Origin of the sequence: Bacillus sp. FSL K6-2819 (assembly GCF_038008305.1) — a bacterium.
GTDB classification, from domain to species: Bacteria; Bacillota; Bacilli; order Bacillales; family Bacillaceae; genus Bacillus; species Bacillus amyloliquefaciens.
On the sequence record NZ_JBBOYV010000001.1, the window covers coordinates 674,145 to 904,830 of the forward strand.

199 protein-coding genes, 16 tRNA genes, 3 rRNA genes, 9 pseudogenes and 1 riboswitch (2 of these 228 only partly in view) are annotated in these 230,686 nt (G+C 46.7%); of the genes and pseudogenes, 165 read left to right on the top strand and 62 right to left on the bottom strand.

Annotation, left to right across the window (positions count from 1 at the left end; genetic code table 11):
* Window positions 1-1,059: the 5' portion of an FMN-binding glutamate synthase family protein gene (locus MHH91_RS03605; protein WP_013351291.1), read on the bottom strand. Its footprint begins 522 nt before the window's first position; 1,059 of the gene's 1,581 nt are visible here — the first part of the coding sequence; its start codon is at window positions 1,057-1,059; its stop codon lies off the left edge, out of view.
* A 195-nt stretch (window positions 1,060-1,254) separates the two neighbouring features.
* On the opposite strand from MHH91_RS03605, the gene MHH91_RS03610 reads away from it, so the two are divergent.
* From MHH91_RS03610 to MHH91_RS03630, 5 genes are all read left to right on the top strand, one after another.
* Window positions 1,255-1,944, top strand: coding sequence for a heptaprenylglyceryl phosphate synthase (locus tag MHH91_RS03610; RefSeq protein WP_013351292.1), 690 nt, complete (start codon window positions 1,255-1,257; stop codon window positions 1,942-1,944).
* 57 nt (window positions 1,945-2,001) lie between these two features.
* A complete protein-coding gene (gene pcrA / locus MHH91_RS03615) occupies window positions 2,002-4,221 on the top strand; it encodes a DNA helicase PcrA (protein ID WP_013351293.1) in 2,220 nt (739 codons plus the stop codon).
* A 24-nt stretch (window positions 4,222-4,245) separates the two neighbouring features.
* The gene (gene ligA / locus MHH91_RS03620; RefSeq protein WP_014469864.1) at window positions 4,246-6,252 is read left to right on the top strand and encodes an NAD-dependent DNA ligase LigA; all 2,007 of its coding nucleotides are present in this window, start codon (window positions 4,246-4,248) and stop codon (window positions 6,250-6,252) included.
* A 15-nt stretch (window positions 6,253-6,267) separates the two neighbouring features.
* Complete coding sequence (locus MHH91_RS03625; protein WP_013351295.1) at window positions 6,268-7,464, top strand: CamS family sex pheromone protein; 1,197 nt, start codon at window positions 6,268-6,270, stop codon at window positions 7,462-7,464.
* A 236-nt stretch (window positions 7,465-7,700) separates the two neighbouring features.
* Window positions 7,701-8,696, top strand: coding sequence for a phosphotransferase enzyme family protein (locus MHH91_RS03630; RefSeq protein WP_013351296.1), 996 nt, complete (start codon window positions 7,701-7,703; stop codon window positions 8,694-8,696).
* Between the two features lie 36 nt (window positions 8,697-8,732).
* Here the strand turns inward: MHH91_RS03630 and MHH91_RS03635 are convergent, their stop codons facing one another.
* Together MHH91_RS03635 and putP are read right to left on the bottom strand one after the other, a co-directional pair.
* Window positions 8,733-9,425 (bottom strand): MgtC/SapB family protein, encoded by a 693-nt coding sequence (locus MHH91_RS03635; protein WP_013351297.1) that lies wholly within the window; start codon window positions 9,423-9,425, stop codon window positions 8,733-8,735.
* 120 nt (window positions 9,426-9,545) lie between these two features.
* Entirely contained in the window at window positions 9,546-11,024 is a 1,479-nt protein-coding gene (gene putP, locus MHH91_RS03640; RefSeq protein WP_013351298.1) for a sodium/proline symporter PutP, read from the bottom strand.
* A 421-nt stretch (window positions 11,025-11,445) separates the two neighbouring features.
* Here putP and gatC point away from each other — a divergent pair, with 421 nt between their 5' ends.
* From gatC to gatB, 3 genes are read left to right on the top strand one after another with little or no spacing between them, the layout of a single operon-like run.
* Window positions 11,446-11,736, top strand: a complete 291-nt coding sequence (gene gatC, locus MHH91_RS03645) for an Asp-tRNA(Asn)/Glu-tRNA(Gln) amidotransferase subunit GatC (protein WP_003155732.1) — start codon at window positions 11,446-11,448, stop codon at window positions 11,734-11,736.
* 14 nt (window positions 11,737-11,750) lie between these two features.
* The gene (gatA, locus tag MHH91_RS03650) at window positions 11,751-13,208 is read left to right on the top strand and encodes an Asp-tRNA(Asn)/Glu-tRNA(Gln) amidotransferase subunit GatA (protein ID WP_013351299.1); all 1,458 of its coding nucleotides are present in this window, start codon (window positions 11,751-11,753) and stop codon (window positions 13,206-13,208) included.
* Between the two features lie 13 nt (window positions 13,209-13,221).
* Complete coding sequence (gatB, locus tag MHH91_RS03655; protein WP_014469865.1) at window positions 13,222-14,652, top strand: Asp-tRNA(Asn)/Glu-tRNA(Gln) amidotransferase subunit GatB; 1,431 nt, start codon at window positions 13,222-13,224, stop codon at window positions 14,650-14,652.
* Between the two features lie 34 nt (window positions 14,653-14,686).
* On the opposite strand, the gene MHH91_RS03660 is transcribed toward gatB, so the two are convergent.
* Window positions 14,687-15,541, bottom strand: coding sequence for a TetR/AcrR family transcriptional regulator (locus tag MHH91_RS03660; RefSeq protein ID WP_013351301.1), 855 nt, complete (start codon window positions 15,539-15,541; stop codon window positions 14,687-14,689).
* A gap of 129 nt (window positions 15,542-15,670) precedes the next feature.
* On the opposite strand from MHH91_RS03660, the gene MHH91_RS03665 reads away from it, so the two are divergent.
* The 7 genes from MHH91_RS03665 to MHH91_RS03695 all read left to right on the top strand — a co-directional run bounded on the left by MHH91_RS03665 (window position 15,671) and on the right by MHH91_RS03695 (window position 25,799).
* The gene (locus MHH91_RS03665) at window positions 15,671-18,814 is read left to right on the top strand and encodes an efflux RND transporter permease subunit (RefSeq protein WP_013351302.1); all 3,144 of its coding nucleotides are present in this window, start codon (window positions 15,671-15,673) and stop codon (window positions 18,812-18,814) included.
* Between the two features lie 152 nt (window positions 18,815-18,966).
* Complete coding sequence (locus MHH91_RS03670; protein ID WP_013351303.1) at window positions 18,967-19,878, top strand: diacylglycerol kinase; 912 nt, start codon at window positions 18,967-18,969, stop codon at window positions 19,876-19,878.
* Window positions 19,879-20,023: 145 nt separating this feature from the next.
* Complete coding sequence (gene rlmD / locus MHH91_RS03675; RefSeq protein ID WP_013351304.1) at window positions 20,024-21,400, top strand: 23S rRNA (uracil(1939)-C(5))-methyltransferase RlmD; 1,377 nt, start codon at window positions 20,024-20,026, stop codon at window positions 21,398-21,400.
* A gap of 194 nt (window positions 21,401-21,594) precedes the next feature.
* Window positions 21,595-23,547: a DUF2075 domain-containing protein gene (locus MHH91_RS03680; protein ID WP_014471545.1), complete on the top strand. Its 1,953-nt coding sequence runs from the start codon at window positions 21,595-21,597 to the stop codon at window positions 23,545-23,547.
* A 30-nt stretch (window positions 23,548-23,577) separates the two neighbouring features.
* Complete coding sequence (locus MHH91_RS03685; RefSeq protein WP_127721167.1) at window positions 23,578-23,760, top strand: hypothetical protein; 183 nt, start codon at window positions 23,578-23,580, stop codon at window positions 23,758-23,760.
* Window positions 23,761-23,969: 209 nt separating this feature from the next.
* Window positions 23,970-24,923: an ABC transporter ATP-binding protein gene (locus tag MHH91_RS03690; protein WP_013351306.1), complete on the top strand. Its 954-nt coding sequence runs from the start codon at window positions 23,970-23,972 to the stop codon at window positions 24,921-24,923.
* The gene (locus MHH91_RS03695; RefSeq protein ID WP_013351307.1) at window positions 24,924-25,799 is read left to right on the top strand and encodes an ABC transporter permease; all 876 of its coding nucleotides are present in this window, start codon (window positions 24,924-24,926) and stop codon (window positions 25,797-25,799) included. It abuts the gene before it with no gap.
* A gap of 72 nt (window positions 25,800-25,871) precedes the next feature.
* Here MHH91_RS03695 and MHH91_RS03700 read toward each other — a convergent pair.
* From MHH91_RS03700 to MHH91_RS03720, 5 genes and pseudogenes are all read right to left on the bottom strand, one after another.
* Window positions 25,872-26,093 (bottom strand): annotated as a pseudogene (locus tag MHH91_RS03700) (immunity protein YezG family protein); the annotation flags it as partial.
* A gap of 51 nt (window positions 26,094-26,144) precedes the next feature.
* Window positions 26,145-26,610, bottom strand: a pseudogene (locus MHH91_RS03705) (TIGR01741 family protein).
* 59 nt (window positions 26,611-26,669) lie between these two features.
* Window positions 26,670-27,140, bottom strand: a complete 471-nt coding sequence (locus MHH91_RS03710; RefSeq protein ID WP_014471547.1) for an immunity protein YezG family protein — start codon at window positions 27,138-27,140, stop codon at window positions 26,670-26,672.
* The gene (locus MHH91_RS03715; protein WP_014472477.1) at window positions 27,130-27,603 is read right to left on the bottom strand and encodes an antitoxin YezG family protein; all 474 of its coding nucleotides are present in this window, start codon (window positions 27,601-27,603) and stop codon (window positions 27,130-27,132) included. Before MHH91_RS03715 ends, MHH91_RS03710 begins: the two co-directional genes overlap by 11 nt.
* Window positions 27,604-27,608: 5 nt before the next feature.
* Window positions 27,609-29,616: pseudogene (locus tag MHH91_RS03720) on the bottom strand (T7SS effector LXG polymorphic toxin).
* A 298-nt stretch (window positions 29,617-29,914) separates the two neighbouring features.
* Here MHH91_RS03720 and MHH91_RS03725 point away from each other — a divergent pair.
* From MHH91_RS03725 to MHH91_RS03765, 9 genes are all read left to right on the top strand, one after another.
* Window positions 29,915-30,634: a YebC/PmpR family DNA-binding transcriptional regulator gene (locus tag MHH91_RS03725; protein ID WP_014469866.1), complete on the top strand. Its 720-nt coding sequence runs from the start codon at window positions 29,915-29,917 to the stop codon at window positions 30,632-30,634.
* Between the two features lie 179 nt (window positions 30,635-30,813).
* Window positions 30,814-31,110 carry a hypothetical protein gene (locus MHH91_RS03730; protein WP_013351310.1) on the top strand — a complete coding sequence of 99 codons (297 nt, stop codon included), beginning with the start codon at window positions 30,814-30,816 and terminating at the stop codon, window positions 31,108-31,110.
* 195 nt (window positions 31,111-31,305) lie between these two features.
* Complete coding sequence (gene ant(6), locus MHH91_RS03735) at window positions 31,306-32,175, top strand: aminoglycoside 6-adenylyltransferase (RefSeq protein ID WP_013351311.1); 870 nt, start codon at window positions 31,306-31,308, stop codon at window positions 32,173-32,175.
* Window positions 32,176-32,307: 132 nt separating this feature from the next.
* A complete protein-coding gene (gene cotJA / locus MHH91_RS03740) occupies window positions 32,308-32,556 on the top strand; it encodes a spore coat-associated protein CotJA (protein WP_013351312.1) in 249 nt (82 codons plus the stop codon).
* Window positions 32,540-32,803 (top strand): spore coat protein CotJB, encoded by a 264-nt coding sequence (cotJB, locus tag MHH91_RS03745; protein ID WP_013351313.1) that lies wholly within the window; start codon window positions 32,540-32,542, stop codon window positions 32,801-32,803. Before cotJA ends, cotJB begins: the two co-directional genes overlap by 17 nt.
* Window positions 32,804-32,817: 14 nt before the next feature.
* Window positions 32,818-33,387 (top strand): spore coat protein CotJC, encoded by a 570-nt coding sequence (cotJC, locus tag MHH91_RS03750; protein ID WP_013351314.1) that lies wholly within the window; start codon window positions 32,818-32,820, stop codon window positions 33,385-33,387.
* Between the two features lie 88 nt (window positions 33,388-33,475).
* On the top strand, window positions 33,476-34,009 hold the full coding sequence (locus MHH91_RS03755) for a GNAT family N-acetyltransferase (RefSeq protein WP_013351315.1): 534 nt from the start codon (window positions 33,476-33,478) through the stop codon (window positions 34,007-34,009).
* Between the two features lie 30 nt (window positions 34,010-34,039).
* The gene (locus MHH91_RS03760; protein ID WP_013351316.1) at window positions 34,040-34,318 is read left to right on the top strand and encodes a YesK-like family protein; all 279 of its coding nucleotides are present in this window, start codon (window positions 34,040-34,042) and stop codon (window positions 34,316-34,318) included.
* 112 nt (window positions 34,319-34,430) lie between these two features.
* On the top strand, window positions 34,431-35,120 hold the full coding sequence (locus tag MHH91_RS03765; RefSeq protein ID WP_013351317.1) for a DUF421 domain-containing protein: 690 nt from the start codon (window positions 34,431-34,433) through the stop codon (window positions 35,118-35,120).
* 32 nt (window positions 35,121-35,152) lie between these two features.
* Here the strand turns inward: MHH91_RS03765 and hmoA are convergent, their stop codons facing one another.
* Together hmoA and MHH91_RS03775 are read right to left on the bottom strand one after the other, a co-directional pair.
* Window positions 35,153-35,479: a heme-degrading oxygenase HmoA gene (gene hmoA / locus MHH91_RS03770; RefSeq protein ID WP_013351318.1), complete on the bottom strand. Its 327-nt coding sequence runs from the start codon at window positions 35,477-35,479 to the stop codon at window positions 35,153-35,155.
* 73 nt (window positions 35,480-35,552) lie between these two features.
* On the bottom strand, window positions 35,553-35,915 hold the full coding sequence (locus MHH91_RS03775) for a VOC family protein (protein WP_013351319.1): 363 nt from the start codon (window positions 35,913-35,915) through the stop codon (window positions 35,553-35,555).
* A gap of 158 nt (window positions 35,916-36,073) precedes the next feature.
* Between MHH91_RS03775 and MHH91_RS03780 the strand changes: the two are divergent.
* From MHH91_RS03780 to MHH91_RS03795, 4 genes and pseudogenes are all read left to right on the top strand, one after another.
* Window positions 36,074-36,939, top strand: a pseudogene (locus MHH91_RS03780) (STAS domain-containing protein).
* A 313-nt stretch (window positions 36,940-37,252) separates the two neighbouring features.
* Entirely contained in the window at window positions 37,253-37,429 is a 177-nt protein-coding gene (locus MHH91_RS03785; protein ID WP_013351321.1) for a YezD family protein, read from the top strand.
* A gap of 29 nt (window positions 37,430-37,458) precedes the next feature.
* A complete protein-coding gene (locus MHH91_RS03790) occupies window positions 37,459-37,761 on the top strand; it encodes a hypothetical protein (protein ID WP_013351322.1) in 303 nt (100 codons plus the stop codon).
* 91 nt (window positions 37,762-37,852) lie between these two features.
* Window positions 37,853-38,497, top strand: a complete 645-nt coding sequence (locus MHH91_RS03795; RefSeq protein ID WP_013351323.1) for a Bax inhibitor-1/YccA family protein — start codon at window positions 37,853-37,855, stop codon at window positions 38,495-38,497.
* Window positions 38,498-38,534: 37 nt separating this feature from the next.
* Here the strand turns inward: MHH91_RS03795 and MHH91_RS03800 are convergent, their stop codons facing one another.
* Window positions 38,535-39,047, bottom strand: a complete 513-nt coding sequence (locus MHH91_RS03800) for a MarR family winged helix-turn-helix transcriptional regulator (RefSeq protein ID WP_013351324.1) — start codon at window positions 39,045-39,047, stop codon at window positions 38,535-38,537.
* Window positions 39,048-39,192: 145 nt separating this feature from the next.
* On the opposite strand from MHH91_RS03800, the gene MHH91_RS03805 reads away from it, so the two are divergent.
* The gene (locus MHH91_RS03805) at window positions 39,193-40,314 is read left to right on the top strand and encodes an FAD-dependent oxidoreductase (protein ID WP_013351325.1); all 1,122 of its coding nucleotides are present in this window, start codon (window positions 39,193-39,195) and stop codon (window positions 40,312-40,314) included.
* A 36-nt stretch (window positions 40,315-40,350) separates the two neighbouring features.
* On the opposite strand, the gene MHH91_RS03810 is transcribed toward MHH91_RS03805, so the two are convergent.
* Entirely contained in the window at window positions 40,351-41,421 is a 1,071-nt protein-coding gene (locus MHH91_RS03810) for a DUF3900 domain-containing protein (RefSeq protein WP_013351326.1), read from the bottom strand.
* A gap of 164 nt (window positions 41,422-41,585) precedes the next feature.
* On the opposite strand from MHH91_RS03810, the gene MHH91_RS03815 reads away from it, so the two are divergent.
* The 7 genes from MHH91_RS03815 to MHH91_RS03845 all read left to right on the top strand — a co-directional run bounded on the left by MHH91_RS03815 (window position 41,586) and on the right by MHH91_RS03845 (window position 52,168).
* On the top strand, window positions 41,586-44,771 hold the full coding sequence (locus tag MHH91_RS03815; RefSeq protein ID WP_013351327.1) for a bifunctional cytochrome P450/NADPH--P450 reductase: 3,186 nt from the start codon (window positions 41,586-41,588) through the stop codon (window positions 44,769-44,771).
* A gap of 429 nt (window positions 44,772-45,200) precedes the next feature.
* A complete protein-coding gene (locus MHH91_RS03820) occupies window positions 45,201-47,129 on the top strand; it encodes an LTA synthase family protein (protein WP_013351328.1) in 1,929 nt (642 codons plus the stop codon).
* 220 nt (window positions 47,130-47,349) lie between these two features.
* Window positions 47,350-48,114, top strand: a complete 765-nt coding sequence (rfbF, locus tag MHH91_RS03825) for a glucose-1-phosphate cytidylyltransferase (RefSeq protein ID WP_013351329.1) — start codon at window positions 47,350-47,352, stop codon at window positions 48,112-48,114.
* A gap of 6 nt (window positions 48,115-48,120) precedes the next feature.
* The gene (locus MHH91_RS03830) at window positions 48,121-49,089 is read left to right on the top strand and encodes a GDP-mannose 4,6-dehydratase (protein ID WP_013351330.1); all 969 of its coding nucleotides are present in this window, start codon (window positions 48,121-48,123) and stop codon (window positions 49,087-49,089) included.
* A 24-nt stretch (window positions 49,090-49,113) separates the two neighbouring features.
* On the top strand, window positions 49,114-50,025 hold the full coding sequence (locus MHH91_RS03835; protein ID WP_013351331.1) for a putative nucleotide-diphospho-sugar transferase: 912 nt from the start codon (window positions 49,114-49,116) through the stop codon (window positions 50,023-50,025).
* Window positions 50,026-50,053: 28 nt separating this feature from the next.
* The gene (locus MHH91_RS03840) at window positions 50,054-51,214 is read left to right on the top strand and encodes a glycosyltransferase family 2 protein (RefSeq protein WP_013351332.1); all 1,161 of its coding nucleotides are present in this window, start codon (window positions 50,054-50,056) and stop codon (window positions 51,212-51,214) included.
* Window positions 51,215-51,229: 15 nt separating this feature from the next.
* Window positions 51,230-52,168 carry a putative nucleotide-diphospho-sugar transferase gene (locus MHH91_RS03845; RefSeq protein WP_013351333.1) on the top strand — a complete coding sequence of 313 codons (939 nt, stop codon included), beginning with the start codon at window positions 51,230-51,232 and terminating at the stop codon, window positions 52,166-52,168.
* A 29-nt stretch (window positions 52,169-52,197) separates the two neighbouring features.
* Here the strand turns inward: MHH91_RS03845 and MHH91_RS03850 are convergent, their stop codons facing one another.
* Both MHH91_RS03850 and MHH91_RS03855 read right to left on the bottom strand, forming a co-directional pair.
* On the bottom strand, window positions 52,198-53,427 hold the full coding sequence (locus MHH91_RS03850; protein WP_014469873.1) for an MFS transporter: 1,230 nt from the start codon (window positions 53,425-53,427) through the stop codon (window positions 52,198-52,200).
* A gap of 117 nt (window positions 53,428-53,544) precedes the next feature.
* Window positions 53,545-54,930 (bottom strand): amino acid permease, encoded by a 1,386-nt coding sequence (locus MHH91_RS03855; protein ID WP_013351335.1) that lies wholly within the window; start codon window positions 54,928-54,930, stop codon window positions 53,545-53,547.
* A gap of 244 nt (window positions 54,931-55,174) precedes the next feature.
* On the opposite strand from MHH91_RS03855, the gene MHH91_RS03860 reads away from it, so the two are divergent.
* The 3 genes from MHH91_RS03860 (at window position 55,175) to MHH91_RS03870 (ending at window position 58,534) form a co-directional block, all read left to right on the top strand.
* Entirely contained in the window at window positions 55,175-56,632 is a 1,458-nt protein-coding gene (locus tag MHH91_RS03860; RefSeq protein WP_013351336.1) for an aldehyde dehydrogenase family protein, read from the top strand.
* Window positions 56,633-57,097: 465 nt separating this feature from the next.
* A complete protein-coding gene (locus MHH91_RS20760; protein ID WP_373418726.1) occupies window positions 57,098-57,502 on the top strand; it encodes a methyl-accepting chemotaxis protein in 405 nt (134 codons plus the stop codon).
* 132 nt (window positions 57,503-57,634) lie between these two features.
* On the top strand, window positions 57,635-58,534 hold the full coding sequence (locus MHH91_RS03870; RefSeq protein WP_013351338.1) for an SDR family oxidoreductase: 900 nt from the start codon (window positions 57,635-57,637) through the stop codon (window positions 58,532-58,534).
* Window positions 58,535-58,579: 45 nt separating this feature from the next.
* On the opposite strand, the gene MHH91_RS03875 is transcribed toward MHH91_RS03870, so the two are convergent.
* Entirely contained in the window at window positions 58,580-59,647 is a 1,068-nt protein-coding gene (locus MHH91_RS03875) for a tetratricopeptide repeat-containing glycosyltransferase family 2 protein (protein WP_013351339.1), read from the bottom strand.
* A 158-nt stretch (window positions 59,648-59,805) separates the two neighbouring features.
* Here MHH91_RS03875 and MHH91_RS03880 point away from each other — a divergent pair, with 158 nt between their 5' ends.
* The 3 genes from MHH91_RS03880 to MHH91_RS03890 all read left to right on the top strand — a co-directional run bounded on the left by MHH91_RS03880 (window position 59,806) and on the right by MHH91_RS03890 (window position 63,636).
* Window positions 59,806-61,695, top strand: a complete 1,890-nt coding sequence (locus tag MHH91_RS03880) for an ABC-F family ATP-binding cassette domain-containing protein (protein ID WP_014471555.1) — start codon at window positions 59,806-59,808, stop codon at window positions 61,693-61,695.
* A 270-nt stretch (window positions 61,696-61,965) separates the two neighbouring features.
* A complete protein-coding gene (locus MHH91_RS03885) occupies window positions 61,966-62,388 on the top strand; it encodes a MerR family transcriptional regulator (protein ID WP_013351341.1) in 423 nt (140 codons plus the stop codon).
* A gap of 63 nt (window positions 62,389-62,451) precedes the next feature.
* Window positions 62,452-63,636: an MFS transporter gene (locus tag MHH91_RS03890; protein ID WP_013351342.1), complete on the top strand. Its 1,185-nt coding sequence runs from the start codon at window positions 62,452-62,454 to the stop codon at window positions 63,634-63,636.
* A 43-nt stretch (window positions 63,637-63,679) separates the two neighbouring features.
* Here the strand turns inward: MHH91_RS03890 and MHH91_RS03895 are convergent, their stop codons facing one another.
* Window positions 63,680-65,236: an ABC-F family ATP-binding cassette domain-containing protein gene (locus MHH91_RS03895; RefSeq protein WP_013351343.1), complete on the bottom strand. Its 1,557-nt coding sequence runs from the start codon at window positions 65,234-65,236 to the stop codon at window positions 63,680-63,682.
* A gap of 170 nt (window positions 65,237-65,406) precedes the next feature.
* Between MHH91_RS03895 and MHH91_RS03900 the strand changes: the two genes are divergently transcribed.
* Window positions 65,407-66,537 (top strand): DEAD/DEAH box helicase, encoded by a 1,131-nt coding sequence (locus MHH91_RS03900; RefSeq protein ID WP_014469877.1) that lies wholly within the window; start codon window positions 65,407-65,409, stop codon window positions 66,535-66,537.
* A 36-nt stretch (window positions 66,538-66,573) separates the two neighbouring features.
* Here the strand turns inward: MHH91_RS03900 and MHH91_RS03905 are convergent, their stop codons facing one another.
* Window positions 66,574-67,581 carry an NADP-dependent oxidoreductase gene (locus MHH91_RS03905; RefSeq protein ID WP_014469878.1) on the bottom strand — a complete coding sequence of 336 codons (1,008 nt, stop codon included), beginning with the start codon at window positions 67,579-67,581 and terminating at the stop codon, window positions 66,574-66,576.
* A 129-nt stretch (window positions 67,582-67,710) separates the two neighbouring features.
* Complete coding sequence (locus MHH91_RS03910; protein ID WP_014469879.1) at window positions 67,711-68,061, bottom strand: DUF3212 family protein; 351 nt, start codon at window positions 68,059-68,061, stop codon at window positions 67,711-67,713.
* A gap of 190 nt (window positions 68,062-68,251) precedes the next feature.
* Between MHH91_RS03910 and MHH91_RS03915 the strand changes: the two genes are divergently transcribed.
* The 7 genes from MHH91_RS03915 to MHH91_RS03950 all read left to right on the top strand — a co-directional run bounded on the left by MHH91_RS03915 (window position 68,252) and on the right by MHH91_RS03950 (window position 80,785).
* Window positions 68,252-68,599 (top strand): general stress protein, encoded by a 348-nt coding sequence (locus tag MHH91_RS03915; protein ID WP_340977031.1) that lies wholly within the window; start codon window positions 68,252-68,254, stop codon window positions 68,597-68,599.
* A 163-nt stretch (window positions 68,600-68,762) separates the two neighbouring features.
* The gene (locus tag MHH91_RS03920; protein WP_014469880.1) at window positions 68,763-70,028 is read left to right on the top strand and encodes a pectate lyase family protein; all 1,266 of its coding nucleotides are present in this window, start codon (window positions 68,763-68,765) and stop codon (window positions 70,026-70,028) included.
* A 124-nt stretch (window positions 70,029-70,152) separates the two neighbouring features.
* Window positions 70,153-71,589 (top strand): anion permease, encoded by a 1,437-nt coding sequence (locus MHH91_RS03925; RefSeq protein ID WP_013351349.1) that lies wholly within the window; start codon window positions 70,153-70,155, stop codon window positions 71,587-71,589.
* A 107-nt stretch (window positions 71,590-71,696) separates the two neighbouring features.
* Entirely contained in the window at window positions 71,697-72,395 is a 699-nt protein-coding gene (locus MHH91_RS03930) for a hypothetical protein (protein WP_014471557.1), read from the top strand.
* 111 nt (window positions 72,396-72,506) lie between these two features.
* Window positions 72,507-78,740 carry an NTTRR-F1 domain gene (locus MHH91_RS20765; protein ID WP_445661945.1) on the top strand — a complete coding sequence of 2,078 codons (6,234 nt, stop codon included), beginning with the start codon at window positions 72,507-72,509 and terminating at the stop codon, window positions 78,738-78,740.
* 201 nt (window positions 78,741-78,941) lie between these two features.
* Entirely contained in the window at window positions 78,942-79,151 is a 210-nt protein-coding gene (locus MHH91_RS03945) for a hypothetical protein (RefSeq protein ID WP_014469881.1), read from the top strand.
* Entirely contained in the window at window positions 79,148-80,785 is a 1,638-nt protein-coding gene (locus tag MHH91_RS03950) for an exosporium glycoprotein BclB-related protein (protein WP_251191857.1), read from the top strand. Before MHH91_RS03945 ends, MHH91_RS03950 begins: the two co-directional genes overlap by 4 nt.
* 160 nt (window positions 80,786-80,945) lie before the next feature.
* Here the strand turns inward: MHH91_RS03950 and MHH91_RS03955 are convergent, their stop codons facing one another.
* The gene (locus MHH91_RS03955; RefSeq protein ID WP_227014232.1) at window positions 80,946-82,022 is read right to left on the bottom strand and encodes a response regulator; all 1,077 of its coding nucleotides are present in this window, start codon (window positions 82,020-82,022) and stop codon (window positions 80,946-80,948) included.
* A gap of 72 nt (window positions 82,023-82,094) precedes the next feature.
* Window positions 82,095-83,963 (bottom strand): annotated as a pseudogene (locus MHH91_RS03960) (ATP-binding protein); the annotation flags it as partial.
* 247 nt (window positions 83,964-84,210) lie between these two features.
* On the opposite strand from MHH91_RS03960, the gene MHH91_RS03965 reads away from it, so the two are divergent.
* From MHH91_RS03965 to nosA, 9 genes are all read left to right on the top strand, one after another.
* A complete protein-coding gene (locus tag MHH91_RS03965) occupies window positions 84,211-85,287 on the top strand; it encodes a response regulator (protein WP_013351354.1) in 1,077 nt (358 codons plus the stop codon).
* 156 nt (window positions 85,288-85,443) lie between these two features.
* Entirely contained in the window at window positions 85,444-91,341 is a 5,898-nt protein-coding gene (locus MHH91_RS03970) for a SpaA isopeptide-forming pilin-related protein (RefSeq protein ID WP_014471562.1), read from the top strand.
* Window positions 91,342-91,450: 109 nt separating this feature from the next.
* Complete coding sequence (locus MHH91_RS03975; RefSeq protein ID WP_013351356.1) at window positions 91,451-92,104, top strand: class A sortase; 654 nt, start codon at window positions 91,451-91,453, stop codon at window positions 92,102-92,104.
* A gap of 241 nt (window positions 92,105-92,345) precedes the next feature.
* Window positions 92,346-93,950, top strand: a complete 1,605-nt coding sequence (locus MHH91_RS03980; protein ID WP_014472485.1) for a sensor histidine kinase — start codon at window positions 92,346-92,348, stop codon at window positions 93,948-93,950.
* A complete protein-coding gene (locus MHH91_RS03985) occupies window positions 93,947-94,627 on the top strand; it encodes a response regulator (protein ID WP_014469885.1) in 681 nt (226 codons plus the stop codon). Before MHH91_RS03980 ends, MHH91_RS03985 begins: the two co-directional genes overlap by 4 nt.
* A gap of 12 nt (window positions 94,628-94,639) precedes the next feature.
* The gene (locus MHH91_RS03990; protein WP_013351359.1) at window positions 94,640-95,602 is read left to right on the top strand and encodes a tripartite tricarboxylate transporter substrate binding protein; all 963 of its coding nucleotides are present in this window, start codon (window positions 94,640-94,642) and stop codon (window positions 95,600-95,602) included.
* 194 nt (window positions 95,603-95,796) lie between these two features.
* Window positions 95,797-97,095 (top strand): citrate:proton symporter, encoded by a 1,299-nt coding sequence (locus tag MHH91_RS03995; protein ID WP_013351360.1) that lies wholly within the window; start codon window positions 95,797-95,799, stop codon window positions 97,093-97,095.
* Between the two features lie 51 nt (window positions 97,096-97,146).
* Window positions 97,147-97,941, top strand: coding sequence for an MBL fold metallo-hydrolase (locus MHH91_RS04000; protein ID WP_014469887.1), 795 nt, complete (start codon window positions 97,147-97,149; stop codon window positions 97,939-97,941).
* Window positions 97,942-98,064: 123 nt separating this feature from the next.
* Window positions 98,065-99,156, top strand: coding sequence for a nitric oxide synthase (gene nosA / locus MHH91_RS04005; RefSeq protein WP_013351362.1), 1,092 nt, complete (start codon window positions 98,065-98,067; stop codon window positions 99,154-99,156).
* On the opposite strand, the gene MHH91_RS04010 is transcribed toward nosA, so the two are convergent.
* Complete coding sequence (locus MHH91_RS04010; protein ID WP_013351363.1) at window positions 99,150-99,422, bottom strand: acylphosphatase; 273 nt, start codon at window positions 99,420-99,422, stop codon at window positions 99,150-99,152. The two genes, nosA and MHH91_RS04010, sit on opposite strands and share 7 nt — an antisense overlap.
* Window positions 99,423-99,489: 67 nt before the next feature.
* Here MHH91_RS04010 and MHH91_RS04015 point away from each other — a divergent pair, with 67 nt between their 5' ends.
* Window positions 99,490-100,149, top strand: a complete 660-nt coding sequence (locus MHH91_RS04015) for an MOSC domain-containing protein (protein ID WP_014469888.1) — start codon at window positions 99,490-99,492, stop codon at window positions 100,147-100,149.
* 39 nt (window positions 100,150-100,188) lie between these two features.
* On the opposite strand, the gene MHH91_RS04020 is transcribed toward MHH91_RS04015, so the two are convergent.
* The 4 genes from MHH91_RS04020 to map form a co-directional block, all read right to left on the bottom strand.
* Window positions 100,189-100,323 (bottom strand): YflJ family protein, encoded by a 135-nt coding sequence (locus MHH91_RS04020; RefSeq protein WP_003155609.1) that lies wholly within the window; start codon window positions 100,321-100,323, stop codon window positions 100,189-100,191.
* A 179-nt stretch (window positions 100,324-100,502) separates the two neighbouring features.
* Window positions 100,503-100,658 (bottom strand): hypothetical protein, encoded by a 156-nt coding sequence (locus MHH91_RS04025; RefSeq protein ID WP_013351365.1) that lies wholly within the window; start codon window positions 100,656-100,658, stop codon window positions 100,503-100,505.
* 81 nt (window positions 100,659-100,739) lie between these two features.
* Window positions 100,740-101,051 (bottom strand): DUF3243 domain-containing protein, encoded by a 312-nt coding sequence (locus MHH91_RS04030; RefSeq protein WP_013351366.1) that lies wholly within the window; start codon window positions 101,049-101,051, stop codon window positions 100,740-100,742.
* Between the two features lie 56 nt (window positions 101,052-101,107).
* Window positions 101,108-101,857 (bottom strand): type I methionyl aminopeptidase, encoded by a 750-nt coding sequence (gene map, locus MHH91_RS04035; protein ID WP_013351367.1) that lies wholly within the window; start codon window positions 101,855-101,857, stop codon window positions 101,108-101,110.
* A 164-nt stretch (window positions 101,858-102,021) separates the two neighbouring features.
* Between map and nagE the strand changes: the two genes are divergently transcribed.
* The gene (nagE, locus tag MHH91_RS04040) at window positions 102,022-103,395 is read left to right on the top strand and encodes an N-acetylglucosamine-specific PTS transporter subunit IIBC (RefSeq protein WP_014469889.1); all 1,374 of its coding nucleotides are present in this window, start codon (window positions 102,022-102,024) and stop codon (window positions 103,393-103,395) included.
* A 130-nt stretch (window positions 103,396-103,525) separates the two neighbouring features.
* Window positions 103,526-103,969: a YfmQ family protein gene (locus MHH91_RS04045; RefSeq protein WP_013351369.1), complete on the top strand. Its 444-nt coding sequence runs from the start codon at window positions 103,526-103,528 to the stop codon at window positions 103,967-103,969.
* A 39-nt stretch (window positions 103,970-104,008) separates the two neighbouring features.
* On the opposite strand, the gene MHH91_RS04050 is transcribed toward MHH91_RS04045, so the two are convergent.
* Window positions 104,009-105,946, bottom strand: coding sequence for an LTA synthase family protein (locus tag MHH91_RS04050; protein ID WP_013351370.1), 1,938 nt, complete (start codon window positions 105,944-105,946; stop codon window positions 104,009-104,011).
* A 245-nt stretch (window positions 105,947-106,191) separates the two neighbouring features.
* On the opposite strand from MHH91_RS04050, the gene MHH91_RS04055 reads away from it, so the two are divergent.
* On the top strand, window positions 106,192-106,569 hold the full coding sequence (locus tag MHH91_RS04055; RefSeq protein WP_013351371.1) for a DnaJ family domain-containing protein: 378 nt from the start codon (window positions 106,192-106,194) through the stop codon (window positions 106,567-106,569).
* A gap of 9 nt (window positions 106,570-106,578) precedes the next feature.
* On the opposite strand, the gene MHH91_RS04060 is transcribed toward MHH91_RS04055, so the two are convergent.
* From MHH91_RS04060 to MHH91_RS04070, 3 genes are read right to left on the bottom strand one after another with little or no spacing between them, the layout of a single operon-like run.
* On the bottom strand, window positions 106,579-107,010 hold the full coding sequence (locus MHH91_RS04060) for an Hsp20/alpha crystallin family protein (RefSeq protein WP_013351372.1): 432 nt from the start codon (window positions 107,008-107,010) through the stop codon (window positions 106,579-106,581).
* A gap of 15 nt (window positions 107,011-107,025) precedes the next feature.
* The gene (locus MHH91_RS04065; RefSeq protein WP_013351373.1) at window positions 107,026-107,268 is read right to left on the bottom strand and encodes a spore germination protein; all 243 of its coding nucleotides are present in this window, start codon (window positions 107,266-107,268) and stop codon (window positions 107,026-107,028) included.
* A 14-nt stretch (window positions 107,269-107,282) separates the two neighbouring features.
* Window positions 107,283-107,543: a spore germination protein gene (locus MHH91_RS04070; protein ID WP_007408496.1), complete on the bottom strand. Its 261-nt coding sequence runs from the start codon at window positions 107,541-107,543 to the stop codon at window positions 107,283-107,285.
* A 269-nt stretch (window positions 107,544-107,812) separates the two neighbouring features.
* On the opposite strand from MHH91_RS04070, the gene treP reads away from it, so the two are divergent.
* From treP to MHH91_RS04090, 4 genes are all read left to right on the top strand, one after another.
* Window positions 107,813-109,228 carry a PTS system trehalose-specific EIIBC component gene (gene treP / locus MHH91_RS04075; RefSeq protein WP_014469890.1) on the top strand — a complete coding sequence of 472 codons (1,416 nt, stop codon included), beginning with the start codon at window positions 107,813-107,815 and terminating at the stop codon, window positions 109,226-109,228.
* Window positions 109,229-109,303: 75 nt separating this feature from the next.
* A complete protein-coding gene (gene treC, locus MHH91_RS04080) occupies window positions 109,304-110,989 on the top strand; it encodes an alpha,alpha-phosphotrehalase (RefSeq protein ID WP_013351376.1) in 1,686 nt (561 codons plus the stop codon).
* A 23-nt stretch (window positions 110,990-111,012) separates the two neighbouring features.
* Window positions 111,013-111,729 carry a trehalose operon repressor gene (gene treR, locus MHH91_RS04085; RefSeq protein ID WP_013351377.1) on the top strand — a complete coding sequence of 239 codons (717 nt, stop codon included), beginning with the start codon at window positions 111,013-111,015 and terminating at the stop codon, window positions 111,727-111,729.
* Window positions 111,730-111,861: 132 nt separating this feature from the next.
* The gene (locus MHH91_RS04090; RefSeq protein ID WP_013351378.1) at window positions 111,862-112,527 is read left to right on the top strand and encodes an NAD(P)H-dependent oxidoreductase; all 666 of its coding nucleotides are present in this window, start codon (window positions 111,862-111,864) and stop codon (window positions 112,525-112,527) included.
* 34 nt (window positions 112,528-112,561) lie between these two features.
* On the opposite strand, the gene MHH91_RS04095 is transcribed toward MHH91_RS04090, so the two are convergent.
* The 3 genes from MHH91_RS04095 to MHH91_RS04105 all read right to left on the bottom strand — a co-directional run bounded on the left by MHH91_RS04095 (window position 112,562) and on the right by MHH91_RS04105 (window position 118,946).
* Window positions 112,562-113,323 (bottom strand): YibE/F family protein, encoded by a 762-nt coding sequence (locus MHH91_RS04095; protein ID WP_013351379.1) that lies wholly within the window; start codon window positions 113,321-113,323, stop codon window positions 112,562-112,564.
* Window positions 113,320-114,459: a YibE/F family protein gene (locus tag MHH91_RS04100; protein ID WP_013351380.1), complete on the bottom strand. Its 1,140-nt coding sequence runs from the start codon at window positions 114,457-114,459 to the stop codon at window positions 113,320-113,322. Before MHH91_RS04100 ends, MHH91_RS04095 begins: the two co-directional genes overlap by 4 nt.
* A 194-nt stretch (window positions 114,460-114,653) precedes the next feature.
* Complete coding sequence (locus tag MHH91_RS04105; protein ID WP_088030487.1) at window positions 114,654-118,946, bottom strand: multifunctional 2',3'-cyclic-nucleotide 2'-phosphodiesterase/3'-nucleotidase/5'-nucleotidase; 4,293 nt, start codon at window positions 118,944-118,946, stop codon at window positions 114,654-114,656.
* A gap of 220 nt (window positions 118,947-119,166) precedes the next feature.
* Between MHH91_RS04105 and MHH91_RS04110 the strand changes: the two genes are divergently transcribed.
* Window positions 119,167-119,682, top strand: a complete 516-nt coding sequence (locus MHH91_RS04110) for a type 1 glutamine amidotransferase domain-containing protein (protein WP_003155578.1) — start codon at window positions 119,167-119,169, stop codon at window positions 119,680-119,682.
* A gap of 20 nt (window positions 119,683-119,702) precedes the next feature.
* Here MHH91_RS04110 and MHH91_RS04115 read toward each other — a convergent pair whose 3' ends face one another.
* The 5 genes from MHH91_RS04115 to MHH91_RS04135 form a co-directional block, all read right to left on the bottom strand.
* Window positions 119,703-120,734: a LacI family DNA-binding transcriptional regulator gene (locus MHH91_RS04115; protein WP_014469893.1), complete on the bottom strand. Its 1,032-nt coding sequence runs from the start codon at window positions 120,732-120,734 to the stop codon at window positions 119,703-119,705.
* Window positions 120,735-120,868: 134 nt separating this feature from the next.
* Entirely contained in the window at window positions 120,869-121,753 is an 885-nt protein-coding gene (locus tag MHH91_RS04120; protein ID WP_014469894.1) for a shikimate dehydrogenase, read from the bottom strand.
* A 64-nt stretch (window positions 121,754-121,817) separates the two neighbouring features.
* Window positions 121,818-122,579 carry a type I 3-dehydroquinate dehydratase gene (gene aroD, locus MHH91_RS04125; protein WP_013351384.1) on the bottom strand — a complete coding sequence of 254 codons (762 nt, stop codon included), beginning with the start codon at window positions 122,577-122,579 and terminating at the stop codon, window positions 121,818-121,820.
* Window positions 122,580-122,605: 26 nt separating this feature from the next.
* Window positions 122,606-123,799, bottom strand: coding sequence for an MFS transporter (locus tag MHH91_RS04130; RefSeq protein WP_013351385.1), 1,194 nt, complete (start codon window positions 123,797-123,799; stop codon window positions 122,606-122,608).
* 340 nt (window positions 123,800-124,139) lie between these two features.
* On the bottom strand, window positions 124,140-124,355 hold the full coding sequence (locus tag MHH91_RS04135) for a DUF1128 domain-containing protein (protein ID WP_013351386.1): 216 nt from the start codon (window positions 124,353-124,355) through the stop codon (window positions 124,140-124,142).
* Between the two features lie 154 nt (window positions 124,356-124,509).
* Here MHH91_RS04135 and MHH91_RS04140 point away from each other — a divergent pair, with 154 nt between their 5' ends.
* From MHH91_RS04140 to MHH91_RS04155, 4 genes are read left to right on the top strand one after another with little or no spacing between them, the layout of a single operon-like run.
* Window positions 124,510-124,983 (top strand): low molecular weight protein-tyrosine-phosphatase, encoded by a 474-nt coding sequence (locus MHH91_RS04140; RefSeq protein ID WP_014469895.1) that lies wholly within the window; start codon window positions 124,510-124,512, stop codon window positions 124,981-124,983.
* A 13-nt stretch (window positions 124,984-124,996) separates the two neighbouring features.
* Window positions 124,997-125,323 (top strand): hypothetical protein, encoded by a 327-nt coding sequence (locus MHH91_RS04145; RefSeq protein WP_014469896.1) that lies wholly within the window; start codon window positions 124,997-124,999, stop codon window positions 125,321-125,323.
* 11 nt (window positions 125,324-125,334) lie between these two features.
* The gene (locus MHH91_RS04150; RefSeq protein ID WP_014469897.1) at window positions 125,335-126,174 is read left to right on the top strand and encodes a YihY family inner membrane protein; all 840 of its coding nucleotides are present in this window, start codon (window positions 125,335-125,337) and stop codon (window positions 126,172-126,174) included.
* Complete coding sequence (locus MHH91_RS04155; RefSeq protein WP_014472487.1) at window positions 126,143-126,325, top strand: hypothetical protein; 183 nt, start codon at window positions 126,143-126,145, stop codon at window positions 126,323-126,325. Before MHH91_RS04150 ends, MHH91_RS04155 begins: the two co-directional genes overlap by 32 nt.
* A 35-nt stretch (window positions 126,326-126,360) precedes the next feature.
* Here MHH91_RS04155 and MHH91_RS04160 read toward each other — a convergent pair whose 3' ends face one another.
* Window positions 126,361-127,539, bottom strand: coding sequence for an MFS transporter (locus MHH91_RS04160; protein WP_014469898.1), 1,179 nt, complete (start codon window positions 127,537-127,539; stop codon window positions 126,361-126,363).
* Between the two features lie 158 nt (window positions 127,540-127,697).
* Between MHH91_RS04160 and cax the strand changes: the two genes are divergently transcribed.
* Window positions 127,698-128,753 (top strand): calcium/proton exchanger, encoded by a 1,056-nt coding sequence (cax, locus tag MHH91_RS04165; RefSeq protein ID WP_014469899.1) that lies wholly within the window; start codon window positions 127,698-127,700, stop codon window positions 128,751-128,753.
* 71 nt (window positions 128,754-128,824) lie between these two features.
* Window positions 128,825-129,619, top strand: a complete 795-nt coding sequence (locus MHH91_RS04170; RefSeq protein WP_014471570.1) for a YfkD famly protein — start codon at window positions 128,825-128,827, stop codon at window positions 129,617-129,619.
* Between the two features lie 27 nt (window positions 129,620-129,646).
* Here MHH91_RS04170 and MHH91_RS04175 read toward each other — a convergent pair whose 3' ends face one another.
* Together MHH91_RS04175 and yfkAB are read right to left on the bottom strand one after the other, a co-directional pair.
* Window positions 129,647-130,480, bottom strand: a complete 834-nt coding sequence (locus MHH91_RS04175; RefSeq protein ID WP_014469901.1) for a mechanosensitive ion channel family protein — start codon at window positions 130,478-130,480, stop codon at window positions 129,647-129,649.
* Between the two features lie 6 nt (window positions 130,481-130,486).
* Entirely contained in the window at window positions 130,487-131,608 is a 1,122-nt protein-coding gene (gene yfkAB, locus MHH91_RS04180; protein ID WP_014469902.1) for a radical SAM/CxCxxxxC motif protein YfkAB, read from the bottom strand.
* A 145-nt stretch (window positions 131,609-131,753) separates the two neighbouring features.
* On the opposite strand from yfkAB, the gene MHH91_RS04185 reads away from it, so the two are divergent.
* Window positions 131,754-131,939, top strand: coding sequence for an SE1561 family protein (locus tag MHH91_RS04185; RefSeq protein WP_003155558.1), 186 nt, complete (start codon window positions 131,754-131,756; stop codon window positions 131,937-131,939).
* A gap of 100 nt (window positions 131,940-132,039) precedes the next feature.
* A complete protein-coding gene (pdaA, locus tag MHH91_RS04190) occupies window positions 132,040-132,831 on the top strand; it encodes a delta-lactam-biosynthetic de-N-acetylase (protein ID WP_013351396.1) in 792 nt (263 codons plus the stop codon).
* Between the two features lie 34 nt (window positions 132,832-132,865).
* Here pdaA and MHH91_RS04195 read toward each other — a convergent pair whose 3' ends face one another.
* The 3 genes from MHH91_RS04195 to corA form a co-directional block, all read right to left on the bottom strand.
* A complete protein-coding gene (locus tag MHH91_RS04195) occupies window positions 132,866-133,726 on the bottom strand; it encodes an NAD(P)-dependent oxidoreductase (protein ID WP_014469903.1) in 861 nt (286 codons plus the stop codon).
* Between the two features lie 49 nt (window positions 133,727-133,775).
* Complete coding sequence (locus tag MHH91_RS04200) at window positions 133,776-134,423, bottom strand: hypothetical protein (RefSeq protein WP_014471572.1); 648 nt, start codon at window positions 134,421-134,423, stop codon at window positions 133,776-133,778.
* 63 nt (window positions 134,424-134,486) lie between these two features.
* Entirely contained in the window at window positions 134,487-135,446 is a 960-nt protein-coding gene (gene corA, locus MHH91_RS04205) for a magnesium/cobalt transporter CorA (protein ID WP_013351400.1), read from the bottom strand.
* Between the two features lie 106 nt (window positions 135,447-135,552).
* Between corA and MHH91_RS04210 the strand changes: the two genes are divergently transcribed.
* The gene (locus MHH91_RS04210; protein WP_013351401.1) at window positions 135,553-136,416 is read left to right on the top strand and encodes a DNA-3-methyladenine glycosylase family protein; all 864 of its coding nucleotides are present in this window, start codon (window positions 135,553-135,555) and stop codon (window positions 136,414-136,416) included.
* Between the two features lie 172 nt (window positions 136,417-136,588).
* Window positions 136,589-137,989 carry a 23S rRNA (uracil(1939)-C(5))-methyltransferase RlmD gene (gene rlmD / locus MHH91_RS04215; RefSeq protein WP_013351402.1) on the top strand — a complete coding sequence of 467 codons (1,401 nt, stop codon included), beginning with the start codon at window positions 136,589-136,591 and terminating at the stop codon, window positions 137,987-137,989.
* 1,428 nt (window positions 137,990-139,417) lie between these two features.
* Here rlmD (MHH91_RS04215) and MHH91_RS04220 read toward each other — a convergent pair.
* On the bottom strand, window positions 139,418-140,800 hold the full coding sequence (locus tag MHH91_RS04220) for a S8 family peptidase (protein WP_014469907.1): 1,383 nt from the start codon (window positions 140,798-140,800) through the stop codon (window positions 139,418-139,420).
* A 455-nt stretch (window positions 140,801-141,255) separates the two neighbouring features.
* On the opposite strand from MHH91_RS04220, the gene MHH91_RS04225 reads away from it, so the two are divergent.
* The 27 genes and pseudogenes from MHH91_RS04225 to cyoE all read left to right on the top strand — a co-directional run bounded on the left by MHH91_RS04225 (window position 141,256) and on the right by cyoE (window position 170,288).
* Complete coding sequence (locus MHH91_RS04225) at window positions 141,256-143,025, top strand: ABC transporter ATP-binding protein (RefSeq protein WP_014469908.1); 1,770 nt, start codon at window positions 141,256-141,258, stop codon at window positions 143,023-143,025.
* Between the two features lie 27 nt (window positions 143,026-143,052).
* Window positions 143,053-145,650: a class III lanthionine synthetase LanKC gene (gene lanKC / locus MHH91_RS04230; protein WP_013351405.1), complete on the top strand. Its 2,598-nt coding sequence runs from the start codon at window positions 143,053-143,055 to the stop codon at window positions 145,648-145,650.
* 91 nt (window positions 145,651-145,741) lie between these two features.
* Entirely contained in the window at window positions 145,742-145,861 is a 120-nt protein-coding gene (locus MHH91_RS20770) for a class III lanthipeptide (RefSeq protein WP_187265338.1), read from the top strand.
* A 51-nt stretch (window positions 145,862-145,912) separates the two neighbouring features.
* Window positions 145,913-146,041 carry a class III lanthipeptide gene (locus tag MHH91_RS04235; RefSeq protein WP_014469909.1) on the top strand — a complete coding sequence of 43 codons (129 nt, stop codon included), beginning with the start codon at window positions 145,913-145,915 and terminating at the stop codon, window positions 146,039-146,041.
* A gap of 26 nt (window positions 146,042-146,067) precedes the next feature.
* On the top strand, window positions 146,068-146,187 hold the full coding sequence (locus MHH91_RS04240; RefSeq protein WP_187265387.1) for a class III lanthipeptide: 120 nt from the start codon (window positions 146,068-146,070) through the stop codon (window positions 146,185-146,187).
* Window positions 146,188-146,207: 20 nt separating this feature from the next.
* Complete coding sequence (locus tag MHH91_RS04245) at window positions 146,208-146,339, top strand: class III lanthipeptide (RefSeq protein WP_014469910.1); 132 nt, start codon at window positions 146,208-146,210, stop codon at window positions 146,337-146,339.
* Between the two features lie 137 nt (window positions 146,340-146,476).
* Window positions 146,477-146,605, top strand: coding sequence for a class III lanthipeptide (locus MHH91_RS04250; protein ID WP_014469911.1), 129 nt, complete (start codon window positions 146,477-146,479; stop codon window positions 146,603-146,605).
* A gap of 148 nt (window positions 146,606-146,753) precedes the next feature.
* Window positions 146,754-146,885: a class III lanthipeptide gene (locus tag MHH91_RS04255; protein ID WP_014469912.1), complete on the top strand. Its 132-nt coding sequence runs from the start codon at window positions 146,754-146,756 to the stop codon at window positions 146,883-146,885.
* Between the two features lie 254 nt (window positions 146,886-147,139).
* The gene (locus MHH91_RS20775) at window positions 147,140-147,283 is read left to right on the top strand and encodes a class III lanthipeptide (protein ID WP_181185673.1); all 144 of its coding nucleotides are present in this window, start codon (window positions 147,140-147,142) and stop codon (window positions 147,281-147,283) included.
* 63 nt (window positions 147,284-147,346) lie between these two features.
* Entirely contained in the window at window positions 147,347-147,631 is a 285-nt protein-coding gene (locus MHH91_RS04260; protein WP_014469913.1) for a YfzA family protein, read from the top strand.
* Between the two features lie 948 nt (window positions 147,632-148,579).
* Entirely contained in the window at window positions 148,580-149,563 is a 984-nt protein-coding gene (locus MHH91_RS04265) for a tRNA dihydrouridine synthase (protein WP_013351406.1), read from the top strand.
* 152 nt (window positions 149,564-149,715) lie between these two features.
* Window positions 149,716-150,168, top strand: coding sequence for a DUF6884 domain-containing protein (locus MHH91_RS04270; protein ID WP_013351407.1), 453 nt, complete (start codon window positions 149,716-149,718; stop codon window positions 150,166-150,168).
* A gap of 371 nt (window positions 150,169-150,539) precedes the next feature.
* Window positions 150,540-151,541 (top strand): acetoin:2,6-dichlorophenolindophenol oxidoreductase subunit alpha, encoded by a 1,002-nt coding sequence (gene acoA, locus MHH91_RS04275; protein ID WP_013351408.1) that lies wholly within the window; start codon window positions 150,540-150,542, stop codon window positions 151,539-151,541.
* 1 nt (window position 151,542) lies between these two features.
* Window positions 151,543-152,570, top strand: a pseudogene (gene acoB / locus MHH91_RS04280) (acetoin:2,6-dichlorophenolindophenol oxidoreductase subunit beta).
* Between the two features lie 14 nt (window positions 152,571-152,584).
* Complete coding sequence (locus MHH91_RS04285) at window positions 152,585-153,778, top strand: dihydrolipoamide acetyltransferase family protein (protein ID WP_013351410.1); 1,194 nt, start codon at window positions 152,585-152,587, stop codon at window positions 153,776-153,778.
* Window positions 153,779-153,793: 15 nt separating this feature from the next.
* Window positions 153,794-155,173 (top strand): dihydrolipoyl dehydrogenase, encoded by a 1,380-nt coding sequence (lpdA, locus tag MHH91_RS04290; protein WP_013351411.1) that lies wholly within the window; start codon window positions 153,794-153,796, stop codon window positions 155,171-155,173.
* Window positions 155,174-155,281: 108 nt separating this feature from the next.
* Entirely contained in the window at window positions 155,282-157,090 is a 1,809-nt protein-coding gene (locus MHH91_RS04295) for a sigma-54-dependent Fis family transcriptional regulator (protein WP_013351412.1), read from the top strand.
* A 65-nt stretch (window positions 157,091-157,155) separates the two neighbouring features.
* Window positions 157,156-157,338 (top strand): H-type small acid-soluble spore protein, encoded by a 183-nt coding sequence (locus tag MHH91_RS04300; RefSeq protein WP_013351413.1) that lies wholly within the window; start codon window positions 157,156-157,158, stop codon window positions 157,336-157,338.
* A 170-nt stretch (window positions 157,339-157,508) separates the two neighbouring features.
* A complete protein-coding gene (glvA, locus tag MHH91_RS04305; protein WP_013351414.1) occupies window positions 157,509-158,858 on the top strand; it encodes a maltose-6'-phosphate glucosidase in 1,350 nt (449 codons plus the stop codon).
* Window positions 158,859-158,925: 67 nt separating this feature from the next.
* Window positions 158,926-159,687: a MurR/RpiR family transcriptional regulator gene (locus tag MHH91_RS04310; protein WP_013351415.1), complete on the top strand. Its 762-nt coding sequence runs from the start codon at window positions 158,926-158,928 to the stop codon at window positions 159,685-159,687.
* Window positions 159,688-159,703: 16 nt separating this feature from the next.
* The gene (locus tag MHH91_RS04315; protein WP_014471579.1) at window positions 159,704-161,290 is read left to right on the top strand and encodes an alpha-glucoside-specific PTS transporter subunit IIBC; all 1,587 of its coding nucleotides are present in this window, start codon (window positions 159,704-159,706) and stop codon (window positions 161,288-161,290) included.
* 180 nt (window positions 161,291-161,470) lie between these two features.
* Window positions 161,471-163,795: a peptidase G2 autoproteolytic cleavage domain-containing protein gene (locus tag MHH91_RS04320; protein WP_014471580.1), complete on the top strand. Its 2,325-nt coding sequence runs from the start codon at window positions 161,471-161,473 to the stop codon at window positions 163,793-163,795.
* Window positions 163,796-164,075: 280 nt separating this feature from the next.
* On the top strand, window positions 164,076-165,809 hold the full coding sequence (locus tag MHH91_RS04325; RefSeq protein WP_013351418.1) for an ABC transporter ATP-binding protein: 1,734 nt from the start codon (window positions 164,076-164,078) through the stop codon (window positions 165,807-165,809).
* Window positions 165,790-167,607: an ABC transporter ATP-binding protein gene (locus MHH91_RS04330; RefSeq protein ID WP_013351419.1), complete on the top strand. Its 1,818-nt coding sequence runs from the start codon at window positions 165,790-165,792 to the stop codon at window positions 167,605-167,607. Before MHH91_RS04325 ends, MHH91_RS04330 begins: the two co-directional genes overlap by 20 nt.
* Before the next feature lie 166 nt (window positions 167,608-167,773).
* The gene (locus MHH91_RS04335; protein WP_013351420.1) at window positions 167,774-168,178 is read left to right on the top strand and encodes a DoxX family protein; all 405 of its coding nucleotides are present in this window, start codon (window positions 167,774-167,776) and stop codon (window positions 168,176-168,178) included.
* Between the two features lie 16 nt (window positions 168,179-168,194).
* On the top strand, window positions 168,195-169,052 hold the full coding sequence (locus tag MHH91_RS04340) for a VOC family protein (protein WP_014469921.1): 858 nt from the start codon (window positions 168,195-168,197) through the stop codon (window positions 169,050-169,052).
* A 289-nt stretch (window positions 169,053-169,341) separates the two neighbouring features.
* Window positions 169,342-170,288, top strand: a pseudogene (gene cyoE, locus MHH91_RS04345) (heme o synthase).
* 35 nt (window positions 170,289-170,323) lie between these two features.
* Here cyoE and MHH91_RS04350 read toward each other — a convergent pair.
* Window positions 170,324-170,875, bottom strand: a complete 552-nt coding sequence (locus tag MHH91_RS04350) for a PadR family transcriptional regulator (protein WP_013351422.1) — start codon at window positions 170,873-170,875, stop codon at window positions 170,324-170,326.
* A gap of 238 nt (window positions 170,876-171,113) precedes the next feature.
* Between MHH91_RS04350 and MHH91_RS04355 the strand changes: the two genes are divergently transcribed.
* From MHH91_RS04355 to bstA, 4 genes are all read left to right on the top strand, one after another.
* Window positions 171,114-171,716 (top strand): NAD(P)H-dependent oxidoreductase, encoded by a 603-nt coding sequence (locus MHH91_RS04355; protein WP_013351423.1) that lies wholly within the window; start codon window positions 171,114-171,116, stop codon window positions 171,714-171,716.
* Window positions 171,707-172,795, top strand: a complete 1,089-nt coding sequence (locus tag MHH91_RS04360; protein WP_013351424.1) for an acyltransferase family protein — start codon at window positions 171,707-171,709, stop codon at window positions 172,793-172,795. The genes MHH91_RS04355 and MHH91_RS04360 overlap by 10 nt, the downstream gene beginning before the upstream one ends.
* Window positions 172,796-172,988: 193 nt before the next feature.
* A complete protein-coding gene (locus MHH91_RS04365) occupies window positions 172,989-173,261 on the top strand; it encodes a ribonuclease inhibitor Barstar (RefSeq protein ID WP_013351425.1) in 273 nt (90 codons plus the stop codon).
* Between the two features lie 24 nt (window positions 173,262-173,285).
* A complete protein-coding gene (gene bstA / locus MHH91_RS04370; protein WP_013351426.1) occupies window positions 173,286-173,828 on the top strand; it encodes a bacillithiol transferase BstA in 543 nt (180 codons plus the stop codon).
* On the opposite strand, the gene MHH91_RS04375 is transcribed toward bstA, so the two are convergent.
* Both MHH91_RS04375 and MHH91_RS04380 read right to left on the bottom strand, forming a co-directional pair.
* Window positions 173,788-175,380 carry an MFS transporter gene (locus MHH91_RS04375; RefSeq protein WP_014469924.1) on the bottom strand — a complete coding sequence of 531 codons (1,593 nt, stop codon included), beginning with the start codon at window positions 175,378-175,380 and terminating at the stop codon, window positions 173,788-173,790. The genes bstA and MHH91_RS04375 overlap by 41 nt on opposite strands.
* Window positions 175,381-175,488: 108 nt before the next feature.
* Window positions 175,489-175,971 (bottom strand): MarR family transcriptional regulator, encoded by a 483-nt coding sequence (locus MHH91_RS04380; protein WP_014469925.1) that lies wholly within the window; start codon window positions 175,969-175,971, stop codon window positions 175,489-175,491.
* 168 nt (window positions 175,972-176,139) lie between these two features.
* Between MHH91_RS04380 and mprF the strand changes: the two genes are divergently transcribed.
* The 3 genes from mprF to MHH91_RS04395 all read left to right on the top strand — a co-directional run bounded on the left by mprF (window position 176,140) and on the right by MHH91_RS04395 (window position 180,350).
* Window positions 176,140-178,710 carry a bifunctional lysylphosphatidylglycerol flippase/synthetase MprF gene (gene mprF, locus MHH91_RS04385; protein ID WP_014469926.1) on the top strand — a complete coding sequence of 857 codons (2,571 nt, stop codon included), beginning with the start codon at window positions 176,140-176,142 and terminating at the stop codon, window positions 178,708-178,710.
* Window positions 178,711-178,804: 94 nt separating this feature from the next.
* A complete protein-coding gene (locus MHH91_RS04390; RefSeq protein ID WP_013351430.1) occupies window positions 178,805-179,689 on the top strand; it encodes a PhzF family phenazine biosynthesis isomerase in 885 nt (294 codons plus the stop codon).
* 76 nt (window positions 179,690-179,765) lie between these two features.
* Entirely contained in the window at window positions 179,766-180,350 is a 585-nt protein-coding gene (locus MHH91_RS04395; protein ID WP_013351431.1) for a nitroreductase family protein, read from the top strand.
* Window positions 180,351-180,386: 36 nt separating this feature from the next.
* On the opposite strand, the gene MHH91_RS04400 is transcribed toward MHH91_RS04395, so the two are convergent.
* The 3 genes from MHH91_RS04400 to MHH91_RS04410 form a co-directional block, all read right to left on the bottom strand.
* A complete protein-coding gene (locus MHH91_RS04400) occupies window positions 180,387-180,578 on the bottom strand; it encodes a YfhD family protein (protein WP_013351432.1) in 192 nt (63 codons plus the stop codon).
* A 70-nt stretch (window positions 180,579-180,648) separates the two neighbouring features.
* Window positions 180,649-180,759 carry a YfhE family protein gene (locus tag MHH91_RS04405; RefSeq protein ID WP_003223230.1) on the bottom strand — a complete coding sequence of 37 codons (111 nt, stop codon included), beginning with the start codon at window positions 180,757-180,759 and terminating at the stop codon, window positions 180,649-180,651.
* A gap of 57 nt (window positions 180,760-180,816) precedes the next feature.
* Entirely contained in the window at window positions 180,817-181,716 is a 900-nt protein-coding gene (locus MHH91_RS04410) for a TIGR01777 family oxidoreductase (RefSeq protein ID WP_013351433.1), read from the bottom strand.
* A 91-nt stretch (window positions 181,717-181,807) separates the two neighbouring features.
* On the opposite strand from MHH91_RS04410, the gene recX reads away from it, so the two are divergent.
* The 3 genes and pseudogenes from recX (at window position 181,808) to MHH91_RS04425 (ending at window position 184,254) form a co-directional block, all read left to right on the top strand.
* Window positions 181,808-182,599 (top strand): recombination regulator RecX, encoded by a 792-nt coding sequence (recX, locus tag MHH91_RS04415; RefSeq protein ID WP_013351434.1) that lies wholly within the window; start codon window positions 181,808-181,810, stop codon window positions 182,597-182,599.
* A 6-nt stretch (window positions 182,600-182,605) separates the two neighbouring features.
* Window positions 182,606-182,920 (top strand): YfhH family protein, encoded by a 315-nt coding sequence (locus MHH91_RS04420; RefSeq protein ID WP_013351435.1) that lies wholly within the window; start codon window positions 182,606-182,608, stop codon window positions 182,918-182,920.
* Between the two features lie 247 nt (window positions 182,921-183,167).
* Window positions 183,168-184,254 (top strand): annotated as a pseudogene (locus MHH91_RS04425) (MFS transporter).
* A gap of 38 nt (window positions 184,255-184,292) precedes the next feature.
* Here the strand turns inward: MHH91_RS04425 and MHH91_RS04430 are convergent.
* The 3 genes from MHH91_RS04430 to MHH91_RS04440 all read right to left on the bottom strand — a co-directional run bounded on the left by MHH91_RS04430 (window position 184,293) and on the right by MHH91_RS04440 (window position 185,849).
* Window positions 184,293-184,685, bottom strand: coding sequence for a DUF2606 family protein (locus MHH91_RS04430; protein ID WP_014469928.1), 393 nt, complete (start codon window positions 184,683-184,685; stop codon window positions 184,293-184,295).
* On the bottom strand, window positions 184,648-185,559 hold the full coding sequence (locus MHH91_RS04435) for a trypsin-like serine peptidase (protein WP_014469929.1): 912 nt from the start codon (window positions 185,557-185,559) through the stop codon (window positions 184,648-184,650). Before MHH91_RS04435 ends, MHH91_RS04430 begins: the two co-directional genes overlap by 38 nt.
* A 137-nt stretch (window positions 185,560-185,696) precedes the next feature.
* A complete protein-coding gene (locus MHH91_RS04440) occupies window positions 185,697-185,849 on the bottom strand; it encodes a small, acid-soluble spore protein K (RefSeq protein WP_003155495.1) in 153 nt (50 codons plus the stop codon).
* A gap of 123 nt (window positions 185,850-185,972) precedes the next feature.
* Here MHH91_RS04440 and MHH91_RS04445 point away from each other — a divergent pair, with 123 nt between their 5' ends.
* From MHH91_RS04445 to MHH91_RS04470, 6 genes are all read left to right on the top strand, one after another.
* Window positions 185,973-186,242: a YfhJ family protein gene (locus MHH91_RS04445; protein ID WP_013351439.1), complete on the top strand. Its 270-nt coding sequence runs from the start codon at window positions 185,973-185,975 to the stop codon at window positions 186,240-186,242.
* Window positions 186,243-186,374: 132 nt separating this feature from the next.
* Window positions 186,375-186,902 (top strand): SH3 domain-containing protein, encoded by a 528-nt coding sequence (locus MHH91_RS04450; RefSeq protein ID WP_014469930.1) that lies wholly within the window; start codon window positions 186,375-186,377, stop codon window positions 186,900-186,902.
* Between the two features lie 85 nt (window positions 186,903-186,987).
* Window positions 186,988-187,320, top strand: a complete 333-nt coding sequence (locus tag MHH91_RS04455; protein ID WP_014469931.1) for an SdpI family protein — start codon at window positions 186,988-186,990, stop codon at window positions 187,318-187,320.
* Entirely contained in the window at window positions 187,317-188,177 is an 861-nt protein-coding gene (locus MHH91_RS04460) for an alpha/beta fold hydrolase (protein WP_014469932.1), read from the top strand. Before MHH91_RS04455 ends, MHH91_RS04460 begins: the two co-directional genes overlap by 4 nt.
* A 196-nt stretch (window positions 188,178-188,373) precedes the next feature.
* A complete protein-coding gene (locus MHH91_RS04465) occupies window positions 188,374-189,354 on the top strand; it encodes a glycosyltransferase family 2 protein (protein WP_014471590.1) in 981 nt (326 codons plus the stop codon).
* A 36-nt stretch (window positions 189,355-189,390) separates the two neighbouring features.
* Entirely contained in the window at window positions 189,391-191,976 is a 2,586-nt protein-coding gene (locus MHH91_RS04470; protein ID WP_014471591.1) for a YfhO family protein, read from the top strand.
* Here MHH91_RS04470 and MHH91_RS04475 read toward each other — a convergent pair.
* Window positions 191,973-192,956: a metal-dependent hydrolase gene (locus tag MHH91_RS04475; RefSeq protein WP_013351447.1), complete on the bottom strand. Its 984-nt coding sequence runs from the start codon at window positions 192,954-192,956 to the stop codon at window positions 191,973-191,975. The genes MHH91_RS04470 and MHH91_RS04475 overlap by 4 nt on opposite strands.
* Before the next feature lie 225 nt (window positions 192,957-193,181).
* Here MHH91_RS04475 and mutY point away from each other — a divergent pair, with 225 nt between their 5' ends.
* Entirely contained in the window at window positions 193,182-194,279 is a 1,098-nt protein-coding gene (gene mutY / locus MHH91_RS04480) for an A/G-specific adenine glycosylase (RefSeq protein ID WP_013351494.1), read from the top strand.
* 6 nt (window positions 194,280-194,285) lie between these two features.
* Here mutY and MHH91_RS04485 read toward each other — a convergent pair whose 3' ends face one another.
* Entirely contained in the window at window positions 194,286-194,510 is a 225-nt protein-coding gene (locus tag MHH91_RS04485; protein WP_013351495.1) for a hypothetical protein, read from the bottom strand.
* A gap of 82 nt (window positions 194,511-194,592) precedes the next feature.
* Here MHH91_RS04485 and fabL point away from each other — a divergent pair, with 82 nt between their 5' ends.
* From fabL to MHH91_RS04510, 5 genes and pseudogenes are all read left to right on the top strand, one after another.
* Window positions 194,593-195,345, top strand: a complete 753-nt coding sequence (gene fabL / locus MHH91_RS04490) for an enoyl-[acyl-carrier-protein] reductase FabL (RefSeq protein ID WP_013351496.1) — start codon at window positions 194,593-194,595, stop codon at window positions 195,343-195,345.
* An 85-nt stretch (window positions 195,346-195,430) separates the two neighbouring features.
* Window positions 195,431-195,583, top strand: a pseudogene (locus MHH91_RS04495) (gamma-type small acid-soluble spore protein); the annotation flags it as partial.
* Window positions 195,584-195,743: 160 nt separating this feature from the next.
* On the top strand, window positions 195,744-196,010 hold the full coding sequence (locus tag MHH91_RS04500; RefSeq protein WP_014471626.1) for a YgaB family protein: 267 nt from the start codon (window positions 195,744-195,746) through the stop codon (window positions 196,008-196,010).
* A 135-nt stretch (window positions 196,011-196,145) separates the two neighbouring features.
* Complete coding sequence (ntdP, locus tag MHH91_RS04505) at window positions 196,146-196,676, top strand: nucleoside tri-diphosphate phosphatase (protein ID WP_003155475.1); 531 nt, start codon at window positions 196,146-196,148, stop codon at window positions 196,674-196,676.
* Between the two features lie 81 nt (window positions 196,677-196,757).
* Window positions 196,758-198,500, top strand: coding sequence for an ABC transporter ATP-binding protein (locus MHH91_RS04510; protein ID WP_013351498.1), 1,743 nt, complete (start codon window positions 196,758-196,760; stop codon window positions 198,498-198,500).
* 76 nt (window positions 198,501-198,576) lie between these two features.
* On the opposite strand, the gene MHH91_RS04515 is transcribed toward MHH91_RS04510, so the two are convergent.
* Window positions 198,577-199,641, bottom strand: coding sequence for an aromatic acid exporter family protein (locus tag MHH91_RS04515; RefSeq protein ID WP_013351499.1), 1,065 nt, complete (start codon window positions 199,639-199,641; stop codon window positions 198,577-198,579).
* Window positions 199,642-199,850: 209 nt separating this feature from the next.
* Window positions 199,851-201,140 (bottom strand): glutamate-1-semialdehyde 2,1-aminomutase, encoded by a 1,290-nt coding sequence (locus MHH91_RS04520; RefSeq protein WP_013351500.1) that lies wholly within the window; start codon window positions 201,138-201,140, stop codon window positions 199,851-199,853.
* Between the two features lie 156 nt (window positions 201,141-201,296).
* Here MHH91_RS04520 and bcp point away from each other — a divergent pair, with 156 nt between their 5' ends.
* Together bcp and perR are read left to right on the top strand one after the other, a co-directional pair.
* Window positions 201,297-201,770: a thioredoxin-dependent thiol peroxidase gene (gene bcp / locus MHH91_RS04525; RefSeq protein WP_013351501.1), complete on the top strand. Its 474-nt coding sequence runs from the start codon at window positions 201,297-201,299 to the stop codon at window positions 201,768-201,770.
* Window positions 201,771-201,894: 124 nt separating this feature from the next.
* A complete protein-coding gene (gene perR, locus MHH91_RS04530) occupies window positions 201,895-202,332 on the top strand; it encodes a peroxide-responsive transcriptional repressor PerR (RefSeq protein ID WP_013351502.1) in 438 nt (145 codons plus the stop codon).
* 34 nt (window positions 202,333-202,366) lie between these two features.
* Here perR and MHH91_RS04535 read toward each other — a convergent pair whose 3' ends face one another.
* On the bottom strand, window positions 202,367-202,720 hold the full coding sequence (locus MHH91_RS04535; protein ID WP_013351503.1) for a YgzB family protein: 354 nt from the start codon (window positions 202,718-202,720) through the stop codon (window positions 202,367-202,369).
* A 202-nt stretch (window positions 202,721-202,922) separates the two neighbouring features.
* Between MHH91_RS04535 and MHH91_RS04540 the strand changes: the two genes are divergently transcribed.
* From MHH91_RS04540 to thiC, 23 genes are all read left to right on the top strand, one after another.
* Complete coding sequence (locus MHH91_RS04540) at window positions 202,923-203,807, top strand: nucleotidyltransferase-like protein (RefSeq protein WP_013351504.1); 885 nt, start codon at window positions 202,923-202,925, stop codon at window positions 203,805-203,807.
* 293 nt (window positions 203,808-204,100) lie between these two features.
* Window positions 204,101-205,650, top strand: a 16S ribosomal RNA gene (locus tag MHH91_RS04545).
* A 232-nt stretch (window positions 205,651-205,882) separates the two neighbouring features.
* Window positions 205,883-208,812: ribosomal RNA gene (locus MHH91_RS04550) — 23S ribosomal RNA — on the top strand.
* Between the two features lie 101 nt (window positions 208,813-208,913).
* Window positions 208,914-209,029: ribosomal RNA gene (gene rrf / locus MHH91_RS04555) — 5S ribosomal RNA — on the top strand.
* The 16S, 23S and 5S rRNA genes sit together here with 16 tRNA genes alongside, the layout of an rRNA operon.
* 9 nt (window positions 209,030-209,038) lie before the next feature.
* Window positions 209,039-209,113, top strand: a tRNA-Asn gene (locus MHH91_RS04560).
* 5 nt (window positions 209,114-209,118) lie between these two features.
* A tRNA-Ser gene (locus MHH91_RS04565) sits at window positions 209,119-209,209 on the top strand.
* Between the two features lie 35 nt (window positions 209,210-209,244).
* A tRNA-Glu gene (locus MHH91_RS04570) sits at window positions 209,245-209,316 on the top strand.
* 10 nt (window positions 209,317-209,326) lie between these two features.
* Window positions 209,327-209,402, top strand: a tRNA-Val gene (locus MHH91_RS04575).
* A gap of 7 nt (window positions 209,403-209,409) precedes the next feature.
* Window positions 209,410-209,486: transfer RNA gene (locus MHH91_RS04580), tRNA-Met, on the top strand.
* Between the two features lie 11 nt (window positions 209,487-209,497).
* A tRNA-Asp gene (locus MHH91_RS04585) sits at window positions 209,498-209,574 on the top strand.
* A gap of 12 nt (window positions 209,575-209,586) precedes the next feature.
* Window positions 209,587-209,662, top strand: a tRNA-Phe gene (locus MHH91_RS04590).
* A 3-nt stretch (window positions 209,663-209,665) separates the two neighbouring features.
* Window positions 209,666-209,738: transfer RNA gene (locus tag MHH91_RS04595), tRNA-Thr, on the top strand.
* An 11-nt stretch (window positions 209,739-209,749) separates the two neighbouring features.
* Window positions 209,750-209,834, top strand: a tRNA-Tyr gene (locus MHH91_RS04600).
* A gap of 10 nt (window positions 209,835-209,844) precedes the next feature.
* Window positions 209,845-209,918, top strand: a tRNA-Trp gene (locus tag MHH91_RS04605).
* Window positions 209,919-209,947: 29 nt separating this feature from the next.
* Window positions 209,948-210,023, top strand: a tRNA-His gene (locus MHH91_RS04610).
* A gap of 9 nt (window positions 210,024-210,032) precedes the next feature.
* A tRNA-Gln gene (locus MHH91_RS04615) sits at window positions 210,033-210,104 on the top strand.
* A 50-nt stretch (window positions 210,105-210,154) separates the two neighbouring features.
* Window positions 210,155-210,229 (top strand) — tRNA-Gly (locus MHH91_RS04620).
* A gap of 6 nt (window positions 210,230-210,235) precedes the next feature.
* Window positions 210,236-210,306: transfer RNA gene (locus MHH91_RS04625), tRNA-Cys, on the top strand.
* A 7-nt stretch (window positions 210,307-210,313) separates the two neighbouring features.
* Window positions 210,314-210,402, top strand: a tRNA-Leu gene (locus MHH91_RS04630).
* A 242-nt stretch (window positions 210,403-210,644) separates the two neighbouring features.
* Window positions 210,645-210,726: transfer RNA gene (locus MHH91_RS04635), tRNA-Leu, on the top strand.
* Between the two features lie 125 nt (window positions 210,727-210,851).
* Window positions 210,852-212,429, top strand: a complete 1,578-nt coding sequence (locus MHH91_RS04640) for a Na+/H+ antiporter NhaC family protein (RefSeq protein ID WP_014469936.1) — start codon at window positions 210,852-210,854, stop codon at window positions 212,427-212,429.
* Between the two features lie 80 nt (window positions 212,430-212,509).
* A complete protein-coding gene (locus MHH91_RS04645; protein ID WP_014471629.1) occupies window positions 212,510-213,208 on the top strand; it encodes a Type 1 glutamine amidotransferase-like domain-containing protein in 699 nt (232 codons plus the stop codon).
* Between the two features lie 49 nt (window positions 213,209-213,257).
* Window positions 213,258-213,368: riboswitch (TPP riboswitch) on the top strand.
* 119 nt (window positions 213,369-213,487) lie between these two features.
* Window positions 213,488-215,260, top strand: a complete 1,773-nt coding sequence (gene thiC / locus MHH91_RS04650) for a phosphomethylpyrimidine synthase ThiC (protein WP_013351590.1) — start codon at window positions 213,488-213,490, stop codon at window positions 215,258-215,260.
* Window positions 215,261-215,300: 40 nt separating this feature from the next.
* Here thiC and MHH91_RS04655 read toward each other — a convergent pair whose 3' ends face one another.
* Window positions 215,301-216,656, bottom strand: coding sequence for an FAD-binding oxidoreductase (locus MHH91_RS04655; RefSeq protein WP_013351591.1), 1,356 nt, complete (start codon window positions 216,654-216,656; stop codon window positions 215,301-215,303).
* 254 nt (window positions 216,657-216,910) lie between these two features.
* On the opposite strand from MHH91_RS04655, the gene MHH91_RS04660 reads away from it, so the two are divergent.
* The 6 genes from MHH91_RS04660 to MHH91_RS04685 all read left to right on the top strand — a co-directional run bounded on the left by MHH91_RS04660 (window position 216,911) and on the right by MHH91_RS04685 (window position 222,706).
* Complete coding sequence (locus tag MHH91_RS04660; protein ID WP_013351592.1) at window positions 216,911-217,096, top strand: FbpB family small basic protein; 186 nt, start codon at window positions 216,911-216,913, stop codon at window positions 217,094-217,096.
* On the top strand, window positions 217,093-218,820 hold the full coding sequence (locus MHH91_RS04665; RefSeq protein ID WP_013351593.1) for an ABC transporter substrate-binding protein: 1,728 nt from the start codon (window positions 217,093-217,095) through the stop codon (window positions 218,818-218,820). Before MHH91_RS04660 ends, MHH91_RS04665 begins: the two co-directional genes overlap by 4 nt.
* 69 nt (window positions 218,821-218,889) lie before the next feature.
* A complete protein-coding gene (locus tag MHH91_RS04670) occupies window positions 218,890-219,846 on the top strand; it encodes an ABC transporter permease (protein WP_013351594.1) in 957 nt (318 codons plus the stop codon).
* A gap of 13 nt (window positions 219,847-219,859) precedes the next feature.
* Entirely contained in the window at window positions 219,860-220,765 is a 906-nt protein-coding gene (gene opp4C, locus MHH91_RS04675; RefSeq protein WP_013351595.1) for an oligopeptide ABC transporter permease, read from the top strand.
* Window positions 220,762-221,748, top strand: a complete 987-nt coding sequence (locus MHH91_RS04680) for an ABC transporter ATP-binding protein (RefSeq protein WP_013351596.1) — start codon at window positions 220,762-220,764, stop codon at window positions 221,746-221,748. The genes opp4C and MHH91_RS04680 overlap by 4 nt, the downstream gene beginning before the upstream one ends.
* Window positions 221,741-222,706 (top strand): ABC transporter ATP-binding protein, encoded by a 966-nt coding sequence (locus MHH91_RS04685; protein WP_013351597.1) that lies wholly within the window; start codon window positions 221,741-221,743, stop codon window positions 222,704-222,706. Before MHH91_RS04680 ends, MHH91_RS04685 begins: the two co-directional genes overlap by 8 nt.
* Before the next feature lie 71 nt (window positions 222,707-222,777).
* Here the strand turns inward: MHH91_RS04685 and katA are convergent, their stop codons facing one another.
* Window positions 222,778-224,223: a catalase KatA gene (gene katA, locus MHH91_RS04690; protein ID WP_014471634.1), complete on the bottom strand. Its 1,446-nt coding sequence runs from the start codon at window positions 224,221-224,223 to the stop codon at window positions 222,778-222,780.
* Window positions 224,224-224,481: 258 nt separating this feature from the next.
* Here katA and MHH91_RS04695 point away from each other — a divergent pair, with 258 nt between their 5' ends.
* The 7 genes from MHH91_RS04695 (at window position 224,482) to rpsN (ending at window position 230,418) form a co-directional block, all read left to right on the top strand.
* Window positions 224,482-225,417, top strand: a complete 936-nt coding sequence (locus MHH91_RS04695; protein ID WP_013351599.1) for an amidohydrolase family protein — start codon at window positions 224,482-224,484, stop codon at window positions 225,415-225,417.
* Window positions 225,418-225,638: 221 nt separating this feature from the next.
* The gene (locus MHH91_RS04700; protein ID WP_013351600.1) at window positions 225,639-226,406 is read left to right on the top strand and encodes an ABC transporter ATP-binding protein; all 768 of its coding nucleotides are present in this window, start codon (window positions 225,639-225,641) and stop codon (window positions 226,404-226,406) included.
* Window positions 226,407-226,421: 15 nt separating this feature from the next.
* The gene (locus MHH91_RS04705) at window positions 226,422-227,411 is read left to right on the top strand and encodes an aliphatic sulfonate ABC transporter substrate-binding protein (RefSeq protein WP_014469938.1); all 990 of its coding nucleotides are present in this window, start codon (window positions 226,422-226,424) and stop codon (window positions 227,409-227,411) included.
* On the top strand, window positions 227,408-228,244 hold the full coding sequence (locus MHH91_RS04710) for an ABC transporter permease (RefSeq protein WP_088030491.1): 837 nt from the start codon (window positions 227,408-227,410) through the stop codon (window positions 228,242-228,244). The genes MHH91_RS04705 and MHH91_RS04710 overlap by 4 nt, the downstream gene beginning before the upstream one ends.
* 23 nt (window positions 228,245-228,267) lie before the next feature.
* Window positions 228,268-229,404: an FMNH2-dependent alkanesulfonate monooxygenase gene (gene ssuD, locus MHH91_RS04715; RefSeq protein ID WP_014471636.1), complete on the top strand. Its 1,137-nt coding sequence runs from the start codon at window positions 228,268-228,270 to the stop codon at window positions 229,402-229,404.
* Between the two features lie 59 nt (window positions 229,405-229,463).
* Window positions 229,464-230,045 carry a hypothetical protein gene (locus tag MHH91_RS04720; protein ID WP_013351604.1) on the top strand — a complete coding sequence of 194 codons (582 nt, stop codon included), beginning with the start codon at window positions 229,464-229,466 and terminating at the stop codon, window positions 230,043-230,045.
* Window positions 230,046-230,148: 103 nt separating this feature from the next.
* Window positions 230,149-230,418, top strand: coding sequence for a 30S ribosomal protein S14 (rpsN, locus tag MHH91_RS04725; protein WP_013351605.1), 270 nt, complete (start codon window positions 230,149-230,151; stop codon window positions 230,416-230,418).
* A gap of 20 nt (window positions 230,419-230,438) precedes the next feature.
* Here the strand turns inward: rpsN and MHH91_RS04730 are convergent, their stop codons facing one another.
* Window positions 230,439-230,686: the 3' portion of a hypothetical protein gene (locus MHH91_RS04730; RefSeq protein ID WP_013351606.1), read on the bottom strand. It continues 220 nt past the right edge of the window; 248 of the gene's 468 nt are visible here — the last part of the coding sequence; the start codon falls outside the window, past its right edge; the stop codon is at window positions 230,439-230,441.

Consider the following 230,686-nt stretch of genomic DNA (forward strand, 5'->3'; position numbering starts at 1 on the left):
AAGCTTGCCTGATGAACTCATACGGGAAATAAGATCTTCAAGGTCTTTTCGGCTGCCCGGGACAATTTTGATGCCGACCGGTTTTTCACCGACAGTCCTTAATTCCTCAATAAAATCAAGCATGTCCGGAACATTTGAGAATTCATTGAACCTGTTTGGGCTGTCTATGGATTGTCCGGGCTGCACATTTCTGATGGCGGCAATTTCTTCGGTAACCTTTGAACCGTCAATATGCCCGCCTCTTGCTTTCGCTCCTTGCGCAAGCTTTAATTCAAAGGCTTTAATTTGTTCGAGACGGCTTTTTTTCTTAAATTCTTCCCACGAAAATTCTCCTTCTTCGGTACGGACGCCGAACAGTCCGGGGCCGATTTGGCAGATAATATCCGCACCGCCTTTCAGGTGATACTCAGACAGGCCGCCTTCGCCTGTATTCATCCACGTGCCTCCGGCCTGGTGCAGCCCTTTTGACAGGGCGGTAATTGCCCGGTCGCCAAGTGAGCCGTAGCTCATCGCTGATTGTCCGATTAATCCTTTCACATAAAACGGTTTCTTGCATGTGTCACGGCCGATCACTTGTACATCGTCCGGATGCAGGTAATAAGGATCCGCTTTTGTTTTTTCGCGGTGTTCGCTGCGTTTCAGCAGGTTGTCCTTGTCAATCTTGTATACCATCGTGTCGATCTTCGGCGTTTGATCTGTGCGCAGCTCCTCCCTTTGTTTCGGAAAGAGGGCATTCCGGATATAATAGCCCGGCTGATCGAAATCCCGTTCTGACCCGAAGCCCATCATTCTGCTTTTATACTTTCCCGACATGACCGTCTGTTCATATTCTCTCCGGGAAAACGGCTGTTCTTCGTTATCATTGCTGAATAAATACTGCCGCAGTTCTGGTCCGATTTTTTCAAATATATAGCGCAGCTTTCCCGCTACGGGATAATTGCGCAGCACTGAATGTTCTTCCTGTTTTTCGTCTCTTATGTATATCCAAAGCAGCAATACGGCGGGAACTAAAATAATAAAAATCAATATACATATCAGTACGATAATGGCTTGTTCCATTGAAATCAGACTCCTTGCCTTTTTTCTCTTTGACATTCCACATTTTGTCTGTTTTCAAACATGGCCGTTTCCCGTCCGCCGGAGCGCCATCTTTTTTTATGAATCAGATGAATGACGTCTTTTTCCGTTTTTCCGGGCCAAATGAATTTGTTATAATGTTTAAATGGCAAGAAACGAATGGAGGAACGAAAACGCATGTACGATGTTAACGAGTGGAAGCACGTTTTTAAACTCGATCCGAATAAAGATTTACCGGATGAACAGCTGGAACGGCTTTGTGAATCAGGGACTGACGCCATTGTGATCGGAGGAAGCGACAATATCACCGAGGACAATGTGCTGAGACTGATGTCAAAGGTGCGGCGTTTTTTAGTGCCGTGCGTACTTGAGGTATCGACGATTGATTCCATTGTGCCCGGATTTGATCTTTATTTCATTCCGAGTGTGCTCAACAGCAAAAATGCGGACTGGATTGTCGGCATGCACCATCAGGCGATGAAAGAATACGGCGAGCTGATGTCCATGGAGGAAATCGTGACGGAGGGCTATTGCATCGTCAACCCTGATTGTAAAGCGGCCGCTTTGACGGAGGCGGATACACATATAGAAACAGAAGATATTCTCGCTTATGCGCGGGTCGCGGAGCATTTGCTTCATCTTCCGATTTTTTATTTGGAATACAGCGGAATGCTGGCGGACATAGAAACGGTGGAGAAAACGAAAGCTGTGCTGGACAAGTCCGTCCTGTTTTACGGAGGCGGCATTAAAGATGCGGAAACGGCGGAACGGTTCGGCCGCCATGCCGATGTCATTGTTGTAGGAAATGCCGTATATGAAGATTTTGATCAGGCGCTCAAAACGGTGGCGGCTGTAAAGACGAAGTAGCCAAGCAGACGAATTTGATTTATGATAGAACATATGTTTGATAGGCGGTGAACGGATATGAATTATATTAGCAATCAATTATTAAGCGGATTAAATCCCGTTCAGCAGGAAGCGGTTAAGACGACGGACGGTCCGCTGCTTCTGATGGCGGGAGCGGGAAGCGGAAAGACACGTGTGCTGACGCACAGAATCGCATACTTAATGGCGGAAAAACACGTCGCGCCATGGAATATTCTGGCGATTACATTTACAAATAAAGCCGCCAGAGAAATGAAGGAGCGGGTCGAGAGCATTCTCGGGCCCGGCGCGGATGAAATCTGGATATCCACCTTCCACAGCATGTGCGTGCGGATACTGCGCAGGGATATTGACAGGATCGGCATCAACCGTAACTTCTCCATTCTTGATACGGCTGATCAGCTCTCCGTTATTAAAGGGATTTTGAAAGAGCGGAATATCGATCCGAAAAAGTTTGATCCGAGAAGTATTTTAGGCTCCATCAGCAGCGCAAAAAACGAGCTGATCGAACCGGAGGAATTCGCAAAAACGGCCGGCGGCTACTATGACCAGGTCACGAGTGACGTGTATGCCGATTACCAGAAAAAACTGCTGAAAAACCAATCGCTCGATTTTGATGATTTAATCATGACGACGATTAAGCTTTTCGAGCGTGTGCCGGAAGTGCTTGAGTTTTACCAGCGCAAATTCCAGTACATTCACGTAGACGAGTACCAGGATACGAACAGAGCGCAATACCTGCTTGTTAAGCAGCTTGCTGCCCGTCTTGAAAATATCTGCGTCGTCGGTGACTCCGACCAGTCCATTTACAGATGGCGCGGCGCGGATATCGCGAATATCCTTTCTTTTGAAAAAGATTACCCGAGCGCAAACGTCATTCTGCTCGAACAAAACTACCGCTCCACAAAGCGGATTCTGCAAGCGGCCAACGAAGTGATTAAAAACAACTCAAACCGCAAGCCGAAAAACTTGTGGACGGGGAATGACGAAGGAGTCAAGCTTTCTTATTACAGCGGCGACAATGAATTCGGCGAAGGCCAATTCGTCGCGGGCAAAATTTATGAGCTGAACAGCTCGGGCCGGCGGAAGCTTTCCGATATCGCGATTTTATACCGGACAAACGCCCAGTCCCGTGTTATTGAGGAAACCCTTTTAAAAGCCGGACTGAACTACAATATCGTCGGCGGAACAAAGTTCTACGACAGGAAAGAAATTAAAGACATTCTCGCGTATCTGCGCCTTGTGTCAAACCCGGACGACGATATCAGTTTTACAAGGATCGTCAATGTGCCGAAGCGGGGTGTCGGCGCCACTTCGCTTGAAAAAATCGCTTCATACGCGGCGATGAACGGGATGTCACTGTTCCAGGCGATCAAACAGGTTGATTTCATCGGCGTCAGTGCCAAAGCGGCAAACGCGCTTGACGGCTTTGGCGCAATGATTGAAAATCTGACGAATATGCAGGATTACCTGTCCATTACGGAACTCATGGAAGAAATTCTCGATAAAACGGAATACAGAGAAATGCTGAAGGCTGAAAAATCAATTGAAGCCCAAAGCCGTCTTGAGAATATCGACGAGTTTCTTTCTGTGACGAAAAACTTCGAACAAAAAAGCGAAGACAAGTCTCTCGTCGCGTTTCTGACCGACTTGGCGCTGATTGCGGATATTGACCAGCTCGACCAGAAGGAAGAGGAATCGGGCGGAAAGGATGCCGTCACGTTAATGACTCTGCACGCCGCTAAAGGGCTTGAATTTCCTGTCGTGTTCTTAATGGGCATGGAAGAAGGCGTGTTCCCGCACAGCCGCTCCCTGATGGAAGAAGCTGAGATGGAAGAAGAGCGCAGACTCGCATATGTAGGCATTACAAGGGCGGAAGAAGAACTGTATTTAACGAATGCCAAAATGCGCACCCTATTCGGACGCACCAATATGAATCCGGAATCCCGCTTTATCAGGGAAATACCTGGCGATTTATTGGAGAACCTAAATGAGAAGAAAAACCCGCGCATGCAGCCGGGGAGAAAAATGCAGCCGAAACGCGGGCCCGTATCCCGTCCTGTTTCCTACGCGAATAAAACAGGCGGCGACTCGCTCAGCTGGGCTGTCGGCGATAAAGCGGGCCATAAAAAATGGGGCACCGGAACGGTTGTCAGCGTAAAAGGAGAAGGCGAAAGCACGGAGCTTGATATCGCATTCCCGAGCCCAGTCGGCGTGAAGCGGCTGCTGGCCGCCTTTGCGCCGATTGAAAAGCAGTAACCTGAAGAGGAAAGGAAGAACATGATGGACAAAGAAACAGCGAAACACCGGGCAGATGAATTGCGCCGCACCATCGATCAGTACAGTTACGAATATTACACCTTAGATGAACCGAGCGTACCGGATTCCGAGTACGACAGACTGATGCAGGAGCTGATTGCGATAGAAGAAGAGCACCCGGAGCTCAGAACGCCTGACTCGCCCACACAGCGGGTCGGGGGAGCGGTGCTTGAATCATTTCAAAAGGTGCAGCACGGCACGCCGATGCTCAGTCTCGGCAACGCATTTAACGATGATGATCTTCGCGATTTTGACCGCCGCGTCCGTCAGGCTGTCGGGGACGGCGTCGCTTACAATGTGGAGCTGAAAATAGACGGTCTTGCTGTTTCTCTCCGTTATGAAGACGGCTATTTCGTCAGAGGCGCGACAAGAGGAGACGGAACAACGGGCGAAGATATTACGGAAAACTTAAAAACGATCCGCAACATTCCGCTGAAAATGAAACGAAACCTTTCCATAGAAGTGCGCGGAGAGGCGTTCATGCCGAAACAGTCATTTGAAGCGCTCAATGAAGAACGGCTGAAACATGAAGAGGAGCCGTTCGCCAATCCCCGGAATGCTGCTGCGGGCTCACTCAGACAGCTCGATCCGAAAATTGCAGCGAAACGAAATCTTGACATCTTCGTCTACAGTATAGCGGAGCTTGACGAAATGGGTGTGGAAACACAGAGTCAGGGCCTGGATTTTCTGGATGAGCTCGGTTTTAAAACAAACCAGGAACGGAAACAATGCGCCACGATAGATGAAGTAATTGAAATGATCGAGGAGCTGCAGGCGAAGCGGGCCGACCTCCCGTATGAAATTGACGGAATCGTCATCAAAGTCGATTCGCTCGACCAGCAGGAAGAGCTCGGGTATACGGCAAAAAGCCCGCGCTGGGCGATTGCATATAAATTCCCGGCAGAAGAGGTCGTGACAAAACTTCTCGATATCGAACTGAATGTCGGAAGAACAGGCGTCATTACGCCGACCGCCGTTCTGGAACCGGTAAAAGTCGCGGGAACGACGGTCTCAAGAGCATCGCTTCATAACGAAGATTTAATTAAAGAGAAGGATATCCGCATTCTCGATAAAGTGGTCGTTAAAAAAGCGGGCGACATTATCCCTGAGGTCGTCAATGTCTTAATTGAACAGCGGACCGGAGAAGAAAAAGAATTCAATATGCCGACCGTCTGCCCTGAGTGCGAAAGCGAGCTTGTGCGCATTGAAGGAGAAGTCGCGCTGCGCTGCATCAACCCGGAATGTCCGGCGCAAATCAGAGAAGGCCTGATCCACTTTGTTTCACGCAACGCGATGAATATTGACGGACTCGGAGAACGTGTCATCACACAGCTTTTCCGTGAACATCTCGTCCGTAATGTCGCTGATTTATATAAGCTGACAAAAGAACAGGTCATCCGGCTTGAGCGGATGGGAGAAAAATCAACTGACAATCTGATCAGCTCCATCCAAAAATCGAAAGAGAATTCATTGGAACGCCTGCTGTTCGGTCTCGGCATCCGTTTTATCGGCTCAAAAGCGGCCAAAACACTCGCCATGCATTTTGAAAGCCTGGAAAATCTGAAACAAGCCACGGAAGAAGAGCTGCTGGCAGTAGATGAAATCGGTGAAAAGATGGCCGATGCCGTCATCACCTATTTCCGAAAAGAAGAAATGCTTGAGCTTTTGAATGAACTGGAAGAGCTCGGTGTGAACACACTCTATAAAGGCCCGAAAAAAGTAAAAGCGGAGGACAGCGACTCTTATTTTGCCGGCAAAACCATCGTGTTAACCGGAAAGCTTGAAGAGCTGTCCAGAAATGAAGCCAAAACGCAGATTGAAGCGCTCGGCGGAAAGCTGACGGGATCTGTCAGCAAAAAAACAGACTTGCTGATTGCCGGAGAAGCGGCCGGAAGCAAGCTGACAAAAGCGCAGGAATTAAACATTGAAGTATGGGATGAAGCACAGCTATTGGGAGAGCTAAAGAAATAAGAGGAGTGTTTTCTATTGAAAAAGATGTTGGCATTGGCGGCGACGGCAACGGCGGCAGTATTGATGCTGTCAGCCTGTTCGCCGAGTTTCGGGGGAAACAAAGAGGAAGAGATCACGCAGAAAACGGCAAAGTCTTCTGAAAAAGCGATCATACCGAAATATAATATCTCTGATTCCTACTATAAGATGGTGCTTCCGTTTAAGGCCGGAAAAGCGCGCGGGCTGACCGCGGACCGGCTGAATACGAGGCTGGACATCGATGAATTCGAGACGGGACTGATGCGGCTCGCCCAAGACACGTTCCCGACGGATGACTATTTGTATCAGGAAGGCCAGTATTTAGATGAGGATACGGTACTCAGCTGGCTTGACCGCAAAAAAGAAGGCAGTGATCTGAAAAAGGCGAAAAAAGCAGACGCCAACTTCCAGAATCTCGGCTTAAATCCGGTGCTGCCAAACTCGGGATCGGCAAAAGAGAAAAACGAAAACAGCCCGATTTACTTAGCGTCTATGCTTGAGCAGGATTACTTAGTAAGAAAAGATAAAAACAGCATCCAGCTTGGCGGTATCATGATCGGTCTCGCTCTCAACTCTGTATACTATTATCGCGAAAATACAGGGGATCCGCAGCAGGAAGTGGAGCTCAGCGACAAAACGATCCGCAGTCATGGTGAAGAAATCGCCCAGGAAGTCGTTAACCGTCTCCGGAAAATGGATAACCTGAAAAATGTGCCGATTACCGTCGCCCTTTATAAACAAGCGCCGAAGACATCAATCGTACCGGGGAATTACATTGCGAAAACAGAAGTCAAAGCCGGCTCATCCACCATTTCAAACTGGGATGATGTCAAAGAAAAGTACGTGTTCTATCCGGCTGATACTGACACAGCAAAGAAATACCCTGACGATTCCGAAGTGTTTAAACGCTTCAAAAACGCGATCGACAGCTACTTCCCGAACTACACCGGAGTAGTCGGAACGGCGATGTATGAAAATGATGAAATGAGAAAAATGAAAATTGAAATCCCGATGCAATTTTACGGAAAAAGCGAAGTCATCGCTTTTACCCAATACTTAACGGGTGAGCTGATGGATTATTATTCAAAAGGCTCAGTCGATGTCGAAATCAACATCACCTCATCAGACGGCCAGGAAGCGCTTATCGTCCGCAATGCGGGTGACAAAGAACCGACCGTCCATATTTACGATTAACCAAGATGCCCTTGTTCATGTCTATATGAGCAAGGGTTTTTTATTGTGTATATCGTTGGTGAGAGAGATGAGGTATGTTATGATATTTGTATAATTAGGGATTAACAGGAAAATAGATTCGTTTATAGGCGGATTTTACTAATCTGCTATGAACAAAAGAAGGGCAGGAATGTTGATGAATGACATTTGCTGAGTACTCACGTCACCGACAAAAGTTAAGAAGAGGGTGAATCAGCATGCATAAAGATATTCAAGCGATTTTTGAGGAAGATAAGGTGCTGGCCAAAGCCGGTGAAATATACGGATTTACTAAGTTTCAATTTATTGCGGACGCAGAGAACTACGTATACGAAATTGTAAAAGATAATCAAGCTTATATCTTAAAAATTACGCATACGATCCGCAGAACACCGGAATATATTTTCGGGGAAATGGAATGGCTTCATCATCTGACAAAGGGCGGGCTTTCGGCAGCAAAACCGATTCCTTCATTAAATGGCAGAGATGTCGAAGAAGTGCCGGACGAAAAAGGCGGAGCGTTTTTGTTCAGAGTCTATGAAAAAGCGCCCGGACGCAAAGTGGAGGAATCAGATTGGAACGGGTCTCTGTTTTATGAGCTTGGCAAGTATACGGGGAACATGCATCGGCTGACGAAAAGCTACAGTCTGAGCGACCCGAAATATAAAAGGCAAGAATGGGATGAAGAGGAGCAGCTGAAGCTAAGAAAATATGTGCCCGAAGATCAGCATCTTGTATTCGAACGGGCGGATGCTTTAATGGAAGAACTGCGGCAATTGCCGAAGAACCCGGAAAACTACGGCCTTGTGCACGCCGATTTGCACCATGGCAATTTCAACTGGGACAACGGAAAAATCACTGCATTTGATTTTGATGACAGCGGCTACAATTGGTTTGTGAATGATATCAGTATTTTGCTGTACAATATTTTGTGGTATCCGGTCATCCCGTATGAAGACAAGGTTGCATTTACAGAGGAGTTTATGACTCATTTTATGAAAGGGTACAAGGAAGAAAATGATCTTGATCCTGCATGGCTTGAAAAAATTCCGGATTTCCTCCGCCTGCGCCATATGCTGATCTACGGATTATTGCATCAGGCGTTTGATCTTGACTCACTCGGGGATGAAGAGCTTGAGATGCTGAAAGGTTTCAGGCGTGATATCGAAAACAAAACACCGATTACTGAATATAACTTTACCTCCCTCGTATAAAAAGAAAAACGCCGGCTGAATCCAGTCCGGCGTTTTTTATAACGTATCACACTTCACTCCGACGACACCCTGGATTTCTTTAATATCATAATACACGTCAGTGGTGTAGCGGTTTTTATGGACACTGATTTTCACTTCCATAATCGGATTTTCTGTTTCACGCAGATCGTCAATCCGGACCGAGTGAATGCGGAGCTGTTTGCTTTTCATTTCCTTTAGAATCTCGGTCATTTTATCTTTGTCGGAAAGAGACATCCTCACGCGGATATCTTTCTCCTTCAAGCGATTGGGACCGACTTTTCTGATCAGCCACGGAAGAAATTCGACGCTGATCAGGATAAACAAGAGGCTTGCGAATGCCTCCTTATAAAAGCCGGCGCCTGTGGCCAGACCCAGCCCGGCTGCGCCCCAGATGATAGCCGATGTCGTCAGACCGGAAATGACGTCATTGCTTTTGCGCAGGATCACGCCCGCACCGATAAAACCGACGCCGGAAATGATTTGGGCGGGAAGGCGGAGCGGGTCCATCATGATACGGTAATATTTCGGAAAGTGATATGCCGCATTAATGCTGACGATCGTCAGCATACAGGAGCTGACGGCGATGACGATACAGGTTTTCAGTCCTAACGGTTTATTTTTCAACTCACGCTCAAGACCGATGATCATACCGATCAGCGTGGCAATGCCCAGCTTTAATAAAATGTCCGGTTCGATAGGCCAGCTCAATTTACACAGCACCTCCGCAGTTTTTCTTATAGTAAATTGATATGATTTTCTCACAGTATTTATAGCAGGACAAGTGCGCAAGAAAAAAGCCGTCAGGGATAAGATCTGACGGCTTTTTGTCTATTTCTTGTTTTTCAAAAGAGCTTCCATCCGGCTGAACAGCTGATAAGAAGCATCGGCCGGTTTTTTGGTCAGCAGGCTGACGGCAATACCGGCAATCAGACTGAGGAAGAACCCCGGAATGATTTCGTATACGCCGGTTGAAGCGGCAAGCCCTGTCGTAATCCAGATCAAAACGGCCGCGGCTCCGGTAATCATCGCCGCAAGCGCTCCCCATTCATTCATTCGTTTCCAGTACAGACTGAGCAAGAGTGCCGGGCCGATAGCCGAACCGAAGCCTGCCCACGCATAGCCGACCAGGTCAAGAATGGTGCTGTTCGGATTCATGGAAAGCAAAATGGCGATAACGGCCACGATCAATACCGACAAGCGTCCGGTCATGACCAATTCTTTATCGCTCGCTTCCCGTCTGAAAAAGGCGCGGTATAAATCTTCCGTAATGGCGCTTGCCGTTACGAGAAGCTGTGACGAGATGGAACTCATAATCGCCGCTAAAATCGCGGACAGCAAGAAGCCCGTAATCAGCGGATGGAATAAGATTTTAGAAAAAATAATGAAAATCGTTTCCGGATCTTTTACGGAGACTCCGAAGTGATGAGAATAAGCAACCCCGATAATCCCGGTAAGCAATGAACCGACAACTGAAATAGCCATCCAGCTCATCCCGATTCTGCGGGCGGGTTTTAAATCCTTCACTTCTTTAATCGCCATAAATCGTACGATGATATGAGGCTGGCCGTAATAACCGAGTCCCCATGCCAAATAAGAAATAATGCTAATGACGCTCGCGCCTTTAAAGACATCCAATAGTTTCGGGTTTACGGCGTTGATCGAATCAATCGTCGTCGAAACGCTCCCGAGCTGGGTAAAAGCAACGATCGGCACAAGCACTAATGCCGCAAACATGATCGCTCCCTGTACGAAGTCAGTCAGGCTGACAGCAAGGAAACCGCCAAACAGCGTGTAAAGCACAACAACACCGGCCGTTAAAAATAAACCGAATTTGTAGTCGGCGCCGAATGCCGATTCAAATAACCTGCCTCCGGATACCATTCCGGACGATGTGTACAGTGTGAAAAAGATCATAATAATCACGGCGGAAACAATTTTCAGCAATGATGATGAATGGCGGAACCGTTTATCGAAGAAATCGGGAATCGTAATCGCATCATCCGCAACTTCCGTATACGCGCGAAGCCTCGGAGCAAGCAGCAGATAATTTGAATACGCGCCGATCGTCAAACCGAGCGCCAGCCATAAGGTTGATAAGCCCGTTGCGAACATTGCGCCGGGAACCCCCATCAGCATCCATGCGCTCATATCCGCAGCACCCGCGGACAGCGCCGTTACGAACGGGCCGAGTCCTCTTCCGCCCAGCATGTAATCATTGATATTCGTTGTCTTCCTGAATGCGTACCAGCCGATTAACAGCATGGCAGCAAAATAAATCCCAAGAGATATAATTAATTCAATACTCACGTTTTTGGACCCTCTCTTCTTTCAAGTAAATGTTGCATCACCTCTGTAGATTAGTAGTGCCGGAATTTTGCGCCGGCGGTGAGCCTTTAGTCATCATTACATGCGGCTCGCATGATTTTGTGCAGGCTATGGTTACTAAACCTAACAAAGTATCCCCGATCAATCAACTCTCGAAACCCGCCCCATTCAAGGAAAAAATCCCCGCCAACATAGAACAGCTTAAAGATGAAAACGCTACCAATAAATTATAAAAGTAAAAATTTTCTGACATATAATTCGTTTCTCTTTCTCCCCGATTTAGGATAAAATAGAGAAGGTTTCATCATGCCTCAGAAGGCGGCGTTTTGTTGCTTTAGAGGGCTCGTTTTTGATATGATCAGTATTATATGACGAAACGGAGAATTATGCGGAGGTGGATCTTATGTCACGAATTTCTATAGAAGAAGTAAAGCATGTCGCTCATTTGGCGAGACTCGCCATTACGGATGAAGAAGCTGAAATGTTCACAGAACAGCTTGACAGCATCATCTCGTTTGCCGAGGAGCTTAATGAAGTGGACACGGATAACGTGGAACCGACAACACACGTGCTGAAAATGAAGAACGTAATGAGAGAAGATGAAGCGGGTAAAGGCCTTCCGGTCGAGGATGTCATGAAAAATGCTCCCGATCATAAAGACGGCTATGTCCGTGTGCCATCTATTCTGGATTAAAGGAGGGAGACAGTATGTCATTATTTGATCACAAAATCACAGAACTGAAACAAATGATACATAAAAAAGACATCAAGATTTCCGATCTTGTTGATGAATCTTACAAACGGATCGCATCCGTGGATGATAAGGTGCAGGCGTTTTTGCAGCTTGATGAAGAAAGAGCCCGCGCTTACGCGAAAGAGCTTGACGAAGCGGTTGACGGACGGTCTGAACACGGTCTTCTCTTCGGAATGCCGATCGGCGTCAAAGACAACATCGTGACCAAAGGGCTTCGCACAACATGCTCAAGCAAAATCCTCGAAAACTTCGATCCGATTTACGATGCGACGGTAGTGGAGCGCCTTCAAGCAGCTGAAGCTGTCACAATCGGTAAGCTGAATATGGACGAGTTCGCGATGGGTTCTTCTACTGAAAACTCCGCGTATAAAGCGACGAAAAACCCTTGGAATCTTGATACGGTTCCCGGCGGATCAAGCGGCGGTTCCGCAGCTGCGGTTGCCGCGGGCGAAGTGCCGTTTTCACTCGGATCTGATACGGGCGGCTCCATCCGCCAGCCTGCTTCTTTCTGCGGCGTCGTCGGATTAAAGCCTACATACGGCCGCGTGTCCCGTTACGGTTTGGTCGCTTTTGCGTCTTCATTAGACCAGATCGGACCAATCACAAGAACCGTGGAAGATAACGCATTCCTGCTTCAGGCGATTTCAGGCCCGGACAAAATGGACTCTACGAGCGCCAATGTCGAAGTGCCGGACTTTCTTTCTTCATTAACGGGCGACATTAAAGGCTTAAAAATCGCCGTACCGAAAGAATATCTCGGAGAAGGTGTCGGCAAAGAAGCGAAAGAATCCGTTTTAGCCGCTTTAAAAGTGCTTGAAGGACTCGGAGCGACATGGGAAGAAGTATCTCTGCCGCACAGCAAATACGCGCTTGCGACATATTATCTGCTGTCTTCTTCCGAAGCGTCCGCGAACCTTGCGCGCTTTGACGGCATCCGCTATGGATACCGCACAGACAATGCGGACAACCTGATCGATCTTTATAAACAGACACGCTCTGAAGGCTTCGGCAACGAAGTGAAGCGCCGCATCATGCTCGGCACCTTCGCGCTCAGCTCAGGCTACTATGACGCGTATTACAAAAAAGCGCAAAAAGTGCGCACGCTCATTAAGAAAGATTTTGAAGACGTATTTGAGAAATACGATGTCATCGTCGGACCGACAACACCGACACCGGCATTCAAAATCGGCGAAAAAACGAGCGACCCGCTCACAATGTACGCCAACGATATTTTAACGATCCCTGTCAACCTCGCGGGTGTGCCGGGAATCAGCGTGCCGTGCGGATTTGCGGACGGCCTGCCGCTCGGACTGCAAATCATCGGAAAACACTTCGATGAAAGCACTGTATATCGTGTCGCTCATGCTTTTGAGCAGGCAACAGATCATCATAAAGCGAAACCTGAACTGTAAGGGGTGAAATGAAGTGAACTTTGAAACGGTAATCGGACTTGAAGTCCATGTGGAATTAAAAACAAAATCTAAAATTTTCTCAAGCTCACCGACGCCATTCGGCGCGGAAGCGAATACCCAAACGAGCGTCATCGACCTCGGCTATCCCGGCGTGCTGCCCGTTTTAAACAAAGAAGCGGTCGAATTCGCGATGAAAGCCGCAATGGCTTTGAACTGTGAAATCGCAACGGATACGAAGTTTGACCGGAAAAACTATTTCTACCCGGACAACCCGAAGGCATATCAAATTTCTCAATTTGACAAGCCGATCGGCGAAAACGGCTGGATCGAAATCGAAGTCGGCGGAAAAACGAAAAAAATCGGCATTACCCGTCTTCACCTTGAAGAAGATGCGGGAAAACTGACGCATACGGGCGACGGCTATTCCCTCGTTGACTTCAACCGCCAAGGCACGCCGCTTGTCGAGATTGTATCTGAGCCGGATATCCGCACACCGGAGGAAGCTTACGCATACCTCGAAAAGCTGAAATCAATTATCCAATACACAGGCGTTTCCGACTGTAAAATGGAAGAAGGTTCACTGCGCTGTGACGCCAACATTTCCCTCCGTCCGATCGGCCGGGAGAAATTCGGCACAAAAACAGAGCTGAAAAACCTGAACTCCTTCGCGTTCGTGCAAAAAGGCCTTGAGCATGAAGAGAAACGCCAAGAGCAGGTGCTTCTGTCAGGCGGAGTCATTCAGCAGGAGACGCGCCGCTACGATGAAGCGACGAAAAAAACCATTTTAATGCGTGTCAAAGAGGGTTCAGATGACTATCGCTATTTCCCAGAGCCTGACCTTGTCGAGCTCTACATTGATGACGAATGGAAAGAACGCGTAAGAGCAACCATTCCTGAGCTTCCGGACGAGCGCCGCAAGCGGTATATCGAAGAGCTCGGCCTGCCGGCTTATGACGCAATGGTGCTGACGCTGACGAAAGAAATGGCTGATTTCTTCGAAGAAACGGTCAATAAAGGCGCAGAAGCCAAACAGGCGTCAAACTGGCTGATGGGTGAAGTTTCAGCTTACCTGAACGCCGAACAAAAAGAGCTTGAGGATGTCGCGCTGACTCCGGAAGGTCTTGCCGGCATGATTAAGCTGATTGAAAAAGGGACCATTTCATCTAAAATCGCGAAAAAAGTCTTCAAAGAATTAATTGAAAAAGGCGGCGACGCTGAAAAAATCGTCAAAGAAAAAGGCCTTGTGCAAATTTCTGACGAAAGCGTGCTTCTGAAGCTGGTCACAGATGCGCTTGACAGCAATCCGCAGTCAATTGAAGACTTCAAAAACGGAAAAGACCGCGCGATCGGCTTCCTTGTCGGGCAGATTATGAAAGCCTCAAAAGGACAGGCCAACCCGCCGATGGTCAACAAGATCTTACTTGAAGAAATCAAAAAACGATAAAAAAAAGCAGCCGCCTGTAAGGGCGCTGCTTTTTTTATATGGTAAGGCTGAAATGAGTTTCAATGGAAGCCCGCAGTGTTTCAATCTGTTCATTTCCGCTGCCGGCCAAATTGGACAGCATTCCTTTAATAATCGGTTTTCGCGGCTCTTCCTTCTGGCATTCCTCTTCAATGACTTCAAGCGATACGAGAACGTCCTCAGGCAGCCCCTGCTGCGCTTTTGCCATTTGAATATCCGCGAGCAGTTTTTCTCTGTCCGCCGCGGGCTGAGTAAAGATATCCTCAGATAAAAGCGGGTCGGGATTGTCTTTTATCAGTCCCGTAATCAGATCATCAATCCTGGCAATCAGAAAGGCCGCCACATTTTCCGTCTGAAATGCCGTATGTTCATTAAAAATCAAGAAATGGATATAAGAGCTTACAATTCCTTGCGCCATAACGGATGCATCCGCCAGAAACGGTGTGACGGCATCTCCGTAAACGGAGAGCAGAGCATCCCGGTACAGCATGTTAAATTGAATATTGACCTCATGAAAATACTGTTTTACCTTTTGATTTTCGGGAATGACCTTTTCGCTCAGCAAGAGAATGATAAAATCCTTGTGCTCCATAAATTCCCGGAATTGATAAGCAATTTGTTTTTGGAATACGTCCTTAGGCGGTTTATGCTGATGTTCTGTTTTGATTTTCTTTATTTCTTCCATAGACATGCCGATGTAATACTCACATGCTGACAGCAAAAGGTCTTCTTTTGATTTGAAATGAAGGTAGAAAGCACCTTTTGAGATCCCGCACTCACCGGCGATTTCCTGAATTGTAGTTGAAGAAAACCCCTTTTTGGCAAATAAATGGATGCCTGTTTTAATGATTTTCTCTTTTTTTTCGTTCATGACGTGCTTCCCCTTAATCCTTGAAAAATTTAGAAAAATTTACTGCCTTATTGGTTGACGATGTTGAGTTATACCGTTTAGTATTATATAGAATGACCAGTCAGTCAATAAAAAATAACGGAGGACATGATGAACCACATTATTAACTTTGTACTGAAGAACAAATTCGCAGTTTGGCTGATGACGATTATCGTTACTGTAGCAGGGCTGTATGCCGGTCTGAATATGAAGCAGGAATCCATACCGGACGTCAACATGCCTTACCTCTCAGTAAATACGACTTATCCCGGAGCTGCTCCGAGTCAAGTTGCGGATGACGTGACGAAACCGATCGAGCAGGCGGTGCAGAATTTAGAAGGAGTGAACGTCGTATCGTCCACATCCTCTGAAAACGTCTCATCGGTTATGATTGAATATGATTACAACAAGGATATGGACAAGGCGAAAACCGAAGTCGCTGAAGCGCTGGATAATGTCAGCCTTCCCGACGACGCGAAAAAGCCCGACATTTCCCGTTACAGCATCAACTCTTTCCCGATTTTGACGCTCAGTGTGACAAGTGATAAAAGCTCGCTTGAAGATCTGACCAAAAACGTGGAAAACACTCTCGTTCCTAAGCTTGAAGGCATCCAGGGCGTTGCGTCCGTGCAAGTTTCCGGACAGCAGGAAGAGCAGGTGGAATTCTCTTTCAAAGATAAAAAAATGAAAGAGTACGGACTTGATGAAGATACCGTCAAGAAAGTAATCCAAGGCTCTGACGTCAATACGCCGCTTGGATTATACACATTCGGCAACAAGGAAAAATCAGTTGTCGTTAACGGAAATATTACGTCAATTAAAGATCTGAAAGATATGAGAATTCCGGTCACATCTTCTTCCGCAGCTCAAGGTCAAGCAGGCGGCGCGGGTGCGGCATCTGCGGCGGACGCTCAGGCTGCGCAGCAGGCACAGCAAAGCGCATCAGCAGGGGTTCCGACGGTTAAGCTTTCTGACATTGCCGACATTAAAGATGTGAAAAAAGCAGAATCCATTTCCCGCACGAACGGAAAGGACAGCATCGGAATTAATATCGTAAAAGCCAATGACGCCAACACGGTAGAAGTGGCCGATGCGATTAAAGATGAACTGAATCAATACAAAAAAGACCATAAAGGGTTCAAGTACAGCTCGACTCTTGATATGGCCAAGCCGATTACAGAGTCAGTGGATACGATGTTAAGCAAAGCGATTTTCGGCGCGATCTTTGCGGTCGTGATCATTCTCTTATTCTTAAGAGATATTAAATCAACGATGATTTCTATCGTTTCCATCCCGCTGTCACTGCTGATTGCGCTTCTCGTGCTGAATCAGCTTGATGTCACTTTAAACATTATGACGCTCGGTGCGATGACGGTCGCCATCGGACGGGTAGTCGATGACTCCATTGTCGTTATCGAAAACATTTACCGCCGCATGAGGCTGAAAGATGAGCCTTTACGCGGAAAACAGTTGGTGCGTGAAGCGACGAAAGAAATGTTTAAACCGATCATGTCATCAACGATCGTAACCATTGCCGTATTCCTGCCGCTTGCCATGGTCGGCGGACAGATCGGCGAACTGTTTATGCCGTTTGCATTAACAATTGTTTTCGCGCTTGCCGCATCATTGTTGATTTCCATCACACTGGTGCCAATGCTTGCGCACAGTTTATTCAAAAAATCGCTCACAGGCGCGCCTGTTAAAGCGAAAGAGCATAAGCCGGGCAGATTGGCCGATTTCTATAAAAAAGTGCTGAATTGGTCATTAAGCCATAAATGGATTACATCCATCATCGCGGTTCTGATGCTTGTCGGCAGTTTGTTCCTCGTACCGCTGATCGGCGCGAGCTATCTGCCGGCACAAGCGGACAAAACGATGCAGCTCACATATACACCTGAACCGGGTGAAACGAAAAGCGAAGCTGAAAAAGCTGCGCAAAAAGCGGAAGACATGCTGCTTAAACGCAAACATGTCGATACCGTCCAGTATTCATTAGGCTCGCAAAGCCCGCTCGGCGGAAGCTCGAACGGCGCATTGTTCTACGTGAAATACGAAGAAGACACACCTGATTTTGACAAAGAAAAAGACAATGTCTTAAAAGAAATCAAAAAAACATCCAGCCGCGGCGAATGGAAAACGCAAAATTTCAGTTCGTCAGGCAACAACAATGAATTAACGTACTATGTGTACGGAGATTCAGAGTCTGATATTAAAGGCACGGTCAAAGAAATCGAAAGCATCATGAAAAAGCAAAAGGATCTGAAGGACGTAAACTCAGGCCTTTCCAGCACATATGATGAGTACACGTTCGTCGCTGACCAGGAGAAGCTCAGCAAGCTCGGCTTAACGGCTTCGCAAATCTCCCAGGCCCTGATGTCTCAAACGTCACAGTCTCCTTTGACAACGGTGAAAAAAGACGGCAAAGAGCTTGACGTGAATATCAAGACTGAAAAAGACCAGTATAAGAGTGTGAAAGAATTAGAGGATAAAACCATCACATCGCCTGCAGGCCAAGAAGTAAAAATCGGCGATGTGGCGAAAGTGAAAAACGGCACGACATCTGACACCATTTCCAGACGCGACGGCAAAGTGTACGCTGACGTAACGGCAACCGTCACTTCTGACAACATCACGAAGGTGTCATCAGCCGTTCAAAAGAAAGTTGACAAACTGGATAAGCCGGACAATGTATCGATCGATACCGGCGGTGTATCAGCGGATATTGCTGATTCCTTTACGAAACTCGGCTTAGCGATGCTTGCCGCAGTCGCCATCGTATACCTCGTTCTTGTGATCACGTTCGGCGGAGCATTAGCGCCGTTTGCGATTCTGTTCTCGCTTCCGTTTACGGTCATCGGCGCATTAGTCGGACTGTATGTATCCGGAGAGACAGTCAGCCTGAATGCCATGATCGGTATGCTGATGCTGATCGGAATCGTCGTCACAAACGCGATTGTCTTAATTGACCGCGTCATCCATAAAGAAGCGGAAGGCTTATCGACGAGAGAAGCGCTCCTTGAAGCCGGCTCTACGAGATTGCGTCCGATTCTGATGACGGCGATCGCGACAATCGGCGCCCTGCTTCCATTGGCATTGGGCTTCGAAGGCGGAAGTCAGGTCATATCTAAAGGACTCGGTGTCACCGTTATCGGCGGTTTAATCAGTTCAACTCTGCTTACCCTTCTGATTGTACCGATCGTATATGAAGTATTGGTGAAATTCCGTAAGAAAAAACCTGGAACGGAAGAAGAGTAAGACAGCGGGCCTTGGCTCCTTAAATGGAGCCAGGGCCTTTTTTCTTCTGCCAATTCCTGTACATATTGTTGCGATTTTCTCAAGTCATAGTATAATTAAAGGTTGTTAGTGTTAATAATGGATCGGATACTCTTAAGTAGGATGATGAGATAATGAAACGTGCACGCATAATATACAATCCGACTTCAGGACGTGAGCTTTTTAAGAAAAATCTTGCCCAGGTCCTGCAAAAATTTGAACAAGCCGGTTATGAAACCTCCACCCATGCCACCACATGTGCGGGAGATGCCACTCATGCCGCAAAAGAAGCCGCTTTGCGGGAGTTTGACCTAATTGTCGCAGCCGGCGGAGACGGAACGATTAATGAAGTCGTCAACGGCCTTGCGCCGTTAGACAAACGACCGACGCTGGGCGTCATTCCGGTCGGCACGACAAATGACTTCGCCAGAGCGCTGGGCATTCCGAGAGAAAATATACTGAATGCCGCTGATACCGTCATTAACGGCGTGGCCCGCCCGATCGACATCGGCCAGGTGAACGGACAGTACTTTATCAATATCGCCGGCGGAGGCCGTCTGACGGAGCTGACGTATGATGTGCCAAGCAAACTGAAAACGATGCTCGGCCAGCTTGCTTATTATTTAAAAGGAATGGAAATGCTGCCTTCACTTCGTCCGACAGAAGTCGAGATTGAATATGACGGCAAGCTGTTTCAAGGCGAAATCATGCTGTTTTTAGTGACGCTGACCAACTCGGTCGGCGGATTCGAGAAGCTGGCCCCTGATTCCAGCCTGAATGACGGCATGTTTGATTTAATTATTTTGAAAAAAGCCAATCTCGCGGAGTTTATCAGAGTCGCGAGCATGGCGCTCAGAGGCGATCATATTAACGATCAGCACATTATTTACACAAAAGCGAACCGTGTGAAAGTCAATGTATCAGAAAAGATGCAGCTGAACCTGGACGGCGAATACGGCGGCATGCTGCCAGGCGAATTCGTGAATCTGTACAGACATATTCACGTCGTCATGCCGAAGGAGAAAGCTGAACAGCTGGATGATTAATACGCGGACAAAATCCTAAAACAGTATTCGTTTTAGGATTTTGTCATCTTTTCAGCGTGATCGGAAACCTTTGAAGGCCTGACAGATTTGAAGGTTTGCCAGCACGCTGAAACAAGGCTATTGGTAAAACTAGAGGTGATTATAGATGAAAATGAAACCCCCGGTAGAAAAAAATGAATACTATGACGTGACATTTGAGGATTTGACGCACGAAGGAGCGGGGGTCGCAAAGATTCAGGGCTTCCCGATCTTCGTGCCGAACGCCCTGCCCGAGGAAAAAGCGCAAATCAAAGTGACACGCGTCAAAAAAGGCTTCGCTTTCGGCCGCTTGATTGAGCTGAAGGAAGAAAGCCCGCACAGAACGGATGCCCCGTGCCCGATCTACAAGCAATGCGGAGGCTGCCAGCTTCAGCACATGACCTACGAGGGCCAGCTCTTGTTTAAACAGAAACAAGTCAAAGACGTTTTAGAACGGATCGGCAAGCTGGATCTGTCCAGTGTTATCGTGCACCCGACACTCGGCATGGAAGACCCGTGGAACTACAGAAACAAAGCGCAGGTGCCGGTAGGAGAAAGAGAAGGCGGACTCGTCGCCGGATTTTATCAGCAAAGAAGCCATGACATCATCGACATGAGCGCCTGCCTGATTCAGCAATCTAAAAACGACGAAGCCGTCCAAGCGGTCAAAGACATTTGCGCAAATTATGGCGTCAAAGCCTACAATGAAGAACGCCACAAAGGCTGGCTCCGCCATATCATGGTGAGATACGGCGTCGTCACAGGCGAAATGATGATCGTCTTCATCACAAGAACAAGCGATTTTCCGCACAAAGCGAAGATCATCGAAGACATCACGGCGCAATTTCCGCACGTCAAATCAATCGTGCAAAACATCAACCCAAACAAAACAAACGTGATCTTCGGAAACGAAACAAGCGTCATCTGGGGCGAAGAATACATCTACGACCTCATCGGAGACGTCAAATTCGCCATCTCCGCCAGATCGTTCTATCAGGTCAACCCGGAACAGACAAAAGTGCTCTACGACAAAGCGCTTGAGTACGCAGAGCTTCAAGGCAAAGAAACCGTCATCGACGCCTACTGCGGCATCGGAACCATTTCTCTTTTCTTGGCGAAGCAGGCGAAAAAAGTATACGGCGTCGAAATCGTGCCGGAAGCCATCGAGGATGCGAAACGCAACGCTGAGCTGAACGGTATCACAAACGCGGAATTCGCAGTCGGAGAAGCAGAAACCGTGATTCCAAAGTGGTACGAAGAAGGCATCACGGCCGACACCCTTGTCGTCGACCCGCCAAGAAAAGGCTGCGACGAAGCCCTCCTGCGGACGATCATCGAGATGAAACCGAAGCGGGTGGTGTACGTGTCATGTAATCCTGGCACGCTTGCAAGAGACCTGCGGGTGCTTGAGGATGGCGGATATCAGACCCTCGAAGTGCAGCCGGTGGATATGTTCCCGCATACGAATCATGTGGAGTGTGTGGCAAAGCTCGAATTGAAATAAAGCAGTGTTCTCTTTTTGAGAACGCTGCTTTTTTTATATTAGTATGTGAAGGATCCTTTTTAATTATTAATTACAAAGAGCATATTAAAACAGATTAATTTGAAGAAAAATGGTATTCTCAATATAACTCAATTTAGTTATTTTGAGTGGCGAATTATAGAGATAACGTAAAAAGTTAATGAAAAGGTGAAACAATGATAGTCTATGAAGCTACAAAAGAAGAGTTTTTAAGTGATGTGTTTGACGATAAGTTGGTAACAAATATTTGTAAAAACTACAATGATAAAATTGGCAAAATCAATGAGAGAGAGGTTAGATCTTGGGATAACTCTATGCAGTATATGTATAGGGTATTAAGTGATAGAGAAATTCCTAAGGACGCAGGAATTGCTATTGAGTTCAAAATACCCAATACTTCAAAGCGTATTGATTTTCTTATATCTGGATCAGATAAGAATGATCGTTCATCTGTTGTGATTGTGGAACTTAAACAATGGGAGAAGGTAGAGAAAATTGATAGTAAAGAGGCCATCGTTAAAACGTTTATAAATAAAGGAATTCGCGAAACAACCCATCCATCTTATCAAGCCTGGTCATACGCATCGTTAATAAAGGATTACAATGAAAATGCGCAAAAAGAAGATATCAACCTATATCCTTGTACATACTTACATAACTATTTGAATCAGGGTACAGACGATCCATTAACTGATTCAATATATGAATATTATATAAAAGAAGCTCCGGTTTTTATCAAAGGTGATTCAGGTAAGCTTCGTGATTTCATTAAAAAGTATATTAAGTATGGAGACAGCAAAGAAATCCTATATACAATAGATAAAGGAAGAATACGGCCTTCAAAGTCTCTTCAAGATTCGTTAAACAGTATGCTTCAAGGTAATCGAGAGTTTATGATGATTGATAATCAAAAAGTTGTGTATGAGACGGCCTTACATTTTGCGAATGAGGCATTACGTACAAACACTAAACAAGTTTTAGTTGTAGAAGGCGGGCCAGGTACAGGAAAATCTGTTCTTGCTGTAAATTTATTAGTAGAAGCAACAAACCGAAGTCTCGTTGCACAATATGTAACAAAAAATGCAGCTCCCAGAAATGTATATGCTACTAAGTTAAAACAAAACTTTCGGAAAGGGCACATTGATAATTTATTTAAAGGATCGGGCAGTTATGTCAATGCTCCATCAGGTGAATTTGACGTTTTAATTGTTGATGAGGCGCATCGATTAAATGAGAAATCCGGTTTATTTAATAACCTTGGGGAAAATCAAATTAAGGAAATAATAAATGCTTCCAAACTTTCTGTTTTTTTCATAGATGAACATCAAAGAGTAACGTTAAAAGATATTGGCAGTACTGATACAATCCTTAAATTCTCAAAAGAATTAGATGCTCAGGTTACAAATATGAAACTGGATTCACAGTTTCGTTGCAATGGTTCAGATGGTTATATAAGCTGGTTAGATGATGTTCTTCAAATTCGGGAAACTGCGAATTCTAATTATATTGGAATGAACTACGATTTTCGTATATATAGAAATCCAAATGAATTGCGTAAACAGATAGAAGATCTGAATAAAGTTAATAATAAAGCTCGAATAGTTGCTGGTTACTGTTGGGATTGGGTGAAGGAAGGAAAAGCTAAAACAGAATTTCATGATATAGAGATTCCTGAATATCAATTCGGAATGAGTTGGAATTTAAATAACTCAGACACGTGGGCAATTGACGAAGATTCTATTAATGAAATAGGTTGTATACACACATGCCAAGGTTTGGAATTTGATTATGTAGGTGTAATTATAGGAAATGATCTAGTGTGCAGGGATGGAGTAGTATTGACTGATCATTCAAAGCGGGCGAAAACAGATACCTCCTTACGTGGTTTGAAGAAAATGCTAAAGCAAAATTCAGAAGAAGCTGAGAAGCTTGCAGACGAAATTATTCGCAACACATACAGAACTTTGATGACCCGGGGACAAAAAGGCTGTTTTATTTATTGTATAGACAAACAATTAGAAAATTACTTTTTTAAAAGGCTGAAACATATGCAAATGAATTACAAAGAGAATGAGTTCTTTAAGTCTTCATTAGTTGCTGAAGAAAAAGCCACATATAAGCACCAATGAAACCTTTTTTAATTATTTATTAAAACGGAATTGGGAAAAACATCACGCTATGATCTTATACCTTTAAAAAGAGCAGGGAGGCAAGATTTTGCGATAACTGTTAAAGGCTTTTTAACGAATGCGACTAAAATTTCTACCGTTTTTGCAGAAAAAGAAAAATCTATTTGTGCAGGAGATCCTTACAAAGCTTCTCAACAAAGTGGCGATGGTTAATGACTTGGGGAATTAAAGCATAATATTAACGTAAAACGATAAAAAGGCTTCTTTTAAGAAGCCTTTTTATGTGCGTATACCTTCATAATCAAGATAATTATTTATAAAAAGATAATAAAGTTGGATAAAAATGAGAAAAATCCTAGCGGCAAAGTCGATATAAAGTTAGTGGTCAACGGCATAAAATCTTACTTTTCGAGGTGAACAGAATGGGAGAAGAACAAGACATTATTACAGTAACGGATCTGCGCAAAAAATACGGATCATTTGAAGCAGTTAAAGGGATATCCTTTTCTGTCAAACGCGGTGAGCTGTTTGCATTTCTGGGAACGAACGGTGCGGGGAAATCAACCACTATTGACATTCTCTGTACACTGATCAAAAAGACATCCGGAAAAGTGGTAATTGACGGTTTTACGCTTGGTGAGGGGAAAGAGAACAATCATATCCGCAAAAAGATTGGGGTTGTCTTTCAAGAGAGTATTTTGGATGAACGATTGACCGTATTTGAAAATATCATGAATCGCGGACAATATTATCATTTAAGCAAAGCACAAGTTCAGGAAAACTATCAGTTTGTATCAGACTATTTAAAATTGGATGATATTAAGGAGAAAAAATACAGCGATTTGTCAGGCGGACAAAGAAGAAGAGCGGATATTGCCCGCGCCATCATCCATAAACCGACCATATTATTTTTAGATGAGCCTACGACAGGTCTTGACCCGCAAACGAGGGTATTTGTCTGGAATGCGATTAAAAGGCTGCAGGAAGAAACAAACATGACGATCTTTTTAACGACCCATTACATGGAAGAGGCCGCTGTGGCTGATAACGTTGTGGTCATCAAAGAAGGACGGCTGATTGCAGAGGGCACACCGAGTCAGCTGAAAGATCAATATGCGTTTGACAGTCTGCATATTTTGTTTAAGCAAGACGTTGATCCGACGGCATGGTTTGAAAGTAAACAACTGGCCTTTACGGTTAAAAACTCTATTTATTCTCTTCGTGTAGAGTCCACTCTCCATGCGTTTGACATTTTGAAAAGTCTTGAAGGAAAAGTCGAATCTTTCGAGGTGATCAAAGGGAATATGGATGATGTGTTTATCCATATTATCGAAGAACAAGGAAGCACTTTGCCAGTAAAGGGGAGCATTGCGTAAATGAAGTCTTTATCCAGTTTAATCAGCAGAAACATAAAAATCTACTTCCGTGATCGAACGCTTTTGCTTCTTTCTCTGCTGTCAGTATTTATCGTCATTCTGTTATATGCCGTGTTCTTGCAGCAGACACAGCTGGACGCCATTAAGGCGCTGGTTGGTTCGACAGATGATTCCAAAGCCATGGTGAACGAATGGATGGTGGCGGGATTGCTGTCCATTACAGCTGTAACAACGACTTTAGGCGCTTTCGGAATTATGGTGAAAGATAAAGAAAGCAAGAGAACGTATGACTTTTTAACAGCTCCTTTATCCAGAGCGACCATTCAATTGAGCTACGTCATTCATTCATTTGTTATCGGCTTGATCTTTTCCTTCATCGCCTTTTTAGGCTGTGAAATTTTTCTCGTTTCAACAGGCAGCAAGCTTTTAAGCGGAGCTGATATACTTGAAGTATTGGGTATCATCATTCTTTCAGTTGCTTTGTCAAGCTCCATTAATTTATTTTTAACGCTGTTTATTCACACACAAAATGCATTTTCAACGTTAAGTACGATCGTCGGAACAGCCATCGGTTTTTTATGCGGAGTATATGTACCGATCGGCGGCGTACCGGTGTTTGTACAGAAGATTATTATGTATTTCCCTATCAGCCACACCGCTGTTCTGTTCAGAAAAGCGTTTATGACGGACTCGGTTGATAAAGTATTTAAACATGCTTCTGCGGACCAAATACAGGAATATGAAAAGCATTACGGGATCGTCTACAAGTTAAACGGCCATTTTATCAGTACGGCTGCAAGCTTATGGATCATTGTTATTACAGCTATCATATTTACCGTCATATCTATTTTCATATTTAAAAAACAAAATAAATGACCTCTTCAGACTATACATAAGGATTTAACAGGCAGCATCCGTTTATGGGGTGCTGCCTGTTTTGAAAGAAAACTTGAATACGTTATGTAAGTCAAATAACAGCCCCTCATTGACATGAAAATGTTCTGGAATGTTTTGAAAATAGATATAATCCTCACTTTGGGGGGTATTAAAATAAAAGAAAACCTCAGATGAATCGTCGAGAATTTCCGCATAAAGAAAGACCTTTTACCATCCAGAAGGAATGATTTTTTCGTTAATGCCTTCAGCTATCTGTTGATATAATTCACCCATTTTTGCAGTTTCATGATGCCTCCAGTCTTTATTATTGATTTAGATAAGTAATTAAAAATCCTCTTCTTCCTCGTCTACAGGCAAAATTCCAAGGGTTTTTATTCCCTTAATGCAATTCTTTGATCCCCATCTAACTCAAATGCCAAAATATCGTCATCATTATAATCAAGTTAGAATTGACCATTGCTCTCCAATGTTAATGTAAGTTAGTCCAGACCTGATCAATATTATTTTTGTGCTCAACTCTTAATTCCTCAAAAATTTCACGGATTTCCCTTAATAAAGTTTTGAAGACATTTTTACTTACGCTGTAATGGCTAAGTATATCTTGTGAATAAATAATTTGATTATTTTCTGGTGTTCTGAAGTAAAAAAGAACCATGGTAGAGTCATTTAATACTTCTGCATAAAGGTAAATTTTTGTCCATTCACAAGGTATGATGTCATTTAATTTCTGACTAATAAGCTGGTACAAATCTTGCGTTTTTTTAGTCTCCAATCTTTCACCTCCAGCCATCGAGAAATCCTAGTTATCAAAAATAGCCCAGCAGAGAAGGGCTGAGCCATTTTTTTGATTTATAGACCGAAGTAGTTTATTACAAATTCTTTATCGTTCTCATCTTTAGGCAATATCCCTAAATTTTGATATTTCCAAACATCTCGTCTTTGAAGGTCATCAAGTTCAGAGGATAAAACATCATCATAATTATAATCAATTGAAAACTTTCCGGTGTTTTCTAATTTTAAAGTGAGATTAGTCCAAATATCTTGGTTGCCTAGTTTAAATTCTTCTTTTAGTTCTTCAAATAGCTCTTGAAGTTCAATTAGCAGTTGATCGTAAATCTCTTCACTCACATCAAAGTGTTCAGGTATATAATGAGAAAATAAATAATCACTGTTATTTGGTGTTGTAAAATAAAAGTATATATCCGCTGAGTCCTCAAGTATTTCAGCATATAAAATGATCTTTTCCCATTGAGATGGAATCATTTCATTTAGATGTTCAGCAATCTTTTGATATAGTTCACCAATTTTTTCATTGTTCATTTAGATATTGTTCAAGGAACTTTCTGCTGCTCTCGCTTATTGGCGTAATTCCCAAGTGCTTATATTCCCAAATTACTTGTCGCTCAGTATCAGTATATTTTGAAGCGAGTACATCTTCATAATCATAATCGATTGAGAATTCACCGTTTCTATCTAAATTTAGTGTGAGGTTAGTCCAAATATCTGAAGATTGCTTTTTAAATTCATCCCTTAATTCATCAAATAAATCTTGAAGGTCTAGTAGCATATTTTTGTAAATTCGATTACTTACTTGAAAATGTTCTGGAATATCGTGTGAATAAATATATTCTTCGTCTTCTTGTGTGTTAAAGAAAAAATAAACTTCTCTGGAGTCGTCCAAAATTTCGGCATATAAAGTAACCCTCATCCATTCGGAGGGAATCATATCATTTATTTTTTCAGCAATCTTTTGATATAGTTGTTCCATTTTTGAAGTTTCCATTTTCATCAGCCTCCAATTTGGTTTCTAATTGTGATGCTCTTTGTTCTTTCTTCTCCAATTTTATATGTTATATCAAATAAAGTGGGTCTTAACGAATCACCCTCATACACATTTTCAATTGTGATCGTAACCTTTTTTGGAGGCTCTTCTTTAAGCGCTTGCGACCATGCCTGTTCTAACTTATACCATTTCCCGCCGCTCCTATTAATCTGAGAATTCATCGGCACGATGTTGTCAAATTGGCCTGAGCCTTTGAATTGAGTGGCGATTAGGTGGCCTCCGTCGTCATCTGTCAGACGGTCTGGTTTACCTGCTTTTGACTGTGCATATTGGTTGCGTTTTGCTTCTCCCAGCTGCAAGTCTGCTTTGACACTTGTAATTCTACCATAGTTGTCAGTGGTGTACGTGTAGCCTTCTTTTGTTTTGTAGATGACATTCGGTTTCAATACTTTCTTTCTGGTCCATTTCGCAAAATGCTCGCCGTATTTGACCGTTACCGGCGGTACATGCGGTGCCGGTGTCCGTCTGCCGCTTGCGGAGGTTCCGTACGGTTTCGGGAGGATGACCTTGGCGAATTTTTGCAGTCCCTCTTTAAGTGTGACCCCGTTGACTGCGTTGTAAGGGACGCCTGCCGGTACTAAGTCGTGACGCGGATGATACGGGAGAATATCAGCTAGAGTGAGATCTCCGATTTGATTCAACTTGGTTTTGACGCGCTTTTTTGATACTTCAATGCCTGTGTTGACCTTTTGCTTGATGTGATCAACGGTTTGTTTTGAGACCGTTATGGCTTTTTGAGCTGTTGCTGATTTGCTTGCTGCTGCTTTGACTTTGGTCGTCACTTTGGCTGCTGTGCCTGTTTTTGAGACGGCGCCGACGCCTTTTGTGCCGACAACTGATGTCACAACTGTGCCCACCGCATATGACACCCACCTTGCTCTTGAGTAGGTGTCACCGTTGACCATGTCTTTTTGGTACGATTCTTCAATTGCGGCTGAAATGGCTTCATACGTTTTGATCGGGTGAGCCACCGCTCCTGTAATGGCTTTAACGGTTCCGCCCGGATCTGTGACCATATCCCACAGGCCTGTGACCGCGTCTTTTCCGGAATCATAAAGGCCGACGGCAACGCCTTTGAAACCGTCTGTGAGTTCACGCGTGTTTTCAATTTGAGTGAAGTAGCGCTGCTGTCCTTTTGTCAGGTTTTTATAGCCGATCGTTTTGGCCATTTCATAGAATTCATCGGCATTCGCATAATCATAGTTTTTCAGTCTTTCTTTCAGTTTTTCAATCTCCCCGCTCTTTCGCTTCTTCCTTCTTAATCGTCAAATAAGCATCCGAATGTCTTGCAATCTCGCCTTTTTTCTTATGGATGTCGCTTTCTCGGTATGCTTTGGCGTTGTAATGAAGCGGCGTGGCGCTTTTTCCTTTGCCCGTGGCATTTTGAAGCTGCTGAAAGTCGGCTTTGATGAACTGTTCGTTCGCTTCGGTTTCTGCGTATTCTTTCGTTAGATCGTGATCGAGCTTGCCGAGCTTATGTATGGTTTCGCTTCTTTTTTTGTCAGCTGAGGAAAGCTTCTGATCTGTGCTCTCGGTTGAAAACAATTCGAGCGAAATGATGTCTTCGATCTCTCCGAGGATGGAGCGCATGTCTTTTTTCTGCTCTTCCATAATCGCCTTTGATTTTCTGAGGGCGTGGGTAAGCTCGTGCTCCAGAAATGATTCCTCCACATGCGAATTGGAAAGTTCGGCATTTTCGACTTTGCCGGGAAGGCTTGTGAGAAATGCGATTTTCATATCGATCAGATCAAGCCAGCTGTCTGTGACGCCGGCGTGGTCCTTGAAAAAAGCTTTAATGTTATTTGCGCCCCGGCCAGAGAAATCGCCGTCACCGAGATCAGCCATGCCTTGGAAGGCTTTTTTTAGATTGACCATTTGGCCGCGGAGTTCTTTGTATTCACTCGCACGCTGCTTGGCGGCGGCCAGTAGGCTGTTTGCTTCGAAAACTTTCATGACCATATCCTTTCTTTTGTTCGATATCAAAATTTTACCACGTGAGTCGGGATATACAGTGTAGGAAATAGGTAATAAGAATAAAATGAATCTTTTGGCTTGCGACTTCCTTCCTGTATGAAGGGAGGCTTTTTATGTTTTGTACAGTAACCCTCAGATTCGGCTTAGTGCGCCGCGGCTATTTTAAGCGTCCCTGCTTTTTCTAAAGTCTTACACTCGAAACAACCCAACCGCTGAGGTATAATAGAAACAGAGTATTTATCATACAGATTCAATTCGTGAAAGAGAGTGGAACAAAATGGGCCGTAAGTGGAACAATATTAAAGAAAAGAAAGCATCAAAGGACGCAAATACGAGCCGGATTTACGCGAAGTTCGGCCGTGAGATTTATGTGGCGGCAAAACAGGGCGAGCCTGATCCGGAATCGAACCAGGCTTTAAAAGTGGTGCTTGAGCGCGCGAAGACGTACAGTGTGCCGAAAAATATTATTGAGCGTGCGATTGAAAAGGCGAAAGGCGGCGCGGAGGAGAACTTTGACGAGCTGCGTTACGAAGGTTTCGGGCCGAACGGTTCAATGATCATTGTTGATGCGTTAACGAACAATGTAAACCGCACGGCGCCTGAAGTGCGCGCCGCATTCGGAAAAAACGGCGGAAATATGGGTGTGAGCGGGTCTGTCGCTTACATGTTTGATGCGACCGCCGTTATCGGTGTTGAAGGCAAGACGGCGGATGAAGCGCTGGAATTGCTGATGGAAGCTGATGTGGACGTTCGCGATATTTTAGAAGAGGATGACAGTGTTATCGTGTATGCCGAGCCTGATCAATTCCATGCCGTGCAGGAGGCATTCAAAAATGCCGGCGTTGAAGAGTTCACAGTTGCGGAGCTGACGATGCTTGCGCAAAATGAAATCGAGCTTCCGGAAGATGCGAAAGCTCAATTTGAAAAGCTGATTGATGTGCTGGAAGACCTGGAAGACGTACAGCAGGTTTATCACAATGTAGATTTAGGCGAATAAAGACGAAAAGGCCGGGACCGTGCATGTTCCGGCTTTTTATTTTGCCTGTGCGGCCGCCCTGTATCGGATTCCTCCGTAAAGCGTTTTTTGATTATTTCGTTAAAAATGGGCGGATGCCCATACGTTTCGTTCCTGATGTCATAAGCTGGACTGTAACCTATGTGAAGGAGCGATAAATCATGAATGAAAGAAGACCGATTTACGGCGGAGGCTACGGCGGAGGCTATGGAGGCTTCGGAGGCGGCTACCCGGGGTACGGTTTTGGCGGCTACGGAGGCTTCGGAGGTTATCCGGGGTACGGTTTCGGCGGAGGCTACGGCTACCCGGGGTACGGTTTTGGCGGTTACGGGGGTTACGGCGGTTTTGGCGGCTACGGAGGCTTCGGGGGATATCCGGGGTACGGTTTTGGCGGCTATGGCGGAGGCTACGGCGGCTACCCGTTCCATCATCATCATCGGGACAGCCAATATATCTGACCATAAGAGAAGGGCACTCTTGAGCAGCAGGAGTGCCCTACTCATGTTCTTGCAGCTGTGTTACGATTGAGCAAAATCACGAGTACATAGGGCTTTTCTGTAAATTATAAGCAAGCTCACAAACTTTTTCTTTATGAATTTTAACTGCCGTTTACAGCATCCCTAAAGGCTCTCTTTATGCGGGAGATTTTACATGTGAGAAGTGAAAACGAAATGATGAAATTGATTCTTGATATTGCGATGAAGGACGAGCGAATCCGGCTTGTGACCTTGGAAGGATCAAGAACCAATAAAAATGTACCGAGAGACAGATTTCAAGACTATGATATTTCTTATTTTGTGACCGATATGGACTCCTTCACATCTGACGAAAGCTGGCTGGATCAGTTTGGCGAAAGAATGATGATGCAAAAACCTGAAGATATGGAACTTTTCCCTCCAGAACTCGGAGACTGGTTCTCCTACTTAATGCTTTTTAAAGATCATCATAAAATCGATTTAACTTTGATCCCTGTAAATCAAACAGAGCATTATTTTACACAGAGTGATGGTTTGGCGGAAATATTATTAGACAAGGATGACCGGATCAAGCGCAAGATTATTGCAAGTGATGAACAATATCATATAAAGAAACCGACTCCCAGAGAGTTTGATGATTGCTGCAATGAATTTTGGATGGTTTCAACCTATGTGATTAAAGGATTAATGCGTAAAGAAATACTGTTTGCGCTGGATCATATGAATGACATTCTAAGGCCTAATGTTTTGCGTATGATTGCGTGGAAGATCGGGATAGAGAATCAGTTTTCATTAAGTGTAGGGAAGAATTATAAGTATATTCAAAAATACATGAATGCGGAAGATTGGGAAATCCTGCTGAATACTTTTGTCGGCAATACTTATGAAAGCGTGTGGAAGGCATTGTTTGACTGTCAGGGTCTCTTTAGAGCATATTCAAAGTCAGTCGCTGTTTTATTGAGATATGAATATCCTGAATATGATCAGCAAATTACGGAATATACGTTGACACATTATCAGCGTTTTCAATCAGAGTTTTCATTGTGATTTTTTCACTTCAAATTCCGGAGCGTTACCTTGAGTCCGTTTTTAACGGGCTTTTTTTATTTCTTGCGGAGCATAAAAGCTGATACGGATTCATACCTATTAAGGTCATGTGTTTAGGAAAGGAGGATCGTAATGAAAGAAAATCAGCCGTTTACACCGGTCAAATCTTATAAGCCCTTCCACAGCCGGTTTGATCCCTGCCCGCCGATCGGGAGAAAATACTTCAGAACGCCGCCGCATCTTTATATGCGGTTTCAGCCGTATCACTTGGAGCAGTTTTCTCCGATGGAGGCATTGAAAAAAGGGACCCTTTGGAAGGATCTTTACGATTTCTATGATAATCCTTATCGGGGGGGAATCGAATATGGCGAAAAAGATTGATGATGAATACTATCGGCTGCTGGAGCAAATCCAGGCGGCGGACTTTGTGCTGGTGGAGCTGACGCTTTATCTGGATACGCATCCACACGACCGCCTCGCGCTTCAGCAGTTTCATGAATATTCCCGGTACTCAAGGCAGCTGAGAAAGCGGTTTGAGCCTGAGTACGGACCGCTTCTGCAATTCGGCGTGAGTCAGGTCGGCGCGCAGTGGGATTGGAGCCGCGGTCCTTGGCCATGGCAAGTATAAGGAGGGATCTGTAAATGTGGGTATATGAAAAAAAGCTGCAATATCCGGTTAAAGTGAGCACATGCAACCCGATGCTGGCTAAGTTTTTGATTGAACAATACGGCGGGGCTGACGGCGAATTAGCCGCAGCGCTCCGGTATTTAAACCAGCGCTACACGATTCCTGATAAAGTGATCGGCCTATTGACGGATATCGGCACGGAGGAGTTTGCGCATTTAGAAATGATTGCGACGATGATTTATAAGCTGACAAAAGATGCGACCCCGCAGCAGCTGCGTGATGCAGGGCTCAGCGATCATTACGTCAACCATGACAGCGCGCTGTTTTATCACAATGCGGCCGGAGTTCCGTTCACAGCGTCTTACATACAGGCGAAGGGTGATCCGATCGCTGATTTATATGAAGATATTGCGGCTGAAGAAAAGGCGAGAGCGACGTATCAATGGATTATTGATATTTCCGATGACCCTGATCTGAATGATTCACTCCGTTTTCTGCGTGAGCGTGAAATCGTTCACTCCATGCGCTTCAGGGAAGCGGTTGAGATTTTAAAAGAAGAACGTGATAAGAAGAAGATTTTTTAAACGGCCCTCAAACATGACGGCTGTTTTTTTCCGTCCTGCGCTTGGTCTATAATAAAGGTGTCGAATATTCTGATTACAGGAGGCTTTTATGACACCATTTACGATCACGGAGGAGACGGCGGGGGCATTCCGGGTCATCCCCGCCCGGAAGGATGATGCAAAAGAGGTCATGGATCTGCTCGTGTCAGCGGCAGAATGGCTTCGGGATAAAGGGTCAAGCCAGTGGAGCGGCCTTTTACAGGGGGAAGATACCCACAATATGCGGAAGGCGATCGCCCAAGGACATGTTTTTTTATTCAGGCAGAAAGCAGAGCTGGCCGGCGTCGTCATGCTGCTTCCCGAAGCAAGCGAGTGGGACAGACGTCTTTGGGGCGATGAGGGCCACGGAGAGTCCGTGTATCTGCACCGGCTGGCGATTGACAGGCGGTTTGCAGGCGCCGGGCTCGGACGGACGATTATGACATGGGCGGAGACGGGTGTGTCTTGTCCGGGAAAAACGAAAATCCGGCTCGATTGCGTGTCCGAAAATAAGGCGCTTCAGTCTTTTTACAGCGGGATGGGATATGAATCAAAGGGATTGGCGTCAGGTTATCATTTATTTGAAAAAGAGATGAGCAAATAAAAAGCTCCTCACGACGGAGGTGCAAAAGACATGTGGTATTTTTATCTGATCTGTCTGGCCGCGTTCTGTCTTAATTTTGGGATATCTGCTTTACTCCGTAAGAAATGGCCGAAAAAGATGTGGCCCGAATGTCTTTTGGCGGTGCTCGGCCTTGCTGCATTTGGTACGGTTGTTTACAGTATGGTCGGTGTCGGCGGCTGGGAAGGGATGGGCCTGGGGCTTGCCGCGATGTTTGCCGGTTTCGGAGCGGCCGCCGGTTATGCCGCTGAGGCGTGCGTTAGGGTCGTGAGATCGAATCAAAAACATTAAACAGAAATAGAGAAACGCGGCCTCGGCTGCGTTTTTTTGTGTTTGTCAGCCGCTGTATAGAAAACAGGCGAATGTCCATAATGGTAATGACTTTTAAGAAGAAGGTGCAGATATGGGACATTTATTTACAGTGGCTTGGGAATTAGTATGCGGTTTGGGTATTTTATTTGTGATTCTAAAATTGCTGGGAAAAACTCAATTCTCGCAGATTACGCCGTTTGATTTTATTTCCGCGCTCATCCTCGGAGAATTGGTCGGAAATGCGGTGTATGATAAAGGCGTCAGGATCGTCGAAATCATTTTTGCTTCTCTGTTATGGGGTATTTTAATTTATTTCATCGAACTGATTACGCAGAAAGTCAAAAGCTCCAGAAAGCTGTTGGAAGGCGAGCCGAATATTGTTATCCATAAAGGAAAACTGAAATATGATGTGCTGAAAAAGAATAAACTGGATATTAATCAGCTGCAAAGCCTTCTCAGACAGGCGAATTGCTTTTCCATACAGGAAGCTGAATACGCGATTTTAGAAACAAACGGGATGGTCAGTGTCCTGCCGAAATTTCCGTATGACACGACGAAAAACGGCGACATGCAAATCAAGCCGAAGCAGGTCTCTTTACCGGTCACACTGATCATTGACGGTGAAGTGCTGTATGAAAATCTGAAAGAAGCCGGGGTGAAAGAAGAACAGCTGATTCAGGACCTGAAAAAGCAGAACATCAAAAGAACGGAGGATGTATTTTATGCGGAATGGAAGCATGATAAACCGCTGTTCGTCCTTCCATATGAGGAGAAAAAATAAAAAGAGCTTTGCCCTGGGGCAAATGCTCTTTATTATTTTCCGTACACGCCTGTTTTAACGGCTTTGACATGATACATACCGACATCCGTCCCAAGCATATAATCGGGTTTCGGCTTGCCTTGGTTTGCTTTGTGGGCCGCGATGTGGTCTTCGCTTTTTTCCCATTGCTTCCAATGGTCTTCTGACTCCCAGCGGATTAACACGACGACTTCTTCATCGCCGCGGCGGACTTTTTTCTCCAGAACCGTTACGTCTATCAAACCTTCCTGCTTTTCAATCACGCCTTCTGAGCTGAATCGTTCGATCACTTTGTCGGCATGTCCTTCTTTTACGGTCATTTTTCTGATTTGCACGAACATCTGGCATCTCTCCAATCATTTTCACGTTTTATTTTAAATGAAAATGATTCTCAAAGTCAATTGAGACACCTGATTACGATTTGAGGAGAAAAACATGCCCATCCTCATCTTTAAATTGCACGAAGGTGCCCCATTCCATTTGTTTCGGTTCATCTAAAAAGGTGATGCCGTTCTTTTTCATCTGTTCGTATGCGGCAAACACATCTTCGCACTCAAATACGATAGAAGCCTTCATATGCTCGGCTCCTTTCATCATCGCTTTCGGATAGATAACCAAATGAGTGCCGGCTCCTTTAGGCGCTACCTCAAGCCAAAAGGCGTTCGGGCCCATCGGATGCTCAGCGACGGTTTCAAACCCCGCTTTTTCCGTCCAAAATGTTTTCGCTTTTTGCTGATCATTAGTGTATACGGCGACTGTCGCGATTTTTTTAATCATTTTACGACCTCCTGTTTCATTTCTTTTTATATTGTATCCCGCAACCGAAAAAAGCAACCAAAAGCTTCAATGTGCCGGCTTTTTTTAATTCCTCTAGTACGAACGGCGTTTCCGATTTATAATTTATAAAAGTACATATCTTGAAAGAGGAGACGGCAGTGAACAAAGACCAATTACTTCATGATTATATCATTACACATTCGGCCGAGCTGACGGAAAAATGGCTCAAGCTGAGACGGAAGCTGAGAGGGCGGTTTTATTCCGAGGATCAATTAAGTGAAGAAAAGAAACAACTGCTGATCGAGCAGCATACGTTTACGAACACAACCATCGCCAGCGCTTTGCTGGAAGATCCGGCCGTTTTTCAGCAGAACAAAGAAAAATGGGCCGCACAGGTAGCGAAAAGCAGAGTGGAGCAGGACGCTCAGGTTCATGAGGTCGTTGAGGCGATCGGCAATTCAAGAACCGTCTTTTGGGAAGCGGTCACCCGTTTTATGGATGAGCATCAGGACATCGTAACAAGCGAGGATGCCCGCCGCTGGAATCACCTTGTCAACGGCTCAATTGATCAGCTGATGACGGATTTTACCGAACAGTATCAGATATTAATGATTTCGAGGCTGTCATCTCAGCAGGAGCTTATTTCCGAATTAGCTGTCCGGTTATTTTGATTGCGGATACGATCGGCACCTTGCCGCTCATCGGTGCGATTGATACGGAACGGGCGCGTGTGATTTTGGAGACAGTTCCGGAAAACTGTGTCGCAAAACGGATCACAAACCTTGTGATTGATCTGTCCGGTGTGCCCATTGTCGATACGATGGTGGCGCAGCAATTGTACATGCTGTCGAAAACGTTATTTCTCCTCGGCATCAGAACAGTATTTTCCGGCATTCGGCCTGATGTGGCACAGACTTCAATCCAATTGGGACTTGATTTTTCAGAGTATCAAACATACGGCAGCCTGGAGCAAGCGCTCGCCAGCATGGGTGTCACATGTATTATTGAGGAAACAAAAGTGTGAGAAAAAGGTGCTCCGGCCAGAGGCGGGGCGCTTTTTTTTTATGGCGGGAAATTTAAATGTTCAAAAACTTAATTAGGCAGCACATCGAACCGGCACAAATAGCTGATCGTACACAAACGAAAGCTGGCCGCCAGTCAACTGATTTTCTTTTTTAAGCAGGAAAAGAGTGGAGAAATCAAATCCAAAAATTGTGTAAATGTTATTGATTTCTGAAAGAAAACATAATAGTATAAGTGTATATTTCTTATCAGAATAGTATGAATTAAAAAGCCATTGTCAAAAGACGAACGGGCAGACATAAAGGGGGAGCATGATGACGTCCAAAGGAAGCGTAGATCCGCATGTGATTGAAAAGATTATCAGTGCGCTGGAAACGATCGATTTCGGGACTGTTCAGATTACGGTTCATAATTCCCAAGTAACACAAATTGATAAGGTGGAGAAATACCGCTTTTCCCTGAAGAGCAAAGAAGCTAAACAGCAATCTTAAAAAACAGCCGATGACAGGAGGCGGTACATATGAAGCATTCAACTGTCCCTTTCCGGGAGAGCCGGTATCTGCACTTGCCTGAAGTGCGCTTTCTGCATTGGTGCACGAAGCAATACGGCATTAACAAAGGAGTGCTGAACACAATTGACGGCTGGTTTTATGATGCGGGCATCATTCCCATTCCCGTCAGGCGTCTTTATGTGCTGGCGTTTCTCGATTTTGCGAAAACGCCGGGACAGAAGGGGAATATCCGATTCGGGCACGGGGGATTGACGAAAAAACTGCATGATTTCATGGATATGCAGGAGTGCGCAGCAAAACGCCAGGCTTGAATATCCTTAAAATCTTCTTAAAATCATGCAAATTTCTCCCATTTTATTTATAATAGACCTATCACGATCATTTTTTGGGAGGACTTTTGACATGCAAACTGCTGCTTATGAGAGCAAACAATCTATTATGCAGCGCATTATAACGGTATTTGTGTTTACGCTGTTAGTTGCGACAATCGGCCTGTATACCGGCCAGTTCATTCCGCCGGCATTGATGCTTCCGCTGTCGGTCTTAGAGGTTATCATGATCTTCGCCGCGTTTTGGCTGCGCCGTAAAAAAGCCGTCGGATATGCGTTTGTCTTTACATTCGCTTTCATTTCAGGAATGACGCTGTTTCCGATTATCAGCCATTATGCGTCCGCAGCGGGCGCCTATGTCGTATTGGAGGCATTCGGCTCTTCATTTGTGATTTTTGCGGTGCTCGGCACGATCGGCGCTAAGACGAAAAAGGACTTGTCGTTTTTATGGTCCTTCTTGCTTGTCGCTGTTATCGCGCTTCTCGCGGTGGGGATCTTTAATATTTTCAGCCCGCTGAATTCCGCCGCCATGATGGCGTATTCCGTCATCGGCACGATTGTGTTTTCAATGTACATCTTATACGATCTGAACCAGATCAAACACCGGGACATCACGGCGGATTTGATTCCTTTGATGGCATTGACGCTTTATATCGACTTTATCAACCTGTTTATCAACCTGCTCCGGTTTTTCGGAATTTTAAACAGTGATGATTAATCGCACGGAAAAGGCGCCCTCTAAAAGGGGCGCCTTTTTATGTTCTGCCGCCGGAAAACAGCAGAAGCTTATCAAATAGAACTTCAAGCATTTTTGTCAATTCCGCTTTTTCTTCTGCGGTGAAGCTTTCCATGGCACCTGAAATTTTGGAGAAATGACCGGGAAGAAACCGCATCAGCTTTTCTTTTCCTTCCTCGGTCAGGTCGATGCTGATTTTTCGTCTGTCGCCGGTATGCCGCCTGCGGTTCACAAAGCCGTCCCGGGCAAGTCCGTCGATCAATCCAGTAATGGTCGCTTTGGTGACATTGGATTCTTTCGCCAGCTCCGTCGGACTCAGGCTGTGGCCGGGCGCGTCAAACAGAAACATCAAAATTTTGAATTTGCCTTCGGACAGTCCATGACTTGAGAAATAATGCTCCATGACCTGATTCATTTTTTTCGACATATCTAATAACGTCAAAAATGTTTTCAATGATTCAGCATCCATATCGGCGTAAATCTCAGCGTGTCCGGCAATCTGCGAGTAATCCGGCAAATGTCTCAACTCCATTTTTGTAAGCCTCCGTACCATTTTAGTGATTCAAAGTATAAGCCTGCCGGATTCAAAAGGCAACCTATAAAGATTGACAGTTTTTCAGCCAATATAGTAAGGTGGCTAATAGTTAATAGATAATAAATAAGAAGGCGGTATCGTAATGAACCATGAAGTGAAAAAGATCATCATAGCGGGCGGTGGGATCGGCGGCCTGTGTGCAGCGATTTCTCTCGGGAGAGCGGGGTTTGAAGTGACCCTTTGCGAGGCGGCTTCTGAAATGCGTAAAAGCGGAGCGGGCATTCTCCAGCCTCAAAATGCGCTCGGGGTGCTGCGTGAAATCGGTGTGTATGAAGAATGCTGCCAAAACGGTTTTCAAACGGAATGGCTGAAGCAGCATGATGAAAACGGGTCGTTATTGTTTAAAGTGAGAGAGGCGTTTTTAGATGATTCATTGCCGGGGAGGAATAATATATTGCGGCAAACGTTAAATGATATCCTCAGAAAGCATGCTGAAGCGGCGGGGGCCACGATTTTGCTGGGGAAAAAAGTCGTGTCTTACGAAGAAACGGCGGATGAAATAACGGTGCATTTCGCAGACGGAACCGTGATGACGGCGGACATTCTCGCCGGCTTTGACGGCATCCGCTCTGTTGTCCGTGATCAAATGCTGCAAAGAGAAGTGAAAACGGAGTATCTCGGCATGGGAGCGCACAGATTTTTCATCTCTTTTCCCGAGCGGGTTTTTCATGATTCGACACTGATGTATAAAAAGGGGCAGACGCAGGTCGGTGTCGTGCCGCTGTCCGAAAAAACAGGATACGTATTTATCATCCGGCCGTATGACGCTGACTGTACGGATGACGAGGATACACGTTTTGAACGGGTGAAAGACCTGCTGCACGGATTTCCGGGAGTGAAGTTTGTGACAGAGAATATGTCAAAGGAATATCCTGTTTTGTTTCATAAAATTGAGCAGATGGCGGTCAAAGAACCGTGGCACAGAGGCCGCGTCGTTCTGGGCGGGGATGCCGTTCATGCAGGAGCGCCGACATTGGCGCAGGGAGCGGCGATGGCGATTGAAGACGCGATCGTTCTTAGTGAAGAACTGCAAAATGATGAAAACCATGAAACTGCATTTCAAGCATACTTCGAAAGACGGGCGGAGCGGGCTTTACAGATACAGAATCTGTCATCTGAAATCGTCCGCCGCGAGATAAAGGGAACACCCGGTGTCCAAGACATCATCGGTGAATGCCATCGGCTGCTCAAAGAGCCTTATTAAATAAAGAAAGTCCAGAACATGGCGTCTGGACTTTTGTCAGTCTTGTTCAGATTTATTCCGGATCCGCTCAATCACCTCATGCAGCCCCTCAGGCTTGTGAAACTCCACCGGTGAACTGCCTTTTTCAAACGAAATCGTTTCTGCTTCAATGAGCGCGACATAGCGTCCGTTCACTTTCGCGAGATGGATGGATTCGCCGAAATCGGCCAGCAGTCCTTTAATCTCTGTTTCTCCGACTTTCATTTTCAGCTCGGCCTCAGGCGTATGCTCAATGATCTGCGCGGATGCCTCGATGACTTGATGGGTGTCGAGGCGCTCCTGAATTTCCCGCTTTTCACTCGCTTCCCAAATTTCGATGTCGTGCTCAAACTGCTGAAGCTCTTCACTGTTTTCTTCAAAGGTTTCATACACGTGTTCCTGCACCATGTTTATGACTTGGTTTTTCATGATTTCCGGCATCGATTCGCCGTATTCGACAAATTTGAGAAAATCCTCGAAATAACGGGCGTGCGAGGCCTGATGGATTTTCAGCTCGTGCTCTTCGGTCATGCCTTCTTCCGGCATATAAGGATATTGAATGCTTTTCATATTCTTTGTCGTGATGGCCATTTCGACTTTTTTAATGAGAGACGCGGCGTCTGAGATGCGGGCGACCTTCGGCTCGAAATCGCATTTCATCATAAAGACGAATTTGTCCTCAAAATATTTGCGGGGCACGGCCGATGCCACAATGAAAACACCGCCGCGAACGGCGCTTGTATCGAGGTACGTGCGGACGAACTGCTCACTTGCTTCTATAAATGCTTCCTTCGTATCCGCAAGCCGGGCGCGGTTGAAAAGGTTGTAATTCGGATTTGAATCAAGCTCATGACCCGGCTCCGTGATAAAATGGCCGATTTTTGTGGGGACCTGCTCTGATTGCGGGTGCCGTTCGGCTTTCCGTTTGACGATTTTCTTCAATTCCCCGTCAAGAAAATCCTTCAGCTCGCTTTCTTCAAATTCTTCCGTATCAAGCGTCTGGAAATGTTTGAACTGTTTGTTTGCCTGATCGTCTTTTCCTTCCACTTGAATGACATAAAACGATAAAAACTTGATTTCAAAATCCATATGTGAACTCACCTTATTTCTGTATTTGACAAGCCTCTCCAGTATAGAAAAAACCGTAATCGATCGTCAATCAGAGGATTGATCCGTCCTGGCGGATAATCGGCCGGTGAAAAGGGCACTGTAGTTGGAAGGAACGCATCAACGTTTAAGAAAGGGTGTTGTAAATGAAGGAAACAAGTCCGATTCCGAAGCCGAAGACGTTCGGGCCGCTCGGCAATCTCCCTTTGCTTGATAAAGACAAGCCCACAATGTCGCTTATCAAACTGGCCAAAGAGCAGGGGCCCATTTTTCAGCTGCATACACCGGCGGGCACCATTATCGTCGTGTCCGGCCATGAACTGGTGAAAGAGGTTTGTGACGAAGAGCGGTTTGATAAAAGTATTGAAGGGGCTTTGGAAAAAGTCCGCGCGTTTTCCGGTGACGGGCTGTTTACAAGCTGGACGCACGAGCCTAACTGGCGAAAGGCGCACAATATTCTGATGCCGACCTTCAGCAAGCGCGCGATGAAAGATTATCATTCGATGATGACTGATATCGCGGTGCAGCTGATTCAAAAATGGGCAAGGCTGAATCCTGATGAGGCCGTTGATGTGCCTGCTGATATGACCCGGCTGACGCTCGATACGATCGGACTGTGCGGTTTTAACTATCGGTTTAACAGCTATTACAGAGAAACGCCTCATCCGTTTATTAACAGCATGGTGCGCGCACTTGATGAAGCGATGCACCAAATGCAGCGTCTTGATGTTCAGGATAAGCTCATGATCAGGACGAAGCGCCAATTTCATCATGATATTCAGGCGATGTTTTCGTTGGTAGACAGTATTATCGCAGAGCGCAGGTCAGACGGCGGCCGGGATGAAAAAGATCTGCTGGCCAGGATGCTGAATGTTGAAGACCCGGAAACAGGTGAAAAACTTGATGATGAAAATATCCGCTTTCAAATCATCACGTTTTTAATTGCCGGCCATGAAACGACAAGCGGCCTGCTTTCCTTTGCCATCTACTTTCTGCTGAAGCATCCCCGCGTTTTGGAAAAAGCTTATGAGGAAGCTGATCGGGTATTGACCGATCCCGTTCCTTCGTATAAACAAGTGCTGGAGCTTACCTATATCCGGATGATTTTGCAGGAGTCATTGCGCTTATGGCCGACCGCGCCTGCGTTCAGTCTTTATGCGAAAGAGGATACGGTGATCGGCGGGAAATATCCGATCACGACAAAAGACAGAATTTCCGTCTTAATTCCTCAGCTTCATCGTGATAAAGACGCGTGGGGAGACAATGCGGAGGAATTTTATCCGGAGCGGTTTGAACATCCTGATCAAGTGCCCCACCATGCGTACAAGCCGTTCGGAAACGGTCAGCGGGCGTGTATCGGCATGCAGTTCGCGCTGCATGAAGCGACTCTTGTACTGGGGATGATTCTTCAGCATTTTACCTTTACAGACCATACCGATTATGAGCTGGATATTAAACAGACGTTAACGCTCAAGCCCAACGACTTTCATATCCGGGTGCGGCCGCGGAGCAAAGAAGCCGTTCCGGCGGCTTTCACGGCGGCTGAAAAAGCGGCGGAAGACGTAACAAAAGAAAAACAGGAGACAAAAGGCGCTTCCATTATCGGGCTTGACAACCGACCGCTTCTGATTCTGTACGGCTCAGATACGGGAACCGCAGAAGGCGTTGCGTGGGAGCTTGCCGATACTGCCGGGATGCACGGCGTCCGGACTGAAACGGCACCTTTGAATGACCGGATCGGAAAATTGCCGAAAGAAGGAGCTCTCTTGATCATTACGTCCTCTTATAACGGAAAGCCTCCGAGTAACGCCGGACAATTCGTTCAATGGCTTGAAGAAGTCAAACAAGGGGAATTGGAAGGCGTCCGATATGCCGTCTTCGGCTGCGGTGATCATAACTGGGCGGCGACATATCAGGCCGTTCCGAGACTTATTGATGAAAAGCTTGCTGAAAAAGGGGCGGAACGCTTTTCCTCACGAGGTGAAGGTGATGTCAGCGGCGATTTTGAAGGAAAGCTTGATGAATGGAAAAAAAGTATGTGGAAGGACGCCATGAAAGCGTTCGGTCTCAAGCTGAATGAAAATGCCGAAAAAGAGCGGAGTACGCTGGGCCTTCAATTTGTGAGCGGGCTTGGCGGCTCTCCCTTGGCTCAGACGTATGAAGCGGTTTACGCATCCGTTGCGGAAAACAGGGAGCTCCAAGCGCCGGAAAGCGATAGAAGCACAAGGCATATTGAAATCATTCTGCCGAAGGAGGCTGCTTACAATGAAGGGGATCATCTCGGCGTTCTGCCTGTAAACAGCAAAGAGCAGGTCAGCCGTGTTCTCCGCCGGTACAATCTGAACGGCAACGACCAAGTGCTGCTGACGGCCAGCGGACAGAGCGCGGCTCATCTCCCGCTCGATCGGCCGGTCAGGCTGCACGATCTTCTGAGCAGCTGCGTCGAATTGCAGGAAGCGGCATCAAGAGCTCAAATCCGTGAAATGGCCGCTTATACTGTCTGCCCGCCGCACAAACATGAATTGGAAGGTCTTCTTGAGGAGGGTGTCTATCAGGAGCAAATCCTGACATTGCGCGTCTCAATGCTCGATCTCCTTGAAAAATATGAAGCGTGTGAGCTTCCGTTTGAACGATTTTTGGAGCTTTTGCGTCCGCTGAAACCGCGTTATTATTCGATTTCAAGCTCGCCGCTGAAACATCCCGGGCAGGCTTCAATTACCGTCGGCGTCGTTCGCGGCCCCGCCCGCAGCGGTTTGGGGGAGTATCGCGGAGTCGCTTCGAACTATTTGGCGGATCGCAGTCCTGACGATGGTATCGTGATGTTTGTCCGCACGCCGGAAACAAAATTCCGGCTTCCGGAAGATCCGGAAAAACCGATTATTATGGTCGGTCCGGGCACAGGAGTCGCCCCGTTCCGCGGATTTTTGCAGGCGCGGGCGGCATTAAAAGGAGAAGGAAAAGAGCTGGGGGAGGCCCATCTCTACTTCGGATGCAGAAACGATTATGATTTTATTTACCGTGACGAGCTTGAAGCTTATGAAAAAGACGGAATCGTGACGCTTCATACGGCTTTCTCCCGCAAAGAAGGCGTACCGAAAACGTATGTGCAGCACTTAATGGCGGAAGATGCCGAAACTTTAATTTCGATCCTTGACAGGGGAGGGCATCTATACGTATGCGGCGACGGAAGCAAGATGGCGCCTGATGTAGAGGAAACGCTGCAAAAAGCATATCAGTCGGCTCACGGAACAGATGAACGGCAAGCACAAGAGTGGCTTTTGGATCTCCAGACAAAAGGCATTTATGCAAAAGATGTCTGGGCGGGAATTTAAAAATTACGCATATGGGGACTGGATCACTCCAGTCCTTTTTTTGCATCAGCCGAAAAAAACCTTCAAGTTTTTCAAACCCTTTGCATACAATAACTTCAGCCCGCCTGGTGGGCGGCTGTCTTTGATATTCATTTTTCGTTTTTACAAGTTTGTGTTATTCTTATATTTGGTATCTCATATTTTGGAGACCCGGTTTGATACGGTATCCTTTTAATGTAAGAAAAAAATGTGAAACGAAGAACGGATATCCTGCGTCTAATGGCTGGCGGGATAAGATGTTCAATGGGCATGACACGAATGATAAATATATCGTTTTTAAAAATGGTGTGTTTATGGGGCTGTGTGATGCTTTCGTTTTGCTCGGAAAGCAGGAATTGAAGCAAAAAGTAAGAATACAGATTTAAAGTGTTTAGGAAAGTAGAGGTTGCCATGAAGAAATTATTTTCTTACAGACTTAGTTTTTTTGTACTGGCTATTATTTTGTTTTGGGCCAAAACGTATTTAGCCTATCATGCTGAATTCAACCTTGGGGTGAAGGGGCCGACACAGCAGTTTCTGCTTGTGATCAATCCGTTCTCAAGCGCCATTTTCTTTTTAGGACTGGCATTGTTTGCGAAAGGCCGCAAATCAGCGATTATTATGGTGATTATTGATTTCATCATGACGTTTATTTTGTATGCAAATATCCTATTCTATCGATTCTTCGATGATTTCTTGACATTCCCTAACTTAAAGCAATCCGGTAATGTCGGAAATATGGGAGACGGCATCTTCAGCATTATGTCCGGCCATGATATTTTATACTTTGTTGACATTATTATTTTAATCGCACTGCTGGTGTGGAGACGTGAGCTGAAGGAATTCAAGCTGAAAAAACGTTATACGTCATTAATTATCGTTACGGGTATCGTTTTGTTCTTCATTAACTTGGCGATTGCCGAAGAGGACCGCCCGGAGCTGTTGACAAGAACATTCGACCGCAACTACATTGTGAAATACTTAGGCCTTTATAATTACACGATTTATGACGGCGTGCAGACGGCACAGACGGAAACGCAGCGGGCATATGCAAGCAGCGATGACCTGACGAGCGTTGAAAACTACACATCGTCGCATTACGCGAAGCCGGACGCCGAGTATTTCGGCAAGGCTAAAGGCAAAAACATCATTAAGATTCACTTGGAGAGTTTCCAATCGTTTTTGATCAATTACAAACTTGACGGTAAAGAAGTCACGCCGTTCCTGAATAAACTCGCCCGCGGCGGAGAAGACATGACGTACTTTGATAACTTTTTCCACCAAACAGGCCAAGGTAAAACATCTGACGCAGAGCTGATGATGGATAACAGCCTGTTCGGACTGCCTGAAGGGTCAGCCTTCGTGACAAAAGGAGAAAACACGTATCAATCGCTACCTGCCATCCTTGACCAAAGTGAAGGCTATACAAGCGCCGTTTTACATGGTGACTACAAATCATTCTGGAACCGTGACCAGATTTACAAACATATCGGCTATGACAAATTCTTTGACGCCAGCACATACGATATGTCTGACGACAACCTTGTCAATATGGGACTGAAGGATAAACCATTCTTTAAAGAATCCATTCCGAAGCTTCAATCGCTGAAACAGCCGTTCTATGCGCATTTAATCACGCTGACGAACCATTATCCGTTTACGCTTGATGAAAAAGACGCAACGATCGAAAAAGCGAAAACGGGAGACGCGACTGTGGATGACTATTTCCAGACCGCACGTTATCTCGACGAAGCGCTTGAACAGTTCTTTAAAGACCTGAAATCGTCCGGTTTATATGACAACTCGGTGATTATGATTTACGGAGACCACTACGGAATCTCTGAAAACCATAACCGCGCGATGAAAGAAATTCTCGGCAAAGAAATTACGCCTTATCAAAACGCGCAGAACCAGCGTGTGCCGCTTATGATTCACGTCCCTGGCAAAAAAGGCGGAGTGAACCATACGTACGGCGGTGAAATGGATGTAATGCCGACGATCCTTCACTTAGAAGGCATCGATTCTAAGAAATATATTAATTTCGGTACCGATCTCTTCTCGAAAGACCATGATGACACGGTGACGTTCCGTAACGGAGATTACGTCACGCCGAAATATACTTCTATTTCCAATGTCGTATACGATACGAAGACAGGAAAAGAACTGAAAGGCAATCAGGAAACGAAAAACCTGAAAGCCAGAGTCACAGAGCAGCTGAAGCTGTCTGACAGCGTTATGTACAAAGACCTGCTCAGATTCCACAAAATGAACGACTTTACGCCGGTTGATCCGTCAAAATATCATTACGGCAAAGAAAAGCTCAATCAGGATAATAAATAATAGAAAGAACCTTGCGGAATATCTTCCGTAAGGTTCTTTTTTTTGTGTGTATCTTCACTAATCTGAAAAAAGGGAGAGCTTTTGGTCACAAAGGGCGCCAATCTCTCATATCTTACAGTAGATTTTGAAACCGGTAATAGAGAATCGGACAAATTATCGGGTTGGGTTTCTCTTGTACGGGCGGTTTCGAATCCAATATTCACAGAGAAGAGGGGTAGAGATGAAAGCAGTCATTCTCTGCGGCGGGAAAGGAACGAGAATGAGCGAAATCACCAATGAACGTCCTAAACCGCTCGCCATGATTGGCGGAAAACCGATTCTATGGCATATTATGAAACTCTATCAATACTATGGCGTGAACGAATTTATCCTGCTTCTTGGTTTCAAAGGAGAGATGATTAAGGAATATTTCTTAGATTATGATTGGAAGAATCACAGCATGACGCTGGACAGCTCTACCGGAGAAGTGCGGATATTGGGAAAATCCGAGCCGTGGAAAATTACTTTTTTAGACACGGGGGAACACACGCAGACGGCGGGGCGGCTTTTACAGGCAAAGGACATCATCGGGGATGAAACCTTTCTAATGACGTACGGGGACGGACTGGCCAACATCAACATGTTTCATCTGATCAGCTATCATCAATCAAAAGGGGCTGCGGCAACCGTCACCGGTATTGAGAAGACCTCGCAATTCGGGACGCTGAGAGTCGAAGACGGCATGGCGAAAAGCTTTTCTGAAAAAACCTCAAGCGACGGCATCATCAACGGCGGATTCTTCGTGCTCAGCCCGAAGGTATTCGATTATCTGCCGAAAGACAGGGATGTCATGTTTGAAGAAGAACCGCTGAAGGAGCTGGCGAAGGCCGGCGAATTAGCTGTATACCGGCATTACGGATTCTGGACGGCGATCGATACGTATAAAAACCTGCTGGAAATCAACAAGATGTGGGATCAAGGACAACATGTATGGAAGGTATGGTGATCAGGTTTGAGTTTCTGGAAAAATAAAAATGTGTTTGTGACGGGATGTACAGGTCTTTTAGGAAGCTGCTTGGTGAAGGAACTGATCGATCAGGGGGCCAATGTGACAGGACTTGTCCGTGACACTGTGCCCAAATCAAATCTGTATCAGGGAGAACAAGTGAAGCAAATGAATATCGTGCAGGGCGCGCTTGAAGATCTGGATGTGATTGAGCGGGCGCTTGGCGAATATGAAATTGACACGGTCTTTCATTTAGCCGCTCAGGCGATCGTCGGTGTCGCAAACCGCAATCCGATTTCCACTTTTGAAGCCAATATTCTCGGCACATGGAACATCCTTGAAGCGTGCCGCAGACATCCGCTTATCAAGCGTGTGATCGTCGCTTCCAGTGATAAAGCATACGGCGACCAGCCGACACTGCCGTACGATGAAAACATGCCTCTTCAAGGCAAACATCCGTATGACGTGTCAAAAAGCTGTGCCGATCTGTTAAGCCACACATATTTTAATACGTACGGCCTTCCAGTCTGTATTACGCGCTGCGGCAATTTGTACGGCGGCGGGGATTTGAATTTCAACCGGATCATTCCGCAGACGATTCAGCTCGTGCTGAACGGTGAAGCGCCGGAAATCCGCAGCGACGGCACATTTATCCGTGATTATTTTTATATCGAGGATGCGGTCGAAGCATACCTTTTGCTGGCGGAAAAGATGGAGGAGCTCAATCTTGCGGGAGAAGCGTTCAACTTCAGCAATGAGATTCAGCTGACGGTGCTGGAACTGGTAGAAAAAATTCTTAAGGCCATGGACAGTGATCTGAAGCCGAAGGTGCTCAACCAGGGAAGCCACGAAATCAAGCATCAATATTTATCGGCTGAAAAGGCGAGGAAGCTTCTGAACTGGACACCCGCGCATGCCATTGATGAAGGATTGGAAAAAACGATTGAATGGTATAAAGCCTTTTTTCAAAAGTAACAAAAACAGAGGTGAGATAAAGACGTGACAAGCGCATATTGCACAGTTTTATCAAAAGGAAGGCTATATCAGGCCATCGCTTTATTCGGCTCATTGAAAGAGGTTCAGGCGGACGCCCCCATTTTTACTTTGTGCATGGATCAAGACACCTATGACGTGCTTCAAGCAATGCGGCCGGATAATGTCACCTTGATTCAGGTGTCGGCACTGGAAAATGAGGAGCTCCTTGAACTGAAGCGGACGAGGGATCAGAGCGAATACTGCTGGACGGTGAAGCCGGTATTTCTCGAATTCGTACTGGACGGACATCCGGACTTAGAGCGTGTCACGTACATTGATGCCGATTTGTTTTTCTTCGCTGATCCGCGCCCGATTTTTGAAAATCAGCCGGATTGTTCGGTGCTTCTGTCACGGGGCGATATCGTCATCCCCTCATTTGAAAAACAGGAAATTGACATGCTGCAGCGTCTTTTAGGCCGGTATAATTCCGGTTTTCTCAGCTTCAAAGCCGACCGGGCCGGCACAGATTGTCTCAAGTGGTGGAAAGAACGTTGCCTGGAAGAATGCAAAAATGCGCCGGGGGAAGGAAAATTCGGAGATCAGGGCTATTTGGATTACATGTCTGATCTGTTCCCGAATGTGTGTGACATTGCCACGCCCGGCGTGAATATCGGCCATTGGAATTACGGACGGCATACGTTTTCATGGAAGGACGGGCGCCTTGTGCTCGAAGACGGAAGTCCGCTGATTTTCTATCATTTCAGCGGATATCGGATCGTCACAGCCAACGACATTCGGCAGATTCACGAGACGACCCGGACCGACCTGCCGTTTGTCCATCAGCTTTACCAGGACATTCTGAAGCAGGTGATCGGGACGGTCAGCGCCGTCTGCCCGGAGTTCAGCGGCTTTGCATCTGAGGATGATAACAAATAAATGATCATATACAGGAAGTGAACAAAAAGTGAAGGCAAGCGTCATTGTTCCCGCATATAATTCCAAGGAGAGGCTGTATAACAGCCTGCTCTCCCTGAATGAACAGGAATGCACAGAGCCGTTCGAAGTAATTGTGGCTGACAACGGTTCAGAAGACGGAACCTTATCCATGCTTGAATCATTCAGCGCGAATTTTCCGCTGATTTTTGTGAGAATTAAAGAAAACAGAGGGATCGCTTACGGACGGAATCAGGCGGTTCGCAATGCCAGAGGCGATATTTTGATTTTCCATGACAGTGACATGCTTGCCGAAAAGGATTTGGTGGCTAAGCATATCAAGGCTCATGAGAACCGGGACGATCTTGTCGTTTGCGGTATGTTCTGGAAGCGGCTGTACAGCTTTTATTATGACCGCTTTGAAAAAGAGCATAAGGAAAAGCTAGCCGAACTGTATGAAGATCTGCCGGGAGATAAAGAGCCGCTTCTTGATGAAAGTGCGATCAGAGACGGAAGCTTTCTTGACCAATGCTTTGACTTAGATACCGATTTTATCCGCGCGCTGAAAAGTATTTTGGGAAAATACGGGGACGATTTGAAAGGCTACCGTCTGCCGTGGCGTTTTTTCATTACGAACAATTCATCAGTGAAAAGACAGCACGTGGAAGATCTCGGCCTGTTTGATGAAGGCATTGTCAGATACGGCTTTGAGGATTATGATCTCGGCATCAGGCTTCATCAGTCGGGATTGGCGTTTCAGCTGCGGCGCGATATCATGAGCGTCCATCAGGAGCATCCGAGCAACTGCGCTTCCGTTGATGACATCAGGACGAATATCGCGTACATGTGCGACAAGTACAATGATATTCATTCGCTTGACGTGCACCTCGCATTTAACGGCCCATTTGATGCGGAGTTGACCAACAGCATTATGGCAGACATCGAAAAACTGCTTGATTATGAGAAATATGAAAGCCTGCTGCACATCTTTCTCGAGCTGCTGCACGTGGTTAAAGACCGCAACCTCGACCCGGACTGGAAGACGAAAAGCCCGCGTATCACGGCGAACAGCTTTCATCTGCCGGAGGTCCAAAAGCTTTTGTCAAAAGCGGAAAAAAAGCTGGGCGTCACGCACTTTGCCAGGGCGTTCAAAGCGCTGATTGCTGATTTACTGCATGTGGATCTTAAATAAACTGGATGTGATATGGTGAGTAAATATCATTTTTCAACCATTGTTTCAAGAACGCATATCTTTAAACTGATGCCGATGATTCATTCTCTCCATGAGCATTGCCGTGATTTTCATCTGTATGTGCTGTGTGTCGACCTGAAGGCGTATGAACTGCTTCAGCAGGTGCCGTGGGAGCATGTCACGGCGGTTCAGCTCCATGAAATGGAGGATCCGGAGCTGCTTGAAGCAAAGGGCGGCCGGACGTTTCATGAATATTGCTGGACGCTGAAGCCGGCATTTCTGTTCCATGTGATGACGGAGTATAAGGAAGCCGAATATTTTGCCCATTTGGATACCGATCTCTTTTTCTTCTCAGATGTGGATAGGCTGTTTGCGGAAAAGCCGGATGCTTCTCTTTTTCTGACGGATCACCGCAATTCAAAACGGTTTGCGTCCTATTACAAGCTGACCGGGCAGTACAACACCGGGTTTGTCGGCGCGCGGAATACTGAGGAAGCGTACCGGGCGGTCTGGCAATGGAGACAGGATTGTATCTCTTATTGTACCGTGGAGATGAATGAAGAAAAAAAGACATACGGTGATCAAAGGTATGTTGAAAAGTGGCCCGCGCAATTTGAACACGTCCATGTCTCGGAGTCGATCGGCGCGAATGCGGCGCTGTGGAATATTGAGAAATATAAAGTCAGCCTGCGCGACGGAGCTGTATATGTCAATGACACCCCGCTGATTTTTTATCATTTTTCCGGTTTTACACTCGTCACGGAGAACGAATTCAATCTGTGCTGGTACTATCACATCGATGACAAGGCGACAGTCAGCTATATTTACGTGCCGTATATCAAAAATATTAAAAAATGGATTGATGAAATTCAACAAGCGTTCCCAGATTTCAGAGACGGGTTTATTCCGAGATATGCGGTTCCTGACACTCATTTTTATACGGTTGAAACATAAAAATCCCTGCCTTTTTGGCAGGGATTTTTTTATGAGTGCCATTCTTTTAAGGTTTTGTCGCTCGGCAGGACAAAGGCGAGCAGGCCTAAAACGGGCAGAAAGGCGACGGCTGTCATGGTCGGCGTTAATCCCGCCGAATCAATGAGGGCGCCGAGCGCAACGGCTCCGATCGCTCCCATTCCGAAGGCGAGTCCGACCGTCAGCCCTGACATCGTGCCGATTTTCCCCGGAACAAGCTCCTGCGCGTAGACAACCGTTACGGAGAAGCTGGACATCAGGACAACGCCGATCAGGGCCAGTACGCCATAAGCGATGACAGGGCCCGCAAACGGAAGGAAAATCGTCAAGGGAGCCGATGCCATCATCGAAACGATGATGACGTTCCGCTTTCCGAAACGGTCTGCAAGCGGTCCGCCGAGAAACGTTCCCACAGCGCCGAAAAATAAAAAGACGAAGATGTAGCTCTGTGCCTGCTGAATGCTGACATGATAAGCATTCATCGCATAGAACGTATAAAAGTTGCCGATTGCACTCACATACCAGGAGCGTGCGAAAATTAAGAAGATAATCATGATAAGGGCAAGAATAATCGGTTTTGTAATCACGGTCTGTACAGCGGCGGCCGGCGATTTTTTACTTGCGGCGCGCAAATGAATCAGGCGGTCTTTGTACCATTTGGCGATATAAATGAGAAACAGCACAGCGATTGCGGCGACAAGCGTAAACCAGACAGAACCGAATTGACCGAGCGGAACGAGAATCAGCGCGGTAATCAATGGCGCCATCGCCTGGCCGGTATTTCCGCCGACCTGGTAAATCGATTGCGCCAAGCCGCGTTTATTGCCTGCCGCCATGTAAGCGACACGCGACCCTTCAGGATGAAAGACGGCGGAGCCAAGGCCGATAAAGAATACACAGCATAAAATCGTCAGAAAAGACGGGGCGAACGCGAGGCCTAAAATGCCGAGCATGCTTGAGGTGAGTCCGAGCGGCAAAGCATACGGCATCGGGCGTTTATCCGTATACCAGCCGATGACGGGCTGCATCACGGATGACACCATATTCAGCGTAAAGGCGATGATTCCGAGCTGCGTAAAGGTAAGGCTCATGGAACGTTCCAAAATAGGAAACATCGCAGGAATCACCGCTTGCAGCGAATCGTTCAGCAAATGACAGATCCCGATAATCAATAAAATGGAATACATGGTTGTCTCGGGACGTTGGACAGGTTTTTCTTTCAGCGGGGCGGCAATTGCCACAGTTATTCTCCTCCTTTTTCTGTAAGCGAAGCATACACCATATTATTCATAAGGTGAATGAATTATCAAGAGCAAAAAAGGCTCTTCTTTCTCAAACCGAAAAAAGAGCCTCCCTTTTTATTTGTTTAACAAACTGTGTTTTCTCGAATACACCATGTAAACGACGATCCCGGCGGCGATCCAGATGACAAAGGAGAGCCACGTCACGCCCGGCAGGCTGCATGCGAGATAAAGGCATAAGCATGCGCTGATGATCGGCACAAAAGGCACGAAAGGAACACGGAAGGAAGATGTGATCTCCGGATGTTTCTTTCTTAAAACGATGACGGCGATCGCGATGACCGTAAAGGCCGCCAAAGTGCCCATATTGACAAGGTGCGCCAAGGTTCCCAAATCAATAAAACCCGCGATCCCGGCAGCGACAATTCCCGTCACCCAAGTGTTTTGAAACGGTGTTTTAAAGCGCGGGTGAACCTTGGAAAACATGCGGGGCAAAAGGCCGTCTCTGCTCATCGCAAATGTAAGGCGCACCTGAGCGTAAAGCAGAGCGAGCATTACCGTTGTAATCCCGATAATCGCGCCGACGGAGATAATGCCCGCTATTTTGTTCTGGCCGACAAATTGGAGCGCAAAGGATACCGGATCTCCGACATTTAATTTGGTGTACGGAAGCATTCCTGTCAGAACGAGCGACACCGTAATGTAAAGGATGGTGCAGATGGCGAGCGCGCCGATGATTCCGATCGGCATTGATTTCTGCGGATTTTTCACTTCTTCTGACGCGTTTGACACGGCATCAAATCCGAGATACGCGAAGAAAACGGTCGCGGCGCTCGCGATGACGCCTTTCATTCCGAACGGCATAAACGGCGACCAGTTTTCCGGTTTCACGTAGCCGAAACCGACGATGATAAACAGCAGAATGATCGCAATTTTCATCAATACAATGACATTGTTAAAGCGGGTGCTTTCTTTCACGCCCCTTGAAACAATTGCGGTAATGACCAAAATAATGATAACGGCCGGCAGATTAAACACGGCGCCCGCTTTGCTTCCGGGTGCGGCGGTCAGCGCCTCCGGAAGATGCAGCCCGAAGCCTGCGAGAAGCGACTGGAAATACGATGACCAGCCGGTTGCGACGGCGGCGAGCGCGATGACATACTCAAGCATTAAGTCCCATCCGATTAAAAACGCGAGACATTCCCCGAGGGTGACATATGAGTACGTATATACGCTGCCTGAAATCGGAATGGATGAAGAAAATTCCGCATAACAAAACGCGGCGAGCGCGCAGGCAAGCCCCGCGAGCACAAACGAAAGAATCAAAGCCGGCCCTGCGCCTGTCGCGGCCACGGTCCCGGTAATCACAAAAATCCCCGTGCCGACAACACAGCCGATTCCGAGTAAAACCAAGTCAAAAGCGCTTAACGAGCGGGCCAGACTGGTCTGTCTGCTCTGTGCCTTTAAGTCGGCCAGCGGCTTTTTCCGAAATAGTAAAGACATATGGGTCCTCCTGAAAATTCATAATATTCTCATCATTATATACACTGACGTTTGTATTATATTGTTGAAATTTCGCGCAGTCAATTAAAGAATTTTCCACTTTAAAAGGACAAAGCTCAAAAGCGTCGATGTGAGGAAGAGAAAGTAATTTTATCGTGAAATAGTTCAATTTTCTCACGTTAAGACCGATACAAAAAATGACCCATTAACTATTTTCAAGTTTCGGTGAAAGGGAGATGTTTACATGTTTCAATATGAAGAACTAAATAAGCAGTTTATCGGCGGCCGATGGAGGGATGGAAGCAGCCGGAACGTATTGGAAGACAGAAATCCTTATACTCAGAAAGTCATCACCTCATTCCGAAAAGCGACGCCTGATGATGTGGATGCGGCGTACCGTGCCGCGGCTCTTGCGAAACAAGAATGGGACAAAGTAAACCCTTTTAAAAAGCGGGCCATTTTGGAAAAAGCGGTATCTTTCATCGAAGAGCATGAAGAAGCGATTGTTTACTTAATCATGGAGGAACTTGGCGGAACAAGACTGAAGGCTGAGTTTGAAATCGGACTTGTTAAAAATATGATAAAAGAAGCCGCAACATTTCCGGTGCGGATGGAAGGGAAAATTCTCCCGTCGACGATTGACGGAAAAGAAAACAGGCTGTACAGAATACCCGCCGGAGTCGTCGGGGTGATCAGCCCGTTTAATTTCCCGTTTTTCCTTTCAATGAAATCTGTTGCGCCGGCACTCGGCGCGGGGAACGGCGTTGTATTGAAGCCTCATGAAGAAACACCGATCTGCGGCGGCACGCTTATCGCGAAAATTTTTGAAGCGGCCGGCGTACCGGACGGGCTGCTGAACGTCATCGTTACGGATATCGGGGAGATCGGCGACAGCTTTGTCGAACATCCCGTGCCGCGAATTATCTCATTTACAGGTTCAACAGGGGTAGGCAGCTATATCGGACAGCTTGCGGTTAAACACTTTAAAAAACCGCTGTTGGAGCTTGGCGGAAACAGCGCTCTGATCGTGCTTGAGGATGCTGATCTCGAATACGCCGTCAATGCGGCCGTATTCAGCCGGTTTACGCATCAGGGCCAGATCTGCATGTCGGCGAACCGCGTGCTCGTTCACACGTCTGTATATGACAAATTTACAGAGCTTTACGAAGCGAAAGTGTCATCGCTGAAAGTCGGCGATCCGATGGACCCTGATACGGTTATCGGGCCTTTAATCAATGAGAGACAGGCGGAAGGTTTAAAACGGTCTGTTGAAAAGGCGATAGAAGAGGGAGCGGTTCCGGTCTTGTCCGGCCGATTCAGCGGAACGATCGCTGAACCTGTCATCTTAAAAGATGTGAAGCCTGATATGAGCATCGCGAAGGAGGAACTGTTCGGCCCGGCCGTCTGCATCATGCCGTTTGAAACGGAGGATGAAGCTGTCAGCATCGCAAACGCGACACCGTTCGGTTTAAGCGGAGCCGTGCATACGGCAAACGTTGAGCGGGGCGTTGAGTTTGCAAAGCGGATCGAGACCGGCATGATTCACGTCAATGATACGACCATTAATGATGAACCGAATGTCGCGTTCGGCGGCGAGAAGCAATCAGGTCTCGGCAGGCTGAACGGCGAATGGAGCCTTGAAGAATTCACCACGCTGAAATGGATTTCGGTTCAGCATGAAAAACGGCAATTCCCATATTAAGAAGGAGTGAAAGAAATGAGTATACAGACGGAGCAGCAAACGCACAGCCTGCTTGACGCTTTTGTCAAAGTTGCGCCTTTTTTAAACAGTCTGATCCAAGATGACATCACCATCGGGATTTATGATACGGAAAAATTAATCGTGAACATTCCGGCTAAAACTTTTTCTCTTAACGTAAAGCCGGGCGACCCGCTGCAAAAAGGGGATATCATTACAGACGCGATCCGCATGAATCAGAAGAAGACAAGCATGGTGCCGAAAGAGCTGTTCGGATTTCCGCTGATTGCCAGAGCGATTCCGCTTCACGATGAAAACGGAAAAGTTATCGGCGGCGTCGGTCTCGGCACCAGCCTTGAAAAATCAGCCAAGCTTCATGATGTCGCTGAAAGCCTGTCCGCCGTCGTGGAACAGACGGCTTCAGCGGTCGCGGATATTTCAGAATCCATCAACGGCTTTTCGTCACAGATGTCCGGGATTTCCGCTCAGGCGAAACAAGTCAGTGAAAGCGCGGGAGAAATCGCAGACATCTCCGTCACAGTCAAGGGCATCTCAGATCAAAGCAATCTGCTCGGTTTAAATGCGGCTATTGAAGCCGCGAGAGCCGGAGAATCCGGCAAGGGCTTTTCCGTTGTGGCGGACGAAATCCGCAAGCTTGCCACTCATTCAAAAGACAATGTCGGCCAAATTGACCAGATTACGAAAAAAATCCACAGCCTGCTGAAAGGGCTGGAGGATTCTATTGAATCCATCAACCAGAACACAGACGGCCAAGCGGCGGCGGTTGAACAAATTTCTGCAACGATGCAGGAAATTTCGGGAAGCGCCCAGCATTTAGCGAAAATGGCTGAAAACGTGCTCGGAGATTCATAAAAAAGGGGGGGAGCTTACGGGCTCCTTTTTTTGTTTTATCTTAGCATTCGGAAACTGCTCCTCACACGTTTGACCCGTCATGCTCAAGGGTACACATACGAATACATCACCAATGATAAAGGAGAGTTTTGTATGTCTGATGCAAATCTGCACAACCCGCAGACGAAATATGACCATGATGAATTTCCAAAACAATATCAGGAACCGCCCGGTTTGCAGAAAGAGATGAAGCCTGTGCCGGACTGCGGTGAAACAAGCTACAAAGGAGCAGGAAAGCTGAAGGGAAGAAAAGCCCTTGTTACCGGAGGCGATTCGGGAATCGGCCGGGCTGCCGCAATCGCCTATGCCCGGGAAGGGGCGGATGTAGCCATTAACTATCTGCCTGAGGAACAGCCGGATGCCGAAGAAGTAAAAGCATTAATTGAAAAAGAAGGAAGAAAAGCCGTTCTGCTGCCGGGTGATTTAAGCGATGAAGCGTTTTGCGGAGAATTGGCGGAAAAAGCGTATCAAGAGCTTGGCGGTCTTGACACGCTCGCTCTTGTCGCCGGCAAACAGCAGGCAGTGGATGATATCAGCGATCTTGCCACAGAACAAATCTATCAAACCTTCGAAGTCAATGTATTTTCACTGTATTGGCTCGTCAAGGCGGCGCTTCCGTATTTGCCAAAAGGCGCGTCTATTATCACGACAACGTCCGTAGAAGGGTATAATCCAAGCCCGATGCTATTGGATTATGCCGCGACGAAACATGCTATTATCGGTTTTACCGTCGGCTTAGGAAAGCAGCTGGCGAATAAAGGAATCAGAGTCAACTCGGTAGCGCCGGGGCCGATCTGGACGCCGCTGCAGATTTCGGGAGGACAGCCCGGTGAAAACATTCCGAAATTCGGCAAGGAAACACCGGCCGTTCCATTAAATCGTGCCGGCCAGCCGGCGGAGCTTGCGGGGATTTATGTCTTTTTGGCCTCAGAGGAATCCAGCTATGTGACATCCCAAATTTATAGTGTAAGCGGAGGAATTCCGACAGCGTAATCAATAAGGAGCTGCCCTTCATACGGGGCAGCTCTTTTTTTGATGTTATGTGCCGAGCACGTTTTGATTATACAGTACGCTCGGATGTGACGGGTGGTAGGAGGCGGCTTTGTCGTTATGAATCTTCGCTTTTTCTCTGTCGCCGAGCTGCCAGTAGCAGACGCAGAGCTGCAGATGGGGATACCAGGTGGAGAACTCGAGCTGGGTAAAGCCTGCATCGCTGCTTTTGGCGGATAGGGCGAGCTCATACCAAAACACGCCCTGCCGGTATTGCCGTTTCTCAGCAAAAAAGTCACCCAGCCTGCAGCAGAACTCCGGCCGCGGGCAATCGATCAAAAATGATTTTAAAAGAGACGTCATGGCTGCCTCTTCATGGCCGACCGCCCTGTAGCAATCGGATAAGTATTGGCATGTTCTGATCTCATCTTCGATCCAGCACTGTTTTGTGGAAAGAAAATGGTGATAATACGTAATGGCGCGCTGATACTGGCCGTGATCTTTTAATTCATTCGCAAAGTAAAATAAATCGCGGGGTGTCATCGTTTCATTGTTTTCCGCCATTTTCTCGTAAATCCTCAAGTTGCGGTCTGAGGGAGGCGAATGCTGCTTCTCGGATTTGCGGTGTGTGACGGCGATCTCGGTTTCTATGATGTTTCCGTATACTTCCAGATATTCATGCACGGCTCCGATCCAGTGAAACCCTTTTTCCCGCTTGACGAGACGGTTGCGCCGGTATCTGAAGCTGACCTCTCCCCGATCATCAAAGCCGACGTGATAATACATGGATACCGCGTCAACTTCTTTTGAAAGTGACGCCTTCAGTTCAAGCAGTTTTTCGCGGTCCTTTTCCAAAAAAATATCGTCGGCGTCCAGCCACAGAATATAATCCATTTCCGCTTTGGAAAACGCAAAATTCCGGGCGGCTGCAAAGTGATCGACCCATTCAAAATCATAAATCTTATCCGTATAACGGGCCGCGATTTCTTTCGTCCGGTCGGTTGAGCCCGTATCAACAATCACCATTTCATCCGCAATGTCTTTGACGGAATCAAGACAGCCCGCAAGCACTTCCTCTTCATTTTTTACAATAACGCACAAACTGACGCTGATCATGTCATCACCTCTTCACCTCCAGTGTATAAAAGGAGAGGCGGAAACATTCTTCGGACAAAATGATCTCTTCCAAGAAATTTGTCTGCCCTTTTACTAGTTTTATTCCAGCGCCTGATTTAAAATGAACACATGAACTTACGTGAGGATTGATAGGAACCATGAGCATCATAAAAGCGGAAAACCTTTATAAAACATACGGAGATAAGACATTATTCGACCATATCTCCTTTCATATTGAAGAGAATGAAAGAATCGGTTTAATCGGCCCGAACGGAACGGGCAAGTCAACGCTTCTGAAAACCATTGCCGGCCTTGAATCAACGGAAGAAGGCGAGATTACGGCGTCAGGAAGCGTGCATATTGAATTTTTGCATCAGGACCCCGAGCTTCCTGCCGGACAAACCGTGCTTGAACATATTTATTCCGGCGACTCGGCAGTCATGAGAACGATGAGAGAGTATGAAAAAGCGCTTCAGGCGCTGAATGAAGAGCCTGAAAATGAACAGCGCCAGAAGCACCTGCTTGATGCGCAGGCCAGAATGGACGCGAATGATGCATGGGAAGCGAATACGTTAGCCAAAACGGTTTTGACAAAACTTGGCGTTACCGATTTAATGAAGGATGTCAGCGAGCTGTCCGGCGGCCAGAAAAAGTGCGTCGCGATTGCGAAAAACGTCATCCAGCCGGCTGACCTGCTCATTTTGGATGAACCGACAAACCATTTGGACAATGAAACGATTGAATGGCTGGAAGGCTACTTATCGCAATATCCGGGCGCCGTCATGCTTGTCACGCACGACAGATATTTTCTGAACAGGGTGACGAACAGAATTTACGAGCTTGAGAGAGGCAGCCTTTATACGTATAAGGGAAACTATGAAGTATTTCTGGAAAAGCGGGCCGAACGGGAAGCACTGGCAGAGCAGAAAGAAACAAAACGTCAAAATCTTCTGCGCCGCGAATTGGCATGGCTCAGAAGAGGGGCGAAAGCGCGCTCGACAAAACAAAAAGCGAGAGTGGACAGAGCAGAGGCGCTCAAGGAGCAAAAAGGGCCGGCAGTCTCCGGATCGCTCGATTTCGCGATCGGCTCCCACCGTCTCGGAAAACAGGTGATCGAAGCGGAAAACGTCACCATTACTTATAACGGCCAAGCGCTGATCAGCCAATTTAACGAGCTTGTCATCCCGGGGGAAAGAATCGGCATCATCGGGCCGAACGGAATCGGGAAAACAACACTATTAAACAGCCTCGCCGGCCGAGTTCAGCCTGACAGCGGCAATATCACCATCGGGCAGACGGTCCGGATCGGCTACTACACCCAGGATCACAGTGAAATGAACGGTGATATGAAAGTCATTGAATATATAAAAGAGACGGCTGAAATCGTCAAAACGGCGGAGGGCGATGTCATCACCGCGGAACAAATGCTTGAGCGCTTTCTGTTCCCGCGCCCGATGCAGCAGACGTATATCAGAAAGCTGTCGGGCGGGGAAAAGCGCCGTCTGTACTTGCTGAATGTACTGATGCAGGAGCCGAATGTGCTGTTTTTAGACGAGCCGACCAATGATCTGGACACAGAAACATTAAGCGTGCTCGAAGATTATATCGAACAGTTTCCGGGCGTCGTCATCACGGTATCCCATGACCGCTATTTCCTTGACCGAGTCGTTGACCGCCTGATCGTATTTGAAGGGCAAGGCGTCATTTCCCGTTTCCAAGGTTCGTACAGCGAATACATGGAATATGCAAAAGCAAAGAAAACGTCGGTAAAACAGCCGGCTGAAGAGAAAAAGGCGGAGGAAGAGCCGAAGAAAAAGCGCAAAAAGCTTTCGTATAAGGATCAGATCGAATGGGACGGCATCGAAGACAAAATCGCCGGTCTTGAAGAGAAGCATCAGCGTCTGGAAGCGGAAATCGCCGAAGCGGGAAGTGATTTCGGAAAGATTCAAGAACTGATGGCCGAACAGGCAAAAACGGCTGAAGAGCTTGAAGCGGCGATGGAACGCTGGACTGAACTGTCACTGATGATTGAAGAACTTGAGAATTAAGAAAAGCCGGTATGATCCCCAGGTCATACCGGCTTTTTTGTCATAAACAGATGTCTGCCGGAACATACCGCTTGAGCGATATGTTCTTGTTCATGTCCGTCTAAAGCAATCCCAGCAAAGCGTCCGAAACCGTCCAAGTTTAAACACAAATCGCATCGAAATATCTAATGATAGCATATTATAACAAAATTTTTTCTTTAAAAGTTTACGTTTACGTTAAGGTTCAAAAGGTGTATAATAGTATCAGATACGACAAGAGGGGGATTCACCTTGGAATGGATGAAGATTGATCAAGTTGCCAAACGAAGCGGATTGACAAAACGAACCATTCGGTTTTACGAGGAGATTGGTTTAATTCCTGCTCCTAAAAGGACAGAAGGCGGCGTCCGGCTTTACTCTGAGGATGATATGGAGGAACTTGAAAAAGTAACAAGCACAAAAGAAGTGCTCGGTTTTTCCCTTCAGGAGCTTCAGCAGTTTATGGAGATGAGCCGTCAGCTGGAATTAAACAAAGAGGGGTACTTATTGTCACTGGATCCGAAGGAACGGAAAGAAAAGCTGGAAGAAATTCAGCACGCTTTGAATCACCAGCTTGAGATGATTGATGAAAAGATCAGCACATTCCTGCATTTTAAAGAGCGCCTTAACGGAATGAAAGAAAAAGCTGACCGCGCCATTCAATCAATCGAATGATTTTGCTGTAAACGCTATGGATATAGCGTTTCTTTTAATGGATCAAATAGGAGGCCTGATCAAATGGATACATCATCACAACAGAAAACAGGCTTATTCAGCCAGCCGAAAGCCGTTTGGGCGGTTGCGTTTGCCTGTGTTATTTCCTTTATGGGAATCGGACTTGTCGATCCGATTCTTCCGGCAATTGCCGCACAATTACATGCTTCACCTAGTGAAGTATCGCTGCTGTTTACAAGTTATTTGCTCGTGACCGGTTTTATGATGTTTTTCTCCGGGGCGATTTCCAGCCGGATCGGCGCAAAATGGACACTGCTTCTCGGACTTATTTTTATCATCGTGTTCGCCGCCCTTGGCGGAAGCTCAGGTTCAATCGCTCAGCTTGTCGGCTATCGCGGCGGCTGGGGACTCGGGAATGCTCTCTTTATTTCAACCGCGCTTGCCGTCATCGTCGGAGTGTCCGTCGGGGGCAGCGCCAAAGCCATTATTTTGTATGAGGCCGCGCTCGGTCTGGGGATTTCCGTCGGACCGCTTGCAGGCGGAGAGCTTGGGAGCATCTCATGGCGCGCTCCGTTTTTCGGAGTGTCTGTCCTCATGTTAATCGCACTTTGTGCGATTTCGCTCATGCTGCCGAAGCTGCCGAAACCGGCGAAACGCGTCGGTGTGTTTGACGCAATGAAGGCGCTCAAGTATAAAGGATTGCTGACCATGGCGTCGGCGGCGTTTTTATACAACTTCGGTTTCTTTATTTTGCTTGCCTATTCACCGTTTGTGCTTGATCTGGATGAGCACGGTCTCGGCTATGTCTTTTTCGGCTGGGGTTTATTGCTTGCGGTTACGTCTGTATTTACAGCGCCGGCCTTGCATAAAGCGCTCGGCACAGTCCGTTCGCTCGTCGTTCTGTTCATCTCTTTTGCCGTGATTTTGTTTATTATGGGCATTTGGACAGAACACATGGCGCTTGTCATTACTTGCATCGTCATCGCAGGCGCTGTGCTCGGGATGGTCAACACCATCATGACGACAGCCGTCATGGGGTCCGCTCCTGTCGACCGTTCCATCGCATCTTCTGCATACAGCTCTGTCCGGTTCATCGGGGGAGCCATTGCGCCGTGGATTGCGGGAATGCTGTCAGAGCGTTTTACAGCCCACACGCCGTACCTTGTAGGAGGAGCGGTCGTGCTGGCGGGTATGCTGATCTTGCTTCTGGGACGCAAACATCTCGCCGGAATAAAAGCCGGACATTAAGAAAAAAAGGAACTTCCGCACAGGCGGGAGTTCCTTTTTGTATTTACAGCACTTTCGTCGTCCAAGACTCACAGTTCCATGTTTCCGTCGCGATATCCATGTAGAATTCCGGTTCGTGGGAAATCAGCAGAATAGAGCCTTTGTATTCTTTCAGCGCGCGTTTCAGCTCTTCTTTCGCATCGACATCCAGGTGGTTTGTCGGCTCGTCAAGCACAAGCAGGTTTGTTTCTGAATTGATCAGTTTGCACAGTCTGACCTTCGCTTTTTCTCCTCCGCTGAGAACGGAGACGCGGCTTTCAATATGTTTGGTCGTCAGGCCGCATTTGGCGAGGGCGGCGCGGATTTCATATTGGGTAAAGGAAGGAAATTCGCTCCACACTTCTTCGATACACGTATTGTTATTGGTTTCTTTCACTTCCTGCTCGAAATAGCCCGTGTATTGATGTTCGCCCCGTTCCACCGTGCCTGAGAGCGGCTGAATTTCACCGAGCAGGCTTTTTAACAGTGTCGTTTTCCCGATGCCGTTTGCGCCGTACAGGGCGATTTTCTGGCCGCGTTCCATTTTGAGATTGAGCGGGCGTGACAGCGGAGTATCGTAGCCGATGACTAAGTCCTTCGTTTCAAAAATCAGCTTGCCTGACGTTCTCGCAGGCTTAAAATGGAATTCCGGTTTCGGTTTTTCAGCCGCCAGTTCAATCATATCCATCTTATCAAGCTTTTTCTGGCGGGACATCGCCATGTTTCTCGTGCTGACCCGCGCTTTGTTTCGGGCGACGAAATCCTTCAGCTCAGCCACTTCCTGCTGCTGTTTTTTATAGGCGGCTTCGAGCTGCTGTTTTTTCACTTCGTATACTTCCATGAATTGATGATAGTCACCGACATAACGCGTCAGCTCTTGGTTTTCCACATGATAAATCAAATTGATCACGCTGTTTAAAAACGGAATGTCGTGAGAAATTAAGATGAACGCATTTTCATATTCCTGCAAATAGCGTTTCAGCCATTCAATATGCTGCTCATCGAGGTAGTTGGTCGGTTCGTCCAACAGAAGGATTTCCGGCTTTTCCAAAAGCAGTTTGGCGAGCAGCACTTTCGTCCGCTGTCCTCCGCTTAAGTCAGTGACGTCACGGTCAAGTCCGACATCCTGCAAGCCGAGGCCCCGGGCGATTTCTTCGACTTTGCTGTCAATCACGTAGAAATCATTATTCGTCAGGGCATCCTGAATGACACCGACACCTTCCAGCAGCTGCTCAAGCTCGTCAGGGTCCGCTTCGCCCATTTTGTTATAAATCTCATTCATTTCTTCTTCCATCGCAAATAAGTAATGGAACGCATCCTTCAGCACATCGCGGATCGTTTTCCCTTTTTCAAGCACGGTATGCTGATCGAGATAGCCGACGCGCACGTTTTTCGCCCACTCAACTTTTCCCTCATCAGGCTCAAGCTTTCCGGTAATAATATTCATAAACGTTGATTTACCTTCGCCGTTTGCTCCGATTAAGCCGACGTGCTCCCCTTTTAAAAGACGGAACGATACATTGTTAAAAAGCGCACGGTCACCGAAGCCGTGGCTTAAATCTTTTACGGATAAAATACTCATCATTACACCTCTATCGTTATCAGACACGCTGTTTCGTCATGTGTCTTTCTCATTTATGATTATAAAGGAGGAGACCGTTTGTTAAAAGGCTTGGAAGGAAAAAGAAAATTGCGTTTGGCGCGTGCATTTGAGATACTATGGAGTAGATTTTAAGAATTGAGGAGAACGACATGACCCAAACATGGCCATTTTTACAGCATACACAACCATTTATCGCCGAAAACTGGGAGGCGTCAGGCTTTCAGGAGCCGACCGTCATTCAGGAAAAAGCCGCTCAGGTGATCATGGAAGGAAAAGACGTCATCGCCGAATCCCCGACGGGAACGGGAAAAACATTGGCGTACACGCTTCCGGTTTTGGAGCGGATCAACCCGGAGCAAAAACATCCGCAAGTGATTATTTTAGCGCCGTCCCGCGAGCTTGTGATGCAGATTTTCCAAGTGATTCAAGATTGGAAAAAAGGCTCTGATCTTCGCGCTTTGTCTTTGATCGGCGGAGCAAACGTGAAAAAGCAGGTGGAAAAGCTCAAAAATAAACCGCATATCATTGCAGGCACACCGGGAAGGGTGCTTGAATTGATTCAGGCGAAAAAGCTGAAAATGCATGAAGTCAAGACGATCGTTCTTGACGAAGCTGATCAGCTTGTGACAAAGGAACACCGCGAAACGATGAAAAAAATCATTAAAACGACGCTGAGAGACCGCCAGCTTTTAAGCTTTTCAGCTACGCTGCAGCCGGAGACAGAAGAGGTGCTGAATGCGATCGCACACGAACCGTCCGTTTTGAGAGTGAAGCGGAATACGGAGGAAAAGGCGCGGGTCACGCATCAATACCTCGTCTGCGATCAGCGGGATAAAGTGAAGCTGCTGCAAAAGCTGTCACGGCTGAACGGCATGCATGCGCTCGTTTTCGTCAGAGATATCGGGAATTTAAGCGTCTATGCGGAAAAACTTGCGTATCACCATGTGGGTCTCGGCATTCTGCACGGGGAAGCGAAAAAAATGGAGCGGGCAAACATATTATCAGCGTTTGAACGGGGAGAATTTCCGCTGCTTCTGGCCACTGACATTGCGGCGCGCGGACTCGATATCGATGATCTTCCGTATGTCATTCACGCGGACATACCGAATGAAGACGGGTATATCCACAGATCGGGCCGGACGGGGCGTGCCGGTAAAGAAGGAACCGTACTCAGCCTTGTCACGCCGATGGAAGAATCCAAACTGAAAAAAATGGCCAAGTCACTCGGAATTGAACTGAAAGAGGCTGTCTATTCAGGCGGAAGACTATCTGAGAAATAAGAAACGGAGGGCAAAAAAGCCCTCCGTTTTTTTGATTTATACTTTAATGATCTGTTTGCCTTTATTTTCTCCTTTAAACAGGCCGAGGAACGCGTCAGGAATATTGCTGAATCCTTCCGTAATCGTTTCTTCATAATGAAGCTTTCCGTCCTTGAGCCATTCAGCCAACTGTTTCGCGCCTTCAGAAAAGCGGTCAGAATAATCACCGACGATGAATCCCTGCATCAGCGCCTTTGATTTGATCAGCTTCGCCTGCACGCGGGGGCCCATGTCTTCCTCTTCACTTTCGGTATTGTATGAAGAGATTGCTCCGCATACCGGAATGCGGGCGAATTCATTCAGCAGGTTCATCACCGCATCTGAAATCGGTCCGCCGACATTGTCAAAATAGACATCGACGCCGTCAGGACATGCATGTTCAAGCGCTTTTTGAATATCATCTGCCGTTTTGTAGTTAATGGCTTCATCAAACTGAAGCTCCTCTTTCAGATACGCGATTTTTTCGTCAGATCCGGCAATGCCGACAACGCGCGCGCCTTTGATTTTAGCAATCTGCCCGACTGTTGAGCCGACGGCGCCCGCAGCTCCTGAAACGACGACGGTTTCGCCTTTTTTCGGACGGCCGATATCAAGCAGCCCGAAGTAAGCGGTCAGTCCGGTCATCCCTAAAATGCCGAGATAGGCCTGGGCGGGTGCGATATCCGTATCCAATTTGCGGAGGGCGGACTCATTGACGGCTGAATATTCCTGCCACGCGAGATTCCCGATCACAACATCGCCTTTTTTTAGCTTATTTCCGTCTGTCAGAACCTCGGCAATAACTCCGCCTGTTATGGCTTCATCTAAAGCGAACGGCTCGACATATGATTTGGTATCCTGCATCCGTCCGCGCATGTACGGATCAACGGAAACATAACTCGTTTTTACAAGCACTTCGCCGTCTTTCGGTTCGGGAACGGCAATCGTTTCAAATCGGAAGTCGTCATGGACGGGAACGCCTTGGGGGCGTCTTGCCAATTGAATCTGCTGCTGATTTTTCGTCATACTACATCCTCCTTCAACATGAGTGTTTGTTCCAAATGTAACACGAACCATTTCCCGAATACAAAATCAAACCGTCAGCCGGCATAAAAAAAAGAAGGGCTGGGGCCCTTCTTTCTTCATAAGCGTCATTTAAAAGAATAACTGATATATGTCGGTGTTTTTCTCATGTTCCAAATATTCATAGGCATTCGTTTTAGAAGAATGAAGCATGTCGGCGGTGATCACAGGCCGAAGCGCGGTCAGATAAGAACCGAGCGTATTCTCAATTTCTTTCGGCAGAACGGATTCTATATCACCGATATTTATAATAATAGAGAAAACGAAATCGATATTAATATGAAAGGTATCTTCAGCAAAGGCCGTAAGCTCTTTTATTCCGTCCGGGCAGCGGGTATGCCGGCGGAATACCTGCTTCACTAAATCACTGACAACCCAAGCGTTAAATCGCTGTTCCGGTGAAAAATAATGAATAGGAAGCACCTCCCTGCTTGATCGGCTCGTAAAGGTTTTTATTTTTCTGACAAAGTGTCTTCTCCTACTGTAACATGTCCCGGAAGAAAATATCCACTGACAATCTTCCTGAATTTTTATGGAACTCTCTTTCTTTTGTTTGATACTCGATGAAGCGGGTAAACAACCAATATACAAAAACAAAAGGGAGGACTTATCAATGAAACCGGTAGTAAGAGAATATACAAATGATCAAAAACTGATGCAGGACGTAAAAGAGCTTCAGCAATTGGGTGTCGCAAAAGAAGACGTATATGTGCTTTCTCATGATGACGACAGAACGGATCGCCTGGCCGACAATACGGATGTCAATACCATCGGAGCGAAAGAAATGGGCATTAAACACGCGGTCGGCAATATGTTTAATAAAAAAGGCGACGAGCTCCGCAACAAAATTCACGAAATCGGCTTTTCGGAGGAGGAAGCATCACAATTTGAAAAGCGCTTAGATGAAGGAAAAGTTCTTCTGTTTGTCACGGATAACGAAAAAGTAAAATCATGGGCGTAAGCTGAATTAGATCCCAAGGGGTTTTCGGTCCCTTGGGATTTTTTTGCGGGTTCCGCAATAAAACCGAAAGGCACCTTCACTACATTTGCGGTGCTGTTTTTCAACTGATTTGATACAATTTGATTGCAATAAATTGGAATGTAAATCAGGAGGAGCACAATTTATGAAAAAAATGCTATTTATGCTGGCGGTTTGTTTATGTATGATCCCAGCGGACGTCCATGCCGCTGACCTAGGCCGGCAGACGTTAGGAACAAATGACGGCTGGGGAGCTGCTTTTGGCGGAACAACCGGGGGAGCGAAAGCCTCATCATCCAACGTATACACCGTATCAAACAGAAAGCAGCTTGTTTCTGCATTAGGGGGAAGCGCCAACAGCACGCCGAAGATTATTTACATACAAGGCACAATCAATATGAATACAAACGATAACAATAAAACGCTCGGCTTTAATGATTATAAAGATCCGGCATATGATCTAAACGCATATCTGAAGGCGTACGACCCGGCTAAATGGGGGAAAAAAGCGCCGTCAGGCACCCAGGAAGATGCCAGACAGCGATCCCAAAAAAAACAGAAAGCGCAGGTCGTGATTGACATCCCTTCAAATACGACCATCATCGGCTCAGGCTCAAATGCCAAAGTGACAGGCGGAAATTTTAATATTAAGAATGGCGTCGACAATGTCATCATCCGCAATATTGAATTTCAAGACGCTTATGATTATTTTCCGCAATGGGACCCGACTGACGGGGACAGCGGCAACTGGAACTCGGAATATGACAATATCACCATTAACGGGGCGACGCACATATGGATCGATCATTGCACCTTTAATGACGGATCGAATCCTGACAGCGGTTTTCCCTACTATTACGGGAGAAAATATCAGCACCATGACGGCCAGACGGATATGGCCAACGGGGCGAATTATGTGACATTATCCTATAATAAATATCATGACCATGACAAAGGCTCCGTCATCGGAAACAGCGACAGCAAGACGTCAGATGAAGGAAAATTGAAGGTGACCATTCACCATAACTATTACCAGAACATCGTCCAGCGCGCACCGCGGGTCCGGTACGGGCAGGTTCACATTTATAATAATTTTTACGCAGGCTCGAAAAGCGCCGCATACCCGTTCAGCTATGCATGGGGCGCGGGACATGCGTCAAAAATATATGCCCAGAATAATGTCTTTGAAGTGCCGGGACTGGCTGCTGATAAGGTCATCAGCGTTTTCAGCGGCGGAAAAGCGCTTCATGAAGACGGCACGCTTTTAAACGGCGCCGCCATTAACGCGTCAGCCGCCAACGGATTAAGTCAGTCCGTCGGCTGGACACCGTCATTGCACGGCTCCATCGGCTCATCATCAAATGTAAAATCCGATGTTATATCTAATGCCGGTGCGGGAATATTAAAATAAGAAACAAGAAACACAAAGGAAAATATTCCTTTGTGTTTTTTAATTAACAAAAACATTTATTAACTTAGTTAAGTAGTAAAATGGGATAGGGGATGGAAGATAACAAAATAGGAGGAGACCTGTAATGGCTTCAGAAAAAGACGCAAAAAAACAGCAGGCAGTAAAAATCATTCCATTGCTTATTACTGTTGCTGTGGGATTAATCATTTGGTTTATTCCCGCGCCGTCCGGACTTGAACCTAAAGCATGGCATTTGTTCGCTATTTTTGTCGCAACAATTATCGGCTTTATCTCCAAGCCCTTGCCAATGGGCGCAATTGCAATTTTTGCATTGGCAGTCACCGCGTTAACGGGAACGCTGTCTATTGAAGATACGTTAAGCGGATTTGGAAACAAGACAATCTGGCTGATTGTCATCGCCTTTTTTATTTCCCGGGGGTTTATCAAAACCGGGCTCGGCGCCAGAATTTCTTACGTATTCGTACAACGGTTCGGGAAGAAAACACTCGGCCTTTCTTATTCACTGCTTTTCAGTGATTTAATCTTATCTCCCGCCATTCCGAGCAACACGGCACGGGCGGGCGGCATTATTTTTCCTATTATCAGATCATTATCCGAAACATTCGGATCAACGCCGGCAGACGGAACAGAGCGGAAAATCGGCGCTTTCTTATTAAAGACCGGTTTTCAAGGAAACTTGATTACGTCTGCGATGTTTTTGACGGCAATGGCGGCGAATCCGCTGATCGCCAAGCTGGCCCATGATGTCGCAGGGGTGGACATCACATGGACAAGCTGGGCAATCGCGGCCATTGTACCGGGATTGGCGAGCTTAATCATTACGCCGCTCGTCATTTATAAGCTGTATCCGCCGGAAATTAAAGAAACACCGGACGCGGCTAAAATCGCAACGGAAAAATTGAAAGAAATGGGTCCGTTTAAAAAATCCGAACTCTCCATGGTCATCGTCTTTTTATTGGTGCTTGCGCTGTGGATTTTCGGAGGAAGTTTAAATATCGACGCAACGACAACGGCTTTGATCGGATTATCCGTTTTGCTTTTGTCACAGGTATTAACATGGGAGGACATCAAAAAGGAACAAGGTGCATGGGATACGCTGACTTGGTTCGCGGCGCTTGTTATGCTGGCGAATTTCCTGAATGAACTCGGCATGGTGTCTTGGTTCAGCAATATGATGAAATCTTCTGTTTCCGGTTTTTCATGGATTGTGGCATTTATGATTTTAATTGTCGTATATTATTACACTCATTATTTCTTTGCGAGCGCAACCGCGCATATCAGCGCCATGTACGCGGCATTTCTCGCCGTAATCGTGGCAGCGGGCGCGCCGCCGCTATTGGCAGCGCTCAGCCTGGCGTTTTTCAGCAACCTCTTCGGTTCGACGACGCATTACGGCTCAGGAGCGGCTCCGGTCTTTTTCGGAGCAGGCTATATATCACAAAGCAAATGGTGGTCCATCGGCTTTATCCTGTCGATCGTCCATATTGTGACATGGCTTGTCATCGGTGGATTATGGTGGAAAGTTTTAGGTTTATGGTAGAAGAAAAAAGGCAGACTCAGGTCTGCCTTTTTTTTGTTTCTATAAGGGATGGGAAGGCCCAGCACATGATGGCTTCAGTTGGAATACAATATTGCCGGGGTGATAATATGAGCAGCAGCCGTAATCAATACATGATATTGAAACAGAAGCCTTACAAATATATGAGCAGACATATGAAACGCTGGTATGAACAGTTACTATGTGATAATGAACAGCCGGAAATAGTGACGAAAAAACAGTTTCCGTCTTTAGATGAAAATCGATCCGCCTTGTGCGCACCCCAGCTGCGAGGCCCTGAAGGCAAAAGAGGCCCCGCCGGCTCCCGAGGTCCGCAAGGGGAGGCAGGTCCGCCCGGTCCTCCGGGTCCTGAGGGACCGCCGGGAGCGGTTCCGGTTGTCGCTTTTCAAAATAATACAGAACAAATGACGATTCCGTTAGAAGGAACACCGATAAACGTGTTAAGCACTGTGATAGATGCGCCGACGGATCAATTTGTAAAAACGGATGCCGTCATACAAGTAAATGTGGAACTGGATCCGCTCGCGTCTAATTTCTCACTGGTCTTAGCTGTCGATCTGCAAAGAAATGGGGTATCTATTCAAACACAGAGACAAGAGCGGAACCTCTTTTCTTCAGGCGGGCAAATCATAGGAATTCCTTTTACGTACATCGACGAAATGGCAGCGGGAGAAACAGCCGCGTACCAGCTCTTTTTATCCGTGCTTTCTTCGAATTATGTAACACAAGTGACAGCGGAAAACGGCTCCCTTATCGCGACGGGATTCCCCGTTCAAGGATCGGACTAAGGTGATGAAAAGAAATCACCTTTTTTATTTAGGTTGTCAAAAGAGAGCCCGTATTAATATGCTGTCTTAAAAAGTAAGGCTGTCTACTGGAAGGAGAGGGAAAAAGATTGAATGAATAATCCGATTATGAACGGAGGCTTTGAAACCGGCACATTAGCAGGATGGAGTTCGGCAAATACCCAGATTAACAGTTTGTTTGCACATTCAGGGAGATACTCAGCGCAATTTATTGGAACTCAGCCATATGCTTACCTCAGTCAAATTGTCCCAATTTCAGCCAAGTCACTGACTCTATTCGTATCACTGGCAACGCTAGGAAATGAGCCAAGTCCCCAGGTAACCCTCCAGATCATATTTGTCAGTGCAGCAGGTGAAGAAATCAGTTCCATTCAAGAAAATATCACACCCGGAAATTTGCCGAACGTGCTCTTTCATACATGGTCTGAAATTTATAAAACAAGTACGGTTCCTTCTGGCACAGCCTCTGCTGTCATTATATTAAGTAAAGTTTCTTCTGGCACAGTATTAATAGACGACGTTTCATTGGCGCAAACCGGGGGTGACCCTGGCTCAACAGGAATTACAGGCCCCACGGGAGCGACGGGGCCCACGGGAGCGACAGGAGTAACCGGAGCAAGAGGGGCGACTGGAGCAACGGGAGTAACCGGAGCAACTGGTGTAACAGGCCCAACAGGACCAACCGGCGCAACAGGAGCAACAGGCGTAACGGGATCAAAAGGTGTAACTGGAGTAACTGGTGTAACCGGTCCAACAGGTGCAACCGGCTCAACCGGCCCAACGGGTCCAACAGGAGAAACCGGTTCAACAGGTGCAACGGGAGTAACAGGATCAACGGGGTCAACCGGAGCAACCGGTCCAACGGGGACAACAGGACCAACAGGACCAACAGGAGTAACGGGCTCAACCGGCGCAACAGGTGCAACAGGCTCAACCGGCGCAACAGGTGCAACAGGCTCAACCGGTCCAACTGGAACAACAGGAGCAACGGGATCAATCGGCTCAACAGGAGTAACGGGAGAAACCGGACCAACAGGATTAACAGGAGAAATCGGCCCAACGGGTCCAACTGGAATAACCGGGCTAACTGGAGTAACCGGAGCAACAGGCTCAACAGGAGCAACTGGCCCAACTGGTGCAACTGGAACAACCGGAGCAACCGGCCCAACGGGTCCAACAGGTGAAACGGGAGTAACAGGATTAACTGGTCTAACAGGTTCAACAGGAGCAACTGGTCCAACAGGAATAACAGGATCAACAGGCTCAACCGGAGTAACAGGATCAACTGGGACAACTGGAGCAACAGGGGTAACTGGCGTCACAGGAGTAATGGGGTCAACCGGAGCAACCGGAGTAACGGGAGAAACCGGCCCAACGGGTCCAACAGGTGAAACGGGAGTAACAGGATCAACTGGAGTAACGGGAGAAACCGGGCCGACAGGTTCAACTGGAATAACAGGCTCAACCGGGGCAACTGGTGTAACAGGCCCAACCGGAGCAACTGGTGTAACCGGAGCAACCGGGGCAACTGGAGTAACAGGATCAACAGGATCAACTGGAGCAGCAGGAGTAACTGGAGCAACTGGAGTAACAGGATCAACAGGATCAACCGGATCAACAGGTATAACGGGAGTAACAGGTTCAACAGGAATAACAGGATCAACGGGTGCAACCGGAGTAACCGGCGCAACTGGTCTAACCGGAATAACAGGTCCAACCGGAGCCACCGGATCAACAGGGGTAACTGGCGTCACAGGAGTAACGGGCTCAACCGGAGTAACCGGCTCAACCGGAGAAACCGGCCCAACCGGAGTAACCGGTGCAACGGGAGTAACTGGAGAAACCGGCCCAACGGGTCCAACCGGCTCAACCGGAGTAACCGGTGCAACGGGAGTAACGGGAGAAACCGGAGTAACGGGAGAAACCGGAGCAACCGGAGTAACTGGCCCAACAGGAGCAACAGGAATAACAGGATCAACTGGTACAACCGGAGCAACCGGCTCAACCGGAGAAACCGGCGTAACGGGTCCAACCGGTATAACCGGATCAACAGGTGTAACGGGAGTAACAGGTTCAACTGGTCCAACAGGAATAACAGGATCAACGGGTGCAACCGGAGCAACAGGACCGACTGGAACAACAGGAGAAACGGGAGCAACCGGCTCAACGGGTCCAACCGGCCCAACCGGAGTAACGGGATCAACCGGCGCAACAGGAATAACAGGATCAACTGGAGTAACTGGCCCAACGGGTGCAACAGGAGAAATCGGATCAACTGGTCCAACAGGAATAACAGGCTCAACCGGGCCAACCGGCTCAACCGGAGTAACAGGTCCAACCGGGGAAACTGGCCCAACTGGTGTAACTGGAACAACAGGAGCAACCGGCCCAACAGGAGCAACCGGCCCAACAGGAGCAACCGGCCCAACCGGAGTAACAGGATCAACTGGAGTAACAGGATCAACCGGCGCAACTGGAGAAACCGGAGTAACAGGAGCAACGGGCTCAACTGGTGCAACAGGATCAACAGGATCAACTGGTGCAACAGGATCAACAGGATCAACTGGTGCAACTGGATCAACTGGAACAACCGGAGAAATCGGCCCAACAGGCGCAACTGGAGCAACAGGGATAACCGGAGCCACTGGAGAAACCGGTTCAACGGGAACAACCGGAGTAACGGGAACAACCGGAGAAACTGGCCCAACTGGAGTAACGGGAGAAACCGGAACAACAGGATCAACAGGAGTAACGGGCTCAACCGGCCCAACGGGAACAACCGGAGTAACAGGCGTAACGGGTCCAACCGGAATAACAGGATCAACAGGTGTAACGGGAGTAACAGGTTCAACTGGTCTAACAGGTTCAACTGGTCCAACCGGAATAACAGGTTCAACTGGTCCAACCGGAATAACAGGATCAACTGGTTCAACCGGAGTAACCGGTCCAACCGGCGCCACCGGAGCAACAGGGGTAACTGGCGTCACAGGAGTAACAGGCTCAACCGGAGCAATCGGCCCAACCGGAGTAACCGGTCCAACCGGAGTAACAGGCTCAACCGGAGCAACCGGCCCAACCGGAGTAACCGGTCCAACCGGAGTAACAGGTGCAACGGGGACAACAGGACCAACTGGAACAACCGGAGTAACAGGTGTAACCGGCCCAACGGGATCGACTGGGCCGACAGGATCAACCGGAGTAACCGGCCCAACAGGCTCAACAGGAGTAACGGGCTCAACCGGAGAAACCGGTCCAACCGGAGTAACGGGCTCAACCGGAGAAACCGGTCCAACCGGAGTAACGGGCTCAACCGGAGAAACCGGTCCAACCGGAGTAACGGGCTCAACCGGAGAAACCGGTCCAACCGGAGTAACGGGCTCAACCGGAGAAACCGGTCCAACCGGAGAAACCGGCCCAACCGGAGTAACCGGTTCAACTGGAGCAACCGGCCCAACCGGAGTAACGGGATCAACTGGAGTAACAGGAGTAACCGGATCAACAGGATCAACAGGAACAACAGGATCAACAGGAGCAACAGGATCAACTGGAGCAACCGGATCAACAGGAGAAATCGGCCCAACGGGTCCAACGGGAATAACCGGTCCAACAGGAACAACAGGAGCAACAGGAGAAACTGGTGCAACGGGCTCAACCGGAGCAACAGGATCAACCGGATCAACAGGAGTAACAGGATCAACTGGGACAACTGGAGCAACAGGGGTAACTGGCGTCACAGGAGTAGCGGGGTCAACCGGAGCAACCGGAGTAACGGGAGAAACCGGAACAACGGGCCCAACAGGCTCAACCGGAGTAACTGGTGCAACTGGATCAACTGGAACAACCGGAGAAATCGGCCCAACCGGAGTAACAGGATCAACTGGAGCAACAGGTTCAACTGGAGTAACCGGAATAACGGGAGAAACCGGCTCAACGGGTCCAACCGGCCCAACGGGTGCAACAGGATCAACAGGCTCAACCGGAGCAACTGGCCCGACTGGTGCAACAGGGCCAACCGGAGTAACGGGAGAAACCGGATCAACTGGAGTAACGGGATCAACAGGCTCAACCGGAGTAACGGGATCAACCGGCGCAACAGGTGCAACCGGCCCAACAGGAATAACAGGCCCAATCGGAGAAACAGGAGTAACTGGAGTAACCGGTGCAACAGGAGAAATCGGATCAACTGGATCAACTGGAGTAACGGGAGAAACCGGGCCGACAGGTTCAACTGGAATAACAGGCTCAACCGGGCCAACCGGCTCAACAGGAGTAACCGGTCCAACGGGATCAACAGGAGAAACCGGTCCAACAGGAGTAACAGGATCACCGGGGACAACTGGAGCAACCGGGCCAACCGGCTCAACCGGAGCAACTGGCCCTACTGGTGTAACAGGCGCAACAGGAGCAACTGGTCCGACTGGTGTAACCGGACCAACCGGAGCAACGGGATCAACCGGCGAAACTGGAGCAACAGGAATAACAGGAACAATGGGTCCAACCGGCCCAACCGGAGTAACGGGATCAACCGGCGCAACAGGTGCAACCGGCCCAACAGGAATAACCGGCTCAACCGGAGCAACTGGCCCAACGGGATCGACCGGCCCAACGGGATCGACCGGCCCAACCGGAGAAACAGGAGTAACTGGAGTAACCGGTGCAACAGGAGAAATCGGATCAACTGGAGTAACGGGAGAAACCGGGCCGACAGGTTCAACTGGAATAACAGGCTCAACCGGGCCAACCGGCTCAACCGGAGCAACTGGCCCGACAGGTGTAACCGGCCCAACGGGGTCGACCGGGCCAACCGGCTTAACCGGATCAACTGGAGCAACCGGCTCAACAGGAGTAACCGGTCCAACGGGATTAACAGGAGAAACCGGGCCAACAGGAGTAACAGGATCACCGGGGACAACTGGAGCAACGGGTCCAACCGGAGCAACAGGCCCAACAGGATCAACTGGATCAACAGGAGCAACAGGATCAACAGGATCAACAGGATCAACAGGATCAACAGGATCAACAGGATCAACAGGATCAACAGGATCAACTGGATCAACAGGAGCAACAGGAATAACAGGATCAACCGGAGTAACCGGCCCAACTGGATCAACAGGAATAACCGGATCAACAGGAATAACCGGATCAACAGGTGCAACCGGCCCAACAGGAGTAACAGGCTCAACCGGAGTAACCGGCCCAACGGGGTCAACAGGTGCAACCGGTCCAACAGGTGCAACCGGAGTAACTGGAGAAACAGGATCAACAGGACCAACAGGAGAAATCGGTGCTTCTGGAGCAACAGGATCAACAGGATCAACAGGATCAACAGGATCAACAGGATCAACAGGATCAACAGGATCAACTGGATCAACAGGATCAACAGGATCAACTGGATCAACAGGAGCAACAGGAATAACAGGAGCAACCGGAGTAACCGGCCCAACTGGAGTAACTGGAACAACCGGCGCAACCGGCCCAACTGGATCAACAGGAGTAACCGGCGCAACCGGCCCAACGGGATCAACTGGAGCAACAGGCGCAACCGGAGTAACAGGCTCAACCGGTTCAACAGGCTCAACCGGAGTAACAGGCTCAACCGGTCCAACGGGGTCAACTGGATCAACCGGTCCAACGGGGTCAACTGGATCAACCGGCCCAACGGGGTCAACTGGATCAACCGGCCCAACGGGGTCAACTGGATCAACCGGCCCAACGGGGTCAACTGGTGCAACCGGCCCAACTGGATCAACTGGATCAACAGGAGCAACAGGAATAACAGGATCAACCGGAGTAACCGGCCCAACTGGATCAACAGGAATAACCGGATCAACAGGAATAACCGGATCAACAGGTGCAACCGGCCCAACAGGAGTAACAGGCTCAACCGGAGTAACCGGCCCAACAGGCTCAACAGGCAGTACACCGACCTTGCTCTTCACAAGAACCAACGGGCCGCTCACTGTTTACCCGCCATTAAATACAGAAATTCCTGTTGCTACGCTGGCAATCCCAGTTAATGCTTTGCAGAATATAAAGCTGGATTATTCAGTCAGCGTCGAGGTAACATCTACAGCCAATTCAAACTTTGTCTTTGAAATAAGATTATATAGGGGAGCAGTACAGATTCATACAAGACTTTTGTCGCGATCTATTATTAGCGCAACTACTGAAAGGTTTCCGATTGCTGATACTACAGTAGATACAGCTCCGACCGCAGGAACAAACACGTACCAGCTGAGAGTTGTTTTCACAACTGCTAGTAATATAACAACAGCAACAGCTCTCAATATTGATTTTAACAGCATTAGTTTTCCGACAACCTCATGAAAATAGCAAACTGATATTTTAAAGGTGAAAGGCCTGACTGATATACGGTCGGGTCTTTTTTCTGTAAATGCTGTGCAGCATGCAAACTTAAAGACCAGTTGATATTTTTAAAGGGAATTTTGAAACACCATTTGTCTTTGTGAAAATATTATGCAAGAAGAGGTGGTGTAATGAGAAAAGGAGATACTTGGTATAGCAGATGTGATTCTTGGGATTGCGACTGCCGGCATTGTAATGATTGTTGCTGTCATTCTCAACATAAAAGAAGAAATCAAAGGCGCAGCTATCATAATCGGGCACATTGCTGTGAAGGATGCTGTTGCGAAAACTCTTGCTGTCATGAAAGATGGTGTCCGTGCTGTCATCCGAATCATTATCATGGAAGAGGAGAGACTGGGGCAACGGGGCTGACTGGAGCCACCGGAGTAACAGGAGCCACCGGAGTAACGGGAGCGACTGGAGACCCGGGTGCCACTGGTCCCACTGGAGCCACAGGAGTAACTGGTCCAACAGGAGATCCAGGAGTAACCGGAACGACTGGAGTAACGGGTGCCACAGGGATAACAGGAGTCACCGGAGCAACAGGAATAACTGGTGCGACGGGAGCCATGGGAATCACCGGAGCCACCGGGGTAACCGGCGTCACAGGAGCAACAGGCGTCACAGGAGTAACGGGTGCAACAGGAGTAACGGGAGCGACTGGAGACCCGGGTGCCACCGGTCCCACTGGAGCCACAGGAATCACCGGAGCCACCGGATCAACAGGAGTAACAGGAGCCACCGGGGTAACGGGAGCCACCGGAGCCACCGGAGCCACCGGAGTAACAGGAGATACCGGAACAACAGGAATCACCGGCGCCACAGGAGCAACCGGAGTAACCGGAACGACCGGCGCAACCGGATCAACAGGGGTAACCGGAGCCACGGGAGTAACGGGCTCGACCGGAGATACTGGAACGACCGGAGTAACGGGTGCAACAGGAGCCACGGGAATCACCGGCGCAACCGGATCAACAGGGGTAACTGGCGTCACAGGAGTAACGGGAGTAACGGGAGCCACGGGAGTAACGGGCTCGACCGGAGATACTGGATCAACAGGGGTAACCGGAGCCACGGGAATCACCGGCGTCACAGGAGTAACAGGAGATACCGGAGCCACGGGAGTAACGGGTGCCACTGGAACGACCGGCGCAACCGGATCAACAGGGGTAACGGGCGTCACAGGAGTAACGGGAGCAACCGGAGCCACGGGAGTAACGGGCTCGACCGGAGATACTGGATCAACAGGGGTAACCGGAGCCACGGGAATCACCGGCGCCACCGGAGCAACAGGGGTAACCGGCGTCACAGGAGTAACAGGCGCCACGGGAATCACCGGAGCCACGGGAATCACCGGAGCCACGGGAGTAACGGGTTCGACCGGAGATACTGGAGCCACTGGATCAACAGGGGTAACTGGCGCCACAGGAGTAACGGGTGCAACCGGAGTAACCGGAACGACCGGAGCCACTGGAGCCACCGGAGCAGGCGCGATCATTCCTTATGCTTCAGGCCTTCCAACTGCCGTGACCACCATTGCCGGCGGATTAATCGGAACGGTGAGCCTTGTCGGGTTCGGCAGTTCTGTGACGGGCGTCAATGTCGGAGGAGGAGGTGCAATTGATCTTACCGGGGCCGGAGGGACTCTGCTGAACTTTGCTTTTTCTGCTCCGAGAAGCGGAACCATTACATCAATTGCCGCCTATTTCAGTACAACCGCAGCATTGTCACTTGTCGGCTCGACTGTCACGATAACTGCACAATTATACAGTTCAACTGTGCCGAACAATACGTTCACACCGATTCCCGGAGCATCTGTCACCTTGGCTCCTGCCCTTACCGGCGTATTATCCATCGGCAGCATCAGCAATGGAATCACTACAGGGCTGAACATTGCGGTAACTCCTCAAACCCGGCTGTTAATGGTATTCTCCGCCACTGCGACAGGTCTTTCTCTTATTAATACAGTGGCGGGATATGCAAGCGCGGGAGTTACGATTTCTTAAGTGAAAACGGCCAGACTGGTGTGAATCATCTAAGCTTGGAGAAGGTATCACTTTTTCTTCAAGCTTTTTTGTTTTTTCGTCTTTCTGAGTAAATAAAGGCTGACGGGAATTTCCCGACAGCCGGCAGAAGTATTTCATCCTTCTGAAGTTAATCAGTATCTTAAACAGATGAAGACGTTTTTAATGAGTTTGAATCATCCGTTGTGCCGGTGATGTGAATCATCATCGAAACCGCGGTGCCTGCATCCGGTGTGCTCTCAATAGTCAATTCACTTCCGCAAAAATGCTTCAGCCGCCGATTGATATTTTTCAGGCCGACACTGCGGTCAACATGGGAAGACAATATATCTTTTTGTATATCCGGCATGATGCCGGTTCCATTATCCTCCACTTTAATTAAATATGTGTTTTCGCTTTGTTTTTTTGCCGTCAGCTTTACCCATCCGCCGCCTCTTTTCTTGCTGATCCCGTGATGAACGGCGTTTTCCACCAATGGCTGTATCATTAAAGGCGGAAGGCTGAAGTCCATGTCCTCATCGATGTCAAAAAGGATTTCCAGCCGCTTGCCGAAGCGTGTTTTTTCGATAGCCAGATACGACGTAATGATAGAAAGTTCGTTTTTGAATGAGCTGATGTCCGAAGTATTTTGAAAATCAAAACTCATTCTTAAATAGTTTGTAAATGCAGCAGTGGTTTCCCGTGCTTTTTCAATATCCAAATGACTAAGCGCGATAATCGTATTTAATACATTGTAAAGAAAGTGAGGCTTGATCTGCGACTGAAGAAATGCCATTTCCAAATTTGTGGCTTGGTGAGCCGTATGCTTCATCAAAATTAAATTTTTAATACGCGCGGTGAATTCAGAGTAATGATAAGGCTTCTGTAAAATATCATTTGCACCGACATGAAAAGCCTTGTATTTGTCATGGCTGATTATGGCTGCCGTAACGATAAGAACCGGCAGCTCGACCATACTGAATCTTTCGCGGATATTTGTGCAGACTTCAAATCCCGTCATGTCGGGCATCATCAAGTCTAATATCACCAAATCAAGCTTCGAGGAAGAGACAGCTTGAAGCGCTTCTTTTCCGCTTTTTACTGCGATTACGTTATAAGGAACACCTTCAAGCATATCAGTTAAAATTTTTAAACTCTCGATGTTATCGTCGACTATCAGAATTGTCGGAGCATCGATTTTTTTTGAGTGATAAGGCGTTCTCAAAGAAATATCCGGCATTTTCTGTCCGGGCTGCGATTTAGGAAGTCCGATCTTTGCTTCCGGTAAAGAATCAATTTGAGCGGCGGGTAATGTAAAATGAAATGCTGAACCTTTCGCCTCTTCCGACTCTGCCCAGATGTCCCCGTTTTGGAGCTTGACGAGCTGTTTCACAATACTTAAACCTAAACCCGTTCCATCCTCGTTATTTCCTCCCGCTTGCTGAAAAGAATCAAAAATGGTTTCAAGATCAGCTTCAGGAATGCCGCTGCCGGTATCGGCCACGGTTATTTGAATCATGCTGTTATTCAGGCTTTCGGCAGAAAGAATAATTTTCCCCTCGGATGTATACTTGATTGCATTTTCAACAAGATTCGTTAAGATTTGCCGAAATCGGTTTTCATCTGCAAGCACAAAGGGGAGATCGTCCGGTACATGATTAAGAATGTCGAGATTTTTATGCTTGGACAAAAGCCGGTAGAAGTTCATCTCACTGCATATTGCGGCATGCACATCAACAGGAACAGGACGAATCTGCAGCAGACCCTGCTTCATTTTTTCCAAATCAAGAATATCATTTACGAGATTGGAAAGTCTGTAGCCCATCCTGATGATCAGCTGCATGTTTTCTTTCTCTTCCTCTATCGTCTTCTTTTTTCTGCCGGCTACAAGCGTCTGGCATATATTAATAATGCTGTTCAGCGGCGTTTTGAATTCGTGTGAAGTTTTGGCGATAAATTCATCTTTCAGCTGGTTCATTTTGACTAATTTACGTGAGAGGACTTCATTGTCCCGGAAAGCCCCGGCGAATTGCTGCGCCATCAGAAGAACCAGTGCCAATAAAGCAATGACTGTCGGCAATGAATAAATCGAATTAAAAGAAACAGCCGTTCTGCCGCTGTAAGCTGAAATTGTCGTAAGAATCACAAAGGCGCTCATTGAAACAGATGCCAGCGTAAGGTACATGCTTCCTTTTATCTTCCGTATGGCAGCAATCGTAAAAATATATGTAATATAAAACAAAGTCGTAACGGCAAGGACCGAATGTAAAATGTAAGAGAGGTGGTCAATAAAACTTACAGACATAAAATCAGTGACCAAGATGATCCCCGAAAAAGCAGTTAAAATGGTTATTGTCGTTTTTGACACAATTTCTCTGTATGCATAAAAGAGATAGAGAAAAACCGCAATGCTGACAAGCACGGAAGAGGTGCTGCGCAACAAATTCAGCAATGAAAATGATATAGACGGAAAGATGAGAAAGATCATTCTTTCTTTTCCGATCATAAGAATAATCGCAGAAAAAAGCAGACACATCACAGAAAAGAACAATAAATGTTTAGCCTTTGTTCTTTGCAGAAAAAAACCGAGAAAATATAAACCGGTAATGAAAAAAGCCGTGATCATAATGGAATCATTAAGAAAGGAAATTTGATTTTCGCGTATAATTTGTTCTTGAGTCCCAAACGTTATCGGTTTTGCGATCCCCCAGCCAGGCACTTTTCCGAAATTCGAAAATTGCAGGACAAGTTCATTATCACCCTTGTGAAGCATGAAAAAGCAAGTATACGGTTTGTTCTGAGCCTCAAAATCAGCTTTCTCTGAAGGGCTGCCGCTCTGTCCGATCAATTGTCCATTAAGATAAAGGCGGTTTGAACTGTAGATAAAAGATGTGCTGATTCCGAAAACCTGATTCTCTTTATTTGAGCGGATTGTCAGTTTGTACGTTCCGTAATCCGTATCGGCTGTTTTTCTGAACAGCTTCACATTGACAGGGACATCAACGAGTACAGGTTTTTTTCCTTTTTCTGAATGAAGATCCCGCGGTGACAGCATTTGATTTGGATACAGAAACCACTTCCCATTCAGCTGGACATTCCCGTCCTTATGAAAATCCCAATTCTTCAGATTGATCACTCCCTGTTCTGCTTTAGGGAGAGTTGTTCCGGAGAAATGATCCATGGCTATAAAAATGATAAAGAAGGCAGCGTAGCCGCAAATAATCGAAATAGAAATGAATTTTTCTTTCACATCATTACTCCTTTATCCCATTCAGGGTCATTCTATTATCCTATTCAATGTATAAATATTGTAATCCTAAACTTCATAAAACAACAAGAGAAAGAAAAAGAATCCAACTATATAGGGCGTTGGGCATGGTATAATTGAAATTATTTTCAGATATCTATATTGACGGGTGGGATGCGTTTTGAAAGCGATAATTGTGGATGACGAGGAATTGGCATTGCTTCATTTTAATCATATGCTTGAGCGGACAAACGCCTTTCAATCTATTTTAATGTTTCAAGATCCGGCGGACGTTCTGGAGTATTCGGGGCTTTCAGCAGCTGATGCGGTGTTTCTTGACATTGAAATGCCCGGGATAAACGGTATTGAGCTTGCTGAATCAATTCAGGCAATTAATGAAAATATTCAAATTATTTTTATCACCGCTTATAATGAATTCGCTATAAAAGCGTTTGAGTTAAATGCTGTTGATTATCTTTTAAAACCGGTTGACAATGCCAGGCTGCTGACAACCGTTGAGCGAATCCGAATGAATAAAAAGCTCAGGACGGCAGACGAAAACACCGGGACGGATTATTTTATACAATGTTTTGGAAACCTGGACTTTTATCAATCGTTAAATGGTGTCAAAACATACATAACAGTCAAGTGGAGAACATCCAAAGCGCGTGAACTGTATGCATTTTTACTTCTTAATCAAGGGCGCACGGTCAGTAAAGACATGCTGATTGAGATGTTTTGGCCTGCTTATGAAGTTTCAAAAGCGAGCACTCAGCTCTACTCGACAATATATCAGATACGGAAATTAATCAGTCAGCTTCCCTTCAGCCAATCCATAGAAAATACCGATATAGGATATATTCTTCGGCTTTCAGGGGTAAAGGTTGATACAGTTGACTGGGAAAATACATTAAAAGAAGCTCCCCCGCTCAGTCAAGCCGCATTAACCCGGCACATGGACATTGTCATGTCATATGAGAACCATTATCTGATGGAGAATGGCTACCTGTGGGCGGAGCCGGAAAAAACACGTCTGGCGCATCTGTGGCTCAGCAAGGCGTACGAACTGATTGATTTTCTCATTCAAGAAAAGAACGAGCATCAAGCAATGGACGTTTGCCTGCAGGTCGAGAAAATAGAGCCCCGTGACGATAAAATTATACAATACAAACTGCAGTTATTTAATCAATTGGGAAAAGTAGAAGAGGCGATAAAAGAATATGAACGCTATAAACAAGTGAAGGACTGGACCGGCTGATGCCGGTCTTTTTTTGTGCGTTATTTCTGAAATGATCCTATGTACAGAATTTGTATAGGTCGATTTCATACAATGTAGTTTGGTTCGGATAAGGAGAATCCCATGCTTACGGGCTTGTTCGAACGTAAGTCTATATAAAAGGGGAGGAATAAGACATTGGGAGTGAGGAACTTTTCGTTCAGCCCGCAAAAAAGCAAAAGGCTGAGAACAGCATTGATCACATGCTTCACGCTGTTTTTCATCTTCAGCCAAGTTGTCAGCTTTACTCCGATCGCAGCCGCTTCCGGATCGCAGCTAAGCGAGAGCGGATTCTTTGATTCAGTCACGGTCAAAGACGGCAAACATCAGACCGTTGACGGATCAAAAGGCAGTGAGCCGGCTTTAGCACCGAAAGATGAAGTGACACTGACATACGAATGGTCTCTGAAAAACAAGGAAGATGCAAGTGACCGAAATATCACCTTAAAGATCCCTGAAAGTTTTACATTAGATAACGATATCGAAGGTGAGCTGAAATCAGCTGATCGGGTGATCGGTATATATAAAGCTGAAGCAAAAAGCAGCACTCTTGAGGTGAAAGTGAACAAGGAAAAGGCGGAGGCCGATGATGTCAAAGGCTCCATTACACTGCCGGCGAAGTTTACACCTGACGTAACAGATAAAACGAAAACGGCAAAAGCTCTTTTTCAACTGGACGCCGGCAAGACCCAGCAGGTGATCATACCTGTGAAGAAAGATGAGACAACGAATTCCGAAACAGAAAAAAACACCTCTTCAAAACCTGCTGAACCTCAGGAAGAAGCAGAGAAAAAGTCAACATCTGCAGACAGCAGGGATAAGAAAGAACAGACAACGAAATCAAGCCCTTCTGCTGAACGCAATCAATCAAAAATGGTGATTTCAAGCAAATCTGCTGTTAAAAGTCTTCAATCAGGCGGAAGCCAGATTACGCAAAATATTTTAACTGATGTGAAATTGACGGATGAAAAAGGAAAACCATTTGACAAAAACAACCGTGCGAATACGAATTCTCCGGCAAATATCACCATTCAATGGGCGATCCCGAATGAGCTGGGGAAAACAATAAACGACGGTGATCGATATGAATTTGACCTGCCTAAAGAATTTATCATGCACAATGACATTACGAACCAGCCATTGACCAACGGCGACATGACGTACGGAACTTTTTCCATTAATACGAGCGGCCATGTCATCATGACGTTTAACGGCGAGGTAAAAGAAGATTTTAATGTCAAAGGGTCATTGTATGTAAACACCCAATTCAATCAGAAAGAAATAAAAGGGTCAACCACACAAAAGATTAAGTTTCCGGTTAACTCTGATACCCCGGAAGTAACGGTTTATTTTAAACCGAATGTCACTAAAACCATTGATAAATCAGGGTCATTGGATAAAGGCATTAACCCCGGAAAGGTAACGTGGACGGTTGATCTTAATAAAAAGGAAGAAGAAGTCAAAAATGCGAAATTGACGGAAAGTCTTCCGGACGGTTTGACCTTCCGCTCTGTGAAAGTGTATGAACTCGATGTGAATATTGACGGCTCGGTGAGTCAAGGAAGTGAGATAACGTCAGGCTATACCGTCGACGACAAAGGAAATGTCACATTCGCCGGGACGATTGATTCAGCCTATCGGCTCATCTATGACACAGTTATTGATGACGATGCAAAGCCTGCTAAAGGCGGAAATATCACGCTGACAAACAAGGCGGCATTCAGCGGGGATAATGCGGAGCCGATTTCTGCGGAAGCCTCCGTAACGGCGGGCTACGGAAAAATGATTGAAAAATCTTCGACCGGTTATAAAGGGGAAACCCAAACGTTCAGCTGGGCTGTTATGTACAATTACGGTGAGAAAAAGATTGATCAATCCAAAGCCGGCATCAAGGATACGTTCGGATCAGACGATCTGCACCTTGTTCCCGGATCTTTGAAAGTCCTTCCGATTACATTCAGCCAAAACGGCAGCGAACAAGAAGGCGCCCCATTAAAAGAAGGCGGGGATTATACGCTGACTGATAACGGGAACGGCTTTGAGATCAAATCAGGAGCATATAAGATCATTTATCAATCTCAAGTCAACGATGGGGTCATTATTGACAGTCCTGTCAAATACACCAACACAGCAGTTACAGATACGGGGGAATCAAAGGAAACTCCGGGGACAGCCATTCAGCAGAATCTGATCAAAAATTATTCAAACGCAGACTATGAGAAGAAGACGGTTGATTGGACAATCACAATCAATAAAAACCGTTACACAATGAAAGACTGGACTCTGGATGATCAATTCACCAGCGGAGGTCTGGCGCTCATTGATGATTCATTTCACATGCAAGATACGACTGAGAACAAAACGCTGAAAGAAGGAACAGATTATACAATAACAAAAAAACCCGGAAATCAAGGCTTTACAATAGCATTGATCGGGGATTACGCAGAAACAAACAGTCAGTTTAAGATCACGTATACGACAAAATTCAACACTGACTTTTCTAATGAAAACATCAAGAATACGGCGGAGTCGACATGGACCGATCAAAATGGCGGCAAACGCACAAATAAGGAATCGAGCGGCTTCACACCGAACAATCAGACTTCCCATAACGGATTCAAAAACGGCTCATACAACGCCGTTTCAAAAGAAATCACATGGAAAGTCGGCATCAATTACAATGGCGAACCTTCAAAGAATCCTTATATAAAAGATACGCTAACAGATGGTCAGCAATTTTTGCACGGGTCGGTTGCCGTCAAAAAGTACACCATCAGTAAAAACGGTTCCATCACTGAAGGAGAGGCGCTGGATCCTTCGAAATACGAAGTGGAAGAACCGTCAGACGGCAACAAAAATACATTAACCGTACATCTTAAAACAGAGGACTCTGTACCATATCTGATTGAATTCAAAACGTCACTGAAAGGTCAGGTCATTAAACAGAATCAATACACAAACAAAGCAGAGTACTATAATGATGACCATGCAGACCGAACGTTGACGGGTTCAGTATCAATCGCAAACGGCGGAAACCTGGTTTCTAAAGGCGGTAAACAGAGCGGGAACTATATCGATTGGAACATCAATGTCAATGCCAGCCAATCGACACTGGATGACGTAAAAGTCAAAGACACCCCAGATGAGAACCAAATAATAGATGAAGATTCTTTTAAAGTATATCAAGCAAAATATGATGAGAACGGCGTTATGAAAGACAGCAGTGGAAACCTTGCTGCGGGTGATGTGCAGCTTGAGAAAGATAAGGACTATAAATTAGATGTTAAAACCGACAATGCCACCGGTGAACAATCATTTGTCCTCACCTTTACAGGCAGCTATAAACAAATAGACCGTGCGTATGTCATACAATATCGTTCTCTCATTAATATTTCCGGCAGCAGCGGTCAGGTCAACAACAAAGTATCAATATCAGGGACAAGTGTTAAGGAGCAGACCCAGGAGAATAACAGCTCAGTGCTTGTCGCCATTTCAAGCGGCGGCGGTTCAGGATCAGGAGAGAAGGGAAGCATGACGATATCCAAAACAGGATCAGACGGTGCATCTCTTCCGGGAGCAGATTTTCAATTATGGTCTAAAGACGGCAAGCAGCTGCTGCGTTCAGGCACAACAGATGAAGCCGGTAAACTTACGTTTGGGAATATCCGTTACGGAACCTACGTACTGAAAGAAATAAAAGCGCCGGACGGCTACACCATCAGCGACGCCTATGTAAACGGGGTCCTTGTAACGGTCGACAGTAAATCCTCCGGGGCGGGTGCTCCCTACAAAGTCATAAATCAAAAAAATAAGGTGACGCTTATCAAAAAAGACGAAAACAACAATCCTTTGGCTGGTGCCGTATTTAAGCTGGAGAAAAAATCAAGCGACGGTACCTATACATTAATAAGAAGTAATATTGAAAGCGATAAAAACGGGAAGGTTGAAATAAACGGTTTGCCAGCGGGGTACTACCGACTGATGGAGACGAAAGCTCCTTCAGGGTTTATCGTGAACACAAAAGCGATTCACTTCTCAGTCGCAAAGAACGAAAAGAATCAAGTGCCTGATGTTGAATTGGGATCAATGGTTAATTATCAAGGAAAAGCCGCTTTAACGAAGGAAGATGCGGAAGGCCGGAAGCTTGAAGGTGCAGTCTTCAAAATCATCGACAAGGAAGGAAAAACGGTTCAGAAAGATCTGGTTTCAGATCAGGACGGCAAAGTAGAGACTTCCGGACTTGCACCCGGACATTACGCCTTCATTGAAACAAAAGCGCCAGCCGGTTATGTGTTAAACACGGAGAAAAAAGAATTTACCATCTCAGAATCGGCAGAAGGAAAGCCGAAGCCGTCTGACGCAGGAACGGCCGTCAACTATAAAGGCTCTGTTCAGCTGACGAAGGAAGATGCGGAAGGCCGGAAACTTGAAGGTGCAGTCTTCCAGATTATCGATCAGGATGGAAAAACAGTTCAAAAAGATCTGGTTTCAGATCAGGACGGAAAAGTAGAAACATCCGGACTTGCACCGGGGCGTTACGCCTTCATCGAAACAAAAGCGCCAGCCGGTTATGTGTTAAATACGGAGAAAGTGGAGTTTACGATCTCAGAATCAGCAGAAGGAAAGCCGAAGCCGTCTGACGCAGGAACGGCCGTCAACTATAAAGGCTCTGTTCAGCTGACGAAGGAAGATGCGGAAGGCCGGAAACTTGAAGGTGCAGTCTTCCAGATTATCGATCAGGATGGAAAAACAGTTCAAAAAGATCTGGTTTCAGATCAGGACGGAAAAGTAGAAACATCCGGACTTGCACCGGGGCACTACGCTTTTATCGAAACAAAAGCGCCAGCCGGTTATGTGTTAAATACGGAGAAAGTGGAGTTTACGATCTCAGAATCGGCGGAAGGAAAGCCGAAGCCGTCTGACGCAGGAACGGCCGTCAACTACAAAGGCTCTGTCCAGCTGGTCAAGAAGGATCAAGACGGAAATGTTTTAGACGGTGCAGTATTCAAAATCACTGACAGTGATGGAAAAACTGTAAGAGACGATCTGATGACAAAAGAAGGCGGCAAGATTGACGCCGACGGTTTGGCACCGGGAAGCTATCAATTTGTTGAAAAACAAGCACCGGATGGTTATCTGCTGTCAACAACACCTGTGCCGTTTACGATTAAGGCTGAGAACAGCGGAAAACCGGATCAGGCTGTCCTGACTGCAGTTAACATCAAGAACAGTGTTGTTCTCACAAAATTCGATCAAGACGACAAACGGAAAGTCCTGAAAGATGCAGAGTTCAAACTGACAGATGCAAACGGCAAAGTGCTGACAGAGGGTCTGACTACAGATCAGCACGGGCGGATTATTGTGCGGGGACTGAAAGCGGGCGAATATCAATTTATCGAAACAAAAGCGCCTGAACTTTACAGTTTGGATCAAACGCCAATATCATTCAAGGTTACAAATACCGACATAAAACCAATCGAAATCAGTGCGAAGAACAAATTAACACCTGGCGATGTAACACTGACAAAAGTGGATCATGACGATAAAAATAAGGTGTTAGAGGGTGCTGAATTCAAGATAACAGATTCCGGCGGACATCCGGTAAACACCGGCGGAACCAGCGAAAAACGGCCGGCGTTATGGAAAACGGATAAAAAGGGACAGTTTACGGTGAAAGGTTTAGCCCCGGGACAGTACCGATTTATCGAAACAAAAGCGCCTGACGGCTATCAGCTGAACGAAAAACCAATTGAATTCACAATTGAAAAAGGACAGTCAAAAGCTGTTGAAGTTGTCGTTTCGAATAAGAAATTAAAAAATCCCGCACTTGGGAAAGACACACCGAATCATCAAACGAAGCAAGGCGGGCATCACCCTGATACCAATGGTAATGCCAATCATCCGGATACAGGCAAAAGCCTGCCGAAAACCGGTGATACGGACGGTATGATGCAGGTGACGGCCGGTATTCTGCTGCTCTTAGCCGGCGGAGCCGCGGCTCTTGTATCAAGAAAGAAGAAGGCAAGAAATAGATAGACGTTACCGCACCTGATCATGTAAGAATCGATCAGGTGCTTTTTTAAAACGAAAGTCATTTCACAACAAGTACCCATCCCGTATTATGTACAAGAAAGGAATTTTCTTCATGTTTAAAAAAACGATCATTGCTGTTCTGATTCTATCCGGGCTGCTTCTTGTCACCTCTCCTCTCATGAAAGGGTGCCTTATCGCTTACCTCAGTAAAAGCCATAGTGAAGCTGAATTGACCGCAGAACAGGCGCGGAAAAACAACATGAAAAAAGCGGATTATGCATTTGATTCAATTCATCCTCCCGGTTTTAGGGAAACCGTTCAGTCGAGTTTTAACCGCAAACCGAAACCGATAATCGGACGGATCACCATCAGCAGCGTCAATTTGGAGCTCCCGATTTTAAAAGGCACAACCAATGAAAACCTGCTGATCGGCGCGGCAACTATGCGGCCGGATCAGAAAATGGGAGAGGGAAACTACCCGTTGGCTGGTCACCATCTGAGGCAGGAGAACCTATTGTTCGGCCCTCTTTTACACATAAAAAAAGGCGCGCAAATCGTAATTACCGATTTTAGAAAAGACTATATTTATTCTGTAACATCAAAAAGCACGATTTCAGAAATAGAAGCAAACATAATTCAGGAGACAAAAGAAAAAGAGATTACTTTAATCACATGTGACAAAGCGGTAAATACCGAAGGACGTCTGGCCGTCAAAGGAAAGTTGATTGATATTGCCGGTCATTCAAATGTATCTCAGCCATCTTAGAGAATCATTCTGTCAACTGGATATACGTCAGTAATTAAACTTCCCGAGACTGGCTTCTGTCAGTCTCTTTTTTGCACAGCGGTTATAAAAAGGTCGTCCTGCTTATCTCTCTTGAGGAAAATGATACCTATCGCACTTTTTTACAGGAATTACAAGAGAAAAAGATCACGAAAATTCATAAAAATGAGAAATAAAGATTTGAAAAGTGGTATCATTTTAGGAGGAAAGGACGGCTGGTGCTGTGTTGGAAGAGAAGCGGTTTTATGTCTCTCTGCAAATGAAAATAGCCGGATTAATCACGGCTTTATTAATACTTGTCATCGGAACGCTCACCGTTATATTTGCTTTTCAGCAATTAAATGAAGGGCAGAAGCAGGCTGAACAGCTGGCGGTGCAAACAGCAAAAACCATTTCTTACATGCCGCCTGTAAAAGAGGCATTCCGGCTTGCGGACGAAGGTGCTTTTACAAAGTTAGACGTCATTGAACAAATGAAAGAACAGGCAGGTGCGCACGCCGTCTACATTACTGATCAAAAAGGGCATGTTGCATTTCATTCGGCCCGCAGCAGCATCCCAAAAGAAAATCAAAATCTGCAAAATAAAACCGTTATGTTCGGCGGATCTCCGGTTTCCGATGGAATGAAAGCCGTCCGGGGAAGCGCGCCGGTTATTCTGGATGAAAAAAATCATAACGAAGTCGTCGGAACGGTGACAGTCGAGTTTTTACAAGATGAGATAGAAAAAGATATGAAAGCGCATCTGCGGCATTTGGGCTATTTTGCATGTTTGGTATTTCTTATCGGTATCGGGGGAGCGGCGGCACTCGCAAAAAGCATCCGTAAAGATACACTCGGCCTTGAACCGCATGAAATTGCAGCGCTGTATCGGGAGCGCAATGCGATGCTCCTTGCGATTAAAGAAGGAATTATCGCCGTAAACAAAGAGGGCGCGATAACGATGATGAATTTATCCGCGGCTGATATGCTGCATCTTCCGGAGCCGATGATCGGAAGGCATATAAAAGAAATCATGCCCGGCGCAAAGCTCATGCCGGTTTTGTCAGGGGGAGAAGTGCCGCCGAATGTTGAGGTGCGTGCCGGAGATAAAGTATTCATCTTAAACGTGAAAGAAATGAGGCAGGCCGGGCAAGTATACGGAGCGGTCATAAGCTTCCGCGAAAAAACGGAGCTCAAAAAGCTGATTAACAAGCTGACCGAAATGAAAAAATACTCGGAGGATCTGCGGGCGCAAACGCATGAATTCTCGAATAAGCTTTACGCGATACTCGGTCTGTTAGAGCTGGGAGAATACGAGGAAGCCATTGAACTGATTAAAGAAGAGTATGCCATCCAAAATGAACAGCATGAAATCCTATTTCAAAACATTCATTCCCAGCGTGTTCAGGCCATACTATTAGGAAAAATGGGAAAAGCCTCTGAGAAAAAAGTGAAGCTCTCGATAGATGAAAACAGCTTTTTAGAGTCGCTGCCGGAGCATGTGGGTTCATCCCAGCTCATTACGATCATCGGAAATCTTATTGATAACGCTTTTGACGCCGTCGCCGAAAAAGAGAAAAAAGAGGTTGCCTTTTTTATGACCGATATCGGCAGGGATATCGTCATAGAAGTGGCGGACTCAGGGGACGGCGTGCCTCAGGAAAAAACAGGAACGATATTTGAAAAGGGATACTCTTCAAAGGGGACAAGGAGAGGATACGGCTTAGCCAATCTGAAGGAAGCCGTCAGTGAATTGCAGGGATGGATAGAGATTTCACAGCAAAAGAGCGGCGGTGCCGTATTTACGGTGTTTATACCGAAAGAAAGGCCAAAGGGGGAATCCGTGTGATTAACATCGCGATTGCAGAGGACGACTTTCGAATAGCGCAAATCCATGAAAAATTTATCGAACATCTGGATGGGTTCAATGTCATCGGCAAAGCAATCAACGCCAAAGACACCTTATCTCTGCTTGAGAAACAGCAGCCTGATCTGCTGCTATTGGATATTTATATGCCGGATGAGCTGGGAACAGATCTGCTCCCGCTCATCCGCCGCCGTTTTCCTTCCGTTGATATCATTATTATTACGGCTTCTGCTGAAACAAGGCTGCTGCAGGAAGCGCTCAGATCAGGCGTTTCCCACTATGTCATAAAACCGGTTTCGGCACGTAAATTTACAGATGTGCTTTTGCAGTACCGTGAAAAAAGAGAATGGCTGCACTCACAGCCGGAGCTGAGCCAATCCGTAATCGACATGTTTTTCGGAAGCAGTCAGAAAGAACAAAAACAGCTCAGTGATCTGCCGACAGGCATTAACTCTATTACCCTTCAAAAAATCAAAAACGCGCTCCGGACTGCCCAAAAAGGGATGACGGCTGAAGAGCTGGGCGAAAAAATGGGCGCCTCCAGAACAACGGCGCGGCGCTACGCCGAGTTTCTCGTTTCTCGGGAAGAAGCGCTCGCTGAATTAGAATACGGCATTATCGGCAGGCCGGAACGAAAATATTATTTAGCACATGAATAAGGGATGGGAGAAATGAAGCGGTTTGGAGTGCTTCTTATTATGCTTGCGGCGCTGGTTTCTTTGGACGGACGGCAGATGGCGGGCATCCGCTCAGCCGGGGGACCGATTGAAATTGTCGTACCCGCAGCGCCTCAAGGGGGCTGGGATGTAACGGCAAAGGCTTTGCAATCAGTAATAGAGCGGAAACATATTTTGGGACGGCCTGTAAAGATCGTCTATAAGCCCGGCGGAGGCGGAGACAGCGGGTGGAAATACGTGAATGAACGAAAAACGGATGTCATCAGTATGAATTCAAGCCTGCTGTTAAGCAATGAAATCTTGGGCCAAAGCCGGCTGAAGGCAGCTGATTTTACGCCCTTGGCCATTATCGCAAAAGAGTGGCAGACTGTCGCTCTTCCGAAAAATTCAAAGATAAAAAGTGGGAAGCAGCTGCTCGGTGCTATTAAAACACATCCGGGCGGCATAAAAATCGGATTTGCGCCAGGTCTTGGAAATGATGACCAGCTCTCCTTTGCGAGAGCCGCGGAAATGGCCGGAATTTCTCCGTTTGATATCCGCTTTTTTCAATACGGGAGCAGCAATGAGGTTATTGAAGCGCTTATCAGTCACGATATAGATGCCGCCTCAATGACCATTTCAGAAGCGAGAGCCGCCTATCAGAAGGGAAAAATCACATTAGCGGCCGTTACTTCTGACAAAAGGCTCTCCGGCTTTAGCGATGTCCCGACCTGGAAAGAGCAAGGGGTGCCGTTTGTCTTTGCGCACTGGAGGGGCATCATGGGGCCGAAAGACATGACCGAAGGCGAGATCGCTTATTGGGATCAGGCTTTGAAACAGATTACCTCATCCGCGGAGTGGAAGCAAATGATGAAAAAACGGGATTGGGAGAGCTTTTATAAAAACAGCAGCGGCGCAAAACGCTTTTTAGAAGAGCAGACTGAGTTTTATAAAGAGATGATGAGCAGCGAAAAATAAGGATTCCGCAGACTTGCGGAATGCTTTTTTATTTATAAATGAACAAAATGATCAAAAAGGTTATAAAAAATTAAAAATCTTTAAAATCCAAAATATTTACTTCATTATGCAATTCTCATAAGATAGCAAAAAGGCAGATAAAGGGGAATCGGGCCTTTAAAATGTAAGCGTATTCATGATAAGGGGGACATATTGTGTTAGCAATCTTAGGCTTTCTTATGATGTTTGTTTTTATGGTGCTGATCATGACAAAACGGCTTTCGGTGTTAACGGCGCTCGTGTTGACGCCGATCGTGTTCGCGCTGATTGCCGGCTTTTCTTTTAACCGGGTCGGCGAGATGATGATCTCCGGTATTGAACAGGTGGCGCCGATTGCAGTCATGATTATGTTTGCGATTCTATATTTCGGCATTATGATTGATACCGGTTTATTTGATCCGATGGTTGCGCGTATTTTAAAGCTGGTCAAAGGCGATCCGCTCAAAATTGTTGTCGGAACAGCAGCGCTGACCATGCTCGTCGCGCTGGACGGTGACGGCTCGACGACGTATATGATTACGACAAGCGCGATGCTGCCTTTGTATATTATGCTCGGAATCCGTCCGATTATTTTAGCGGGAATTGCCGGTGTCGGCATGGGGATCATGAACACGATTCCATGGGGCGGCGCGACGCCGCGTGCGGCAAGCGCGCTCGGTGTGGACCCGGCAGAGCTGACGGGTCCGATGCTTCCTGTCATTGCCAGCGGCATGGTATGTATGATGGTGTCCGCTTATGTGCTCGGAAGAATAGAACGGAAACGGCTCGGGGTGATCGAATTAAAGCAGCCGTCCCATACAAATGAAACTGCTGCGGCAGTGGAAGATGAATGGAAGCGGCCGAAACTGTGGTGGTTCAATTTGCTGTTAACACTTTCTTTAGTGGGGTTTTTAGTATCGGGAAAAGTGAATTTAACCGTGCTGTTCATCATTGCGTTTTGTATCGCGCTGATTGTCAATTATCCGAGGCTTAACGATCAAAGGGAGCGAATTTCAGCCCATTCGAGCAATGTGCTTGCGATCGGTTCGATGATATTTGCAGCAGGCGTGTTTACCGGAATTTTAACGGGGACGAAGATGGTCGATGAAATGGCCATTTCCCTCGTATCGCTTATTCCGGAGCAGATGGGGGGATTTATTCCGGCGATTGTTGCCTTAACGAGCGGTATCTTTACGTTTCTGATGCCCAACGACGCCTATTTTTACGGCGTGCTGCCCATTTTGTCTGAAACTGCCGTGGCATACGGCGTGGATAAGGTGGAAATCGCACGTGCTTCGATTATCGGCCAGCCGATTCATATGTTAAGCCCGCTCGTGCCGTCGACGCATTTATTAGTCGGGCTTGCCGGGGTAACCATTGATGAACACCAGAAATTTGCGATGAAATGGGCGGTTCTTGCCGTTATCGTCATGACGGCCTTTGCGCTCATCATCGGCGCGATCACGATTTTTTAACATAAAACATCCGCTTCGTCGCACACTAAAGGCATCAGAGGAGGTGCCATGATGAGTGATCCGTTTATGCCGCTCTTTTCATTGAAAAGCGGTGTCGGTTTTAAAGCGGCGGACGGTGTTTACGGGCTGACCGTCCAGATTGCGAATGTTTACTTTATCGAAAATCCCTCAGCTCCGGGGGAAATCATTCTGGTTGACGCGGGAATGCCGCAATCAGCGGAGATGATTACAGAAGAAATGAAACGCCGGTTCGGAGATGGGTATCAGCTGAAGGCGGTCATGCTGACGCACGGCCATTTTGACCATGTCGGAGCGATTGAAGAGCTGCTTGAAATGTGGGATGTGCCGGTTTATATTCATGAACAGGAGCTTCCGTACGTGACGGGAAAAGCGGATTATCCGCCTGCCAGGCCCGATGCGAAAAAAGGGCTTGTCGCAAAGCTGTCGCCGCTGTTTCCGCGCCATGCGATCCGCATTCCGTCCGTTCAGACCCTGCCTTCAGACGGCACCGTTCCGTTTCTTGAAGAATGGAAATGGGTGCATACGCCCGGCCATACGCCCGGCCATATTTCTTTTTTCCGGCAAAAAGACCGCGTTCTGCTTGCCGGTGATGCCGTCATCACTGTTGAACAGGAATCGCTTGCGGACGTTGTCATTCAAAAGCAAGAGCTTCACGGCCCGCCGGCGTATTTCACAGCGGATACGCAGACTGCGGCAGCATCCGTCCGGAAACTGGCCGAACTGGAGCCGGAAGCGCTTTTGACGGGTCACGGAATTCCGATGACGGGCAAAAACTACCGTGAGGATTTGCTTACATTGGCTGAAAAACTGCATTCCGTTTTGTAAAACACCTGCGAAAATCACAGGTGTTTTTTCTTTGTACTTTCCAGTATGATACAAAAAAACCATTGTGTTCACTTCTAAAAACGATACAATGGGAAGCAGATGTAAATTGAAGGAGAGAGTTTTTTGAAACATACGGAATTACTCTGGGATGAGGCGAAAGCTTTTATTGATGTCTGCTATCAGGAACTCGGAATGGAATCGGAAACCAATGCGCGTCTTCACGCGATAAAAGATGAGATAGATCGGACGGGAAGTTACGTCCATACGGCGGAAGAGCTTGAACACGGGGCGAAAATGGCGTGGCGCAACAGCAACCGCTGTATCGGACGTCTCTTTTGGCAATCGCTGAACGTCATTGACCGGCGCGGCGTGAGCACGAAAGAAGAGGTGCGCGACGCATTATTTGAACATATCGAAATCGCGACGAACGGCGGAAAAATTAAACCGACGATTACGATTTTTCCCCCTGAGAAGAATGGGGAGAAACAAGTGGAAATCTGGAATCACCAGCTCATCCGCTATGCGGGGTATGAGACAGAACAAGGAAGAATCGGCGATCCGGCATCATATGAGCTGACGGCTGTCTGTGAAAAACTCGGCTGGCGCGGAAAGCGGACCGATTTTGATATTTTGCCGCTGCTTTTCCGAATGAAAGGGGACGAGCAGCCGGTCTGGTATGACCTGCCTCAGACGCTCGTGAAAGAAGTGCCGATCTCCCATCCGGATATCAAAGAGTTTGCCGATATGAATCTCAAATGGTACGGGGTTCCGATTATCGCCGATATGAAGCTTGAAATCGGCGGACTGTCGTACAACGCGGCGCCTTTTAACGGATGGTATATGGGAACGGAAATCGGCGCAAGGAACCTTGCTGATGAAAAACGGTATGACTTGCTCAGAAAAATCGCGTCGGTCATGGGGATTTCCGCCAGCCTGAATACCGATCTGTGGAAAGATCAGGTGCTTGTGGAACTGAATAAGGCAGTGCTCTATTCATATAAAAAACACGGCGTCAGTATCGTGGATCACCATACGGCGGCGAACCAATTTAAGCGCTTTGAAGAGCAGGAACAAGACGCGGGCAGAAAGCTGACGGGAGACTGGACCTGGCTGATCCCGCCGATCTCGCCTGCTTCCACCCACATTTTCCATAAATCATATGACAATACGATTGTGAAGCCGAATTATTTTTACCAGGACAAGCCTTATCAGTAACTGATGGAAAAGGTGCGGTACCCTTTCAGATGGCGTGATTCTTCGACGGTTACGCCTGTGACATTTGAGAAGGGGCTCCCTTTTCTGACCGCTTCGGCAAATTTTTTCAGCGACTCTTCAGGGCCTTCGGCAAGAATTTCAACCCGGCCGTCATCACGGTTTTTTACCCATCCGGCGATCTTATGTCTGTCTGCTTCCATCTGAACGAAGTAGCGAAAACCGACGCCCTGAACCCGGCCGTCTGCAACCATACGATATTGAAGCATGGAAAAACCACCTTTTTCTTACTATGATAAAGGATAAATATGATATTTCGCAAAGGATGTGAACGAGGTGACGCAAGACTATTCTGTCTTATCTATCAATCTCGGAAAGCCCGCCATTCATGAATTTGCCGGCAGACAAATCAATTCCGGCATCGTAAAGCGGCCCGCGGATTCCCCCGTCATGCTGTATAAAACCCATTTTGCAGGGGACGGACAAGCTGATCTGAAGCATCACGGCGGCCCGGATAAAGCGGTGTGCGTGTATCCCGCCGAGCATTATTCATATTGGGAAACAACGCTTGAGAGAAAACTTCCCGCCGCCGCGTTCGGAGAAAATGTAACGGTCAAAGGGCTGGCCGAGCAAGACGTGTGGATCGGAGACGTGTTTCAGCTGGGGGAAGCCGTCGTCCAAGTGAGCCAGCCGCGCCAGCCCTGCGTCAAACTCGCGCTCAAATATGACATCAAGGATATGGTGCTCCGTGTACAGCAGACCGGCTTTACCGGCTTTTATTTCAGGGTGCTTGAAGAGGGATATGTCGATCCGCGTCCGGTCCTCAAGCGTCTGTCGAGAGGCAAAGAAAGCATTTCCGTCTGGTATGCGAATGAAGTGAAATACCGCGATTCCGGCAATCTGGCGGCGATCGAAGAAGTACTGCGGGAAGAAGCGCTGTCAGAAAGCTGGAGGGACTCCTTCCTTAAAAAAAGAGACAGACTGATGAATGTATAGAAAAAAAGCCGTGCTGACTGACAGCACGGCTGATTTACGTTATGCTTGTTTCTTTGTTTCGAGCAGATTGGCAAGGAAATACTTTTTGAAGCTTTGAAGCTTTCTTCCTTCATAGTGGGTAATTCCTTTTTTCTTTAACTCTTCTACATACCAGCCTTTACTGCCATAATGCATGTCAGAAAACTCCTTTCTCCGTTCTCCCGCTTAGGAGAGTTTCTTCAGTTTTTGCCAAACTTTTGGCATTGTAACATCTATAAAAAGACGCTGAAAAGGGGGTAAGCAAAAACTGAGCCTTTCGATTCAGAGATGTAAAGCTTTCTTACATATATATGTAAAGGGCGGTCTTTTCATGCTTAATGGCCGGTCAATTTTAACAGCACCGTGCCGAGCGTCATGATTCCGAATACGACGCCGAAATAAATCAGCAGCCCCTTCTTTTTCTTCACCCCGTAAACGGTGAGAATGATGCTTTCAATAAAGAAAATAAACCCGAAGATAATAAACCACATGTTGAAAAATGGCTCCTTTCACAGACATATCTCCAGTGTAGCACATCTCTTATAACGGAACATAAAAAGCCGGGCACTGTATCAGTGTCCGGCAAGTTTGACAAGCAGCTGGGCCAAATGCTGTTTTTCATTGTCATCCGCAATGTCCCACAGCTCTTGTAAGAGTTTTTCTTCCGCATTGCGGGGCTCCTCGTGCTTGGCGAGATAGTCCCCGAGGATGGCGGCGCTTTTGATGATTTTGCTGTCATCCAGGCCTAGTTTTTTTCCGGCGGAAATTTTCTGGTGAAGGTACGCCTTAAATTCCTCGAAATCCTCTAAAATCTGCTGCTTCGTTACGCCGTGCATGGCGTGTATTTCGTTTTCGATTTTGATTTGTTCTTTATCTTTTTTCATGCGTCTCCCTCCTTCGGGTTAGTTGTTGTATACCTGTTTGGGAGGGAAATGAAACATTACAATGCCGTTAAAATAATCGGTTTGTCTTTTGTGATGACGATGGTATGCTCCACTTGGGCGACAAGGCTTTTATCCGGCGTTTTAAACGTCCAGCCGTCTCCCGCTTCAACAATCGTTTCGGCCTTCGTGGAAATAAACGGCTCAAGCGCGATCACGGTTCCGTTTTTAAAAAGCGCGTTATCAAACGGATCGTAGTAATTCATGATGTGGTTCGGCGCTTCGTGGAGGTTTCTGCCGATTCCGTGGCCCGTCAGCGTTTTAATGACGGTAAAGCCGTTAGAGCGGGCTTCATGGTAGACGGCTCTGCCGATCTGGTTCTGGCGCTTGCCGGCTTTCGCCTGTTCAAGCCCTTTTTCAAATGCAGAAGCTGCGCAATTACAGAGCTTTTGCAGGAGTTCGTCACCTTCGCCAAGCACAAATGAAATACCCGTATCAGAGTAAAAACCGCCGAACTCCGCCGAAATATCGATATTTACAAGATCCCCCGCTTTTAGGATTTTAGAGGCGCTCGGAATGCCGTGAGCGACTTCGTCATTTACGCTGATGCACGTCACGCCCGGGAAATCATATTCCTTCTCCGGAGCGGAAGCGGCTCCGTATTCGTCAAGCACCGCCTTTCCGATCAGGTCAAGATCTTTCGTGCTCATGCCGGGCTCGGCTTTTTTCTTCATTTCTTCCCGTGCCAGCGCGACAATTCTGCCGATTTTTTTTAGGCCTTCTAATTCTTGATCGTTTGTTACAATCATTGTCATTCCCGCTTTCTATTTTTATTCATCTTATTCAAGCTTACCACAACTGGTTTATAAATAGAAAACCAACAAGCCGTGTCTGAATAAATGAAGGAAAATTGGTATAGATCACTAGATAACTTATGTGTTATATTTAAGAAAAAAGAAGGGGGATGGGTAAAATGCTTCAATTTTTGCAAAAACTCGGAAAATCTTTTATGCTTCCGATTGCCGTTCTGCCCGCCGTGGGTATTATTTTGGCCATCGGCAGGGAGGACTTATTAAATATTCCGTTCATTTACGCGGCGGGGACAGCGGTATTTGATCATCTGCCGCTGATTTTCGCGATCGGGATCGCGATCGGGATTTCGAAAGACAGCAACGGGGCCGCCGCTCTGTCGGGAGCAATTTCCTATATAATGCTTGAGGCGGCTGTAAAATCAATCAATTCGACAAATAATATGGCCGTTTTCGGGGGGATTATCGCGGGGTTAATTGCGGGTTACACGTATAACCGCTTTAAGGATACGAAGCTGCCGGAATATCTCGGATTTTTCAGCGGACGCAGGCTTGTGCCGATTGTAACGGCGCTGATCACCATTATTTTGGCCGGGATTTTCGGCTTTGTGTGGCCGCCGATTCAGTCAGTGATTACATCATTCGGAGAATGGATGATCGGGCTTGGCGGTATCGGCGCCGGGATTTACGGGATTTTTAACCGTCTTTTGATTCCGTTCGGTCTGCATCATGTGCTGAATAATATTTTTTGGTTCCAGTTTGGTGAATTTCACGGAAAAACGGGAGATCTGGCCCGCTTCTTTGCAAAAGATCCGACGGCCGGGACTTATATGACGGGATTCTTCCCGATTATGATGTTCGGGCTTCCGGCCGCATGTCTGGCAATGATTGCTGCGGCTAAGCCAAGTAAGCGCAAAGCGACGGCCGGGATGATGATCGGACTCGCGCTGACGGCATTTATTACCGGAATTACAGAGCCGATTGAATTTGCATTTATGTTTTTATCACCGCTTCTGTACGGGGTCCATGCTTTATTAACCGGATTCTCTTTATTTATCGTCAATATTCTCGGAATCAGGTCAGGTTTTTCGTTCTCAGCGGGGGCGATAGATTATCTCCTCAGCTACGGCATTGCCGAAAAACCGCTTTTGCTGCTCGTTGTCGGGATTTGTTATGCGGTGCTCTATTTTGTCGTCTTCTACGTACTGATCAAAACGTTAAACTTGAAAACGCCGGGACGGGAAGATGATGAGGAAGAGGAAGTGCTTAGTGAAGATACGGCCGGTTCCGTTGAAGAACATGCCATGCTCAAGGGGCTCGGCGGCAGACAAAACCTCGAAACGATTGACCACTGTGCGACCCGCCTCAGACTGACCGTACATGATACGTCTCTCATTAATGAGGCGGCACTTAAAAAAGCGGGAGCAAAAGGGGTTATCAAAACGGGGAATAAAACGGCGCAGGTCATTATCGGCCCGAACGTCGAATTTGTCGCGGAGGAGCTGAGAGAGGCCGTCCGCCGTGACGATCAGAAGTAGACTTGAAAAATCCGGATCATATATGCGATCCGGATTTTTTGCATATCTATCAAGTTTCACATAATGTACAAAAAACAACGTTTCCTCCTGTGTTAAGATTCATGTAGAACAAGTATGGAGATGATGTAAGGTGACGTGGATTGCAGTTGTTTCAATTGTTGTCATAAGCCTGATTAAGATTGTACTGACATGCCTTCCTACCGGAGCGGTGGAATGGATTCTCCGCAAATTTGAAACCCATTCAAAGCTCAGTGACGAGTCCGCTGCCGTATCCCTCGGCGGAAAACGTCTGGAAGGCGAAGACAAACGCCGGGTGATTGATGACTTTAACGAAGCTGTGTTTATAGAACGGCATTATATATACCCGGGTGATGAAGAGCGTTATCTTCATCCGCAAAACGGAGCCGATCCGCTTGTCATTAAGACGAGAAAAGGAAAAAAAGATGTGACGGTGTTTGTATACAGCTACGAAGATCATGTAGATGTCGTCAAACAGCAGAAAAAGAAAGTCGTCGCTTATTCGGTTCTTTCCGACAGCCTGCAAAAGCGCTCAATGGCCGCAGCCGGAAGTTGAACATAAAAAAGCCAGATCATAATATGATCTGGCTTTTGTTTATTCTTTTTGATCATCTGATGAAGAATCTTCACGCTTCGTATAATCGAATTGTGACGGGTCCACTTTCTTGAAGCCTTTCGGCTGATAGAAACGAAGCAGATCGCCGTTGATGATCTTATCAGACATTTCAAGCTCGGTTTTGACGAGAGAGTCTTCTTTTTTATCGACTTCTGAATCATCTAAAAGTCTTCCGGTTTTCGTATCGTAATACTTGCCGGCGACTTTCGTATAGTTCGGTGAGATGAAGTCGCCGTTACGGAACGGAATCACTTCTCTGTGCTCTTTCGATAAGATATCAGAACCTGACATGAGATAATCTTTCGTATCGACGCCGAGCAGATGAAGAACGGTCGGCGCGACATCGACATCGCCGGCAAATTTATGATTACGGCCGCCTTTCACGCCTGGAGCGTGGATAAAGAGCGGAACCCGCTGAAGCTGAGCATTGTCGTAATCAGTGATCTCATCTTTGCCGAGCACTTTCGCCATCGCTTTATTATGGTTTTCAGAGATGCCGTAGTGGTCTCCGTACATCACGATAATCGACTTATCGTACAGACCGTCTTTTTTCAGATCATTAAAGAACTGTTCAATTGATTCATCCAGATAGTTCGCGGACTGGAAGTAGTTATTGACGACTGAATCGCCAAAGTCTCCTGCCGGGAAGTCTGTGTCCTCTTTATCCATTCCGAACGGGAAGTGGTTGGACAGCGTAATGAACTTCGTATAGAACGGCTGCGGCAGGCTCTTTAAGAGCGGCATGGATTCTTTGAAATACGGTTTGTCTTTCATGCCGTAGTTTTTCGTATTCTCTTCGCTCATGTCATAATAAGCGGAATCGAAGAACTTATCGATGCCTTCCGCTTTGTACATTTCGTTACGGTTCCAGAAAGTCTGCGTATTACCGTGGAAAGCGGCAGACGTATAGTTTTTGCCTTTTAAGATCGCAGGAACGGACTGAAGCGTGTTTTGCGCTTTATTGACGAAAACCGAACCTTGCGACAGCGGGTACAGAGAGTTTTCCATCATAAATTCCGCATCTGATGTTTTACCTTGTCCCGTTTGGTGGAAAAAGTTATCAAAGTAGAATGTTTGATTGTCATGCGCCAGTTTGTTTAAGAACGGCGTCACTTCCTTGCCGTTAATTTTGTAATCAATGATAAAGGACTGCAGAGACTCTAATGAGACGTAGATGACGTTTTTCCCTTCGGCTTTTCCGAAATAGACGTTGTTCGGCACGTCATAGTTGGCCTTCATGTAGTTTTCCACATCCGTTACATCGCTTGAATCGGCAAGCGCGCGCTGGCTGTTTGACTTCACATTCTGCACGGCATCGTAAATCGTGAAGTTGTACGTGCCCAAATATTTCACCAGATAGTTTCGGTCAAATGAGCGTGTCAAAAGCTCAGGTCGGTCGGATTCCGCGACGGCCAGGTTGATCAGGAACACAAGCACGGCGGAAGCCAAAACGATTCTGAATGATTTCTTCGCCGGTTTTTCAGCCGGTTTTTTCATCTTAAGGGCCAAAATAATCAAAATGACGGTATCCAGGAAGTAGAAGGCGTCTGTCCATCTCATTAATGAAAACGCGCTGTCTCCGAGCTGGCCGCCGTTTGTTTTTGCCTGCATCATGACCGGGATGGTAATGAAATCATTAAAGAATCTATAATAGACGATGTTTGCATAAAGCAAAAAAGACAATAAAAAATGAATCACAATAATGGCTGTCTGCTGTAATTTTTTCTTGAAAAGAAGTCCAAATCCAAGAAAGAACAAGCTGGAGCTCAGCGGATTCACAAAAAGCAATATTTTCTGGATCGTGTTGTCTATGCCGAGGTTAAAGTTTAAAATATAAGCAGCATATGTTTTCACCCACAATAACACGACCGCTATCAAGAAGAAGGCAAGTCCTCTTTCTTTTATAAATGTTTTCATTGTTACACTCCTTTTTTCCGATCACGGTTTACACGGAACGATAGAAAAAACGAACGTAATCAATATACCATGAAACCAGCAAATAGAAAAGGTGGAAAAGGCTCATCGGAAAAAGGGCGAAAAACGCTGTCGCAAAGGCAGTTTATCTGTTGAATGACAGCTTTAAAAATAAAGATGGGATAAACTGGGACCATCATTTCCGTGTGATATGACCCGGTTCAATCGAAAAAAAGAGGTGACAAATGATGGATATTGCCCATATCGTGGCTGAAGATAAAATCAAGCGCGCCATTAAGGATGGAGAATTCGCCGGCATCAAAGGAATGGGAAAGCCCCTGCCGAAAGACGATGCTGCACATCTTCCGGAGTCGCTCAGAATGGGCTACCGAATCTTGAAAAATGCCGGGATCGCCGAGGATGAGGGCGCGCTGAAGAAAGAGCTGATGACACTCGATTACTTGATCGCCAAGTGCCGCAATGAAACGGAGCTGGATCACCTGCGGAACAAACGGACGGAAAAACAAGTCAGGCTCGACAAGCTGACGGAGGAGAAAGCCATGTTCTCAAAACCCGCATCTTCTCATTATAAGGAGAAAGTGTACAGATGGCTGAACCGCCCGTAAGCCGGCTCCTTATATTTTTTTCTGAAAAGGAATGTGTTCCATCAGACGCGGATAGGAAATGTGAAGCAGGCCGTTGACGCACTGCGCCTGTAAAAGATGGGGCTCAGCCGGTTCAGGAAGATCAATCGTCTCATCAATTTCCCCGTAATACCGGTTTTGGCAGATTCCCATGTCCTTGGGAAAAAGGGGCGTGATGTTTCCTTTTATATGCAGCCGTGTTCTTGACAGCAGCCTCAATGTTAATTCTTCTTCGTAAACACCGGGCAATTCCACAATGACAAATGTGTACTGTTCATCCTGATAGATATCATAAATCAGGGTGTTTTTTTGTAAGGAGAAAAACTCTTCGGGAGATTTCCGTTTCAGGACATTGGTCCAAAAGTCGCTGGGCTTGTGCTCATTCGTAATCTCAAGCCACTTTCTCATTTTTTCGATATCCACTTCAGCATAGCTCCCCTATATTTGATTTGCGATCGGCATTGACGGGTTGGCGATCTGATCCTGATCGCTCACGTCAGGGTCAAGATGGCCCGAATTCAAACATCCGGCGGCCGGCGAAAAGTCTCCTAAAGAAAAGTTCGCGCCGACAAGTTTACTGTTGGCGGTGTGGCTGTTTTGTACGGTCTGACCGATATCGACGTTTCCGTTTTGCGTTGCTCCGTTTACTTTTATATTGACGACGTTAATTTGGTAAGGCATTCATAAAAACCCCTTTAATCTATAATGGGCGGCACCGGCGTAATATTTGCGGTATCTGCGGTTCCGATGGCTGTCTGGTCGTTTACATCAGGATCATTTAACAAGTTCTCCATCATCGATTCTATAGGTGACGTATCGCCGAATGAAGAGTTCAGTCCTTGTGATTTGTTATTTGTGGTGGGACTGTTGTATGCCGCTTCCCCAATCGTAATAGATCCGTTGCCAGAAATACTGTTAATCTTCAAATAGTACAGGTTGATAACAGTGGATGGCATCTCTTCACACCTCTTTAACTTAGTTGTACAGTACTGTATGCTTTTGCTGCTCCTGTTGTGATTCCGCCTGGACATGCTCCGGGAAAAACAAGTAATCAAGACCCCGTCCCGGCGGGGATTTTTTTGTGTAAGGGTCTTTCGCAGTATATTTGTGATGAAAGCGCTATAAAAATAGATTGACGACATGTATATACATCATTACAATAGAGTCATAAACATGTATATACAAGTTTACAAGACAAAATGAAAACGGTTACGGAGGGGTTGGCATGGGTGAGTTTAACCGGGCTGCGCGGCAGATCGCTGAAGCTGTCGGCGGAATCGAAAATATTGAGGCGGCGACTCATTGTGTTACGCGTTTGCGGTTTGCGTTAATAGATGAAACCAAAGTGAATCAGAAAATGCTTGATGCAATAGACATTGTCAAAGGTTCTTTTGCGGTAAACGGACAATTTCAAGTCGTGATCGGGCAGGGGACGGTCAACAAAGTATATGCGGAGTTAGTGAAGGAAACAGGGATAGGCGAAGCGTCAAAGGATGACGTAAAGAAGGCGGCAGCGCAAAAAATGAATCCGTTGCAGCGCGCTGTGAAAACGCTTGCGGACATCTTTATTCCGATCCTTCCGGCGATCGTCACAGCCGGGCTTTTAATGGGTCTGAACAACATCTTAACGGCGGAAGGCATTTTCTTCAGCACAAAATCGATTGTCCAAGTGTATCCGCAATGGGCGGATCTCGCCAATATGATTAATCTGATTGCGGGGACGGCCTTCGCTTTTCTGCCGGCTTTAATCGGCTGGTCAGCAGTGAAGCGGTTCGGGGGAAGCCCGCTTTTGGGCATCGTGCTCGGGCTGATGCTTGTGCATCCTGATCTGTTGAATGCATGGGGCTACGGGGCTGCCGAGCAGAGCGGCGATATTCCGGTGTGGAACCTCTTCGGCCTTGAGGTGCAGAAAGTCGGGTATCAAGGTCAGGTGCTTCCGATTCTGCTGGCGTCTTATTTACTTGCCAGGCTTGAGCTCTTTTTAACCAAACGGACGCCGGAAGGCATTCAGCTGTTAGTCGTCGCACCTGTGACGCTGCTGGTCATCGGTTTTCTGTCGTTTGTCATCATCGGACCGATCACTTTTGCGATCGGAAACGCGCTGACAGCGGGATTGATCGCTATTTTCGGCCAATTCTCCGCCATTGGCGGCCTGCTGTACGGAGGGCTGTATTCGGCGCTTGTGATTACGGGGATGCATCATACGTTTCTGGCGGTCGATCTTCAATTAATCGGCTCAAAGCTCGGCGGCACATTTCTATGGCCGATGCTCGCTTTGTCAAATATTGCTCAAGGATCGGCGGCTTTGGCCATGATGCTGATTACAAAAGATAAAAAACAGCGGGGGCTTTCACTGACGGCCGGCATTTCCGCATATTTGGGCATTACCGAGCCGGCGATTTTCGGCGTAAATCTGCGTTACAAATTTCCGTTTGTGATCGCCATGATCAGTTCGGGAATCGCAGGGATGTACATCTCCGTTAAAGGCGTTTTGGCAAGCTCAGTCGGAGTCGGCGGCGTGCCGGGGATTTTCTCCATCATGAGCCGGTACTGGGGGCCGTTTGCGCTCGGAATGCTGATCGTGCTGATTCTCCCGTTTGCGGGAACATACGGGTATGCGCGGCTGAAGCGGAAAAAATAGATAACCTGCGGGACGCCTTCATTCAGGCTGTCCCTTTCCCTTTTCAAATCAAACGAATACAGGCGGTGAAGAAAAATGAAAACAGACAGCACACCATGGTGGAAAAAGGCAGCGGTGTATCAAATTTATCCGAAGAGCTTTAATGATACGACGGGAAACGGGATCGGCGATCTTAACGGCATTATCGAGAAGCTTGATTATTTACAGAAGCTTTTGATTGATGTCATTTGGCTTACGCCGATTTACGATTCACCGCAGAATGACAATGGCTATGACATTCGTGATTACTGCACCATTTATGAAGAATACGGAACAATGGAGGATTTTGAACGTCTTCTCAATGAAGCGCACAAAAGAGGGATCAAGGTCGTCATGGATCTTGTTGTAAACCATACATCCGTCGAGCACAGGTGGTTCAAAGAAGCGGTCTCGTCACCTGACAGTCCGTATCGGGATTTTTACATTTGGAAAGACGGAAAGGAAGACGGCCGGGCGCCGAACAACTGGGAATCAAAATTCGGCGGCTCCGCTTGGAAGCTCGATCCGGCGTCAGGCCAGCACTATCTGCATTTATTTGATGTGTCGCAGGCTGATTTGAACTGGGAAAATGAAGAGATGAGAAAACGGGTTTACGACATGATGCATTTTTGGTTCCAAAAAGGGATCGACGGCTTCCGGCTTGATGTGATCAATCTCATTTCTAAAGACCAATCGTTTCCTGATGCCAAGGACGGACATGACGGGCGTCCTTATTATACGGACGGGCCGCGTGTGCATGAATTTCTCCATGAGATGAACCGGGAAGTGTTTTCGAAATATGACAGCATGACGGTCGGTGAAATGTCCTCGACAACGGCTGATCACTGCATCCGGTACACAAACCCGGAAAGTAAAGAACTCGATATGACCTTTAACTTTCATCATTTAAAAGTGGATTATCCGAATGGTGAAAAGTGGGCGCTCGCTCCGTTTGATTTTCTGAAGCTGAAACGGATTTTAGCGTTTTGGCAGACGGAGATGCAAAAAGGCGGGGGCTGGAATGCTTTATTCTGGTGCAACCACGACCAGCCGCGGGTCGTATCCAGATACGGAGACGACGGCGTGTACCGGACGAAATCAGCTAAAATGCTGGCGTCGGCGATTCATATGATGCAGGGAACGCCTTACATTTATCAAGGCGAGGAGATCGGCATGGGCAATCCGAAATTCGATGACATCGGCTCATACCGTGATGTCGAATCACTGAACATTTACAAGAAGATGAAGGAAGAGGGCGTGCCCGAAAAAGACATTATCGCCATTTTAAAAGAGAAATCAAGAGACAATTCAAGGACTCCCGTTCAATGGAACAGCGAACCGAACGGCGGTTTCACGACGGGAACGCCTTGGATTCCCGCGGCGGATGATTATCAGGACATTAACGCAGAAGCGGCTTTGCGGGACCCGGATTCAATTTTCTACCATTATCAGAAGCTCATCCGGCTCAGAAAGGAATATGACATCGTGACCGAAGGAACGTTTGAACTGCTTGCTGAAGACGATCCGTCGGTTCTGGCGTACGTGAGACACGGCAAGGATGAAAAACTCCTGTGCATCAACAACTTCTATGGAAAAGAAGCGGATTTTACGCTCCCGCTTGAAGACATGGCCGGCTGGCGGTTTACGGTGCTGTTGACGAATGATGAACAGAGGGAAGGGCGGCCGGAACGATTGACGCTCCGTCCGTATGAATCGATCGTTTATCATCTGACCAAAGCGTGATACACTAATCTGGGTGGTCATGAATGAAAGTGAATAAATACATCACAATCTATAAAGACATGGTGCAGCAAATCGAAAGCGGCATGCGGAAGGCGGAAGACGTTCTTCCGTCTGAAAATGATTTGTGCGATCAATACGGCGCATCAAGAGAAACCGTCCGCAAAGCGCTCAATATGCTGGCGCAAAACGGCTACATCCAGAAAATCAAAGGCAAAGGCTCCGTCATATTAGACAGAGAAAAAATGCGTTTTCCCGTCTCAGGCCTGATCAGCTTTAAGGAGCTTTCGGAAACGCTCGGAAAAGAGACGAAAACGACGGTTCACCGTCTCGGGCTGATTCCGCCTCCCGCCGAAGCCGCAAAAGAGCTTGGCACAAAGGCGGATGAAAAGGTGTGGGAAGTCGTCAGATCAAGGCGGATTGACGGAGAACACATTATTTTGGACAAGGATTACTTTGTGAAAAAGCACGTTCCTCTTTTGACGAAGGCGATTTGCGAAGATTCGATTTACGAGTATCTCGAAGAAGAGCTCGGTCTGTCAATCAGCTACGCGCAAAAAGAAATTGTCGTGGAGCCGGCAGGGGAAGAAGACCGAAAGTATTTGGATCTCGGCGGATTCAGCCATATGGCGGTCGTGAAAAACCGTGTGTTTTTGGAGGACACCAGCCTCTTTCAATATACGGAAAGCCGGCACAGGCTCGATAAATTTCGTTTCGTCGACTTTGCGAGAAGAGAAAAATAAGAACGGACTGCCGCGGCAGTCCGTTTTTTTGTCAGTATCAAAATGGATACTATCCAACAAAAATGTGCGTACTGGTACTTTTAAAAATGTTGGCTACAATAGTACATACGAGATTGTAAAGGAGAGATCAGAATGTCAGATAAAAAACACGAGATCATCGAAGCGTATCAATTCAGACACGCCACAAAGGAATTTGATCCTGAGAAAAAAATTTCAGAAAGCGATTTTGAATTCATTTTAGAAACGGGAAGATTATCCCCAAGCTCACTCGGTCTTGAACCTTGGAGATTTGTCGTTGTCCAAAATCCGGAGCTTCGCGAAAAACTTCGCGAGTTCACGTGGGGCGCGCAAAAGCAGCTGCCGACCGCAAGCCATTTCGTTCTTCTGCTTGCCCGGACGGCAAAGGATATCCGTTTTGACGCCGACTATGTCAAAAACCACTTGCGGGAAGTCAAAAAAATGCCGGATGATATGTATGAAGGCTATATCAGCAAAACGGAAGAATTCCAGAAACATGATTTCAATCTGCTTGAATCAGATCGTGCGCTGTTTGACTGGGCATCAAAGCAGACATATATCGCCCTCGGCAATATGATGACAGCCGCTGCGCAGATCGGCATTGATTCCTGCCCGGTAGAAGGCTTCAATTACAAAGAAATTCACCGGATTCTTGAAGAAGAAGGGCTTCTTGAAGACGGAAGTTTCGACATCTCCGTCATGGCCGCATTCGGGTACCGTGTCAGAGAACCGCGCCCGAAAACAAGATCTGTCTCAAAAGACGTTGTGAAGTGGGTATAAGATAAAAAAGCTGCCGGGAAACTGCCGGCAGCTTTTAACGTTTATTTTGTTTCGCTAAAAAATAGGCGGTGATCCAGGACGTAACGGGAATGATCAAGCCGATCCCGATTCCGGCGCAAAGAATGGTGACGGCTTCTGCGCTGAAGACTTTTGAGTTCACTATTTTTTCAGCAGAGTATGATAAGTCTTTAAACCATATAATTAAAGCCAGATAGCTGCCGAAAAAAGCAAAGAATAAAGTATTCGTATTCGTTCCTAAAATATCTCTCCCGATGCTTAAACCGAATTTGTACAGATCTTTTCTGTTCATGGACGGATTATGGCTGTGAATTTCTCTCATGGGCGAGGTAATGGAAATCGCCACATCGGTAATCGCCCCTATCGTGCCCATAATGATCATCGCAGCGGTCACCTTCACAAAATCCACCCCGACAAAAAGCGTGAATATACCGATATCACCCAGTTCTTCTTCACCAAATCCTTGAATCGAAGTATGTTTCGTTACGGCCATAATAAAAAACAGCAGCAATACAATCGTCAGCATTGCAGAAATAAAGGCGGTTACGGTTTTGACGTTTCCCCCGTTAATATAAAAAAGTGTAATGCTGCAAATCACGGCGGAAGAGAGCAATGTTAAAACAATCGGATTGATATGCGGGTCTGTCATTAAAATGATGGTGAGAAAGAGAACACCGAAATTTAAAAATAACGCAATAAATGATCTCGCTCCCTTTTTACCGCCGATCATGACCATCAATAGAAATAAAATCGCCGCAAGAATTACGATGACATTCATGAGCTTGCCTTCTTTCGTTTAATGAAAAAGATAGAAGCATACAGACTGGCAGGTATGGTTAAAACAATTCCGATCCCCCCGGCCAATGCTCTGGCTATTTCCAAGGAAATGTTCATAGAAAGAGTGAATCCTATCGGTGAATCATTTTTCAGATACAAAAGCATCATCGGAATAGAGCCGCTTATATAAGCAAAAAACAGAATGTTGGTCATCGCCCCCATTATGTCTTTTCCGATCTCCATCCCGGACCGTTTAAGCGCTTGTAATGAGATACTCTTGTTTTCTTCATATAACCCAAAGACAGATGACGTCATGGTAATGGCCACATCCATGACCGCTCCCAGTGATCCGATGAATACCCCAGCCATAAACACCGTGTGATAAGGGCGGGTTAAATACTGCATTTCTTCATATCTGAGCCCTTTCTCTCCGGCAGCCGTCATCACAAGATACGTAATCAGCAGGGAAACAAATGTGCCTGCGAGCGTCGCGGCTATGGCCGCATATGTTTTCGCGTGAAAGCCGCTGACAAGCAGCAATGATATGACAGTAAAGATGAGAATACAGATACCGCAGATGAAAATGAGCCCGATGTTCTGGTGCTTCCGGTACAAATCTAATGCAAACGACAGCAAAACAGCGTTAAAGATCAGGCTGATGATCGAAAAGAAGCCTTGTTTTTTACCGACGATAAGCAAGGTGAATATGAAAATCCAAGCGATCAGCAAAAGCTGTTTATCCCGTTTTTTATCTATAATGCTTCCCGATATATCCTTATTTGACGTGTTTCCTTTATCAATAGAAACGAATACTTCATCGCCGATTGAATATTTCTGATCATTCGCTCCGGAGGATGAATATTGATTGGACAAATGAATGAGCTGTCCTTTCCGACTGCCGTTTTCAAGTTTGGCTGTGATCCTCTGATTGAAAATCCTATCTTTGTTTTTATGCATGTCCTGCACGTCAGATTGATGCTCCAATGTTGTTTTCGTCACTTTGGCAATCGGGCGCTCATAAAAAGAAGCGTTGTAATTGACGAAAATGAGCGAGCCGATAAAACAAAGTGCTGTTATTGCGTAAAACAGCTTTTTTTTGTAAGTCATGCTGTTTCGTATCTTTCCTGTTATCTTCAATAAAAGTCCTCCAAACAGGCGGCGCCGGGAAAGCCAGACCCGCCATGAAGTGTCATACCATAGATTGTACGTCTGTGCGATATTTTATCATTCGGACATGCGGCTGTCGACTCAGAAAGGGACCGACAGAAAAGCTCCCCTGATATCAGATCAGGGGAGCTCTTGTGCCGAACCGCCCGATAAAAGCGGTTTTTTTATGCTTCGTTCACTTTTTTTGCTTTTCTTCTTTGATACAGATACAGTGCCGTTCCGAGCGCGCTGATGAGAAACCCTGCAAGGAGAATGGTATACATAGTTGTGGCCGTATCAGGAAGCAGGCCGCCCGGCGATACTCCGTCCTGCGCAGGGCCGGATGATGGGTTTTGTCCGTTTGGCTGCTTTCCCGAGCCGTGATCTCCGCTTGCCGGCGGCGCGCTCTTCGTGTTTGCGTTTAATATGGTGTATTCACTGAAATGATTTGTATAGCCCGTGACGAGATCGTGTGAAACCGAACCGTTTTCTGTTTTTGTATAGACGTGCTTTTTCCGGTCTACATGATAAATGCCCGGCTGTTTCGCTTTTTTCGTATTCTCAATGCGCAGGGTGAGCTTTACCGGCGCTTTGAATGTTTTTACTTCTTTGTTGTTCTGCTTCATTGTAAAATCGTACACATTTGAAAGCGACCCGCTTACTTTTCCTTTCGGCGATACGCCGAACCTTGTATCAGCTGCGGCTGCGTTTGCCATCGGCATTTTCATGCTGAACTTGTCATGCAGGATCGTAAGGGAAGAATCAGTTGTTCTGTCCTTTAACAGTCCGATCTGTTTTTTGGTCACACTGAGGTCAATCTGCTTTTTGGCGCCGTCATTCTTGTCGTAATACACGATCGGAGTGTTGGCGTTTTTGGCATAGACGGCAAATGCGCTGTCATCTTCAAGGGTCCATGAGCCGTTTTTTTGTTTCGTCGGCAGGTACACTTCTTGTGCGCGGCCGTCAACTTTCGGTTCAACCGCTTTTCCTGCTTTTTCAAGCTGTTCTATGAAGACCTCATAGTCGACAAAGCCAAGGTCTTCTTTATGTGATGCTTCGTTAAAGACGGAATATCCGTCTCCGCCTTCACCGACAAAGTTACTTGTGGCGACTCTGTATGTTTCCATATCAGAAATCGGCTTTAAGCTGCCGTCATCCTGCACGGCCGCGGCTTGAAGAACGCGGTGTCCCGGTTTTTTATTCAGTGTAAACGTGTATGTCAAGCCGGCAACTTGAGGGAAGGCGCCGCCTTGAGCCTCAATTCCGCTTAACCCTTGTTCCAGGGCTTGTTTGATCTGTTTTCCGGTTAAATCCGCGACGTAAAGCGTGTTGCCGAACGGCATCACATTCAGTACATCACCGAGTGTGATGTCTCCTTTATCAATGCCTGCGCGGATGCCGCCCCCGTTTGTAATCGCAAGTTGGGCGCCGGCCGCTTCCTTCGCTTTTTGAAGCATGCCGTCTGCGATGAAGTTCCCGAGATTCGTTTCTTTGGAGCGGACATGCTCACGCTGGCCGTCAAGTGCGACCTTCGTTGAGCCGACTTTTTCATTTTTGACTGAGATGAGCTCTTTTTTAAACGGATCAAGCTCTTCTTTCAGATCCGGGTCTTCTTTCGTCTGCTCGTTCACAGGCAGCGCCTGAAGAGAGGATTGTTTCGGCAGGACGACGCCGTTTTTGTCAAATGCGACATCAACCCGGCCTAGGTATTCACCGTATTCTTTTGCTTGTGCGACGATGGTCGGCTCTTCGTTTTTGACTATCTCCATTTTATCTACAAGCGTATGCGTATGTCCGCCGACGATTAAGTCGATGCCTTTTACTTTTTTGGCGAGATCGAGATCGCGCTGATGCCCGATATGGGTCAGAGCGATAATTTTATTGACGTGTTCTTTGTTCTGTATCTCTTTTACCGTATCTTGCGCCGATTGGAAGGCATCGTTAAAGACTATGCTTTTTCCCGGGCTTGATGTGACGGACGTATCTTCTGTCGTTAAGCCGAATACGGCGACTTTTTCTCCGTTTACATTAAGCAGAATGTATGGATAGATGCCTGCTTTTTTCTTTTTTCCTGCCGTAAACGTGTCTGCTTTTTTGATGAATGGACTGAGCTTTGATTCTTTGGACACATCAACGTTCGCGCTGACGAGCGGAAAATCAGGCGCTTGGAAATGATATTTTCCGGACGGATCAACCGCGCTTCCGTTACCGCTCAGGAAGCTGGCGAGAGCACCCGGTCCTTTATCAAACTCATGGTTTCCGAAGGTCATTGCGTCGTAGCCCATGCTGTTCATCAATTTTAAATCCGCCAGTCCCTGCCACTTTGTGAAATAGAGATCGCCTGAGAAGACGTCTCCCGCATCAAGCAAAATGCTGCTGTCGGTTTCGCTTCTGATTTCTTTAATTTTCGTCATCCGCCTCGCCGCGTTATCAAGGTGGGCGTGCGTGTCGTTTGTATGCATAACGGTGAGCTTCCACGGATCATCTTTCGGCGGATCTGTGCCCGGTTCATCATCCTTGAACTGGAGCTTGTACTGTCCGTAGCCAGCGTTTTTGGATTCTCCGATATAGGCAACGTCATCTGCACGGTCGGCAAACGGCTTTGCGGCCAAGGAGGATTCAAATGTCAGGTTCGTCCCTTTGACCGGAAGGATGGACCAGTTATGATCAGCCTGCGGATTAATCGTTTTCTGCTGGATGATGTAGTCCATTAAGACCTGTCTGTTTTCATCGGCTGATGAATATACGATTTTATCATTGCTTAAGTGAGGGAACCCTCCGCCTCCTGAAGCGCGGTAATTATTTGTGACGATAAGAAATTCCTGCTTGGCGCTGACGGGCTTCCCTTGATAAGAAAGGTTGACGATCCGGCTTGCGTCGGGATGAATGACTGTTCCGTTTTCATTGTATTTCGCCGGTTTTGTGACATCGACCTGATAGGTGACGCCGTCAATGACATCGAAATTGTATGAGCGGTAGGCGTCATTTATGAGGGCTTGGCTGCCGCCTTTTGCCTGGTCGATCTGATTAAACTGCCCCGCGGACATTTCGAGCCAGTCTTTCACTTCGCTTCCGTTCAGCTTGACGATCTGAACCGTGTTGTCATACAAGTATAAATCGCCGATATTTTTGATGGCGAGGTCACCTGCGGAAATGTTTGTATAGTAGTTTGAACCGTTCCGCCCCCCGGCTTTAAACGGAGCGCCCGCAGAGAGGATAGGCAGATCTTTATATTTCGTATCCTTCATCTTATTTTCGGCGTACCATTTTTGCGCATCCGTTACGATTTGAATGGACGGATCATCTTTGACTTGGGCGAAGAAACTGTTGATATCGGCTTTTGTCTGGCCGACAGGTTCTCTGATATATTTGAGCGTGCCTTCATGCGCTTTTTTGACGGTATTGACGACGGTTTCGTTTTCCGAAGTCACATTTCCGGCAATCGGCTCGATGCTGCCTTTTGCATCTTCCACATGCCACGCGCCGTCTGTTTTCTGGAGCCGGAGGTCGATGACGCCAGCATATTTGCCCCAGCTGCTGGACATGACAACGGGGATGCCGTTAATCGTGCCTTTATCGACGTCGAATTGATCAGCGCCTTTGTATTCGGCATCAGGGAACAGCCCGTGCTGATGCCCGGATACGATGGCGTCAATTCCGCTGACTTTTGTTGCCAGATCAAAAACGGCATTTTCCGCGCCGGAAGACTGCGCTTTCTTTTCGATGCCGCTGTGGGCGAGGGCGATGACAATATCGGCTCCTTCAGCTTTCATCTTCGGAATGGTTTTCTTTGCGGATTCCACAATGTCTTCGACCTGAATGCGGCCCTCAAGATTTTTCTTATCCCACGTCATGATTTGGGGAGGAACAAAGCCGATGTAGCCGACTTTTATCTGATGCTTTCCGCCGTTTTCATCTGTAACGGTTTTCTCTTTTATGACATAAGGCGTATAGCGGTTTTCGCCGCTTAATGTTTTTACATTGGCGTTGACGATCGGATATTCGGCGCCTTTGATCGTCCCGTCCAGAAATTCAAGCCCGTAATTAAATTCATGATTGCCCAGCGTTCCTGAATCATAGTGCAGACTATTCATTACTTGAATGATCGGATGGGTCTTTGCACCTGAGATAATATCATTTTTCTCATATTTTACTGCGTATTCACCGAGAGGATTCCCCTGGATCAGGTCTCCGTTATCGACAAGCAGCGTATTCGGGTTTTCGCGCCTGTGCTTCTCAATAAGCTGAGCCGTTCGGGCCAGCCCGAATTCCGTTGTCGGTTTGTCGCTGTAGTAATCGTAATCCATCATGTTAGCGTGAACGTCAGTTGTCGCTAAAATGCTGAGATTCACACTGGAGGATTTGTTTTCTTCTGCTTTAATGGGTGATGTTGGGAGGATTAGACTAAGTATCATAACTAGGGGCAGCAGAATACGGAGTGTCATATTGACGCTGCATCGTCTTTTCTGTATTCTCACCTGTTCTCCACCTTTCAACAAATTTTGTCATGCAGTACCATTGTAAGAATATTTTGTGAAAGTTTATATAGATTTCATGATGATTCTTGTAAAAAGATGAAAAATGAGGATAATGACCTATGTAATACGGATGGGCGGCAAACGTGTCTCCCATGTTTGATATTAGTCTGGCTGGGGTCATGGATTTATGTAGACTTCATCAAAGCAGGAGGTAGTAACTATGGGTAAAAAAATTGCAGTTGTATTAACGGATTATTTCGAGGATGTCGAGTATACTGAACCTGCGAAAGCTTTTAAAGATGCAGGTCATGAATTAACAGTGATTGAACAGGAAAAAGGAAAAACAGTAAAAGGCAAACAAGGGGAAGCGGAAGTGAAAGTGGATGCGTCCATCGATGATGTGAATCCGAAAGACTTTGATGCATTGCTGATCCCGGGCGGATTCTCACCTGACATGCTGCGAGCGGATGACCGTTTCGTCCAATTTGCCAAAGCGTTTATGGATGATAAAAAACCTGTTTTCGCCATTTGCCACGGCCCTCAGCTTCTCATCAACGCGAAAGCATTGGACGGGCGCAAAGCGACAGGGTTTACATCGATCCGTATTGACATGGAAAACGCAGGCGCAAATGTAGTGGATGAAGAAGTCGTCGTCTGCCAGAACCAGCTGGTCACAAGCCGCACTCCGGATGACATTCCGGCATTCAACCGCGAATCATTAAAACTGCTTGCGTAATATAAAAGCGGAGCGCCGTATCAGGCGTTCCGCTTTTTTGATGAAGATTCCCGAATGACCAGCTCAGGCGCCAGAATAATGCGCTGTTTTTTGTGCTGGGAACTGGCGATTTTATCATGCAGCAATTGAGCCGCTTCTTTTCCCGACTGCCGCGGAAAGGAAGAAACGGTTGTGAGCGGGGGATAAGAAATTTCAGCTTCCGGCACGTTATCAAAACCGACAATATCAATATCTTCGCCCGGGATGAGCCCGGCTTTTCTGATCCCTTGCATGACACCGAACGCGACCAAATCACTGAAGCAGAAAATCGCGGTCGGGCGCTCAGGCCGGCGGAGCAGCTCCATCACTGCTTCATAGCCTGCCTCGCGGGTCGGTGCACTGTCAATGACAAATTCATTTTTCACTTCAAGATCGGCCTCACGGAGCGCTTTTTTTAAACCTTTCATCCGTTTTGTCCATGTAGATGAGTGCTTCACGCCGCCCAGAAACGCAATCTCCTGATGGCCTTTTTCAATGAGATGATGCACTGCCTTATAGGTGCCTTCTTCATAATCGGCTCCGACAAAATCACAGTCGGCATCGGCGATTTCCCTGACGGCGAGCACGACCGGAATGTCAAGCTGTTCAAGGCGGGAAAGGGTTTCCTCGGCCGCGCCTGAAACCGGACATAAAATCAATCCGCCGACCCTGTGTTCCAGCATAGTCGAGATCAGCTGCTCCTGCTTCGCGACAGAATCAAATGTCGTGCCTAACAGCACCGTTAATCCGACTTCCTCGAGCGTATTCTGAACGCCGATCAGAAATTCTGAGAAAAACGTATTGGAAATGTCAGTAATAATCAGTCCTACCGTTGTAGACGTCTGTGATCGTAAATTCGCGGCGACCCGATCATACACGTACCCCAGTTCCCGCATGGATTGCAGCACTTTTTCACGGGTCGCTTCGGAAATTCGCGGATTATTGCGGACGATTAATGAGGCGGTCGATGTTGAGACGCCGGCATGCTCAGCGACCTGCTGCAATGTCACCCGGCGTTTTTTTTGCTGTTTCATACGTGCATTCCTCACTTGGTTTTTATTGTTACAACCATTATAAGCGTTTTGGCGCATGAGAAGAAAGGGAGAGGGGGAGAAAATGATAAAGCGCCGGAAGACGGATTGTCCTTCGGCGCTTTTGTTACAATAGGTTATTCAAACATTTGCTCTTTAATATACTGAACCGGCATTTCACGGCCTGTCCAGTATTCAAACGCCATGGCGCCCTGCCAAAGCATCATGCCGAGGCCGTTAATGGTTTTGCAGCCGGCCTCTTGTGCCTGTTCGAGCAATTTCGACGTAACGGGGTTGTAAACGACGTCTGTCACAATCAAATCCGGACGGAGCATGGATGTGTCTTCAATGACGCTCAAGCCTTCAAGCGGTTTCATGCCGACACCCGTTCCGTTTGTGAAAATATCGCTTGTGGCGATTTCAGCACGCAGCGCATCTTGATCTTCTAGCGGGAAGATATTCGCTTTACAAGAAGAGCCTTTCATTTCTTCATTGATGATGCGGACATTTTCTTCCGCTTTTTCGAAAAACGCGTCATTGCGGGCGAAAATTGAGATTTCGCCGAGACCTTCCAATGCGGATTGAATCGCAATCGGAGTGGCAGCCCCGCCGGAACCGACAAGCGTCATTTTTTTGCCTGTGATATCGATGCCGTGTTCTTTTAAGTTGCGGACGTATCCCATACCGTCAGTGGAGTGTCCGATCAATGTGCCGTTTTCATTAACCACTGTATTAACTGCACCGGTGAATTTCGCTGAATCCGCGAGTTCATCGAGGTAAGGGAGAATTTTCATCTTGTTCGGCATCGAAACATTGAAGCCTCTGACGTTTAAGGCGCGCATTCCCGTTACCACGTCTTCAAGCTGTTCATTGCCGACTTCAAACGCGAGGTAAGCGTAGTTCAGCCCTAATTTTTTAAACGCCAGGTTGTGCATCGCCGGAGATAAAGAATGTCCGATCGGTGTCGCGAATAATCCGATAAGCTGAGTTTTTCCGTTAATCCGTCCTAAATCTTTCTTCATGATGTATTCCTCCGTTAGTCCATTCATCTGTTTTTCATCCCGCTCGGGGGAAGAAAAACGCTGATTACATATTTTTATTTAAAATGCTGAGTACACTGCGCAATTCATCAACGGGAATCTGTCCGGGCGCTGATGCTTCTTTGCCCGCGCCGAACGTGCATGCCGAGCCGAAGACTTCGCCGGCCAGGCGGCTGATCAGGCCCGTGCCTGCCATGGACATCGTGATGATCGGCCGGTCTGCGAATTGTGTTTTCATCGTGTGTGTGGCATCCAATAAGACGAAAACATCTTCAGTGCTTTGCGGCATCACCGCGATTTTCGGAATATGCGCGCCATACGCCTGCATTTTGCGCAGCCGGGAAATGATTTCCTCTTTTTTCGGTGTCTGATGAAAATCATGATTGGACATGATGACATATACGCCGTTTTCTTCAGCGGTTTTTACAATTGATTTGACCTCGGCATCGCCTGTAAACAATTCAACGTCTATAAGGTCAATGTGTTTTGTTTCGATTGCGGTTTTGAGCAATTCAATGTAAAAGCGGCCGTCAATGACTTTATTTCCGCCTTCTTTATGGCTTCTGAAGGTGAAAAGCAGCGGTGTTTCGCCTGCGGCTTTCCGCAATTTTTCAAGCATGTCTTTTACGGCGTCCAGGCTGTCAACATGCTCGTAAACATCCGCCCGCCACTCAATGATATCCGGGTGAAGCTTATTAACGGCTTCCATTTCTTCAAGAAGCTCTTTCTCTCCGGCTGCCATCAGCGGCACAATGATCTTCGGAAGGCCTTCGCCGATAACCGTGTTTTTGATTGTAATAGTATGCATGATAAATCCTCTCCCTTAAAAAATAGTCAGGCTTTCATCACTTGCTTAAAGCGGATTCCGATAAACAATGCGAGAAGTGCGCTGACAGCCGCAATTCCGATATCTAGCAGAAAAACAGGGGTCAGGCCGGCCGCTTTGGATATCGCTCCCGTTACAAGCGGAATGACAATAAAAGATAAGCTTGATGCTATATTAACAAAAGATGTGATGGTACCTTTATTTTTAGGGAATAAAACAGCCATAACCGTCATCGCCAATTGCAGAATACCCGCAGTTGAAAGACCGATGACAAAGGAGCTGATGACCGATACGGCCGGCTGATGAATGAAAATCAAAGCAAGCAGCGCGATTGCCGCGATCACCGGGTACAGCACCATTACCGTAATCGGCTGAATCACTCTGTTTAACAGCACGGCCAACAATAACACAGACACAAGCGCCCCGATGCTGTAATAGCTAAGCAACTTAACGGCTTGCACCTCCGGCATGCCCAAAACGGATTGTCCGAACTTAGGAAGCCATACTTGAACGAGCATAAACAGCGCCGTAGATGAAAAGCCTAACAAAATAATGGCAAGTCCTTCGCGCCATATCGACGGCTGTGATTTGAACGTGTCATCCGGCGGAAAGGCTTCCGTCAGGCCGCCGTCGTCTTTTTGCTTATGATTCGGAAACGGCACCTTCAGCAGGAAAAAGCCGTTCAGGAAGAAAATGATGCCCGGCACGAAAAAAGTCCAGCCGTAAAACAAATGCCTGTCCGCAATAAATGCGATAAAAAACGGCAGCACCGTCGCGCCGATGGATACAAACGCTTTGATTAACACGGTTGCAGAGCTTGCGTTTTTCGGAAATCCTTCAATAAGAGCAGGATATGTCCCGGAATCCAAAAAGGAATTTGCGATCCCTGCGAAAATGGCGAAGATAAACGCGGCCGTATAGCTTGTCGAAAGCGGAATTCCGATTAAGAAAATCAGATACAGAAATGCGCCCGCCACGATAAACGGCCGTCTCCCGAATGTATCCGAGAGCTTTCCGGCAAACAGAAGCGAAATCAGCTTCCCGATTCCGATGGCGGAGACCAAATAGCTGACTCCGGCTGCTGATGTATGAAGCTGTTTTGATAATGCCTCCATATTGGATGCGATAATAATATTGATCATGCCCAGCAGGAAATAGTTGATATAAAGACCCGCTGCCATTTTGGTGTATATGTTTTTCATGATGACATCCCCTAATGCGGTTAATAAAGAATTAATTTATTTTTTAAACTGATAAAAGCCTAGAACCATTCCCCTTTATTGAACCACTGCCTTTCTCTGAAAACTGGTTTGATAAAACGGCTGCAGAGACAAACGGATATACTCGCGTAACGCTGATACCAATCAAGTATATCGTTCTACTAAATAAAAAAATATAAGCGGCCCGCTCATTTAGTATATCGTTCTACCAAGTTCACAGTTACTATACTCCTTCTTTTTATATGTGTCAAACCGATGAACTTTTATTTTTCACTTTTTTAATTCAAAAAGACCCGCCGTTTTCGGCAGGTCTGACATGGGTTTATTTTCTGAGAGAGGCGAGCTCCTGGGCAATGGCCTGCATTTCACTCGGGCTGAATGATTCCTTTTTCATGACCATTTGATGAAGATATGTAAGATCTTCTATTTTTTCATCACTGAAATCTTCCGCTTTGATGACGCCGACATTGAGCATATTGAGCTTCTGCGAAATGTCTTCAATCATCTTGTTTAACGTTTCTGTTTGTTGGCTCGGCAAATTCATGCATCCTTTCATGACCGTTTTCGTATCCTTTATTCTAACAGAATTCATTTAGAATAAAAGCATATTTCCACAGCCGCAGAAAAGTTGCTAAGATGATGATAAGGTTTTTGATCCTCAAAATATGGGGAAAGAATAGGGAGGTTACGATATGGTACATGTTCTGTTTGTCTGTCTGGGAAATATTTTCCGGTCGCCTATGGCAGAGGCGGTATTTTCTGATATGGTAAAGAAAAACGGGCTGGAAAATCAGATTAACATTGATTCAGCGGGAATCGGCGCCTGGCATGCGGGAAATCCGCCGCATGAAGGGACAGAGGAGATTCTAAAGGAGAAAGGAATCAGCACAAGCGGCATCACGGCAAGGCAGGTCCGTGAGTCTGATCTGACCGATTTCGATTACGTCATTGCAATGGATGCTGAAAATATCGGACATCTGCGCAGCATGGCCGGTTATAAAAAAGCGGCGCCGCGTATCGCAAGGCTGCTTGATTATGTACCGGAGTCGGATCTTGCGGACGTGCCCGATCCGTACTATACCGGGAATTTCAGCGAGGTGTACGCGTTGATCGAGTCGGGGTGCCATCATTTGCTGGACACAATTAAGAAAGACCATCATTTATAAGGGGGATTGACCGATGAAACAGACACGCTTCATGGCAAAAGCAATTCTGATCGGCGCTGCCGCCGGCGGAGCACTGTCATTATTACATAAGCCGACAAGAGAGGCATGTTTCCGGAATATGGACGCGTGCAGGCAGCGTGCTGCATTTTACCGGAAAAATCCTGAAGCCCTGAAACAGGAGGCTTCTGCAAAAATGGATCAAGTGAAAATCATGGCCAATACCGTATCAGACGATCTGAGTTTTTTAAACAATCAGATCTCCAAGCTGAAGCAGACAACACCGCAGGTCATTGAGCTGTTAAAAGAAACGAAGGAGCATTTTTCGAAAAACGATCATTGAGGTGGGATGTCATGAGTTTTATGAAGGAGCTGTTTGCAAGGTTTTCTCTGCATGAAGGACAAAGTAAATCGGCGGAGCTGGCGTATTTTTTTCTGCTGTCATTGTTTCCGTTAATCATTTTCATACTGACGCTCACCGCCTATCTTCCCATATCGGCAGAAGACGTGCTCGGCGCAGTCGATCAATATGCGCCCGACAGCGCCATGTCCATGGTGAAATCCATTACGGAGCAAACGCTGAACAAACGCAGCGGCGGGCTTTTGTCATTCGGGATTATCGCCGTCATCTGGTCGGCTTCCAACGGTATGAATGCGATTGTCAGAGCATTTAACCATGCCTACGAAGTCGAAGAAAACCGCTCATTTATCATCATTCGCCTGACCTCAATTTTTTTAACCATCGCGATGGTGGTTACGATTTTAATCGCACTGCTTCTGCCGGTGTTCGGCAGAGAAATCGGGCTGCTGGCCGCAGATTTTATCGGCGCCCCCGGCCTGTTTTTGCAGGTGTGGTCGGTTGTCCGCTGGGGTATCAGTCCGCTAATCCTTTTAATCGTGTTTACCGCGCTTTACATTTTCGCGCCGAATAAAAGGCTTTCTCTCCGCTTTGTGCTGCCGGGAGCCGTGTTTGCGGCAGCCGGCTGGATTATCGTCAGTATGCTGTTCTCATTTTACGTCGGCACTTTTGCCAACTACAGCGCCACATACGGGAGCATCGGGGGAATTATCGTCCTTATGATCTGGTTTTACCTGACGGGAACCCTGCTGATTTTAGGAGGAGAAATCAACGCGCTTTTACATAAACGTAAAAAGCTTCCTGATGAAAATCCCTACCGCGGGAGCAAGCTATAGAGGAACGGATGACGTTCAAGCTGAAAACGGAGGGAAACCGATTATGACCAAGCATACGAAAAAAGGCGGAAGCCATAATAAACAAAACTCAAAAAACGGCCCGAAGAATAAAACAAGCGGAAGCGCGAACGGGCAGAACGGATACCACTAGAAAGAAGCCGCCTGGCATGGAACAGGCGGCTTTTTTTATGAGACCGGGAAAGAATGGGATTCAGATGCAGGGCTGTGCTTTGTTTTTCCGAAGACGAGCGCAAGCCAAATACAGATGAGGATCACCGTAATAAAATAAAACAAATTGGCGCTTTCAAACCGCTGCATATACCAGCCGCCCGCCACCGGCCCGATCATGCTGCCGAGGCTGAAGGAAATGCCGCAGAGCAGATTGCCCGCCGGAAGCAGATGGGACGGCAGCAGGTCGCTCATATAGCTGATACCGAGGGAAAACATACTGCCGACCGCCATCCCCGCCATGAAAAAGCAGCCGCCGATAACGGCAGGCGACGGAAACAATCCGGCCGTCGAAAAACACAGGGCGCCCGTCAGTAAAATGACGAGCAGGACACGTTTTCTACCGAACCGATCGCTTAATAAACCAAGCGGAAACTGGAATACAATACTTCCGATGGCGAAAGCGGGCAATATCAGCGCGACGGCATCAACGGATATGCCTAAGCGCAGGGCGTACACGGGGAAGCTTCCGTTCAGCGCCGTTTCTAAAAAGCCATAGCCGAAAGCCGGAAGAAAAGCGACCCAGCCGAAAAGAATGGCGCGGTAGAAACGTTTTGCGCTGTTGTCCCCGGCTGTTTCATCCGGACCTTGCGGCGGGTGCTCATTACGTAAGAAAAACACAAACAGCCAGGCGGCAAGACTGATACAGCCGGATACAATAAACGGAAGGGACGGACTTGTTTTCACAAGAGGAACCATGAACGGACCGACAGCGAATCCAAGCCCGAAGGACAGCCCGTACAGCGAAATGTTTCTTCCTCTGTTTTGAGGCGTTGACTTTGAAGTCACCCACGTTTGGGTTGAAAAATGAAGCATATGGTCGCCGATTCCGATAAGCAGCCGAAGAAAAAACCATATCCATATGGATTGAAGCCAAATAAAACTGAATAAGCTGATGATGACAAGAAATCCGCCCGTTACCATCAGTGGTTTGTATCCGAGCTTTCTCAGCGGCGCTTCCATAAACGGCGACGCGAGAAGCACGCCGATATACAGGCCGGTTGCGTGAAGGCCGTTTATGGCGGCTGATTCTCCGTTCGTTTCAAAAATGACGGAAATCACCGGCAAAAGCATGCCTTGGGAAAAACCGGAGATGGAAACAAGCAGAACCAAAATAAAGAAGTGCAGTCGTGACATCGCGTATTTTCTCCTTCTTCAGTATCTGTCTTGATCGTACACGGATTTTTCGCGTCCGGCAACCTGAAAATGCCAATTTGGGTTTCTACGGAAGTGTAATTGAGGGAGTTTTTGAGAAGGATAAAAAAGACTCATTCGAAAAAGGAGCCAGGCTGAGTATGAATCGGATTTTTTTCTTTACGGCTGCGGCGGGGGTGCCGCTTTCAGTTATCGGAAGCCTGATACACTGGCCGTCAGCTGTTTTGTTTATTATTTATTGTTTGACGATTATTGCGCTTGCAAGTTATATGGGGAGAGCGACTGAATCTCTTGCCATTATCGCGGGTCCGCGGATCGGCGGCCTGCTGAACGCCACGTTCGGAAATGCGGTAGAGCTGATTATATCGCTTTTTGCCTTAAAGGAAGGGCTGACGGGCATCGTGCTTGCTTCACTGACCGGTTCGGTGCTCGGCAATCTTCTGCTCGTCGCGGGGTTGTCGTTTTTTATCGGCGGTTTGAAATACAAGCGGCAGGAATTCAATATTCATGATGCCCGGCATAATTCAGGCCTGCTGATATTTGCCATTATCGTAGCTTTTGTCATTCCCGAAGTGTTTTCCATGGATATGGGGGAAAAAAGCAAGCTTGATTTAAGTGTCGGCATCAGCATCATCATGATCCTTTTGTACGTGGCGGCTCTTTATTTCAAGCTCGTCACTCACCGCGGTGTTTATCAGCCGAACCAGCCGGAGGCCAAGGAAGAAGAGGAGCAGCCTGAGTGGTCTGGGAAGAGAGCGACTGCCGTCTTATTTATCGCCACCATTATCGTCGCCTACATATCTGAAAATCTCGTCCATACGTTTCATGCGGTGGCTGAACAGTTCGGCTGGAGCGAGCTGTTTATCGGAGTGATTATCGTCGCAATCGTCGGAAATGCCGCAGAACATGCGTCCGCCATCATTATGGCGTACAAAGACAAAATGGATGTCGCCGTTGAAATCGCGGTCGGATCGACTTTGCAGATCGCCATGTTTGTGGCCCCGGTGCTTGTCATCTGTTCCGTCTTTTTCCCGGTCAATATGCCGCTTGTATTCACATTGCCTGAGCTTGTCGCAATGATATCATCCGTCCTTTTGATGACGATGATTTCAAATGACGGTGATTCGAACTGGTTTGAAGGGGCTACGCTCCTTGCGGCCTATGTCATTATGGCGATCGGATTTTTCCTGCTTTAACCTGTAAAAAAATGCGGATAACAACGATTGCGGAGGAAAAGACTAAAGGAAAATGCTATAGAAAGAGTGATATGATGAGAAAGCTGTTTCATGCCACACTGATTCTGCTGTTATCTTTTAGTTTTTTCGCAACGCCGTCTGCCGGTGCAAAGAAACCGTTTAAGGTTCCCAACTCTGTCGTAAGCATTTCAAAGGAAAATACGTATCCGAATGCTTCACAGGACCAGCCGATGCTTCAGCCGAGCAAACTGGCAAAGGAATTGTTAGATACATCAGAGATCAACATCGAAAACCCGCATCTGATTAAAATGCTGAATGAAACCACGGTTTCCGGTTCGCCGCTCGCCATCGGATACCGGGCGAAAATATTTCTCGGGAAATGGGCGCTCGGCTATCAGTCGAACGAAACGGTCGCCAACTGGGAATATAAAAAAATCAACACAAACAGAGCGGATAACCGGGGCGGGCAGCAAGCCGCGGAAATTTCATACGCACAAGAACAGCAATACAAAATCAAAGGCGGGCTCACAGCAAAAGTGCCGAACGCAGAAGATGTGAAAAGCATGATGATGCAAAAAGCGATGAAGAAAACAAAACTGCCGCTTGCATTTGAAACAGTCATCGGCGCAGGCACAAAACGCGATCAAACTTATAAAATTTCTCCGCAGCGGCTCGGCTATTTACACGCCTATGCCCCGGCCGTTAATGAAAAAGGAAAAGTAACATACGGCGAAGTGTATTTGGTGCTGAAAGGCAGCAAGCGGAAACTTGTCGTCAAAAATGTGACCTCGCAAGGAATCGGCGCTTGGATTCCGGTGCAGGATCATGTCACATTCGGCTTTCAAATTACAGCGCAGCCGAGATAAATGAAAAAGCTGATTCCGGTTTGGGAATCAGCTTTTTTGTGTGTGATACATCTCCTCAAGCAATTGCACATTGTTGTTGTACAGCTCGCGGGCAAGAACGCGCCTCACCGCAAGGCTTGCCGAGAAGTATTCTGTGTCTTGAACCATGCCTTTAACCGTAAATTCAATGCCTCTCGTCAATTTGTTCAGGCTCATGATTCCATGCACTTGAAACGGCTCCGTTGCATTGAGAAATTCATCCCGTTTCAGTGAATCGCGAAGTTCATCATTGAGCATGTCACAGGCTTTTTCTAAGATGGCATATACCCGTTCAGGGTCTTCCTTATAGCTGATCACGACAGATTCGGTAATCCGCATAAAATCAATGTTATAGTTCTGAAGCTGTCTGACCTCACCATTTGAAATGGTAAGCAGCTTGCCGGAGAACTCACGGATCTGCAAAGAACGGAGTCCGATTTCTTCGACTGTGCCGTTGAACAGATTATTAATCGTCACGTAATCGCCTTTATGCAGCTGGCGTTCGTATATTAAAAATACACCGGCCAAAATGTCCTTGATTAAAGACTGGGCTCCGAAACCGATGACGATACCGGCAACGCCCGCCCCGGCTAAAATTCGGCCGAAATCATGAACAAATAATGAAATAACGTAAAAGATAAAACCGATCGTCGCCGTATACTGGGTGATGGACCGGACGAGGCTTTCGATTGTCTTTCCTTTCCGTTCCTCCAAGAAATCAGTGCGTTTAAATAACATCTGTACAAAGCGGTTGATCAGAAAAACACCGACGTAAAGCACGAGAGCGACGATGATGATCTCAACCACTTTGCTTTTCAAAATATCTGTAATTGTCGTTTCCATCTTCTGTTAACCTCTGGCTTTGCGTAATGAAAAATCTGTCTCCTGATAATAACTGTTTTTGACAAGAACGTTCGGGCCGAGGCACCGGACGTTTGAGCAGCGGCAGTTCAGCTCTTTGCTCAGCTTCGTCTGTCTCCACCTGTCATACGCTTCAGGAAGGCTGTCTGTTTTAATATTGCCGAGCGGCGGTGTATCGCCGAAATCCGTGACAATGATATTTCCGTCAAAAATGTTGACATTCAGGCGTGAGCGGCCGTCAGGGTCGTTTCGCACCGTAACGTTTTTCGCTTCCCGCAGGCGGCGGAGCAGCTTCTGGTCTTCTTCATCAGGGCTGCATGCGTAAAACGGCAGCGTGCCGAACAGCATCCATGTCTCTTCATCACGAATATCGAGCAGATGATGAATGGCCTGTCTCATGTCTTTCAGGCTCAGTGATTCCAGCGCGCTGGCGAAATCACTCGGATACATCGGATGGACTTCGTGCCGCTGACATTTCATTTCTTCCGTAATCTGCCGGTGAATATGTTCGATATGCGGCAGCGTGCGCTTGTTCAGCATCGTCTCCGCCGAAACCATGACGCCTGCCTCCACCAGCGTGCGGCTGTTTTCAATCATTTTGTCAAAATAGCGCGCCCGCTGTTCAAATGTCGGTTTCTTCTCCATCATCGCAAATCCGATGTCGGCAAAGTCCTCGACCGTTCCCCAGTTGTGGGAAATGTGAAGGACGTCCAAATAAGGAATAATCCGTTCATAGCGCCCGATATCAAGCGTCAGGTTTGAATTGATCTGTGTGCGCACACCGCGTTCATGCGCATATTTCAAAAGCGGGACGACATATTCCTTTACCGATTTCAGAGAAAGCATCGGTTCGCCGCCCGTAATGCTGATGGAGCGTAACAGAGGAATTTCTTCGAGCCGCTTTAATAAAAGGTCGAGCGGCAGCGCATTCGGGTCTTTCGGCTGAAGCGTGTATCCCACGGCGCAATGCTCGCATCTCATATTGCACAAGGTCGTCGTTGTGAATTCAACGTTCGTCAGTTTCATATCTCCATACTGGTCCACATCCATGTACGCTTCCCAAGGATCGTACTCCGGTGTGATCGGACGCAGTGCTGTGTTTTGTGTCATGACTATCTAACTCCTTTATAAATGGGCATACTAACGTCTGCCAACTGTTAATTTTAGACCTGATCTGCCAAGATCGCAAGTAGCGGAACCATTGAAAAACGGCAAAAAATACGCTACCATTATAAAAAATGAATGGAGTGGAAGTATGGGGAATGCAGTAAACAGCAAAGATCAGCAGCTCGATTACTTGAAGAACAGACTCGATATGTTTATGAATGTCATTGATTCGTTAGACCCTGAATCAACGGACGTTGAAGATATAGACCGGCTCATCGGCATGCTTGATGATCTGGAAGCAAAATACGAACGGTTTAAAAAGGATTGGGAATAAACCCCGGCATCTGCCGGGGTTTTTCTCTTTCCATAATGCGGCTGTATAAAAGGGGAGAGCCTACTGCAAAATAAGGAAAAATGCAGAAGGAGTGCTGGGCATGAAATGGTTTTGTTCAATTTGCTGCATGGCCGTTTTACTTGCGGGAGGCATAAACAGCGCAGAGGCCGTGCCGAATGAGCGGATAAACTGGGGATTTAAACGAAGCGTCAATCATCAGCCGCCGGATGCCGGCAAGCAGCTGGACAATCTGGTCAAAAAATATGATGCCTTTTATTTAGGCAATACGAAAGAAAAGACCATTTATTTAACGTTTGATAACGGATATGAAAATGGATACACCCCGAAGGTGCTTGATGTGTTAAAGAAACATCATGTCACGGGCACTTTTTTTGTCACAGGCCATTTTGTAAAAGAGCAGCCTGATTTGATTAAGCGGATGTCAAAGGAAGGCCATATTATCGGCAATCATTCTTTTCACCATCCTGATCTGACGACAAAAACGGGTGATCAGATTCAGGACGAACTCGATTCCGTCACGGAAGCTGTTTACAACATCACCGGAAAGCGGGATAACCTGTATCTCCGTCCGCCGCGCGGCGTATTCAGCGAATATGTCTTGAAAGAAACGAAGCGCCTCGGATATCAAACCGTTTTCTGGTCCGTCGCATTTGTCGATTGGAAGGTTAAGGAGCAGAAAGGGAAAAAATACGCCTACGATCACATGATCAAGCAGGCGCATCCCGGCGCGATCTACCTTCTCCACACCGTTTCAAAGGACAATTCAGAAGCTTTGGACGATGCGATTACCGATTTAAAAAAAGAAGGATACACGTTTAAAAGCATTGATGACCTTATGTTTGAGAAAGAAATGAAGCTGCCGCGCTTGTAAAAAACACCTCTCCTGCTATTGGAGAGGTGTTTTGTTATTTCAGGCATTTAATCAAAGCGGCCCAATCCAGACCCCCGAAGCCTTGTTCGATCCCGCTTTCAAAATGGCTCTTGGCCAGCTCGGCAAGAGGGAGCTTTGCGGCAACCTGTTCTGCGGCGGCAAGCGCCAGATTGGTATCCTTCAGGCCTAAAGACATTTTGAAACCGGCCGGTTCGAATTTCTGCTCGGACATGATGGTTCCGTAATTTTGATAGACGGGAGAGCCAAAGAGCGCGTTGGCGATTTCTAAAAATTGTTTTTGGCCCAAGCCGTACTTCTCCATCATTAAGAATGATTCAGATAACGCCTCCAGCATAGAAACGAGCAAGAAATTGATGCTGATTTTGGCCGCGTTGGCTGTTTTGGTCTCTTCACCGGTGTCAAATACTTGCTGACCCAGGCTTTTAAACAGCGGTTCGGCCTTTTTCTTCGCTTCCTGAGGGCCGGCTGTGATGATGCGGAGCTCGGCCTTCTCAGCCGCATCGGGACGGCCGAGGACGGGAGCGGCAATAAAGGACTGTCCTCTGCTCGAATGCGCAGCGGAAAGCTGTTCTGACAGCGCCGTGCTGATGGTGCTCATTGAAATATGAATGCCTTTTTCAGATAACCCGGCAATAATGCCGTCAGGCCCGAAAGTCACACCTGTTACGGCTTCATCGTCTGACAGCATTGACAGCACAATGTCCGCATGTTCAGCTGCCTGACGGGGCGTTTTGGCATATTCGGCCCCTTTCTCCAGCAGATCAGCCGCTTTTTCTTTCGTCCGGTTATAGACAGTCAGACTGTATCCGGCTTTCATGATATTTTCGGCGATGGGGCGGCCCATATTGCCGAGTCCGACGATGGCGATTTTCATTTGCAGTCCCTCCAATGAAATGTTTTCCATCATTATACATGCAAAACGTTTATTCTGCTGTGTGCAGGCTTGCAACTTTTAGGTCAGGTTCTGAAGACCATCCGCTGTCTGATGCGGCTTTCCCTTTATAAAAGCCGGTAAACTGCGCCTTGATGATTGTTTTCGATCGGGGCTTTACAGTGAATGTTTTTGATTTGAATGTGACGCCCTTTACGTTCTCAGATAGGTCAGGTGTGATAGATATGGTTTGTTCCCCTTTTCCATAATAATTGATATAAATCGTGCAGCTCATTCTCGCTTTTTTGCGCTCAATCAGATGACTGCATTCACTGCGGTGCTTCAGATATTCGACAGCTTTTCTTTCAGGCGCGAACTGTTTTAAGGAAAAAGCGGCATATTCAGTGACAGGACTGATGCTGGAAGAGACCCCCATGCTGAGAAAGATCAGAAACAGCCCCACAGCGGGAAGCGTCCGTCTGAACGAGGCGGCACACCAGATTAACGCCGCAAAATATAGCACGACCCCGGGAATGACGGAGATATGGGCTCCATCTTCAGACCAAGAAGAAAAGCCGAGCCACTCAAAGATGTAATCAGACATCGTACAGCCGTTATACAGCGGGGCAATGGACATGACACTGAGAAGCAGAAGGGCGGAAGAAATGGTTTTGTGAGAAAGAATGGTAACGGCGCACACCTCTTTACGTTTTTTTCCAACATATCATGTTTTCACAAAAAAAAGAACAGCCGGCAGCCGTTCTTACTTGAAAATATTAAACCAGCCTTTGCGGGCGAACCAAAACAGCATGGCGGCCACAAGAGCGGCCATTACACCCAAAACGATAAAATACCCGTATTTCCAATGAAGCTCAGGCATGTTATCGAAATTCATGCCGTAAACTCCCGCGATAAACGTGAGCGGAATAAAAATGGTCGAGACGATGGTTAACGTCATCATGATGGCGTTCATCCGGTTTGAATTCAGTGTTACATAGCTGTCCCGCAGATCTGACGTCATATCACGGTTTGACTCGATCAGCTCAGCCAGTTTTAACAGGTGGTCGTAAATATCGCTGAAATATGCTTTTGTTTCACGGCTTTCTTTTACATGGTCAAGACTCAAAATCCGGTACATTAAATCGCGCATCGGAATGATCGTCCGCCTCAGGTTCAAAAGATCAGTCCGCAATTCAAACACTTCATTCATTAAAGTGCCGTAAGATTTATGTGTTCTGCTGTCTTCAATTTCATTCAGCCGGTCTTCAATTTTGTACAGCACAGGGAAATATTCATCGACAAGCTGATCCATAATCATATACGTTATGTGTCCGGGCCCTTTTTTGGCTAACCCCGGAGAAGCGAAAAACCGTTCTCTTACTCTCGAGATGCCGGGCGATTCGTGCAGATGGAAGCTGACGATGAAACGGTCGGACTGAAAAATGTCCACCTCTTCCATTTCCAGTGTGTCCGGGTTCAAGGCGTGGAGCACATAAAAACGGTAGCCGTCATAATGGTCGATTTTCGGCCGCTGCATGTGCTGAAAGCAATCCTCAATCGCGAGCGGATGAAAATGGAAATAATCCCGCAGCAGCTCGGTTTCATGCATCTCGGCTCCGAAAAAATCAATCCAGTACCATGCGATGTCCGGTTGTTCTGTACGTGATAGGGGGATATTATCTAATATCTCATTATGTGTTGTGATTGCGGTTATATGTATCATAAACAACCCTCCGCCTGCCATTATATCATGCGGCGTTATGAAGAAAAGTATACGAATTGCCGTCGGAACGCTTCGTGATATACTTGGACAAAAAGGGGTGGAGCATATGTGGGAGGAAACGGTTTCGGTCACGCCGCCGTATCATTTTGATAAAGTGCTTGAAAGGCTGTCACTCGATCCGCTGAATGCGGTCGATCTTACAGCAAGGTCAATTAAAGTTCCGCTCAGAACACGGGACGGCAAACTGTCGGTCATCACGGTTCAAGCGAAAGGCACCGCCATAGATCCGGTTTTCCTCGTCAGCGGCGAAACGGACCGCGAGGAGATGATTGAACGGATCAAACACATTTTTCAGTGGGAGCAGCCGCTTCAGCCTGTGCTTGATCATTTTTCAAAAACAAATCTGTCTGCGCTTTTTGAAGAGCATGCGGGAACCCCGCTCGTGCTGGAATACGATGTGTACAACTGTCTCATGAAATGCATCATCCACCAGCAGCTCAACCTGTCCTTCGCTTTTACCTTAACGGAACGGTTCGTCCATGCCTTCGGCGAACAAAAAGACGGCGTCTGGTGCTACCCCGAGCCGAAAACGATTGCGGCGCTTGAGTATCAGGACTTGCGGGAGCTTCAGTTCAGCATGAGAAAAGCGGAATATGCGATTGACCTTTCACGGATGATTGCAGACGGAGCGCTCAATCTTGCGGAACTTCCCCAGTTATCGGATGAAGACATTATGAAAAAGCTGATCACCATCAGAGGCATCGGGCCATGGACCGTCCAAAACGTCCTCATGTTCGGCCTCGGCCGCCCGAATCTGTTTCCTTTGGCAGATATCGGCCTGCAAAACGCCGTCAAACGCCGCTTCGCCCTTGAGGATAAACCGTCAAAAGACTTGATGCTTCAAGTAAGCAGGGAATGGGCGCCGTATTTAAGCTACGCGTCCTTGTATTTGTGGAGAAGTATTGAATAAAAACAAGATGGCTTACCGATGGCATTTGATCGCTTCCGAGTATTTTTTGGAAACTTCCGGTGAAAAACATGAAGGAACCGCCGGCTGCATGTTATACTGAAAAGATGTGATATTTCAAATCAGCCGTTTTCCCATGAGGATGGCTTTATTATAGAAACGGAGAGAATAAAACGTGAATCAACATCAAAAAAAGGCGCCTGCCGAATTGAAAATCGGACAGACATTTCCGCTGACCATCAAACGCCTCGGCATTAATGGAGAGGGCGTCGGCTATTTTAAGAAAAAGGTTGTCTTCGTTCCCGGCGCTCTGCCCGGCGAAGAAGTCGTTGCCGAAGCGACAAACGTTCAGCCGAAATTTTCAGAAGCACGCGTCAAAAAAATCCGCAAGCCGTCTGAACACCGCGTCACGCCGCCTTGTCCGGTATACGATCAATGCGGCGGCTGCCAGCTTCAGCATCTGGCCTACAGTCAGCAGCTTCGCGAAAAGCGCGATATCGTCATTCAGTCTTTGGAACGTCATACGAGATTCAATGTTGAAGAAATGAACATTAAAGAAACGATCGGAATGGACAACCCGTGGAATTACCGGAACAAAAGCCAGTTTCAAGTCGGACGCTCGCAAAGCGGCAGCATCATTGCCGGCTTATACGGACTTGATTCCCATAAAATTGTTCCGATTAAGGAATGCATTGTCCAGCATCCGGCGACGAACAAAACAACGGGTATTGTCCGCCGCATATTGGAAAAACACAACGTATCTGTTTATAACGAACGGACCAAAAAAGGCGATGTCCGCACCATCGTGACGAGAGTCGGTTTTGAAACAGGCGAAGTGCAGGTCGTGCTTGTCACGGCGAAAGAGACACTTCCGAATAAAGACGAGATCGTCAAAGCCATTCAGAATCGTCTGCCCGAAGTGAAATCGATTATTCAAAACATCAACGGCGCGCGCACATCCGTCATTTTCGGGGACAAAACAAAAGCGCTGGCCGGAAGCCATGCCATTCAAGAGGTACTTGGTGACGTGTCATTTGAATTAAGCGCCCGCGCTTTCTTCCAGCTCAACCCTGAGCAGACGGTCAAGCTGTATGACGAAGTGAAAAAAGCGGCGCAGCTGACCGGAAAAGAAAAAGTCGTTGACGCATATTGCGGCGTCGGTACGATCGGCATGTGGGTCTCAAGCGGGGCGAAAGAGATCCGCGGCATGGACGTCATTAAAGAATCAATTGACGATGCGAAGAAGAACGCCAAAAAACACGGCATCAAAAACGCGGCATATGTCACAGGAACAGCTGAACACTGGCTCCCGAAATGGACGAAAGAAGGCTTCCGCCCAGACGTGGTCATCGTCGACCCGCCGAGAACGGGCTGCGACGGAACATTTTTAGATACCATCAAAAAAGTAAAACCGAAACGCTTCGTCTACGTATCCTGCAATCCTTCCACACTGGCGAAAGACTTGCAGGCGCTGTCGAAGGACTATCGCGTCGAATATATTCAGCCTGTGGATATGTTTCCGCAGACGGCTCATGTGGAAGCTGTGGCGAAGCTTGTATTGAAATCGTCTAATTAAAAAACGATTCCTGATCAGATCTGGATTTCGGCAGAATGAACCTTGCCGATTTCCGGGTCTTTTTCATAGGGAGCCTTTGCCCTGACTGTCTTTTCTCAGAGAACTTTATTTTCACTGACGAAAAGAGCTGAAAAAACGTGCGGAAACCCTCATTTTTTAGATCAATTCCTAAAGCTGTAACATGATTCAACAGTAAAGTTCTATCATGCTGCTCCATAAACATATTCTTTTTTTCGTTTGGAAACGGTATTACAGACAAAATATGAAGAGCAATAACGACTCGTTCAAGTCTCGTGAATACTTGTAACTCCTGTGAATATTTTGTAAACTCCTTTTTTAAAGAGTAAAGCCCCTGTTGCTAACTATACGTGAATAATTGCTCCTTATAATGATCTATCGCTTGATTCATACAATGTTAAAGTGCCGATAAGGCAATGCGTTTATCCGGATCAGCAGATAAAATCAATATGATCTTTAATTGGACTAGGGGTTTGATAATAGTCAACAATGTAATAACCACTTTTTGGCTTAGCGTAGACAACATGCTGATGCTCTAGTTCTAGTAAGGCCTTTGCAACTGTCCTATGACAGGTGCATTTTTTCATGTATTAATAATAGTTGGCATCGTTACATTTTGCTTAATTAGCTAATTGTTCACTATGATTATGAAATGGTTTGTTAAGGGTGAATTTGAATGAAAAGCAATATAAAAAGAGGTCTGATAATTGGATTTATTGGAGCGACTTGTTTTAGTTTACATTACTTGCTTCAAGTATCGCTGTCCCTATTTTGATGAGACAATTGTTGGATTGGGTAGGACAGCAAAAGGGCTGCATACGTGGATTTTGTAAGTATGATTGGGAATGGTATTACAAAGTAACACCGAGAATAAAGCCGAATAACAAGAGAAAAGCACTGTTGATTGGGAAGAGAGATAAAGAGTGTTTGGGACTGCTAAAGAAGGAGTAATAATAGTATGAATTGTTTTACAAACAGAAAGAAAACCAACTAGAGTGAGCCCTTAAATTTTAGGAGAACTTTATGAGTCGGTTCATGGTTCCGTAATCAAAATTTAGTCCGTACACAAAATCGTATAGAGGGATTTAGGGTAAGGAAGGTAAGTGGGCTATTGAAGATAGATTAAAGCAAGGGAAAGAATTGGTCTGTTTATAAGGTGCTGCTACATGCTGGGTTTTGTGCGATAAAGAAATCAACAATAGCTAAAGAATTGAATACTCAGGCTGAAATAAAATATGACACAAGCAACTTAGTAATATTAAGTTGCTTGTGAACTTAACTTATTTAGTTATTCTCAATATCCCGTAAATATAATTTATTTCATCTCTACTTCATCATCATTATCGTCTAGTAATCTTTTTTTATTAATCAAAGTATTTTTAGTGAAGTTCGAGAACTGCTTAATATCTTTTATCTCTCAATATTAAGCAATGATTCGTAAGCATTTACGATACCGCTACCTACTTCATTCTTATCTAAGTTTTCAACGTGGTCTGTGTTCTGATATAAGTTTTCTTCAACCTTACGATTTGGCATTTCCTCTCCATATTTTTCGTAGTATTCTGTCTTTAATAGGGCTGCTGTAGCAGTTACTATTGGAGCTGCTACACTTGTCCCTAAAGTAGGTTCATATCCCTTTTGAAAGCCTAGTGACTTACTTAGCGGAGTTTGCGGGATATTGACAGGGGAAGTAGTCCATACCAAGCTATATAGATCAATCTTATTTGTATCCAGATCACCACCTGGGGCTGCAATTGAGATGTTTTTTCCATAATTTGAGTAAGAAGCTTTTGTATTTTGCGCTGTGGTGGCAGATACAGTAATTACATCGTTATCTCCACCAGGAAGATGTAGGATATTGTCCTTTGGTTTACCTAATTGTTGTGCAAGTTTTTTTGAATTTGAGATATCATATCCATGGTTTCCAGCTGCTGCAACAATTAAAGTATTGTGTTTTCTAGCGAATTTAAAAGCTTTTTCAAAAAGTTTTATAGTCTCTCTATCATCTTTATCTTTTTTTGATAAAAAAGTAGATAAACTTAAATTAATTACGTCCATATCATCTTCCGTAGCTTTAACAATTGCGCTTATAACCCAACTTCTTTTAGATTTACCGTCTTTATCAAATACTTTATACGGCACTAAACCAAGATTTGGTCCAACTCCTTTTACATCCCCATTAGCAGCAATTATTCCAGCCACAGAAGTTCCATGCCCATAAAAGTCTTGTGTATTATCTTCAACTGGAACAAAAGACTCTCCAGTATCTACAATATTTTTTTTGAGGTCTGGATGATTGAAATCTATGCCTGAATCGATTATCCCTACTTTTGTATTATGAGATCCTTTATTTATCTGATAACTTCGATAATCATTTGTAACTTGCTTGATATTCCATAACCAACTGTCATAAAGAGTGTCATTATCTTCCGTGAATTGTGATGAAGATGCCACTTTAGCAGGAATCTGTTTACTTTTTTCAGGAAGAGAAATTTCTTTATCCTCAATAATTTCATTTGCGTCTAATTTTTCTTTAGCAATATCTTTGATTGCTGAGAATTGGCTTGGTTTTATATTATTTATTACCAATAAATCTAGTTCTTTAATATAATTTGTTTCTATATTTGAATACTTTTCCTGAACCTTGTTTATTGTCGATTCACTAATTTTTGAGTCGAGGTTAATTATGATAGATTCATCATGATTTGATTCTTCAGCACGAGAGCTAACAGGTTGTAAACTAGATACAATTACAAATATGAAAACTATCGAAATTCTTCTTAAATTCTTCATTTTTTATACTCCTTTCTCTTTATACATTTCATTATAAGATTGTATATAATTCACCCTCCCATTCCAAAAAATGAAATATAAGTATATTTAATTCAATTTTATAAAATATAAGTAAATCAGTCAATGCATATTTTTCTAATTAGAAGTGATTATCCCCGGAAACGTCCCTTTAGTATGATTAATTTAAATTTCTTTTTATTCTTTTATACTACGCCTATGGTTTTGTGGGCAGAAATATTAAGAGTGAATATACATTTCGTAATATACAAAAGTAGAATAATGTATAACCAAAGACCTGTTTTTTTTATAATTTGTAAAATTATATATTGACTTACAGTTATTGAGTGTGAAATATTGTTTATAGGAAAATCAGGAAAGATATGGCGTATGTCATTTCAAGAGTCATTCGATATAAAAAGTTGAGACATTGGAATTAAACGAAAGAGGTGAAAATGATGACCAACCCTAATTTTAAATCGAAAGAGTTTTTCTTCTTACTGAGTAAAACCAGACCGAATATAAGATTATTTATATTGGCAATATTTTTAAGTGGATTAAGCGCAATAGCTTCTACCTTAGTGCCTCATTATTTAAAAAGTCTAATAGACTATTACAATATTCATGAAAAGATCAATTTGTGGGACCTATTAGGACTGCTAGGGATATTTTTAAGCAGCGGAGTAATTGGGGCAGTTGGTAGTTATATGTTAAGTGTAGTAGGATATAATGTTGTCGCAAATCTCAGAAATTTATTATGGGAAAAGATAGTTATACTGCCTGTAGAATTTTACGATAAGAATCGTTCTGCGGATATAGCAAGTAGATTTGTTAATGATACTACGGTGATTTACAACTTAGTAAGTAACTCTTTTTCGCAATTTATCAATGCTATATTAATAGTGCTTTTTTGTGGATTTTGGTTGTTTTACTATGATTGGCAATTGACACTAGTGATTGTCGTAGCAATTCCAGTTTATTTATTAATTTTTATACCTTTAGGAAGAATTTTATCTAAATTATCTAAAATGACGCAAAGCTTAACAGGTGAATTAAATGTAAGAGCTGTTGAAACAATATCTGCAATAAGACTGGTTAAATCTTCAACTGCAGAAAAATTACAAGTAGAAAAAGGAAAAGAAGATGTTGAAGCTTTAAGAAGCATAGGCCTAAAGCAGACAAAATGGATGGTTATTTTAAACCCTATCATTAATTTAATGATGATGCTTATCATTATTAGCATAATTGGATTCGGAGGGGTTAAATTAGCCAATGGAAGTTTATCGCCAGGAACGTTTATAGCATTTCTGACACTTATGTTCTATATCATGGGTCCACTTAATAACTTTGGGCTATTCTTTACTCAAATACAAAAGACAATAGGTGCAACAGAAAGAATTTCTCAATTGATATATGAGCAAGGAGAAGATCAGCATAAAGGAAAAGAATTAGCGGAAACCAATAAAGATTTAGTGATTGAAAATTTATCATTTTGCTACAGTAATGAGGATAAAGCATTTTCCTTGAAAAATATTAATTTAATAATAAAAAGAGGAAGTGTTAATGCCTTAGTAGGTCCTAGTGGTAGTGGTAAAACCACAATCATCTCTATTCTGGAGAGATACTACAAGCCCAACAGCGGAAATATTTATTTTGGTGACGAGAATATTGAGTTATTTTCATTAAATTCATGGCGTAGCCAAATAGGATATGTAGCACAGAATCATGATTTAATAAGCGGTACTATTAGAGACAATCTCATCTTTGGTTTAGAAAATCCCCCAAATGAAAAAAGAATAGTAGAAGCATGTAAGAAGGCATATGCATGGCAATTTATAAGTGAATTGCCTAACAGTTTAGAAACTAATATTGGAGAAAAAGGTCTGAACTTATCAGGAGGACAACGACAAAGAATTGCTATTGCGAGAATGTTTCTGAAGAATCCAAATATAATCTTTTTAGATGAAGCAACTGCAAGTCTTGACAGTCATTCTGAACGAATTGTGAACGAAGCAATGAAGAAGCTTATGAAGGATAGAACCGCTATTATAATAGCACATAGGTTATCCACCATTATAAATGCTGACAATATCATTTTTATGGAAAACGGTGAGATCACAGGTCAAGGGAATCATTGGGAGTTAAAGAATAGTCATAAATTGTATCATCAATTCTGTGAGCAGCAGTTTAAAGAAGATAGTACCGATCCATTAGTATTAACCAATTAAGAGCGGCTTAAGAGAGGCGAAAACAAAATGGACAAAAAATTAGTTTATTTCCAACACATGAGTGAAGATTCAAAATACTATATAGAGAAAAGCCCAAATGCAGAGACTGATCCATATGAAGTACATAATATACCAAATTACTATACTGTTAGTACAGAATACAAATCACCATGGAAGTTTTATAATAATCCAAATCATACCCTCAAAGAACAAGGCTGGAAAATACACGTAAGTGCAACAATGAATAATGCTCAGGATATATTAGAAGTTGTGAGTCAAATTATATTTAAACATCAGATACCATTTAAACATATTAAAGATAAACAATCTCTATTTAATATGAATTCGAAGCATGGTAATCGAACTTCATCTGGAAAATTTATCGCTATCTATCCTTCCTCTAATAACATGTTCTTCAGGTTATTGAATGAACTTTATGAAGAATTAAAACATTATGAGAATGGACCATACATACTAAATGATAAATCGTGGAAGGACAGCAATATATATTACCGATATGGTGCGTTTAAGAATATTTACAATGAAAGAGGAGAACTTTGTATTAAAGACGAAAATGGAAACCTAATTCCGGATAATAGACAGCCGTATTATAAAATACCTGAATTCGTAAGTGATTTTGATCAGTATTTAGATTCCAAGAATAACTTATTAGATACTCAAGATGTAAGTAATTTTAATGATTATGAGTTCCAAGGAGTCCTTAGGTTTAATAATGGTGGCGGTATATATACTGGAATAAGGAAATTGGATGGGAAAAAAGTAGTAATCAAAGAAGGAAGACCTAAAGTAGGGTTAGATGGTCAATTTAATGATGCGATTGATAGATTGAATATAGAATACGAAGCATTAAATAAACTTACAGATGTTGAAGGTGTTGTTAATGTACTTGATTACTTTAAAGCTTGGAAACATGTATTTTTAGTTGAAGAGTTTGTAGAAGGTGTAACTCTTCAAACCTGGTGTGCAATCAATTATCCGTTCAACGTTGAAAATGATAAAAATGAATACATTAGTAAGGTGAAAAAAATAATTAATAGCTTGGTCAAAACAATTAAACTAGTGCATAGTAAAGATGTTGGTATGGGAGATTTACAACCCCAAAATATAATGATAACCCCCGAATCAAATGTTAAGATTATTGATTTTGAGGCTGCTAGTGCTCTCTCTGAAGAAAACGGAGCGTTGCAAACAATTGGCTACACAAATAAGAAAAATAAGAATCATAAAGAGCGTGATTGGTATGCACTAAAGAAAGTTTTAAGATTTTGTATTCTGCCAATAGGTCCGGTTGCTGATATAGAAGAAACCATTAAAAAGAAACATGATATGTGGATAGAGGACGAGTTTGGCAAAGATGTCTATCAATATGTTGTAAATACAGAAAATCTATGTGACAAATACTTATCTGACACCAAAGAAAAGATATTCAAGAATAGTTATGACAGTAAAATACAAAAAGAAATGGACATGTCAAAAGTAATAAAAGGATTGAGAAACAGTATAGAGAGTAATATTTTGCCCAACAGCTCGCTAATTCATGGCGATGTACGGCAATTTGTAATGCCATCTGGAAAGTTAAATGTACTAACTGGGGGAACTGGAGCTGCATTGGCATTGTACAGATCTGGAAACGTCAGCAAGGAAGTTTGGGATTGGATTGAAAATGTTTTACTTGAAAAATTGAATGTTCTTAATGATGATGTTGGGTTATTTACAGGACGAGCTGGTATCGCAGCAACATTGTATGAATTGGGATACATAGAGCAAGCTATGGACTTATTCAATAATCTGTCATATGAAGATATGAAAGATATTTCATTAAGGTCAGGATTGTCGGGAATAGGTCTTTCATTAATTAGCTTATACATGGAAGAAAATAATAATGATTTTTTGGTTACTTCTGAAAAAATTGCTGATCAGATAGAAAAAAGGATTATTGAAGATGATAAATTATCAGTGACTGATTTTGCAGCAGTACCTATAGGTTTGATTGATGGTTGGTCAGGAATATCTTTATTCTATGCGGCATTATATTCAGTTACTAAGAATGAAAAATATTATTTAAAATCAAAAGAATATATTGAGCGAGATTTAAAACATTGTAAGGTAGATGAAGAGACGAATACTTTGCAAACATATGATGATCAAAACCCTCGATTATTACCCTATTTATCTGGGGGATCAATCGGAATAGGAATTGCTATTTGGTATTTAAATTATGTAAAAAATAATAATTTATTTAGAGAAGAATTAGAGCAAATAATCAATTTAAATAAAGTAAGGATCGCATATAGCGGTGGATTGTTTGATGGGATCGGTAGTTTCTTGTTAATCCCGCCAATGACTAAGGAAAAAAATGAAATCAGTCAGCATATTGAGCTGGCATTGAGAAAACTAGAATTGTTTCTTATCCGCAAAGATGATCAAGTATTATTCCCTGGAAACTTCAGCTTTCGTTTAGCAGATGATTACTACTCCGGAAGTGCTGGCATAATATTGGGCATAAACTCTATCCAGTTTTCAAATCCGTTATATTGGTTGCCAATAATAAAAATTGATAGTTTCTTAAGAAAGACAAAAAAAGAATTGTTATTAAACAATTAAAACTCTAACACTTATATTCGATGATAATCATTGAAGATTAGAATTAAAGCAGTTAATATACAGAACTTATGAAGGGAGGTGAGAAAAGAAAATGAAAGAGGTGCTGGTACTTCAACAATTTGATGAAAAATCTGAAGTGGAGCCTACGGCATGGACTGTTACTCTAACAACTATTTCAGTTACATTATCTACCCTTAGTAATCATTGCTAATGAGAGAGAAGGATAATCTAAGAAAGAGTACTTGAAAGGAGGTGAAACTAAATGAAAGATGTATTGGAACTTCAACAACTGAATGAAGGAACTGAAGTAGAAGCTTCAAAAGGCAAAGGTGGCTTACTTACACTAATCACAACGATAGTTGGCTCATCTACTATTAGCAACAACTGTTAAGATATTTAAGAGGAGTGGATGAACAAATGAATGAAGTACTAGAGTTGCAACAATTGAGTAAAGGTTCAGAAGTAGAAACAGCTGGGTGGACACTTCTAACAACACTCATCGGTACATCTACTATTAGCAATAGCTGTAATAAATAATAAAAAGGAGGTGAAATTGAATGAGAGATGTATTGGAACTTCAACAACTGAGTGAAGGAACTGAAGTAGAAGCTTCAAAAGGCAAAGGCGGCTTACTTACACTAATCACAACGGTAGTTGGCACATCTACTATTAGCAACAACTGCGGATAAAAGACCAAACATAACAAAAAAAGATTTTCTGCGAGTGCTGAAGTAGAAACAGCTGGGTGGGCACTTCTGACAACGCTCATCGATACATCTACTAATAGCAATAGCTGTAATAAATAATAAAAAGGAGGTGAAATTGAATGAGAGATGTATTGGAACTTCAACAACTAAATGAAGGAACTGAAGTAGAAGCTTCAAAAGGCAAAGGCGGCTTACTTACACTAATCACAACGGTAGTTGGCACATCTACTATTAGCAACAACTGCTAATAAAAGACCAAACATAACAAAAAAAGATTTTCTGCATATTTCTAGTGCTGAAGTAGAAACAGCTGGGTGGACACTTCTTGACAACACTCATCGATACATCTACTATTAGCAATAGTTGTAATAAATAATAAAAAGGAGGTGAAATTGAATGAGAGATGTATTGGAACTTCAACAACTGAATGAAGGAACTGAAGTAGAAGCTTCAAAAGGCAAAGGTGGCTTACTTACACTAATCACAACGGTAGTTGGCACATCTACTATTAGCAATAACTGCGGATAAAAGACCAAACACACTAAAAAAGTACGCTTGGTCTTCATACATTATATGAAAGCCTAAACAGGAAAAGGACCCCAATCCTTTTCCTGTTTCTAAAAAAGGAATAAATTTAGTTTTCATATAAATTCTTTTCACTATCCCATACTTCTTATTTATTGTCAATGGAAAATGAATGAAGTGGGTGACTTAGTTCTTTATTTATATGTAAGACTAAATTCAAATGTTAAATTTATCAAATGAAGAATGGAGGATTAATTATGAATAACGTATTAGCATTACAACAATTAAATAATAGTGCCGAGGTGGAACCGCAAGTGGGACCAACGATAACAACTATTACAGTAATACCTACAATGGTTATATCCTTAATAAGTAATTATTGCGACAATCATGCTTCATAATATAATGATTTTAGATTGACACTTGGCTAAAAAAGTATTGCAGAAAAGGAAACTGATAATTAAATGGATAAAGTAAACAAAAAACGACCGTTATATAAAAGAAGTTGGTTTCAAACGGTTTTGGCATTTTTAGTTTCACAGCTTTATTTTAATTTTGTAGAATTAACGGGATGGGGTCCTAAGTATAGAGAAATGAATGGCTTCCCAGCAAACATAGTTGAACTGGATTTCTTTCAAAAATATCTTTCATTCTATGAAAATCCATGGTTTAATATTGTCACTGTTTTCTTAGGGGTTTTCACTGTTATACAAATAATCACCGGTATAACAAAGGATATTCGAAATTAAAGCAATAACTTCTGATGCCTTATTTAATTATGAAAGAAAATGAACACTTTCTTATTAATCTTATGAATGAAGACTGCGACACTTAGTCAGCAGTCTATTTTATTGGCTCTGGATCAGGATTACCGAATCGAAACCATTGAAAGCCAATCGACCCTTAGTACATATACTGTATAGGCCAGAAAAAAGCAATCTTTGTCAGGTTGCCGCTTGTTCGTTGGTTATTTCTAAACCATAAGCCAAATCCCAAATGATCCAGATTGAAGTTCTTGAATTCTTTTAAGTTCGAGTTTATTTTCTCTTCCCATCTCATCTCATCCTCTTTACTCCATGTGATTCACAAGCGGCAAGTTAGGGCTTTTTCTTTTTACATTCTCTTGAGTATCAGATATACTACCCCAAACTCAATTTGCTTAATCAAATAGCTCTTGAAATTAGTTTTTCCGCAAATGATATTGAGATACGGATATGGTGCAGTGTTAAATATTTTCTCTTCGATAACAGGATAATTATTTTGAATTGGTAATAGGGAGAACTCATATGATATTCTATTTGGGTTGGAATACTTTTTATCCAAAAAGTTTAAAAGTAAGGCTGCTAAGAAAGAGGAAGATCAGCGCTAGTATTAATAAACCACAATATAAATAAAAAATACGTGTAGATAATCATCACACTTTTTTCGCTCTCGAACCTATTATAAGGTTAAGGAGTTGACTGTGTTTATAGTGACACTCTATTACATTAACTCAATGAAGGTGTTCTATTAGATCTGTTCTATTTCAGTTAGCTTTTTCACTTTTTAACTTGTAAAAAGTGAAATGTTCAAAATTTACTATCGTTTGATAAGAAATGCTTTCGCGTGCTATAAGTGTAAAAGGAAAGCATGGTCAGTTTTTTAATTTTGGAATACATGATACAGCCGTAGTCTCTAATGAAAGGATATGAATTATTATGATAGATAATTTCTGGCGTGAATTGCCACGGCCATTTTTTGTGCTGGCACCAATGGAAGATGTGACGGATGTTGTTTTCCGCCATGTCGTAAGTGAAGCAGGCAGGCCTGATGTGTTTTTTACTGAGTTTACAAACTCAGAAAGCTATTGTCATCCGGATGGAAGGGATAGTGTCCGCGGCCGTTTGACTTTCACGGAGGATGAACAGCCGATGGTTGCCCACATATGGGGAGACAAGCCTGAAAACTTTCGTCAAATGAGCATTGGGATGGCGGAATTAGGGTTTAAAGGCCTGGATATCAATATGGGCTGTCCCGTACCTAATGTGGCGGGGAACGGAAAGGGAAGCGGCCTGATCTGCCGTCCTGAAGTTGCAGCCGAATTAATACAAGCAGCGAAAGCGGGAGGACTGCCGGTAAGTGTGAAGACCAGACTTGGCTACACGGATGTAGACGAATGGCGCGGCTGGCTGACACACGTATTGAAGCAGGATATTGCCAATCTTTCCATTCATCTTCGTACCAGAGCGGAAATGAGTAAAGTAGATGCGCATTGGGAGCTGATCCCGGAAATCAAGAACCTTCGTGACGAGATAGCGCCAGATACCCTTTTGACGATCAATGGGGACATTCCTGACCGGGAAACCGGCTTAAAACTTGCCGAACAATACGGTGTTGATGGGATTATGATCGGACGAGGTATTTTTACAAATCCATTCGCCTTTGAAAAGGAGCCGAGAGAGCATAGCAGTAAGGAATTGCTTGATCTTTTAAGGCTGCATCTGGATCTTCACGATAAATATTCAAAATTAGAAGCACGTCCATACAAACCTCTTCCTCGCTTTTTCAAGATTTATCTCCGCGGATTTCGAGGAGCAAGTGAATTAAGAAATCAATGCATGAACACAAAGTCAACAGATGAAGTGCGTGCATTGCTCGATGACTTTGAGAGAAAGTATCTTGATGGGATGGAGCAGCAGTGATATAAACAATTTCTCATTCGGCCCGGATTTCAATACGAATTCCGGGTCTTTTTGTGTGCAGCCTTTACCCCGCCTGCACCCTGATTATTAGTCATGCAGAAATAAGCGGATAGTGGTACATTGATATGAGAAACAACACAAGGGAGAGAAACATGAAACGACTATGCATCATCCCATGCGGCAAGAAAAAAATATGGGACATCCATCCGGATACAGGGCCGATAAGGGCGGAAGACGCTTATCTCAGCCCGTTTCATCAGGCGTGCGAGCGGTATGCGAAAGCATTTTTCGATGAGTGGGTGATTTTGTCGGCGAAGCATGGATTCCTTCGTCCTGATGATACCGTTCCCGAAAATTACGATGTTACTTTTGGAACAGGCCATCCGGAGATCATGACAGCGGAGGAGCTGCGCCGCCAATTTTATGAAAAGGGCTTTTCTAATACAAAAGAGCTTATCATGCTTGGCGGGAAAAAATACCGAAGCGTCCTAAACGCCGTCATCGGAGAACATCAGCATCTCAGCTGGCCTCTGTCCTCGTACAAAGGGATTGGCTACATGCTTCAAGCGCTGAATCGGGCAGTTGAAGAAAAGCAAGAACTGTAGCACAGCAAATGCATACGCAAACGGCACGATAGACTGTATGCAGAAGGACGGGGGCGGCAGTTTCGGTTATGTCAAATATCAATTGATTTTCTTCTGAAAACAGCCATTCAGACAAAAGGTGCAGAAGAATGAAGCGATTAAAACATTTCCGAGGAAATAAATACGTCGATCATTGTCAAAGACCGGGTGATGTCCGGTCTTTTTGTGTGCCTTAAAACGAGACAGGTGGATCAGATCGAGACAAAATGAGACACCTGTCTCAAACTGTCTCACAGTGTAAAAACAAAACCATTGATTTTACGGGCTCAAAAAGCTGGCACACTTTTTGCATTTATTAATGTGAACCCTAAATAGAAGGAGGCGCACAAAAAATGGAATTGTTAAAACGAGAAGGCTTGTCATTAACTGAGGAAAAAGCGCTGTGGATGTACCAAAAGATGCTGGAAATCAGGGGCTTTGAAGACAAAGTTCATGAACTGTTCGCACAGGGAGTGCTTCCCGGATTCGTCCATTTGTATGCCGGTGAGGAAGCGGTAGCTGTAGGGGTGTGCGCTCATTTACATGATGGCGACAGTATTACAAGCACGCACAGGGGACATGGCCATTGTATCGCCAAAGGCTGTGATCTGGATGGCATGATGGCGGAAATATTCGGGAAAGCGACCGGACTGTGTAAAGGAAAGGGCGGTTCAATGCACATTGCCGATCTCAATAAAGGGATGCTAGGGGCAAATGGAATCGTCGGGGGCGGATTTACGCTCGCATGCGGCTCAGCGCTCACCGCTAAATATAAACAGACTAACAATGTAAGCGTTTGCTTTTTTGGAGACGGAGCAAATAACCAAGGCACCTTCCATGAAGGGCTGAACTTAGCGGCAGTATGGAACCTTCCTGTCGTATTTGTTGCCGAAAACAACGGCTACGGCGAAGCCACAACATTTGAGTACGCGTCAGCCTGTGATTCAATCGCTGATCGGGCGGCTGCCTATAACATGCCGGGGGTCAAGGTGGACGGAAAAGATATTTTAGCAGTTTACCAGGCAGCCGAGGAAGCGATAGAAAGAGCAAGAAACGGCGGTGGCCCGTCTTTGATTGAATGTATGACCTACAGAAACTACGGCCATTTCGAAGGAGATGCCCAAACCTATAAAACAAAGGATGAAAGGACTGAGCATATTAAAGAAAAGGATGCGATTCAAGGCTTTAAAAACTATCTTTTAAAAGAAACAGATGCCAATAAACTGTCCGACATCGAACAGCGTGTCAGCGAATCGATTGAAAAAGCCGTCTCGTTCAGTGAAGACAGTCCATATCCGAAAGAGTCAGAGCTGTTGACAGACGTCTACGTGTCATATGAAAAAGGAGGAATGTGAGATGGCGAGAGTCATAAGCATGTCAGACGCGATCAATGAAGCAATGAAGCTTGCGATGAGAAGAGACGAAAATGTGCTTTTAATCGGTGAGGATGTCGCCGGGGGAGCGGCTGTCGATCATTTACAGGATGATGAAGCATGGGGCGGTGTACTGGGGGTCACAAAGGGGCTCGTACAGGAATTCGGACGCAGCCGAGTGCTGGACACACCGATTTCCGAGGCGGGCTACATGGGTGCGGCTATGGCTGCGGCATCAACCGGGCTGAGACCGATTGCGGAGCTGATGTTTAATGATTTTATCGGCACGTGCTTTGACCAGGTGATCAACCAAGGGGCGAAATTCCGCTATATGTTCGGCGGAAAAGCGCAAGTGCCGATTACCGTCCGCACCACATACGGAGCTGGGTTCCGGGCAGCTGCCCAGCATTCACAGGCGCTGTATGGCCTTTTCACCAGCATCCCGGGTCTGAAGACAGTTGTTCCGTCCAATCCGTATGACGCCAAAGGCCTGCTGCTGGCGGCAATAGAAGACAATGATCCGGTATTCTTTTTTGAAGACAAAACGTCCTACAGCATGAAAGGCGAGGTGCCGGAAGGATATTATACAATCCCGCTCGGAAAAGCGGATATCAAACGTGAAGGCGGCGACATCACGCTGTTTGCAATCGGCAAACAGGTCAATACCGCGCTTGAAGCGGCCGCACAGCTTTCTGAGAAAGGCATCGAGGCTGAGGTGCTTGATCCCCGAAGTCTGTCTCTTTGGATGAGGAAGCGATTTTCACATCGTTAGAAAAAACAAACCGGCTGATCATCATTGACGAAGCCAATCCGCGCTGCAGCATCGCTACGGATATTGCAGCGATTGTCGCCGACAAGGGCTTTGATTTGCTTGATGCGCCGATTAAACGAATTACAGCGCCGCATACACCAGTACCGTTTTCGCCAGTGCTTGAAGATCAATATTTGCCGACATCAGATCAAATTGTCAGCGTCACGCTTGAATTGCTTGGCGAGCCGGCAATGAATTAAAGGAGGGATATAGTATGGCTGTAAAAGTAGTAATGCCGAAATTGGGAATGGCGATGAAGCAAGGTGAAGTATCAGTCTGGAATAAGAAAGTCGGCGATCCGGTTGAAAAGGGAGAAAGCATCGCCAGCATCAACTCTGAAAAAATAGAAATGGAAGTAGAAGCGCCCGAAAGCGGCACGCTCCTTCACATTAAAGTCAAAGAGGGAGAAGGAGTTCCGCCGGGAACGGCCATCTGTTATATCGGGGAAAACGGTGAAAAGGTGCAGGAGAAGGAGGCACCGGCCCCTGAAAATGCCGGGGAACCACAAGCAGAACCTGAAACTATTCCCGCTCCCAAAGCCGGGAAAGAGCGTAAACACCGCGTGAAAATATCCCCTGTGGCCCGAAAAATGGCGGAGAAGGCAGGATTGAAAGTTGATACGCTGAACGGGACGGGGCCCGGGGGCAGAATCGTAAAAGCCGACGTCATAAAGGCGATGAAGACGGAAGCTGAACCGCGGTCTTCGGTTCAGACGGCACAGCCGGAGGGAAAACCGGCCTCAGCAATGAGAAAAGTGATTGCAGACCGAATGCACAAAAGCCTGCAAAACAGCGCCCAGCTGACACTGACCATGAAAGCGGACATTACGGAGCTTGTGAAATGGCAGAAACAGCTGGCCGACAGTGCGAAAAAGCGGAGCGGTGTTAAACTGACGGTCACGCATTTTGTATCCCGGGCCGCGGTGCTTGCGCTGAAACAGCATCCTGAGCTGAACAGCTCTTATCAAGAGGAGCGGATCATTACCTATCCGCATGTCCATCTCGGGATGGCAGTTTCTCTTGAAAACGGCCTTGTCGTGCCGGTGATCCGTGATGCGGAAAAGCTTTCATTCCTTGAGCTTGCGGATCAAATCAGCACATCTGCACGCCGGGCGCGGGAAGGAAATGCTTCCGGAGATGATCTTCACGGGTCGACTTTTTCTATTACAAATCTCGGGGGATATGGAATTGAACATTTCACCCCGATCCTTAATCCGCCTGAAGCCGGTATTCTCGGAGTGGGCGCAAGCTATGAAACGCCGGCGTTCAAAGGAGATGAGCTTGTCAAAAGCACCGTGCTGCCGCTGAGCCTCACCTTTGATCACAGAGTATGTGACGGTGCTCCGGCTGCGGACTTCCTGAAAACGGTTAAAGCGCTGCTTGAAGAGCCGGCCGGATTGATTTTATAGAGAGGGGTGAAGAGATTGACACTAGCCATTATCGGAGGAGGGCCTGCCGGATATGCAGCTGCCGTGGCTGCCGCGCGGAGGGGAGCAGAAGTCGTTCTGATAGACAAAGGGCCGCTCGGGGGCACGTGTCTCAATGAGGGGTGCATCCCGACAAAGTCGCTGTTGGAAAGCGCGAATGTGCTTGATAAAATCAGGCACGCAAATACATTCGGCATCGAACTTCCGCAAAACATTACGCTCAATTGGGCCCGGATGCAGGGGCGCAAACGGCAAATCGTCAACCGGCTCGTGCAGGGCATTCAATACTTAATGAAAGCAAATAAAATTAGAGTCATCAGCGGCACTGCTTCATTTCTCTCAGATCAAACTTTGCTGATTGAAGGGGAAGGAGGCGAAAAAGAAATTCTGGAAGCCGGCCGGATATTGATCGCATCAGGGTCTGAACCCGCGGGGCTGCCTTTTGCCCCCTTTGACGGCGATTGGGTGATCGACAGCAAAGATGTCCTTTCTTTACAGCAGATTCCGTCCTCCCTTCTCATTGTCGGCGGAGGTGTGATCGGCTGTGAGTTTGCCTCTTTATTCAGCCGTTTTAAAACGAAAGTGACGATGATTGAATCGGCTGACAGGCTGCTCCCGGCAGAAGACGAAGATATCGCGGCCGCTTTTGAAGACTCTTTACGAGACAGCGGAGTTGATATTCAGACGAAAGCTTCCTTCCAGCGGATTGACAGGGAAAGAAAAACCGCCGTGTGGACAAAAGACGGAAAAGAAATTGAGGCGCAGGCTGATCACATTCTGGTCGCAATCGGCAGAAAGCCGCGTTTGCAAGAGCTGAATCTGGAGCAGGCCGGCATCCTTTATTCTCCGCGCGGCATTGAAGTCAATGACCATATGCAGACAAATGTTTCGCATATATACGCGTGCGGCGACGCGGCCGGAGGAATGCAGCTGGCGCATGCCGCGATTCATGAAGGAATCACCGCCGCTTCGCATGCCACGGGAAAGGACAGCAAAGCCAATATGCGGGCGGTGCCCCGCTGTATTTATACATCTCCGGAAATGGCCGCTGTCGGGCTGACGGAAATACAGGCGAGAGAGAAATACGGAGATGTAAAAATCGGAGAATGTTCATTTTCCGCTAACGGCAAGGCATTAATTAAACATCAGCATGGAGGCAAAATGAAAATCATCGCCGAACCGGAATTCGGAGAAATTGTCGGGGTGTCAATGATCGGGCCTGACGTGACGGAATTGATCGGGCAGGCGGTCATGCTGATGAACGGCGAAATGACGGCGGATATGTCGGAGCACTTTATCACCGCGCATCCGACTCTTTCGGAAACGCTTCAGGAAGCCCTTCTGAATGTCACCGGCCTCGCTGTGCATTCCGTATAGCCGGGATACCCTTTCTCAGGACTGAGAAGGGGTATTTTTCGTTGAAAGCGCTTTACTTTTCCCCTACAATATATGAAAAGATGGTCTGAACAGGGGGGAGCGAATACAATGAATGTCATTCGGAATGATTTTAAAACCTGGAAGCGCTTTGTGAAAGAAGGCGTGCTTGATGAATCCTGTATTCAGAAGCGGGTGGCCGCCTCATGGCACCGCTGCAAAAAAGCTGATGTCAATCCTTATCTTGAAAAGGGGCCGAATGTGATGCCGGCAGATCATTTAGAAAGGCAGGCCGAGAAGCATGCGTTATTCTTAGCGGCCTCGGCACCGTATGCAGAAAAAATGAAAACGGCGATGCGGGAAATGGAAATGATGGTTCTCCTGATTGATGCCGACGGCGTTGTCCATTCAGTTGACGGCCACCCGCGCACCATTCATGAAGCGAACCGCATCAATTTCTTAAAAGGCGCCTGCTGGACAGAAAAGGCGGTCGGCACGAATGCGATCGGTACGGCTCTTTATACAAATGAGCCGGTCATGGTACACGGTTCTGAACATTATTCGCTCGCTTCCCATCAATGGAGCTGTTCCGCCGCGCCGATCCGTTATGAAGACGGGCGGCTGGCGGGTGTCATTGATATTTCCTGCCCCGCCTCCCGCGCTCAGCCTTTTATGCTCGGAATTGCTTCCTCCATCGCCTATACGGCGGAACGGGAGCTTGCCTTAAAGATGAAGATGACAGAGCTTGACATGATCAGCAAATTCGCCGGGCTTACCCGGTCTCGTGAGCCAATCGTGCTTTGTAATGAAATCAACCGGATTATCGCCGCAAGCCCCCCCGTTCAGCATTTTACCGGACATATGCTGCGTGAGCTTGAGGAACAGGGCTTTCAAATCAAGCAGGCGAAACGGGAGGAGAACGGCTTCACATGCTTTTATGTAACCAAACGGGAAGAAAAGCCGGCTTTTATATTTCATGGTGCCGCAGGCAAAAGCCGGTCATCCCGAAATATGCTGCAGCAGCTGGAGCTTGTCGCCCGAACGGACGCAACCGTCTGTCTGACAGGGGAAACCGGCACGGGAAAGGAGGTTGCCGCCCGGGCGATTCATAACAACAGCTCCAGAAAGAACGGCCCGTTTATCGCCGTCAACTGCGGAGCGGTCCCCGAAAAGCTGATTGAAAGCGAACTGTTCGGCTATATGGAAGGCGCCTTCACCGGAGCGAAACGGAAAGGACAGATCGGCGCTTTGCAAAAAGCCGATAAAGGCACGCTTTTCCTCGATGAAATCGGAGAAATATCACATTCCATGCAAGTGGCTTTGTTACGGGTGCTGCAGGAACGGAAAGTCACCCCGGTCGGCGGGACAAAAGAAATTCCCATCGACATCAGAATCATCACCGCCGCACACACTGATCTGAGACAGCTTGTCGAAAGCAAAAAGCTGAGAGAAGATTTATTTTACCGGCTTCACGTCTGTCCGATTCATCTTCCGCCATTAAGAGAACGCACTGAAGACATTCCCGGCCTCTTCTTTGAATTTCAGCGAAACAGCAGGTGGCCGGGAGAGCTTCCTGATGACTTTTTAGACATATTAAAGGGCTGGAAATGGCCGGGGAATATCAGAGAATTGTTTAATGTGTTTGAACGTCTTTCCGTCATGTTCCCGGACGGACGGCTGTCCGGACGTCCCCTCGCATCCCTGCTTGAAGCGTCAGGTCTTAAAGAGGCGGCCCAGCCTTTTGAACAAGAAGAAGCGCCTCCTGTCTCTATACGGGAGCACATTCAGAAAAACATGATCGTAAACGCGCTTGAATCGGCGAAGGGAAATGTCACGCAGGCCGCCAAAATTGCGGGGATTCCGCGTAGCACGTTTTACAAACGCCTCAAAAAATTCAAACTCACCGCCGGACAATTGTAAGAAACAAGCATACTTCTCTTGGCTGCCGGACACGTTATGTGTGAGGCCCAAAGGAGGTTTGAGACGTGAATACACAGCGTGCGAAAGACATTGCTGAATCCGCCGCCATGGCGTATGTGACGTATGAAGGAGTCCCGATTTATATTCAGCATGTCAACGAAGACAAAGAAACAGCCAGGATTTTTCCGGTCGGAAATCCTCAATTTGAGCAGGAAGTGCTGCTTTCTGATTTACAAGAGCATTTTTGAGAAAAGGTCTGCTGATCAAAGCAGACCTTTTATGTTCCTGTGAGAACTTTCCCGCTTTTTGAGAAAAATAACTAAAAATGATTAAATGATCTAACTCCCCCAAACCCGGTACAGAGAAGCCGTTCTCATGATATAAATAAAATGTAAACGTTATCAGAGGAGGGCTTCACATGACAGACAAATCATTCTCAATCGTTATTGCAGGCGGCGGCAGCACATTTACCCCCGGAATTGTATTAATGCTTTTGAATCACCTGGAAGAGTTTCCGATCAGAAAGCTGAAACTTTATGACAATGATAAAGAAAGGCAGGAGCGGATTGCGGGTGCGTGTGAGGTATTCTTAAAAGAAAAAGCGCCGGACATTGAATTTTTGGCGACTGATGACCCAGAGACGGCTTTTACGGATGTTGATTTCGTCATGGCGCATATCCGCGTCGGGAAATATGCGATGCGCGCGCTTGATGAACAAATCCCGCTGAAGTATGGCGTGGTCGGACAGGAAACATGCGGGCCGGGCGGAATTGCATACGGCATGCGGTCTATCGGCGGCGTTCTGGAAATTCTTGATTATATGGAAACGTACTCGCCTGACGCATGGATGCTGAATTACTCCAATCCGGCGGCGATTGTGGCTGAGGCTACACGGCGCCTCAGACCGAATTCAAAAATATTGAACATCTGCGACATGCCGGTCGGAATTGAGGATCGCATGGCGAACATCCTCGGATTATCTTCCCGAAAAGAAATGAACGTCCGCTATTACGGCTTGAACCACTTCGGCTGGTGGACTTCCATTACAGATCAGCACGGCAATGATTTAATGCCGAAGCTGAAAGAGCATGTCCGTGAATATGGCTACGTTCCGAAGACAGAGGCAGAGCAGACTGAAGCAAGCTGGAATGACACATTCAAAAAAGCGCGCGATGTTCAGGCGGCCGATCCGGATACGCTTCCGAACACGTATCTGCAATATTACTTATTCCCGGATGATATGGTGAAAAAATCAAATCCGAATCATACGAGAGCCAACGAAGTCATGGAAGGGCGCGAAGCTTTCATCTTCAGCCAATGTGACATGATTACACGTGAACAGTCGTCGGAAAACAGTGAAATTAAAATTGACGATCATGCTTCCTATATCGTCGACCTTGCCCGGGCCATCGCTTACAACACCGGGGAGAGAATGCTGTTAATCGTTGAAAATAACGGCGCGATCGCAAACTTTGATTCATCAGCCATGGTTGAGATTCCTTGTCTCGTAGGTTCAAACGGACCGGAACCGCTCTCAGTCGGGAACATTCCGCAATTTCAAAAAGGCCTGATGGAGCAGCAGTTATCTGTCGAAAAACTGACGGTTGAAGCTTGGGAAGAACGGTCATTTCAAAAGCTGTGGCAGGCGCTGATCCTGTCAAAAACAGTGCCGAATGCCCGTGTGGCAAGACTGATCCTTGAAGATCTGATGGAGGCTAATAAAGACTACTGGCCTGAGCTTGACGTAAGTCCGTCGCATATTTCCTGATGACAATCTTCCCCGTTTTCTTCATCTGTTATTCTATATAATAGAAAGAAAACGGGGGGATTTTGGAATGAGTCTTGAAGAACTGGTTAATCAGCATTACGCGAAATTAAATGACAACGATTTTTATATTTTAAAATATATATTGAACAATAAGCATACGTGCTACCATCTCGGTATCAATGATATGGCGAAAGCCTGCAATGTCTCTCGGTCTTCCATCCTGCGGCTGGCCCAAAAACTCGGCTTCAGCGGCTACAGTGAATTCCGGGTTTTTCTGAAATGGGAGGATCAGCCTGAAGAGGGCGAGAATATGACGTTTGAAAAGCTTCTGGATGATATTGAAGCCAACGTAAAATACGTGAAGTCAAAAGATATGACGGAGATGTGCCGGCTGATAGATGAAGCAAAACGGATTTTCGTTTACGGATCGGGCACGGCTCAGAGGGTGTGCGCCCGTGAGCTGCAGCGGATGTTTGTATCCCGGCGGAAGTATCTGATTTTAATTCAGGACATCACAGAGTTTGATATCATGTGTGACGATTTTAAGGTCGATGACGTATTCATCATCATTTCTTTATCCGGGGAAACACCCGAATTAATTCCGCAGGTAAGGACCCTGTCCGCAAAGGGAGTTCCGTTTATTTCAATCACCAATCTGAAAAACAACGTACTGGCGCAAACAACGCCGTATAACCTTTATGCGACCAGCAAGCCGGTGACGTTAAGCGATAAAACGGAAATCGTCGCATTTGCCCCGTTTTTTCTGGTGGGCGAAGCGTTATTCCGTGCATATGTTGATTATGAAGAGCTTGAAAATTTTGATAAATAGCGGGAGGTCACATGAAATGATGCAAAAAGTCCAGCGCTTCGGCAGCGCGATGTTTGTGCCTGTTTTGTTATTTGCATTTTCCGGCATTATTGTCGGTCTGAGTACGCTCTTTAAAAATAAAACACTGATGGGGCCGCTGGGTGATCCTGACGGGCTTTGGTATCAATGCTGGTACGTCATTGAACAGGGCGGCTGGACCGTCTTTAATCAAATGCCGCTCCTGTTTGCGATCGGCATACCTGTCGCTTTAGCGAAAAAAGCGCAGGCGCGGGCTTGTTTGGAAGCGCTTACAGTATATCTGACATTCAATTACTTTATCAATGCGATTCTGACGGTTTGGGGCGGGGCTTTTCATGTCGATATGAATCAGGAAGTCGGCGGAACGAGCGGGCTGACGATGATCGCCGGCATCAAAACGCTTGATACGAATATTATCGGCGCCATCTTTATTTCATCTATTGTCGTTTATTTGCACAATCGGTATTTTGATAAAAAACTGCCGGATTTCCTGGGAATTTTTCAAGGATCTTCGTACATCGTCATTATTTCTTTTTTCATTATGATACCGATTTCACTCGCGGTGGCATACGTATGGCCGATGGTTCAGTCCGGAATCGGATCACTGCAAAGCTTTCTCGTTTCTTCCGGGGCAATCGGCGTGTGGATTTACACATTCTTGGAGCGGATCTTAATTCCGACGGGCCTGCATCATTTTATTTACTCGCCGTTTGTTTACGGTCCGGCTGTGGCTGAAGGCGGTATCGTCACCTATTGGGCGCAGCATCTCGGAGAATACTCCCAAAGCGTCAAACCGCTGAAAGAATTGTTCCCGCAGGGGGGCTTCGCACTTCACGGCAACTCGAAAATCTTCGGCATTCCGGGAATCGCGCTCGCCTTTTACGCCACGGCTTCAAAGGAAAAGAAAAAAATCGTCGCCGGCCTGTTGATTCCGGTCACCTTGACATCCATTATCGCCGGGATTACGGAGCCGATTGAATTTACATTCCTTTTTATCTCGCCGTTTTTATTTGCGGTTCACGCTTTGCTTGCCGCTTCTATGGCAACCGTCATGTATATGGCCGGCGTCGTCGGAAATATGGGCGGCGGCTTGATTGAAACGGCGACCTTAAACTGGATCCCGCTGGCGTCAAGCCACGGCATGACGTATGTATACCAGATCATCATCGGATTGTGCTTTACCGCCATTTACTTTTTCGTCTTCCGTTTCCTCATTCTCAAATTCAACATCGCCACACCGGGCAGAGAAAAAGAAGAAGGGCAGGAAACAAAGCTCTATTCGAAAAAGGAGTACAGAGAACGGAAGCAGGCTTCAAAAGAAACAGCGGCGGCAGACGAAACACAGCGGGATACAGCCGCTTTGTATATTGAGGCGCTTGGCGGAAAAGACAATATTATGGAGGTCACCAATTGCGCCACCCGTCTCCGCGTCACTGTCGCTGATGATTCAAAAGTCAAAAGTGATGCCGATTTCAGAGAGCTGGGCGCCCACGGCGTCGTCAGAAAAGGCAGGGCGCTTCAGGTCATCGTCGGATTAGGCGTGCCGCAAATGCGGGAGCGTGTTGAGAAAATACTGAACGGTTAGCATACCGCAGCAGCAGGCTGTGTGCAGAACGGGAAGAGCGCTGGTTTATCCGGCGCTCTTTTTATGTGTGTTGAAAAAATGTCTGAATTTGTCATACCTTTGCCACCTGTACATGCAGGAGTGAATGACTTCTGTGATGTTCGGTGTTTTAATTAGCAATTAAAAATAGGAGGCAAACCAATGACAAACTATACGACTTTCTTAGGACTTTACAAACCTGATAAAACTGAGGGTGTTGAAGTTGAAAGCATTGCTCAAAACTTTGAAGCGATTGACAGCAAAATCGGTGCCGCCCTTAACGATGGCACGTCAACTTATGAAAACTTAAACGAAAGACTTAAAATGTATGAAAACAGGTTTGAACACGTTACAGAGCGAAACGTTATGGATTTTGGGGCTAAAGGTGACGGAGTAACAGATGATACGCAAGCATTTCATGATGCGATGGCCGACGGAGGTTATGTCGTAACCGTTCCCGCAGGTGTATTCAGAACATCGGGATTGTTTGTTCCGTCAAATACAATGCTTGTCGGAGCAGGTAAGAAAAGAACGGTCATTAAGTTATTAGACGAAACACCTGTCGGCCGTTCTGTTCTGACCAACAGTGACTATACGAACGGTAATGAAAATATTTACGTCGGCCATCTCACGCTGGACTGGAATAAGGATACGCGTCCTGCCGGCTGGAAGATTCCGAAAGGGCCCACTTCAAGCTGTCTGCTTTTTGCGAATGTGGACTATTCTTTTGTCGAACATGTGTTTGCGAAGAACGGCGGCCTGCACGGCTTTGATTCTACAAGCCCGAACTATAACAGACATGGAGAAATGGACGACCCGACTTATTATCAGCCCAATGGCTGTAACTTTGTAACGTTTTCTCATTGTGAAGCAACAGGGTCCGGCGATGATAACTTTACTTGTCATTTCGGGTACCATACTACTTTTAGTCATTGTATTTCCTATCACCCGATGGGAAATGGGAATGGCACGTCAAATTCAAATTGCTTTGAGATCGATGACGGTTCCCAAGATGTATTTGTAGATAGCTGTGTTGCAATTGGCGGCGCCCGCGGTTTTGAAATTAAGGCGCATGACTATGCACCGGCAGCTAAACGGGTTCAGCTAGCTAATTGCCGTGCTTACGAAAATGCCATTGGTTTTTGTATTAGACATATTGGCCACCATTTATCGACTGAGCCGACATCAAAAACTGCCCATGATGTTCAATTAGTAAATTGCCAGGCAACAAATCCTAAACAAAATTCTATATATAAAGGCGTCGGAGCGAGTGCTTTGGTTGTTTCGGGCTATGATTCAGTTAATATAGTGAATTTCCAGGCGATTTGTGAAGATCGATCATATGATTACAGCAATGACACGATCATTATGATTTATTACAAAGGACGGTATGTCAATCTGAAGAATATTACGGTCCGCGGGTTCCGCTCCGCTGCTCATGATCTTTATGTTCTCGGCGGAGAAAATGCGGTAGGAAAGTGCATGATTGACGGCGTTTTTCTAGTTGACGGCGGCACGACGGGTCTTGCTTTTGGCGGCGGCGTTGATAATTGCACAGTGAGCAATGTATACGGGCATAGATTGGGAGCCAGCAGCGGAACGGTCGGACTCTATTCTTCGGGTCCGGATCTGAATATATCAAATATTGATTTTCAGGGATATGAAACAACATTTAATGTAGGCGGTAAAAAAACACCGTATGAGTTGTTTAAACATAAAGGATCTTCTGTTATGGCATCTAAAGATTCCCACGTTACAGGAACTAATGGCTTTGTCGTCGGTTCTGTCCGGGGACAGGCTGCAGGTGGTTCTCAATCCGGGGTAATCGGTTCATATAATACGATTAACCCACAAGCTAACTCAACTGTATGGGGCTGGGGTGCCGGCAGCACTCCGTCATCGGCAAACAGAAAAATTGAGCTTCACGCAAAAGAAGGAACAATTAAGGCTTCGGGAGGCGTAACAGGTTCCTCGACCTTCTCTGACTACGCTGAGTACTTTGAGAGCCTGAGCGGGGAGAAGATTCCGACGGGAACACTTGTCACACTTGAAGGTGATAAGATCAGACCGGCTGAAAAGGGTGATCTCATGCTTGGGGTTATTTCCGAGACTGCCGGAGTAATTCTTGGTGAGTCGAGTTTTCACTGGTCGGGACGATACGTAAAGAATGAGTTTGGCGGCTATGTTTATGAAGAACAGAAAGATGCAAACGGCCATACGGTCATGGCGCCAAAAGAAAATCCGGACTTTCGGCCTGAAGAAGACTACGCTTCAAGACAAGAAAGAGACGAGTGGAACATTGTCGGGCTTATCGGTCAGGTATTTGTCAGATGCGATGAGACTGTGGAAGCGGGAGATTTTATTCACGCTCATAATGGGATTGCCACAAAATCCGATTCTCCAGACCAGCGCTGGCAGGTCATGAAAGTGATCAAAGAGTTTGATGCTGATAAAGGATTCGGGGTCGCTCTCGTTTTTATTCGTTAAATGAAATGACAAAGCATAAATGACTAGCGGACGCCTTTTTAAAGGCTCCGCTAATTCATTTTAAAATCAAGGCTCCGGTTCAGAAAGCTGGTAAAAAGAAAAGACAGCCTCCATATATCTGCATCCCTTATTCTTCAATTTTGGTCTTCAATGATTTCCGTTTTTTCTTCATAAAGTACATAATAAAAGTGCGGGTTCAAGGGTTAATCCTTTATTCATTTACGACAAACAAATAAAATAAATATACATACAACTGAACAAAGAATTTGGAGGCTTACACATGTCAAAGGCTTTATCATATGTAAAACCGTATTCTCTGTTGGCGGGGATCGCTCTGTTTTTCATGCTCATCGAGCTTGCGGTAGAGCTGATACAGCCCCTGCTGATCGGGAAAATCATTGACGAAGGAATTTTGAAGCAGGAGCTCGGAACGGTCTGGCTGTGGGGCGGCGTGATGATCGGACTGACCGTTGTTTCATTCGCCTCGGGCATTTTAAATTCTTTCTACTCCGCCCATATCAGCCAGAGCTATGCGTATGATACGCGAAAAGGACTTTTTCAAAAAATTCAATCCTTCTCCTATTCGACGTTTGCGCAATTCTCATCCACATCATTTATCACTAGGCTGACAAACGATGTGACGCAGGTCCAGAATATGCTTTTTATGAGTCTCCGATTTATGCTCCGGGCGCCGTTAATGATCGCGGGCGGTATTATTCTCTCGCTGACCGTCAATGCGAAACTCGGGTTTTTTCTGCTGGTCACGGTGCCGATTTTACTTTTGTTTTTACTGTGGGTGCTGAAAAGAGGCGGCGCGCTGTTTCGATCTGTACAAAAGCGGCTCGATCAGGTCAACACGATCATGCAGGAAAACCTGACGGCGATCAAACTGATTAAAGCGCTCCTCCGTGCAAACCACGAAGTGAAACGTTTTTTGCAATCAAATACGAAGCTGATGGAAAAGACAGTCTCCGCTTTTCGGCTCGTGGAAGCGGCGATGCCGATCTTAATGCTGTTGATGAACATTTGCATTTTATTTATCTTATGGTTCGGCGCCAAAAGCATTGATCAGGGCGGAGCGCAGGTCGGCGATGTCGTTTCCGTCATTAACTATGCGACGCGGATTACAGGCGCGCTGTCCGTCCTTCCTTTTCTTATCATGGTATTTTCCCGGGCGAAAGCTTCCGGAGAAAGAATCGGCGAGGTGCTGGAAACAGAAGGCGGCGAGGGGACGGGGCACGACCCGGCACAGACGCTTGAAGGCGGCGTTGAGTTTCGCGAAGTGTCCTTCCGCTATCCGGGCATGGAAAAAGACGCGCTGCATCACGTTTCCTTTTCTGCCAATCCGAAAGAGACGGTTGCCATTATGGGCGCGACGGGCTCAGGAAAATCAACGCTCTTTCAGCTGATTCCGCGCCTGTACACGGCTGATTCGGGCAGTATTTTCATTGACGGCAAACCGATCAGTGAATTCTCCGCTCATGGACTGCGCAGGGAAATCGGCTATGTTCCGCAGGAAGTACTCCTGTTTTCAGGCACAATCCGTGAAAATATCGCATGGGGGCGGGAGGATGCTTCACTAGATGAAGTAATGGAAGCGGCCAAAGACGCGCAAATCCATGAAACCATTATGAAGCTGTCAAACGGATACGACACGGTGCTGGGACAGCGGGGCGTCAATTTGTCAGGCGGGCAGAAGCAGCGTATTTCCATCGCGCGCGCTTTTATCAGAAAGCCGTCCCTCCTGCTGTTAGATGACAGTACGAGCGCGCTGGATCTTCAGACGGAAGCAAAGCTTTTAAAGGCGATCAGGTCTTATGAATGTACGACACTGATTATTACACAAAAAATAACGACCGCGATAAAGGCTGACACCATCTTATTGCTTGAAGACGGCGAGCTGCTGGCAAAAGGCACGCACCAAGAGCTGATGGCAGAGTCTCATTTGTACCGGCAGATTTATGAATCACAATTCGGAAAGGAGGGAGCTGACAGTGCAGAAAGACATTCGTAAACCTTTCCGATATCCGAAAATACCGCTCAAATCAAATGAAGGCGGCAGAAAACGCGCGAAAGCAAAAGATACAAAAGGCACGCTGCGCAGGATCTGGTCTTATGTAGCCGAGAAAAAAGGGCTTTTGTCCCTCGTGATCATCATGGTAGTCATAAGCGCCATATTTGGCCTCCTCGGACCGTTCGTCATCGGGAAAGCGATTGATCATTTCATCGTCGGGCGGACGACAGACGGATTGGCGGGGGTGCTGTTCATACTGTTTGGGATTTACCTCGTGCAATCATTGTCCTTATGGTTTCAAAACTATTGGATGATCAATATTTCTCAAAGCACCGTGTTTAAAATGCGGAGCGAGCTGTTTACTCATCTGCATGAACTGCCGATTCCGTTTTTTGATAAACAGCGGCTCGGCGACTTGATGAGCCGGGTCACCAATGATATTGAAAATGTCAGCTCCACTTTAAATACATCAGTCATTCAGGTGCTGTCGAGCGTCATTACATTCGTCGGCACAATCGCCGTCATGCTGTACATGAGCCCGCTTTTAACATTGATCACGCTCTTGATTATTCCGATCATGTTTTTGAGCATTAAATGGATCACCAGCCGGACGGGACTGCTCTTTAAGCAGCAACAGAAAAACCTCGGCGAGCTGAACGGTTTTATTGAAGAGTCGATATCAGGAGCGAAAGTCATTAAAGCCTACTCGAGGGAAGACCGCGTCATGGAGCAATTTTTAGAAAAAAACGCGGCGTTAAAATCATCGGGATTTTGGGCGCAGACCATTTCGGGATTCATTCCGAAAGTAATGAACTCTTTAAACAATTTAAGCTTTACGATTATAGCGGCGGTCGGCGGGCTGTTTGCGCTGAAAGGGTGGATCTCAATCGGTTCCATCGTCGTATTCGCCGAATACTCACGGCAGTTCACGCGCCCTCTGAATGATTTAGCCAATCAGTTCAACACGATGTTATCGGCCATCGCCGGGGCTGAACGGGTGTTTGACGTGCTTGATGAAAAAGAGGAGCGGGAAGACGAAGAGCATGCGCTGTACCAGCCGATCAAAACGGGAGAGATTGAATTCCGAGATGTCTCCTTCGGCTATCAGGAAGACAGCCTGATCTTAAAACATCTGTCCTTCAGCGTTCCGCAAGGACAGTCAATCGCCTTTGTCGGCCCGACCGGAGCGGGTAAAACAACCGTCACAAGTCTGATCGCCCGCTTTTACGAGCCGAATGAAGGGAAAATTCTTATCGACGGAACGGACATCAAAAAACTGACGAGATCCAGTCTGAGAAAAAATATGGGGTTTGTCCTGCAGGATTCATTTCTTTTTCAGGGCACCATCAGGGAAAATATCCGCTACGGCCGCTTGGATGCATCTGACTTAGAGGTGGAGGAAGCCGCTAAAGCCGCCAATGCCCACGGATTCATTGAACGGCTCCCCAAAGGCTACGATACCGTTCTTACCCAAAACGGCGCGGGCATCAGCCAAGGCCAAAAACAGCTCATTTCCATTGCGAGAGCTGTGCTGGCCGACCCGGTTCTGCTCATTTTGGATGAAGCGACAAGCAACATTGATACGGTGACGGAAGTGAAAATACAAGAAGCGCTCGGCCGTTTAATGGCGGGCAGAACAAGCGTCATCATCGCTCACAGGCTGAATACGATTCAAAAAGCCGATCAGATTCTTGTGCTGAAAGACGGCGAAATGGCTGAAAAAGGAACCCATGCCGAACTTCTCAGCCAGAACGGTTTTTACCGGGAATTATATGAAAGCCAGTTCAGGGAATCATAAATAGGAACAAAGACCTCCGACAGAGTGCGGAGGTCTTTTTTTGCGGGGATAACTAGTACTTTTAAGTTATTTTCGTTAAATGTAACGAAATTACTTGACGTAAATAAGTTATGTATATATACTAGCTTACATAAAGTAAGTGATAATAATTTTCAAGGAGGATTTTATGAATAAATCATTCGAAACAGGAACACTGCTTTTAAGAGTTGTAACAGGTATTATCTTTTTTGTTCACGGTTTATCCAAGTTTCAAGGTTTAGAAGGCACAACGCAATTTTTCCAGAGCATCGGGATTCCGGCCTTTATGGTCTATGTCATCGCAACGATTGAACTGGTTGGCGGGGTTCTGATCTTTTTCGGCTTGGCAACGCGCATTATCGGCGTTCTGTTTGCCATCACATTAGTCGGCGCCATCTTCACGGCGAAGCTTTCCTCACCGTTTATGGGCGGATCGGAATTTGATTTCATCTTGCTGGTTGCGTCAATTCACTTAGCGCTTTCAGGAAGCCGTCTGCTTTCATTGGATCAGCTCCTTTTCAAATCAAAAAAGGGAGAAACTTTTTCAGCATAAGAAAGAAGGCGTTCAGATGACCGGCATTCATCAAGATACGGCACTGGGTTATGTCAAATTGACCATCAAAAATATGGAGCGGTCGCTCGACTTTTATCAAAATGTGATCGGCTTTCAAGTCATCTCGCAAACCGATCGTTCCGCAGAACTGTCAGCAGACGGAAAACGCGTCCTGCTGGTGCTTGAAGAAAATCCAGGCGCCGTCATTCTGCCGGAGCGGTCTGTCACCGGCCTTTACCATTTCGCGATTCTTCTGCCTGATCGGAAAGAACTCGGCATCGCATTGGCCCGGCTGATTGAAAACGGCATCGCGCTCGGTCAGGGGGATCACGCGGTCAGTGAGGCTCTTTACCTGTCTGATCCGGACGGAAACGGCATTGAAATATACGCCGATCGTCCCCGCAGCACGTGGCAGCGCGATGCAGAGGGCAATTACGTCATGCAAACGGCGCCCGTCGATGTGGACGGGCTTTTGGAAGAAGCCGGAGCTGAACGGAAAAGCCGTCTCCCGGAAGGAACCGTTATCGGGCACATTCATCTCCATGTGACGGATTTACAGGAAGCCAAGGCTTTTTACACCGATATTCTCGGTTTTGACATTGTCGGCAATTACGCGGCCATGTCCGCGCTGTTTGTTTCAGCGGGAGGATATCACCATCACATCGGTCTGAATATATGGGCCGGAAAACACGCGCCGCCGAAACCGGGAAACGCAAGCGGGCTGGATTATTACACCATCGTGCTTCCGCATCATGAAGAGCTGTCACGTGTGACAAAAGCGCTGACTGATGCCGGCTTTGAAATTGAAGAAAAAAACGATGGCATATTCGTCAAAGACCCTGTGTCAGGGGCGGATATCGCATTTACACTGTAAGAAAAAAACCTTGCCATCAATGGCAAGGTTTTTTATTTGAAAACTTCCCCGAAAACAAAAACGATACGGGATTAGCCTTCTTAATGCCCGTGTTTGAAATTGATCTGCTCGCTTCAAGCCGGATCAGGGAGTTTTATGGGCAGATTTTGAATAGTAAAGGAAATGAGCCGCATCCGGTCAAGATGCGGCTTTTTATATATAATTTACAATTGTGTGAAAAATAGACAGAATGAATTGTGATTCCTGATTCTTCCTGATATGATAAGCCGAAAAAGGAGAACCCGAACAAATGAATTCAAATGCAGCACGGACGGAACAGCCGATGAAGCATAACGGAAACCGGGTGACGGTCAAGGACTTTATCATTCTTGCCAAACCGGGAATTATCATCTCAAATTCACTCGCCGCATTGGGCGGATTTTGGATCGCATGGCTTCAGTCTGAAAGGACGGGCGAAGGGCCCGGTATATTTGCCGCTATGACGATCGCCATGATCGGAACGGCGCTTGTCATGGCATCAAGCACTGTTTTTAATAACTTCTTTGACCGCGGCATGGATGCCAAGATGGCGCGAACCCGCACCCGTGCAAGCGTCACGGGTAAAATACCGCCGCCGGTTATGATCCTATACGGCGCCTGTCTCGGCGCATGCGGATTCATCATGCTTGCTTCGCTTCATGTACTGACCGCCGTTCTCGGCCTGCTTGCATTTTTGCTGTATGCCGTCGTTTATACGCTTTGGTTTAAAAGACAATCCGTCTGGGCACATTTGTCGGCAGCTTTCCGGGGGCGGCTCCGCCCTTGATCGGCTATTGCGCCCTGACCGGGTACATTGATATGCCGGCGGTGTTGTTATATGCGATTATGTTTTTGTGGCAGCCGCCGCATTTTTGGGCGATCGGAATCAGGCGAAAGGAAGAGTATCGTGCTGCCGGAATTCCGCTTTTGCCGATTATAAAAGGCAATCGTGTCACAAAAATAAAAATGCTGCGCTATATCGCCGTTCTGACTGCGGTTTCGCTGCTCGTCCCTCTTTATATCGATGTCAGCCCGTTTTATACCGCGACCGCTCTCCTGCTCGGAGCCATCTGGCTGTACCGGAGCGTCAAAGGTTTTCGAGCAGCGGATGACACGCAATGGTCGAAAGGGATGTTTTTTTACTCGATTGTTTATTTCAGTCTGCTTTTTCTTATTTTAATGGCAGATTCGTTTATTACGGCGGGTCTCAGAACGTAAACAGGCGGCTTGCATACAGAGCCGCCCCGTTTTGTTTATGCTTTTTTGATGAGAGCCAAAATATGCTCAAGCCAGGAAATATAATTCCTTTCCCGCTCCAGCGCTTTTGTCAGCACGAGATAATGGCCGAAATCCGGAGAAGAAAAGGAATCCGCCTCCTCGGAGGATGTCATCAGTTCATGATAACTGTTTTCCAGATCGGACAACTTCTCCTTTCGCTTTACGAGCTGATCGGTGAATAGCTCATCCGCTTCTTCATTCGTCAAAGCTGAGATAAAATAAGCCTTCAGCATAAATTCATCCTTCACCGTTTCCGGAATCGGATCTTTTTTCGTCAGCCATGCACAAAGCTCCCGCTCTCCATTGTCAGTCAGCGTGTACATTTTTTTCTCCAGCTTCGTTCCCTGAATCGCAGTGCGGAACGTAATGAATCCCTCAGCCGTCAGCTTTTTTAATTCCGGATAAATCTGGCTGTGCTTTGCGCTCCAAAACTGGCCTAGCTCTTCTTTAAAATAGCTCGATATATCATATCCGCTCAATTCGCCTTTTCGCAAAAGTCCTAAAATCGCGTACTTTAAAATTCTCATGTTGTCCTCCAAGCCCATTCATTTGACAGCTAGTATACCATACGGCTGCTTAAAAACGCAGAAGTGTCGGATACCGCATTTCAATCCTGTTTAAAACGAATCAAAATGCTGCCGGAAACAGACAGAAGGGAAGGCCGCCGTTTCAGTCGGCGAAAAAGCCTTTCATCATGTCTTTGCCTTATTCATACTGCATAATGATATAATCATTGTAAAAATTAAAAAATACTGGGAGGGACATATGAAGACGGTGATTGTGTATGCAAATCCGGATGAGAACAGTTTCAATGCGGCGATCGTCAAATACGTCGCCATGGCTTTAAAGGACAGCGGACGAAGCTATACCGTCATTGACTTATACGCCGATCAATTTGATCCCGTGCTGAAGGTCGGAGATGAAAAAAAGCGGAGGGATATGAACCGGGACGCTGAAACAAAGAAATACCGGAAACTGATGAAAGAAGCGGATCATCTCATTTTCATTTACCCGCTGTGGTGGGGAGGCGTTCCGGCGATTCTGAAAGGCTTTTTTGACAAAGTGTTTGTCGCCGGAGAAGCCTACACATTTGAAAACGGCCGTGTAAAAGGACTGCTCCGGGCAGAGACGGCACAGGTGTTTTATACGGCGGACTCCCCGAACCGGCACTTAAAGTGGTTCCGGAAAAACGCGGACTGGATTACGCTGAAAAAAGGCATTCTGCAATTTTGCGGCATTCAAAAAGCCGAACGGAACTTTATGTCCGCCGTCAAAACGAGCACACCCGAGCTGCGGGAAAAGCGGCTGCGCCAGGCGTACGCCAAAGTCCGCCGTGCTTGTGAAAAAGGAGCGGCCGCATGCAGATAAAAGAAATTTTCGTGATCCGCTGCCTGTCCTGCTTAAGTGTCGTTCTGCTGCACGTGATGTCAATGGTGCTGATGATTCAGGAAGAGTCCTTAGCAAGCGCCGCCCATACGGTTGATGCGTTCCGGACCTTGCTGATGTTCAGCACGCCGGCGTTTATCTTTATCTCGGAATTTCTGCTTGCCAGGTCCTATCCGGAAGGCGTGCCCGCGGGTTTCTTAAAGAAAAGGGGAAAAGTCATTTTCGTGCCGTTTCTGTTTATTGCCGCGGTGGATGCCATTTTAATGAAAAGCGTGGCAGAAGAAGGCGCCGGTTTCGTTTCAGTGATGGGTAAATTTTTAGAAAATGTCTTTTTGGGAAACTTTATCGGCTACTTCATTCTTGTGATCTTTCAATTTTACATTCTCCATATGCTGCTGCACCGCTGGCTGAACAAAACATCTCCCGCATGGGTGCTGTCTGTTTCTTTTATCATCAATGCCGTCTATCTCGGCTATTTTTCAATTCTTCATCCGCCGGCGTCATCGGGGCTTGATTCTATTTTTCCGTTCTTTTGGGTTCCGTTTCCGGGCTGGCTGTTTTATTTCTGTCTGGCATTTTATTGCGGAAAGGAATACCGGCGTTTTTTAGCGCTCATCAATCAGTACCGCTATGCGGTTTACTTCAGTGCGGCCGTATCGGCGATATTGATTGTGGCCGTTTCATATGTCAGCGGCGGCTCCATTTCTTCTAAGCGTCCGGATATTATGATTTATGCGGTCAGTATTATTTTTCTGTGCTTTCATCTGTTTTCAAAGCTCAATAAAGTGCCCGCGATGGTGATGATGATCAGCAACTATTCGTTTTCAATCTATCTGCTCCACTCCTACTTTTTAATCAGCGGGTACCTCCTGGAAAGCTATCTGCGGTCAATGCCCTTGCCGGCTGCCATCCTGCTGTTATTTTTGATCTGCACGCTCGGTCCCATTTTCGTATCGTGGGGATGCAACCATTTCAGGTACGGATACCTGTTTGTCGGAAAAGTGTATCAGCCGAAGCACAGCAAAAGAAGCACGGCGGCGTCCCCGGGCCGCACAGTCTGAAAAAAGGCGGCGTTTCGGCCGCCTTCTTTATATGGATCAGCTCTGTTAAAAAAGCAGCGCAGCCGGGCAAATCCAATCTGCAGCCGTCCGAGACAGGAGGACATCGTCCAGCTGAAACCGGGGCAGAATCCGGCCATTTCTGAAGAGAAAAATGGTAAACTGATAGAATAAAATCATAAGAAAGGAGCCGCACATGAAAAAAGCAGTCATTAACGGGGAACAAATCAGAAGTATCAGCGACCTCCACCAGACATTGAAAAAGGAGCTTGCCCTTCCGGAATACTACGGTGAAAACCTGGACGCTTTATGGGATTGTCTGACCGGATGGGTGGAGTACCCGCTCGTTTTGGAATGGAGGCAGTTTGAACAAAGCAAGCAGCTGACTGAAAATGGCGCCGAGAGTGTGCTTCAGGTTTTCCGTGAAGCGAAAGCGGAAGGCTGCGACATCACCATCATACTTTCTTAATACGATCAATGGGAGATGAACAATATGGAAACACAAACCCTCAGCTATCCGATTGGAGAATATCAGCCGCCTGAATCGATTTCAGCCGGACAGAAACAAGAATGGATCAATACGCTGGAACACGCTCCGGCCAAACTGAAACAAGCTGTCAGAGAGATGTCGGACAGTCAGCTCGATACGCCGTACCGCGAAGGGGGATGGACTGTGCGCCAAGTGGTTCACCATCTGGCGGACAGCCACATGAACAGCTATATCCGGTTTAAATTGAGCTTAACGGAGGATGAACCGGAAATCCGTCCTTATGATGAAAAAGGCTGGGCCGATCTCCATGATTCCAAAACCGCCGCTTGCGGGGATACGCTTGAGCTGTTAACGATCCTGCACAGAAGGTGGGCCGCTCTTTTGCGCTCCATGACGGAAGCTCAATTCAAACGGACATTTTTCCATCCTGTATCTAAGGAGACGGTTACGCTGGAACAGGCGCTCGGATTATATGTCTGGCACTCTGAACATCACATCGCCCATATTACTGAGCTTTCCCGGCGGATGGACTGGCATTTTTCTTAGAGGATGCCGGCTTCCGGAAATACGCCAAAACAGCCGCAGACACAATCGTGCATAACGAAATGACGGCGGCTGCCGTATAAAGATGGTGGTAGCCGCTGGCAACGCCCGCTTCAATCGCATCAGAAACCGCTTTTTTGACGGCGGGGACGGGGATTCGGCTTACCTGTTCCTGCAACGAAGAAAGTCCGCCGCCGATATCGGGCATTTGCGCCTGATCAGCGGGAATGCCGCTTTTCGCTAAACGGTTTTTGATGTCATCTCCGATCCGGTCAAAGCCGGCTGTAATGAAGCCGGCATATAAGGCCGGAGCGAGCGTCAGCCCGACCTGCCTCACGAGTGACAGCGTGCCGAGCGCTGTCCCTTTGTTTTGACCCGCCGTTTCTGATACAAGCACATTCAGCGGAGCTCCGAGCAGAAATCCGAAACCGGTCCCCGCAATCACACTCGCCGTGACAAATTCCCATTTATCCGTCACCCATAACGGAAACAGGCTGAATCCGGCAAAAGCGATGGCGCCTGATACAACCGCAGAGAAGACCGGCCCTTTTTTATCCGTAACCGCCCCGCCGAGCCATGCCCCGATGCCTGACGCCAAAGCGAGCGGCGTCATCCAATAACCTGCTTTTTCCGCCGATACGTGCAAATACTGCTCCGCGTAAGAAGGAATAAAAATCACCGCAGCGAGCAGCCCGCCTGATAAAAATCCGATGACGAGCGTCCATTGAAACACTTTATTCTGCAGCAGCGAGCAGGCGAGAATCGGATCACCCCCGCGGTTTTCAACCCGCTTTTCGACTTTAAGCAGCGCGGCAAAGAGAAGTCCCGCCCCCAACAGATACCCGTACACCTTTACGTCCATTATGCTTTCTGACAGCTTCGCCCCATCGAGGTTCGTAATACCGATCATGCAGGATAAGATCGCAAAAGACAGCATCATCGTGCCGAAGAGATCAAGCTTTTTCACCTCAGGCTCTTTCGTTTCAGTGATAAACAAACCGCCGCACACAACCAAAGCGGCGGCAATCGGCAGATTAATCAAAAACAGCCAATGCCACGACCCGGTTACATCAAGCAAAAAGCTTCCGATATTCGGTCCGAGGACGGCCGCCATACCGTTCATCGCTCCTAAAAGCCCGAGAGCTTTTCCCTGTTTCTCCTTCGGTAGCACAGCCAAGACATGCGAACTGCCGATAATAAAAATCCCTCCGCCGCCAAGCGCCTGAATGAGCCTTGCCGCCAAAAACATCGGGAAGCTTTGACTGAGTGCGACAAGCAAAGAGCCGAGGCCGAACAACCCGACTTCAATCATAAACAGCTTTTTCCGCCCGTACCGGTCAGACAGCTTGCCGACAATCGGCACACTGACACTGAGTCCCAATGTGTAAAGGGTTACTCCCCACGAGCCCCATGAAGGGGAAACATCAAAAGAGCTGTTAATCGTCGTCAGAGCAGCGGAAATAATTCCGTTGTCCAGCGCCGCCATGAACACACCGATCGTAAAGAGGGTGATGGCCCAGCTCTGGTTTTTTTCTGTTTGCAATGGCTCCGGCATATTGATCAATCCTTCCATTTTTAATTCACTTTGAATATATTATTCACTTTGAATGAATTAAATGTCAAACAAAAAAAGGCCGCCGATACCGGCAGGCCTTTTTCATCTCTATGCCTGATTGGAAGATCCAAGCGCTCTTGCCAAAATGGCGAGCCCTTGATTGACCGTTTGTTTTTCTTCAGCGGTCAGCGTTTCCAATGAACGCTTCAATTTTACATGTCCTTTTTGATAAAGGCTGCGGAAAATATCTTTTGCATTTTCCGTTAATTGAACGACGACTGAACGGCGGTCTTCTTCTGACGGAGCGCGTGTAATGAAACTTGATTTTTCCAAACGGTCAAGCAGCCCCGTCGTATTTGAAAGAGAAGCGCCCATTTTTTCCGCGATTTCACTCACCTTCAGTGTCCCGTGGTTGTTCAGAAGCATCAGCACCTTCATTTGCGGCATGCTCATATCAAGCTTCATCCACTCTGACACATCGCCGAGTCCCGCCGATGTCATCACTTTCATATACAAAACCCAAATATCCCGTTCCTCAGGAGAAAAAATATCGCCGCCTAATACCGTTGTATCATGCAGATTATAATCCATCGTCTCACTTCCTCGTTAATACTCCTGTATCCCATATTACTGATTTTAATCTGAGAAAGAAAGTTGCAGACGAGTTTTGTTTGAATATGAGGTGGTAGTGTATAATATGTTGGAGATTATTGGGGGAATTATAATAAATAAGCTATTTTATGATGATTGGAGAGAACATTGCTGACTAAAAAGAATGCCTTATCGATATTAAAAGTATTATTTCCTATTGCAGTTTTGCTTTTAGTCATTTATCAGTCCAAAAAGGAATTGACAGACCTTTCTTTTAAACGCACGCTGTACATTATTAACGGGATTGAGCGTTACGATTTATTTATTCTCGTTCTGCTCGGCCTCCTTGCCGTCAGTGCGATGTCCTTTTATGACTTTGTGCTGAAACGAACGCTGCGTCTCAACATTCCGAATTGGAAAGTGTTCAGGGTTTCCTTTATCGCCAATTCCTTTAACAATGTCCTTGGATTCGGCGGTCTGGCGGGTGTCGGACTGCGGACGATGCTTTACAAAGAGCACACGAATGACGTAAAACGTCTTGTCGCAGGAATCGCTTGGCTTACTTCTTCAGCTCTGCTCGGGCTGTCGGTCTTCAGTATTCTGACCGTCGCCCGGGTGCTCCCGGTGGGTGAAATCACAAGCGAGAAGCCGTGGCTGTGGGCTGTCATCGCCGGTGTGGCGCTGATTGTGCCGGCAGCTTTAATCGCCGCCCGGATCAACAATAAAAAAGCTGACACAGAAGATGGTGAAGCCAAGCCGAGGCATCCGGTTTTTTCATACATCGGAGCATCGTTTGCCGAATGGTTTGCGGCAGCCGTCGTCATGTATTATTCACTGTATGTCATGGGCATTCAAGCAGATGTCCGCCATGTATTCGGTGTATTTGCCATTGCCGCTATCGGGGGAATCATCAGCCTTGTGCCGGGAGGATTCGGCTCGTTTGACCTTCTGTTTCTGCTCGGCATGCAGAATATGGGCTTTCCGCAGGAGGCGGTTGTGACATCCATCGTCATCTACCGGATTGTGTATTCATTTATTCCGTTTGTGTTCGGGCTGTTCTTTGCGGCCGGCGACTTAACGGAAAATACGCTTAAACGGCTGGAATCAAATCCGAAGATGGCTCCTGCCGTGGAAACGACGAACGTGCTTCTCGTATTGCAGCGCGCCATCTTAATCAGAATGCTTTACGGTTCGCTGGCGCTTTTGGTTTTCGTGTCGGGAGTCGTCGTGCTTGCGTCTGTCGCCTTGCCGATCGACAGGGAGACGGTCATTCCGCATATTCCGCATCCGGCGCTTCTTGCGTTTAACGCGTTATCGTTAAGCGCGGCTTTGATTCTTTTAATTTTGCCGATTGAACTATACAAACGGACGAAACGCTCTTATTCAATGGCGGTCGCCGCGCTTGTCGGCGGTTTTGTGTTCAGTTTCTTAAAAGGGTTGAACATCAGCGCGATCTTTATTCTGCCTGTCGTTATCGTATTGCTTGTGCTGTTAAAGAGGCAGTTTATCAGAGAACAGGCATCGTATACGCTCGGCCAGATGATTTTTGCGGCCGCTCTGTTTATTATCGCCTTGTTCAACTACAATCTCATTGCCGGCTTTATCTGGGATAAAATGAATCGGCTGCTGCGCCACGATTATTTCGTCCATAACAATTCGCACATTACATACGCCACGATGACGGCCATTATTGTTGTGCCTTTGTTTTTCCTTGTGTTTACGGCAATTTATCATAAAAGATCGAAGCCGATCGGGGAAGAGGCCGATCCTGAGCGGCTGAAGTCCTTTTTGGCGGAAGAAGGCGGAAACGCGCTCAGCCACCTCGGCTTTCTCGGGGATAAGCGGTTTTATTTCTCAAGCGACGGCAAAGCACTTTTATTGTTCGGCCAGATTTCCAGAAGGCTTGTCGTGCTCGGTGATCCGTCAGGCCAGAAAGACTCTTTTCCGCTTGTAATTGAGGAATTTCTGAATGAGGCGCATAAGCAGGGCCTGAGTGTCATGTTCTATCAGATTGAACGTGAAGACATGGCGCTGTATCATGACTTCGGCTATAACTTCTTCAAGCTTGGAGAAGAGGCGCTCGTGGATATGGAGGCATTTACGCTGTCAGGAAAGAAAAAAGCGGGTCTGCGGGCGATTAACAACAAATTTGACCGCGAAGGCTACACGTTTCATGTCGGGGAACCGCCGTTTTCCTCAGAGTTTATCGCCAAACTGAAAGATATTTCGGACGAATGGCTCGGACCGAAAAAAGAGAAAGGCTTTTCTCTCGGTTTCTTCGACCGGGATTATTTGGAACAGGCCCCGATTGCTTACGTGAAAGACACAGAAGGGGAGATCATCGCTTTTGCCAACCTTATGCCGATGTATCAGGAAGGCGAGATATCAGTCGACTTAATGCGTTATCGGAAAAACGCGCCGAACGGTATCATGGACGCGCTTTTCATCCGTCTGTTTCTCTGGGCGCAGGAACAAGGGTACACCACCTTTAATATGGGCATGGCGCCTTTGTCAAACGTAGGAACGGCCTTTTCATCCTTCTGGTCGGAAAGAATCGCGGCCGTCATCTTTAACAACGTCCGGTATATGTACAGCTTCAGCGGTCTGCGGGCCTTTAAAGAAAAATACAAACCGGAGTGGCGCGGGAAATACTTGGCGTACCGCAAAAACAGATCGCTGTCCGTCACGATGATTCTCGTCACCCGCCTGATCGGAAAAACCAAAAAAAGACGCCGTTAAAAAGGCGTCTTTTTTTCTGGGTAATTAACCGAAAATTCCCGCTTCTTTTGTTATACTGAATAACATGATCATAAGGCGAAAGGAAGATTGATGAATGAAACAGGCGGACGTATTGAAATACGAAGCGTTTACCGATGTTCCTGATTTGGGAAATCCCGCGGGAATCGTTCTTAACGGAGATGATTATTCAGATGAAGAAATGCAGATGATCGCCGAAATGGCAGGATACAATGAAACATCATTTCTCTGCAAAAGCGGAGAAGCCGATTTGAAAATCCGCTATTTTACACCCGGCCATGAAATGAATTTATGCGGACATGCTACCGTTGCCTCTCTGTATGCATTAATTGAAAAGGGAAAGCTTCAGGCTGATCAGACGTATCAAATTGAAACGAAAGCCGGCATTCTTCCTGTAAAAGCCGCTGAACGAAAAGGGCGGGTGTACATCACGCTCAAACAGGCTTCCCCGCAATTTCTGCCGTTTACGGGAGACAAAGAAAAGCTTGCGGCCTCTCTCGGCATTACGGCGGAGGATTTTCACGATGAGCTTCCGATTGTTTACGGATCAACGGGAATTTGGACACTGATTGTTCCGCTGAGATCACTGGAAGCATCACGAAATATGGTGCCGGACAACACACAATTTCCCGCCATTTTGCACGATCTCCCGAAAGCGAGCGTTCATCCTTTTTCTCTGGAAACCGTGCATTCTGAAAGCGATCTGCACGGACGCCATTTTTCTTCCCCCTTTTCCGGAACGACCGAAGATCCCGTCACGGGAACCGCTTCAGGCGTCATGGCAGCCTATATGCGGCAATACGGAGGCTCCGGTGCCGAATGGCTGACGATTGAACAAGGTCAGGAAATAGGGAAAGACGGAAAAGTGGAAATCAGGATCACGGAGGAAGACGGAGAGATGAATATCCAGATGACGGGAACGGCTGTGTATGCCGAATCAATCAATCTTCAGCTTCCGTAACGGTTTACAAAAGACGGTTCTATCCGTTATATTATAAATGATAATCATTTTCAATTGAATAGGAAGGTGAATCGGCATGCCGAAAACCGAACAATCACAGCAAAACGAGAGACTTAAACATACGATCAGAAACAGAAGATCCATCCGGTCGTTTAAACCGGAAACCGTACCTTCTGAAGTCATATTAGATATGCTTGAAACGGCCGTTTACGCACCGAACCACAGGCTGACGGAGCCGTGGCGTTTTATTTACGCGGCAAGCGAAGCGGGAAAAGCAAAGCTTGCGGACAGCTACGTCTCATTTTTCAAGAAGATAAAAGATGATTTCAACGAGGAAAAAGAGCAGAACATGAGAAAAAACCTCAGCGCCGTTCCGGGATTTTTATTGGTCGTCTTAAAAGAAGATGAAAATGAATTTACGAGAAACGATGATTTCGCTGCGCTGAGCGGCATGATTCAAAACCTTCAGCTTCTCGCACATGAAAACGGCATCGGCATGGTTTGGAAAAGCGGCCGTATCATGTATGACAAACAGATGCATCAAGACTTCGGCCTTGCAGACAATGAGCGCTTTGCGGCGATCATTCAAACGGGCTATCCGGATGAACAGCCTAAGGCGAAAGAACGGACGCCGGCAAAAAGCCTGTTTACCGAACTGTAAAAAAATCCCCGTCCTTCAAGAGGCGGGGATTTTGTATTAGCGGTTTTTGCTTTTAGCTCTGTTGTCAGCGGCTTTCATCCGCGCCTGCGCTTCGCGGTCAGCGGAATCAGCAAGCTCGCTTGAATATTCCTCATATGTGCCGTCCGTTTCGCGTTTCAAAGCGTCCGGAACTTGAGGAAGCTTTTGTTTGTTTTTATCACGGTTTTTGTGAGTATGATTTCTGCCCATATCAATCGCCCCCTGAAAAAAGTGATATCAAACAAACATAGTATCTGCCCAGTCCCGATCTTTATTCAGCTTATTTCCGTTTGGCTGCTTTTTCCGCTTTTTTGAATTCACCGGAATAAAGGACTTCCTGCATTTTTTTCAGGTTGGCTCCCTGCTGATGTTTTTCGCGCTTCTTTTCCATAAAAGAAGATCCTCCTTCAAAACAGAATACCAATAGGATTGGCTTTTATTTCCGTTTTTATGCAGGTAAGAGATCCTTTAAAGCGAAATCAAGCTCTTCATACGTAAATTGAAAACCGGATGTCAGCGCCTGCTTAGGCAGGGCGCGCTGCCCTTTTACGATCAGCAGGCTCATTTCTCCCAATGCCTTCTCCAGAAAAAATTCCGGTACGGGAATCCAGTGGGGGCGGTGCAGGACGGTTGCGATCGTCTTACCGAATTGCTTCATTTCAACAGGGTTCGGCGAGGTCACATTCATCGGGCCGGACAAGTCATCATGCTCCGCCGCATAAGCGATGAGTTCCGCCGCATCATCGACATGAACCCATGACAGCCATTGCCGTCCTGAGCCGACGGTGCCGCCCGCCAACAGCTTATAAGGGAGAACCATGAGCGGCAGGGCGCCTTTTTCACCGAGCATCACGCCGAATCTGGCATATACCGTCCGAATGCCGAGCGCTTCAATTTTCTGGCCTTCACGCTCCCACATATGAGCCGTATGACTGAGGAAGTCTTCATTTGACGTATCTGACTGCTCAGTGAACGTTTTCTCTGTGCTTGTGCCGTAAATGCCGACGGCGCTTGCCTGAATTAAAGCCCGGGGTTTTTTTGCCTGCTGCCGGATAATCCGTCTGACTTCTCTCGTCGCTTCTACCCGGCTTGAGATGATTTGTTCCTTCGTTGTGTCCGTCCAGCGGTCAAAGATGGATTTGCCCGCGAGGTTCACCCATACATCAATAGGGGGAAGCTCGCGCTCAGGCGCCGCGTTTTCGGCCAGCCATTGAACATATGTCACATTTTTTTGTTCGGTTTCTCTTTGTTTTCTTGATAAAATATAGACATGATGTCCCTGGCGGGTAAACACACCTGTCAGATGCCGGCCCAGAAAACCCGTGCCGCCTGTCATCGCGATATTCATATCCATCTCTCCTTACACGTTGATAAATATACTTTACCTCATTTGCCTAAAAGAAAAACGCCTGAAAATCGGGGCGGGAAAGGAGATCGGGATGCCGTTTATTACAAAAATATCGACCCAAAAGAAAAATACCGAACGCTTCAACATCTTCCTTGATGAGAAATATGCATTCAGCGTCGACGCCGACGTGCTTGTTCGTTTTGACCTGAAAAAAGGGAAAGAACTGGACGAGCTTGACATTCTTGAAATCAGTCACGGCGATGAAGTGAAAAAAGCCTTTAACCGCGCCGTCGAATTTTTATCATACCGGATGCGCTCTGAAAAAGAAGTCCGGGACCATTTGAAAAAAAAAGAAACACCTGAGATGGTTATTTCTGAAGTCATCCACAAACTGTACGATTACCGCTACTTAAATGACAAAGAATTTGCCGAAGCCTATGCGAGCACCCACAAAAAAACAAACGGCAAAGGGCCTGACGTCCTGTTTCGCGAGCTGAAAGCGAAAGGAATAGACGACGATACCATTAAGGAGACGCTCAGTGCGTTTACGTTTGATGAGCAGATACAGGAAGCGCTGAAACATATCGGAAAAATCCTGAAAAAAGACAAAAAGCTGTCCACAAAAGAGATCAGACAGCGGGCCCAGATGCAGCTTCAGCGAAAAGGCTTCCCTTTCGACGTCATCAATGCCGCTCTGGAGCAGACGGAGTATGAGAATGATGACGAAGCTGAGATGGAAGCTTTGAAGACTCATGCGGAAAAAGCAATCAGGAAATACCGCTATGACGGCAGCTATGAAAGCGGAATGAAGGTCAAGCAGTACTTATTCAGAAAAGGATTCTCGATTGACGACATTGAACAATTTTTGCAGGAAGAGGAGTAAGCTGAAATGGACAAACGATACAGTCAAATGACGCCTCATGAACTACAGACGGAAATTGCGGGCCTGACTGAAAAAGCGCGAAAAGCAGAACAGATGGGCATTGTAAATGAACTGGCCGTGCTTGAACGGAAAATCACGATGGCCAAAGCCTACATGCAGAACCCGGAAGACTTTCTGCCGGGCGCGGAGTATCAGATAGAAGGTACTGATGATACGTTCCGCATTGATTACATGAACGGCGTATTCGCCTGGGGACACAGATCTTCGTCGCCTGATCAGGAAGAAGCACTGCCGATTTCCGTTTTAAAAGAAAAAAGTTAACGAAAGAGACCGGATCCGGTCTCTTTTTATTTTCGGGCACATTCGTTTCACACTTTCAGTAAAAAATGTTTGAATTCATTTTCGATATCTTTTAAGATGGAATTCGTTGTTTTTTAGTAAAAGGAGGCGATTAGCGTTGAATATCAAAATGAAACAGCCATCTGTGAAATTAATGATTTTTGTTTTAATGATTTGCACTTTTTCCATCGGTTATACGGAATATGCTGTCATGGGTATTCTGACGTAGATTGCCGATGACTTTCATATACATGTTTCTTCAGCGGGTATGCTTGTTACCGCGTATGCGGCAAGCGTCTGCCTGACGGGCCCGATTGTAACGATTATCGCGGTTAAACTTCCGAGAAAGCCGGTGCTGCTCAGCTTGATGGGCATCTTTGTCCTTGCCAACCTGATGAGCGTCTTTGCGCCAAACTTCGCCGTGCTGGCGATTTCAAGAATTTTATCCGCATCCATCCACGGAGCCTTTTTTGCGATCGCCATGGTGTTTGCGAGTGAAATGGTGCCGCCTGAAAAACGTTCCGCCGCAGCTGCGTCCATGAACGGGGGATTAACCGTGGCGCTGATGCTCGGCGTTCCGTTCGGCTCTTATTTAGGGGATGTTCTTAACTGGCGGGCCGTCTTTTTCATTATTTCCGTTTTAGGCATGATCGGGCTGATCGGCCTGATGCTGGTCGTACCGAATCGAAAACCGAAAGTGATTCCGATGCTGATGAATGAATGGAGTGTCTTTAAGCATAAGCAAGTGATCTTCTCCTTTGCGATCACCATTCTCGGCTACTCCGGCGTATTTATTGCTTACACGTTTATTGAGCCGATTTTAAGAGATTCAGCGGGATTCGGCACGGTCGGCATTACAGGCGCATTATTTGCCTACGGTCTCGGCGGAGTGGCGGGGAATTTCTTCGCAGGGAAAGTGCCGCTCAAACTGCTGACGCGCACAATGATCGGTGTGATGATCGTTGATCGGCGTCTTGGCGATCTTCCCTTATATCGCTGTTTTTCCTGCCGCGGCCGTTTCCGCGACATTTTTATTCGGCGCATGCGCGTTCGGCACGCCGCCGCTTTTACAGACAAAGGTTATTTCTTCATCTGAAAACGGCACGACAATTGCCGCCGCGGTGAGCGTTTCCGCATTTAACCTTGCAAACGCGCTCGGCGCTTGGCTCGGCGGATTGATTCTCGGCGGAACGGGATCTTACTCATGGCTGTTTGCAGGCGGTGCGCTGATGACCGCTCTCGGCCTTGTGCTTTCCACATTCGCTCATCTGTCTGAGAAGAAAGATGTCTATGAATACCAAGTGCATAAAGGATAACAAAAAGCTTGCAGCGGATAATCCGCCTGCAAGCTTTTTTAATGTTTCAATGTAAAGCTGATCACCGTATGTTTATCGCTCTCAACTAAGGAAATATTCCGGGTTTCCGGTATGCCGTCTTTTTCAAAAACGACGGCATAGGTTCCTTCCGTCCCGCTTTTCCAGGCGATATTGCCGTGGTGATCGGTCTTGCCTATTATCTCTCCGCGGTCTATATTCGGCTGATCATCTGACTCCGCCGCTTTCATCACTGTGACCGTCACACCGTCAGCAGGTGAGCCGTCAGCATCCTCAAAATGGAGAGTAACGGGCAGTGTTTTTTTGCCGGCGGCGGAATCATCCGCTTTGCTGCATCCGCATAAAACAGCCGCGGCGAGAAAGAAAATAAAAACTTTATTGATTTGACCAATATTGAATGTTGTCGAAAACACTATTTGTCACCCTTGTTCCCAGATTGTAAGTCGACCCGCCGTTTGTATGAACGGCAATGGCGGTCTGGCCGGTATCGCTGTAATTGTGATAAACGGGCGATCCGCTCTGGCAGCCGAACGTGTCTGTCGTGTAAGTGAGTTTATATGTCTCGGCCGAACGTATCGGCTTGCTGTCAGACCACATGGAACCGGACACTTTGTCGCATGGATATCCCGTCACAGTTGAAGACAGCCTGGCCGGACTGGAACTGTTGGTCGTCCGGTAGCCGTACCAGCCGACAGTATTCCCGGGCGATCCGTCTACTTTAATTGCCCCGTAATCATAGTTGGTATCACCGTTTTCTGTCCATCCTTTGACACTGTAGAATGTCTTGCCTGAATATGATCCGTACGGGTACGATGAGCCGTTGCGGCCGGGAGCTGCCGTGATTTTCGATGCCCAGCCGTTTTTCTGATCATACACACAATGTCCGGCCGTGACGATCGTGTCTGCATTGACAAAAAATCCGGTGCATCCGTAAGTGCTTGTGCTGCCGCTGTATGTAACGGTCAGCTGTGCTGTCGCGCGATAAGGAAATGATGTTGTCGGAGAAATTCTGATTCGTTCGTCTGTCCCTATAATACTGGAAGGCTTTAATGACTTGATGTCGGCTTTGCCGTTTTGTGCAGGATGTTTTTTGGTGAGGCCCGTTCCTTCATAAGCTGGAGATGTTTGTGTTGTTTTTACAGGCTGATTCGGACTTGCGTCAAACTCCTCACCGCTGTTCGATACGGATGTCTGCGGACTGCCTTGGGCTTCTGCTGAAACAGCAAATAATGAAACTGACAGAAAGAATGCGGTAAAGCTCAGCAATCGTTTTGAAACTGTCTTCATTGTATAAAACCCCCTCCTTTTTTGTCTACCGGCTTTCGGTTTAACATTTAACATATTATGGAATTTGTTTGGCGTTATGACCTTTTTTTCGCCGCAAAAAAGAGACCGGGCCATTCCCGGTCTCTTTACGTTATGTGTTATCGTCTGCCTGAAGCTCTCATGCGCTCTTGCGGGTGCGAATTAATTGAACCGTCCGCCCGTTTAGAAGCGTAGTCATCCTTTGCCCGCGGTTCGCCTTCAAACTTATTGTTGTTCTGATTTGGAAATCCTTTTGCCTTGTTCCGGACCATTTGTTTTCCCCCTCGGCCAATATCAAAAGGTTGCGCCTTCTGGACTGAAGACGTAAAGTTAGTATATGCCTGTGACAAGCTGTGTAAAAGCAGCAGGTTTTCCCAAGGAAAGGAGACAGAGACATGAATACATATATCGACAAACTGACGAATTTGCTGCTTGAGAAAAATGACATGATCAGCTATTTGCAAGCGCGAACTTGGGTTGAGCTCTTATGGGGAGATTTCGAAGCGACTTACGCAAAAGCCGGCCGCCCGTATCAAGGAGAGCAAATGACAGAACGCGTCGTTAAGGAATGGATTGAATCATACGGCAGCAAGCTCCATATGTTCCAAAGCATGCGGGAAGACGTTTCTCATTATTTGGATCAAAGCAGGGGACTCCTGCATTAACATACCAGTGCGTTCCGCCGGATATCTCCCGGCGGTTTTTTCTTTTTATAAAAGAAATAGGAAAAACATGTTTGATAACCCGCGGAGTGTGGAAATGTGTAATAACTTATAAAATAGCGGGGAGGAACCACAATGAACATGAAAAAAGGGTTAACCGCATTTATTCCGGCCGCAGGACTTTGCTTATTTTTAGCCGCAGGCACCGTTTTTTTTGATCCGGCAGCGAATGCCGCACCAGCTCATCAGACAAAACTGGACACCGCAGCAGATACATATATCGTGAAAGCAGGAGAACTTAACGTCCGTAAAGAACCAAATAAACAAGGGGTGATTGTCGGCACGCTCCGTTCAGAAGATGCCGTAAAGGTTAAACAGCTTGAAGGGGCAGATTGGGCCGAGATTAACTACAAAGGTCAGAAAGCCTATATCTCCACTCATTTTCTGATGAAGCAGCCGATGAAGGCAGTGACCGCGAAACAAACCGATTTTTATACGCCGACTTTGGAAACCGGCAAAAAAAGCTCCGTTAAAGCGGGTGAAACCGTCAATGTGCTCGGCTGGGGATTCAGCCATGACGGAGGATTTGACCGTAAATGGGCATACGTCACATACGGCGGGAAAGCAGGCTATGTGAAGACGGCCGACTTAGCTCAAAAATAGAGATTCAGGCAGGCGGATGAGCCTGCTTTTTTTCTGAAACTTTCCGCCTTTCCTTTCGTATGAAATGAAAAGGAGAGTGACAGATATGATAATGGTAATCGGAGGCCTTCTGATGGCTGCGGCCGGCATTTTAGTCACACTTTTCCCGCCGAAGTCAATTAACAGCCTGTACGGATATCGGACGAAACGGTCTATGGCGGATGAATTCCAGTGGAAAGAAGGCAACCGTTTCAGTGCGCTCCTCATGATTCTGTTCGGCCTTCTGATGGCTGCAGCCGGATTTGCGGGCAGCCTGCTCATTCAGCTCACTCAGCCGTACAGCCTGACCGTTCAGGCCGTATTATTGATCGCGATCAGCGCCCTGATCATAGCCTTAACAGAAAGAAGATTAAAACAAAAGGGGAGGAGAACCGATTGAATGACATTACTTTTCATATGATCGAAACAAACGGGGTGACGCTGCACACGGCTTCAGCCGGTCCGAAAGATGGTCCTTTGGCGGTGCTGCTGCACGGGTTTCCGGAGTTTTGGTACGGCTGGAAGAGCCAGATCAAACCGCTTGCCGATGCCGGATACCATGTTGTCGTGCCTGATCAGCGCGGATATAATCTCAGTGATAAACCTGAAGGCATTGAAAACTATACCATTGATACGCTCAGAGACGACATTATCGGGCTGATCACTCATTTTACAAATGACAAGGCCGTCGTCATCGGTCATGATTGGGGAGGAGCCGTAGCCTGGCACTTGGCATCCACGCGGCCGCAATACGTTGAAAAATTGATCACGGTCAATATTCCGCACCCGGCGGTTATGCGGAAGGTCACCCCGTTCTACCCGCCGCAGTGGAAGAAAAGCTCTTATATCGCGTTCTTTCAGCTTCCGGAAAAACCTGAACGGAGATTATCTGAAGACAATTACCGCGTATTGGATCATGCGATCGGCTTATCCGAACGCCCGGAGCTTTTCTCACGGGAAGATGTCGACAGCTACAAAGAAGCATGGGACAGAAAAGGAGCGCTCACGGCTATGCTGAACTGGTACCGGGCGATCAGAGCCGGCGGTTTAGGACCTGCCGTACCGTTTAAAATGCCCGTTCCGTACCGATTGATATGGGGCGTCAATGACCGTGCGCTAAGCAAAAAGCTCGCCGTGGAAACAAAACGGATGATTCCCAACGGCGAATTAATATTCATCGATGATGCCTCCCATTGGGTCATTCACGAAAAACCGCGCATCGTCAGCCATTTGATTCATGAATACCTTCATCAATAAAGTCTGTCCCGGGTAAAGACTTTTTCTTTTGCCGAAAAACATGACAAAATAAAACCATATGCAGAAAAATTTTTCTTACCCCTGTAACGAAAAAAGGGTTTAAACGACATTAAAAAAAGGAAAAGCCTTACTGAAGTTTTGCGGACTATGCCTTTAAGGCCGTACTAAAAAAGAATAATACAAAGAAGGTGCCTTCATGAAACAAAGGTTAATCTCAATTATTATTCCGTCTTACAATGAAGGGAATAACGTCAAGCTCATCCATGAATCTTTAAAAAAAGAGTTTCAGACGATTCATTATGACTATGAGATTTTCTACATCAATGACGGAAGCGCGGATGACACGCTTCAGCAGATTAAAGAAGTGGCCGCCAGAAACCATCGCGTCAAATACATATCTTTTTCCCGCAACTTCGGAAAAGAAGCGGCCATCTTGGCAGGATTTGAACACGTGCAGGGCGAAGCGGTAATCGTGATGGACGCCGACCTGCAGCATCCGACGCATCTGCTGAAAGACTTCATTCAAGGCTATGAAGAAGGGTATGACCAAGTCATTGCGCAGCGCAACCGAAAAGGGGACAGCCCCGTGCGTTCCGTGCTTTCTTCCCTGTATTATAAATTTATCAACAAAGCCGTCGAAGTGGATCTGCGTGACGGGGTCGGAGATTTCCGCCTGCTGAGCCGACAGGCCGTAGATGCCCTTTTGAAGCTGAGTGAAGGGAACCGCTTCTCAAAAGGGCTGTTCTGCTGGATCGGATTTGACCAGAAAATCGTATTTTATGAAAATGTCGAAAGGCAGAACGGCACGTCCAAATGGTCATTCAGCAATCTGTTCAACTACGGAATGGACGGCGTCGTCTCCTTTAACAACAAACCGCTGAGGGTTTGCTTTTTCACCGGTATTCTGATATTGCTTCTGTCGATGGTTTATATTGTCACGACCTTTATTCATATTCTGACACACGGTGTGTCCGTACCCGGATACTTCACCATTATTTCCGCCGTGCTGTTTTTAGGAGGCATCCAGCTTTTGAGTCTCGGCATCATCGGGGAGTACATCGGCCGGATTTACTATGAAACAAAAAAACGCCCGCACTATTTAATTAAAGAAGCGAATATTACGTACGGAGAACAAAATGAAACGAATTATACAAAAAAGCGCAAGTGGAACCATTAAACAGCCGCCGCTGTGCGCAGGGTATGGAGACGTTGTATGAAAAAAAATAAATGGATCTTGCCGGCAGCCTGTGTGCTGGCTGCGGCAGCCGCTCATGTTTTTTTCTTAAAAGAGTGGTCGGCAGGCCGCTATATGACGGGGTCTGGAGACGGGATCGCCCAAATGGCGGTCTTCAAAAAGCTGCTGTTTGACCAATATATGAACGGCAGGCTGTTTTACAGCTATTCGTTCGGACTGGGCGGGGGAGTGTACAGTCAGCTCGGCTATTATTTCTCTACTTCTTTTCTTTTTCTGTTTATTTCCGCCGCTGTCCGCATTCTGCAGCTTATGCAGCTGTCGGGTGAGGCGGATGCGCTGTTTTGGGCGCAGGCCTCCGTTTTTATCAGCATCGCCAAGCAGAGTTTCATCATATTCACGGCGGCCTGTGTGTTCCGTTATTTCGTCAAACGGACATTGCCTGCTTTTGTCGGCGCCGTGTTGTACGGGGTCTCGATTATCTACTTCCGGCATGAGGTGTATTGGGACTTTTTCACTGACAGCATGGTGTGGCTGCCGCTGCTCGTGTTCGGCGCGGAAAAGATCATCAGGGAAAAAAAGCCGGCGTGGTTTATTTTCGCCTGTGCGCTGACATTGATCAACAACTTTTATTTTGCGTATATTAATCTGATTTTCATTGGCATTTACATCTTATTCCGGTGGATCATCCGCCTTGAAGACAATGAGGCGAAAAGGCTCACTCAATGCCGGATGTTTATTCTGTCAGGCCTGCTCGGTTTCGGTATAAGCGCAGTCTCCTTTATCCCTGTCGTGTACGGATATCTCAATAATCTGCGGCCGCCGTATTCACAGCATATTGATTGGCTTGATTTCTCCGACAACATTTTATTTTCAAGCCGGATTATCATCCTGCCGGCGGCTTTTTTGCTTTTTCTATTTACATTTTCTTTATACAAAAACCGGTTGTTCCGGCTGTTTGCGGGAATCAGTCTGCTGTATATTCTGTTTCACTTCAGTCCGTTTGCGGCAAGCGCCTTTAACGGTTTTTCAGCTCCGCAAAACAGGTTTGAATACGTCCTGTGCTTCACGGTTGCAGGAACGGTTGCGGTAGGGCTTTCTAAGCTTTCGGACATCAGCAGGAAGAGTATGCTGATATCCGCCGTACTCGCCGTTCTGCTCTATTGGAGCCAGATGAGACGGTTCAGCCTGGATATTTCTGATCACGCCTACCTGTCCATCCTGCTCCTTCTGGGGCTGACCATTGCCGCTTTTTTTGCAGCAAAGGTAAGACTGAGAGGCGCGGTGCCCGCCGTTTATGGCGTCATTCTCTTGACTGCGGTGCTGACGGCCAATACATATGAAAAATATGCTTTATCAGAAGGCGGGAAGATTTATACGGTATCGCATACATTCATGACGGGTCCTGACTATAAAGGCAAAGAACAAGCAGAGCTCATTCAGCGTCTGAAAGAAAAAGACCCGGACCCCTTTGCCCGTTTAGATTGGATGAACGGCGTATTCAATAATACCCCGATCATATACGGGTTCAACGGATTCAGCGTTTACTCAAGCATCCTGAACCGCAATCTGCTGTCCTTCTACTGGAATGACCTCCAGATTGACATGGGCAGAGAAAGCGTAAGCCGCTATGCGACATTAGGAAACAGGGCTAATTTATACAGCCTGCTTTACGGAAAATATTATATGACGGAAAAAACAAACGAGGCCGGCGTGCCGTACGGGTTCAAAAAGATCATGGAATCATCCCGCTATGCGGTTTATCAAAATCAATATGTACTTCCGTTCGTACGGACAGCCGATCGAGTATATAACGAGGACGACCTGAAAAAAGCGCCCGCCCTAGCCAGGGAACGGGCAATGCTTGACGGGATCGTCACGGAATCGAACACAACAAAAACGAAAAAACCGCCAGAAGCGGAAAATATCATCCGTCAGGCAGAGATAGCCCCCGAACATGCGGATTATCGTGACGGCATCCTGACGGTAAACGAAGACGGAGGCGGCCTGATCATTACGCCGCACGGCGCCGCGGCTGACGGCGGAGATTATTACGTCAGCTTTTATTTAATGAACAAAGCGAAGGACCAGGGCTTTACATTAAAAGTGAACGATTACACGACAACGAGAAAATCGAATCAATCCATTTACAAAACAGGTGTCAACGATCTCACCGTCAGAGTGCCGAAAACAAAAAACATCCAAATCCGGCTGCCGAAAGGATCGTATCAGCTCGACAGACTGGCGCTTTACGAAGAACGGTACGCGACGCTGAAAAGCGCATACCGAAAAGCGGAAAAAGAACCGCCAGCCGACCTCAGCTGGCGCGGAAATACGCTTCATATTTCGTATGAAAACAAAACCCGCGCGCCGTATATCATGCTTCCGATTCCATATGAAAAAGGCTGGGAGCTGAAAATAAACGGCAGACAAGAACAGATTGAAAAAGCGGATTATTCCTTTATCGGATTTAAAGCGCAAAAAGGAAAAAATGATATTCAATTAACGTATTATCCGCCGTATTTTAAACCGGCGGCCGCTATATCGGTGATCAGTCTCGTGTTTGCCGTCATATATGTGAGAAGACAAAAAAAGCCCGGCTCTTAAACAGAGCCGAGCTTTAATTTTTTCTGCAGTTTTTCCTCGCTGAAAATCCAGCCCGTGTAAGAAGAAAGAACCTCTAAATCATGACTGAGGTGGACGATGGCGACAAAAGGATAGTGGCCTTTGCTCCGGTAGCGCAAATCAATAAAGCGCACCTCATAATGATCTTTAAAGGTATCGACCTCCCACCTGTAAACGGGGGAAAACGAAAGAAAAGCTGCAATATTTTCATCTTGTTTCGCCGCCTTCATCACATCGGTTTCCGGAACGGGCACACGGTTGAATGTATCCAATATCACAACATGACCGTCAAGGCTTCTGCCGACATAAAAGGCATGGGCCGTCGTTACGGCGATACGCCACTGCCTGAATTTCATCGTCGGCGAAATGATGATGGTTTCAATCTCCTCTTCAATCATCTCGCGCAGCCGCAGCTTTATCCGCAGCTGCATGATAATCCGGACGGCGTAATAACCCGCAAGGATGATATACAGCGTCAAAAATGTCACGCCCGGATGACCTCCGATATACCACACGGCAATCGCGGCCAAATGACTGATGAAAATAAACGGGTCAAAGGTATTGATTATACCGAGAGCGACCCATTTTCGCGAAAACGGGCGGATGGCCTGCGTTCCGTACGCGTTAAAAATGTCCACAAATACATGCAAAACGACAGCCAGAAGCGTCCACAGCCACAGGTGCAGCAAGTTCGCTTCCGGGTAAAATATAAACAAAATGCCCGGAATCAGAATGGACCAAAATAAAACGGCGGGAATGGAGTGTGTGAACCCTCTATGATTTCGAATATAAACAGCATTATTTTTCAGCTTCAATATGGTATCAATATCAGGTGCCTGAGAGCCGGCAAGAGCGGCGATCATAACTGCCTGAGACATGGGGGTATGCATGCCGACGGCAGGATCAAGAGTTGCGATTCCGCCAAGCGCGATGCCCATGACAACGTGAGTGCCAGTATCCATTGGTGACCTCCTAGCAGGCGTTAAAAATCAGTCCGCCCGCATATTTCCATTATAAGATATTCCCCATTTTCTGTTTGCCCAATCATGGCGTGTATCAGCCGTTTTCATATGTTTCCGCTTTTTCTTTATCTCTATTTAATGTAACATATTATCGTAACGTGCCCTTAGTTTACACCAAAATACAGTGTCAAGAAAAGCGGGACCCGAAACATCTGAGGAGAAGATATGAACGCACTTGAAGAAAAAATGAAACAAAAAGATATAGACAAATTTCGCGAGGACTTAATTACATGGTTCGAAAGAGAACAAAGAATTCTGCCATGGAGAGAAAATCAGGACCCGTATCGGGTGTGGGTGTCAGAGGTCATGCTGCAGCAGACGCGGGTAGAAACCGTCATTCCTTATTTCCGGCGGTTTGTTGAGCAGTTTCCGACCGTCTCGGCGCTTGCTGAGGCCGATGAGGAAAAAGTGCTCAAAGCCTGGGAAGGGTTAGGCTATTACTCCCGTGTGAGAAATCTGCAAAGCGCCGTACAGGAAGTGCACGAGCGGTATGGCGGAATCGTTCCTGCTGAGGAAAAGGAATTCGGCGGACTGAAAGGCGTCGGCCCTTATACAAAAGGCGCCGTGCTCAGCATCGCATACAACAAACCGATTCCCGCCGTAGACGGCAATGTGATGCGTGTCATGTCGAGAATTCTTTCCATATGGGACGATATCGCAAAACCTAAAACCAGAACGATTTTCGAACAGGCGGTATCAGCTTTCATTTCTCATGAAAAACCATCTGAATTCAATCAGGGTTTAATGGAGCTCGGCGCGATCATCTGCACCCCGAAATCTCCGTCCTGCCTGCTGTGTCCCGTGCAAAAGCACTGCTCGGCATTTGCAGAAGGGACAGAGAGGGAGCTGCCCGTTAAAAGCAAAAAGAAAAAACCCGGAGTAAAAACAATGGCCGCCGTTGTGCTGACAGACGACCAAGACAATGTCTATATTCATAAACGGCCGCCAAAAGGATTGCTCGCCAATCTGTGGGAGTTTCCGAATACCGAAACCCAAAAAGGAACCAAAACCGAACGAGAGCAGCTCGAAGCCTTTTTAGAAAAAGAAATGGGAGCAACCGCTGAAATCGGAGAGCTGGAAGGCATCGTAGAACATGTTTTCACTCATCTCGTCTGGAATATTTCGGTCTTTTTCGGTAAAGTAAAACAAGTGTCGGACACATCAGAATTAATACGGGTCACAAAAGGGGAACTCGAAGAATACGCTTTTCCCGTTTCCCATCAAAAGATTTGGAAAATGGCGGACGAAGGCGGCCGCCGGTAAGAAGCGTCAGTCATAGCTGACGCGTGTGCCGTGGCCGTAATCCGCCTCATTCCGTTTCAGTCCGCCCCGGGCTTCAATTTCCTGAATCAGCTCCCGGTATTTGGACTGGCCTTCTTCGTTTAAATACGGCATAATTTGCTGGAAGGCATGATGGAAATAGGCGAGCTCTGAATCCTTCCAATCTTTTTTTGGCATCATGGCCAATTCGCCCATATCACGTCCGACATACATATGAAAAGACCCCTTTCAACAGGTAATGCTTTTATTGTTTGTTGAATGAAAAGAACTATACGCAGCAAGGAGCTGAGGAAAAATGGAACAAAATAAATGCGCATTAATCACGGGAAGCAGCCGCGGCGTCGGGAAAGCAGCAGCCATCAGACTCGCGGAAAAAGGCTACAATATCGTAATCAATTACGCCCGCAGTAAAAAAGCGGCGTTAGAAACAGCTGAAGAAATTGAAAAACTTGGCGTCAAAACGCTCGTCGTTAAAGCCAATGTCGGCCAGCCGGCAAAAATCAAAGACATGTTCCGTCAGATCGACGAAGCCTTCGGCAGACTCGACGTGTTCGTCAATAACGCGGCTTCAGGCGTGCTGAGACCGGTCATGGAACTTGAAGAAACGCATTGGGACTGGACAATGAATATTAACGCAAAAGCATTGCTTTTCTGCGCCCAGGAAGCGGCAAAGCTGATGGAAAAAACCGGAGGCGGCCACATCGTCAGCATCAGCTCACTTGGCAGCATCCGCTATCTTGAGAACTATACGACGGTCGGTGTCTCAAAAGCCGCTTTAGAATCATTAACCCGTTATCTGGCGGTTGAGCTTTCGCCGAGAAATATCATCGTGAATGCCGTTTCAGGCGGAGCGATTGATACAGACGCGCTGAAGCATTTCCCTAACAGAGAAGAATTGCTTGAAGATGCCCGTCAAAATACGCCGGCCGGAAGAATGGTCGAAATTAAAGACATGATCGACACGGTGGAGTTTTTAGTTTCTTCAAAAGCGGACATGATCCGCGGTCAGACCATCATTATTGACGGCGGACGCTCTCTGCTCGTGTAAGTTTTTTTAAAAAGATGAATAGCCTGATCGTCTCCTGCGCATTCTAAATTGCGTGGAGGTGATAACAATGGAAAACTCAAAATACAGCAAAACTGACGTTCAGCAGGTGAAAAAACAAAACCAGCAATCAGCTTCCGGCCAAGGTCAATACGGTACTGAATTCGGCAGTGAAACTGATGCGCAGCAGGTGAGAAAGCAAAACCAATCTGCTGAGCAAAACAAACAACAAAACAGCTAATCACTGAAACAAAAAAGCACTTCATCTTCGGGTGGAAGTGCTTTTTTCTTTTATCAAAACGACAAAACTTGTGATTCCTCTACAGAATGAGTCAAAGGGTTTTCCGGCAGAAACTCGAAATGGTAAGTAGTATCAACCTAAAAGCCTAAGGAGGAACCCGATGTCAGAGTTTGAAAAGCTTGTAAGTGAACAGATGAAGATCATGGATCAGCTTCTCGAGCTGCAGTCAGAACTTGACCGCTGCCGGCAGGTGGAAGCGGAACTCATCAGTCTGGAAAAAGATGCAAAGCTGGACAATGTACAGGACGAAATTGCGACAAAGCGAAAAGATCTGGCCGGCATACAGGAGTTATTCCAAAGGCAGACAGAGCAAGTCATCCAGTCTTATCGCAGCACGGAAAAGCCGTCTTCCTATGTGCAGAAATGAATGTGCCATTCCGGAAGCGGAGTGGTTCTTTTATTTTCATTTTTTAATTCGTAACGTTATAATAGTGAAAAGACTTGTCGGAAAGCAATTGCGGCTGCATTGACTGCAGGGCTTTACAGAAAGTAGGGGAGAAATATGGGATATCCCAAGGAAGGAGAAACGATTCAAATTCACAGCTATAAGCATAACGGGCTGCTTCATCGAATTTGGAACGAAACGACGATTTTAAAAAGTACGGAATTGTGTATCATCGGAGCTAACGACCGGACAATGGTGACGGAATCCGACGGACGGACGTGGGTGACCAGAGAACCGGCGATATGCTACTTTCATGCCCGTCAGTGGTTTAACGTCATCGGAATGCTGAGAGATGACGGAGTTCACTATTATTGCAACATCAGCTCGCCGTTCGCTTATGACGGAGAGGCCATCAAATATATTGATTACGATTTGGATGTCAAAGTGTTTCCGGATATGACATATAACATTCTGGACGAGGATGAATACGATGATCACCGCAAATCAATGAATTATCCTAAAGAGATCGACAGCATTCTGAAGGAGTATCTGAATACGCTGCTGCACTGGATTCATCAGCGGAAAGGCCCTTTTGCTCCTGAATTTGTTGATATGTGGTATGAACGGTATCTGCGCTATACAAAATAAAGAATACAATAAAAACCTGTTGGGGTGTCAACAGGTTTTTCACATGGGCTCACACGCCTTAAAGAGAGAGGGGGATAAAGTGTGGGCGTAATCAGACGCTATATGCAATTTGTAAAACCCTATAAAAAACAAATCTTTATCACAGTGTTAATCGGTATCATAAAATTCTCCATCCCGCTGGCTCTCCCGCTTCTGTTAAAATACGTGGTCGATGACATTATTCAAGGGAGCGGAACGGCAAGCGCTAAAACATCGACACTATTCACGATTATGGGCATCATGTTCGTGCTGTTTTTAGTTCTGCGTCCCCCGGTAGAGTATTATCGGCAATATTTCGCGCAATGGACGGGAAGCCGGGTGCTCTACGATATCAGGGGAGTATTGTTTGACCATATTCAAAAACTGAGCCTGCGGTTTTATGCCAACACGAGAACGGGCGAAGTCATTTCCCGGGTGATAAATGATGTCGAACAGACAAAAGACTTTGTCATAACGGGACTGATGAATATCTGGCTTGATATGATGACAGTGCTGATCGTCATCTGCATTATGTTCACATTGGATGTCAAACTGACATTGATTTCTGTCATTTTGTTCCCGTTATACGGCATTTCAGTGAAATACTTTTACGGCCGTCTCCGGAAACTGACACGCGAGCGCTCTCAGGCACTCGCTCAGGTGCAGGGGCATTTGCACGAAAGAGTTCAGGGAATGCCCGTTATCAGAAGCTTCGCGATTGAAGAATATGAGCAAGCCAATTTTGATGAAAAGAACGGACATTTTCTTGACAAAGCGATCCGTCATACGAATTGGAACGCCAAAACGTTTGCGGTCGTAAATACCATTACGGATTTGGCGCCGCTGCTCGTTATCGCGTTTGCGGGCTATTTTGTCATAAACGGCCCGCTGACCGTAGGGACGATGGTTGCGTTCGTCGGCTACATTGACAGAATGTACAATCCGGTCAGAAGACTGATCAACTCATCGACGACGCTGACCCAGTCGATCGCTTCAATGGACCGCATATTTGAATTTATCGACGAACCGTATGAACTGACTGATAAACCGAATGCGGTAAAAGCTGACGGCATTAAAGGCGAGGTTGAATTTCGAAATGTCTCCTTCCGTTACGAAGAAGGGAAAGAATCGATATTGCGGGACGTTTCTTTAAAGGTGACAAAAGGGGAAACCGTGGCACTCGTCGGGATGAGCGGCGGCGGTAAATCGACACTTGTCAGCCTTATACCGCGTTTTTATGATGTGTCCGGCGGCAGCCTGCTCATTGACGGCACCGATATTCGCGATTATGAAGCGAGAAGCCTCCGCAATCAAGTCGGAATGGTGCTTCAGGATACATTTCTGTTCAGTGAGACGATTCGTGAAAATATCGCCATCGGTAAACCGGGAGCGTCTTTGGATGAGGTGGTTGCGGCTGCGAAAGCGGCAAATGCCCATGAATTTATTATGGGCTTCCCAGAAGGCTATGAGACCAAAGTCGGCGAACGGGGCGTCAAATTGTCAGGCGGACAGAAACAGCGGATCTCCATCGCCCGTGTTTTCTTAAAAAATCCGCCGCTGTTAATTTTGGATGAAGCGACATCCGCTCTTGATCTTGAAAGTGAACACTACATTCAGGAAGCGATGGACAAGCTTGCGAAAAACCGGACGACATTTATCGTCGCTCACAGGCTGTCCACGATTACGCACGCGGATAAAATTGTCGTTATGGAAAACGGCGCTGTCATTGAAACCGGCACGCATGAGGAATTAATGGCGCGGGAAGGCCAGTACAGACACTTATTTACGATCCAGAATTTAAACTGACCGAAAAACTTATGCCGTCCGATTTGGCGGCATAAGTTTTTTTATACAAAAAACCCGGTTCTGCTGAAGCACCGGGTTACTCATCGTCTGTTTCTAATTCGCTGTCTTTCGGGTGGTATGTCTGAAAACTCGTGATTAACGTATCGAGATGCTCCAGCTGTTCGCGGTATTCCGCAACCGCAGCCATAATGCTGAGCATATTGTAATCAAGCAGTTCATCTTCGCAGTTCTGCTGGTTTTTTAAGAAAGACTTCGTCAAAAGCTGTTTATATCTAATGCTTTCTTCAGCATCGTCATCATGCGGTTTAATCTTGCCGACTGTCCGCATCAGAACTCTTTCGTGCCAATGAAGCAGATAATCGATTTCTTCTGTCAGCGTCTCCTGAAATTCCTCCGGCATATGATAAATCTCATTTTCATAGCGGTGCAGCTTTTTCAGCATATCAAGCGCCCGATTCGCCGTAATAATCGCCTGTCTGAATAATACAAGCTTGCGTGACTTTACATACGTCGTTTTCTTAAAGTAGCTTCTTTCCTCTTTATAAAGAAGGTACGTATGATCAAGCTTCATCATCTTTTCCTTCAGCTTCTCAATATCCTCTTTCAATATCGAGTGCTCCGTAGACTGGCGCATCGTCAGCCTGATCCATTTCATGATCTCATCGGTATATTCAACCGTATGATGAGTCAGCTTCGTTTCGTATTTCGGCGGAAGAAACACAAGGTTCACAATGAAAGAAGACAGCACCCCTAAAATAACGGTGCTTGTTCGTATCAGAGCGAACGTCAGGAAGCTGTTTCCCGGTGTTTCCAAAATTGCGATAACCGTCACGAGCGCAATCGAAATGGTGTGTTCAATTTTCAGTTTTAACATAATCGTGATGACAATCACTGCGGTCAGTCCGATCATAATCGGACTCGGTCCGAAAATCAGTCCGAATACCGTAGCGATGACAGCGCCGATGATATTTGCCTGCACCTGATCAATAATGATAAGAAAAGACCTGTAAATAGAGGGCTGTATGGCAAATATAGCTGCAATCCCGGCAAAGATCGGCGACGGAAGTCCGATCCATGATGCTAAGTAGAGCGCGAGCGTAATCGCAATCCCTGTTTTAAAAATGCGGGCACCAAGTTTCATTGGTTTGTGCGTGCATTCCTTTCTCTAATAAATTATGTGCCGAACGAACGGCTGACACTTACATTTCCCTGTCGGTTGATTTGCTAAACAATAAAGTAATATACAGGGATCGTGCTAATTATTCAAGGTCTTTTTTTGAAAAAACCATTATCTCACAAATCGGACAAAAAGAAAAAGCGGAAGCCCCGGGCTCCCGCTTGTTTCGGCAGTTAATTTTTCATATGTCTGAACGCATCTTCAACCGCTTTTAAAGTGGCGTCGATATCCTCTTCAGTATGTGCGGTTGTTATAAACCAAGCTTCATACTTCGACGGGGCGAGATTGATGCCGCGCTCAAGCATCAGCTTAAAGAACTTGGCAAATGCTTCTCCGTCCGTATTTTCCGCCTGCTCATAATTGACGATCTTTTCATCAGTGAAATAAACCGTAAGCGCGCCTTTTAATCGATTGACGGTGATGGTAATGCCATGTGTCTCCGCATGGGTGAGAATGCCTTGCTCAAGTCTGGCGCCGAGCTGATCAAGCCGCTCATAAACGCCTTCTTCCTTCAGCACTTCCAAACAGGCGATGCCTGATAAGATGGATGCCGGGTTTCCGGCCATCGTGCCGGCTTGATATGCCGGGCCGAGCGGAGCAACCTGCTCCATGATTTCTTTTTTGCCTCCGTAAGCGCCGATCGGCAAGCCGCCTCCGATAATTTTTCCGAGCGCCGTTAAATCAGGCTTCACTTGGAGAAGATCCTGCGCGCCTCCGTACATAAAACGAAACGCCGTGATCACTTCATCATAAATGACGAGCGCGCCCGCTTTATGGGTCAATTCGTTGACCTGTTCTAAAAAGCCTTCTTCAGGTTCAACGATGCCGAAATTGCCGACAATCGGCTCGACGAGGACCGCTGCAATTTCCGAACCCCATTTGTCCAATGCGGCTTTGTAGCTTTCAATGTCATTGAAAGGAACGGTGATTACCTCATTGGCGATGCTTTTCGGCACACCTGCGGAATCGGGGGTGCCGAGTGTGGACGGTCCTGAACCCGCAGCGACGAGCACGAGATCAGAATGGCCGTGATAGCAGCCGGCGAATTTAATGATTTTTGTCCGGCCTGTATAAGCGCGTGCAACCCGGATCGTTGTCATCACGGCTTCCGTGCCCGAGTTCACAAACCGAACTTTATCAAGTGACGGGATGGCCTCCTTCAGCATTTTGGCGAAAGTGACCTCATGTTTGGTCGGAGTCCCGTACAGTACGCCGTTTTCAGCTGCTTTTGTAATCGCTTCTGTAATATGCGGGTGGGCATGTCCGGTAATAATCGGGCCGTAAGCCGCTAAATAATCAATATACTGATTCCCGTCTACATCCCAGAAATAAGCGCCGTTCGCTTTTTCCATCGCAACTGGTGAACCGCCGCCTACCGCTTTGTAGGATCTGGACGGACTGTTCACGCCTCCGACGATATGTTCTAACGCTTCCTTATGAAGTTCAACTGATTTTGTATACAAAAAATGACCCTCCTAATATCTCCTTACATCATGTTCTATTGTAGCATGCTTCATTGCGAGCACAACGGTTCTTGCTTCCAGAAAAGAGCGGGGGATAACGGTTGTAATCTTAACGTGAATTGGATACGCTTAATAAAAAACCCGGAGGTATAAGAAATGACGATTGAAATCGGACAAGCGGCACCGGATATGGAATTATTGAACGACAGCGGAGAAGAAGTATCATTAACGGATTTTAAAGGGAAGTACGTCGTGCTCTATTTTTATCCGAAAGACATGACACCCGGATGCACGACGGAAGCATGCGATTTCCGTGATCAGCACGAAAGTTTTGCGGGACTTGATGCGGTCATTATCGGAGTAAGCCCTGACAGCCGTGACAAACATGAAAAATTTAAACAGAAACACGATCTTCCTTTCCAGCTCCTCGTCGATGACGAGCATAAACTGGCGGAAGCTTTTGACGTGTGGAAGCTGAAGAAGAATTTTGGGAAAGAATATATGGGAATCGAGCGATCCACCTTTCTGTTAGACAAAGAAGGCCGTCTTGTGAAGGAGTGGAGAAAAGTAAAAGTGAAAGATCATGTTGCGGAGGCTCTTCGCGAATTGGAACAAATTGCGGCAAATTAATGGACAAATGCTGAAATCACGGGGTTTTCTTCAGATTACATTTGACAGGAGACCGGAAAAAGATGTACACTAATTATAAACATTATAAAGTAAGAATCTTTTTTAGAAGAGAGGTGCATGACGGATGGCTGCACATGAATTAAAAGAAGCCTTAGACACGTTGAAGGATACGGGAGTCCGGATTACTCCTCAACGTCATGCCATTCTGGAATATCTCGTGGACTCTATGGCTCATCCGACAGCGGACGATATATATAAAGCCTTGGAAGGGAAATTCCCTAATATGAGTGTCGCAACAGTATATAACAATTTGCGTGTATTCCGGGAAGCTGGGCTTGTAAAGGAACTGACGTACGGAGATGCGTCCAGCAGGTTTGACTTTGTCACCTCTGACCATTATCACGCCATTTGTGAAAACTGCGGAAAAATCGTGGACTTTCATTATCCCGGGCTTGACGAAGTTGAACAGCTTGCGGCTCACGTAACGGGGTTTAAGGTAAGCCACCATCGTTTGGAGATTTACGGTGTCTGCCAAGAATGCTCCAAAAAAGAAAACCATTAAACGAAGCTGACCGCTTTGATACGGTCAGCTTTGTTTATTTCACACTGTTTTTTTTGTTATAAGACTCATCAAACGCTTTGCCTTCCAACCCTTTATCCAATGTAAGCGGCTCTCTGCAATGCATGCACATATCCACTCTGCCCAGAATTTTCGTTTCTTTCTCACAGGCGGGGCACGTCACCCGGACCGCTTTTGTGGACAGCATGCCGATCCAAAAATAAACGGCGGTGCTCAGCCCGATCGACAGCAGGCCGAGAATCATAAACAAGCTGGCAAGCAAAACAGACTGCTTAAAGAACAGCCCGATGTACATAATGATAAACCCAACGAAAACCAAACTTAACGCAAACGTTCTGATCTTATTAATTTTGCTTGAGTATTTCGCCATGTCCATCCCCCTCTGGTTTAACTATAGCACAAAACAGATGGTATATTCTTCATGTTCTCGTAAGAAAAGGGAAGAATAAATATGGCAGCCGAAAGGAAATTTGTTATAATAGTGCAATGTGTTTAGAAAAAAGGACTTTCATGTTTTATCATAGAAATGTAGAAACAATAGCTAGTGAAACAATCGCATTGGAGGAATCGTAATGGACAATCTTCTCCGTCCAATTTACCAAGAAAGAGCAAGTCATCCCGATACGCTGGCCGTCCTTATGATTGAGAGAAGGAGCAAAGCATCATCCATCACAGATAACTTTGATGCGGTCATGCTTGTCATTGTCAAACAGGCTGAAGAGCCTCTTTTTATAAAGCATTATGAATTCGAACACAAAACCGCTTCCTTACATATTGTAACGGATGCTCTGCTTCAGGAATGGATTTTGCTGGGGACAAACAGAAGAGTTATAGATTGGATCATCAACGGCAAGGTGCTGTTTGACCGCAATGAATATATAGCTGAGCTTGCTGACCGGCTCAGCACATTCCCGTTCGCCGAGCGCAAATTAAAAATCGGAATGGAGTACGGCAAGCTGATCAGAAGGTTTGTAGAAGGAAAAGCGTTTTTTGAAGCTGATCATTTTCTGGACGCATATTATGCGGTAGTGCATGCTCTTCACCACTTGGCCCGCATAGAAGTGATTGACCGGGGGTTTTATCCGGAAACGACAGTCTGGAATCAGGTCCGTCATATTGAGCCGCAGGTGTATAAGTTATATTCCGAACTTGTCGAGAGTCACGAAAGCCTGGAGAAAAGACTCGAATTATTATTCTTAGCAAATGATTTTCTCATTCATTCAAAAGCTGAAATCGGTTCTGCCCATCTTTTTCAAGTGATGAAAGAAAAAGAAATGTGGCAGTTTGGAGAATTGCTTCAGCATCCTGAACTGGCGCACTTCACTCAAGATCTCGGTGTCATGCTTGATTACCTGACGGAAAAAGGCTTTATTGAAGTATCCCAAATAGAAACCAAAGGACAAGAAGTATATCATCGAGGATATTCTTTTAAAAAAAGTGTTGACGCTGATTTATAAGCGTGTTATATTATTAAACGTCGCTGATGCGCTTCAACAAAAAGCTCACAGCGGCGGAGAAATAAAAACAAAAAAACATTTGACAGCAACTTGCTGAAATGTTATACTAAAAAAAGTCGCCTCGAGATGAGGTTGAGATGATCTTTGAAAACTAAACAAGACAAAACGTACCTGTTAATTCAAAGTTTTAAATAAATCGCACAGCAATGTGCGTAGTCAGTCAAACTAAGGTCTGCACGACGCAGATCACACAGACGTTACTGCAGGATGCAGTGAACTTAGTCTGTGATCCATTATCGGAGAGTTTGATCCTGGCTCAGGACGAACGCTGGCGGCGTGCCTAATACATGCAAGTCGAGCGGACAGATGGGAGCTTGCTCCCTGATGTTAGCGGCGGACGGGTGAGTAACACGTGGGTAACCTGCCTGTAAGACTGGGATAACTCCGGGAAACCGGGGCTAATACCGGATGCTTGTTTGAACCGCATGGTTCAGACATAAAAGGTGGCTTCGGCTACCACTTACAGATGGACCCGCGGCGCATTAGCTAGTTGGTGAGGTAACGGCTCACCAAGGCGACGATGCGTAGCCGACCTGAGAGGGTGATCGGCCACACTGGGACTGAGACACGGCCCAGACTCCTACGGGAGGCAGCAGTAGGGAATCTTCCGCAATGGACGAAAGTCTGACGGAGCAACGCCGCGTGAGTGATGAAGGTTTTCGGATCGTAAAGCTCTGTTGTTAGGGAAGAACAAGTGCCGTTCAAATAGGGCGGCACCTTGACGGTACCTAACCAGAAAGCCACGGCTAACTACGTGCCAGCAGCCGCGGTAATACGTAGGTGGCAAGCGTTGTCCGGAATTATTGGGCGTAAAGGGCTCGCAGGCGGTTTCTTAAGTCTGATGTGAAAGCCCCCGGCTCAACCGGGGAGGGTCATTGGAAACTGGGGAACTTGAGTGCAGAAGAGGAGAGTGGAATTCCACGTGTAGCGGTGAAATGCGTAGAGATGTGGAGGAACACCAGTGGCGAAGGCGACTCTCTGGTCTGTAACTGACGCTGAGGAGCGAAAGCGTGGGGAGCGAACAGGATTAGATACCCTGGTAGTCCACGCCGTAAACGATGAGTGCTAAGTGTTAGGGGGTTTCCGCCCCTTAGTGCTGCAGCTAACGCATTAAGCACTCCGCCTGGGGAGTACGGTCGCAAGACTGAAACTCAAAGGAATTGACGGGGGCCCGCACAAGCGGTGGAGCATGTGGTTTAATTCGAAGCAACGCGAAGAACCTTACCAGGTCTTGACATCCTCTGACAATCCTAGAGATAGGACGTCCCCTTCGGGGGCAGAGTGACAGGTGGTGCATGGTTGTCGTCAGCTCGTGTCGTGAGATGTTGGGTTAAGTCCCGCAACGAGCGCAACCCTTGATCTTAGTTGCCAGCATTCAGTTGGGCACTCTAAGGTGACTGCCGGTGACAAACCGGAGGAAGGTGGGGATGACGTCAAATCATCATGCCCCTTATGACCTGGGCTACACACGTGCTACAATGGGCAGAACAAAGGGCAGCGAAACCGCGAGGTTAAGCCAATCCCACAAATCTGTTCTCAGTTCGGATCGCAGTCTGCAACTCGACTGCGTGAAGCTGGAATCGCTAGTAATCGCGGATCAGCATGCCGCGGTGAATACGTTCCCGGGCCTTGTACACACCGCCCGTCACACCACGAGAGTTTGTAACACCCGAAGTCGGTGAGGTAACCTTTTTGGAGCCAGCCGCCGAAGGTGGGACAGATGATTGGGGTGAAGTCGTAACAAGGTAGCCGTATCGGAAGGTGCGGCTGGATCACCTCCTTTCTAAGGATTTTAACGGAATATAAGACCTTGGGTCTTATAAACAGAACGTTCCCTGTCTTGTTTAGTTTTGAAGGATCATTCCTTCAAAACATAGGAACACCTGCTAAATGCGCCACTTCCTGTGGCAACGCATGTGTTAGCATGTCCTATGCGTTGTTCTTTGAAAACTAGATAACAGAAGTAATTCACATTCAATTGTAATGCAAGATATCACGTAGTGATTCTTTTTAACGGTTAAGTTAGAAAGGGCGCACGGTGGATGCCTTGGCACTAGGAGCCGATGAAGGACGGGACGAACACCGATATGCTTCGGGGAGCTGTAAGCAAGCTTTGATCCGGAGATTTCCGAATGGGGAAACCCACCACTCGTAATGGAGTGGTATCCATATCTGAATACATAGGATATGAGAAGGCAGACCCGGGGAACTGAAACATCTAAGTACCCGGAGGAAGAGAAAGCAAATGCGATTCCCTGAGTAGCGGCGAGCGAAACGGGACCAGCCCAAACCAAGAGGCTTGCCTCTTGGGGTTGTAGGACACTCTGTACGGAGTTACAAAGGAACGAGGTAGATGAAGAGGTCTGGAAAGGCCCGCCATAGGAGGTAACAGCCCTGTAGTCAAAACTTCGTTCTCTCCTGAGTGGATCCTGAGTACGGCGGAACACGTGAAATTCCGTCGGAATCCGGGAGGACCATCTCCCAAGGCTAAATACTCCCTAGTGACCGATAGTGAACCAGTACCGTGAGGGAAAGGTGAAAAGCACCCCGGAAGGGGAGTGAAAGAGATCCTGAAACCGTGTGCCTACAAGTAGTCAGAGCCCGTTAACGGGTGATGGCGTGCCTTTTGTAGAATGAACCGGCGAGTTACGATCCCGTGCAAGGTTAAGCAGAAGATGCGGAGCCGCAGCGAAAGCGAGTCTGAATAGGGCGAATTGAGTACGTGGTCGTAGACCCGAAACCAGGTGATCTACCCATGTCCAGGGTGAAGTTCAGGTAACACTGAATGGAGGCCCGAACCCACGCACGTTGAAAAGTGCGGGGATGAGGTGTGGGTAGGGGTGAAATGCCAATCGAACCTGGAGATAGCTGGTTCTCTCCGAAATAGCTTTAGGGCTAGCCTCAAGGTAAGAGTCTCGGAGGTAGAGCACTGATTGGACTAGGGGCCCCTACCGGGTTACCGAATTCAGTCAAACTCCGAATGCCGATGACTTATCCTTGGGAGTCAGACTGCGAGTGATAAGATCCGTAGTCGAAAGGGAAACAGCCCAGACCGCCAGCTAAGGTCCCAAAGTATACGTTAAGTGGAAAAGGATGTGGAGTTGCTTAGACAACCAGGATGTTGGCTTAGAAGCAGCCACCATTTAAAGAGTGCGTAATAGCTCACTGGTCGAGTGACTCTGCGCCGAAAATGTACCGGGGCTAAACGTATCACCGAAGCTGCGGACTGTTCTTCGAACAGTGGTAGGAGAGCGTTCTAAGGGCTGTGAAGCAAGACCGGAAGGACTTGTGGAGCGCTTAGAAGTGAGAATGCCGGTATGAGTAGCGAAAGAGGGGTGAGAATCCCCTCCACCGAATGCCTAAGGTTTCCTGAGGAAGGCTCGTCCGCTCAGGGTTAGTCGGGACCTAAGCCGAGGCCGAAAGGCGTAGGCGATGGATAACAGGTTGATATTCCTGTACCACCTCCTCACCATTTGAGCAATGGGGGGACGCAGGAGGATAGGGTAAGCGCGGTATTGGATATCCGCGTCCAAGCAGTTAGGCTGGGAAATAGGCAAATCCGTTTCCCGTGAAGGCTGAGCTGTGATGGCGAGCGAATTATAGTAGCGAAGTTCCTGATTCCACACTGCCAAGAAAAGCCTCTAGCGAGGTGAGAGGTGCCCGTACCGCAAACCGACACAGGTAGGCGAGGAGAGAATCCTAAGGTGATCGAGAGAACTCTCGTTAAGGAACTCGGCAAAATGACCCCGTAACTTCGGGAGAAGGGGTGCTCTGTTAGGGTGCAAGCCCGAGAGAGCCGCAGTGAATAGGCCCAGGCGACTGTTTAGCAAAAACACAGGTCTCTGCGAAGCCGTAAGGCGAAGTATAGGGGCTGACGCCTGCCCGGTGCTGGAAGGTTAAGAGGAGCGCTTAGCGTAAGCGAAGGTGCGAATTGAAGCCCCAGTAAACGGCGGCCGTAACTATAACGGTCCTAAGGTAGCGAAATTCCTTGTCGGGTAAGTTCCGACCCGCACGAAAGGCGCAACGATCTGGGCACTGTCTCAACGAGAGACTCGGTGAAATTATAGTACCTGTGAAGATGCAGGTTACCCGCGACAGGACGGAAAGACCCCGTGGAGCTTTACTGCAGCCTGATATTGAATGTTGGTACAGCTTGTACAGGATAGGTAGGAGCCTTGGAAACCGGAGCGCCAGCTTCGGTGGAGGCATCGGTGGGATACTACCCTGGCTGTATTGACCTTCTAACCCGCCGCCCTTATCGGGCGGGGAGACAGTGTCAGGTGGGCAGTTTGACTGGGGCGGTCGCCTCCTAAAAGGTAACGGAGGCGCCCAAAGGTTCCCTCAGAATGGTTGGAAATCATTCGCAGAGTGTAAAGGCACAAGGGAGCTTGACTGCGAGACCTACAAGTCGAGCAGGGACGAAAGTCGGGCTTAGTGATCCGGTGGTTCCGCATGGAAGGGCCATCGCTCAACGGATAAAAGCTACCCCGGGGATAACAGGCTTATCTCCCCCAAGAGTCCACATCGACGGGGAGGTTTGGCACCTCGATGTCGGCTCATCGCATCCTGGGGCTGTAGTCGGTCCCAAGGGTTGGGCTGTTCGCCCATTAAAGCGGTACGCGAGCTGGGTTCAGAACGTCGTGAGACAGTTCGGTCCCTATCCGTCGCGGGCGCAGGAAATTTGAGAGGAGCTGTCCTTAGTACGAGAGGACCGGGATGGACGCACCGCTGGTGTACCAGTTGTTCTGCCAAGGGCATCGCTGGGTAGCTATGTGCGGACGGGATAAGTGCTGAAAGCATCTAAGCATGAAGCCCCCCTCAAGATGAGATTTCCCATTCCGCAAGGAAGTAAGATCCCTGAAAGATGATCAGGTTGATAGGTCTGAGGTGGAAGTGTGGCGACACATGGAGCTGACAGATACTAATCGATCGAGGACTTAACCAATTTTGAATGTATGCTTCCTGTTATCTAGTTTTGAGAGAATTTCTAAAAAAACTCTTGCTTTTTCTGAAATACATAGTATAATAATACATGTCACTAAAATGTCTGGTGATGATGGCGAAGAGGTCACACCCGTTCCCATGCCGAACACGGAAGTTAAGCTCTTCAGCGCCGATGGTAGTCGGGGGTTTCCCCCTGTGAGAGTAGGACATCGCCAGGCAGACTTCATTCCGCAGTAGCTCAGTGGTAGAGCTATCGGCTGTTAACCGATCGGTCGTAGGTTCGAATCCTACCTGCGGAGCCATTTATGGAGAGCTGTCCGAGTGGCCGAAGGAGCACGATTGGAAATCGTGTAGGCGGTAACCCCGTCTCAAGGGTTCGAATCCCTTGCTCTCCGCCACTAATTATTAATACATAACAAATGAAAAATACCAGGGCCCGTTGGTCAAGCGGTTAAGACACCGCCCTTTCACGGCGGTAACACGGGTTCGAATCCCGTACGGGTCACTTATATGATGGAGGATTAGCTCAGCTGGGAGAGCATCTGCCTTACAAGCAGAGGGTCGGCGGTTCGAGCCCGTCATCCTCCACCATTATCATCGCGGGGTGGAGCAGTTCGGTAGCTCGTCGGGCTCATAACCCGAAGGTCGCAGGTTCAAATCCTGCCCCCGCAACCAAAAATAAAAATGGTCCGGTAGTTCAGTTGGTTAGAATGCCTGCCTGTCACGCAGGAGGTCGCGGGTTCGAGTCCCGTCCGGACCGCCATTTATAAAAAAAGGCTCGGTAGCTCAGTTGGTAGAGCAACGGACTGAAAATCCGTGTGTCGGCGGTTCGATTCCGTCCCGAGCCACCATTTGCCGGTCTAGCTCAATTGGTAGAGCAACTGACTTGTAATCAGTAGGTTGGGGGTTCAAGTCCTCTGGCCGGCACTCTAAATGATGGAGGGGTAGCGAAGTGGCTAAACGCGGCGGACTGTAAATCCGCTCCCTCAGGGTTCGGCAGTTCGAATCTGCCCCCCTCCACCATCTTATCAATAGGGGCATAGTTTAACGGTAGAACAGAGGTCTCCAAAACCTCCGGTGTGGGTTCGATTCCTACTGCCCCTGCCACTATATTTTTTACTCATCTTCAGATTATGGCGGTTGTGGCGAAGTGGTTAACGCACCAGATTGTGGCTCTGGCACTCGTGGGTTCGATTCCCATCAATCGCCCCATATTATCATTGGGCTATAGCCAAGCGGTAAGGCAACGGACTTTGACTCCGTCATGCGTTGGTTCGAATCCAGCTAGCCCAGTTGCATTTTTTAAATAACTGCATAAGATGTATTGAGTTCTTGTGTATACTGCGGAAGTAGTTCAGTGGTAGAACATCACCTTGCCAAGGTGGGGGTCGCGGGTTCGAATCCCGTCTTCCGCTCCAAATTACGGCGGCATAGCCAAGTGGTAAGGCAGAGGTCTGCAAAACCTTTATCCCCGGTTCGAATCCGGGTGTCGCCTTTCTTTTGCCGGGGTGGTGGAATTGGCAGACACACAGGACTTAAAATCCTGCGGTAGGTGACTACCGTGCCGGTTCAAGTCCGGCCCTCGGCACCAATTTAACTTTGGACGAATCATGTTAAATTGGTCATCAAACTTCACATTATAAAACACATATGAGAGTGATTTGCATATTGCAGATCACTTTTTTTATAATAAAAACGTAAAGACTATAAATATAGGTATCTCCTTATTTCGTGTGTATACAGCATTACCATCAAAAAAACTTTACTAAAACCGTTGACACTTTATAAAATGCATGTTATATTTATATACGTCGGTTGAACACGACATTACATGCCGGTGTGGCGGAATTGGCAGACGCGCACGACTCAAAATCGTGTTCCTTCTGGAGTGCCGGTTCGACCCCGGCCACCGGTATACAAAGGCTTCTACATAATGTAGAAGCCTTTTTTGTTGTATAAAAACATGATACACCTGCGGATTGTATAAATCCGTATTTTTCAAAGATACTAACAAAAAGTTCTTTGAAAGAGGTGTTTTTTATGGAAGGTACTTGGGCTTGCCTTATCCCATTTATTCTGGTCATTCCTATTTCAATCATTACAAAGCAAGTACAGTCCGGTCTGTTTGTCGGTTTACTGGTCGGAAGTTATCTTTTACATCCGAGCTTGCTTGGCGGGATTGAGCATATGGTTCATTATTTGATCAGCAACATTGTCGTAATCAATAATATTAGAATCATTGTTTTTCTATATTCATTTGCCGGCCTTGTGGGGATTATAAAGTTAACCGGCGGGATAAAAGGGTTCGTCCATTTGATCAGTAAAAAGGTTAAAACCAAAAAAGGCGCGATGCTGCTTGCATGGCTGTCGACATTTGGCACATTCAGCGAACCGGACTTTCGCATCGTTACAATTGCGCCGATCATGAAAGCGATAAGCAAGCGTCTGGACCTGTCAAAACAGAAAATTGCGTATGCTATTGAGTTTACGGCAAACCCGGTCATTGCCTTGATTCCGGTAGCAACGGCATTTGTCGGGTACATGGTTTCCATTATCGGACAGGCCCTCAAAACGTCAGGGATAGATCAGCCGGCTTACACGGTCTATGTGAAAAGTATTCCCTTCAATTTTTTCTCCATTGTGATTATTTTAGTCGGTATTTATTACTGCTTTTTTAAGAAACAAAAAGAGGATGAAAGCTTGGAAAAAACAGAACGGAACAGACAAATTCCTTCTCGGGAACATAGTAAACATACGGAACCGATTCCGCAGAACAGCGGTGTATTGCTTTCAAAAGGCTCCGGCTCATTTAACATGGAAACAGGGACGATCCCGGATATTCACGGAGGACATACGGGGATGTTCGAAAAGAGCGGGGATGTACATGCTGACCAGCAGGAGGAGTTAGATTCGGCGCACCGTGCTTATATTAAGGAAACACCGATTCGGCCGTGGAATTTAATCATTCCAATCGGGCTGTTTTTACTGTTAACACTGTTTCTCAGCTGGTGGGACGGCCATTCAAAAGCACAAGGGTTTTTGAATGCTTTTATCAAAAGCGATATGCTTGGCGTCATGTTAACCGCTTTATTGGCAGCGGTTATTGCAGCATTTGCTCTTTTTATGTTTCAGCGTTTTCACGCAAGCGAGCTTGTGACGCATTTTATTAAGGGCGGAAACGAATTGGTAAACGTTATAATTATGTTATCGCTGATTTGGGCCGTAACAGCAGTATCTGAGGATCTGGGTTTTTCGAAATATGTTACTTCTCATTTAACGTCATGGATCCCACATATGTTTATTGCGCCATCTCTTTTCATACTTGGAGCGGTTATATCCTATTTTATCGGATCATCCTGGGGGACTTGGGGGCTTTTAATGCCGCTCGGCGTGACGCTGGCGGTTCAGTCGCATACCAGCTTATTATTAGCGATTGGGGCCGTTTTTGCCAGCGGAACATTTGGAGCGTTTGCTTCCCCTCTCAGTGATAATACGGTGACAACCTGTACGGTTTTGGGGATCGATGTTGTGAAGTATGCCCGTTCGAAGCTTGTTCCGGCGCTTATCGCTGCAGGGATCTCCGTTGTTTTATACGGTGTCTTTTCATTTTTCAGATAACAAAGAAATAATTTGAAGGCGGCATCCGGAATGGGATAACGCCTTTTTAAGTTATACTTGAGAAAAAAGAGGTGAGGACGATGAAGCAGATTATTGCATTGGGCGGCGGGGGGTTTTCCATGGAGCCGGATCATCTTGTGCTGGATCAATATATTTTGGAGCAGTCGGTGAGATCAGAGCCGAGAGTTTGTTTTTTGCCGACGGCAAGCGGAGATTCGGAGAATTATATCGCCAGGTTTTATCAGGCCTTTCATAAGCTGGAGTGTGAGCCGGATCACTTGTCGCTGTTTAAACCGCCTCGTTCTGACCTCAGATCTTTTCTCATGAAGAAGGATATTATATATGTCGGCGGCGGCAATACCCGTAATATGCTTGTCTTATGGAAAGAGTGGGGGCTTGACCTTATTCTTCGTGAGGCTTGGGAAAGCGGCATCATCTTGGCAGGTCTCAGCGCCGGGGCGATTTGCTGGTTTGAAGAAGGTGTGACGGATTCAGCGGGAGATTTGAGAGAGCTGCGGGCTTTAGGGTTTTTGCCGGGCAGCTTTTGTCCTCACTATAACGGAGAGGCGGAGCGCAGACCGGCGTATCACCGTCTGATTTCAGAAAAGAAACTCCGGGAGGGCTATGCCGCTGATGACGGCGCTGCGCTGCATTATAAAGACGGTCAGCTGTTCCAAGCTGTCTCTTCCTGGAAAACGGCAAAGGGGTATCGGGTTTTTGATACCGAAGAAGGCGTTAGGGAAACAGAGCTTAAGACCGTTTCGTTATCTGAATTTTAATAATATACTTTTTTTTGTATGCAACTTATGTTACGATGAAACCGAAATTCATAGTTACTGGGGGTGCCCGTCTGAGCGGGCTGAGAGAGAAGCGGCGGCTTCTTAACCCTTTGGACCTGATCTGGTTCGTACCAGCGTGGGGAAGTAAAGGTTTTATTATTGTTGATGAAACAATAATAGTTTCTTTCTGACTGCAAAACCGGGTTCTATAGAGAACCCGGTTTTTTGTGCTGGTGCTGAGCTTGGTTCTGTTATTCAAATGATAAAGGAGAGATTTGTATGCAAAATCAATCAGTACAGCAAGCGAACATTTCTATTATGTCGAGTTTTTCAGGCAGTAAAAAGGTTTATGTTAAGGGTTCTTCGCCTGACATACGAGTGCCGATGCGTGAAATCAGCCTCAGTGCAACAACGGGGGCGTTCGGTGAAGAGGAGAATCCGCCGGTCCGTGTTTATGATACGAGCGGACCGTATACAGACCCGGATGTACAGATTCATATTCATGAAGGCCTGAGGCCGCTCCGCACAGAGTGGATAACCGGGCGCGGCGATACAGAGGAATATGCCGGAAGGACTGTGAAGCCTGAGGATAACGGCTATAAAAAAGAAGATCATACTGCCGAATACCCCGGTTTACAGCGGAAGCCGCGGCGGGCCAAGGCAGGGAAAAACATAACACAATTACATTATGCGAGAAAGGGCATTATTACGCCGGAAATGGAGTTTATCGCAATACGCGAGCATGTTTCTCCCGAATTTGTCAGGGAAGAGGTGGCGAGCGGCCGGGCGATTATTCCTTCTAACGTCAACCATCCGGAAAGCGAGCCGATGATTATCGGCCGGAATTTTCATGTGAAAATCAATGCAAATATCGGCAACTCGGCTGTTACATCTTCTATCGAAGAAGAAGTCGAAAAAATGACGTGGGCGATTCGCTGGGGCGCCGATACGATGATGGACTTATCGACGGGAAAAGACATTCATACGACACGTGAATGGATCATCCGCAATTCCCCCGTGCCTGTGGGGACGGTGCCGATTTATCAGGCGCTTGAAAAAGTAAATGGCGCTGCCGAGGATTTAACGTGGGAAATTTATCGTGACACACTGATTGAGCAGGCGGAGCAGGGCGTGGATTATTTCACCATCCATGCCGGCGTATTGCTTCGTTACGTCCCGTTAACGGCCAAACGCACGACGGGGATCGTCTCCCGCGGCGGGGCGATTATGGCGCAATGGTGCCTTGCTCATCATCAGGAAAGCTTTCTGTACACGCATTTTGAAGAAATCTGTGAAATCATGAAGACATATGATATTGCTTTTTCTCTTGGTGACGGGCTGCGTCCCGGTTCGATTGCGGATGCCAATGATGAAGCGCAATTTGCTGAATTGGAGACTCTCGGAGAATTGACGGAAATTGCATGGAAGCATGATGTGCAAGTGATGATTGAAGGACCGGGCCATGTGCCGATGCATAAAATTAAGGAAAACATGGACAAGCAGCTGGAAATTTGTAAAGAGGCGCCTTTTTACACGCTCGGGCCATTAACGACTGATATCGCTCCGGGCTATGACCACATAACTTCTGCGATCGGCGCGGCGATGATCGGCTGGTACGGGACGGCGATGCTTTGTTATGTCACGCCGAAGGAGCATTTGGGACTGCCGAATCGTGATGATGTAAGAGAAGGCGTCATTACGTACAAAATCGCGGCACATGCCGCAGACCTTGCCAAAGGGCATCCGGGCGCTCAGATCCGTGATGACGCTCTGTCTAAGGCGCGGTTTGAATTCCGGTGGCGCGATCAATTTCATTTGTCGCTTGATCCTGAAAGAGCAATGGAATATCATGATGAAACGCTGCCGGCTGAAGGCGCAAAAACGGCTCACTTCTGTTCGATGTGCGGTCCGAAGTTCTGCAGCATGAGAATTTCTCAGGATATTCGCGATTATGCGAAAGAAAACGGTCTGACTGAAGACGAGGCAGTCAATGAAGGATTGAAGGAAAAAGCAAAAGAGTTTGCAGAAAAGGGAAGCCGTTTATATCAATAAAAAGAAAAGATGAAGATGGAGTGTGTCCATCTTCATCTTTTTAGAAAAACGGTGACCGGCGAAGCGGCGGAATGCTCTGCTCAAAGCGGAATACGTTTTCCGGGTCATACTTCGTTTTGACTTGACGGAGGCGGTCAACATTTCCTCCGTAATATGTTCGCAGCCAGTTTCTGATGTCTATATCAGGCCAATTCACGTAATCCCCCATCGTTTCTCTTGAAAGAGATGTTCTCAGCCCTTCGATCCAGCGGACGTTTTGTCTTTCCTCTTCAGGAGAAGTCCAGTTTGTTATATATTCCTGAGCAATGATTGCATTGCGATAGTAGAATGCCGTTTGATCCGGAGCGATCCGTCCGGCCGCCCCGCCGAGAGATTGCTGCCAGACACTGGCGTTTTTATTCGGAGCGTGCTGCAAGTAGTATTTTAAAGCAGAAATTGCGCGTGTTGACAATGGTTTTTCAATAAAGGATCCTGACCGCTTCATCTTTTGCGGCTCATTGCCTCCCGGGCTGTTAAAAAAGGCTGCCGCTCTAATAAACGGAACTGTCTTGACCATGCCGCTTGTCGGGTTTCCCGCTTTCATTAACGGAGCCAGCAGTTCTTTCAGCTCATCTTTTGTCCCGATAAATTGGCCGAGCGCTTCTATGCGGTTGACTTCCTTAGGCCAAAACTGAATTGATGAAGTAAGCCGGTTATCTGTAAAAGGAGCCCAGTTCTGCCACGTATTAAATACTTCATCGAAATCATCCCAGTCCCAAGTGACAGAAAAAACAGTCACGTACGAAATCGGCACGGCTTTAAACATCATGGAAGTGACAATGCCGAAGTTGCCGCCGCCTCCGCCCTGAGACGCCCAAAATAAATCAGAGTGCTTTGCGCGGTTGACTGTGATCAATTTGGCACCCTCTTTTTCGTCTGCTATGATCATCTCGAGCTGGAGGAGACGATCGCAAGTAAGGCCGGCAGACCTTGTTAAATATCCGATTCCTCCCCCAAGCGTCAGCCCCGTGATTCCCACATTTGCGATGGTTCCCGCAGGAAGAGTCAAGCCGTACCGCCAGAGTGTCCGGTACACATCTCCCAATTCGGCACCCGCTTCAATCGAGACCAGCCGCTTATCCTTATCTACCCTTATTTTCTTCATTTCACTGAGGTCAATGACAAGCCCGTTATTTAACAGGGAAAAATTCTCGTAGCTGTGTCTTCCGCCTCTGATGCGGAAAGGTACGTTATTCTCACGCGCCCATTTCAGCGCATTGACGGCATCATGTTTGTTTTGGCAAAACACAATGATGTCTGGATATCGTTGCAGGCTTAAGTTGATATTGGTTCTTGCTTCATTATAGTCCGGATCATCCCTTCTGACGATGCGTCCGGTCAATGTTGTCTTTTCCATACTCTCACTCTCTTTCACTCGTAATCTGCTATTTTTTCTAACATATGCGGAAAAATAAGAGAGTGTATGAGGAAAACCCCCGGGAGGAAACGTTATTTAAAATTATAGTTGACAGGTAGGGATTGTATGAATTAACATAATCATTACATATTTCCAAACGATGGCTGATCGGATCACCGAAGGCCCTTATCTTGTAAACAGATAAGGGCCTTTTTTGCGTAAAAGCCATTGAATGAAAAGCGGAGGGATGAAAAGTGGCGTTACAAAAGGCAACACCAGTGCGCAAAAAGAGTAAAAAGCGAAAAAAGTACAGAAAACACACATTGAATTTCGAACTGCTTGTAGAGAAAAACAAACGGGAGATTATGAGGAATCAAGAACAGATGGAGCAGATTTATATAAAGATAGATGAAAAGCATGCGGGGGTCCGATCAAAATGAAGAGGAACACATTGAAGATAAAAACAACGGGCATCTTACTCGCGTCGTCTGTAGCCTTCATGTTATCAGGGTGCGCGTTAGGAAGTGCCGGAGAAGAAGCATCTTCTGCAACGGATAAAAAGGAAGAAACACGTATCGCCCATGTCAAAACAAAAGAATTTAAAGCTTCTCATCCTGAGGCGCTTCCCGCAAAGTCGAAAGCCAGAACCGACACTTTTGTTGCGGGGATATCCGCGCCGGGCGGGGTATTTCTGCCGTACTTTTATGAAAACGGTTGGGACGGAAATGCGACAGATCCTATTTTTGAACCGTTAGTCAAACTGGATAAAACGGGGAAGCCCGCACCGGCTCTTGCGGAAAGCTGGAAGATTTCCAAAGATCAGCTTACCTACACGTTCCGCTTAAGAAAAAACCTCGTTTTCAGCGACGGTTCGCCGCTGACCGCAAAGGATGTCGCATTCACTTTAACATTGCTGCATGATCCTGCATACGCGGGCTATGAAGATATCACCACGGCTTATATTAAAGGCGGTAAGGCTTATAAAGAAGGAAAAGCAAAGACGATAGAGGGCATTCATGTCCTTGATGACAGAACCATTAAAATCACGACCGAGAAAGTCAGTGCGAAGTCGCTGCTTCTTTTGGGAGGGCAGGTGCTGTCAGAAGCCTACTACGGAAAGAATTACCGATTCGGCAAACTGGATTATTTAAAAGAGCTTTATGCCAAACCGATCGGAGCGGGACCTTATCAATTTACAGAATACCTTCCGGGACAGGAAATACGCTATCAGGCCAATGAACACTATTATTCCGGAAAACCGAAAACAGAAAAGCTGATTTATAAAATTATCGATCCGTCAACTTCCCTTCAGCTGTTTGAAACGGGTGACCTTGATTACGCTTCTTTTTCACCTGATGATGATACGGTTGAGCATTTAAAAAGCCTTGGTTTTGCGAATATCAGCGTATCTGTCGTGAATGATTACGGGCTTGTGTACGTCAATCATAAGCGTCCGCCTTTCCAAGACAAGAAAGTGTCCCAAGCGCTTATTTACGGGCTTGACCGTCAAAAAATCGTCGATGTCCGCTTTAAACGCTACGGAGAGGTCGCAAATGTGCCGGTGTCTCCGGTTTCGTGGGCTTATAACGACAAAGGTGTCAATCCGTACACGTTTAACCCGAAAAAAGCCAAGAAGCTTCTCGATGAAGCAGGCTGGAAAACGGGAAAAGACGGCGTGCGTGAAAAAAACGGCAAAAAGCTTGAAATCAGCTATTACACCTCTAAAGCGGATGATGATTTCATCCCGATCGCGAAAGAAAATTATGCGGACATCGGAATCTCATTAAAACCGGAAGTGATGGATTTTAATACAGAGGTAGCGAAAATAAATGATAAACAGTATGATCTTGCCGCCGTTTCCACATCGCAGATTCTTGATCCGAATGACACGGTGGAAAAGCTGGCTTCCGGCCATCCCAATAATGTGACGGGATATTCCAATCCTAAAGCGGACCGGCTGATAGAGGAAGGGGCCGGCACGCTTGATATCAGCAAAAGAAAAGAGATTTATCACCAGCTGTATCGGGAGCTCGGGGAGAATCCGCCTTACATCCTGATCCATTACCGTCAAAGCGCAAGGGCTGTCAGCGGAAAAATAAAAGGGCTTGAGCCTGACAATTATTCGGGAATCAGTTCAAGTCTCTCAAAGGTCTCAATTCAATAAAAACAATTAGGCAAAATACCCGGTGCATCCTGGGTATTTTGCCCTTTCAGCGGAAGGGGGAGGCTTTTTGTGAAACGGTATGCCGCAGAACGATTCATACAAATGCTTGTGATCTTATTCGGTACGTCCTTTATTATTTTTTTCTTATTCGCCATGCTGCCGGGCGATTATATTGATTCGAATGTAAACTTGACTCCGGAAAGAGCGAAGGAGCTAAAAGCGCTTTACGGCCTGGATCAGCCGATTTGGCGGCGTTATGTGACGTGGCTCGGCAATGTGTTCAGCGGAGATTTGGGGTTTTCTTTGAAGTATCAGGAAAACGTCCTGTCGCTGCTTCAGAAATATGTCTGGAATTCGTTTTTTGTCGCGTTTCTGGCTTTGCTTATCACATGGTCTGCCGCGATGATAACGGGTGTCATATCCGCTGTCAGGAAATACTCATGGTTTGACGGGATCGTAACGTTTCTTGTTTTTGCTTCCATGGCATTCCCGTCTTTTTTTATCAGCCTTCTGTTTATTAAATGGTTTGGAGTGGATTTAAAAATACTGCCCGTCGGAGGGATGATTGATACCGGAAGCACGAGTTCTGGTTTTTCTTACGTGCTTGAAGCCGCCAGGCATATGATTCTCCCGGTTGTGATTTTATCTATGCTCGGCATCGGCTCGCTGACAAGATATTTCCGCTCCGGGATGCTTGATGTGATCAGGCAGGATTATATCAGAACGGCGCGGGCGAAGGGGTTGAAAGAGCGCACTGTCATTTGGAAGCATGCGTTGAAAAATGCGCTCATTCCGGCTGTCACCCTGCTTGCTTTTGAACTGCCGGGATTGTTTTCCGGGGCCATCATTATTGAACAGATTTTCGGGTGGCCGGGTGTCGGCCGTATTCAGCTGGAATCTGTGCATTATCGGGACTACCCGGTTTTGATGGCGTTTACCTTGTTTTTGTCTTGTTTAACGATTGTTGGGAACTTCTTGGCGGATATCGCTTATGCCGCGATTGATCCGCGAGTCAGGCTGAAATAGGGGGGATTCACGGATGAAAATACAGAAAGGGACGCCGCCTTCGCTTTGGAAGCAGACGTACCGCCGCCTGCTGCATCATAAGCTGACGGTCATCAGTCTTCTGTTCTTATGTTTTATGTTTTTATTGTGTTTTATCGGGCCGTCTTTTTCTCCGTACATAACAGATCGGACGGATATTTCTAATGCCAATCAGCATCCCGGGATTCATCATTGGCTGGGGACCGACCAGTACGGGAGAGATGTGCTGACGAGGCTGATGCTGGCGGGGCAGATTTCTCTGACCGTGGGGCTTGCTTCAATGGTGCTGTCACTTGTCATCGGCTCTTTGCTCGGAGCAGCGGCCGGATTTTATCGGGGAGCCGCTGATATGATCATTATGCGCATTGCTGATATGCTCATGTCTATCCCAGGTCTGCCGCTGCTTTTGATTTTAGCTGCGGTGATGTCGGAATGGAAAGTGCCTTCTGAATACAGAATGTACTTGATTATGATGATGTTAAGTCTGATCGGGTGGCCCAGTCTGGCGCGGCTTGTGCGCGGACAGATTTTGTCGCTGAAGGAGCAGCCGTTTATGATGGCCGCGGAAGTTCTGGGGCTTAGTGATAGACGAAAAATCCTCTATCATTTGCTTCCCAATACATTGCCGTTATTACTGGTAGCCGCGACTTTGCATGTGGCGGGAGCGATGCTGAGTGAATCGGCGCTGAGTTTTCTCGGGCTTGGCGTTGCTCCGCCGACTCCTTCCTGGGGAAACATGATGGAAGCGGCGAATAATTTTATGGATTTTACACTCCGTCCGTGGCTGTGGATTCCCCCGGGAACGGCCATTTTTTTGACCGTTGTGGCGATTCATCTGCTTGGAGACGGTTTAAGAGATGCTTTTGATCCTAAAGTAAAACGGCAGGTGAAAGTGAAATGAAAAAACCGCTTTTAGAAGTGAGGCATTTGGAAACGGCTTTTTATACAGAGGAAGGCACAGTAAAGGCCGTGGATGATGTCAGCTTTACGATTCATGAGGAGGAAACGGTTTGTATTGTAGGGGAATCCGGCTGCGGGAAAAGCATGGCGTCATTGTCCATTATGCAGCTTATTCCCGAGACGGGGAGAATCGAACGGGGAGCGGTGCATTTTTCCGGAAGAAACCTGTTGGAGCTGAAACCAAAAGAAATGCAGAAAATCCGCGGCTGCGAAATCGGTATGATTTTTCAGGAGCCGATGACCTCTTTGAATCCGGTGTTTACGATCGGTGAGCAGCTGACTGAACCTATACGCGAACATTTATTGCTGAGTAAGAAAGAGGCGTGGCGGAAGGCAGTCGAACTGATCACGTTAGTCGAAATCCCTCATGCTGAGCAGGTCATGCACCGATATCCCCATGAGCTGAGCGGCGGTATGCTGCAGCGCATTATGACGGCTGTCGCGCTCAGCTGCGATCCGAAACTGATCATTGCAGATGAGCCGACGACGGCGCTTGACGTAACCATTCAGGCGCAGATATTGGATTTATTGCGGGATGTGAAAAAGCAATTTCACACGTCTATTTTATTCATTACCCATGACCTTGGCGTGGTTGCCGAAATGGCTGATTATGTGATTGTCATGTATGCGGGAAAAATTGTGGAGGAAGGACCGGTTGCGGAGATGTTTTCCGATCCGAAGCATCCGTATACGAAAGGGCTGCTCGCGGCAAAACCGGTCATCGGTCAACGAAGGGAGACGCTGTACACCATCCCGGGGCAGGTCCCTGAGCTTGCGGATCTGTCCGGATCATCTTGTTATTTTGCGGAGCGATGTGAACACAGCACGGAAATATGCCGGAGATCGAGCCCGCATTTTACTGAATTTGGGAAAGGACATCAGGCGGCGTGCTGGCTTTACAGAGAGGAGAAAGCAGATGAGTGATGTGTTGCTGGAGGTCAAGGGACTGAAAAAATATTATGAGGAACAAGGGGGAATGAGAAAGACTCATAAAAAACCCGTAAAAGCGGTCGACGGCGTCAGTTTTACGATAGGAAAGGGAGAAGTGTTCGGCCTGGCGGGAGAATCGGGCAGCGGTAAGTCATCAATCGGAAAAACGATTTTAAGGCTTCATGAGAAAACAGGGGGAGAAGTGTTTTTTCAGGGACGTGATGTGTTCCAGATGAATCGGCGCGAGCTGAAAACATTCAGATCGGAAGCACAGTTCATTTTCCAAGACCCCTTCAGTTCTTTAAACCCGCGGCGCCGGATCGGAGAAGCCATCGGCGAAGCGATGATCGAGCATCAGTTGGCGGTGAAGCGGAACGCGCGTGATAAAGCGGCGGAGGTTCTTGAAGCCTGCGGTCTTTCCGCAAACTTGATCGACCGTTATCCGCACGAATTTTCCGGAGGGCAGCGGCAGCGGATCGTGATTGCTAGAGCGATGGCGCTTGAGCCGCAATTTATCATTATGGATGAACCCGTGGCGGCGCTGGATGTGTCCATTCAGGCGCAGATGATCAATTTGTTCAGCAGCCTTCAAAAACAGCACGGGCTGTCATATTTGTTCATTTCCCACGATTTAAGCGTGGTGGAGCACTTATGTACAAAGGTCGCCATTATGTATTTAGGGACGATTGTGGAATACGCATCAAAGGAAGAGCTTTTTTCAAGACCGCTTCACCCTTATACAATAGCACTGTTATCAGCCGTGCCTGTTCCTGATCCCGGAGCAAAAAGGGAGCGGGTGATGTTAAAGGGCGATATTCCGAGCCCCGCTGATCCGCCCTCAGGCTGTAAATTCCGAACGAGGTGTCCGGCCGCCAAGAAGATATGTGCCGAAAAAAGTCCGCCGCTTTCCGAGAAAGGGCTTCATCATTTTGCGGCATGCCACTTTGTGTAATTGAGAAAAAACGGGTTTTGTTGATAATAAACAGGAAAAACCTGCCGGACAGACCGGCAGGTTTCTTGATGTTATTTTGGTAAGGGCAGTCCGAGTCCTTCGGCAACGCGTCTGCCGTATTCAGGATCAGCCTTGTAGAAGTGGCCGATTTGGCGCAGCTTAATTTCTTCTTTTTCCACAGGTTCCATCGCACTGACGATATTGGCGACAAGGCGTGCGCGTTCCTCCTCGCTCATCAGGCGGTACAGGTCGCCGGCTTGTGTGTAATGATCATGATGATCATAGCTTACACTGTCTGCCAAACCTGATACAGGGTATGCCGCCTGTTTATCCTCAGGTGATTCTTTCGGTCCTCCGAAGCTGTTAGGCTCGTAATAGACGGAGCGGCCGCCGTTATCGTCAAAACGCATTTGTCCGTCACGCTGATAGTTTTTCACTTCATTGCGGGAACGGTTGATCGGCAGCGCCTGATGGTTTGCGCCGACACGGTAGCGATGTGCGTCATGATATGCGAACAATCGGCCTTGAAGCATTTTGTCAGGTGAGACGTCGATGCCCGGGACTAATGTTCCGGGAGAGAATGTCGCCTGTTCTACTTCAGCAAAGTAATTTTCCGGATTGCGGTCCAGAACCATGCGGCCGACTTCAATTAGCGGATAGTCTTTTTGAGGCCATACTTTTGTGACATCAAACGGATCAAAGCGGTATGTGTTTGCGTCTTCTAACGGCATGATTTGAACATATAATTTCCATGCGGGGAAATCGCCGTTTTCAATCGCATTGAATAAATCTTCCGTATGGTAATCAGGATTTTCGCCCGCGAGTTTTGCGGCTGTATTGACATCAAGGTTTTTCACGCCTTGTTCTGTTTTAAAGTGATATTTAATCCAGACGCCTTCGCCTTTATCATTTGTCCATTTAAATGTATGGCTTCCGAATCCGTGCATATGGCGAAGGGTTGCCGGAATGCCCCGGTCTGACATCAGAATGGTTACCTGGTGCAGTGATTCCGGTGACAGAGACCAGAAATCCCAAACGGCCGTCGGGTTTTTCAGATGTGTTCTCGGATCTCTTTTTTGTGTATGGATAAAGTCAGGGAACTTGATGGCATCACGGATGAAGAATACTGGCGTATTGTTTCCGACGATGTCGTAGTTTCCGTCTTCTGTATAAAACTTAACGGCAAATCCGCGCGGGTCGCGCACTGTGTCACTAGAGCCCAGTTCGCCTGCAACGGTTGAGAAACGGATAAAGAGCGGTGTGCGTTTACCGACTTCTGACAGAAATGCGGCTTTCGTATATTTTGTCACGTCATTTGTGACTTCAAAATAACCGTGTGCCCCCGCGCCTTTTGCGTGAACGACACGCTCCGGAACGCGTTCTCTGTTAAAGTGCGCCAATTTCTCAAGCAGATGGACGTCTTGTATTAAAGTGGGGCCGCGATCGCCGGCCGTTATTGAGTTTTGGTTATCTCCCACAGGAGCGCCCCAGCTGGTTGTTAATTTATTTGAACTCATGTGATCACCTCTTTAGATTTATAAAAATATAATATCACCTATCAATAAAAAGTCAATATTATTTTATAATGATTATAAAATAATTATTTGTATTATCGAAATAAGGAATTTGAGTTTTGAAAGCTTGCTTGACTGACAGGAATAATAGGTTTAAGATGAGAAAAAATAGCAACCGCTGACTTGGACACAAGAGGCTCTTATTCTTCATGGGATAAGGGCCTTTTTTCATTGTCAGGCGGTAAGGGAGGCGGCGATTGTATGCTTTTCCGGCAGCATTTTAAACCTGTCGATATTCACGGTCATCTGCCGTACAGCCTTTATTTCGGCAAAAACGATAAAACATTTTCCGATTATAACCAAGAGCGTTCAGACAGAATGAATCTTACCTGGGATTTTCCTGATCCGCGTGATGCTGATGGCGATGACGGAGAAACCCCTTTGATGACAAAGTGGGAGAATGAATTAAATAAGTACGGCATCGATGTGCTGAATTTTTTAACAGCGGAGAGCAATGACCGGATGGCGGCGTTTATTCAAGCCAATCCCGCGAAATTTACCGGATTTGCATATCACCCTTTGGAGCGGGAGGATGCGTATGAAGAGCTGAAAAGAGCGGTTGAAGAGCTCGGTTTGAGAGGGTATAAACTGTTCGGTCCGCTGACAGACATCGATTTTCATGATCCTTCGCTGAAAAAGCTTTGGACGTATTTGGCTGATAAAAGGCTGCCTGTACTCATTCACTTCGGGCTTTTAGGAAGGGCCGGGGGCATTGTCAGCCACCGCAACATCAATCCGCTCTCCATCTATCGCGTCGCGAGAGAGTATGCTGATATCCCGTTCATCATTCCGCATTTCGGCGCCGGATATTATCAGGAACTGCTTCAGCTGTGCTGGAGCTGCCCGAATGTGTATATTGACACGTCCGGTTCAAACCAGTGGATGAGGTGGATGCCGTATCCGCTTGATTTGGAAATTCTGTTTCGGAAGACATCCGAATTAATCGGTGCTGAACGCATCATCTTCGGGACGGATTCAAACGGTTTTCCGCGGGGATATGTATACAGATATCTTCAGGAGCAAGTCAGGACCTGCCGGGAAATCAATATGCGGGAAGAAGATATAGAAAAAATTTTCGGAAACAATGCGCGAACATTATTGAAAATCGCCCGGCCGCAAAAGGAAGTAAATACGTGATACAGCTGATGCGCTCTTTGGCAGGTAAATGCCGGAGAGCGTATTTTAATTCATACAAAAAACAGTTGACAAGTCGGAATAATTTGAATTAACATGATATTCAAATTTAAAAACAAACGGGCAGCCGATCGGACCGCCGAAGGCTCCCATCTCTACAAGCAATTGGAGATGGGAGCCTTTTTGTTTTTCGAGCGATGCGGCAGAAAAAGAGGGGAAGACAGATGGCTGTAACCATCAGCATACAAGAAAAAGCATTTGAGCATGAAGGCCGGAAAACACCGGTGCTGAATGATATTGAACTGTCAATTGCATCGGGAGAATTTTTGACTGTGATCGGGCCGAGCGGATGCGGCAAAAGCACGCTTTTAAAATTGATTGCCGGGCTTGATACCGATTATGAAGGCTCTGTCACAATAAACGGCCGCGATGTGTCGGGACCGGGCATCCGGCAGGGATTTATCTTTCAGGAGCATCGGCTGTTTCCCTGGCTGACGGTAAAACAAAACATTGCTGCCGACCTCAATATCAACGACCCGGCCGTTCGTCAAAAAGTGGATGATCTGATTGAGGTTGTCAGGCTGCAGGGAGCGGAGAACGCTTATCCGCGCGAACTATCCGGCGGCATGTCGCAGCGGGTCGCCATCGCCAGAGCCCTGTTGCGTGAGCCGGAGGTGCTGCTTTTAGATGAACCGTTCGGAGCGCTTGACGCCTTTACGAGAAAACATTTGCAGGATGTGCTGCTTGATATATGGCGCGAGAAAAAAACGACGATGATTCTGGTCACGCATGATATTGATGAATCCGTTTATTTAGGCGATAAGCTGGCGATTCTCAAGGCAAAGCCCGGCCGGCTGCACAGTCTGATGCCGATTCAGCTTCCGCATCCGCGCAATCGTACGTCAGCTGATTTTCAGGACGTCAGGCAGAAGGTGCTTTCTGAGTTTGAGAAAACGGAAGACCTCCGGTTTGCGGATGGATCTGGAATATAGAAGGGACGAAGCGAAGTGAAAAAAACCATTATTCTTTTAGCCGCAGCAGTCATGATGTTAACCGGATGCAGTGCCCACGGAGCGGGAGGGAGCGGGAAAACGGTGAAAGAAATCCGGATCGGCATCCAGCAGAGTTTAAGCCCGCTTCTCATTGCAAAGGAAAAGGGCTGGTTTGAAGAGGCCTTCAAAAAAGACGGAATAAAGGTAAAATGGGTCGAATTCCAAAGCGGTCCCCCGCAATTCGAAGGTCTTGCCGCCGATAAGCTTGATTTTTCTCAGGTCGGCAACTCACCGGTCATTTCCGGTCAAGCGGCAGGAATTGATTTTAAAGAGATCGGGCTGTCTCAGGACGGGTTAAAAGCAAACGGCATTCTTGTAAACAAAGACAGCGGGATTCAGAGCCTGCAAGAATTAAAGGGGAAAAAAATCGCCGTAGCCAAAGGCAGCAGCGGCTTTGATTTTCTCTATAAAGCGTTGGATAAAGCCGGACTTTCCGCCGATGACGTCACCATCATCCAGCTTCAGCCTGATGAGGCGGTTTCCGCTTTCGAAAACAAATCAGTTGATGCGTGGTCCATTTGGGAACCGTATTTGTCGATTGAGACGCTGCAGCACGGCGCGGAAATGTTGGCGAACGGAGAAAGCACAGATTTATATTCTCCCGGTTTCACGTTAGTCAGAACGGGATTTTCCAAAGAGCACCCGGATGGGGTTGTCCGTTTTCTGAAAGTGTTCAATAAGGCAGTTACATGGCAAAAGGAACATAAAGATGAAGCTGTCTCCTTATATGCGAAAATCAAAAATCTTGATCCATCAGTCGTAAGAAACGTGCTCAACAATACTGAGCCTCTCAATGAACCGATCAATGATGATATAGTCAAAGCCCAGCAGGAAACCGCGGATTTTCAATATCAGACAAAGGCGATTCAAAAGAAAATTGATGTAAAGGACGTTGTCGACAATTCATTTATCCAAAAGGCGCTTAAAACGGGGGGCGGTAAATAATGAAAGCAGAAGCATCAACGGCTGCCGGCGCAATAAGCCAATCAGAAAAGAAAGCTCCGGCAAAGCCCCGGCGGTATTCATATCAATGGATGAAAGGGGTTGTACTCCCGGCTGCGGTCATCGCAGTATGGCAGTTTATCGCAAGTCTGGGCATCGTCTCAGCCACGGTGCTCCCGTCACCTGTCATCATTTTGCAGACTTTTCAGGAACTTCTTCTGTCAGGAGAGCTTTGGGGTCATTTAGAGATCAGCTTATACCGGGCGGCTGCCGGATTTCTGCTTGGTGCTGGCCTCGGACTTGTTTTCGGGCTGCTGGTCGGTTTCTCAAAACGGACGGAAGCCTATCTTGATCCGTCTCTGCAAATGCTCAGAACTGTTCCGCACTTGGCTGTGACTCCGCTGTTTATTTTGTGGTTCGGATTTGATGAGACTTCAAAAATTCTGCTGATCGCATTGGGGGCTTTTTTCCCCGTGTATATTAATACGTTTCTCGGCATCCGCGGTGTGGACGCGAAGCTGTTTGATGTCGCAAGGGTGCTGGAATTTAACTGGTATCAGCAGATGACGAAATTGATTCTTCCGGCTTCCCTGCCGAATATACTGCTCGGCATCAGGCTCTCTCTCGGTATTGCGTGGCTCGGTCTTGTGGTGGCGGAACTTATGGGATCGAGTGAGGGCGTCGGCTATATGATTATGGATGCGAGACAATTTTCACAGACAAATAAGGTGTTTGTCGGCATTATCATTTTTGCGGCTGTCGGCAAGCTGACAGATGCGCTGGTCAGAATGCTCGAACGGAAACTCTTAAAATGGCGGAACAGTTATGAAGGATAACCGATAAAAAAGGAGAGATTCATATGGAAATTCTTTGGTTTATTCCGACGCATGGAGACGGCCGGTATTTAGGGACGCAAACGGGAGGTAGAACGGCGGATCATCTTTATTTTAAGCAAGTGGCGCAGGCGGCAGACAGACTCGGATATACGGGGGTTCTTTTGCCGACGGGGAGGTCATGTGAAGACCCGTGGCTGACGGCTGCGGCTTTAGCGGGAGAAACGAGGGATTTAAAATTTTTAGTGGCGGTCCGCCCGGGATTGATGCAGCCATCTGTCGCCGCGAGAATGGCGTCGACAATGGACCGGCTCTCAGACGGCCGTTTGCTCGTAAATGTCGTAGCGGGCGGAGACCCTTATGAACTGGCGGGAGACGGCATGTTTATCAGTCACGATGAACGTTATAAGGCGACTGAAGAATTTTTGACCGTCTGGCGCGGACTCATGCGGGGCGAAACGGTGACATATGAAGGGGACCATATTAAAGTGGAAAACAGCAATCTGCTGTTTTCGCCAAAACAGACACCGCATCCCCCATTATATTTCGGCGGTTCATCACAAGCGGGAATTGAGGCTGCGGTGAAACATACAGATGTGTATTTAACATGGGGGGAGCCGCCGGAGCAGGTAAAAGAAAAGATTGAAACCGTTAAAAAACAGGCCGCCAAAGAAGGAAGGACGATGCGTTTTGGCATCAGGCTTCACGTGATTGTCCGGGAGACAGAAGAAGAGGCATGGGAAGCAGCTGAACGATTAATCAGCCATTTAGACGAAGAGACGATTGCGAAAGCGCAGGCTGCGCTGCGACGCGCTGATTCTTCAGGACAAAAACGGATGGCCGATCTTCATAACGGTGACCGGACGAAGCTTGAGATCAGCCCGAATCTCTGGGCCGGCATCGGGCTGGTCAGAGGCGGAGCGGGCACGGCGCTTGTCGGTGACCCGCAGACCGTCGCTGATCGTATTTTAGAGTATCAGGCACTCGGCATTGAGTCGTTCATCTTTTCTGGCTACCCGCATCTGGAAGAAGCTTATTATCTGGCTGAGCTTGTTTTTCCGCTTCTGCCGTTTCAGAATGAGCGGACTAAAAAACTTGAGCACCGACTGGGCGAAGCAATGGGCAACGACCATTTTGCGAGAGGGAACAAAGCGACGGTCTGAATAAACAAATGCCTCTTTTTTCTGATAATGTTACAATCATCAAAAAGAGGTGTTTTTTGGTGAAGGTATTCAATTGGGCGGCAGCGTGCTGTCTGCTGGCAGGATTAACGGCATGCGGACATTCCAATGGCATGCAGATAAAAGAAGCTGATTTATCAAAGACAGAGAAATACAGAATGGAAATTGCCTCGTCAGAAAGCGGAGCGGCAGTAGTGACAGGTGTCACAAAAGACTTGGCGGCCGCACAGATGTATATTGAACATTACCAAAACGGAAAACTGACGGATAAAGCAGGGCCGATTCAATCAGATTACAGCGGCGATGCGAATAAACCAAAAGAATTGCAATTCATCTGTTACACGGACCGAGAAGACAAAGGGAAACAGGAAAAAGACAAGGTTCGTTTCGGTATCGCCGATGATAGCGGGAAAGTCTCGGCAGACGCTGTTTTTACCCGGAATCAGGGAGATGACAGAGCGTCCGTGTTTATTTCCTCTGCCGAGTCAGTGACTTATGGGGAACCAGTATTGATTGGCGCGAGTGTGAAGAATTCAGGAGAGCACGTCAAAATGTCACGAGATAAGAAGATGCTGATCAGCCATTCTGACGCATTACTCTATTATGTGAAGCTGAACAAGTAGGCTTCGCGGAGGCCCGTCTTCTTTATGCCGGAAGCTTGCTTTATAAACATACAGATGATACTATTAAAGCGATATGATTACGATTTGTAAAAGGAGTGCTGAAATGGCTAAAAGATCAAAAGCGGTCAAAGAACTCAAGCGGCAGAAGCTTGTTGAACAATATGCGGACATCAGAAGAGAATTAAAGGCAAAAGGAGACTGGGAAGCGTTGAGCAAACTGCCGCGTGATTCTGCTCCGGCCAGGCTTCATAACCGCTGTGCGGTGACGGGTCGGCCCCGCGGATATATGAGGAAATTTAAATTGTCCAGAATTGCATTCAGGGAGCTGGCCCATAAAGGCCGGATTCCCGGGGTGAAAAAAGCGAGCTGGTAATATAAAAAACTCCGGGTCTGTTACGAACCGGAGTTTTTGCCATGCCTATGAAAAGTGAAAACATAAGCCAAATGCTGAATCATCATCAGTATGAAAATCAAAAGAATCGGAAAAAAGGGAAGATGCGGCTGAATAAGCGGATAAAACAAAAGCAGAACGGCTGCGGCCGGTAATGAGAAGTAAACGGCGATATACGAGGAACGGCATGCTTTTGCCGTCATCATCCGTTCTCTCTCATCCTGCTCTTCAAATTCGTCGGGCACAAGCC

Coding starts and splice junctions, on each gene's coding strand:
- recX (WP_013351434.1), top strand. CDS start 181,808: ATGCCGTTTATTACAAAAATATCGACCCAAAAGAAAAATACCGAACGC.
- MHH91_RS04380 (WP_014469925.1), bottom strand. CDS start 175,971: ATGGATTATAATCTGCATGATACAACGGTATTAGGCGGCGATATTTTT.
- MHH91_RS04535 (WP_013351503.1), bottom strand. CDS start 202,720: ATGGCGAAATACTCAAGCAAAATTAATAAGATCAGAACGTTTGCGTTA.
- cotJC (WP_013351314.1), top strand. CDS start 32,818: ATGTGGGTATATGAAAAAAAGCTGCAATATCCGGTTAAAGTGAGCACA.
- perR (WP_013351502.1), top strand. CDS start 201,895: ATGGCTGCACATGAATTAAAAGAAGCCTTAGACACGTTGAAGGATACG.
- mutY (WP_013351494.1), top strand. CDS start 193,182: ATGAACGCACTTGAAGAAAAAATGAAACAAAAAGATATAGACAAATTT.
- MHH91_RS03890 (WP_013351342.1), top strand. CDS start 62,452: ATGGATACATCATCACAACAGAAAACAGGCTTATTCAGCCAGCCGAAA.
- MHH91_RS03790 (WP_013351322.1), top strand. CDS start 37,459: ATGAAGCATTCAACTGTCCCTTTCCGGGAGAGCCGGTATCTGCACTTG.
- cotJB (WP_013351313.1), top strand. CDS start 32,540: ATGGCGAAAAAGATTGATGATGAATACTATCGGCTGCTGGAGCAAATC.
- MHH91_RS04295 (WP_013351412.1), top strand. CDS start 155,282: ATGAATGTCATTCGGAATGATTTTAAAACCTGGAAGCGCTTTGTGAAA.
- MHH91_RS03785 (WP_013351321.1), top strand. CDS start 37,253: ATGACGTCCAAAGGAAGCGTAGATCCGCATGTGATTGAAAAGATTATC.
- MHH91_RS04665 (WP_013351593.1), top strand. CDS start 217,093: ATGAAGAGGAACACATTGAAGATAAAAACAACGGGCATCTTACTCGCG.
- aroD (WP_013351384.1), bottom strand. CDS start 122,579: ATGCATACTATTACAATCAAAAACACGGTTATCGGCGAAGGCCTTCCG.
- MHH91_RS04390 (WP_013351430.1), top strand. CDS start 178,805: ATGAAACAGGCGGACGTATTGAAATACGAAGCGTTTACCGATGTTCCT.
- MHH91_RS04395 (WP_013351431.1), top strand. CDS start 179,766: ATGCCGAAAACCGAACAATCACAGCAAAACGAGAGACTTAAACATACG.
- MHH91_RS04065 (WP_013351373.1), bottom strand. CDS start 107,268: ATGCCTTACCAAATTAACGTCGTCAATATAAAAGTAAACGGAGCAACG.
- MHH91_RS04235 (WP_014469909.1), top strand. CDS start 145,913: ATGAAAGATGTATTGGAACTTCAACAACTGAATGAAGGAACTGAAGTA.
- MHH91_RS04655 (WP_013351591.1), bottom strand. CDS start 216,656: ATGGAAAAGACAACATTGACCGGACGCATCGTCAGAAGGGATGATCCG.
- cax (WP_014469899.1), top strand. CDS start 127,698: ATGAATCGGATTTTTTTCTTTACGGCTGCGGCGGGGGTGCCGCTTTCA.
- MHH91_RS04315 (WP_014471579.1), top strand. CDS start 159,704: ATGATGCAAAAAGTCCAGCGCTTCGGCAGCGCGATGTTTGTGCCTGTT.
- MHH91_RS04420 (WP_013351435.1), top strand. CDS start 182,606: ATGGACAAACGATACAGTCAAATGACGCCTCATGAACTACAGACGGAA.
- MHH91_RS04120 (WP_014469894.1), bottom strand. CDS start 121,753: ATGAAGAAAGATTTAGGACGGATTAACGGAAAAACTCAGCTTATCGGA.
- MHH91_RS03870 (WP_013351338.1), top strand. CDS start 57,635: ATGTCTGATGCAAATCTGCACAACCCGCAGACGAAATATGACCATGAT.
- MHH91_RS04350 (WP_013351422.1), bottom strand. CDS start 170,875: ATGAGAATTTTAAAGTACGCGATTTTAGGACTTTTGCGAAAAGGCGAA.
- MHH91_RS04685 (WP_013351597.1), top strand. CDS start 221,741: ATGAGTGATGTGTTGCTGGAGGTCAAGGGACTGAAAAAATATTATGAG.
- MHH91_RS04500 (WP_014471626.1), top strand. CDS start 195,744: ATGTCAGAGTTTGAAAAGCTTGTAAGTGAACAGATGAAGATCATGGAT.
- MHH91_RS04450 (WP_014469930.1), top strand. CDS start 186,375: ATGAACATGAAAAAAGGGTTAACCGCATTTATTCCGGCCGCAGGACTT.
- MHH91_RS04265 (WP_013351406.1), top strand. CDS start 148,580: ATGATAGATAATTTCTGGCGTGAATTGCCACGGCCATTTTTTGTGCTG.
- MHH91_RS20765 (WP_445661945.1), top strand. CDS start 72,507: ATGAATAATCCGATTATGAACGGAGGCTTTGAAACCGGCACATTAGCA.
- MHH91_RS04355 (WP_013351423.1), top strand. CDS start 171,114: ATGAAGACGGTGATTGTGTATGCAAATCCGGATGAGAACAGTTTCAAT.
- MHH91_RS04440 (WP_003155495.1), bottom strand. CDS start 185,849: ATGGTCCGGAACAAGGCAAAAGGATTTCCAAATCAGAACAACAATAAG.
- MHH91_RS03760 (WP_013351316.1), top strand. CDS start 34,040: ATGTGGTATTTTTATCTGATCTGTCTGGCCGCGTTCTGTCTTAATTTT.
- MHH91_RS03810 (WP_013351326.1), bottom strand. CDS start 41,421: ATGGATTTTGAAATCAAGTTTTTATCGTTTTATGTCATTCAAGTGGAA.
- MHH91_RS04145 (WP_014469896.1), top strand. CDS start 124,997: ATGAAACAGACACGCTTCATGGCAAAAGCAATTCTGATCGGCGCTGCC.
- acoA (WP_013351408.1), top strand. CDS start 150,540: ATGGAATTGTTAAAACGAGAAGGCTTGTCATTAACTGAGGAAAAAGCG.
- treC (WP_013351376.1), top strand. CDS start 109,304: ATGAAAACAGACAGCACACCATGGTGGAAAAAGGCAGCGGTGTATCAA.
- MHH91_RS03805 (WP_013351325.1), top strand. CDS start 39,193: ATGAACCATGAAGTGAAAAAGATCATCATAGCGGGCGGTGGGATCGGC.
- MHH91_RS04020 (WP_003155609.1), bottom strand. CDS start 100,323: ATGCATTATGGCAGTAAAGGCTGGTATGTAGAAGAGTTAAAGAAAAAA.
- MHH91_RS04220 (WP_014469907.1), bottom strand. CDS start 140,800: ATGAAGAATTTAAGAAGAATTTCGATAGTTTTCATATTTGTAATTGTA.
- MHH91_RS04130 (WP_013351385.1), bottom strand. CDS start 123,799: ATGAAAAACATATACACCAAAATGGCAGCGGGTCTTTATATCAACTAT.
- map (WP_013351367.1), bottom strand. CDS start 101,857: ATGATTGTAACAAACGATCAAGAATTAGAAGGCCTAAAAAAAATCGGC.
- MHH91_RS04160 (WP_014469898.1), bottom strand. CDS start 127,539: ATGTCACGACTGCACTTCTTTATTTTGGTTCTGCTTGTTTCCATCTCC.
- MHH91_RS04115 (WP_014469893.1), bottom strand. CDS start 120,734: ATGAAACAGCAAAAAAAACGCCGGGTGACATTGCAGCAGGTCGCTGAG.
- MHH91_RS03665 (WP_013351302.1), top strand. CDS start 15,671: ATGAACCACATTATTAACTTTGTACTGAAGAACAAATTCGCAGTTTGG.
- MHH91_RS04000 (WP_014469887.1), top strand. CDS start 97,147: ATGAGTGATCCGTTTATGCCGCTCTTTTCATTGAAAAGCGGTGTCGGT.
- MHH91_RS04410 (WP_013351433.1), bottom strand. CDS start 181,716: ATGAATATCGCGATGACAGGCGGCACGGGTTTTCTGGGCCGGCATCTG.
- MHH91_RS03715 (WP_014472477.1), bottom strand. CDS start 27,603: ATGGAAACTTCAAAAATGGAACAACTATATCAAAAGATTGCTGAAAAA.
- MHH91_RS03680 (WP_014471545.1), top strand. CDS start 21,595: ATGATAGTCTATGAAGCTACAAAAGAAGAGTTTTTAAGTGATGTGTTT.
- MHH91_RS03630 (WP_013351296.1), top strand. CDS start 7,701: ATGCATAAAGATATTCAAGCGATTTTTGAGGAAGATAAGGTGCTGGCC.
- MHH91_RS03795 (WP_013351323.1), top strand. CDS start 37,853: ATGCAAACTGCTGCTTATGAGAGCAAACAATCTATTATGCAGCGCATT.
- nagE (WP_014469889.1), top strand. CDS start 102,022: ATGCTTCAATTTTTGCAAAAACTCGGAAAATCTTTTATGCTTCCGATT.
- MHH91_RS03695 (WP_013351307.1), top strand. CDS start 24,924: ATGAAGTCTTTATCCAGTTTAATCAGCAGAAACATAAAAATCTACTTC.
- MHH91_RS03930 (WP_014471557.1), top strand. CDS start 71,697: ATGAGCAGCAGCCGTAATCAATACATGATATTGAAACAGAAGCCTTAC.
- MHH91_RS04515 (WP_013351499.1), bottom strand. CDS start 199,641: ATGAAACTTGGTGCCCGCATTTTTAAAACAGGGATTGCGATTACGCTC.
- gatC (WP_003155732.1), top strand. CDS start 11,446: ATGTCACGAATTTCTATAGAAGAAGTAAAGCATGTCGCTCATTTGGCG.
- ntdP (WP_003155475.1), top strand. CDS start 196,146: ATGGGATATCCCAAGGAAGGAGAAACGATTCAAATTCACAGCTATAAG.
- MHH91_RS03925 (WP_013351349.1), top strand. CDS start 70,153: ATGGCTTCAGAAAAAGACGCAAAAAAACAGCAGGCAGTAAAAATCATT.
- MHH91_RS03860 (WP_013351336.1), top strand. CDS start 55,175: ATGTTTCAATATGAAGAACTAAATAAGCAGTTTATCGGCGGCCGATGG.
- MHH91_RS03915 (WP_340977031.1), top strand. CDS start 68,252: ATGAAACCGGTAGTAAGAGAATATACAAATGATCAAAAACTGATGCAG.
- treP (WP_014469890.1), top strand. CDS start 107,813: ATGGGTGAGTTTAACCGGGCTGCGCGGCAGATCGCTGAAGCTGTCGGC.
- hmoA (WP_013351318.1), bottom strand. CDS start 35,479: ATGTTCGTGCAAATCAGAAAAATGACCGTAAAAGAAGGACATGCCGAC.
- MHH91_RS03775 (WP_013351319.1), bottom strand. CDS start 35,915: ATGATTAAAAAAATCGCGACAGTCGCCGTATACACTAATGATCAGCAA.
- MHH91_RS04375 (WP_014469924.1), bottom strand. CDS start 175,380: ATGCCGGAGCCATTGCAAACAGAAAAAAACCAGAGCTGGGCCATCACC.
- MHH91_RS04260 (WP_014469913.1), top strand. CDS start 147,347: ATGGATAAAGTAAACAAAAAACGACCGTTATATAAAAGAAGTTGGTTT.
- MHH91_RS04540 (WP_013351504.1), top strand. CDS start 202,923: ATGGACAATCTTCTCCGTCCAATTTACCAAGAAAGAGCAAGTCATCCC.
- MHH91_RS03900 (WP_014469877.1), top strand. CDS start 65,407: ATGACCCAAACATGGCCATTTTTACAGCATACACAACCATTTATCGCC.
- MHH91_RS03670 (WP_013351303.1), top strand. CDS start 18,967: ATGAAACGTGCACGCATAATATACAATCCGACTTCAGGACGTGAGCTT.
- MHH91_RS03880 (WP_014471555.1), top strand. CDS start 59,806: ATGAGCATCATAAAAGCGGAAAACCTTTATAAAACATACGGAGATAAG.
- MHH91_RS04150 (WP_014469897.1), top strand. CDS start 125,335: ATGAGTTTTATGAAGGAGCTGTTTGCAAGGTTTTCTCTGCATGAAGGA.
- MHH91_RS04465 (WP_014471590.1), top strand. CDS start 188,374: ATGAAACAAAGGTTAATCTCAATTATTATTCCGTCTTACAATGAAGGG.
- MHH91_RS04285 (WP_013351410.1), top strand. CDS start 152,585: ATGGCTGTAAAAGTAGTAATGCCGAAATTGGGAATGGCGATGAAGCAA.
- ligA (WP_014469864.1), top strand. CDS start 4,246: ATGGACAAAGAAACAGCGAAACACCGGGCAGATGAATTGCGCCGCACC.
- MHH91_RS04030 (WP_013351366.1), bottom strand. CDS start 101,051: ATGAAAAAAGATAAAGAACAAATCAAAATCGAAAACGAAATACACGCC.
- MHH91_RS04640 (WP_014469936.1), top strand. CDS start 210,852: ATGGAAGGTACTTGGGCTTGCCTTATCCCATTTATTCTGGTCATTCCT.
- MHH91_RS04010 (WP_013351363.1), bottom strand. CDS start 99,422: ATGCTTCAATATCGTATGGTTGCAGACGGCCGGGTTCAGGGCGTCGGT.
- MHH91_RS03975 (WP_013351356.1), top strand. CDS start 91,451: ATGTTTAAAAAAACGATCATTGCTGTTCTGATTCTATCCGGGCTGCTT.
- MHH91_RS03875 (WP_013351339.1), bottom strand. CDS start 59,647: ATGATCAGCGTCAGTTTGTGCGTTATTGTAAAAAATGAAGAGGAAGTG.
- MHH91_RS03820 (WP_013351328.1), top strand. CDS start 45,201: ATGAAGAAATTATTTTCTTACAGACTTAGTTTTTTTGTACTGGCTATT.
- MHH91_RS04320 (WP_014471580.1), top strand. CDS start 161,471: ATGACAAACTATACGACTTTCTTAGGACTTTACAAACCTGATAAAACT.
- MHH91_RS04270 (WP_013351407.1), top strand. CDS start 149,716: ATGAAACGACTATGCATCATCCCATGCGGCAAGAAAAAAATATGGGAC.
- MHH91_RS03920 (WP_014469880.1), top strand. CDS start 68,763: ATGAAAAAAATGCTATTTATGCTGGCGGTTTGTTTATGTATGATCCCA.
- gatA (WP_013351299.1), top strand. CDS start 11,751: ATGTCATTATTTGATCACAAAATCACAGAACTGAAACAAATGATACAT.
- MHH91_RS04470 (WP_014471591.1), top strand. CDS start 189,391: ATGAAAAAAAATAAATGGATCTTGCCGGCAGCCTGTGTGCTGGCTGCG.
- MHH91_RS03755 (WP_013351315.1), top strand. CDS start 33,476: ATGACACCATTTACGATCACGGAGGAGACGGCGGGGGCATTCCGGGTC.
- MHH91_RS04680 (WP_013351596.1), top strand. CDS start 220,762: ATGAAAAAACCGCTTTTAGAAGTGAGGCATTTGGAAACGGCTTTTTAT.
- MHH91_RS04445 (WP_013351439.1), top strand. CDS start 185,973: ATGAATACATATATCGACAAACTGACGAATTTGCTGCTTGAGAAAAAT.
- MHH91_RS04195 (WP_014469903.1), bottom strand. CDS start 133,726: ATGAAAATCGCCATCGTCGGACTCGGCAATATGGGCCGCCCCATCGCC.
- pcrA (WP_013351293.1), top strand. CDS start 2,002: ATGAATTATATTAGCAATCAATTATTAAGCGGATTAAATCCCGTTCAG.
- MHH91_RS04240 (WP_187265387.1), top strand. CDS start 146,068: ATGAATGAAGTACTAGAGTTGCAACAATTGAGTAAAGGTTCAGAAGTA.
- MHH91_RS03710 (WP_014471547.1), bottom strand. CDS start 27,140: ATGAACAATGAAAAAATTGGTGAACTATATCAAAAGATTGCTGAACAT.
- MHH91_RS04025 (WP_013351365.1), bottom strand. CDS start 100,658: ATGTGGTTTATTATCTTCGGGTTTATTTTCTTTATTGAAAGCATCATT.
- MHH91_RS03855 (WP_013351335.1), bottom strand. CDS start 54,930: ATGTCTTTACTATTTCGGAAAAAGCCGCTGGCCGACTTAAAGGCACAG.
- MHH91_RS04055 (WP_013351371.1), top strand. CDS start 106,192: ATGGATATTGCCCATATCGTGGCTGAAGATAAAATCAAGCGCGCCATT.
- MHH91_RS04170 (WP_014471570.1), top strand. CDS start 128,825: ATGATGAGAAAGCTGTTTCATGCCACACTGATTCTGCTGTTATCTTTT.
- MHH91_RS04455 (WP_014469931.1), top strand. CDS start 186,988: ATGATAATGGTAATCGGAGGCCTTCTGATGGCTGCGGCCGGCATTTTA.
- MHH91_RS03815 (WP_013351327.1), top strand. CDS start 41,586: ATGAAGGAAACAAGTCCGATTCCGAAGCCGAAGACGTTCGGGCCGCTC.
- MHH91_RS03895 (WP_013351343.1), bottom strand. CDS start 65,236: ATGAGTATTTTATCCGTAAAAGATTTAAGCCACGGCTTCGGTGACCGT.
- MHH91_RS04225 (WP_014469908.1), top strand. CDS start 141,256: ATGACCAACCCTAATTTTAAATCGAAAGAGTTTTTCTTCTTACTGAGT.
- MHH91_RS04210 (WP_013351401.1), top strand. CDS start 135,553: ATGTGGGAGGAAACGGTTTCGGTCACGCCGCCGTATCATTTTGATAAA.
- MHH91_RS03660 (WP_013351301.1), bottom strand. CDS start 15,541: ATGAACGAAAAAAAAGAGAAAATCATTAAAACAGGCATCCATTTATTT.
- MHH91_RS20775 (WP_181185673.1), top strand. CDS start 147,140: ATGAATAACGTATTAGCATTACAACAATTAAATAATAGTGCCGAGGTG.
- rlmD (WP_013351304.1), top strand. CDS start 20,024: ATGAAAATGAAACCCCCGGTAGAAAAAAATGAATACTATGACGTGACA.
- MHH91_RS03765 (WP_013351317.1), top strand. CDS start 34,431: ATGGGACATTTATTTACAGTGGCTTGGGAATTAGTATGCGGTTTGGGT.
- MHH91_RS04700 (WP_013351600.1), top strand. CDS start 225,639: ATGGCTGTAACCATCAGCATACAAGAAAAAGCATTTGAGCATGAAGGC.
- MHH91_RS03730 (WP_013351310.1), top strand. CDS start 30,814: ATGAATGAAAGAAGACCGATTTACGGCGGAGGCTACGGCGGAGGCTAT.
- katA (WP_014471634.1), bottom strand. CDS start 224,223: ATGAGTTCAAATAAATTAACAACCAGCTGGGGCGCTCCTGTGGGAGAT.
- MHH91_RS03905 (WP_014469878.1), bottom strand. CDS start 67,581: ATGACGAAAAATCAGCAGCAGATTCAATTGGCAAGACGCCCCCAAGGC.
- ssuD (WP_014471636.1), top strand. CDS start 228,268: ATGGAAATTCTTTGGTTTATTCCGACGCATGGAGACGGCCGGTATTTA.
- thiC (WP_013351590.1), top strand. CDS start 213,488: ATGCAAAATCAATCAGTACAGCAAGCGAACATTTCTATTATGTCGAGT.
- MHH91_RS03955 (WP_227014232.1), bottom strand. CDS start 82,022: ATGCCGGATATTTCTTTGAGAACGCCTTATCACTCAAAAAAAATCGAT.
- MHH91_RS04435 (WP_014469929.1), bottom strand. CDS start 185,559: ATGAAGACAGTTTCAAAACGATTGCTGAGCTTTACCGCATTCTTTCTG.
- MHH91_RS04485 (WP_013351495.1), bottom strand. CDS start 194,510: ATGTATGTCGGACGTGATATGGGCGAATTGGCCATGATGCCAAAAAAA.
- MHH91_RS04110 (WP_003155578.1), top strand. CDS start 119,167: ATGGGTAAAAAAATTGCAGTTGTATTAACGGATTATTTCGAGGATGTC.
- pdaA (WP_013351396.1), top strand. CDS start 132,040: ATGAAATGGTTTTGTTCAATTTGCTGCATGGCCGTTTTACTTGCGGGA.
- MHH91_RS04695 (WP_013351599.1), top strand. CDS start 224,482: ATGCTTTTCCGGCAGCATTTTAAACCTGTCGATATTCACGGTCATCTG.
- MHH91_RS03610 (WP_013351292.1), top strand. CDS start 1,255: ATGTACGATGTTAACGAGTGGAAGCACGTTTTTAAACTCGATCCGAAT.
- MHH91_RS04310 (WP_013351415.1), top strand. CDS start 158,926: ATGAGTCTTGAAGAACTGGTTAATCAGCATTACGCGAAATTAAATGAC.
- MHH91_RS04360 (WP_013351424.1), top strand. CDS start 171,707: ATGCAGATAAAAGAAATTTTCGTGATCCGCTGCCTGTCCTGCTTAAGT.
- fabL (WP_013351496.1), top strand. CDS start 194,593: ATGGAACAAAATAAATGCGCATTAATCACGGGAAGCAGCCGCGGCGTC.
- MHH91_RS03800 (WP_013351324.1), bottom strand. CDS start 39,047: ATGGAGTTGAGACATTTGCCGGATTACTCGCAGATTGCCGGACACGCT.
- yfkAB (WP_014469902.1), bottom strand. CDS start 131,608: ATGACACAAAACACAGCACTGCGTCCGATCACACCGGAGTACGATCCT.
- MHH91_RS04365 (WP_013351425.1), top strand. CDS start 172,989: ATGAAAAAAGCAGTCATTAACGGGGAACAAATCAGAAGTATCAGCGAC.
- MHH91_RS04340 (WP_014469921.1), top strand. CDS start 168,195: ATGACCGGCATTCATCAAGATACGGCACTGGGTTATGTCAAATTGACC.
- MHH91_RS04155 (WP_014472487.1), top strand. CDS start 126,143: ATGAAAATCCCTACCGCGGGAGCAAGCTATAGAGGAACGGATGACGTT.
- MHH91_RS04645 (WP_014471629.1), top strand. CDS start 212,510: ATGAAGCAGATTATTGCATTGGGCGGCGGGGGGTTTTCCATGGAGCCG.
- treR (WP_013351377.1), top strand. CDS start 111,013: ATGAAAGTGAATAAATACATCACAATCTATAAAGACATGGTGCAGCAA.
- lanKC (WP_013351405.1), top strand. CDS start 143,053: ATGGACAAAAAATTAGTTTATTTCCAACACATGAGTGAAGATTCAAAA.
- MHH91_RS04255 (WP_014469912.1), top strand. CDS start 146,754: ATGAGAGATGTATTGGAACTTCAACAACTGAATGAAGGAACTGAAGTA.
- MHH91_RS04245 (WP_014469910.1), top strand. CDS start 146,208: ATGAGAGATGTATTGGAACTTCAACAACTGAGTGAAGGAACTGAAGTA.
- MHH91_RS03990 (WP_013351359.1), top strand. CDS start 94,640: ATGAAGCGGTTTGGAGTGCTTCTTATTATGCTTGCGGCGCTGGTTTCT.
- MHH91_RS04070 (WP_007408496.1), bottom strand. CDS start 107,543: ATGCCATCCACTGTTATCAACCTGTACTATTTGAAGATTAACAGTATT.
- MHH91_RS04175 (WP_014469901.1), bottom strand. CDS start 130,480: ATGGAAACGACAATTACAGATATTTTGAAAAGCAAAGTGGTTGAGATC.
- MHH91_RS20770 (WP_187265338.1), top strand. CDS start 145,742: ATGAAAGAGGTGCTGGTACTTCAACAATTTGATGAAAAATCTGAAGTG.
- corA (WP_013351400.1), bottom strand. CDS start 135,446: ATGATACATATAACCGCAATCACAACACATAATGAGATATTAGATAAT.
- MHH91_RS03690 (WP_013351306.1), top strand. CDS start 23,970: ATGGGAGAAGAACAAGACATTATTACAGTAACGGATCTGCGCAAAAAA.
- MHH91_RS04405 (WP_003223230.1), bottom strand. CDS start 180,759: ATGGAAAAGAAGCGCGAAAAACATCAGCAGGGAGCCAACCTGAAAAAA.
- MHH91_RS04325 (WP_013351418.1), top strand. CDS start 164,076: ATGTCAAAGGCTTTATCATATGTAAAACCGTATTCTCTGTTGGCGGGG.
- MHH91_RS20760 (WP_373418726.1), top strand. CDS start 57,098: ATGTCCGGGATTTCCGCTCAGGCGAAACAAGTCAGTGAAAGCGCGGGA.
- MHH91_RS04140 (WP_014469895.1), top strand. CDS start 124,510: ATGGTACATGTTCTGTTTGTCTGTCTGGGAAATATTTTCCGGTCGCCT.
- bcp (WP_013351501.1), top strand. CDS start 201,297: ATGACGATTGAAATCGGACAAGCGGCACCGGATATGGAATTATTGAAC.
- MHH91_RS04185 (WP_003155558.1), top strand. CDS start 131,754: ATGGGGAATGCAGTAAACAGCAAAGATCAGCAGCTCGATTACTTGAAG.
- opp4C (WP_013351595.1), top strand. CDS start 219,860: ATGAAAATACAGAAAGGGACGCCGCCTTCGCTTTGGAAGCAGACGTAC.
- MHH91_RS04050 (WP_013351370.1), bottom strand. CDS start 105,946: ATGAAAACATTTATAAAAGAAAGAGGACTTGCCTTCTTCTTGATAGCG.
- MHH91_RS03725 (WP_014469866.1), top strand. CDS start 29,915: ATGGGCCGTAAGTGGAACAATATTAAAGAAAAGAAAGCATCAAAGGAC.
- rpsN (WP_013351605.1), top strand. CDS start 230,149: ATGGCTAAAAGATCAAAAGCGGTCAAAGAACTCAAGCGGCAGAAGCTT.
- MHH91_RS04090 (WP_013351378.1), top strand. CDS start 111,862: ATGTCAGATAAAAAACACGAGATCATCGAAGCGTATCAATTCAGACAC.
- MHH91_RS04475 (WP_013351447.1), bottom strand. CDS start 192,956: ATGGATACTGGCACTCACGTTGTCATGGGCATCGCGCTTGGCGGAATC.
- MHH91_RS04335 (WP_013351420.1), top strand. CDS start 167,774: ATGAATAAATCATTCGAAACAGGAACACTGCTTTTAAGAGTTGTAACA.
- MHH91_RS04400 (WP_013351432.1), bottom strand. CDS start 180,578: ATGGGCAGAAATCATACTCACAAAAACCGTGATAAAAACAAACAAAAG.
- glvA (WP_013351414.1), top strand. CDS start 157,509: ATGACAGACAAATCATTCTCAATCGTTATTGCAGGCGGCGGCAGCACA.
- MHH91_RS04250 (WP_014469911.1), top strand. CDS start 146,477: ATGAGAGATGTATTGGAACTTCAACAACTAAATGAAGGAACTGAAGTA.
- rfbF (WP_013351329.1), top strand. CDS start 47,350: ATGAAAGCAGTCATTCTCTGCGGCGGGAAAGGAACGAGAATGAGCGAA.
- bstA (WP_013351426.1), top strand. CDS start 173,286: ATGGAAACACAAACCCTCAGCTATCCGATTGGAGAATATCAGCCGCCT.
- cotJA (WP_013351312.1), top strand. CDS start 32,308: ATGAAAGAAAATCAGCCGTTTACACCGGTCAAATCTTATAAGCCCTTC.
- MHH91_RS04095 (WP_013351379.1), bottom strand. CDS start 113,323: ATGAATGTCATCGTAATTCTTGCGGCGATTTTATTTCTATTGATGGTC.